The sequence below is a fragment of the Thalassorhabdus alkalitolerans genome (assembly GCF_042656525.1).
Lineage (GTDB): Bacteria > Bacillota > Bacilli > Bacillales > Marinococcaceae > Thalassorhabdus > Thalassorhabdus alkalitolerans.
In genome coordinates this window covers 113,441-303,666 of the sequence record NZ_JBHSOZ010000010.1, presented here as the reverse complement: position 1 = coordinate 303,666, position 190,226 = coordinate 113,441, and the positions used below count along the sequence as shown (strand labels likewise).

The 190,226-nt window shown below is 42.0% G+C and carries 177 protein-coding genes, 2 pseudogenes and 2 riboswitches (1 of these 181 cut by a window edge); of the genes and pseudogenes, 36 read left to right on the top strand and 143 right to left on the bottom strand.

The window, feature by feature from the left end; genetic code table 11:
• Nucleotides 1–254 precede the first annotated feature (254 nt).
• A complete protein-coding gene (locus ACFPU1_RS16450) occupies nt 255–398 on the top strand; it encodes a hypothetical protein (RefSeq protein WP_385943030.1) in 144 nt (47 codons plus the stop codon).
• Between the two features lie 110 nt (nt 399–508).
• Here the strand turns inward: ACFPU1_RS16450 and ACFPU1_RS16445 are convergent, their stop codons facing one another.
• The 4 genes from ACFPU1_RS16445 to ACFPU1_RS16430 form a co-directional block, all read right to left on the bottom strand.
• A complete protein-coding gene (locus ACFPU1_RS16445) occupies nt 509–934 on the bottom strand; it encodes a GNAT family N-acetyltransferase (RefSeq protein WP_385943028.1) in 426 nt (141 codons plus the stop codon).
• A 208-nt stretch (nt 935–1,142) separates the two neighbouring features.
• A complete protein-coding gene (locus tag ACFPU1_RS16440) occupies nt 1,143–2,237 on the bottom strand; it encodes a Ger(x)C family spore germination protein (RefSeq protein ID WP_385943026.1) in 1,095 nt (364 codons plus the stop codon).
• Entirely contained in the window at nt 2,234–3,322 is a 1,089-nt protein-coding gene (locus tag ACFPU1_RS16435) for a GerAB/ArcD/ProY family transporter (protein WP_385943024.1), read from the bottom strand. Before ACFPU1_RS16435 ends, ACFPU1_RS16440 begins: the two co-directional genes overlap by 4 nt.
• A 10-nt stretch (nt 3,323–3,332) precedes the next feature.
• The gene (locus ACFPU1_RS16430) at nt 3,333–4,763 is read right to left on the bottom strand and encodes a spore germination protein (RefSeq protein ID WP_385943022.1); all 1,431 of its coding nucleotides are present in this window, start codon (nt 4,761–4,763) and stop codon (nt 3,333–3,335) included.
• 193 nt (nt 4,764–4,956) lie between these two features.
• Between ACFPU1_RS16430 and ACFPU1_RS16425 the strand changes: the two genes are divergently transcribed.
• From ACFPU1_RS16425 to ACFPU1_RS16415, 3 genes are all read left to right on the top strand, one after another.
• Entirely contained in the window at nt 4,957–5,175 is a 219-nt protein-coding gene (locus ACFPU1_RS16425) for a hypothetical protein (RefSeq protein WP_385943020.1), read from the top strand.
• Nucleotides 5,176–5,279: 104 nt separating this feature from the next.
• Nucleotides 5,280–5,395, top strand: a riboswitch (TPP riboswitch).
• 131 nt (nt 5,396–5,526) lie between these two features.
• Nucleotides 5,527–7,314 carry a phosphomethylpyrimidine synthase ThiC gene (thiC, locus tag ACFPU1_RS16420; protein ID WP_385943018.1) on the top strand — a complete coding sequence of 596 codons (1,788 nt, stop codon included), beginning with the start codon at nt 5,527–5,529 and terminating at the stop codon, nt 7,312–7,314.
• A 21-nt stretch (nt 7,315–7,335) separates the two neighbouring features.
• A complete protein-coding gene (locus tag ACFPU1_RS16415) occupies nt 7,336–7,506 on the top strand; it encodes a serine protease (protein WP_385943016.1) in 171 nt (56 codons plus the stop codon).
• Nucleotides 7,507–7,662: 156 nt separating this feature from the next.
• Here the strand turns inward: ACFPU1_RS16415 and ACFPU1_RS16410 are convergent, their stop codons facing one another.
• Genes ACFPU1_RS16410 through addB form a run of 4 tightly spaced genes read right to left on the bottom strand, consistent with a single transcriptional unit; the run spans nt 7,663 to nt 19,463 of the window.
• Entirely contained in the window at nt 7,663–11,055 is a 3,393-nt protein-coding gene (locus ACFPU1_RS16410; RefSeq protein ID WP_385943014.1) for an AAA family ATPase, read from the bottom strand.
• Entirely contained in the window at nt 11,052–12,221 is a 1,170-nt protein-coding gene (locus ACFPU1_RS16405; protein ID WP_385943012.1) for an exonuclease SbcCD subunit D, read from the bottom strand. Before ACFPU1_RS16405 ends, ACFPU1_RS16410 begins: the two co-directional genes overlap by 4 nt.
• Before the next feature lie 5 nt (nt 12,222–12,226).
• On the bottom strand, nt 12,227–15,970 hold the full coding sequence (gene addA, locus ACFPU1_RS16400; RefSeq protein WP_385943010.1) for a helicase-exonuclease AddAB subunit AddA: 3,744 nt from the start codon (nt 15,968–15,970) through the stop codon (nt 12,227–12,229).
• On the bottom strand, nt 15,960–19,463 hold the full coding sequence (gene addB / locus ACFPU1_RS16395) for a helicase-exonuclease AddAB subunit AddB (RefSeq protein WP_385943008.1): 3,504 nt from the start codon (nt 19,461–19,463) through the stop codon (nt 15,960–15,962). Before addB ends, addA begins: the two co-directional genes overlap by 11 nt.
• A gap of 227 nt (nt 19,464–19,690) precedes the next feature.
• Here addB and ACFPU1_RS16390 point away from each other — a divergent pair, with 227 nt between their 5' ends.
• On the top strand, nt 19,691–19,954 hold the full coding sequence (locus ACFPU1_RS16390; RefSeq protein WP_385943006.1) for a hypothetical protein: 264 nt from the start codon (nt 19,691–19,693) through the stop codon (nt 19,952–19,954).
• A 22-nt stretch (nt 19,955–19,976) separates the two neighbouring features.
• Here the strand turns inward: ACFPU1_RS16390 and ACFPU1_RS16385 are convergent, their stop codons facing one another.
• Together ACFPU1_RS16385 and ACFPU1_RS16380 are read right to left on the bottom strand one after the other, a co-directional pair.
• Nucleotides 19,977–20,234 carry a DUF2651 family protein gene (locus tag ACFPU1_RS16385; RefSeq protein WP_100398668.1) on the bottom strand — a complete coding sequence of 86 codons (258 nt, stop codon included), beginning with the start codon at nt 20,232–20,234 and terminating at the stop codon, nt 19,977–19,979.
• Between the two features lie 279 nt (nt 20,235–20,513).
• Nucleotides 20,514–20,816, bottom strand: a complete 303-nt coding sequence (locus tag ACFPU1_RS16380) for a CC/Se motif family (seleno)protein (RefSeq protein WP_054635762.1) — start codon at nt 20,814–20,816, stop codon at nt 20,514–20,516.
• A 379-nt stretch (nt 20,817–21,195) separates the two neighbouring features.
• Here ACFPU1_RS16380 and ACFPU1_RS16375 point away from each other — a divergent pair, with 379 nt between their 5' ends.
• From ACFPU1_RS16375 to ACFPU1_RS16355, 5 genes are all read left to right on the top strand, one after another.
• Nucleotides 21,196–22,992, top strand: a complete 1,797-nt coding sequence (locus tag ACFPU1_RS16375; RefSeq protein ID WP_385943004.1) for a gamma-glutamyltransferase family protein — start codon at nt 21,196–21,198, stop codon at nt 22,990–22,992.
• An 18-nt stretch (nt 22,993–23,010) separates the two neighbouring features.
• Nucleotides 23,011–23,172, top strand: coding sequence for a hypothetical protein (locus tag ACFPU1_RS16370; RefSeq protein WP_385943003.1), 162 nt, complete (start codon nt 23,011–23,013; stop codon nt 23,170–23,172).
• A 244-nt stretch (nt 23,173–23,416) separates the two neighbouring features.
• Nucleotides 23,417–24,613 (top strand): poly-gamma-glutamate synthase PgsB, encoded by a 1,197-nt coding sequence (pgsB, locus tag ACFPU1_RS16365; protein WP_385943001.1) that lies wholly within the window; start codon nt 23,417–23,419, stop codon nt 24,611–24,613.
• Nucleotides 24,613–25,062 carry a poly-gamma-glutamate biosynthesis protein PgsC gene (gene pgsC, locus ACFPU1_RS16360; RefSeq protein WP_100398664.1) on the top strand — a complete coding sequence of 150 codons (450 nt, stop codon included), beginning with the start codon at nt 24,613–24,615 and terminating at the stop codon, nt 25,060–25,062. Before pgsB ends, pgsC begins: the two co-directional genes overlap by 1 nt.
• A gap of 12 nt (nt 25,063–25,074) precedes the next feature.
• Nucleotides 25,075–26,508, top strand: coding sequence for a CapA family protein (locus tag ACFPU1_RS16355; RefSeq protein ID WP_385942999.1), 1,434 nt, complete (start codon nt 25,075–25,077; stop codon nt 26,506–26,508).
• Between the two features lie 31 nt (nt 26,509–26,539).
• Here the strand turns inward: ACFPU1_RS16355 and ACFPU1_RS16350 are convergent, their stop codons facing one another.
• The 4 genes from ACFPU1_RS16350 to ACFPU1_RS16335 form a co-directional block, all read right to left on the bottom strand.
• On the bottom strand, nt 26,540–28,156 hold the full coding sequence (locus tag ACFPU1_RS16350; protein ID WP_385942997.1) for a carbon starvation CstA family protein: 1,617 nt from the start codon (nt 28,154–28,156) through the stop codon (nt 26,540–26,542).
• Between the two features lie 17 nt (nt 28,157–28,173).
• Nucleotides 28,174–28,680: a DUF8052 family protein gene (locus ACFPU1_RS16345; RefSeq protein ID WP_385942995.1), complete on the bottom strand. Its 507-nt coding sequence runs from the start codon at nt 28,678–28,680 to the stop codon at nt 28,174–28,176.
• Nucleotides 28,681–28,912: 232 nt separating this feature from the next.
• Nucleotides 28,913–29,206 carry a CC/Se motif family (seleno)protein gene (locus ACFPU1_RS16340; RefSeq protein ID WP_385942993.1) on the bottom strand — a complete coding sequence of 98 codons (294 nt, stop codon included), beginning with the start codon at nt 29,204–29,206 and terminating at the stop codon, nt 28,913–28,915.
• A gap of 145 nt (nt 29,207–29,351) precedes the next feature.
• On the bottom strand, nt 29,352–29,855 hold the full coding sequence (locus tag ACFPU1_RS16335) for an O-acetyl-ADP-ribose deacetylase (RefSeq protein WP_385942991.1): 504 nt from the start codon (nt 29,853–29,855) through the stop codon (nt 29,352–29,354).
• Between the two features lie 132 nt (nt 29,856–29,987).
• Between ACFPU1_RS16335 and ACFPU1_RS16330 the strand changes: the two genes are divergently transcribed.
• On the top strand, nt 29,988–30,704 hold the full coding sequence (locus ACFPU1_RS16330) for a YqjF family protein (RefSeq protein WP_054635755.1): 717 nt from the start codon (nt 29,988–29,990) through the stop codon (nt 30,702–30,704).
• Between the two features lie 53 nt (nt 30,705–30,757).
• Here ACFPU1_RS16330 and ACFPU1_RS16325 read toward each other — a convergent pair whose 3' ends face one another.
• The 11 genes from ACFPU1_RS16325 to ablB all read right to left on the bottom strand — a co-directional run bounded on the left by ACFPU1_RS16325 (nt 30,758) and on the right by ablB (nt 41,186).
• Entirely contained in the window at nt 30,758–31,783 is a 1,026-nt protein-coding gene (locus tag ACFPU1_RS16325) for an STAS domain-containing protein (RefSeq protein ID WP_385942990.1), read from the bottom strand.
• Nucleotides 31,784–31,874: 91 nt separating this feature from the next.
• A complete protein-coding gene (locus ACFPU1_RS16320; protein WP_385942988.1) occupies nt 31,875–32,801 on the bottom strand; it encodes a manganese-dependent inorganic pyrophosphatase in 927 nt (308 codons plus the stop codon).
• 226 nt (nt 32,802–33,027) lie between these two features.
• The gene (locus tag ACFPU1_RS16315) at nt 33,028–33,573 is read right to left on the bottom strand and encodes a hypothetical protein (protein WP_385942987.1); all 546 of its coding nucleotides are present in this window, start codon (nt 33,571–33,573) and stop codon (nt 33,028–33,030) included.
• 165 nt (nt 33,574–33,738) lie between these two features.
• Entirely contained in the window at nt 33,739–34,341 is a 603-nt protein-coding gene (locus tag ACFPU1_RS16310) for a class D sortase (protein WP_385942985.1), read from the bottom strand.
• A gap of 99 nt (nt 34,342–34,440) precedes the next feature.
• Entirely contained in the window at nt 34,441–35,109 is a 669-nt protein-coding gene (locus ACFPU1_RS16305; RefSeq protein ID WP_385942983.1) for an HAD family hydrolase, read from the bottom strand.
• A 496-nt stretch (nt 35,110–35,605) separates the two neighbouring features.
• The gene (locus tag ACFPU1_RS16300; protein ID WP_385942981.1) at nt 35,606–36,259 is read right to left on the bottom strand and encodes a 3-oxoacid CoA-transferase subunit B; all 654 of its coding nucleotides are present in this window, start codon (nt 36,257–36,259) and stop codon (nt 35,606–35,608) included.
• Nucleotides 36,244–36,954, bottom strand: coding sequence for a CoA transferase subunit A (locus ACFPU1_RS16295; RefSeq protein WP_385942980.1), 711 nt, complete (start codon nt 36,952–36,954; stop codon nt 36,244–36,246). The genes ACFPU1_RS16300 and ACFPU1_RS16295 overlap by 16 nt, the downstream gene beginning before the upstream one ends.
• A 10-nt stretch (nt 36,955–36,964) precedes the next feature.
• Nucleotides 36,965–38,326 (bottom strand): aspartate aminotransferase family protein, encoded by a 1,362-nt coding sequence (locus ACFPU1_RS16290; protein WP_385942978.1) that lies wholly within the window; start codon nt 38,324–38,326, stop codon nt 36,965–36,967.
• A gap of 69 nt (nt 38,327–38,395) precedes the next feature.
• Nucleotides 38,396–38,680 carry a YokU family protein gene (locus ACFPU1_RS16285; RefSeq protein WP_385942977.1) on the bottom strand — a complete coding sequence of 95 codons (285 nt, stop codon included), beginning with the start codon at nt 38,678–38,680 and terminating at the stop codon, nt 38,396–38,398.
• Nucleotides 38,680–40,101 (bottom strand): lysine 2,3-aminomutase, encoded by a 1,422-nt coding sequence (gene kamA, locus ACFPU1_RS16280; RefSeq protein ID WP_385942975.1) that lies wholly within the window; start codon nt 40,099–40,101, stop codon nt 38,680–38,682. The genes ACFPU1_RS16285 and kamA overlap by 1 nt, the downstream gene beginning before the upstream one ends.
• A gap of 215 nt (nt 40,102–40,316) precedes the next feature.
• Nucleotides 40,317–41,186 (bottom strand): putative beta-lysine N-acetyltransferase, encoded by an 870-nt coding sequence (ablB, locus tag ACFPU1_RS16275; protein ID WP_385942974.1) that lies wholly within the window; start codon nt 41,184–41,186, stop codon nt 40,317–40,319.
• Between the two features lie 160 nt (nt 41,187–41,346).
• Between ablB and ACFPU1_RS16270 the strand changes: the two genes are divergently transcribed.
• The gene (locus tag ACFPU1_RS16270; protein ID WP_198153430.1) at nt 41,347–41,520 is read left to right on the top strand and encodes a hypothetical protein; all 174 of its coding nucleotides are present in this window, start codon (nt 41,347–41,349) and stop codon (nt 41,518–41,520) included.
• 70 nt (nt 41,521–41,590) lie between these two features.
• On the opposite strand, the gene odhB is transcribed toward ACFPU1_RS16270, so the two are convergent.
• Both odhB and ACFPU1_RS16260 read right to left on the bottom strand, forming a co-directional pair.
• A complete protein-coding gene (odhB, locus tag ACFPU1_RS16265; RefSeq protein WP_054635747.1) occupies nt 41,591–42,850 on the bottom strand; it encodes a 2-oxoglutarate dehydrogenase complex dihydrolipoyllysine-residue succinyltransferase in 1,260 nt (419 codons plus the stop codon).
• Entirely contained in the window at nt 42,850–45,699 is a 2,850-nt protein-coding gene (locus ACFPU1_RS16260; protein WP_385942973.1) for a 2-oxoglutarate dehydrogenase E1 component, read from the bottom strand. Before ACFPU1_RS16260 ends, odhB begins: the two co-directional genes overlap by 1 nt.
• Before the next feature lie 597 nt (nt 45,700–46,296).
• Between ACFPU1_RS16260 and ACFPU1_RS16255 the strand changes: the two genes are divergently transcribed.
• On the top strand, nt 46,297–47,094 hold the full coding sequence (locus tag ACFPU1_RS16255; RefSeq protein WP_385942972.1) for an HAD family hydrolase: 798 nt from the start codon (nt 46,297–46,299) through the stop codon (nt 47,092–47,094).
• A gap of 210 nt (nt 47,095–47,304) precedes the next feature.
• Here ACFPU1_RS16255 and ACFPU1_RS16250 read toward each other — a convergent pair whose 3' ends face one another.
• Complete coding sequence (locus ACFPU1_RS16250) at nt 47,305–47,892, bottom strand: hypothetical protein (RefSeq protein ID WP_157049775.1); 588 nt, start codon at nt 47,890–47,892, stop codon at nt 47,305–47,307.
• 177 nt (nt 47,893–48,069) lie between these two features.
• On the opposite strand from ACFPU1_RS16250, the pseudogene ACFPU1_RS16245 reads away from it, so the two are divergent.
• Nucleotides 48,070–49,392, top strand: a pseudogene (locus ACFPU1_RS16245) (YeeE/YedE family protein).
• A 72-nt stretch (nt 49,393–49,464) separates the two neighbouring features.
• On the opposite strand, the gene ACFPU1_RS16240 reads toward ACFPU1_RS16245, so the two are convergent.
• Entirely contained in the window at nt 49,465–49,770 is a 306-nt protein-coding gene (locus ACFPU1_RS16240) for a hypothetical protein (RefSeq protein WP_385942971.1), read from the bottom strand.
• Nucleotides 49,771–49,846: 76 nt separating this feature from the next.
• Between ACFPU1_RS16240 and ACFPU1_RS16235 the strand changes: the two genes are divergently transcribed.
• Nucleotides 49,847–51,052: a cation:proton antiporter gene (locus ACFPU1_RS16235; RefSeq protein WP_385942969.1), complete on the top strand. Its 1,206-nt coding sequence runs from the start codon at nt 49,847–49,849 to the stop codon at nt 51,050–51,052.
• A gap of 45 nt (nt 51,053–51,097) precedes the next feature.
• Here the strand turns inward: ACFPU1_RS16235 and ACFPU1_RS16230 are convergent, their stop codons facing one another.
• Together ACFPU1_RS16230 and ACFPU1_RS16225 are read right to left on the bottom strand one after the other, a co-directional pair.
• Complete coding sequence (locus tag ACFPU1_RS16230; RefSeq protein WP_374701204.1) at nt 51,098–51,991, bottom strand: manganese catalase family protein; 894 nt, start codon at nt 51,989–51,991, stop codon at nt 51,098–51,100.
• Between the two features lie 72 nt (nt 51,992–52,063).
• Nucleotides 52,064–52,276: a YuzF family protein gene (locus ACFPU1_RS16225; protein ID WP_385942968.1), complete on the bottom strand. Its 213-nt coding sequence runs from the start codon at nt 52,274–52,276 to the stop codon at nt 52,064–52,066.
• Nucleotides 52,277–52,637: 361 nt separating this feature from the next.
• Between ACFPU1_RS16225 and ACFPU1_RS16220 the strand changes: the two genes are divergently transcribed.
• The gene (locus ACFPU1_RS16220) at nt 52,638–53,954 is read left to right on the top strand and encodes a YjiH family protein (protein ID WP_385943047.1); all 1,317 of its coding nucleotides are present in this window, start codon (nt 52,638–52,640) and stop codon (nt 53,952–53,954) included.
• Between the two features lie 326 nt (nt 53,955–54,280).
• On the opposite strand, the gene ACFPU1_RS16215 is transcribed toward ACFPU1_RS16220, so the two are convergent.
• Nucleotides 54,281–54,610: a hypothetical protein gene (locus tag ACFPU1_RS16215; RefSeq protein WP_198153429.1), complete on the bottom strand. Its 330-nt coding sequence runs from the start codon at nt 54,608–54,610 to the stop codon at nt 54,281–54,283.
• A gap of 556 nt (nt 54,611–55,166) precedes the next feature.
• The gene (locus ACFPU1_RS16210; protein WP_385942966.1) at nt 55,167–55,859 is read right to left on the bottom strand and encodes a hypothetical protein; all 693 of its coding nucleotides are present in this window, start codon (nt 55,857–55,859) and stop codon (nt 55,167–55,169) included.
• Nucleotides 55,860–56,132: 273 nt separating this feature from the next.
• Here ACFPU1_RS16210 and ACFPU1_RS16205 point away from each other — a divergent pair, with 273 nt between their 5' ends.
• Nucleotides 56,133–56,930: an SDR family NAD(P)-dependent oxidoreductase gene (locus ACFPU1_RS16205; protein ID WP_385942964.1), complete on the top strand. Its 798-nt coding sequence runs from the start codon at nt 56,133–56,135 to the stop codon at nt 56,928–56,930.
• 44 nt (nt 56,931–56,974) lie between these two features.
• Here ACFPU1_RS16205 and ACFPU1_RS16200 read toward each other — a convergent pair whose 3' ends face one another.
• The 6 genes from ACFPU1_RS16200 to ACFPU1_RS16175 all read right to left on the bottom strand — a co-directional run bounded on the left by ACFPU1_RS16200 (nt 56,975) and on the right by ACFPU1_RS16175 (nt 61,805).
• Nucleotides 56,975–58,141: an alpha/beta hydrolase gene (locus ACFPU1_RS16200; RefSeq protein ID WP_385942962.1), complete on the bottom strand. Its 1,167-nt coding sequence runs from the start codon at nt 58,139–58,141 to the stop codon at nt 56,975–56,977.
• 201 nt (nt 58,142–58,342) lie between these two features.
• Nucleotides 58,343–59,185, bottom strand: a complete 843-nt coding sequence (locus tag ACFPU1_RS16195) for a polysaccharide deacetylase family protein (RefSeq protein WP_385942960.1) — start codon at nt 59,183–59,185, stop codon at nt 58,343–58,345.
• Nucleotides 59,175–59,924 carry an oxygen-insensitive NADPH nitroreductase gene (gene nfsA, locus ACFPU1_RS16190; RefSeq protein WP_385942958.1) on the bottom strand — a complete coding sequence of 250 codons (750 nt, stop codon included), beginning with the start codon at nt 59,922–59,924 and terminating at the stop codon, nt 59,175–59,177. Before nfsA ends, ACFPU1_RS16195 begins: the two co-directional genes overlap by 11 nt.
• A 14-nt stretch (nt 59,925–59,938) precedes the next feature.
• Nucleotides 59,939–60,913 (bottom strand): YbgA family protein, encoded by a 975-nt coding sequence (locus ACFPU1_RS16185; RefSeq protein ID WP_385942956.1) that lies wholly within the window; start codon nt 60,911–60,913, stop codon nt 59,939–59,941.
• A 174-nt stretch (nt 60,914–61,087) separates the two neighbouring features.
• Entirely contained in the window at nt 61,088–61,471 is a 384-nt protein-coding gene (locus ACFPU1_RS16180; protein ID WP_100398634.1) for a type II toxin-antitoxin system PemK/MazF family toxin, read from the bottom strand.
• Between the two features lie 61 nt (nt 61,472–61,532).
• Complete coding sequence (locus tag ACFPU1_RS16175) at nt 61,533–61,805, bottom strand: antitoxin (protein WP_100398633.1); 273 nt, start codon at nt 61,803–61,805, stop codon at nt 61,533–61,535.
• Between the two features lie 212 nt (nt 61,806–62,017).
• Between ACFPU1_RS16175 and ACFPU1_RS16170 the strand changes: the two genes are divergently transcribed.
• Complete coding sequence (locus ACFPU1_RS16170; protein ID WP_385942954.1) at nt 62,018–62,578, top strand: hypothetical protein; 561 nt, start codon at nt 62,018–62,020, stop codon at nt 62,576–62,578.
• Nucleotides 62,579–62,975: 397 nt separating this feature from the next.
• Here ACFPU1_RS16170 and ACFPU1_RS16165 read toward each other — a convergent pair whose 3' ends face one another.
• Nucleotides 62,976–63,680, bottom strand: coding sequence for a hypothetical protein (locus ACFPU1_RS16165; RefSeq protein WP_385942952.1), 705 nt, complete (start codon nt 63,678–63,680; stop codon nt 62,976–62,978).
• Between the two features lie 310 nt (nt 63,681–63,990).
• Nucleotides 63,991–64,177: riboswitch (Lysine riboswitch) on the top strand.
• 170 nt (nt 64,178–64,347) lie between these two features.
• Here ACFPU1_RS16165 and dapA point away from each other — a divergent pair.
• The gene (gene dapA / locus ACFPU1_RS16160; RefSeq protein WP_385942950.1) at nt 64,348–65,235 is read left to right on the top strand and encodes a 4-hydroxy-tetrahydrodipicolinate synthase; all 888 of its coding nucleotides are present in this window, start codon (nt 64,348–64,350) and stop codon (nt 65,233–65,235) included.
• Nucleotides 65,236–65,548: 313 nt separating this feature from the next.
• Here the strand turns inward: dapA and ACFPU1_RS16155 are convergent, their stop codons facing one another.
• Entirely contained in the window at nt 65,549–65,680 is a 132-nt protein-coding gene (locus tag ACFPU1_RS16155) for a YfhE family protein (protein ID WP_100398629.1), read from the bottom strand.
• A gap of 184 nt (nt 65,681–65,864) precedes the next feature.
• Here ACFPU1_RS16155 and yidD point away from each other — a divergent pair, with 184 nt between their 5' ends.
• Nucleotides 65,865–66,110 carry a membrane protein insertion efficiency factor YidD gene (gene yidD / locus ACFPU1_RS16150; RefSeq protein WP_385942949.1) on the top strand — a complete coding sequence of 82 codons (246 nt, stop codon included), beginning with the start codon at nt 65,865–65,867 and terminating at the stop codon, nt 66,108–66,110.
• 8 nt (nt 66,111–66,118) lie between these two features.
• Here the strand turns inward: yidD and ACFPU1_RS16145 are convergent, their stop codons facing one another.
• The 7 genes from ACFPU1_RS16145 to ACFPU1_RS16115 form a co-directional block, all read right to left on the bottom strand.
• The gene (locus ACFPU1_RS16145; protein ID WP_385942947.1) at nt 66,119–67,063 is read right to left on the bottom strand and encodes a DMT family transporter; all 945 of its coding nucleotides are present in this window, start codon (nt 67,061–67,063) and stop codon (nt 66,119–66,121) included.
• 119 nt (nt 67,064–67,182) lie between these two features.
• The gene (locus ACFPU1_RS16140; RefSeq protein WP_385942946.1) at nt 67,183–68,580 is read right to left on the bottom strand and encodes a hypothetical protein; all 1,398 of its coding nucleotides are present in this window, start codon (nt 68,578–68,580) and stop codon (nt 67,183–67,185) included.
• A 78-nt stretch (nt 68,581–68,658) separates the two neighbouring features.
• Entirely contained in the window at nt 68,659–69,912 is a 1,254-nt protein-coding gene (locus ACFPU1_RS16135) for a M24 family metallopeptidase (RefSeq protein ID WP_385942944.1), read from the bottom strand.
• A gap of 72 nt (nt 69,913–69,984) precedes the next feature.
• On the bottom strand, nt 69,985–71,430 hold the full coding sequence (locus tag ACFPU1_RS16130; protein ID WP_385942943.1) for an aldehyde dehydrogenase family protein: 1,446 nt from the start codon (nt 71,428–71,430) through the stop codon (nt 69,985–69,987).
• A gap of 48 nt (nt 71,431–71,478) precedes the next feature.
• Nucleotides 71,479–72,519, bottom strand: a complete 1,041-nt coding sequence (locus ACFPU1_RS16125; RefSeq protein ID WP_385942941.1) for a homoserine dehydrogenase — start codon at nt 72,517–72,519, stop codon at nt 71,479–71,481.
• Nucleotides 72,520–72,541: 22 nt separating this feature from the next.
• A complete protein-coding gene (locus ACFPU1_RS16120; RefSeq protein WP_385942940.1) occupies nt 72,542–73,759 on the bottom strand; it encodes a M20 metallopeptidase family protein in 1,218 nt (405 codons plus the stop codon).
• 17 nt (nt 73,760–73,776) lie between these two features.
• Nucleotides 73,777–74,991 (bottom strand): cystathionine gamma-synthase family protein, encoded by a 1,215-nt coding sequence (locus ACFPU1_RS16115; protein WP_385942938.1) that lies wholly within the window; start codon nt 74,989–74,991, stop codon nt 73,777–73,779.
• Nucleotides 74,992–75,266: 275 nt separating this feature from the next.
• On the opposite strand from ACFPU1_RS16115, the gene ACFPU1_RS16110 reads away from it, so the two are divergent.
• Complete coding sequence (locus ACFPU1_RS16110; protein ID WP_385943046.1) at nt 75,267–76,970, top strand: PucR family transcriptional regulator; 1,704 nt, start codon at nt 75,267–75,269, stop codon at nt 76,968–76,970.
• 101 nt (nt 76,971–77,071) lie between these two features.
• Here the strand turns inward: ACFPU1_RS16110 and ACFPU1_RS16105 are convergent, their stop codons facing one another.
• Together ACFPU1_RS16105 and kapB are read right to left on the bottom strand one after the other, a co-directional pair.
• Complete coding sequence (locus ACFPU1_RS16105; protein WP_385942937.1) at nt 77,072–78,169, bottom strand: PQQ-dependent sugar dehydrogenase; 1,098 nt, start codon at nt 78,167–78,169, stop codon at nt 77,072–77,074.
• Between the two features lie 18 nt (nt 78,170–78,187).
• Nucleotides 78,188–78,562, bottom strand: coding sequence for a kinase-associated lipoprotein KapB (kapB, locus tag ACFPU1_RS16100; RefSeq protein WP_385942935.1), 375 nt, complete (start codon nt 78,560–78,562; stop codon nt 78,188–78,190).
• Nucleotides 78,563–78,887: 325 nt separating this feature from the next.
• On the opposite strand from kapB, the gene ACFPU1_RS16095 reads away from it, so the two are divergent.
• On the top strand, nt 78,888–79,976 hold the full coding sequence (locus tag ACFPU1_RS16095) for an FUSC family protein (protein ID WP_385942934.1): 1,089 nt from the start codon (nt 78,888–78,890) through the stop codon (nt 79,974–79,976).
• A gap of 307 nt (nt 79,977–80,283) precedes the next feature.
• Here the strand turns inward: ACFPU1_RS16095 and ACFPU1_RS16090 are convergent, their stop codons facing one another.
• The 5 genes from ACFPU1_RS16090 to ACFPU1_RS16070 form a co-directional block, all read right to left on the bottom strand.
• On the bottom strand, nt 80,284–81,768 hold the full coding sequence (locus ACFPU1_RS16090; protein ID WP_385942932.1) for a glutamate synthase subunit beta: 1,485 nt from the start codon (nt 81,766–81,768) through the stop codon (nt 80,284–80,286).
• 69 nt (nt 81,769–81,837) lie between these two features.
• Entirely contained in the window at nt 81,838–86,433 is a 4,596-nt protein-coding gene (gene gltB, locus ACFPU1_RS16085) for a glutamate synthase large subunit (protein ID WP_385942931.1), read from the bottom strand.
• 789 nt (nt 86,434–87,222) lie between these two features.
• The gene (locus tag ACFPU1_RS16080; RefSeq protein ID WP_385942929.1) at nt 87,223–88,101 is read right to left on the bottom strand and encodes an alpha/beta hydrolase family protein; all 879 of its coding nucleotides are present in this window, start codon (nt 88,099–88,101) and stop codon (nt 87,223–87,225) included.
• A complete protein-coding gene (locus ACFPU1_RS16075; protein ID WP_385942928.1) occupies nt 88,085–88,885 on the bottom strand; it encodes an NRDE family protein in 801 nt (266 codons plus the stop codon). Before ACFPU1_RS16075 ends, ACFPU1_RS16080 begins: the two co-directional genes overlap by 17 nt.
• Before the next feature lie 22 nt (nt 88,886–88,907).
• On the bottom strand, nt 88,908–89,315 hold the full coding sequence (locus tag ACFPU1_RS16070; RefSeq protein WP_385942926.1) for a DUF2203 domain-containing protein: 408 nt from the start codon (nt 89,313–89,315) through the stop codon (nt 88,908–88,910).
• Between the two features lie 247 nt (nt 89,316–89,562).
• Here ACFPU1_RS16070 and ACFPU1_RS16065 point away from each other — a divergent pair, with 247 nt between their 5' ends.
• The 5 genes and pseudogenes from ACFPU1_RS16065 to ACFPU1_RS16045 form a co-directional block, all read left to right on the top strand.
• Entirely contained in the window at nt 89,563–90,603 is a 1,041-nt protein-coding gene (locus ACFPU1_RS16065) for a toxic anion resistance protein (protein ID WP_385942924.1), read from the top strand.
• Between the two features lie 30 nt (nt 90,604–90,633).
• Nucleotides 90,634–91,572, top strand: a complete 939-nt coding sequence (locus tag ACFPU1_RS16060; protein WP_054635715.1) for a hypothetical protein — start codon at nt 90,634–90,636, stop codon at nt 91,570–91,572.
• Between the two features lie 84 nt (nt 91,573–91,656).
• Entirely contained in the window at nt 91,657–92,625 is a 969-nt protein-coding gene (locus tag ACFPU1_RS16055; RefSeq protein ID WP_385942922.1) for an MBL fold metallo-hydrolase, read from the top strand.
• A 157-nt stretch (nt 92,626–92,782) separates the two neighbouring features.
• On the top strand, nt 92,783–93,757 hold the full coding sequence (locus tag ACFPU1_RS16050; RefSeq protein WP_385942920.1) for a DUF2777 family protein: 975 nt from the start codon (nt 92,783–92,785) through the stop codon (nt 93,755–93,757).
• A 370-nt stretch (nt 93,758–94,127) separates the two neighbouring features.
• Nucleotides 94,128–94,501, top strand: a pseudogene (locus ACFPU1_RS16045) (transposase); the annotation flags it as partial.
• Nucleotides 94,502–94,658: 157 nt separating this feature from the next.
• On the opposite strand, the gene ACFPU1_RS16040 reads toward ACFPU1_RS16045, so the two are convergent.
• The 4 genes from ACFPU1_RS16040 to ACFPU1_RS16025 form a co-directional block, all read right to left on the bottom strand.
• Nucleotides 94,659–96,146, bottom strand: coding sequence for a PH domain-containing protein (locus tag ACFPU1_RS16040; protein WP_385942918.1), 1,488 nt, complete (start codon nt 96,144–96,146; stop codon nt 94,659–94,661).
• Nucleotides 96,139–96,618 (bottom strand): PH domain-containing protein, encoded by a 480-nt coding sequence (locus ACFPU1_RS16035; RefSeq protein ID WP_054635711.1) that lies wholly within the window; start codon nt 96,616–96,618, stop codon nt 96,139–96,141. Before ACFPU1_RS16035 ends, ACFPU1_RS16040 begins: the two co-directional genes overlap by 8 nt.
• Before the next feature lie 26 nt (nt 96,619–96,644).
• Nucleotides 96,645–96,851 carry a hypothetical protein gene (locus ACFPU1_RS16030; protein WP_385942916.1) on the bottom strand — a complete coding sequence of 69 codons (207 nt, stop codon included), beginning with the start codon at nt 96,849–96,851 and terminating at the stop codon, nt 96,645–96,647.
• 161 nt (nt 96,852–97,012) lie between these two features.
• Nucleotides 97,013–98,149 (bottom strand): conserved virulence factor C family protein, encoded by a 1,137-nt coding sequence (locus tag ACFPU1_RS16025; protein WP_385942914.1) that lies wholly within the window; start codon nt 98,147–98,149, stop codon nt 97,013–97,015.
• 145 nt (nt 98,150–98,294) lie between these two features.
• Between ACFPU1_RS16025 and ACFPU1_RS16020 the strand changes: the two genes are divergently transcribed.
• Entirely contained in the window at nt 98,295–99,023 is a 729-nt protein-coding gene (locus ACFPU1_RS16020) for a metallophosphoesterase family protein (RefSeq protein WP_385942912.1), read from the top strand.
• A gap of 45 nt (nt 99,024–99,068) precedes the next feature.
• On the opposite strand, the gene ACFPU1_RS16015 is transcribed toward ACFPU1_RS16020, so the two are convergent.
• The 10 genes from ACFPU1_RS16015 to ACFPU1_RS15970 form a co-directional block, all read right to left on the bottom strand.
• Nucleotides 99,069–99,491 carry a TlpA disulfide reductase family protein gene (locus ACFPU1_RS16015; protein ID WP_054635709.1) on the bottom strand — a complete coding sequence of 141 codons (423 nt, stop codon included), beginning with the start codon at nt 99,489–99,491 and terminating at the stop codon, nt 99,069–99,071.
• Between the two features lie 37 nt (nt 99,492–99,528).
• Complete coding sequence (locus tag ACFPU1_RS16010) at nt 99,529–99,840, bottom strand: thioredoxin family protein (protein ID WP_054635708.1); 312 nt, start codon at nt 99,838–99,840, stop codon at nt 99,529–99,531.
• A gap of 248 nt (nt 99,841–100,088) precedes the next feature.
• The gene (locus ACFPU1_RS16005; protein WP_100398600.1) at nt 100,089–100,301 is read right to left on the bottom strand and encodes a hypothetical protein; all 213 of its coding nucleotides are present in this window, start codon (nt 100,299–100,301) and stop codon (nt 100,089–100,091) included.
• A 73-nt stretch (nt 100,302–100,374) separates the two neighbouring features.
• Nucleotides 100,375–101,289: a DUF6612 family protein gene (locus ACFPU1_RS16000; RefSeq protein WP_385942909.1), complete on the bottom strand. Its 915-nt coding sequence runs from the start codon at nt 101,287–101,289 to the stop codon at nt 100,375–100,377.
• A gap of 135 nt (nt 101,290–101,424) precedes the next feature.
• The gene (locus tag ACFPU1_RS15995; protein ID WP_054635705.1) at nt 101,425–101,685 is read right to left on the bottom strand and encodes a DUF2524 family protein; all 261 of its coding nucleotides are present in this window, start codon (nt 101,683–101,685) and stop codon (nt 101,425–101,427) included.
• Between the two features lie 94 nt (nt 101,686–101,779).
• Nucleotides 101,780–102,694, bottom strand: a complete 915-nt coding sequence (gene rnz, locus ACFPU1_RS15990; RefSeq protein WP_054635704.1) for a ribonuclease Z — start codon at nt 102,692–102,694, stop codon at nt 101,780–101,782.
• A 235-nt stretch (nt 102,695–102,929) separates the two neighbouring features.
• Complete coding sequence (locus tag ACFPU1_RS15985) at nt 102,930–103,451, bottom strand: type 1 glutamine amidotransferase domain-containing protein (RefSeq protein WP_054635703.1); 522 nt, start codon at nt 103,449–103,451, stop codon at nt 102,930–102,932.
• A 67-nt stretch (nt 103,452–103,518) separates the two neighbouring features.
• Complete coding sequence (locus ACFPU1_RS15980; RefSeq protein ID WP_385942906.1) at nt 103,519–104,274, bottom strand: DUF3891 family protein; 756 nt, start codon at nt 104,272–104,274, stop codon at nt 103,519–103,521.
• Between the two features lie 251 nt (nt 104,275–104,525).
• A complete protein-coding gene (gene ilvA, locus ACFPU1_RS15975; RefSeq protein ID WP_100400805.1) occupies nt 104,526–105,773 on the bottom strand; it encodes a threonine ammonia-lyase IlvA in 1,248 nt (415 codons plus the stop codon).
• 295 nt (nt 105,774–106,068) lie between these two features.
• Complete coding sequence (locus tag ACFPU1_RS15970; protein ID WP_385942904.1) at nt 106,069–107,493, bottom strand: aldehyde dehydrogenase family protein; 1,425 nt, start codon at nt 107,491–107,493, stop codon at nt 106,069–106,071.
• Between the two features lie 273 nt (nt 107,494–107,766).
• Here ACFPU1_RS15970 and ACFPU1_RS15965 point away from each other — a divergent pair, with 273 nt between their 5' ends.
• The 5 genes from ACFPU1_RS15965 to ACFPU1_RS15945 all read left to right on the top strand — a co-directional run bounded on the left by ACFPU1_RS15965 (nt 107,767) and on the right by ACFPU1_RS15945 (nt 111,228).
• Nucleotides 107,767–107,967 (top strand): hypothetical protein, encoded by a 201-nt coding sequence (locus ACFPU1_RS15965; protein WP_385942902.1) that lies wholly within the window; start codon nt 107,767–107,769, stop codon nt 107,965–107,967.
• Between the two features lie 200 nt (nt 107,968–108,167).
• Entirely contained in the window at nt 108,168–108,500 is a 333-nt protein-coding gene (locus tag ACFPU1_RS15960) for a phasin family protein (protein WP_054635697.1), read from the top strand.
• Between the two features lie 33 nt (nt 108,501–108,533).
• On the top strand, nt 108,534–110,207 hold the full coding sequence (locus tag ACFPU1_RS15955; RefSeq protein WP_385942900.1) for an ABC1 kinase family protein: 1,674 nt from the start codon (nt 108,534–108,536) through the stop codon (nt 110,205–110,207).
• A gap of 87 nt (nt 110,208–110,294) precedes the next feature.
• Nucleotides 110,295–110,594 (top strand): hypothetical protein, encoded by a 300-nt coding sequence (locus ACFPU1_RS15950; RefSeq protein WP_385942898.1) that lies wholly within the window; start codon nt 110,295–110,297, stop codon nt 110,592–110,594.
• Between the two features lie 28 nt (nt 110,595–110,622).
• Nucleotides 110,623–111,228 carry a trimeric intracellular cation channel family protein gene (locus tag ACFPU1_RS15945; protein WP_054635694.1) on the top strand — a complete coding sequence of 202 codons (606 nt, stop codon included), beginning with the start codon at nt 110,623–110,625 and terminating at the stop codon, nt 111,226–111,228.
• A gap of 130 nt (nt 111,229–111,358) precedes the next feature.
• Here ACFPU1_RS15945 and ACFPU1_RS15940 read toward each other — a convergent pair whose 3' ends face one another.
• The 4 genes from ACFPU1_RS15940 to ACFPU1_RS15925 all read right to left on the bottom strand — a co-directional run bounded on the left by ACFPU1_RS15940 (nt 111,359) and on the right by ACFPU1_RS15925 (nt 113,755).
• Nucleotides 111,359–112,195 (bottom strand): sulfurtransferase, encoded by an 837-nt coding sequence (locus ACFPU1_RS15940; protein ID WP_385942896.1) that lies wholly within the window; start codon nt 112,193–112,195, stop codon nt 111,359–111,361.
• 61 nt (nt 112,196–112,256) lie between these two features.
• Entirely contained in the window at nt 112,257–112,637 is a 381-nt protein-coding gene (locus ACFPU1_RS15935; protein WP_385942895.1) for a YppE family protein, read from the bottom strand.
• A gap of 44 nt (nt 112,638–112,681) precedes the next feature.
• Nucleotides 112,682–113,161 carry a helix-turn-helix domain-containing protein gene (locus ACFPU1_RS15930; protein ID WP_385942893.1) on the bottom strand — a complete coding sequence of 160 codons (480 nt, stop codon included), beginning with the start codon at nt 113,159–113,161 and terminating at the stop codon, nt 112,682–112,684.
• 342 nt (nt 113,162–113,503) lie between these two features.
• Nucleotides 113,504–113,755: a DUF370 domain-containing protein gene (locus ACFPU1_RS15925; RefSeq protein WP_054635689.1), complete on the bottom strand. Its 252-nt coding sequence runs from the start codon at nt 113,753–113,755 to the stop codon at nt 113,504–113,506.
• 173 nt (nt 113,756–113,928) lie between these two features.
• On the opposite strand from ACFPU1_RS15925, the gene recU reads away from it, so the two are divergent.
• Together recU and ACFPU1_RS15915 are read left to right on the top strand one after the other, a co-directional pair.
• The gene (recU, locus tag ACFPU1_RS15920) at nt 113,929–114,528 is read left to right on the top strand and encodes a Holliday junction resolvase RecU (protein ID WP_054635688.1); all 600 of its coding nucleotides are present in this window, start codon (nt 113,929–113,931) and stop codon (nt 114,526–114,528) included.
• Between the two features lie 85 nt (nt 114,529–114,613).
• Nucleotides 114,614–117,439 (top strand): transglycosylase domain-containing protein, encoded by a 2,826-nt coding sequence (locus tag ACFPU1_RS15915; RefSeq protein WP_385942891.1) that lies wholly within the window; start codon nt 114,614–114,616, stop codon nt 117,437–117,439.
• Between the two features lie 234 nt (nt 117,440–117,673).
• Here ACFPU1_RS15915 and ACFPU1_RS15910 read toward each other — a convergent pair whose 3' ends face one another.
• From ACFPU1_RS15910 to ACFPU1_RS15810, 21 genes are all read right to left on the bottom strand, one after another.
• Nucleotides 117,674–121,258, bottom strand: coding sequence for a dynamin family protein (locus ACFPU1_RS15910; protein ID WP_385942889.1), 3,585 nt, complete (start codon nt 121,256–121,258; stop codon nt 117,674–117,676).
• 134 nt (nt 121,259–121,392) lie between these two features.
• A complete protein-coding gene (locus tag ACFPU1_RS15905; RefSeq protein WP_385942887.1) occupies nt 121,393–121,920 on the bottom strand; it encodes a YpoC family protein in 528 nt (175 codons plus the stop codon).
• Nucleotides 121,917–122,576 carry an endonuclease III gene (gene nth / locus ACFPU1_RS15900; protein WP_385942885.1) on the bottom strand — a complete coding sequence of 220 codons (660 nt, stop codon included), beginning with the start codon at nt 122,574–122,576 and terminating at the stop codon, nt 121,917–121,919. Before nth ends, ACFPU1_RS15905 begins: the two co-directional genes overlap by 4 nt.
• Nucleotides 122,577–122,615: 39 nt before the next feature.
• Nucleotides 122,616–123,317, bottom strand: a complete 702-nt coding sequence (locus tag ACFPU1_RS15895) for a DnaD domain-containing protein (RefSeq protein WP_054635681.1) — start codon at nt 123,315–123,317, stop codon at nt 122,616–122,618.
• Between the two features lie 306 nt (nt 123,318–123,623).
• Nucleotides 123,624–124,913, bottom strand: coding sequence for an asparagine--tRNA ligase (gene asnS / locus ACFPU1_RS15890; RefSeq protein ID WP_385942883.1), 1,290 nt, complete (start codon nt 124,911–124,913; stop codon nt 123,624–123,626).
• A 122-nt stretch (nt 124,914–125,035) separates the two neighbouring features.
• Entirely contained in the window at nt 125,036–126,220 is a 1,185-nt protein-coding gene (locus ACFPU1_RS15885) for a pyridoxal phosphate-dependent aminotransferase (RefSeq protein ID WP_385942881.1), read from the bottom strand.
• Between the two features lie 174 nt (nt 126,221–126,394).
• Nucleotides 126,395–126,880, bottom strand: coding sequence for a hypothetical protein (locus ACFPU1_RS15880; protein WP_054635679.1), 486 nt, complete (start codon nt 126,878–126,880; stop codon nt 126,395–126,397).
• A gap of 16 nt (nt 126,881–126,896) precedes the next feature.
• Entirely contained in the window at nt 126,897–127,067 is a 171-nt protein-coding gene (locus ACFPU1_RS15875; protein WP_083465308.1) for a YpmA family protein, read from the bottom strand.
• Nucleotides 127,068–127,214: 147 nt separating this feature from the next.
• Complete coding sequence (locus ACFPU1_RS15870) at nt 127,215–128,534, bottom strand: amidohydrolase (RefSeq protein WP_385942880.1); 1,320 nt, start codon at nt 128,532–128,534, stop codon at nt 127,215–127,217.
• 29 nt (nt 128,535–128,563) lie between these two features.
• A complete protein-coding gene (locus ACFPU1_RS15865) occupies nt 128,564–129,421 on the bottom strand; it encodes a ComEC/Rec2 family competence protein (protein ID WP_385942878.1) in 858 nt (285 codons plus the stop codon).
• Nucleotides 129,422–129,497: 76 nt separating this feature from the next.
• A complete protein-coding gene (gene dinG / locus ACFPU1_RS15860) occupies nt 129,498–132,314 on the bottom strand; it encodes an ATP-dependent DNA helicase DinG (RefSeq protein WP_385942876.1) in 2,817 nt (938 codons plus the stop codon).
• 355 nt (nt 132,315–132,669) lie between these two features.
• Complete coding sequence (gene panD, locus ACFPU1_RS15855; RefSeq protein ID WP_054635673.1) at nt 132,670–133,053, bottom strand: aspartate 1-decarboxylase; 384 nt, start codon at nt 133,051–133,053, stop codon at nt 132,670–132,672.
• Nucleotides 133,054–133,072: 19 nt separating this feature from the next.
• Nucleotides 133,073–133,942, bottom strand: coding sequence for a pantoate--beta-alanine ligase (panC, locus tag ACFPU1_RS15850; protein ID WP_385942874.1), 870 nt, complete (start codon nt 133,940–133,942; stop codon nt 133,073–133,075).
• Nucleotides 133,942–134,778, bottom strand: a complete 837-nt coding sequence (panB, locus tag ACFPU1_RS15845; protein WP_054635671.1) for a 3-methyl-2-oxobutanoate hydroxymethyltransferase — start codon at nt 134,776–134,778, stop codon at nt 133,942–133,944. The genes panC and panB overlap by 1 nt, the downstream gene beginning before the upstream one ends.
• 302 nt (nt 134,779–135,080) lie before the next feature.
• Nucleotides 135,081–136,061, bottom strand: a complete 981-nt coding sequence (locus ACFPU1_RS15840; protein WP_385942872.1) for a biotin--[acetyl-CoA-carboxylase] ligase — start codon at nt 136,059–136,061, stop codon at nt 135,081–135,083.
• A complete protein-coding gene (locus ACFPU1_RS15835; protein ID WP_385942870.1) occupies nt 136,058–137,230 on the bottom strand; it encodes a CCA tRNA nucleotidyltransferase in 1,173 nt (390 codons plus the stop codon). The genes ACFPU1_RS15840 and ACFPU1_RS15835 overlap by 4 nt, the downstream gene beginning before the upstream one ends.
• Nucleotides 137,231–138,370, bottom strand: a complete 1,140-nt coding sequence (gene bshA, locus ACFPU1_RS15830; protein WP_385942868.1) for an N-acetyl-alpha-D-glucosaminyl L-malate synthase BshA — start codon at nt 138,368–138,370, stop codon at nt 137,231–137,233.
• Nucleotides 138,371–138,372: 2 nt separating this feature from the next.
• Complete coding sequence (gene bshB1 / locus ACFPU1_RS15825; RefSeq protein ID WP_385942866.1) at nt 138,373–139,065, bottom strand: bacillithiol biosynthesis deacetylase BshB1; 693 nt, start codon at nt 139,063–139,065, stop codon at nt 138,373–138,375.
• Nucleotides 139,062–139,469: a methylglyoxal synthase gene (locus ACFPU1_RS15820; protein ID WP_054635667.1), complete on the bottom strand. Its 408-nt coding sequence runs from the start codon at nt 139,467–139,469 to the stop codon at nt 139,062–139,064. The genes bshB1 and ACFPU1_RS15820 overlap by 4 nt, the downstream gene beginning before the upstream one ends.
• 9 nt (nt 139,470–139,478) lie before the next feature.
• Nucleotides 139,479–140,282, bottom strand: a complete 804-nt coding sequence (dapB, locus tag ACFPU1_RS15815; RefSeq protein WP_385942863.1) for a 4-hydroxy-tetrahydrodipicolinate reductase — start codon at nt 140,280–140,282, stop codon at nt 139,479–139,481.
• Entirely contained in the window at nt 140,282–140,677 is a 396-nt protein-coding gene (locus ACFPU1_RS15810; RefSeq protein ID WP_083465291.1) for a nucleotide pyrophosphohydrolase, read from the bottom strand. Before ACFPU1_RS15810 ends, dapB begins: the two co-directional genes overlap by 1 nt.
• A gap of 88 nt (nt 140,678–140,765) precedes the next feature.
• Between ACFPU1_RS15810 and ACFPU1_RS15805 the strand changes: the two genes are divergently transcribed.
• Nucleotides 140,766–141,641: a YitT family protein gene (locus ACFPU1_RS15805; RefSeq protein ID WP_385942861.1), complete on the top strand. Its 876-nt coding sequence runs from the start codon at nt 140,766–140,768 to the stop codon at nt 141,639–141,641.
• Between the two features lie 62 nt (nt 141,642–141,703).
• On the opposite strand, the gene ACFPU1_RS15800 is transcribed toward ACFPU1_RS15805, so the two are convergent.
• The 49 genes from ACFPU1_RS15800 to ACFPU1_RS15560 form a co-directional block, all read right to left on the bottom strand.
• Nucleotides 141,704–142,387: a zinc metallopeptidase gene (locus ACFPU1_RS15800; RefSeq protein ID WP_054635665.1), complete on the bottom strand. Its 684-nt coding sequence runs from the start codon at nt 142,385–142,387 to the stop codon at nt 141,704–141,706.
• A gap of 100 nt (nt 142,388–142,487) precedes the next feature.
• Nucleotides 142,488–143,273, bottom strand: a complete 786-nt coding sequence (locus ACFPU1_RS15795; RefSeq protein WP_054635664.1) for a sporulation protein YpjB — start codon at nt 143,271–143,273, stop codon at nt 142,488–142,490.
• A gap of 72 nt (nt 143,274–143,345) precedes the next feature.
• Nucleotides 143,346–143,942: a lipoprotein heptaprenylglyceryl N-acetyltransferase LhaT gene (gene lhaT / locus ACFPU1_RS15790; protein ID WP_385942858.1), complete on the bottom strand. Its 597-nt coding sequence runs from the start codon at nt 143,940–143,942 to the stop codon at nt 143,346–143,348.
• Between the two features lie 161 nt (nt 143,943–144,103).
• Nucleotides 144,104–144,934, bottom strand: coding sequence for a menaquinol-cytochrome c reductase cytochrome b/c subunit (locus ACFPU1_RS15785; protein WP_385942857.1), 831 nt, complete (start codon nt 144,932–144,934; stop codon nt 144,104–144,106).
• Nucleotides 144,935–144,988: 54 nt separating this feature from the next.
• Entirely contained in the window at nt 144,989–145,660 is a 672-nt protein-coding gene (gene qcrB / locus ACFPU1_RS15780; RefSeq protein WP_054635662.1) for a menaquinol-cytochrome c reductase cytochrome b subunit, read from the bottom strand.
• Nucleotides 145,661–145,674: 14 nt separating this feature from the next.
• Nucleotides 145,675–146,175 (bottom strand): ubiquinol-cytochrome c reductase iron-sulfur subunit, encoded by a 501-nt coding sequence (locus tag ACFPU1_RS15775; RefSeq protein WP_385942854.1) that lies wholly within the window; start codon nt 146,173–146,175, stop codon nt 145,675–145,677.
• 137 nt (nt 146,176–146,312) lie between these two features.
• Nucleotides 146,313–146,783 (bottom strand): YpiF family protein, encoded by a 471-nt coding sequence (locus tag ACFPU1_RS15770; RefSeq protein ID WP_385942853.1) that lies wholly within the window; start codon nt 146,781–146,783, stop codon nt 146,313–146,315.
• 65 nt (nt 146,784–146,848) lie between these two features.
• The gene (locus ACFPU1_RS15765) at nt 146,849–147,394 is read right to left on the bottom strand and encodes a ReoY family proteolytic degradation factor (RefSeq protein ID WP_054635660.1); all 546 of its coding nucleotides are present in this window, start codon (nt 147,392–147,394) and stop codon (nt 146,849–146,851) included.
• 128 nt (nt 147,395–147,522) lie between these two features.
• Nucleotides 147,523–148,791 (bottom strand): tetratricopeptide repeat protein, encoded by a 1,269-nt coding sequence (locus ACFPU1_RS15760; RefSeq protein WP_385942850.1) that lies wholly within the window; start codon nt 148,789–148,791, stop codon nt 147,523–147,525.
• Between the two features lie 422 nt (nt 148,792–149,213).
• Nucleotides 149,214–150,512: a 3-phosphoshikimate 1-carboxyvinyltransferase gene (aroA, locus tag ACFPU1_RS15755; RefSeq protein ID WP_385942848.1), complete on the bottom strand. Its 1,299-nt coding sequence runs from the start codon at nt 150,510–150,512 to the stop codon at nt 149,214–149,216.
• A gap of 11 nt (nt 150,513–150,523) precedes the next feature.
• The gene (locus ACFPU1_RS15750; protein ID WP_385942846.1) at nt 150,524–151,624 is read right to left on the bottom strand and encodes a prephenate dehydrogenase; all 1,101 of its coding nucleotides are present in this window, start codon (nt 151,622–151,624) and stop codon (nt 150,524–150,526) included.
• Between the two features lie 83 nt (nt 151,625–151,707).
• Nucleotides 151,708–152,814 carry a histidinol-phosphate transaminase gene (hisC, locus tag ACFPU1_RS15745; RefSeq protein ID WP_054635659.1) on the bottom strand — a complete coding sequence of 369 codons (1,107 nt, stop codon included), beginning with the start codon at nt 152,812–152,814 and terminating at the stop codon, nt 151,708–151,710.
• Nucleotides 152,815–152,856: 42 nt separating this feature from the next.
• On the bottom strand, nt 152,857–153,669 hold the full coding sequence (trpA, locus tag ACFPU1_RS15740) for a tryptophan synthase subunit alpha (protein ID WP_385942844.1): 813 nt from the start codon (nt 153,667–153,669) through the stop codon (nt 152,857–152,859).
• Nucleotides 153,666–154,868 carry a tryptophan synthase subunit beta gene (gene trpB, locus ACFPU1_RS15735; RefSeq protein WP_385942842.1) on the bottom strand — a complete coding sequence of 401 codons (1,203 nt, stop codon included), beginning with the start codon at nt 154,866–154,868 and terminating at the stop codon, nt 153,666–153,668. Before trpB ends, trpA begins: the two co-directional genes overlap by 4 nt.
• Nucleotides 154,843–155,502 carry a phosphoribosylanthranilate isomerase gene (locus tag ACFPU1_RS15730; protein ID WP_385942840.1) on the bottom strand — a complete coding sequence of 220 codons (660 nt, stop codon included), beginning with the start codon at nt 155,500–155,502 and terminating at the stop codon, nt 154,843–154,845. Before ACFPU1_RS15730 ends, trpB begins: the two co-directional genes overlap by 26 nt.
• A complete protein-coding gene (gene trpC / locus ACFPU1_RS15725; protein WP_385942838.1) occupies nt 155,489–156,259 on the bottom strand; it encodes an indole-3-glycerol phosphate synthase TrpC in 771 nt (256 codons plus the stop codon). Before trpC ends, ACFPU1_RS15730 begins: the two co-directional genes overlap by 14 nt.
• Nucleotides 156,249–157,277, bottom strand: coding sequence for an anthranilate phosphoribosyltransferase (gene trpD, locus ACFPU1_RS15720; RefSeq protein ID WP_385942836.1), 1,029 nt, complete (start codon nt 157,275–157,277; stop codon nt 156,249–156,251). The genes trpC and trpD overlap by 11 nt, the downstream gene beginning before the upstream one ends.
• Nucleotides 157,246–158,790 (bottom strand): anthranilate synthase component I, encoded by a 1,545-nt coding sequence (gene trpE / locus ACFPU1_RS15715; protein WP_385942834.1) that lies wholly within the window; start codon nt 158,788–158,790, stop codon nt 157,246–157,248. The genes trpD and trpE overlap by 32 nt, the downstream gene beginning before the upstream one ends.
• A 235-nt stretch (nt 158,791–159,025) precedes the next feature.
• The gene (aroH, locus tag ACFPU1_RS15710; RefSeq protein WP_385942833.1) at nt 159,026–159,409 is read right to left on the bottom strand and encodes a chorismate mutase; all 384 of its coding nucleotides are present in this window, start codon (nt 159,407–159,409) and stop codon (nt 159,026–159,028) included.
• Nucleotides 159,410–159,421: 12 nt separating this feature from the next.
• Nucleotides 159,422–160,498, bottom strand: coding sequence for a 3-dehydroquinate synthase (aroB, locus tag ACFPU1_RS15705; RefSeq protein WP_385942831.1), 1,077 nt, complete (start codon nt 160,496–160,498; stop codon nt 159,422–159,424).
• Nucleotides 160,498–161,670 (bottom strand): chorismate synthase, encoded by a 1,173-nt coding sequence (gene aroC, locus ACFPU1_RS15700; protein WP_054635654.1) that lies wholly within the window; start codon nt 161,668–161,670, stop codon nt 160,498–160,500. The genes aroB and aroC overlap by 1 nt, the downstream gene beginning before the upstream one ends.
• Before the next feature lie 170 nt (nt 161,671–161,840).
• Nucleotides 161,841–162,662 carry a CheR family methyltransferase gene (locus ACFPU1_RS15695; RefSeq protein ID WP_385942828.1) on the bottom strand — a complete coding sequence of 274 codons (822 nt, stop codon included), beginning with the start codon at nt 162,660–162,662 and terminating at the stop codon, nt 161,841–161,843.
• A gap of 198 nt (nt 162,663–162,860) precedes the next feature.
• Nucleotides 162,861–163,304 (bottom strand): nucleoside-diphosphate kinase, encoded by a 444-nt coding sequence (gene ndk, locus ACFPU1_RS15690; protein ID WP_054635653.1) that lies wholly within the window; start codon nt 163,302–163,304, stop codon nt 162,861–162,863.
• A gap of 298 nt (nt 163,305–163,602) precedes the next feature.
• The gene (hepT, locus tag ACFPU1_RS15685) at nt 163,603–164,574 is read right to left on the bottom strand and encodes a heptaprenyl diphosphate synthase component II (RefSeq protein ID WP_385942826.1); all 972 of its coding nucleotides are present in this window, start codon (nt 164,572–164,574) and stop codon (nt 163,603–163,605) included.
• 11 nt (nt 164,575–164,585) lie between these two features.
• Complete coding sequence (locus ACFPU1_RS15680; RefSeq protein WP_385942824.1) at nt 164,586–165,449, bottom strand: menaquinone biosynthetic enzyme MqnA/MqnD family protein; 864 nt, start codon at nt 165,447–165,449, stop codon at nt 164,586–164,588.
• On the bottom strand, nt 165,446–166,054 hold the full coding sequence (locus ACFPU1_RS15675) for a UbiX family flavin prenyltransferase (protein WP_054635651.1): 609 nt from the start codon (nt 166,052–166,054) through the stop codon (nt 165,446–165,448). Before ACFPU1_RS15675 ends, ACFPU1_RS15680 begins: the two co-directional genes overlap by 4 nt.
• Complete coding sequence (locus ACFPU1_RS15670; RefSeq protein WP_385942822.1) at nt 166,051–166,911, bottom strand: UbiA-like polyprenyltransferase; 861 nt, start codon at nt 166,909–166,911, stop codon at nt 166,051–166,053. The genes ACFPU1_RS15675 and ACFPU1_RS15670 overlap by 4 nt, the downstream gene beginning before the upstream one ends.
• Before the next feature lie 9 nt (nt 166,912–166,920).
• Nucleotides 166,921–167,655 carry a demethylmenaquinone methyltransferase gene (locus ACFPU1_RS15665; protein ID WP_054635650.1) on the bottom strand — a complete coding sequence of 245 codons (735 nt, stop codon included), beginning with the start codon at nt 167,653–167,655 and terminating at the stop codon, nt 166,921–166,923.
• Between the two features lie 2 nt (nt 167,656–167,657).
• A complete protein-coding gene (locus ACFPU1_RS15660; RefSeq protein ID WP_385942820.1) occupies nt 167,658–168,473 on the bottom strand; it encodes a heptaprenyl diphosphate synthase component 1 in 816 nt (271 codons plus the stop codon).
• A gap of 218 nt (nt 168,474–168,691) precedes the next feature.
• A complete protein-coding gene (gene mtrB / locus ACFPU1_RS15655) occupies nt 168,692–168,910 on the bottom strand; it encodes a trp RNA-binding attenuation protein MtrB (RefSeq protein ID WP_385942818.1) in 219 nt (72 codons plus the stop codon).
• 32 nt (nt 168,911–168,942) lie between these two features.
• The gene (gene folE / locus ACFPU1_RS15650; protein ID WP_054635648.1) at nt 168,943–169,509 is read right to left on the bottom strand and encodes a GTP cyclohydrolase I FolE; all 567 of its coding nucleotides are present in this window, start codon (nt 169,507–169,509) and stop codon (nt 168,943–168,945) included.
• Between the two features lie 157 nt (nt 169,510–169,666).
• Complete coding sequence (spoIVA, locus tag ACFPU1_RS15645; RefSeq protein ID WP_385942815.1) at nt 169,667–171,148, bottom strand: stage IV sporulation protein A; 1,482 nt, start codon at nt 171,146–171,148, stop codon at nt 169,667–169,669.
• Nucleotides 171,149–171,423: 275 nt separating this feature from the next.
• Nucleotides 171,424–172,143 (bottom strand): hypothetical protein, encoded by a 720-nt coding sequence (locus tag ACFPU1_RS15640; RefSeq protein WP_385942813.1) that lies wholly within the window; start codon nt 172,141–172,143, stop codon nt 171,424–171,426.
• A gap of 57 nt (nt 172,144–172,200) precedes the next feature.
• Complete coding sequence (locus tag ACFPU1_RS15635; protein ID WP_054635647.1) at nt 172,201–172,413, bottom strand: DUF2768 domain-containing protein; 213 nt, start codon at nt 172,411–172,413, stop codon at nt 172,201–172,203.
• Between the two features lie 256 nt (nt 172,414–172,669).
• Nucleotides 172,670–172,927 carry a stage VI sporulation protein F gene (locus ACFPU1_RS15630; RefSeq protein WP_054635646.1) on the bottom strand — a complete coding sequence of 86 codons (258 nt, stop codon included), beginning with the start codon at nt 172,925–172,927 and terminating at the stop codon, nt 172,670–172,672.
• Nucleotides 172,928–172,987: 60 nt separating this feature from the next.
• On the bottom strand, nt 172,988–174,073 hold the full coding sequence (locus ACFPU1_RS15625; RefSeq protein ID WP_385942811.1) for an NAD(P)H-dependent glycerol-3-phosphate dehydrogenase: 1,086 nt from the start codon (nt 174,071–174,073) through the stop codon (nt 172,988–172,990).
• Nucleotides 174,074–174,121: 48 nt separating this feature from the next.
• A complete protein-coding gene (gene plsY / locus ACFPU1_RS15620) occupies nt 174,122–174,766 on the bottom strand; it encodes a glycerol-3-phosphate 1-O-acyltransferase PlsY (RefSeq protein WP_385942809.1) in 645 nt (214 codons plus the stop codon).
• A 36-nt stretch (nt 174,767–174,802) separates the two neighbouring features.
• The gene (der, locus tag ACFPU1_RS15615; RefSeq protein WP_100398533.1) at nt 174,803–176,116 is read right to left on the bottom strand and encodes a ribosome biogenesis GTPase Der; all 1,314 of its coding nucleotides are present in this window, start codon (nt 176,114–176,116) and stop codon (nt 174,803–174,805) included.
• 186 nt (nt 176,117–176,302) lie between these two features.
• Nucleotides 176,303–176,914, bottom strand: a complete 612-nt coding sequence (locus ACFPU1_RS15610) for a YphA family membrane protein (RefSeq protein WP_385942807.1) — start codon at nt 176,912–176,914, stop codon at nt 176,303–176,305.
• Nucleotides 176,915–177,109: 195 nt separating this feature from the next.
• Complete coding sequence (gene fni / locus ACFPU1_RS15605) at nt 177,110–178,159, bottom strand: type 2 isopentenyl-diphosphate Delta-isomerase (RefSeq protein ID WP_385942805.1); 1,050 nt, start codon at nt 178,157–178,159, stop codon at nt 177,110–177,112.
• A gap of 15 nt (nt 178,160–178,174) precedes the next feature.
• Nucleotides 178,175–179,329: a 30S ribosomal protein S1 gene (gene rpsA, locus ACFPU1_RS15600; protein WP_385942803.1), complete on the bottom strand. Its 1,155-nt coding sequence runs from the start codon at nt 179,327–179,329 to the stop codon at nt 178,175–178,177.
• Between the two features lie 95 nt (nt 179,330–179,424).
• Nucleotides 179,425–180,021: a lysophospholipid acyltransferase family protein gene (locus ACFPU1_RS15595; RefSeq protein WP_385942801.1), complete on the bottom strand. Its 597-nt coding sequence runs from the start codon at nt 180,019–180,021 to the stop codon at nt 179,425–179,427.
• On the bottom strand, nt 180,018–180,698 hold the full coding sequence (cmk, locus tag ACFPU1_RS15590; RefSeq protein WP_385943044.1) for a (d)CMP kinase: 681 nt from the start codon (nt 180,696–180,698) through the stop codon (nt 180,018–180,020). Before cmk ends, ACFPU1_RS15595 begins: the two co-directional genes overlap by 4 nt.
• A 111-nt stretch (nt 180,699–180,809) precedes the next feature.
• A complete protein-coding gene (locus tag ACFPU1_RS15585; RefSeq protein WP_385942799.1) occupies nt 180,810–181,484 on the bottom strand; it encodes a flagellar brake protein in 675 nt (224 codons plus the stop codon).
• A 132-nt stretch (nt 181,485–181,616) separates the two neighbouring features.
• Nucleotides 181,617–182,972, bottom strand: a complete 1,356-nt coding sequence (gene ypeB / locus ACFPU1_RS15580; protein ID WP_385942797.1) for a germination protein YpeB — start codon at nt 182,970–182,972, stop codon at nt 181,617–181,619.
• 15 nt (nt 182,973–182,987) lie between these two features.
• Nucleotides 182,988–183,998, bottom strand: coding sequence for a spore cortex-lytic enzyme (gene sleB / locus ACFPU1_RS15575; RefSeq protein ID WP_385942795.1), 1,011 nt, complete (start codon nt 183,996–183,998; stop codon nt 182,988–182,990).
• A gap of 256 nt (nt 183,999–184,254) precedes the next feature.
• On the bottom strand, nt 184,255–187,704 hold the full coding sequence (gene metH / locus ACFPU1_RS15570) for a methionine synthase (protein WP_385942793.1): 3,450 nt from the start codon (nt 187,702–187,704) through the stop codon (nt 184,255–184,257).
• Between the two features lie 39 nt (nt 187,705–187,743).
• The gene (locus ACFPU1_RS15565; RefSeq protein WP_385943042.1) at nt 187,744–189,588 is read right to left on the bottom strand and encodes a bifunctional homocysteine S-methyltransferase/methylenetetrahydrofolate reductase; all 1,845 of its coding nucleotides are present in this window, start codon (nt 189,586–189,588) and stop codon (nt 187,744–187,746) included.
• A 30-nt stretch (nt 189,589–189,618) separates the two neighbouring features.
• On the bottom strand, nt 189,619–190,226 hold the 3' portion of the coding sequence (locus ACFPU1_RS15560) for a methionine biosynthesis PLP-dependent protein (protein ID WP_385942791.1). 499 nt of this gene lie beyond the right edge of the window; the window shows 608 of its 1,107 coding nt (coding positions 500–1,107); the start codon falls outside the window, past its right edge; the stop codon is at nt 189,619–189,621.

Sequence of the window (190,226 nt, the reverse complement as noted above, 5' to 3'; positions counted from 1 at the left end):
GACTTTCATTCGATTTTCAAAGGACAACTTGTTCGCCGTTTTTTGGCGACTTAACTATCATAACACCTTCGCAATATAGTGTCAATAACATTTTTGTGTTTCTTGCCTTGTTGATGTCTTTCTGCGGCAAGCTATTAAATATATCATCCTGCGGAACAAAACACAATACAAGTTCGGCTGGTAATTTATACTATTTGTTAATAAAAAAATCACTTCTATTATATAGAATATAAATATGGATTGAAGAGTTTATCATGAAGACTATATGCCAGCTTTATATTGTAAATAATAATTGGGAAATGATGAGCTGCCATTGTAAAGACGGCTTGCCACACCATGCTGTAGTAAGAAATCATATTATTTTGCACATGGTTACAGTGGAAGTTCATCTGCTTTGAACAATTTCTTACGCCCGTATAGACCTCCTTGCCCATAAAAAGCAAGACAATATGAAGCCGCCAGCCATTCGCCATTTTTCTAAAGTACAGATAGAATTGCCATTCGGCATTCAAAGATTAATAGAGTTCACATGAAAGTGAGTCTGCTTTGAAAACCCTATCGACTCACAAAATTTGTCTGATTTCTCATTATCATTAAGTACGAACACATGGCATTTTTCTATCTCATCTTCTCTTAACCTTTTAAGAGCCTCTTCTGTTAAAGATTTACCTAATCCATTTCTTTGCCAATCTGGATGAACAGCTAAATGATGCAGATAACCTCTTCTGCCATCATGCCCTGCCAACAGAGCTCCGATAATTCTTCCTCCTTCTGACGCAACGACACTTAAATCAGGATTTCTTATTAAATACTTATGAATCCTTTCTTTCGTATCAGAGCTTCCTAACACTACACCTTCTGCATGCTCCCAGAGCTCATACACTTCCTCATAGTCGTTTATAGTAAATGTTCTGATTTTGAATTCCTTACTCATGCTATTCCTCCTGAAGATTATAATACCTTTCATTTTAGTAAAAGATTCCATTAAAGGCCAATGTTGATTTTTTATAAATCATGTTGTTGCGGATAAAGCGGGAGATGCTTTCGGAATAGCATGAGCCGTGAGCCCGGCGATTGCTTATTCCCGAGGAGGAAGAAAGCAAAGGCTCCCGCAGTCCACCAACCTAAAACAAAGGTATACATCAATTCACAATGCCTGTCTGTTCAATTTCTACATTTACCTCCGGATGAAAATTGACCTTTGGAAAGGTTTCTGACCACTCAACCGATTCCCAAAAACTATAATCGTTTGCTATTATTTTCCTTCCAATTCCTAGTCCATCGCAGTTAACTTCTTTCATTTTATCAAAGAGTTCTTTGCTTTGTTCTTCGAGTTGTTGTTCCATCAGCTGGTTTAAGGAAGCTGTTACTTCTCTTTCAAGCAAGTCGTCTGGAGGATACTCATCTACATTTACCATCAGTTCCATATTCATAAAAACTTCGACTTCTTGCGTGGAATCATCCACCTCCACGTCAAGATCTCTTGTCATTTCCATGACAGAAACATGAATAAAATTAAGGTTCCTTTCATTTTGGTCCCCCACTTTAAAAGTAAATTCCGCTTCCTTTCCCGTCTGGTTATTCCACATCAGAAACAATGTGCTCTCCTCAGAAGTTAACTCTCCAGCCTTTTTTCTTCCATTAAACATCGTTAAGCCGTCAATTTCGATATCCTCTGCCGTTACTCTAAGCGAAGGAAGAAGAAGGTCGTGCCCCTCATCAAAGAGTAATGGACAAATAAATTGAATATTTAGTTTTGGTATCAGAGTGGTAACTTCTCCGCTTTCCATTAACTCACTAATGTAATCAGGGGTTTCTGGCTTATGTTTATTTGAAAAAAACAATGCTTTTTGTGCTTTATCTTTGACGACGGCTACCCGGGCATCTAAGGCGCTTTGGGGATTCCGGTAAAATCGATCTAAATAAGGAAAGATATCTTCGTCTACTGCTCCTTCTCCAAGAAGAAGAACCTTAAGCTTACTGTCATCTACCTGCTCAGGCATTTTTCGGTTTAATAATATTTTATTTTCACCCATCGTATATCCTTCTGTAGAAACAACCTGGTCACCCTCTCCCTCTCCTCCCGGAAGTGGAGCAGAAACCGTAGTAATGTACCTTTTATCTTCAGTAATATCAATGCTGATCGCTTTTACTAGCGTGTAATCTTTCAACAGTCGCTGATCCCAACACCCAGTCACAGCAAGGAGTATAATGAAGCAAATCAAACCTCGTTTCATGCCGGCCTCCTTTTTCTCAGGAGGCTGAAGATGTATAAAAAAATAGGAAAGCCTGCGATAAAGAGAAAGCTTATATTACCGGCCCACTCCGTTACCATATCGATGAAAAGCTGGTTCCTAGGTATAAGCGCCAGTAAATACGACAACAAAGCAACAACTAAAACTGCTGTTTTGTATTTCATGGCTGGAAAAAGAGTGGTTACACCTTTGGAAGCTAAAAACACATAAGTGGAATAGGAGGTTAAAACAAAGACGATCCAAATAGCTAAAAAAACAAGGTCAATCCTTTCAAATACCGGTGTACTGTAGGCTTTAAGCATGTATACAACGGGTTCAGGAACGATCTCTATTTCCTTTGGACTAAAAAACATCATAGGAATAACTGCTGACATAGTGTAAAGCACAGTAACAAATACATTTGCGGCAAGTGAGGCCTTTAACTTTTGCTTCATCGTCCCCTTAGTCAGAGCAAAAAAGATAAGAACAAGTTCAAAGCCGACAATGGCCAGAATAGATGACTTCATCCCATGATATAAAGAAGGCAAGTCCAAATTCTGCCCGAAAGGACGGATATAATTAATGTTTGCATCAAAAAGCCCTACACAAATCGCAGCAATTAATATAATCAGAGCCCCAGATATAATTACATAAAACTGAGCCATTACCTGTACATCCTTTTGCACAAGGTACACCGCTTTAATGACCATAATGAGGAGCACAGCCCAGACTGGTGTATGATGAAATATCCATTTTGTTATGACCTCTGCATATAAAACAAGTGCAACAGCAGCTATGCCTAAAAAAAACAAGGTATACAATGTATTTAAGAATGCTCCAGGTACTTTGCCAATCAGATAAGGAGCCATCTCAAATAACGACGACCGCTGTCTCTTATAAACGGCCCAAATGACAATCATTATTATAGCGGTAAATAACCCGCCTAACGGAATGGCTATCCACCCGTTCCATCCTGCTTCATCTGATACCGTATAGGCGAGGGAAAGAATATTCACACCGATTTGTGTTTGAATAATAATAAAAAACAGTTGAAAAGGAGTAATCTCGGAAGGTGATAATATTTTCATAATCGCTCCCTCATTTGCCCTGTCTCGTTTTATCAAGAGCCTGACTGCCAAAAGGTCTAGTGTTCATTTTCCATAACGGCCCGCGAATGACGCTATCCTTCAACTCAGTGAATGATAAAGGGGCAAGCGGTGATAAATAGGGCGTACCAAAGGATCTTAACCCGCACATGTGGATCAAGATGAGAGTTAGGCCAAACACAATACCAATTAATCCAAAGGCAGCTGCAGCAAGCATTAAGGGAAAGCGAAGAACCCTCACTGACATACTCATTTCATTGTTTGGGACGACAAAAGAGGCAATGGCCGTAATTGCTACAACAATAATCATCACATTGGATACAAAGCCTGCATTAACCACCGCGTCTCCAATAACAAGTCCGCCTACGATGCCGATGGTCTGTCCCACCGGGCTGGGAAGCCTGATCCCCGCCTCCCGAATCAATTCTATGGTGATTTCCATGATAAAAGCTTCAATCAAGGGAGGGTATGGAATCTGGTCAATGGACTCCTTAATCATAAGCGTCATCCCTTCAGGTATCACTTCAAAGTGAAAGGAGACGATCGAAATGTAGAGAGCAGGCAAGGAAACAGAAATTAAAAAGCTTAACAAACGCAGCAAACGAAAAGACGTCCCCATCATCCAGCGGCTATTATAATCATCCGGAGATTGATAAAAAGCCCAAAAGGTAGTCGGACAGATCAAGGCGGTGGGACTTCCGTCGCTCATAACAGCCACTCTTCCCTCAAGAAGATTTCCAGTTACTCTGTCTATTCTTTCTGTGTTTAAAAATTGAGGAAACGGCGTAAAAGCTTCATCCTCAATAAACTCCTCAGTAAAACTGGGAGCATTAACGGCATCTGCTTTTATGGAAGTGATCCTCTCGGCCAGTTCAGTTAACAACTCCTCTTTGGCTAAACCATTAATATAGACTATCGCCACTTTAGTGCCGGTTCGTTCTCCAATTTTATAGAATTTCACAGTCAAATCCGGGTTTTTGATGACGACACGCAAAAGGTTTAAGTTTGTATCTAATGATTCTACAAATCCGGCGTGGGACCCACGAATAACCTGCTCGTTTACCGGTTCTTCCACATCTCGTTCAGGTGTCTGGCTTACATCAAATAAGAGGGCTTTGTCCTCCCCTTCTATGATCACTGCTCCGTAGCCCTCTGCAATTCTTGTAATAATATAAGATAAGTCTTTTGTTTGCGCCCATTCAGTTTTAGCTATCTTTGCTTTTACGTCTGCTATTTTAGTTTCTGGCTTAAGATGGTCAAGTACTTGCTTCTCAAATTCAACTCGTTTCACTCTTGTTTCAAGAAACATGACAGACAGTTCAGTATGAAAATAAGGCAAGGACAGGCACATCAAATCATCTGTATCATTCAGACCCTTTTTTACTATTTCTACCTGCTCATCTAACAGAGAAGCTTTTTTCAATTACACACACCTCCCCCGTTTTTATTTACTTTGCACATATTGGCACAATTTATGTAAATAGCCATGAATATTCAATTTAAAGAAACCTTACTCTTTTTAGAGAATAATGCCTTACTCTATTGCATTTTTAGGATTAATTATATTTGAACCGGGGAAGTAGGTAGGTAAAAAAACACAGGGGAGGAATAGCCTCATGACTGATGCAACAGAAGTAATCCGTTTTGATTGTGTAGGAGACACTCATGAACCCCATATCGTGAAATGTAATAATTGTAATAAAGAATTCCGTGCAGAAAAAATGGATCAACATGTCACTTGTTCTTCCTGCAGGCAGAAAGATACCTTGTCAAGCAAGGACTTTGAAGTAGTCGGTGTCGTACGAAAGGTTAAAAAGGAACTTACACCGCACTAAAAAAGCAGTTCTATTTGACGATGTCTTTTTCACTGTTTTCAGAAATATGGAATTATTCCTTTCTTTTTATGTCATCTCTCCTTATAATGAATAACAAATGGAATATTGCAAACTAGGGGTGTCTGCAAAGCGCAGGCTGAGAGAGAAACGCGATGAGGTTTCTTGACCCTTCGGACCTGATCTGGTTCATACCAGCGTGGGGAAGTTTAGATTGACAGCTATTGATTTTCACTATCAACTTCTGCATACAAAGCCGGTCCCCTATTTTAGGAACCGGCTTTTTTGTGTTATCCCGCCTGTTTTCTCCTGATCTCGTCCTTTCCATTAATTTTTAACAAGGAGAGATTTTTTATGACAACCCCATCATCTTCATTGCAAGAGCAGAATGTGTCTATCATGTCGAGCTTTACAGGCAGTAAAAAAGTCTACATTCAAGGTTCAAGAAAAGACATTCAAGTTCCAATGAGAGAAATCGGACTTTCCCCCACTACTGGCACAGTCGGGGAAGAAAAAAACAAACCTGTCCGTGTGTACGATACAAGCGGACCATACACAGACCCTTCCTATCAAGCTGATGTTACAGCGGGACTCACACCAATTCGCCACAATTGGATTAATGAACGAAAAGATACCGTAGAATACAAAGGCCGGAAATTGAAAGCCGAGGATAACGGCTATAAAGATATTTCCGATCCCCGCGCTGAGAAAGTTTTTCCCGGACTTACCCGAAATCCTCTAAAAGCTAAGGAAGGAAAAAATGTAACCCAGCTTCATTACGCTAAAAAAGGTATCATAACCCCTGAAATGGAATTTATCGCTATACGGGAACAGATGGATCCAGAATTTGTCCGAAAGGAAGTAGCCGAGGGAAGAGCTATTATTCCAGCAAATATTAACCACCCGGAAACAGAGCCCATGATTATCGGCAGAAACTTTCACGTCAAAATAAATGCTAATATAGGTAACTCTGCAGTGTCTTCTTCCATTAATAAGGAAGTTGAAAAAATGACCTGGGCCACCAAATGGGGAGCGGATACCATCATGGACTTATCAACTGGAAAGGATATACATACAACAAGAGAATGGATCATTCGAAACTCATGCGTTCCCGTCGGCACCGTTCCTCTTTATCAGGCACTCGAAAAAGTGGATGGAGTAGCTGAGAACCTTACTTGGGAGATTTACCGGGATACTCTTATTGAACAAGCTGAGCAGGGTGTGGATTATTTCACCATTCATGCAGGCGTTCTGCTTCGATACGTTCCCTTAACTGCCAGCCGCCTGACAGGGATCGTATCACGAGGTGGTTCTATTATGGCTCAGTGGTGCTTGTCTCATCATAAAGAAAATTTCCTGTACACCCATTTTGAAGACATTTGTGAGATTATGAAAGCTTATGATATATCTTTTTCATTAGGGGATGGGCTTCGTCCAGGCTCAATAGCCGATGCTAATGATGAGGCCCAGTTTGCAGAACTGGAAACTCTTGGTGAACTAACGAAACTTGCCTGGAAGCATGAGGTTCAAGTAATGGTGGAAGGCCCGGGTCATGTACCTATGCACTTAATTAAAGAAAATATGGATAAACAGATTGCCCTTTGTGACGAAGCACCCTTTTACACTTTAGGGCCGCTGACTACTGATATTGCTCCAGGCTACGACCATATTACGTCTGCTATCGGGGCTGCTATGATCGGATGGTATGGAACGGCTATGCTTTGTTATGTAACTCCTAAAGAGCATTTAGGACTGCCAAATAAAGACGATGTCCGTGAAGGAGTCATTACTTACAAAATTGCAGCCCATGCAGCAGACCTTGCCAAAGGCCACCCAGGTGCCCAGATAAGGGATGATGCTCTTTCAAAAGCACGGTTTGAATTTCGCTGGAAAGATCAATTCAACCTCTCTCTTGACCCTGACCGTGCCCTTGAATATCATGATGAAACCCTGCCAGCTGAAGGTGCAAAAACTGCTCATTTTTGTTCCATGTGCGGCCCTAAATTTTGCAGTATGCGTATTTCCCATGATATCCGGCGTTATGCTTCTGAACATGACCTTGAAACTGCTGAAGCTGTAGAAAAAGGCCTGAAAGAGAAAGCAAACCAATTTAAAGAAACAGGCGGAAGCCTTTATCAGTAGGGAAGGGACAGGAGTGATTAAATGAACAAAGCAGAGAATATAAAGCGAGAGATTGCTCTGGTGCAAGGAAAGCTGACCAGGCTGGAAAATGCCTTAGCAGAAATCCAGGCAAGCTGCTTCCATCAGTATACTGATTATCAATACTATAAAAGATGTGCTCACTGTGGAAAAGTCGAGGTTCTTTATTATTAAAAAGCAAATCATTAGATAACAAAGCCAGACAGCCATCTGGCAATTGAAAGTGATTTTGCTGGTAAGATTTATTTTTCAACCTACACTAAATAAGAGGCGGATTGGATCCCCCTCTTATTTAGTACGTTATTTTGCAGATTTTACCTGGCGGTTACCTTACATGGATTCCAGAGAAACAGTACTGCCTTTACCGCCGGATTCAGCAGGTGTGACTGTAAGCTTTCTTGGAAGACGCTCTTTCAGTTCAGGCACATGGCTAATGACACCGACTGATAATTTATCAGCCTGAAGCTTTTCCAGAGCAGAAATGACTGTTTCAAGGAGCTCCTGATCCAAGGTTCCAAACCCTTCATCAAGAAAGAAAAACTCAAGAGGGTGTTCGCCCCTTAGCTGGATAGAAGCGGACAAAGAAAGGGCAAGAGCAAGTGACGTGAGGAATGTCTCCCCTCCTGAGAGAGTAGATACTGGTCGCTTAACCCCGCCATTGCTGTCATCTCTTATCACGAATCCTCCTGAAGAATCAACTTCAATAGCATACCTTCCTCTTGTTAATACATGAAGGCGCTCCGATGCTGCTTTGCTTACCTGCTCCAGCTGTTCTTCAGCAATAAATTCAACAAATGCCTTCCCTTTAAACACTTTTTCTAATTTCTGGTATTTCGAAAATGTTTCGCCCAGTTTTTCTATTTCCTTCTGGCACTCCTTATAACGCTTATGTTTCTCTGTAATATCACGGAACACTTCCTGGGCAGCGCCAGATTGTTCTCTAAGCTGGTCTACCAGGATCTTAGTTTGACTTACTTTTTCTTCTGTTTCCTCCAACTGTTCTTCACTTACTGTCCGATTGTCCAGCTGCTCTGTATACTCGTTAATCAAATGAAGAAACTGTTTTTCTTTTTCATAAAAGTCTTGAATGTAGTTTTCATACTCTGTTCGTTTATCCTGGCCAAGCACGGCTGCTCTTACTTCTTCCTTTGATATAAAGTTTGTATGTTTTCTATGCTCTTCCCATTTAGCAGAAGCCTCGGCTAAACGCTGCTCTGCATCCTTACATGCCTGCTCGGCTGCTGCTTTTTCATTCTCCGCCTGATGAAGCAGGCTTTTGGCTTTATTAAGAGCATTCAAACTGCTCTCTTCTTTTTCTTCTAACTCGGTTAAAGCGGCTTTTACTTCCTGGAGTAGCACATCTATGGTTTTTGTACCGGCAAGGTGAGAAATATAGCCTTTCATTTCGCGAATAAGTTCTGTTTTTCCGGATAGCTTTTCTTTTAAGGACGCTTCCTTTAGCTGGCATTGAGTAAGCTCGTTTTCTAGTTGGGCAATCTCTTCTTCTTTTCTTTCAATAAATGGTCCGCTTTTTTCGATTCTCTGACGAAGGATGACTGCCTGCTCTTCCTGTCCCTCCACCTTTTTCTTTTCTTCTTTAATGGAATGAAAAGATAAGGAAGGGTACAGCTCCTCCCACTTTTGCATTTCGTTATCAGCATTTCCATGAAGCTCAGATACTTTTTCCTGAGCAGCATTTCTGGCTTTTTCTTCGGACTTTTTCTCCGCTTCAAGCTGGTTTATCTCATTGGTTATATCCGTAAACCGTTTCATGTCATCTTTTACTAAAGACTCTAAATGTTCTATTGTAAATCCTTCTTGCTTAAAGGAAGAAAGTTTATAGGATGCTTTTTCCTCCCACCTGTTGTCATCAAGTGAAGGGAAACCCTCACTTTCTTCACTTTCTTCTTCCTCTGTTGCTGCAGCAACCTCGGCAGAAAATCCTTCTGTAAGCTGGCTTGACATTTGTTCCAGCTTCCACTTTCTTTGCCCAATTTCTGATTTCGCCTGTGCTGCTGTTTCTTCCCAGCTGCTAAGCTTCTCGATGATATTCTTGAAGTCAACTGAGACGTGTTGTGCTTCCTTAGAAGGAGAGGGGTGTTCCCGGGAACCGCATACCGGACACGGCTCACCTTCTTTCAACTGGCTGACAAGCTGATGAGCAAGCGCTTCTGCTCTTCTTGCCTCCATTTCTTCCTGCTGACTGGCTTTTTCTTTTTGCAGAGCTTTTCGAAAAGAATCTATGTTTCTCTCTTCTTGAGCAGTTCTCTCATACCAGCGAAAGATCTGAGTAAAACGTTCTTTTCCCGTGTCCTCAGCATCTTTATAGTTTGCGGATTGTTTTTCAATCCTTTCTTCCAATTCTTTCAGCGATTTATTTCTCTTTTTTAGCTCTTCTTCTTCTTCTGATGCTCTGCTTTGTATTTGTAAAACCTTTTGACTAGCTTCATATGCCTGATAGATTTCTTTTTTGGCACTCTGCTGTGGTTCCAGATCTGCTAGTTCTTCTTTCATACTCTTTTGAACATCAACATATTTCTTATGGTCTGATTTTGCTTTTTGATAGTTTAGCTGAGCCTTGCTTTGCTTCTCAAAAAGGTACTTACTTTCTTGCTGGAGCCTTTCATAGGCCTCTTGTTCTTTTAGAAGCTTCATTTCTGTTTCTTTTGCCTGACTGAGTTCTACATGCTTTGATTGTAAGCGCGGCTGCTTTTCTTTTAAGGAAGCTTTGGCCTTTTCATAGATTTCTGTTGCTTCTTTTTCACGGTCAGAAGCATATTTTACTTCTTTTATCCTTTTTTCTCTTTCACATTCCCACTTTTTAAAGCTCTCTGTCCAGGACTGCACTTCTTCTGCGTAGGGAACCAGTTTTTCAGCCTGTATAGAAAGTTCACATTTTTTTTCTAAATGTTGAATGTTATCTTTCTTGGCAGTCAGGTTTCCTATTTCCCCTTCTGCTTTGGCCTTTTTAGTCTGGAGGTCCATTATTTCTTTTTCTTCGAGCTGGCGTGTCTCAAGGTTCTCAAGCAGATTTTTGTTCATTTGCAAATCTTTGGACAGACGGTTCACTTTTTCTTCCGCTTCTTTTACCGCATCTTCCGAAGCATCTCCCAGGCTTTGCTGGACAGCCTCTATTTTCTCAATTTCATTTTTTACTTGAATGGCCTTGGATTTAATTTTACTGTTTAATTCATCTCCGTATTTTTCAAGGTTAAAGAGGCGCTGGAGCATATGACGGCGGTCAGTACCTTTTAATGATAGAAATTCTGCAAACTTTCCTTGGGGAAGAACAACCGCCCGGGTAAAATCCTCAATGGATAAGCCAAGGAGATCTTCAATTTCCCTTCCTACCTCATTGGCTTTGTCTGCTAAAACCACTGGTTCCTCCGTAAGATCGAGAAGCCTGCACGTAGCTGTCCGTAATCGAGAGTCGCCGGTTCTTTTTAAAGAGCGCTCTGCTTTATAAGTTCGCAGACCAAGTGTAAAGGTAAGGGAAACAGCCAGGCTGTCTTCGGCATGGTTTAATATTCCCTGGGTATTATTAGGAGCTCTTTCTACCTTGCCGTAAAGAGCAAGTGTCATGGCGTCAAGCAAGGAAGATTTTCCGCTTCCTGTCGGACCGAAAATACCAAATACGCCTCCTTCGCACAGGTACTGAAAATCCACTGTCTGCTTTTCTCTGAAACTATGCAGACCCTGGACCGTTAACGAGATCGGCCTCATGATGTCACCTCTTCTTCCTCATTTACTAATTCGAGAAAAAGCCTCACTAAGTCTTCTTCTGGCTGGGCTCCTCCCGTCTGACGTTCATAAAATTTGTAAAATAACTGATCAATAGGCACTTGGTCCCTTTTTTGTTCGTTTGTGGCCTTCTGCTCGGGAAAGATCGGGCGAATCGTCACAATTCCAGGGTACTCCTTGCGAAGACGATGTATTTCTTCCATAGAAGGTGTGTGCTCCAAATGTACTTCAAGGTCAATCCAGCTCTGGCTGTCTCTTTTCTCACTCATCCACTGATGAACTTGAGAGAGACCTTCTTTTGCCCGCCATCTTACTAATGGTTTTCCGCAAGAAAGGTGTACTTCTTTCACCATTGCTTCTCCACCTGGCTCTGCATCAATTATGGTTACTGATTTAGAGTATCCTGCTTCAGAGAAACTAAAGGCCAGAGGGGAACCGGCATACCTTGCTTTGCCAGGAGCCCTTTTCACATTCTGAGGACGATGAAGGTGGCCTAGAGCTGTATACTGGACATTTTCCGGCAAGCTTGTTGCCCGTATCGTATAGGCTCCCCCTACTTCAATGGGCCGTTCTGAGTCAGTGGCCGATCCACCGGCTACAAAAATATGGCTCATTGCTATATTGACATCTTTAGGGTCGAATGTCTTAGTCAGTTCACCAAAAATCTGTTTTATCCGATGATCATAAGCCTCCCGAAGCGTTTCTTCTTCTCCTTCTTCAACAAAGCTTTCCTTTAACCGGGATTCTGAAGGGTAAGGCAGGGAAGCAAGGTGCAGACGTTCCCCGCAGGAAGGGACCTCCAGATACGTTGTTTCTTTTGTCGGATAGCCAATAATAGAAATTGCCTGCTCCTTTGCCAGTGTTCTCGCTGCCGATAATCGCTCCGGGTGGTCATGGTTTCCCGCTATGATGGCAACAGGTCTTTTCCCTTTGTTTGAAAGGCGGGCCATACTTTCATAAAATAGCTGTTCCGCCGCTGCCGGCGGGTTTACAGAATCAAATACATCTCCAGCCATTAAAATGGCATCGATTTTTTCTTCTTCTACAATAAGAGCAAGCTCATCAAAAAACTGCTCATGCTCTGCCAGTCTGTCTCTGCCTTCCAGCGTTCTGCCAAGATGCCAGTCAGCCGTGTGAAGTAATCTCATTTCTTTTATTCCTCCTTTCTTTCCGTGTGCATCGCAAGAGTACTGGAACCATCGAAGAAATATAAATAGGCCTCTTGTATTTTTTCGTTAAAAATTGATTCAAGAGCTTGCATGTATATACTGACTTGTGTTTGATAGCGTTCCCTCATGACCTGTTCCGCTTCTTCAAACCCTCCTGTAAACCGGTTCGTAATCTTGTCACTTTTGTAATCTACAAGAACAAGATCACCTTTCTCGTCTCTAAATAATAAATCGACCACTCCCTGGACTAATACTTTTTCGTCTTCTTCATTTTCATTCCAGTCCTGGTAAGCTTTTGAGGCGGCCATTGCAAAGGTAAAAGGAACCTCGCGTTCAACCATCCTCGCAGAGGATACCCTTTTTCCTAGTTCAGAAGATAAAAATTGAACCACAGCCTCTGCATCTACACTGTCTGCTTGTTCTTTTGTTACAAGTTCTCTCTCCGTCATCATAAAGAGCAAGCGGTCAACCTCTTCTTTTGATATAGATGAACGAAGTGGAACGTGCTGCATTACGGCATGAATAGCGGTTCCACGTTCAGCCGGGGTTAACCGGGATCTCTGCATGAAGCGGGGACGTTCGGCAGTCTCTGATTTGAAATGCCCGATAAATTCCCGATCACTGTACTCGTCATCTATATCATGTTTGATTTCACTTACTGTCTGCTTGGATCGGTGTACCGAGGCTGACTGAAATTCATAATCCCATTCTAGACGGAAGCGGACCACTTCCTGATAGGGAGAAGATTCTTCTACGGGTTCTAGTCTTTTCACCTTGTTTTCAAGGAGAGTAGCAGCTGTTTCCTTTTTCTCTGGCAATTGCTGAAGCTCTTCTTGCTGCTTAATTTCGATTTTCCATTTGCTAGGGTCATTTTCAACGCCTTCGAGAACCTTTGCGTTTTCTTCTCCTCTTAGATCTGTGCCCGCTGAGTGCCTGAGCACAGCCGGCCCAATCCAATCCAGGTAAGAACTGCTTTTTGCCCGTTCTGCTGCTGGAAGCAGCCAATCCTCAATCGATACATGTTCCTGCCATTTTTGAAGAGATTTTTCTGCATCTTTTACCGTTCCCACAAGGTAAAGCTTTTCTTTCGCTCTTGTTAAAGCAACATATAAGACTCTCATTTCCTCCGCGATACTCTCTAATTTCATACGGTTTTTAATAGCAAGCTGAGGAAGAGTAGGATAGGATACTCTTAATGCAGGATCAATAAATTTCGATCCTAATCCAAGTTCTTTATGAAGCATAACGGTGCCCCTGACATCCTGCATATTAAACTGCTTGTTCATACCTGCAAAGAAAACGACCGGAAATTCCAACCCTTTACTTTTATGGACTGTCATAATTCGCACCACATCCTCCTGCTCTCCCAATGCGCGGGCTGCACCAAGGTCATCGCCTCGTTCCTGCATTCGTTCAATAAACCTAAGAAAACGAAAGAGACCTCGAAAAGACGTTTCCTCATAGGCTCGAGCCCTATCATATAAAGCTCTTAGATTTGCCTGTCTTTGTTTTCCTCCTGTCAGTCCGCCGACAAAATCATAGTACCCGGTTTCTCTGTATAAATCCCAGATTAACTCTGAAAGGGATCCGCAACGGGCACTGGTCCGCCAATGAGTAAGACGTTCTAAAAAGAAAGTGACACGGTTTTTGAGAGCTTCATCTTCCATCTCTATGGATGCTATTTTCAGAGCCTCATAATAGGAACTTTTTCGATCCTTTATTCTTATTTGGGCAAGCTCTTCTTCATCCAGACCAATGATCGGTGAACGTAAAACGGATGCAAGAGGAATATCCTGGTAAGGGTTATCTATCACTTTTAAGAGAGACATCATAACAGCGACTTCTACAGCCTCAAAGTATCCAGTACTAAGCTCTGCGTATACAGGAATGTTTTCCTTTTTAAATTCTTCCATCATCGTTGCAGCCCATGGCATCGAACGCATTAAGATTACGACATCCCTGTATCTTATTTTTCTCATCGCTTTACTGTCTTTATCAAAAACTTCCTGGCCTGATTCCACAAGACCTTTGATTTTGCGCGCTATCCACCTTGCTTCAAGCTGTGCGGTTTCCAGTTCCTCTTCTAACTCTATCATCTCATTTTCGTTTTTGCTGGATTCGATTGGATCCCCTTTATTGATCACCGCAATCTCTGCTTCAAAGCCAGCGCTTTGAGGGTAACTTGTGTTTCCTAGTCGTAGTTCGGCCGCTTGATCGTAAGGAATCTCTCCTACGCTTTCATCCATAATCTGCCGAAACAAAAAGTTGGTTGCATCGAGAACTTCAGAGCGGCTGCGAAAGTTCTTTGCCAAGTCGATTCTCCATCCCTCAGTATTATCTTCTTCCTGGTATTTTTTGTATTTTTGCAGGAATAAACCCGGTTCGGCCAGTCGGAATCGATAAATACTCTGTTTAACGTCCCCGACCATAAAGCGGTTATCTCCTTTAGAAAGAAGTGAAAGAATGGTTTCCTGAACGAGATTTGTATCCTGATATTCATCCACCATTACCTCTACGAAATAATCCTGATATTCCTTTGCTGCTTCAGAAGGTAGCCGTGTCCCATTTTCTCCAAATCCTTCGGTTAAAATAGTAAGACAGATATGCTCAAGATCAGAAAAATCAACCAGGGCTTTTTCCCGCTTGGCCTCTTGATAACGACTTGAAAATTCTTTTACAAGCTTCACGAGATACCTAATGGAAGGTGCCATAGTCTTTACATCCTTGAGAAACACCTCTGGTGGACGGCTAAAGAGCCCTTCCTTTAATTCCTGGGTCTGTTTTTTTGCCCGCTCCCGCAAACTTTTGGCTTGTTCCTTCAGCTCATCAAGCACTCCTTCTGTTTTCCGGATTGTCTTGAGCTTTCCATAAGTAAATGTTTGAAATTTATCATAAAGTTCAGCCCAGTTATCTGCCTGCAAAAGTGATGAGATCTTTTCCAGGTCCTCTGAAAAATTTTCACCATATGGATGGGGCCCTCCAGGTTCATGTGTCACTTGCAATGCTTTTTCAATCCAGCTTTGAGCTCCCCTCAGCTGCGATTGAATATCTTGAAGCAATTCAGGAGTCCAGGGGAGGTCTTCTACCCGTTCAGCATCTGAAATATCATAGCGTGCAGCCATTTGATCCAGCCAGTATTCAGGAGAAGGATGGGACCTTGAAAAGTCATATAACCTTCTAACCAGGCTGCGAAGAGCATCATCACTTCGATCTCCGCTGTACATATCAACCAGCTTATAAAAACTAGAGTTACCTTCTATTCCGTACTCCTCTTCAAAGATATCCTCAATGATTTCTTCTCTCATCAGCTCTCCTTCAGTGTCATCGAGTATGCGAAACTTTGGATCGATATTCACTTTATAGTAATACTTTCTTATTACGTTCATACAAAAGGAGTGGAGAGTTGAAATATGAGCCCGGTTTAATAGAGAAAGCTGGCGTCTAAGATGAAGGGAACCAGGCTGCTTCTGGATTTCCTTATTAATCGCTTCCCCGATCCTGTTTCGCATTTCCGCTGCCGCTGCATTTGTAAATGTCACAATCAATAACCGGTCAACTTCCGCCTCATCATCCGGGTCAACAATCTTCCTGATAATTCTCTCTACCAGTACCGCTGTTTTTCCACTGCCGGCAGCTGCAGCCACCAATATATTGTTTCCTTTCGCATCTATAGCCTGCCATTGTTCATCGGTCCATACGGCATCCTTTGGCTTTGGTCTAACTTTCATCATTGTCACCGCCTTTCTTCCGAATCATTTCAAGGAGTTTATCTTCTTTATACTGGGCAAGGGGCCTAAAGTCATTTGTCTCCATAGCAGGATCAAATTGGCAGACTGATTTATATGAACAAAATGTACAGGAGGTGTTTTGCTTTACTTTAAAAGGGTTTATCTCTACGTGCCCACTGGTAATCGACTCACCAATTTCCTTTACCTGTTTACGGAGAAACGTTCTCAAATACTCATAATCATCTGGATCTATAACGGAAGAGTTAGAATAAAATCCTCCACTTTTCTTCAAGCCTACCGGTATGATTTGTGAATGTCCGCTTTCGAGAGTCTGATCCATTTCTCTGATGGCATGTTCATCAGCTGTTAAGAGGCCTTTCATCTTAAACTTCTTAAAGAGTTCCCGTTCAATTTCTTCCATGCTCATTGTCTGCGTTGCCTGAACGATAGGATTATGAACGTGGAAGTACAAAACACCAGCCGGATCAGCTTTTTTACCAAGCCACTCTTCTGAAAATGAGATGACCACATCAAGGTAAATCAACATTTGCAGAGCCAGGCCAAAGTATACATCAGTCAGGCTGATATCTTTCTGGCTCGATTTATAATCAATGATACGAAGAAGCAGGCCATCTTCTCCACTTGTTTTGTCCACTCGGTCAATACGTCCGACAACTTCCATCTTTGCTCCATTATCAAGTGAAAATCGAAGAGGCGGAAGCTCTTCCCCTGGACCAAACCCCACTTCCAGGCCAACAGGAGAAAAACCAGAGATCTTTGACTGTTCACTAAGAACAATGGAAGCTCTTGAAACCACTTCTTCAAGCTTTTCCTTTAAATAATAATGACGGTTAGAGCTTAAAAGAATTTCCCGCTGAATTTTTGGAGCAAGCTCATTGACAACTTCCTTGGCAAGATTACGACTCTCTTCCTTTGAAAGAGCAGCCCAGTCTTTATTTCTCAAACGAAGATGTTCTGCCACTTGCTTTAAAGCAGCATGAAACAGCTGGCCTACATCAGGGGCTTCAAGCCGATACGTATCTCTCTCTTTGAGAGAAAGTCCGTAGGAAACAAATTGTGAAAAAGCGCAAGATTGATGCTGCTCCATTCTCGATACACTTGTTTTAATATTTTGTCCATACAATTCCATGCTTGTCTTTCTATCAAGTATGCGAGTTGTATTTTGATAAAATAAGCTTGATAAGGTAATGCCGGCTCGCATACGCCAATGAGGAATTTCTGTATACCAATTGTAAATATCCCACCAAAACGAAGCCATTGGATAGCCTTTTTTCCAGGCCTGCATTTGGGTTGTTAAATAAGAGAGAGTTTTTCCCGGATTGCTGATAAAAGCTAACTGCTCATCTTCCTCTTCTTCATGAGGGTCGTTCATAAGCAGAGTTTCCTCCACGTCAGGAAACAGCTCTTTTACACGTTTAATTAACATGGAAGGCTGAAGGGCGCGCCCCTCCTCATCAGCCATAGGGTATGAGTAATAAAGCTTCTCCGAAGGAGTAGCCTGTGCCAGGTAACTTAAAAATTGCTCATCAAGCAGCTGCCTTGTACTTCCTGGAGCAAGCTCCATCCCTTTACTTTCCAGCCACCCTCTCTCTTCATCATTAATGAGGCCATTTTCATCAGGACGGGCAGGTATGACCCCATCGTTTACATTCATTATAAATGTGCATTTAATTTGAGAAAGACGAGAGCGTTCCATGTCAGCAACGATCACCTGGTCCATCGCGGGGGGTACAAGTGCAAATCGCATACTTTCTGCTCCTGAATCGAGCATGCTTTGAAACATTTTGAAAGATAACCTTTCATTTCCTGCCATTTCCACCATCTGGTCGAGAAGGTCAATTACAGCCCCCCACACCTGGTCATGCTCACGAGAATAGGCGAGATCCCCTGCCTGAGCCGCCTCATCTCTCATCTTCTCAAGCTTTTTGGGAACTTCCAACTCCTCAAGGAACAAGTAAAGTGCTGTGCACTTTTCTTCTATAGTCACTGCCTTTTTTATTTTCCGTTCCAGCTTTAATAAAGGTACAGTCAGCTCTTTTCGCAGACGATTTATCTGATCTTCAAATTCTTGTTCTTTATCCGTTTTAACAAATTCACCTTCTGCGAGAGTACGAAATCGGCTGTATGTCCACGGTTCGTTTTCACGCCAGCGCTTACCTTGTATTCCATAAGCAAGGACATAATTTTCCAGTTCATCTACCTCTTCTCTCATCTCTTGTTTCCCGGCATCATATGGAAAGAGAAAATCGGTTTTGAAACACCTGAAGACCGCTTCATAACGCCAATTCCCCTGGATCACTTCAAGACTTGAACGAATAAGCTCAATTACCGGATGATTGAGCATAGATCGTTTCTGATCCATAAATAAAGGAATCTCATAATCTGTGAAAACAGTATCTAGAAGATCTCCATATTCATTTATGTTTCTCAGCAATATCGCTATATCCTGATACCGGTATCCTTCTTCCCTGACAAGGCGAAGAACTTCCCTCGCTACTCCCTCTATTTCCGCCCGGCGGTGAACGGCAGAAAAAATACGGACGGCATCCCCGCATGAAGCAGGTGACAGAGGTCTGGCCTCATAAGAATTCTCTAAATGAGCAAGGCAGCTTTCCCTGAAACGCTGCCCACTCTCAAATGTAACCACATCCTCCACTTCACAGCTTGTTTCTTTGCACAGCTGACGCAACGTTTGATAGGTTTGAGCCGTCATATGAAATAAATCAAGCTCATGGGGAGCTTCTATGTCATATGGTTTATCAAGGGTAAGAGCAATCGTAACCTTTGAGGCCTTAGCCATTAACTTATCAAGCACTGAAAGTTCTTGGGGAGTAAAACTGTGAAAACCGTCGATATACACTTCCGTATTTTCTACAAACGAAGAATCCTCGATTTTTTCAGTTAAGAGCTGCAAGTAATCCTCTGTGCCAACGTAGGCGCCGGCCAGCTCTTCTTCCATTCGCTTAAAAATGACACTGACATCTTCCAGCTTATCAATCAATACTTGTTCCTGGGGAGTCACATTATCCTTTGCTTCCAGCTCCCTCTTCTTCTCCACAAGAACCTCGGGAGTCACCGCATATCTTTTGAATTCAGCCACCATCTGCTCCAGCTGTTCTATGAAGCCGCTTGTTTCTGTTGATTTAGTAAAAATAGAAAATCTTTCTTTTTCTCGCTCAACAATCTTGCGGAGCAGCATATGTATACCTGTTTGTTCCAGGTGATACCTTGCTGCCCCCCCTGTTTCCTGGAGAACTCTCCATGCAAGGCGGGAAAAGCTGAACACTTGTGCTCTAACCATTCCTCCTGCAGATTTCACTAACTGATACTCTGACTGAAAAGTCATTTGGTCAGGTACTAAATAAATAATTGGCCGCCCGGCTGGTTCTTCCGCTAATTTTTGCTGAATCTCCTGTAAAATAGCTGTTGACTTCCCACTCCCGGAACGACCCAAATAAAACGATACCCCCATACTGTTCCTCCTTTTTCAGATCTTTATATTCGTCATCTCTGTTCACTTCAATTTATGATTAACATAATTATTACTTCGCAAAGAACGTTCGTTCTCATTTTAACATATCGTACAAGGTGTGGGTTTAAATCTTAAGACAAAGGGAATAAGAAAAAAACCTTTCTCAAAACATGAGAAAAGTTTCCTGATTAACTGAAAGTGTGAGTTGATCAAAAAGGGTGTTAATTATGAAAAATTATCACATTCTATTTATCATTGGAATGGGTTTATTTTTTATCTCCGTCTTCGTCACTTCAGATTTACGGTATTTTGAAATTTTCTTTTCCCTGGGAGCTGCTTTGTTTTTTATTTTATTTTACTTATATTTATGGAAGAGCAAAAGACAAGGTACTCTTGAAAATAACTATATTCCGCTCATTCTTTCTGTTCTGTCTGCTGTTTTTCTACTCGTATGCATCTATTATATATCCCATAAACTAACGATTGCCTAAGGCAATCGTCTTTGTGCTTCGCTCATGTTCTGACTTTTTGCTGGAAACGATAACGCAGGGACCAGGTAATAAAAGAAGCAAGCAATGACAAACCTGTGTAAAAAATTACCCAGGGAAGGTTTATAGTATGAAACAACATATTGCTTACAATCGGAAATATAATTAAGACTGCTAGCGGCATAATATAAAACCTTTTCAGCTTAGCTGTACCGTACACAGATACCGCAAAAATAAAAAAAGGTAAAAATGGAAATAGAATTTGCAGATCAGCCATGTTCATATAGCGCACCGTCCTTTCCCGTGTTTCCCCTATTATTCCATTTGGCTTCTGTTATATGTATGAAGGATGTAACCTTTTTTAAAGTAGACTCCTTAGCTCCTTTCAGTCCTTTTTATCTTTTCCTGCCGGGATATAAAAAAGGCTGTTTTCGAATATTTTTCGAAAACAGCCTTTTAATTTTTACTACACAATGAAAATCAAACCTTTCGCCTAATTTAGTCTCTCAACAAATAACCCGTTGTAGAATCTTTAATTATTTGAACGGCAGTTTCTTATTTGTTATATCACGGACTTCTTTTTAAAACGCTTGAATCCGCTTACGCTCAGATGACGGAATGGCCCATATCCATTAATCTTAATTGCTGCGGCTTTTTTTACTTCTAAAGAAGGATGGACGTACACTTGAATATCCTTCACTTCAATTAGGTGGTATCCTTCCGCTTCAACCGGCTTTTCAAAGCTTAATTCTACATCTATTAAAGAACGGCTTGAACGGCCAAACGGCTGAAACGGGCTTAATGTGACAGCTCCCCCATTTTTCCTGATCCATTGCCGTGTTTCTGAATTTACATTTACAAGCATAAAAAATCCTCCTTACTATCATCAAAAAATTTTTACAAGACAAATTGTAACACATCATATTGCGATGATAAATAGAGATATAAAAAGATATAGTGCGTTATTTTCATCATCATCTGACATAATAATACCTTACGCTATATATTTCGCTATTAACTTCAATAAAACAGAAATAATACAAATAATACACGATTAACTCACAGCTTTTTGTGGAGATAATTGGTAATTAACCGAAAAGCTTTTCCTTCAAAATCAGGCAGCGCTGTGACCTTATTTTTTGTTGCTATTTCTTTATATAAATTGGTAATATATTAGCTAGGCAGTTGTCGAGGTTTAGCTTTTTTACTAGATTCATGCTTAACGAAAGGAGCGGACAGACGTTTTGTCAGCGAAAACAATAACAAACATACTAGCAGGCGTGGTTGTCCTGGGTCTCATTATTTATGCCGTCGGCGGGTTTACCGGCGGAGACGACGATGACCAGGCAAGTGATGACGAACCTGCAACAACAGATGAAGCAAATGATGATCTAACGAGTGATGAAGTAGAAATGGATGCAGAGGAAGAAGAATTACAGGAAGTCAGTATCGAAAGCCCGGGTGGATATGGCATCAGCAGTTCTGATCCCCATGCTGCTGAAGTCGGAAGTACTATATTAGAACAAGGCGGAAACGCTGCAGATGCAGTTATTGCGATGTCATTCACCTTAGGGGTCACAGAAAATCAGGGCTCCGGCCTGGGAGGCGGGGGCGCTTCTCTTGTTTTGGAAGACGGGAATGTACCTGTTTTTTATGATTATCGTGAAACTGCTGCCAGCACGGACCCTGAAGATATGATTGCTGTGCCTGGGTTTGCCAGAGGAATGCAGGAACTTTACGATAACCATGCTTCAGGTAATTTTACGATCGAAGAGCTGATTGATCCTGCTATACAATTTGCTGAAGAAGGCTATGTGATGGATGATTTGCAAGCCTTAGGGCTTGAACGGGCCGATTACCGCATTTCTGCCGACATGGCTCCACCGCTGTTTCCCAATGGAACACCCGCTGTAGAGGGAACAACCATCATTCAGCCTGAACTTGCAGAAACTATGCGCACCCTTCAAAATAATGGTCTTAACGACTTTTATGAAGGAGAGATTGCCCAAAGCATAACTGAACAGGTAGACCACCTTTCTTCTGCAGACCTCCAAGGATATGAAGTGGAAACTCGCGAGCCTGTTCATGGCAATTTCGAAAATTATGATCTTTATTCAGCACCACCCCCATTGTCTGGAATTACCTTTATTCATATTTTGGAGATGGCTGAAAGAATTGGCATTGAAGAGCTGATGGAGGATGAACCTAATTCAGAGTATGTGCATGTCTTGTCTGAGATTATTCGAGAAGCCGATTTTCAGAGAATGGAATTTATGGGAGATCCTAACTTCTATCCAGAAGAAGGATATGAACATTGGAATTCCAATCATAATCCAATGCATCAGGACAGGCTATTAAGTAATGATTACCTTGATTATATGGTAGAAACGAGACTTCCTAATCGTGATCGCTTTGAAGAAGTCAGACCTAGTGTTATTGATGAAGCCTCAGAGTCTTCAGATACTACTCATATATCAGTTGTGGATGCTGACGGTATGGCCATCTCCACCACTCATTCTTTAGGGAACTTTTTCGGTTCAGGTATGATGGTGGATGGCATGCTAATGAACAGTCAGCTGACTTCTGGTTTCAATACCACTGAGGGATCTCCCAACGTGATTGAAGAAGGAAAACGCCCAAGAAGTTTTATTTCCCCTACTATTGTGGTAGAGGAGAATAGTGAAGAAATTATAGTGATGGGCTCTCCAGGAGGAAACCGGATCCCAGCGATGATGGCACAGACTATGCTAAGACATGCCTACCTTGATGAGACCTATGCGGAAAGTGTAAATGCGAGTCGTTTCTTTGCAGAATATGACCCTGAAACTGAAGAAGATAGAGTGATTTTGGAAAGCCCGCTGCATGAAATCCCTGGACTTCGGGCAGATTTAGAAGAAATAGGCTACCTCACTACCGTTACTTCTTCAAGAACAGCATTTGGCAGCTTGGAAACCATTTATGTAAACTCCCTTGAAAACAAAGTTCAAGGAATTTCTGACTCAAGACGTGCTGGAAGTGCTATAGTAGATGAAGTTGAATAATATGATGGAGTGATGATTGTGAAGCAATTGTTAGGGTATTCTCTATTTGTACTCATGCTGGTTACGTTTATGTTTTCTTTCAGACAGGATGAAGGCCTGACATCCGAAGAAGAAAACCAAATGGACCAGATAAGGAATAATGATTTTCAACAACAGGAAGATATTATAGATATCCCTTAAGGGAATTGTAACATTATGTTCATTTTTCCCATGCCGCCCTTTCTTTTACACAGAAAGGGCGTCTTTTTTCACTTTTTTTCTACAATGTTACATAAAATACTTTGAATATAGGTCAGGTTGTTCATTTACTTGTCGCAAAGAGTGTTATATTATTGTTAAGGATTTACTCAACATAAAGGTGTTTTGAGAAGGGAAAAATAGGGTTAGTACTTATAGAGAGTATGTGACTAGGAGGATCATAACAATGACTTTAATGTTCTTGGCGTTTGCTCTTGTTATCATAGCAGGAGTAATCGAAAAGCAAAGAACCCAAAGAGCAATAGATTCAATTCCTCTGCGAGTGAATGTGAATGGTGTTCGGGGCAAATCGACTGTTACCCGTTTAATTACAGGTATTGTTAATGAAGAAGGGTATAAGACAGTAGGAAAAACAACCGGGACAACCGCCCGGAAAATTTATTGGAATGGTGAAGAAAAACCAATCCAGAGAAAGCCTGAAGGACCTAATATCAGAGAACAAAAAGAGGTTCTTCAAGAAGCATCCAAACTAAATGCTAACGCGTATGTAAGTGAGTGTATGGCAGTTAATCCTGATTATCAGATCACACTTCAAAATGAATTCCTGCAAGCGAATTACGGTGTCATCGTGAATGTGCTCGAGGATCATATGGATGTGCTTGGCCCTACTCTGGATCATGTAGCAGAAGCCTTTACTGCCACAATTCCTCATAATGGACACTTAATTATTAATAAGGGGCCTTATGAGTCCTATTTTCGTGTTCTCGCTAAAAAAAGAAACACAAAAGTCTATATTGCAGACAAGGATGCTATACCAGAGGATTACCTGAACAAATTCACGTACATGGTATTTCCTGATAACGTGGCAATCGGACTTGCGTTTGCAGAAGCAGCAGGTATAGACAAAGAAACGGCTTTAAAAGGGATGCTAAATGCCAATCCAGACCCTGGCGCCCTTCGCTTTCTCCCTTTTAAAGACAACCATGACAACGTGTCATATTTCATTAATGGGTTTGCAGCCAATGATGCAACCTCGACATTAAATATTTGGAAGCACATTGAGGAGTCGGATTATCCATCAGAAGAGCCGGTTATTATTCTAAGCTGCCGTGATGACCGGGTAGAACGGACGGAACAATTTGTCAAAGATGTTTTGCCAAAATTGCCTCCTCATCGGTTAGCCTTAATTGGATCCTTCACTCAGCCTGTAGTCAATGCCTACAAACGTGGAGAACTTCCAGCTAAAGAGCTCATCAACCTAGAAGATAAAACAATCACTGAAATAGCAGACGTATTAATGGAACAAGCAAACAATACTACTCTGTTTGGATTGGGCAATATAAAAGGAGCAGGCGGAGAGCTTGCCGATTATTTCCAAAATAAATCCAAATCAGACGATTCAGTTAAAGAGGAGGCCATGTAGTGTTTGGTACAGATTTATATATCGCATTAATTGTGGGAGTTGTTTTAAGTTTAATTTACGCAGAAAGGACAGGCGTCATGCCGGCAGGGCTAATCGTTCCTGGTTACCTTGCCCTGGTATTTGACCAGCCTGTCTTTCTCCTTGTTGTCTTTCTTGTAAGCTTGCTTACTTATGTTATTGTTGCTCACGGGCTCGCGAGGATAACTACACTTTATGGCCGGCGCAAGTTTGCTGCCATGCTTTGTACAGGTATTGTACTGAAAGTGCTTTTTGATTACTTCTATCCGGTTCTCCCCTTTGAAATATACGAATTCAGAGGACTAGGTGTCATTGTTCCCGGATTGATTGCAAATTCTATTCAAAAGCAGGGAGTCATCCCTACTATTTCCAGTACACTTGTCCTCAGTGCTCTTACTTTCGGAATTATTACAGTTTATTACTTAATTTAGGGGTTTTAGATCATGGCAAAAAGAAGAAACCTTACTTATAAAGAAAAAGTGTTGGCAGCAGGAAAAAAACATAAGAAAAAAGCCCTTCCCCACTCTCTTATTGCCCTTGGCCTGTGTATTATTCTTTTAATCTCAGCTAGACTCTTAGAACCGGAGCCATCTGCCAGTGATGTTCCTGATACTGAAGGCTCAATCTTTACCGCTTCCATGGTTGGTGACATAATGATGGGCCGCCACGTTGAAGAAGTAATGAATAATCACGGGGATGACTATATTTTTGAACATGTGGCGCCAGTATTTGAGGCCTCTGACTATACGACAGGAAACTTTGAAAATCCAGTTATCTTAAACGAAGATGAATATGACTCAGCTGACAAAATTATTCATCTCTTCTCAAAGCCACGAGCAGTTGAAGCTTTACAGAATGCACACTTTACCACAATCAACCTGGCAAACAATCATATGATGGACTATCAGCTTGAGGGCCTGGAAACAACGCTCCGAACATTCTCCCGCCCGGAAGGAGCCAAGCCGGAGGATGATACACACTTAGATCCAGAATTAAGTGCTCTCCTTGAAGCAGAGCTTCCACAGTACGATGTCCAGGCAATAGGGGGAGGCAGAAACTTAGAAGATGCCATGCTTCCTTCCTATCATACGTATGATGTGAACGGCCAGGAATTAACAGTGGCTACTGTCGGCTTTAACGATGTCTTTTACTCTGCCATGGAACAAGCTGGACCTAATAGTCCAGGGGTATTAACGACAGATCCCAGCTACATTTCAGATACCTTGCAGGCCGTTGAGGCGGACCTTGTGATTGCCCATATTCACGCAGGGCAGGAATACGACAGCGCTCCTACCTCCCGCCAAAAGGAACTAATGAGATTTATGGCAGATGCCGGCGCTGATATCGTGGTTGGTCACCATCCACACGTACTCCAATCTGTAGACATTTATAACGACAGCATCATCATGTATTCCATCGGAAACTTTGTTTTTGATCAAGGGTGGACGAGAACACGAGATACTGTCATCGCCAATTACCAGCTCCAGGATGACGGTCAGGCTACGTTAGAAATGCTTCCCTACCGTATATTCGAATCGCAGCCCAGACCTTTGACAGGAGCAGCTGCCGACCTGCACAAGCAGAGAATTTTCAGGCAGCTGACCAAAGACACTACTCATACTGAATTTATCCGTGAAAATGATGAACGTCTCATCTTTGAAGTCGATCATTCACATGTTATTGAACGAATGAATGAGCCTGATGAAGAGGAAAACGCTCCTCCTGAACAGTCAGAAGAATCATTGGAGGAGGAATATGATATAGAACCACCTCAAGAAACGGAAGAGCCGCAGCAGCCAAATGAAGGTATTATTGAAGATGAACCTGTTGAGGAAGGACCAGCAGACGGTCAAGATGAAGGACACTTTTCACCATAAAAACCTGGCGAATTCTCGCCAGGTTTTTTCATTACTGTTTAACTGTGATGTCTTTATTTTCTTTTCCAAAAATGGCTCTCCACCCTTCAATGGCAAGAAAAATACAAAGAACGAATAATATGAAGGCGCTTACTACTAAAAACATATTACCGGCCAGCAGGTTATTATACATTAAGACGCCAAGTGCGGCTACTGTGACAACAAACATAAAGACCATTGGAATTGCTGTGTAAAATGCCTTTGCTCCCTGCTTTGAAAGCCATACCGTAATAGCAAGAAGGGCCAGGGCTCCAAGCATTTGGTTGGCAGCTCCAAACAGAGGCCAGACCGTTGACCATGTACCGGTTAATGCCAGCGCACCAGCTCCGACTAACCCCAGGGAAGTAGCAGCATGATTATTCTTGAATGCTTTTGTTCTCCCCTCACCAAGCTCCTGTATCGCATAACGCATTAACCTTGTAGCTGAATCCAGCGTGGTTAACAAAAATGCAGAAGCGGTAAGGGCTGTAAAGGTCACGGCAGTCGCTTCAGGTATTCCCCAGTGTGACATAAAAAACCCAATGCCGGCCGCAAATGTTCCGATTGGACCCCCAAGAGCATCCATCCGTGCGGCAAAATCAGCCTGAGTTAAATATGCAACACTTCCAATGGCTATAATGGCAAGAAATCCTTCAAGAAGCATCCCGCCATAGGCGATGAATTTTCCATTTTTCTCATTATCCAGCTGCTTTGCCGTAGTGCCGGAAGAAACAAGGGAATGGAATCCGGAAATTGCTCCGCATGCGATGGTAATAAATAAGATAGGAAACAAAAATCCCAGTTCCGGATTCACAAATCCTGTATAGGCCGGAAGCTGCATCATAGGTGCTGCAATTAATATACCGATCGCAGCTCCAAAAATCATCCCGTATAAAAGAAATGAGTTAAGATAATCTCTTGGCTGCAGCAATACCCAAACAGGAAGTATGGAAGCGACATAAGCGTATACCAGCAGAATTACTGCCCATACATTTGCTGATAATGAAACCGGAAACAAAATTCCCATCCACACACAAAATAACATGACTAAAACTCCGAGGATGGTGGCACCCAGTAAGTTTATTTTAAGCTGATTTACAAGGAAACCAAATATAATAGCAACCGTTAAAAACAAAATAGAAGCCGTGGCTGCCTCGGGCACAGCTACAAATGTATCCGCTACCAAAATAACAAAAACTCCGACGATCAAAATCAATGTGGCAATGGAAAATATAAGAAACAGAAGCTGTCCTCGATTGCCGATGTATTCCTTAATAATCGTACCAATGGATTGAGCCTTATGTCTTATGGAAGCCTGTAAAGAGGTATAATCATGAACACCACCTATAAATATACTTCCTACGATTATCCAAATGACCGCAGGCAGCCACCCGAACAAAGCTGCTGACACTGGTCCTACAATGGGACCTCCCCCGGCTATTGTGGCAAAATGATGGCCAAGGAGGACTGGCTTTTTTGCCGGGACGTAATCCACGCCATCATACATGGTTGAAGAAGGAGTTTCTCTTCCTGGATCTACTTTCATTTGTTTTTCTAAAAAGCGGCCATACGTAAAGTAAGCAATAATAAAAATGACTCCTGAAATTAACAGCAAGGTTAACAGGTTCATGAATATTTACTCCTTTCCTAGAGCAAGGTATCAAACACGTAAACCAGCTCTCTCCCTTTTTTATGGATATAAATTTCTTTTTCTTTAACTTGAACAATGGCAATATATAAATCGGCCCACCCATCTTTTCCATAATTTAAAAATTTGATTTTTCGGAAACGCCTTGCCATTTTTTTTGCTTCATTGGCTACCTCTCCTTCTGTTACAAGGACCCCTGCAAACATCGTTGACATATGCTCTCCTTGGTTTGGGATGAAACTTTTCATATGAGTAAGCATGGATTCTGTCATCCTTTTTATGTCTTTTGCTGTAATATGCTCTAATTCTTTTACAAACAGAAAGTGCTGGTTTTGCACCTCATACACTCTAACTTTCTTTGTTAGAAAGTACTTTTCGTCCTTGCGGTGATACTCTGCAGTAAAGGAGAGGGGTTCGTTTCCCAGCTTCGTATCTCTATACACATTGTATTGATTCGTCATTCTATTTGCAGCTTCTGTTATTAGCCCCTGCACCTGATTATTCAATCTTCTCCCCCCATATATTTGTTTAAATCTTCAGTCAATTTACAACCTCCCTTTCTCTCCTTTCTTTATAATCATTAGAAAATATTTCGACATTAAACCTTCTGTTCCTTTCCCTCGAACAAATAAATTTTATGAGTATATTAAAGGGGTTACATCCCATAAAAAAAAGATGCTACTCTTTAGCATCTTGTCAGTCCTTTATAAAAGTCCTTTGAATGATTATATTCTTATCTTATTTCTTTTTTCGGCGAAGGCCGGAAACGTGCAAGTGCTCAAATGGCCTATATCCTGTAATGTGCATTTTTACATCTTTTTTCTCTTCGAGTCCCTTGTGCACATACACCAGGACGTCATTAACAACCACTTTGTTATAAAAACTTTCCTCTTCAGGTGTTTCATGAGAAAGTATTGTATCTACTGATTTAGATTGCACCACCCCATGCAGGGGGTGAAAAGGATCTATAGTAACTGCTCCGCCTCGTTTCATTATCCAGGCCCGCGTTTTGGCATTCATGTTGATTTTCACTGTTTCTCTCCTCCTTTACAGGCGTTTCTTTATGTTATTCTATGTTATAAGTAAATACCCTGCGTTATGAGGAGAAAAACTTGTATTTTTTTATTAATTTGTTTATATATGAGGATTTTCGATTATTTTCCCCATTAAATCGGTATTACTCTATCAATTTTTTGTACAGCTCAGCATTTTCTGCATCAAAGCACACAAAAAAGATCTCCATTTCTGTTCCTTGCTTTTTTAGCATTTCTTTCACTGTCTTAATAGCCAAAGGAGCGGCCAAATCTTTGGGATATTTGTAAACCCCCGTGCTTATATTAGGAAAAGCCAGACTATCAGCCCTATATTCAACGGCAAGCTCAATAGATTCTTCGTAACAGCTTTGTAGTTTTTCAGCTTCTCCTCTGGTACCTCCCATCCATACAGGTCCGACTGTGTGGATGATATAATCAGCTTGAAGATCCCCAGCACTCGTAATCACCGCACTTCCAGTAGGACAATAACCTATTTCCCGGCATTCTTCCATGATTGCGGGGCCTCCTGCCTGATGAATGGCACCGTCTACTCCTCCTCCTCCTTGTAAGCCATTATTAGCAGCATTAACAATAATATCGCATGCGATTGTTATGATATCTCCATGGATAACCTTAAGCTGTGTCACTTTCTTTCACTCCCTCATTTAGAGTCCATCTCTTTTCTTACAGACATACTGTACTCTTCGTCTTTTATTTTTGCAAGGTTTCCTTATCCCCGGTAAACTAGAAGATAACTGATTAATTGAAGAGGTGAAACCATGTCTGATCAAGAAAAACCTGTTTACCTTATGAACATGACCTGGAAAAACGTCTTATTTGCCCATTGGAGCTATCCTGTGGAAGAATTACAGCAGATTTTGCCTGAAGGAATGGAAGTAGATACATTTGAAGGGAGAGCTTATGTAGGAATTGTTCCCTTCTTCATGGAAGATGTACGAGCTCGTTTCATGCCTCCTCAAACTTCTTTTGCGTTTCCAGAACTCAATCTGCGGACATATGTGAAAGTTAATGGCGAGAAAGGTGTATATTTTTTTAGTCTTGATGCTTCAAATCCTCTTGCTGTGGAACTAGCCAGACGACTTTTTCATTTAAATTATTATCATAGTGCATTCTCATGTGAAACCAACGGGGATGATACTCGCTACGTTCATCAGCGCCAAAAAAGTCCTGCTCGTTTTGTCGGCCAATACCAGCCAGAGGGCGAAGTATTTTATTCTAAGCCCGGGACCTTGGAGTATTTTTTAACAGAAAGATACCGCCTGTTCTCCTCTTCAGGCAGCCAGCTGTTTAAAGGGGATATTCATCACTCACAATGGCCCCTTCAAAAGGCATCCATGTATCTAAAGGAAACCAGTTTATTTGAAGTCAATTCGTTAACGATGCCAGAAGAAAAGCCTCATCTTCTTTATTCAAAAGGTGTACACGTTCTGGCCAACCGTATAAGAAAAGTACCTGACTCGGCTCCTATTGTATAGAAAAAATAAAAAGACCTGTCATCTGATGCGAGGATGACAGGTCTTCTTTCTACTCACTCTTCTACAATTTTTAATCCCTTTTTGCCAAAGGCATAGTAAATACCATGCTCTAAGGTTTGAAAACAGTCCAGCCTGGATAAATCTATATTCTTCTGAGCCATGATGATACTTAATTCACCGGAGATTCCAACTAAAATAGTTTTTGTTCCTATTAATGAGGTGGCAGCAGCCAACTTGTCTATTAAGGTGGAAGTATGAGGTGTAAGGTTACGGTCAAGGCCGGTTAAATCCAAAATAAGGTACTTTGCTTTATATGCGGGAAGGTTATTTAGTGTTTTTTCAATCAGCTCTTCCATTCTCTCTTCATCATACTTTCCTAAAAGAGGAACGACCACAATGCCCTCAATCACTGGAATCATAGGAGAAGAGAGGGTCTTCACCAGGGTCTGCAGCTCATCTGTTTTGCTTTCGACCAGTTCTTCTAATCTTGCTATTTCTTTCGCTTCCCTTGATCTTATCAGCGCATGAATGTTTTCTTTTACTGTTATTGACGAGGGAAAATACTCTACAATTGTATGCTCATGTCCTTCAATTTGGTACTGCTTCACTGAATACCAGATGTTTTCAGCAAAGAGACCACTGAAGATCCCGGCGTAATGAGCGGGAAGAAATGTTCCTCCAGTTTGTTTCCCCTGAGCTATATTTATTTTATATTCCCAGTCATCTTTCAAGTGCACGATAGCAGTCTGTTCTTTAACATTTACATCCACCACGACAGCTGATCCCCATCCCGCTGATCCGTAGGTTTGGGTGATAAGGTTTGCAGCTTCCTCAGTACTGACCTGTTTAATGTTTTGAAAATACTCTCCTACCACTAATCCTTGCCTAAAGCCAGTGGTCTCAAGAACAACATTGGCCGGTTCCTTGCCAGACACTTCTTCGATGGTATCAAAAAACTCTTTCATTGCTGTAGATATCCAGAAAAGGACCGAATCCTCTCCTTCAAATAAAAAGCGTCCTTCTTTCGTATTCCAGCCAAACTGCAAATTATTGATGTTTATTTCATGGTTAACCCTCATTCTTTACAGCCTCCTATTCTTCCACTGACCAGCAAGGAAATACCATTAAAAAAAAGCATAACCTGCAAGTTATGCTTTTTTATCCTGCTTATTACTTTAAAGCATCTGTCAGGGAAGGAACAATCTGTTTCTTACGAGATACTACGTCTTTTAGTGTTGCCCTTTTGTTATCCAATGTTACATTAAATGCTCTTTCTACTCCTGCAGCTTCTTTACCAAGGGATAGCACTACTGAATCATTTTCAAGTATATCAGTCACAACAAAGACAAACAAATCCAAATTCTTTTCTTCAATTACTTTTGAAATAGCTGCTTCCAAATCATCTTGCTGTTCAAGAACTTCCTCAGCATCTACAGTGTTCACTTGTGCGATTTCCACTTTGGCATTTCCCATTTGAAATTCTTTTGCATCAAGAGAAATCAGCTCTTCAATAGACTTATCACTTAAGTCAGCTCCTGCTTTAAGCATTTCCAGTCCGTATTCTTCACTGTTTACGCCAGCAATGTCCGCTAATTCTTTAGCTGCATCAATATCTTCCTGGGTACAAGTCGGGGACTTAAATAGTAGAGAATCAGAAATAATAGCAGACAGCATAAGGCCGGCAATATTCTTTGGAATGTCTACGCCCTGTTCTTTGTATAATTTCTTTAGAATTGTTGCTGTACATCCAACAGGTTCTGCACGGTAATACAAAGGATCGCTTGTTTCAAAATTTGAGATTCTATGGTGATCAATGACTTCCACCACTTTTACCTCTTGAATGTCATCTGCACTTTGCTGGCGTTCGTTGTGGTCTACTAAAATGACGTCCCCACCCTCGTTTGCAACCGTTTCCACATAACGAGGAGCTTCTGCATTAAAATAGTTAAGCGCATATTCAGTCTCTCCGTTAATAGAGCCTAAGCGAAGCGGCTCAGCCTCCACTCCGATCTGCTTTTTTAAATCAGCATAAGCAATCGCTGAACAAATTGTGTCGGTATCAGGATTTTTGTGTCCAAAAATAAGTACTTTTCCCATGGGACCACTCCTTGCTAAGTATTATGATATGAATTCTCAACTTTCATTCTATCACGTTTTGCAAACTGGGTCTTGGTTTGATTGTACTTTGTTCCTGAAAAATTGAGTATGTATCACCCACTCTTTTTGGGCCAGGGAGTGCTCCATTCCAGTCATCAAAAAAGTTTGTATGAAAAAACCCTTTGTCACTGGAAGTCTCTCCAAAAACAAAGGGCTGATCTCATAGTTAATGAGCGAATTGCTGTTTAGCTTTCTGTTCTATTTTCTTAATATAATGAAAGACTTTCTCTTCTCTTCTCTTATACTCGCTGATTTCCGTTACTCTGTGCAGCTCTCTATATTTAGCCCGGATTTCAAGTAATCCAATTACAAACTCATTTACCTTCTTTTTCTTTAAGAAGACCTCAATAGGCAGATTCTCCGCATAAGCCTGCTCTTTCACAGCCTTATACTCCTGAATGTCTATAAAGTCCAAAAGTAGACTCCCATTTTCCACTAGGGATGTAATTTCATTTACTTCAAGCACCTCTACTAATATTTCAAGGGCTTTTCGATCCTCATTGTTTCCTTTAAACTGGTTTCTTTCTTCTTCAAGTGCCATTGAGGACCGTCCATGTTCCACCCTTAGTGTCCTTGCTTTATTACAAATAATTACCTTGAAATTCTGTTCTTTTAAGTTTATATGAAAGGTTCCAAAAACTACCTCAGTTAACAGTGATGCCTGTTCCATTTCTCGCTGCACCTTAATAAATTGCTCGGTAATATTTACCACTGACATCATCACCTCAGTTTGTTTTTTTTATTATAAAATAAAGTACAGTAAAATTAAAATAGTTTTTGGAGATTTTTTCACTCTTTTACACAATTTTTCCGTAATATGATTCCACCATTTTTCTGAAGACATAGAAAAAAGATGTGGGCTCTTTCCACACCTTTTTCAATTTGTGACCATTTCGCCTTGTATGATATAACGATCAGGAGCGTTACCTATATAATCAAACGGGTAACAGGTTGTAAGAGTAAGTGTTGGTGTCTCTTTGTCGACAATCACCGTTCTGTCCTCTGCTCCGGTAATCCATATGTCCTTAACAGCATACTCGTACACCTCATTCTCATACTCTATAAATAAAGAATCTCCTTCCTTCACATCACCTAATGCGGTAAATACTGTATCTCTATGCCCGCTTACTACTGTATGTCTGAACTCATCTGGAGTCGTAGTCCATTCGCTTACATACATACCAACACCCTGATCGAGTGTTTCCTCATCTGCTCCCCAATACACAGGGTAGCCTGTTTCGATAGACGGTATCTTTAACTGGGCCATCTCTTCCCCAGTTGTAAATTTCTCCACTTCATCACTCATTTGAGGATCTTGATGTTCTATGTTCTCGCTTGGAGCGACTGCATGAGCTGACAGTTCCTCACTTTCTTCGGAGGGTATCTTGATTACAGCCTGGGAACTACTATACCACTGATACCCATAGAAAGCTGCCATGCTCAGGCCCAGCCCGATAATAGCAATAAGTATTTTTTCCATGCCAACCTCCTTTTTTCTATTTTTTCAAAAATTATAGAAGAAATAAACCCATATCTTTCAATTTTTTCTTTTCATCTGCTGTACTACTCTTGGAATAAATTATATATAATTAAACAGCTCGGTAAGTCTGGTCACTTCAAATTCCGGAGAGGCATGAACTGGTTTATTTCTTTTTTCCCTGTTAATCCAGACTGCTTTAATGCCTGCTTTCTGCGCTCCTTGCACATCATCTTTCAAAGAATCCCCCACATGAAGAACATCTTCCGGCCTGCAGCCTGCTTGCTTTAACCCTTCTTTAAATATTTCTACTCGTGGCTTATAAGCACGTACATCTTCACTGGTTATCAGTCCCTCTACATGAAGGTGATGGTAGTCGGCTGCCTTTTCTAAATCCAATTTGTCAATATTTGAAAGAATAAAGACAGGAACCTTGACTTCTTTTAAAAACAGTTCAGCATCTTTATATATTTCAGGTCTTTCCCAGTAGTCAAAAATAAATTGGGCGTGTTTATCAGCATCAAGCTCAGCGTCGAAATAATCCAATGTTTCTTGTAAGGAAATAATTTCAATTTCTCGCTGTCTTAAAAAATCTTCCCCGTAGCTTTCCTCAAACATCTCAGAGAAGCGATTCCACCAGTACTCATTTACCTCCTGCCAGGTACAAGGATTGTTTGCCCGTTCAGCTGTTTTTTTGCTGATTTTCTTAATCATCTCGTTATCCTCAAAAACAATGGTGCCAAAAAAATCTAAGAACATCGCTTTCGTCATTGACGTATGACTCTCCTTTTCTTTTCATTTAATCAATTAGCAGGACCACTTTTTCTCCCATCTCTTTTTTCTTACCCTTTTTTCATAGATGGTTAGCAGCTATTTTTCTGCATGAAAAACGAAGTGGTCCTTACAATTAAAGAAATGGCGTCCTCAGGGAGCAGACATACGATCACTTGATTTTATGTAAGGACCCCTAACGTTGAGGCAGTTTCAGGAAAAAAAGATATTCCATTCTCCGGAGGGTTGTCCATCATTCAAGTCGGCAAATTTTCTAACGAAAACCATCTGAATTAGGTGTAGAGTCCAGGGGGGAAAGCAACAGCTGAAGATCTCCATTGAGTAATGGTCTTTAGCTGAAGCGTTGCCCGCGGTAGTAAAAGCTTCAACCATGGTACATTTGCGTCTTTGGCAGTGGTTAATTGTATTCCAGCTGAAAGAAACCTTTTATAATATATTCTATCTAGAAAGGGGAGGTCGTGTCACCAACCTCCTGTCAGGTAAGATGTTGAGAAATGAAAAGGGGGGCATCGGTTTGATCGATAACTTCTTGCACGGTATAGGGATCCATAACCTCAGTTAAGCAAAGGCCTTTATCAGTTACAGCAATAACAGCCATGTCTGTAATAACTTTGGAAACACATTCTTTTGCAGTTAAAGGCAAAGAGCAGGAAGAGACTATTTTTGGCTTTCCCCCTTTATCCACATGACTCATAACTACCACTACTTTTTTAGATTTACAGGCCAGCTCCATGCCTCCTCCAATACCAGGCACCCTTTTACCAGGCACAATCCAATTGGCCAGATCCCCTCTCTGACTTACTTCCAAGCCCCCAAGAACTGACAGATCAATATATCCACCTCTAATCATTCCAAAAGCTGTGGCGCTGTCAAAGTAAGATGCCCCTTCTTTCAATGTAATGGGAAAGCCTCCCGCATTACACAATGCCGAGTCTTCCTTTCCTTCCCCGGGTGAAGGCCCCATCCCTAATATCCCGTTCTCAGCATGAAACATCACATGAACATCCTTAGCAACATATTCAGGAATTAGGGAAGGAATACCTATGCCCAGATTTACAATCATTCCGTCTGTTACTTCTTGTGCGGCACGCTTAGCAATGATTCTCCGACTGTCTATTCCCATGCCCATGTCCAATCGATCCCTTCACTTTGTACCACTTTATCTATAAATAAACCGGGAGTCACAATCATTTCCGGATCCAGTTCTCCAGCTGGTACAATTTCTTCAGCTTCTGCAATCGTGTAGCTGCCCGCCATCGCTACCAGGGGATTTGTATTTCTTGCGCTCTTATCATAGATTAAATTACCGAACGTATCCGCTTTTTTTGCATACACAATGGATACATCTGCCCGTAAAGGCCGTTCGATAAGAAAATCCTTATCGGCTATAGTAATTGTGTCTTTATTTTTCTCTACCATCGTACCTATGCCCACGTCAGTTAGAATGCCTCCAAGCCCCATGCCTCCCGCTCTTATTCTTTCAGCTAAGATCCCTTGGGGAGAAAATTCAACTTCGAGCTTTCCCTCATTCATCAGAGAACCTGCTACAGGGTTTGAGCCGATGTGGGAGGCAATTAATTTTTTTACTCTTCCTTCTTTAACCAACCTGCCGATTCCAATGTTTGGAAACGATGCATCATTGCCAATAAGAACCAGGTCTTTTACTTTTGAGTCAACTATACTTTTTATTAGTGAAGGAGGGTTTCCTACCCCGCCAAACCCTCCATACATTAGAACCATGCCGTTTCTTAAAGGTTCGAGTGCCTTTTTGATTGTCGAAATTTTGTTCTTCATATTTTTTGCCTGAGAATCCATTATTTCCATGACCCCCCTCTTACGACACAAAATGATGTCCTTCTTTGCAAAGTTCTTGCAGAAGTTCCTGGAAAACAGCCTGCAATATCGTCATCATTTCATCGATTTCCTTTCTCGTTACAATAAGCGGGGGGGCAATAATGACTGCATCACCTTCGTATCCTCTTTCTCCTGCTGTTGCTGGGTATATGAGCAGTCCTTTTTGCTGTGCTTTATTTATCACTCTTTCGGTTACTGCTGCCTTTCTCGGAAATGGCTTTTTTGATACTGGGTTACATACGAGTTCTATTCCGGCAAGAAGCCCCTTCCCTCTAACTTCACCGATTACTGGAGTAGACTGTTTCAGCTTTTTAAGCTTTCTAAATAAATACTTGCCTTGCAGGCTTGCTTTTTCAATTAACTGGTGTTTATTCATGTAATCAAGGACAGCAAGAGCGGCAGCGGCTGACTGTGGATTTGCACTGAAAGTATGCCCGCTCATAATACTCTTTGAGCCATTAAGCACAGGATGCAGAACACTCTCCTTGCAAAGAGCAGCTCCTATTGGCGCATAGCCCGCTGAAAGACCTTTTCCGGTTACAATAATATCTGCTTCTGATGTCCAGTGCTCTAAAGCAAACATTTTTCCAGTCCGTCCGAAGCCTGTCATTACTTCATCAGCTATAAACAGTACATTGTTCTTTTTGCATATTTCCTGGACTTGTTCATAATACCCGGGTGGGGGGACAATGACTCCTCCAGCTGCTCCAATAATGGGCTCGGCAATAAATGCCGCAACGTTTTCGTTTCCAGCTCTTTTAATTGCTCTTTCTATATCCAAAGCACACATCATATTGCACTCAGGATATTCCATATGAAATGAACAGCGATAACAATAAGGAGCCTCTGCATTTGGGCCATCTTCTAAAAGGGTGACAAACTTTTCCCGCCTTAGCTTATGGCCTGATAATGACAGGGATCCCATGGTGATACCATGGTAGCTCATCCACCTGGAAATAATTTTATTTTTTTGAAAAAGCCCTTGTTCCTGAAAATGTTGAATAGCGATCTTCATAGCTGTTTCCGTTGCTTCTGATCCGCTATTTACAAAAAAAGACCAGTAATTCTCTTCGCTGTTTACTGCTTCATTTATTTTATGAGCCAGCAGTTCTGCTGGAGAGTTTGTAAATTGAGAGCGATATACAAAAGATATTTTTTTTGACTGTTCTTCCATTTTTCCAATTATATCCGGTATTCCATGCCCAATACTTGCTGTTACTGCACCTGAAGAACCGTCTATATACCTTTTTCCTTCTGTATCATATATATAAATTCCAGATCCATAAGAAGCAGCAGGATAGCTTTTTGTAAGAAAAGGTTTAATTAATAGAGATTTCTTCATGTTCTTTTCCTCTCTTCATCCTGGCTCAGGAAGGAGCATTCCATCTTTCATCTTAAAACCATTCTCGACCTACAGTTCATCGTACCTAAAGTAATTTCGTTTTAACCTGCGAGGAAATTCCATTAGCTTTTGATACGATATACTTTTAGCGACTTGATCTGTATCGATGAGTAACAACTGGTCTTCCAGTTGAATAATCGTGTCTTCTTCCTGGTATACCATGCCACATTCTTTGCACTGCACAGCAGGAGTATCTGTAATTTCTATTGCTCTGGTTCCATCAGGAAGTTCCCAATACACTGTAGTTTTGGATGTAAAGGCGCTTTCTGACTCACACCATTCACAAAGAATCATCAGTGTTTTTCCTCCTTACTTACACCAGAATCTGTCTTTCCTTTTTTCAACTGGGCTTGATATTTTTTCTCTTTCAACTCATCTCTCTTTTCACGCAAATCCTTTAACGTCTTGTGAGAAGAATTACTTTGGAAGCTTTTCCTTCTGTCATATCTTTCTAATGTTGACGGAATCAGTGTGCTCTGTTTTTCATTTAAGAGAGAGGCAATGCCCGTTTTCGCTTCTTTATCCTCCAGGTCTTCATACACCTGTGTAAAATAACCCTCTGCCGTCCCGGGAGTGTAATTTTCTGGTTCAGGATACGTGGTAATCACACCTTCAAAATTACGCATCACTATTTTTTCTGGACTCTGAGAAATGATGTAGTTAGGCTGGAGAGTAATTTTCCCTCCTCCCCCAGGTGCATCGACTACAAAAGTGGGGACACTGTAGCCTGAAGTATGGCCGCGCAGCCCTTCCATTATTTCCAGTCCTTTAGAAATCGGTGCCCTGAAATGGCCGATTCCTTCTGATAAATCACATTGATATATATAGTAAGGCCGGACGCGTATTTTGACTAAATCGTGCATGAGTTTTTTCATTATAGAAACACTATCGTTAATTCCCGCCAATATAACCGCTTGGTTTCCTACAGGCACGCCTGCATCTACAAGCATCTCACAAGCTTTCTTTGCCTCTTCTGTAATCTCGAGAGATGTATTAAAGTGGGTATTTAACCAAACAGGGTGATATTTCTTTAAGATGTTACACAAGTTCTCAGTAATCCGTTGCGGAAAGACTACAGGTGCTCTTGTTCCAATGCGGATAATTTCTACATGTGGAATCTCTCTTAGCCCTTTTAATATATATTCAAGGATTTTATCATTAATTAATAACCCGTCTCCTCCAGATAATAAAACATCTCTCACCGATGGTGTATTTTTTATATATTCTATGGCGCCATCAAGCTGTTTCTTGGGCACCCCCATTCCAATCTGTCCTGAAAAACGCCTTCTAGTACAATACCTGCAGTACATAGAACACTGATTTGTAACCAAAAACAGCACCCGGTCCGGATAGCGGTGCGTGAGTCCCGTAACCGGAGAATCCTCATCTTCTTCTAATGGGTCCTCCATGTCATACTTCGTTTTCTGAATTTCTTTGCTTATGGGTACGGACTGCATGCGAATAGGACAGCGTGGGTCATTTGGATCCATTAGTGAAGCATAGTAAGGGGTAATATTTAAAGGAATGGTTTTCGTTGAAATTCTAACGCCCTCTTCTTCTTCAGGAGTTAAGTGAATAACCTTTTTTAAGTCATCTAACGTACGGATCGTGTTGGTAAGCTGCCAGATCCAATCGTTCCACTTCTCTTCAGGAATATCTTTCCAAAGCTCAAATTCACTCCAGTGAAGCTTAGGTTTATAAAGCTTATGATTCATGAAATGACCTCCTTTTCAAGGTTTCAGTCAGGATAGACGTAAATGAAAGGCTCAGTTGCTGCTATTAAACAGGGCTATGATCTGCCTCTCATTCATATCAGTTATCAAACAAGACTGGACAGCCTTTTAGAAAAACTTTTTCATTACGAAAAAGCAGTTTATAGTCCATGCTTATGACAAATAAATGAAATATATTTTAAAGAACACCCATTTCCTTACAGAAAGGACTGGTGAACAGTCAGGTCCTTCACCCATACGTTCATGTTTTCAAGGGAATTATATATATAGCAGTTATTCGTCAGCCTCCCCCTGTACAAGTACCCTAGTTGGTAGAAAGCGGTATTCATGCCAAAGGAAAGAGCCCTGGCAATTGAATAAGCACAGATGATCTTTTGCTTGTACAAATCCCTTTCCAATTCTTGTAGAAGAAATTTCATAAGACCATGTTTTCTTTCTTCCGGGATTGTTGCACAATCTGTTAATTCTGCATTACGATACGTATGATTTACCTCTGCCGAAGCAGCACTGACGATTTTTTTATTTTTTTCGGCTACATAAAAAACCTGTCCTTCACTCAGCTTCTTTTTTACATAGGCAGGCTCGTTCATCGGAGTGGGGTAGATAGAGAATACTTGGCTGTATAAACGGGCAAGTTCCGTACAATCCCTTTCATTTGCTTTTCTTATTGTATAGGCAGCAGGTACCTTGTCTGGATCCTTTTTCCTGAGGCTTGTTTTAAGGAGTTTTGTCAATAACTCATCTTCCTCCAGCCAGCTGGCGGTGTAACGACGATCAGTCGTTTGATATTTTACCATTGCATAATTATCTGCACCGCTGAAATACTTTGAAAAGACAGCCTCTGGGGTATACCCCTTCTCAAGGAGTGACATCCAATTTTCCTGGAATGAATAAATAATTAGTTTTTCAACCGGTTTGTTTACAGTAAGCTTTTGGATGGTGTCGAGCAATACACCCGTTGAACCATAAAAACCATCCACACGCAGTCGTTTGTTAAAGTAATCCAATTCTATTTCTGCCTCAAGGTTATCTTGATGCACAATGATTGTTTCGGATTGTAAATTCACTAGATGCTCCTTTCTGTCCAAATTTCTTTCTTCAACCAATATATGTAGAAAAAGAAGCCCTTACCACCCACGAAAACACCATTGATCACCGGTTTATTTTCTGGAAAATTGCACACCATAATCATAGGTGTAAATTTTAAATAAGGAAGGCGGAATTCAAATGAAAGAAAAGGGCAGACAAGGAGAAGAACCAACAATTGCGAATGGGATAGATGACGATGAAGAACTCAGTGAAAGAGCTACAGAGGAAGAGATTAAAAATGGGGAGTCAACGAGAGTCATAACCCTAAGCTACGATGAAGATCCTCGATTAGGAGATAACAGAAGAGAGTAGAGTACGAAAAAAGAATCCCCCGAATGTACAGGGGATTCTTTTTACAAAGTTTTATAGACTGATGATGTCCTTATCCTTCAAGAAGGAGAGTTTCAGGGTCTTCTAAAAGTTCTTTTACTTTTACAAGGAAACCTACAGCTTCTTTACCATCAACGATACGATGGTCATAGGACAGGGCAATATACATCATTGGGCGATTTTCCATTTTTTCTTTATCAATAGCCACTGGGCGCCATTGGATCGTATGCATCCCAAGGATACCAACTTGTGGTCCATTCAGGATCGGTGTGGAAAGCAGGGAACCAAAGACACCACCATTTGTGATGGTAAAGCTTCCACCTTGAAGATCCGACAGGGCCAGCTTGTTATCACGGGCTTTTTTAGACAAATTGAGTATTTCCTGCTCGATTCCGGCAAAACTCAATCTGTCAGCATCACGGACAACAGGAACGACGAGTCCGTCGTCAGTAGATACAGCCATGCCAATATCATAGAACTCTTTTTTCACGATCTCTTTATCTTGTATTTCCGCATTAAGGTATGGGAACTGCTTCAAGGCAGCTACCACTGCTTTCGTGAAGAATGACATAAAACCAAGCTTTACATCATGCTGGTCAAGGAATGCATCTTTTCTTCTTTTCCGCAAATCCATAACCGCAGAAAGATCAACTTCATTGAAAGTAGTCAGCATGGCAGACGTTTGCTGTACATCTACTAAACGGTTCGCAATGGTTTGGCGTCTGCGGGACATTTTTTCCCTTACCACTGGCTTACCGTTGAATTCATCTTTATTTGCTGCAGGAGCAGCTTCTTTTTTAGGTGCTGAAGGCTGTGATTGCTTTTGCTCGGATCCTTTGTTTGCCTCATAGGAGTCCACATCTTCTTTACGGACACGGCCTAGTGGATCACGCGTTGGCACCTGGCTGATATCGATTCCTTTTTCCCGTGCCAGCTTACGAGCAGCCGGTGAAGCGACAGGACGTTCAGAAGCTGGAACCTCTTCTGTCTCCTCCTGAGCTGGAGATTCCTGCTTCGCATCCTCTTTAACTGATTCTTGCTTTGGTGCTTCTTTCTTTTCTTTGCTTGCACCGCCAGCAGACTCCCCTACAATTGCAATGACATCCCCAACCTGAACTGTATCTCCAGGCTCTTTTACGAGCTCCTGAATGATACCGGACTCTTCAGAAGTAATTTCTACGTTAACTTTATCTGTTTCGAGTTCAGCGATGTTTTCACCTTTTTCCACTTGATCACCCGGCTGCTTCAGCCATTCTGCAATCGTTCCTTCTGTAATCGATTCAGCGAGTTCTGGTACTTTGATTTCAGCCATTATTTAGGGCCTCCTTCTGATTTCTGGTTCAGTGCTTCATTGATAATGCGGGACTGTTCTTTTTTATGAACTTTCGGATCACCTTCAGATGGGCTGGAACGTCTTCTTCGTCCGATGTAGCTTACATCTGCCCCCTCTGGTGCCACCTGGCGCAGTAACGGCTGGATATAAGTCCACGCTCCCATATTGGAAGGTTCTTCTTGTACCCATACCACTTCTTTTACATTATTATAACGTGAGATCACTTCTTGAATCTCTTCCTCAGGGAAAGGATAGATTTCTTCTACTCTTACAATATGAAGCCAGCTTGTATCCATATCATCATTTATCGTTTCATGCAAATCAATTGCCATTTTTCCAGTACAGAAGATCAAACGTTCAACCTTTTCTGCATCCTGTCCAGTTTTCGGTTCTTCCAAAATCGGCTTAAAATGACCTTGGGTAAACTGATCTGCAGAAGAAGCAACATTTGGGTTACGCAATAAGCTCTTAGGTGTTAAAAGTACTAATGGTCTTACTTCCTCTTTTTCCAAAATAGCAGCCTGCCTTCTTAATAAGTGGAAATACTGAGCAGAGCTGGACAGGTAGCAGACATTCCAGTTGTTTTCAGCTGCTAGTGTCAAAAAGCGTTCTGGGCGAGCGCTGGAGTGTTCAGGGCCCTGTCCTTCATAACCATGCGGCAGAAGCATAACCATACCAGACTTCTGGCCCCATTTTGCCCGGCCTGCAGAGATAAACTGATCAAACAGGACCTGAGCAGCGTTTGCGAAATCTCCAAATTGCGCTTCCCATAAAACAAGCGTTTCTGGTGAATGAACATTGTATCCATATTCAAAACCTACTACGGACCCTTCAGAAAGCGGGCTGTTATGGACCGCAAAGGATGCTTTCGCGTTAGATAATGTATGAAGAGGAGAATAAATATCCCCATTTTTATAGTCATGGAGCACGATGTGTCGGTGAGCAAATGTTCCGCGCTGGGAATCCTGACCAGTCAGCCTGACTGGGGTTCCATCAGTAATAATAGAGGCATAAGCCAACGTTTCAGCGTGCGCCCAATCAATCTTTCCACCTTCTTCAAATGCTTTTTCCCGGCGTTTAAGAATCTTTTCTAATTTAGGAAAGACCGAGAAACCTTCTGGCCACGTGATTAATTCTTTATTGATATGACGAAGTTGATCTGTCTCTACCCCTGTTTCTATAGTTGGAAGTCTTGACTCTACCTCCTCGGGTATTTCAACTGGGACTGGTTCATCTGATTTATTACCAGATACCTTGTCATATTTTTCCTGCAGGTTCGCCATCATATCTTCCTTGATTTGTTCAGCTTCTTCCTTAGTGATCAGTCCATCTTGAATTAAACGGTCAGCATAATATTCACTGGCAGTCTTATGCTTTCTGATTTTCTCGTAAAGATGAGGCTGTGTCGCAGCAGGCTCGTCCATTTCGTTATGACCAAAACGACGGTAGCCGATCAAGTCAATGAGAAAATCCTTTTGGAATCTTTTCCTATATTCATAAGCAAGCTGCACCGCTGCAATACATGCTTCCGGATCATCAGCATTTACATGAACAACAGGGATTTCATAGCCCTTTGCCAAGTCACTTGAATACATCGTAGAACGGGAATCATGAGACTCTGTAGTAAATCCAAGCTGATTGTTAGCAATAATGTGGAGTGTTCCGCCAGTTTGATATCCTTTAAGCCGGCTTAGGTTTAACGTTTCGGCTACGATGCCCTCTCCTGGGAAGGCAGCATCCCCATGTATAATGATCGCTGTTGACTTAGAGGCATCTTGTCTCGGGAAACCCGGCGCAGACCGGTCATCCTGTGCTGCACGGGCAAACCCTTCTACTACCGGGTTTACGAATTCCAAGTGACTCGGGTTATTTGCAAGAGTGATTCTTGTTTCATAAGACTCCTGCTGAATAGATTTCTCAGCACCTAAGTGATATTTCACATCTCCAGTCCACCCATAGTTAATTCCGGTGGATCCCTCTGATGGAACAAGCTCTTTGTTAGGAGAATGCTGAAACTCAGAGAAGATCATGTCATATGGCTTACCAAGCACGTGAGCAAGAACACTCAGGCGGCCCCGGTGCGCCATTCCGATCATGACATCTTCCGCTCCTCCGCGGGCTGAATCATGTACATATTCATCAACGATGGGAACTAAGGTATCGACACCTTCTATAGAAAACCTCTTTTGACCGACAAAGGTTTTATGCAAAAATTGCTCAAAGCTTTCTACTTCACGTAAACTGGTGAAAAGTGATTTTCTTTTCTCATCAGATAACGTTTTATAAATTTCACCTGATTCAACCATCTTATTTAGCCACTGGTGCTCTTCTACATCATGAACGTGGTCAAATTCAAAGGCGATTGTTTTTGTATAAGAGTCCTTTAGATGGCTGATCGCCTCAAGGCCATTAGTCACATGGGACGGAGCATCAGGACAAATGATATCTGCTGGAAGTCTTTCAAGATCTTCCTCAGTTAATCCATATTCCTTGGGGTTTAAAAAAGGATTATCGTCTCCCGGCTCTTTAAGCGGATTAATATCCGCAGACAAGTGACCATGAACTCTGATATTTTCAGCTAGCTTAACGGCGGCTGCTACTTTATGTACGCTAGCAGCTGTTTCTCCTTCTTGCTGTGCAGGTGCATGTCCGTTAACTATCTTTACGTCACTGGAAGGCGGACCAAATTGATCAAACCAGTCTTTCATATCAGGATCTATGGAACTTGGATCTTCCTGATATTGTTCGTAAAGATCCCATACGTACCCAAGGTTAGGACCGTAAAACCCTTCCCATGGTTCCCCCTGCTTGGTTGCTTTTCTGCTCATCTGAACAAACCTCCAACTACTAAGTGATGAAAAATTTTGAACATGGGTGACAGTAAAACTTATTATTCTGAATGAAAGATTCTTATGTAGGGATGGTCTTCCATTGCCCTTAATTCCTTAAAACTCTTTTTTCTAACCACTCCTCCTGAGTCATTGGACTAATGCGAGAAGTACTTCTATAAACAAATGTTAATTTATGGATAAAGCACCCCCCATTTGGGGAGAACGCTTTCACCAATTAATTTTAACATGATGTAAACGCATTCTCAAAAATATCCCGTGTTTTGTCGCATTTCTTTGCTGAGAATTCAGTAAGGACTTTGAGAAAAAACGAATCATCATGCCTATGATATAAATACAGATTGTAACAAGTCGTCAATTTGTGTCTAATATGTGAAAGCTATAAATCTATTGTACAATAAAAAACATGATTTTTCAGGCACTCTCGCAAAAATTTTTAATTTTTTCGGTATCATTTTTAAAGCTTAACTATTCTAAATTTATCAAATTTTCCGTTTATTTATCTTATCCTGCAGCCTGCTTTAAATGTGCTAAAATAAAAAGGCATACATACCAATGCCAGGAGTGACTTTCATTATGATTAAAGGTGTAATTTTTGACTTAGATGACACGCTTCTTTGGGATAAGAAAAGTGTCCAGGAAGCTTTCCGGGAAACATGCAAGGAAGCACAAAAAGAAAAAGGAATTGACCCACTATTATTGGAGGAAAAGGTAAGAGAAGAGGCAAGCACCCTCTACAGCTCTTATGAAACCTTCCCTTTCACTAAAATGATAGGAATTAACCCTTTTGAGGGGTTATGGGGTGACTTTACAGACAAAACCGATATTGGGTTTAGAAAAATGAGCAAAATGGCTCCAGATTATCGAAAAGAGGCGTGGACAAGAGGCTTGAAGCAAGCAGGAGTGGACGATCCTGTTTTCGGAGCATACCTTGCTGAACGGTTCCCTCATCACAGAAGACAGTTGCCCTTTGTATATGATGACACCTTTGAATTGTTAGCAGAACTTCAAAAAGACTATCGCATGCTCCTCTTGACTAACGGCTCTCCTACCTTGCAGAATGAAAAGCTTGAAATGACACCTGAACTTGTTCCTTATTTTGACTATATTCTGGTCTCTGGAGCATATGGAAGAGGAAAACCTGATGCGAGCATTTTCGAACATTCCTTGTCTCTTTTAAACTTGACAAAGGATGAAGCTGTAATGATTGGAGACAACCTTAACACAGATATTAAGGGCTCTAATAAAATAAATATGAAAAATATCTGGATTAACCGAGAAAACAAGGAACCTCAACCAGACATCCCCTTTACTGAGGAAGTAAAAAGTTTAAAAGAAATTCCCGAAGTCCTGAAAAAATGGAATAAAAACTAAGAAAAGCATTTTCCTGAAAGGAATCAGGAAAATGCTTTTTTAGAAGAAAGGGAGCTCCCTCTCTTTTTTTGACTTCAGCACCTTCCTGAAGATAATCATTGCGAGCTATTCTCCCTCTTCCATTATTAGAAAGAAACACCATGCTTCGTCAGACTCTCCCGGATCACTCCTGTAAGTGAACAAGGAGCAGGAGTGATCCTGCTCCTTGTTTTACATGTCAGGCAGACTTTTTAAATAGTCCACAACCATACTTGGCTGTTCCTGCAGCGTCCACCCTTTACTTTTTAACTTTTGTTCATGGGACCGATTAAAGGCTTTGACTTCTTCCTGAATATAAAAAATCCAGTCATTCATTTCCTCTTTTCTTTCCTTTGAAAGGCTCTCTTCTACTGTACAGCAAATAAATGAACGGCAAACACTTGTTTTGTAACCAGACGGAAGGCCGCATCCTTGATTTGATACAAAAAATTGACACGTTGAGTAACTAAGCTTAGTGTCCTCTTTCTCCATTGGCAACATGGAAGAAGTATTAACCTTTTCAAAAGCAGGATTCACTTCAGCCTCTATTTTTATTGAATAAGAAGAAACAATAGCCTCAGGATGTTTATATATCGTCTCGTAAAAGAAGTTTTTATCCCTATCCGCCATTTTCTTAATCTCGAATAAAGTGAAAACTGGGCTGTAGCTGCAGCATCCAACCTTTTCTAAAACGTCCTCACCTCTTTGAAAAAATGGATCCGGACATCGAACGCAGGCTGCGGCAGTTATCTGCTTATTGTCTTTATCGATCGTAATCATTTTCCAATACTCTCCCGCTCTCTTTCTGTCTTTTTTTAGTGCCAGGCTTTTTGATACAATCTGTATGAGTAACAGAACTGCTTTCACATTTTAAATGTGGCTGTTCTTTCTGACAACCCCTTTTCTTTTCCTCTCTACTTAGCAGTCAAAGTATTTTAATTAGTATGTGTATTTTATATGGAGTTGACTAAACCTGACTATGCCGCTAAGATTACTAAATGCAACAAGAAGAGAGGTGGAAGTGTTATGGAAGCAGAAACAAAAAATAAGCCTGTCACCCTTTCTATCAATAAGTCAGCACAGTTGCTCCCTCCCCCACAGACTTTACTCACTGTCGGCGGGATTCTCACTGCTATTATTTTGACTTTTATTACCTTACAAATTGCAGACGGGCAGATGGCTCTCTTATTATGGATAGGATTATTACTAGGCTATACTCTTTTTCATTCAAGGTTCGGGTTTACATCCGCTTTTCGGAGGTTCCTTGCCGTAGGAAACGGGGAAGCCATAAGAGCTCATATGGTCATGCTGGCTGTTGCCTCAACCCTATTTGCTCCTATATTGGCTTTTAATCTGAGCTTTTTTGGTGATGATGTTTCTGGTTTAGTATCGCCGGTCGGGGTCAGTGTTATCTTTGGCGCCTTTATTTTTGGCCTTGGCATGCAGCTTGGCGGCGGCTGAGCCTCTGGAACTTTATATTCCGCAGGTGGCGGAAGATCATCCATTTTTATTACATTAGCTGGGTTTATCGCCGGTTCTGTAATCGGTGCATGGCATTTTGACTTTTGGTTAAATGATATGCCTTCATTGCCTGCTATTTCATTGGCAGAAAGTACGGGCCTAGGGTTCCTTGGTGCCTGGGCTGTCCAAATTGCAGCGTTTGCTTTCATTATATGGCTTACTTTTTATATCGCTAAAAAAAGAAAACCGCCCCGTATGGCTGAATTGCCAACGGAGAACGGCTGGAAGAGAATCTTTAGAGGGGCCTGGCCTATTCTCATTGCAGCTGTCGTCCTTGCTGTTCTAAATGCCATTACTCTTTTGACCCGTGGAAGCCCTTGGGGAATCACGTCTGCCTTCGCTCTTTGGGGATCCCAAATCTCCCAGGGCATGGGAATTGATGTCGCATCCTGGTATTACTGGTCTAGAGACGGTATGGAAGAGCAGCTTACACAGTCTGTTTTTCTTGACTCGACAAGCGTCATGAATTTCGGTCTCGTAACCGGGGCTTTTATTGCCTCAGCTGCCGGAGGACTATTCGCTCTTAAGAAAATTCCATTTAAAACAGCTCTTGCTTCTTTAATCGGCGGTCTGTTAATGGGGTACGGAGCAAGACTGGCATTTGGATGTAACATTGGTGCATACTTCAGCGGCATTGCTTCGTTTAGTGTGCACGGATGGGTATGGGCTGTTATGGCCCTTCTGGGTACTTATACAGCCCTTTGGATCATGCCATGGTTCGGTCTGAAAGTACCTAAGCCAAATGATAAATCTTGTTAAGCAAAACTGTCTTATACGGTAGAGAGCCGTGTAAGACAGTTTTTTACTTTCTTCTGTGTCAGGATGCTCCTTTTACTGCTCTCTTTCTTCTCCCCAGTTCTTGCTTACCTCAAGGTAAGGTCTCAATCTTTTTACATACCTTCTTACTCTGTAATAGACTTCTTTTCGTAAATTAGGTGAAGGTATATGAGAGGAGATATTAGAGAGCTCCGGATATACTCCGTAATTATGAAAAAGAACGGGAACCACCATCTTATGAAGGATCCTTCCGGAATGTTGATCAATCACTTCGATGTCTACTTCTGCAACCAAGGACCCTATTTTATCTTCCGGCTTTTTTCTATATACTTGTTTTATATCAAATACATATTGAGGCACACGATCATCTCCTGAGAACATCTCTTGCTTTTTCTATTCCCTTTACCCACACTACCAAACAAAAGGAGAACAGAAGATGGATGCTCAACAAGTTTTCGCCCTGCTTTGTATCGGGTTTGTCCTGGCTGCTTTTGACAAAAAGAAAGAGCACTTTCCCTTGCCGTTACTTCTTTTAGCAGCTGGAATCCTCTGTTCCTTCGTTCCGTTTTTTTCAAATATCGAAGTCACCCGAGATCTCATTTTTGATTGGTTTCTGCCTGCGCTTTTATTTGTTGCTGCTTATCAATTTCCGTACAGGGATTTAAAAAAAGACGCGGGCTTAATATCCACCCTGGCAACTATTGGCTTGCTGCTCACCTTTATCCTTTTAGGCATCAGCCTATATATCTTATTAAGCCCCTTTTTGGAAGTAAGTTTAGTTGCTTGTCTGTTAATTGCAGCTATGCTGACTCCTACGGATCCAGTAAGTGTGGTAACAATCTTAAAGCAGACAGGACCCCAGGAAGCGGCAGACATTGTCGAAGGTGAATCATTATTAAATGACGGAACAAGTATTGTGTTATTTACTTTAATGAGTACGATGTATTTTGAATCACAACAGTTTTCCATAAATTCCTTTCTAATCGATTTTTTACTTGTCACTTTCAGCGGCGCTGCCATTGGCCTCATTATCGCTTTTTTAGCGAATAAATGGATGCACCTGATTAAAGATAATGAATATCACATTTTTCTCTCCCTTTTGTTAGCTTATATCAGCTTTTATATTGCTGAATCCCTTCAGGTGTCAGGAATCCTGGCCACTGTAGCTGCAGGGCTTTTTTTATCCCGGCATTTTCATGTAAATGGAGACAAAGAGGTGAAAGAGAGACTTGATGGTTTTTGGGGCATCATCGAGCTCTTGATGATATGCCTCGTATTTTTATTAATTGGAATTGCAGGCGGACAGCAGCCTTATATATCTTATTTATATTATATCCTGGCAGGCTTTTTACTGATGATTGCGGCAAGATATATTGTACTGGCCCTCATTATGTACCTTATCCCCTTTTGGAGACATCGGTTTCACTTTCAAGATTACTTAATCCTTGGGTGGGGGGGAATGAAAGGAACCATTTCATTAGCTCTGCTTCTTGGCCTGAATGCGGGTGGAAAGAACAGCGAAGTGATTTTCACCCTTACATTTGGCATTGTATTTTTATCCATTTTTATTCAAAGCTTAACGATGTATCCCATAACAAGAAAATTAAAAGCGCAGGAACAAAAGAAAAAGGAGAGCTCATAAAAGCTTCCCTTTTTTGCATTTCTTTGCACCATTGTGCTTTTCTGCTTATATTCCGGCGCTTCTTTGCAGTCTTTTTACAATTTCCATAAACTCATCTGGACCGATGCCAGGCGCAAACTCCTCCGGGATTTCTTCTAAGTCAGGTATTGGAGCACCGTCCGGAGTGCCTATAACTACCTCCAATTGTCCTCCATCCGGGTGCTGTCCTTTCCATATCTGTGCAATATCACGGTAATACTTGTCACTCCATGTGTATAATCTTCTATGAAGTCCCTGTGCTTCATATTTTCTTGCATGGTCAAAAGCTCTGTTATCCAGGTTAGGAATCGGAATCATCTTTGTCATGTCCACACCTGTAGCTACTTCCAATGCTTTGGCATAGGCAAGAACGTGAGTTCCTCCTCTAACAAGCAAATATCCTATCATTTCACGAGCAGTTTCATTGGATGTCATTTCATATACTCTCATTTTATGTGTGCGTGCCCCGACTTCAAGGAAAAAGTTATTTACTAAATCCAATATAAGATTTCCGCTGGTAAAGGCGTAATCTCCATTCCAGGGCCTTCCCATGGAATCACTTAACAAAGCAGACTGGGCACTGACAATAAAATGCTGACTGTTTCGTTTGTCTTTGGCTGCCTGCATAGGTGTAATATCCGGATCACCAGGGAAGGTGGTTCCTTCTATCATTAAATTAATTGTATTGGATACTAATTCCACATGCCCAAATTCTTCTGCCGTAATACTGGCAATAATTTCGTAAAACGGCCTTAATTTTTTCTTGTTTCTGAAATTAAAAGATTGGATCATATACGTGTTTAACGTGGACATTTCTCCAAATTTTCCTCCGAGGAGCTCTTGAACAGCTGCGGCCCCGTTAGCATCAGGAGATTTCGGCTTCGGCAAATCAATTGCCAGCTTATCAATTCTCTTAAACAACACTACCCCTCCATTCATAACACGTGTGGTCCTTTTAAGTTGTATGAAAGAGCAGGGTTGTATCATTCTTTTTTAAGAAGGCATCACCCAGACAATTTGTGCGATTCTCACGTAAAATGTTGAACCATGAGATTCTACAACTACATGCTCAGGCATAACATTTTGTATAACACCCTGCACATTTCCTCTCACAGTTTCTATAACCACCCGGCTGCCTCGGATTGAAAGCAGTGTTTGATACACATAAGGGTCTACATTCGTAACAAGCTGTGGAGTTGATTCCATTTTTACCGCCTCCATTTTCTTATTCGAAATAACTTATGTTATAAGAAAGAAAAGAGTGCGTCTGCCTATTAAAAAAGAATGTATGAAGCGTAACATTCCTCTAAATCGCCATATTTTTGAATATTATATTCATGACTTATTAGTCTTTTAAATTAAAATCTTTTCAAAATTTCCTTTATTTCATAGTCCCTTGAAAATTACATGAAACATGTTATTTTTATAATATATTATTTAACTTTATACAGGATTTATCTTTTCACTCCTACAATATTAAGGTAAGGTTGGATAACTATACAATTATATACGTGAATAGAGGTGTTTTTTTTTGGAAAATCAATCAACAAATAGAAATGGGAGTTTTATGCGATTTATTATCCCCTCTCTCATAGGGATTTTTCTTTTTATGATTCCCATTTCTTATGACGGTTCCGTTACAATTCCAGTAGCTATATTAGCTGGAATGGTGGAGGACTTACTTGGGCCTGCCCTCCCTGCTATTGTCACCATTTTAATCGGACTTGCAGTTGTCGGAACTTTGCTCGCTAAAGTGGCCGCTGTTTCGTGGATTACTAATAATACTTTTCTAGATAATTTATTTTCGGTCACTCCCATTTGGTTTATCGTAAGGATCATTGGATTCATCCTTGCGGTGATTACTTTGTTTCAATGGGGTCCTGAGTGGATCTGGCACGAATATACTGGCGGCTTAATGCTTTTTGACCTTCTGCCTCTTCTCTTTACAGTCTTCTTGTTTGCTGGCTTGTTTCTGCCGCTACTCTTGAATTTTGGACTGCTGGAATTTGTCGGCACACTATTAAACAAGATAATGAGGCCCTTGTTTACGCTTCCTGGCCGTTCTTCAATTGACTCTTTAGCGTCTTGGATGGGAGACGGAACAATCGGGGTGCTTTTGACCAACCAGCAGTACGAACAAGGTTATTACACGAAAAGAGAAGCTGCCGTCATCGGGACGACATTTTCTGTAGTCTCTATTACTTTCAGTATTGTCATCATTGAGCTTATGGAATTGGGCCATATGATTATCCCTTACTATTTGACCATTGTGGCAGCCGGCTTAGTTGCCGCTCTTATTATGCCGAGAATCCCTCCGCTTTCCAGAAAGTCAGATGACTACTATGAAAAGGCAGAACGAAAAGGGAGCAATGATCAGATACCAGAAAACACATCAGCTGTCTCTCATGGTTTGCGTCAGGCAGCAGCAAAAGCGCAAGAAAACAAATTCCGCACGGTAGCTACTGGCGGCGTGAAAAATGTCCTTGATATGTGGCTTGGCGTCCTGCCGATTGTGATGGCACTGGGAACAATTGCTGTTATTATTGCTGAATTTACCCCATTTTTCGTTTGGCTTGGTACACCATTTATCCCGCTGTTGGAACTAATGCAGGTTCCTTATGCTGCTGAAGCATCACAGACAATGCTTATCGGGTTTGCAGATATGTTCCTTCCAGCAGTGATTGGAGCAGACATTGCCAGTGAGTTCACACGGTTTGTGATCGCATGTTTATCTGTAACTCAGCTTATCTATATGTCCGAAGTCGGGGGCTTGCTTCTTGCTTCTAAGTTACCAGTAAGGTTTATCGACCTTGTGATTATCTTTATCCAAAGAACTATCATTACTCTTCCAGTAATCGTAGTTATTGCTCACTTTATTTTTTAATCACAAAAGGGATTGGATCAGAACCTTCCTTTATAGATAAAGATTCAGAATGGTACTGCACCCCAAATGGTAGAGGATATAACCTATCATTTGGGGTATTTTTCTTAGACATAGTGTAGTAATGAGGGTAGAGAAAACTTGCAAACGGCATAGAAAACATACCATGAATGCGAGAAATGAAGCTTCAAAGGAGGTGGTCCTTGTTTCTTTAGATGCAAGTGAGTGCCTTTTTACCAGTTGCCTCCAATGTAAACATAGGATAAAAGAAAAAGGCACTCACTGTTTGGTGAATGCCTTTTATCTGAGTTTTCCTATATACTTTTTATTTACTCCGACTTTGACTCGCCGGCTTCAGTTCTTTTCTTTCCATACCAATCATCGAGAACTTTAGCATCAAGCACTTTGTTTTTTACAAAGTCTTGCTGTTCTTCATCAAATTGGCTGGTCCAGTCAAGCTCAAGATCATCAGCCAGACGGACAATCGTTAATAGTTCCTGCCATGCTACATAGCGCTTATACCAGAAAAATTGCGGCTGCTCGCTCATATATGGGTAAAGATCGTCAAATTCAGTGTGTTTACAATCGATCGTGCGTTCAAACTGTACTTTGGCATCCTGAATCTTCTCTTCAAAGAAAGAACCAATATTCTTTTCCATGTCCTCTCTCACTCTCCCCTTTATCTAATCTCACACGTCCTAATAGGATGATATGATTTAAGATTATTTTGCCATAACCGGCCTATGAAAGCAAAGGAAGATGCATATATAAATAGAAAATTTTTTATACATATGAAAAATCTTCCATGTCCTGGGAGACGCCATCTCCTTTGTCAGGCTATTCTTAATGCCTTGGTCTTCTTTTAATAAAAGGCTTTGTTACATCTTGTTGGTGATTTTCGTGGGTATTCGCTTACGTCTAAATGGACAAGAATGGACAAGCGCGGCATCCATTCTTCTTCACTTCATTCCCAGCATCTTCTATGCACCTGCAGGCACAAGTGCCACATCCGTTCAGCTTCATTTCATTCGCTTCACGGTGTCTTCTGTGCCTCGGTATGGATTCAATTTTCTCTCGGGAAAACCCACCCTGCAGCACCTTCAGCTTCTGCTATTGCTGAAGGCTTCTCGCACTACTTATAAAAAATCAACATCAGTCTTTAACAAAGCCTAAAAAAAGAGCATCCGCATAAGCGTGAAGCTCTCTTCATATTTTTCAGCTGATTTCTTGCAGACGTTTTTCCATCTTTCGAACCTTATAGTCTTCAGCATGAAGGTGCTCAAATTCCTTAAGCCTGCGTCTCATCTTACTTTTTACAGTCACAGCCGGTAGAATTCCCTTATTAATCAAGTGTTTTGTAAGGAAATCTACGTGACCGCTTTCATACTTATCATTTTCTTCAACTGTCTCAAGGTAATGATACATTGCATCCTCCAGGCTCTCATACTCAGATACGAAATCACCATATTTCTCCACACAATATCTATAGTTATTTTCACTTAATTTATTTATAAAAATGGTCATAAACTTCTCTTCATTACCTTCAAAGGTAACTCCCTTTCTTTCAAGAAGCTTAATAAAAATAACCATCTCCTTATTGTAGAAAGCGGATGCTTTTCTCATCTCTCTTGTTATATGAATAGACATGCTTGAACGACCGCTTGATCTTGCGTATAACCGGTTAAGCAAAGCTCTGGACACTTCCGGTTTCAATAAAAAGCTTGGATGGGCTGTCTTTAAATAGCGATCAATCTCTTGATGAAGAATCTCGTTTGTCTTTTCTTCTTTTTCAATTTCCTTCAGCAACTCAAGACGCTGAAACTCAGCATATTCACGAATTCTCTCCTTTGTTTCCTCCGCCCATTTTTGTCTTTGCCACGTCATTCTTTCTTTTAATGTTCCCAGCATGAAGACTCCTCCTTTCAGATGAACATTCTCTCTCATGTTCTCTGTCATTTTTCTCTGTTATTTTTAATCCAAAAAGAGTGTACCATAGACTATTTGAAAAGAAAAGCTAGAATTATAAAGTATTTTATCAAAATATGATTCTCATCTAGCCTCATAATGATATTTACTAGATTATTACGTCTAATCGTTATTATTCTGGAAGATTCTAATAATTTAATAAACTATCTTTGTCGTGATAAACTAAACAAGAAGTCAAAAAACAGGAGGGTTATCATGTCTATTTTCCGTGAAGACTCGCTGGCTGGTGAGCATGCTTTAATAACAGGAGCAACTGGCGGAATCGGAAAGGAAACAGCCAGGCTCCTCGCTTCCATGGGAGCAGATATTACAATTACAGGAAGGAATAAAGAAAAGCTTGCTGCCCTTAAAGTCGAATTAACAAACAGCAGTCCGGATATATCTGTAGCCTCATTTCCCTGTGATATAGGAAATAATGAAGAAAGAGAGGAACTGGTTCACAAAGCAAAAAAGGAAAATGGCAAGGTCACCATACTTATTAACAGTGCAGGTGTGTTAGGTGGGAACGTACTTGAGGAACTCACACAAGAAGTGATGGAAAAAGTTATGCACATCAACTATACATCTGCAGTGTTATTATCCCAGCTTGTCTATCCTGACATGAAAGAAAGGCAGAAAGGTGCTGTCATTAATGTTTCCTCGCTATCCGGTTTAAGAGGAACCTATGGAAATACTGCTTACGCTGCTTCCAAATTTGCATTGATTGGCTTTACTCACTCTTTTGCAGTTGAAGCCATCCAGCATGGAATTAGAGTGAATGCGGTATGTCCCGGTTATGTAGATACAGAAATGGGGAGCCAGGCTATTGAAAAAGCCGGAAAACGACAACATCGTACGTTGCCTGAACAGCTGCAAATAGTAAATGCCTCTCTTCCATCTGGAAGGATTACTTCACCTGAGGAAGTGGCTCATACCATTGCCTTTCTGGCTACAGACAGCGCCAAAAACATTGTGGGAGAGGCTGTGAAAATTTCAGGAGGCGGTGTGCTGTAGCCAAAAAAAGAGAGCGTTCTTTTTCAAGAAGCTCTCTTATCTCACTACCAATTATGAAACTGTGACCAGGTGGTTCGTCCGATCAAAAAAGCTGCAATCGCGTAAGCCTCTGCCTCTTCCTTTATTCTTGCAATTCCTTGAGGAGGCTGTTCAACAGCAATTTCAAACTCTTCCGGTACCTCGTTTACCTCACCTGCAAAAGCTTCTCCCAGGAAGCGAACGCTATGGTTCATAGCCATCTCACCACTCCTCATTACTTCATAGAATGAAACGAATCCGTGCATTACTCCTCGGTAGCGTACCGTTTCCACTGGGATCCCATTTTCATGGAGCTTTTTACCGTATAATTCCCCTTCATCCCTAAGTGGATCAAACTCAGCAGTAACAATAAATGCTGGCGGAAGACCATCTATGTCCTTGGCTTCCAGCGGGGAAGTATATGGGTTATACCACATATCCTCTTCCGGTGTATAAGCATCTCTTGCTTTAAGCATAACCTGCCTGGATAATAAATAATATCCGCTGTCATACGCAGTTCTTGAGGCAAACTCTACATCCCGGAATGTTGTCAATGGATAATAAAGAATTTGAGCTGCAATCTCCGGTCCTTCCCGGTCCTGTGCCATCATTGTCACTACAGCAGCAAGGTTCCCTCCTGCACTGTCTCCAATTACGGCTAATTTTGAAGGATCTCCTCCAAGCTCTTCTGCGTGGTCATAAGCCCAGAGTAATGCATCGTAGCTGTCTTCCACGGCCGCAGGGAAAATATGCTCAGGAGCAACCCGGTAGCCAACCCCTATAACAATTGCACCCGTTCTGGCTGCCAGCCCTCTCATAACATTGTCATGAGTGTCAATACTTCCGTAGCCTTCAAGAAAAGCCCCTCCGTGATAATACAAAATGATTGGAGCTTCTTCTACATTTGAATAACGATAGACCCTTAAATCGATAGAGTGTCCATCGGAAACTTCTGTCTCATAATTTTCTCTTAACATCACTACCTCAGGGTTGGATGAACCCGTTGAAGCCAGAAAGGCAGGCGCTTCAATATCTAATGGAATTAAGTTATTATTTACAGCGTGAAGGATAACCGCAGTTTTTGATGGCAGCTTACCTTGATCGGTGCTCGACCAGAGCTGCACAGATAATATTAAAGCGATTATTACAGCAAACGATGAAAGGATAATTATTTTTAGGCTTTTTTTCCACATATTTTCTGTGTCACGTCCCTGAGAGACATGCCCTCCTCCTTCACAGTTGTTCTTAGTTGGTTGTTGATATTGTAATTATATCAAAAACAAAAAAGAAAATCTTTACATTTTCACATTTTATTTTGACATTTTTACATATTTTCTGTTTGTTTAAAATATAAAAAAACTCTGAAGATTTCATCTCCAGAGTAACGTTGATTTCTACTGTCTATGCAAAGGATAGTCATGGGGATGGACGAATTCATATCCTTCTTCTAACAATTTAGGTACAGCTTTTTTTACCCCTTCAGCTGTCCCGCTCCCCGGCTGGTTCATATGGAGCAAGGGAATAGATCCGGGCCTGCTGTCAAGAAGAGCTTTTTTCACCTCTTCTGCAGAATATGTTGCCCCCGCATCGCCTGCCACATCAAACCCTAACACCTCTAACCCTGCCTCTTCAACGATTGCTACGGCAACTTCATCATAGTAAGCGGTTCCTGAACGAAAGAAAACAGGCGGTTCACCAGTCAGCTGTGTTAATTCCTTCTGGGCCTCTCCTACTTCATTAAGAACTTCTTCTTCACTTTGTGTGCCTTGTATGCCCCACGCTGTTTGTCCTGAAACAGAAAGAGGAACGTGATCTGTCCCATGATTTTCTATGCGAAAAAGAGGGTTATCCGCCAGCTCTTTCGTCTTTTCAGGATTTTGTTCAGCCCACCTTTTATTAATAAACAATGACGCCTTTATTCGGTTTTCTATAAGAAATTCAACCAGGTCTTCATCATATTGATCCCCTTGCGGTCCTCCGCAGGCATCAAACGTCAGAGCAATAACTTTTTCATCAGTCGCCATGCGATGATAAACTCCTGTTACTTGTTCTCCCCATTCATTGGGTTTTTGGGAAGTCTCCTCTTGCTTGTCCCAACTTCTCTTTTCTTCCCCAATCAATTGTTTGTGACTGTGCAGCGTTTCTGCTTCACGATCTTCACCATGGTTTTGGCAGGAAAACAGCAGGAAACTAATGATAAGAAAAGGAAAAATAACCCATCGACATCTATCTGACATCAAACCCTTTCCCCTTCACAAATTCTTTCATATACGATCGCTTTGGATCTTTCAGCATGGAGGCCATTTGATCCGACCATCTTTGATTTCTCTTTCCATTTGTCCTTTTTGCATAATAAGCTGATACAATCTCATCAAACTCTCTTAATTCTCCTTCTATCACTTCTTCATTATTGTTATACGTGTTTTCATGATAGATATGATGAAGTGGCAGACGAGGTTTCTTCTCTGTATCTTTTGTCGGCAATCCTACACACAGGCCAAATAAAGGCAACACCCGATCCGGTGTCTGAAGGAGTTCACTTGCTTTTTCTAAATTATTGCGAATGCCTCCAATGTAACAAATGCCGTATCCCAAAGATTCCGCTGCAATTGCCATGTTCTGGGCCGCTAAAGAGGCATCAATCAAAGCGACCATAAATTTTTCTGTACTTTCTAAAGAAGGAATCACATTTGTTTCTTCTCTTTTTCCAATGTATTCATGTCTTTTCAAGTCAGCGCAGAAAACAAAAAAATGTCCATTCTCTTCAACATAACTCTGGGGCCCGGCAAGCTCAGCCAATGCTTTTTTCTTGTCTGGATTCGTCACTCCAATAATACTGTAGGCTTGTATGTAGCTTGACGTTGAAGCCTGCTGTGCGCATTGGATTAACGTATCAACTGTCTTTTTTGAAAGTGGTTTGTTTTCAAATGCCCTTACTGAACGGTGGGATAAAATGGTTTCGATCGTTGAATTCATTGTTTCCTCTCTCCTTACGTATACGCTCGTCCCTTTCCAGAGTCGCTAATTTCGACAAGCTCTTCTGGATAAGGCAGAAAAAAACTTTGCCTCAGTAAATATGCCTCCTCAAATCGAATGGCCCAGGATTTCAATATACTGATAATGCTTGTTAAAGGTATCTTTTTTTCTCTGTACCTTTCTAGCATATCAAGAAAGAAAGCTTTCTCACCAGCATGTAGCCCTGAAGATAAAAAACCAAATACATGCTCACACACATTAATATAACGTTTGGTAGAAGGAGCCTGTTGTAACGCATGTTTTAATGCAGCTTCATATTTTTCAAACACTCTCTCTGCAGGCAGCCTTTCATGATTAGCGGCTATATTTCCAAGCTCTTTCACACTTTTCTGGTCATAAGCCATAAGTAAAAATTTTTGTCTAGCATGAAAATTTACTAACTCATGTATTTTTTGCGTGCGTTTCTTTTCCTTAAAGGCAGCGAGAGTAAAAATCTTCGTATAAAAGTGTTCTCTTATCGTAAAATTGCTAAGTCTTCCTTCATCCTCTACAGCACAGCCAGAAAAGTGTGATAAAACTACTTCAGCAAAAAGTCCGCTCCCCAGTTCCTTAGTCGCTGACCCTTTCTCAGCTCCAGTGTACACCTTAGCATCAGAAATGCCGCATGTAGGGGATCTGTTTTTTAAAAGAAATCCATCAACTTCTTGTAAGCTTTTTATAAATCGTTCTGAAAATTTATGCATTTCACCTGTTATATTTTTCTTTATAGAAGGCTGGATCAGTTCCTTACTTCCATTATTATCTACAAGGCGGATCGTATCTCTTGGTACTCCTAAGCCGATTTCTACTTCCGGGCAAACTGGAATGAAGTTCACAAAAGAAGAAAGCCTCTGAATCGTTTTGTTTGGAATCATTTCTCCGTTATATCTGCACGCGTCAAATTCAAGGCACTTGCTCACGACGACTTGCGGTGTCGCAAATTCTCCCATTTTTCTCCCTCCAATACAGACAACTTCCATTGGCTATACCCTTATTTTTATCATTTTAGAAGGTATCTACACGAAAAGAAGAAAATTTATTGTAAGGACAAAACAAAAAAACACGCCTAAAAACGAGGCGTGTTTTTCAAACGAAATATGTAGGGACGTTAATTTATGTAAATCCTAAATATCCATTAGTCCTAAACTAATGTCGAGCGCTTTCTTTACTTCTTCCATCATCGCATCGTCAAGATGGGTGATCTTATCTGTCAAACGCTGCTTATCAATCGTCCGAATTTGTTCAAGCAAGATTACACTGTCTCGGTCAAAATCATGCTTGCTTGCATCAATCTCCACATGTGTAGGGAGCTTTGCTTTCTTAATCTGCGCTGTAATAGCAGCAACGATGACCGTTGGGCTAAACCGGTTTCCAATATCATTTTGGATAACTAGTACCGGCCTCACGCCTCCTTGTTCAGACCCTACAACAGGTGAAAGATCAGCAAAAAAGACGTCGCCTCGTTTTACTTTTTTTGAATGGTGATGACCGTGATTCGTATCACTCAACTCATCCGTTCACCTCCTTCACCTGATCCCTTTTCAAAAGGGTATGCAGGGCGAGCAGGCATTATACCCCTTTTTCTTGTAAAACTGCCTGCTCTCCGATGGTTAATGCTTCCTCATCTGCTTGTGCAAATTCCTCAGCAATCCCCAAGTTAATCTGGGCCATCTCGAGATACCCTCGTTTCATTTGAAAACGAATGTCGGTGCTTTTCTTTTTTTCAATTTGATTTTCGATTACTTTTCGAAAAAAGGAATCTATTTCCTCTTTTGACAAATGCTCAATTTCCGAAAATATATCTTCCGGAAGCTCTACGGCAATTTGCTGCAAGTACGACATAGAAGACGGCCCCCCATGCATCTTTTATTCCCATATTTCATTATAAGGGAAAAAGCCTTAAAAATAAAAGAGGTTTTTTTTATTACCTACATTTTAGCCTAATAACTAGAATATTAACAGGTTTTTTTCTTTTCATTCCTCCCGCATAATTATCGACTTCCTTTTCCAAAATAAGAAAAAGCATCCTGGATCAGGGATAAGGAGGAAAAACCGTGAAAATATACAAATTGCTCTTTGGCTTATTGTGTCTTGTCGCCTTGCTCGGTGCCTGTGGTGAGGGAGCCGTCGATGATTTGGAAAGTGATTTAGAAAGGACTCATTATGAAAAAAATAATGTAACAGACACTACCCCAAATGATAAAGTTCAAAACCAAAAGCGGCTGCAGCATACAAAAGGAACAGAAGATTATGCTGACCTTTATGAAAATTATATAGATCGTTCAAATGATCATCTTGAAACACTTGCTATGAACATTCATGGAAACGAAATTGAGAATCTTACTGACATATTGCATCCTATTGAACAAATGGAAAAGGAAGCAGTGGAGCTCCTGGCTCTGCCCGTTCCATATGAATTTGAAGAGCTTCACGCGATTCATACAAGTAAAATGGCTGAATTAACCCACTTAAAAAATTCCCTTGCCGATTGCTTTGAAGACTCCGATGAACACGAATGTTCTATGGTGGAGGTGCATTTTGACAACATCCTTTTAGCCCATAATCAGATGGAAATCGTTTGGACTGATGTTACAAGGAGAGAGGGAGTATTTTAACCAGGTTGTATATATACAATTACAGGGGTAACATCTCTTAGGAATCACTTCCCTTTTTTATGTAAAAATTAAAGAACAGAGTAACTCTGTCCTTCCAGTACTGGCGTAAATGACGAAAGATAAGTGAGCAGAAGACAGCAGGATAAAGCATTCGAGGTGTGAACCAATTCGTAAGGGTTCACTCCTGCCGGCTTCTGAAATATGCAATCTAACCATCTCACAGAACCCGGGGACAAAAGGAATTCACTAAAGAAGTGGACCTTTTATTTACTATTCGACAGAGACTAAAGAACAATAAAGAAACTCCATAAAAGCTTATTATTTAATCGGCCTTATTAAAGGTGTCTGACCGTTTATCAACAATAAAAATAAAAAATCAACCTTGGCCTTACGAGAATTAATAAGGCCAGTTTTCGCCGGGTCGCTGAAATTCATACTCTATATCCTTCAGGAAATCGTGGAGAGTGTGACTTTCAAATCTTCCCTCACCCTTCTCCGCTGCTCTGATTCTGTTAACTGATTTTCTATCTGTGAAGATATGCAGCTGATTTTCATCCACTACATCTGACAAAAAGCTGTACATTAAATAATGAACTTTTCTTTTATCGTCCTCATGTGATTGAACTCCTACAAAAAAATGACCTTCTTTTTCCACAACATAGGCTTCATCAATTTCGTCTGCCTGCAAGAGACGTATTTTCATTTCAACAGCAGGTTCTTCGTATCCTAAAGAACCAGGAGTTCCCTCTTTAAAATAGGGTGTTTCCCCAGCCTGAGGACTTTGTCTAATGGTCATTGGTCTCCTTGACCATAGCCGATCCCCGCTCCCGAACCTCCTGTCTCTTTTTTCGTGCCAGGTGTCTTGCTCAGCACTTCTTCCATACCGAATAATGTCGCCGGTTTCATCGCCTTCTCTGCCGGGAGCATCATCTGGTATCATCATATCGCTTAAAATACCTTCATGCTTTCTTGCCGATTCTATACCTAAATCATTATAAGCCTGGTCTTTTCCACGATCTGCACCGATCTCATGCCTTTGTTCAATGACACACCCTGATATTAGAAAAACAAACAATAGTAGTATTGTCAGTTTTTTTATCACGTTTTTTACCTCCTTTCTTCTCTTTTTTATATTTTGCGTTTTATATCCGTGTTAATCCGGGAAAGGATAGAATCAAAGACAATTTTAGGAAGGCAGGTTATCCTGCGCCTCTCTTTCAGGACAGGTATCACTCTCATCTTTCCAGTCTTTACTATTTAAATCATACGTTTAAAATCAAACCTACCAGGGCAAACAACCTGTAAGAACAAGAAAATACAACAAAATTCTTATCAAAACCCATTGCAATTGATCAAAAGGTTTGATACAGTTTCTGTAGAAAATCAATTTTATATCCTGCTTCTTTACTGGAAGTGAGGTTAGAGGCGCGAAGACCATTAGTATGTAACAGGAGGCACATGAGAGCCGTGGAATGTTACAGAAAGGGGGATTTGCCGAAGTGGAGAGCTTCTCATGAACTCGAAGCTGGTTTCGTATTGAATAAATACGTAACTGTCATATAGCGCCAATGACGCGCTGTATGGAGGGCTATCTCACGCATAAACGGTTCTGTAGATTACTGAACGTTATGCAACAATGAGACATCCCTCTCATTGTTGCTTTTTTACGTTCAGGTGTACCAACGACTGACTACGTTGAGAACCTGCCCTCACCCGGTAAAAGGAACTTGGTGAAAAATGAACGATATTTTATGAAGAGGGTGATGTACATGAATTTTGGTCGTGTATTAACAGCAATGGTTACACCATTTGATGAAAATGAAGAAGTAGATTTTAACGCAGTCACAAAGCTTGTAAATCATTTAATTTCAAACGGAACTGACGCACTCGTTGTCGCGGGAACTACAGGTGAATCCCCTACACTTTCAAAAGAGGAAAAGCTTCTTTTGTTCGAACATGTAGTGAAAGTAGTTAATGGCAGAGTTCCTGTCATTGCCGGTACCGGTTGTAACAATACAAAAGCTTCAGTGGAATTAACTAAAAAAGCAGAGCAAGTTGGCGTGGATGCTGTAATGCTTGTTTCTCCTTATTACAGCAAGCCGTCTCAGGAAGGTTTATACCAGCATTTTAAGACAATTGCTCAAGCAACAAACCTTCCAGTTATGATTTATAATATTCCAGGGCGGAGCGTCGTAAATGTTTCAGTGGAAACAACGATCCGCTTGTCCTATATTGAGAATATCGTATCAACAAAAGAAGCGAGCGGTGACTTAGATGCTATGTCCCGCATCGTGGAAGAAACACCTGACAACTTCTCTCTTTACAGTGGAGATGACAGCTTAACTCTTCCGATAATGGCTATTGGCGGAACAGGAATCGTTTCTGTTTCTTCACACATTTTAGGAAATGAAATGCAGGAAATGGTTCAGTCCTTTTTACAGGGGCATCCTCAGTTTGCAGCCAAAAGACATCGACAGTTGCTGCCGCTTATGAAAGCTATGTTTGCAGCTCCAAGCCCTGTCCCAGTTAAGGCTGCTTTAGAGCTGAAAGGTATCATTTCAGGAGATGTTCGTCTCCCAATGGTTCGTTTAAGTGAAGGGGAAATGAATGAGCTCCGCACTACTCTTCAACCTAAAGCTACATTTTATGTAAGCTGACTTAGACAAAGCTTGCCATTCGGCAAGCTTTGATTGTCGAGAAACCCTCTGTTTTCTAAAGCAGAGGGTTTCTCTTTCTGTAAAATATTTATTTGCAGAAAATCGTTGTGTAGACTTCCATTTTGGAAATGCTCCTTTTTTGGACTGAAGTGTCTTGAAGGACAAAAAGGCGGCGACTCCTGCAGGATGCTGAAGCAAATAAAGAGTATGGACTGTTTTTCTAGTGGATTAGTTATTACGTATAAATAAAAAGAATGGCACTCACAAACAGTGAGGCCATTCTTTTTACCTTGGTTTTGGTCCAGTCTTTATTTTACTTTTGCTCTTTTTGCATTTGTTCTATTTCTTTATCAGCTTTCCTGAAAATTTTTGCATAACGCACTTCCTGAGTACTATTTAGGCCATTATGCTTTTTGTTAATGGAACGATGTGCAAAGTGTTTCACTCGAAAGCTCACCTCTTTGTAAAGTATAAGTTGTTTGTGCTTATTATTCTTTTGCCCTTTCTGGTTTATAGTCAAACATTAAATTTATTGGAAAGCATACAAGGAATCCCTCTTTACTTTTCCCTTACACCACTTTTCTCTTTCTGCTAAGATGTAGAAGAAAACTTCTTACGAGGAGAAACCGATGAAATTTATCCTAATCAAAATTCTTCGTTTTTATCAACGATTTATATCACCATTAACCCCGCCAACATGCCGTTTTCATCCGACATGTTCTCAATACAGCCTGGAAGCCGTAAGAACATATGGAGCATGTAAAGGAAGCTGGCTGACCATAAAACGCCTTTTAAAGTGCCACCCTTTTCATTCTGGCGGCTTTGATCCGGTCCCAGAAAAAAAGAATGAGGACAAAGGGAGGAACACATCGTGACCGTTCCTTTAAAGAGAGAGATGATCTGTCTCTCTTTTTTTGTTTTTATAAAGGATAAATTTCTTTTCTACATAACCTGTGCCAAACAAAACACCAATCACGATAAAAATAAAGCTTGCAATTTGTGGCATAGTAATATTTTCACCTAAAAGAAGTGCAGAACTAACCAATCCAAAAAAAGGCACAAAATTATTAAATACTGCAGTTTCGCCAGCGCCTATCTTTTGGATGGCTCCATTAAACAATTGATGACCTAGAGCTGTTGCCAGTACGGCTGAACCTATAAATATGGCCCATACATACAACGGTGCCGTAAACATTTCCTTAATTCCATTAGGCTCAAATACTACACTTAGACCCAGCAAGAAAAAGGACCCTACAATAAACATGTAGCCAGTCATCAAAGCAGGACTGATTGTACTTGTTGCCTGCCTAATAAAAATAAAGCTCAGTGCCTGGGTAGCCATCCCCAAAAAAATAAATATATCTCCTCTTGTTAAGGCCCCAAATTCCCCATCACCCATAAATACGATCAAGAAAACTCCAGTAAATGCAGACAAAATCCCGACAAACCTCAGCTTAGTCAAGGGATCACCGAGAATCATCATAGCTAACACGGAAGTAGTGACAGGAAGCAATGCTAAAATAATTGATGCATTAGAGGCTGTGGTTTCTGTAAGCCCCATTGCCAAAAAAAAGTGATGCCCTACTACACCGAACAGCAAGGCAGCAAGCGTGATCTTCCATTCTTTCTTTGTTAATTTCCTAAAGCTTCTCCGAAGGAAAATAATAAAAAACACAGTCAAGCCGGCAAGAAAAATTCTAAGTGCCTGCATGGATGCAGGTTCCATAAAATCCACCAAAACTTTAAGAGCAACTACATTCAGCCCCCAGACAAGCATGACGGAAAATATAAGTACATAAAGAGGCCATAAACGTCTTTGTTCCAACACAATTCCCTTCTTTCTTATGCAAATTCCTATTTACGAAGAAGTCGTAGCTTCTACTTCAGGTCCATACCACAAAAGCCCATCTCATTTGCTCGTAAAATAACCGTTAAGGATTTATACAGTTACAAATTTTGGATACCATGGATCCCCCAGAGTAAAAAAGTAAACAAAAACATAATGACAAGTATGAAGACAACATTTTTCTTCACAATCTCCAGGGGCGAAGTTTTCATCAGATGAGATGCCAAAAGGACCGATCCCGAAAATGGAGAGAGCTGAGTAGAAAGTGTCCAGGCTGCAAGCATTAAGAGTCCCATGTATGACGCCTCGACACCAAAGCTCTCGGGAGAAAGAGAACTCCCCAGTCCTATCACTATAATGACTGGATGGATTCCTATAAATGCCAGCAAAATGGCTGTTCCAACCAAAAGAAAAGAAAAGACAGGCACAATTCCCTGCGACATGTACAACAAGGCTTCAGATAAGACCTCTCCAATTTCTGTTTCAGATAAAGCTACCCCGATAAATCCGGCTGTAATAAAGATAGTTAACTCATTATGAAGCTTTACAAAGGACCCTTTTATATGGCCAGCTCCTGCGCTTAGAAATTCCTTTGTTACCTTGGCAGCAACAGACCAGGCCAAAGGAAGAATCAATGCAAGAATAGAGACCACCGTCAGCATATTGATCTCCAGCACACTGTCTAAATAAAAAGAGGAAAACAAAAGAATTATAACATAAGCCGCAAACGCCCATAATAAACGCCTTGTTTCCCTGTCTATTCTCGTTTCATTTTGTATAAGAGTATGATCTCGATCGTCTTTAAAGGAAAGAAACGGGAAAAACATAGCAGTCACAATTGTATATACGAAGGCGAGAAAGAGACTGTATATACCGATTTCCTGCCAGGATAAATCATAAAGAACAAGCACAAGCCCAACGTTCACAAAATAAGGAGACCAAAGCATACAGAATCCAAAGCCGCGCAGCAGTGTCATACCAAAACGCTTTTCCTCGTATTTTGAAAAGCTCTCTTCGCTGATCCGGTGAACTAAAGGCATGGAGCCTAAATTTAAGAGGGAACCCATGGAAGCTGTTAAGATATACCCTAAACGATAGGGCCTCGCTTTTTTTGTAAGTTCTCTTCTGGCAATAGCTGTCTTTAAAGCTTGTAAATAACCCGCTTCAGACATCAAGGTTCCATATAGAGGGATCAGAAGAAATAAAGCAAGGAGATTCAAGTTTTCTCCAAAACTGAGCCATATCGTTTGCATATCCACCTCATATCTGAAGAAAACCAGACTGCCAAGGACTAATAAAGAAATCACTACAATCTTGTTCACCGGATTGATAAGAACCAGCCCGCAAAGTAACAAAAGAAATGTGAGAAAACTATATATGTAAGGGAGAATTTCTATGGGTATGAACAAATGCAGTAAATATAAAAAAACTGCTGAAAACGCAGCAACTCCCAAAAACGATTGAGCATTTTTCACGTGAATCCCGTACCTTTCTGCCAAAAAACCTTCCTTATTATTTATCCTACCACGTAAAGCCTGAAAATGAGTATGATTTGCTCCAAAGAAAAAAGCCGTTCTCTATGAAGAGAAGTCGGCTTTTTTTGGGAATTCCACTTGATTATCAGGGGTTTCAACTAGTGACAGGCCTGAATAAGATGCTGGCTTTTTTATAAATAAATCTTTTGGTACGTCAGCCAGAAGCTCACATCCTGACTCGGTGATACGGATAGATTCAGTAATTTCAACTCCGTAGTCATCAAGCCAGATCCCAGGCATTAAATGAAAGGTCATATTAGGCTGCAGCAGAGTCCGGTCTCCTTTACGGAAACTAATGGTATGCTCACCCCAGTCAGGAGGATAGCTGAGGCCAATGGAATAGCCTAAGCGGGATTCTTTAAAGAAGCCTCGCTTGGCAATGCTCCTGCTCCAAACTGCTTCCACTTCCTCTGCTGTTATCCCAGGCTTAATAGCATCAATCGTTGTTTCAATTCCCTCTACAACGACTTCGGCAAGTTCTTCTACTTTGCCAGGCGCCTCTCCAATAGCCATTGTTCTTGCCATCGGTGTATGATACCGATTATAACATCCTGCAATTTCAATGGTGAGATAATCTCCATATTTATACCTTCTGTCTGTCCACGTCAGGTGGGGGCTTGCCGTGTTTTCACTGGTCGGAATCATTGGGACAATGGAAGTATAATCGCCGCCATAATCAGGTGTTCCGCTAATTTGCGCCTGATAAATAGCAGCAGCTACATCATTCTCCCTCACACCTACATCGGCTGTATCGTAAGCAGCCTTCATGGCATTTTCTAAAATTCTTCCAGCTTTCTTCATGCACTCTATTTCACGGTCTGATTTCACAACCCTTACCCAGTTTACGAGAGTACTGGTATTTTTAAATTCAGCATTGGGCAGACCATGGACAATTCTTTCATAACACATTGCTGTAAAATAAAAAGCGTCCATTTCTAAACCGATCTTTCGGTTGCCCTGCCCTATCTCTTCCAGGATATTTGCTACAAAGTCCATTGGATGCTTAATGCTCGACTGCACAAATTCATCCGGGTAGGAAATAATATGATTTGTATCAAGCCATGTTGTAACTTTCGCACTATGGGCATCCATTTCTCTTCCAATCCAGATGGGCTGTTCCTCGTCAATCATCACTACTAGAATTTGATGAACATAAAACGACCAGGCATTATAACCAGTTAAATAATTCATGTTGGACGGGTTTGAGATTAATAGCACCTCAACACCGTATTCAAGCATTTTTTGTTTAGTGTAATTCATTCTAGTTAAAAATTCCTCTTTAGGGAATAACAACATTGACGACCCACCTTTCATCTTTCCAGCTTAGTGGACAAAAAGGCTTCCCCTTTTGTCCACTGGCCCATTTTACTATTCTTCATCAGTTAGTTTAAAGCAGACGACACGCTCTTCTGACATGTCTCTCATGGCATATTTGACGCCTTCTCTTCCAAGCCCGGAGCCTTTTACACCGCCAAACGGCATGGCATCAATCCTGAAATCACTGCTGTCATTGATCATGACTCCTCCGACCTGGAGCCTGCGAGCCCCGCGCATGGCTTTGTTTACATTTGTTGTAAATATACCAGCCTGAAGACCGTAATTAACATCGTTTGCTTTTTCAATTGCCTCTTCAAAGGAATCAACAGCTGAAAGGATAACGACCGGTCCAAAAATTTCTTCTACAGCCACTGCCGCATGCCTTGGAACATTCGCTAGTACGGTAGGTTCGTAGAAAGCTCCGTTCCTTTTTCCTCCTGTCAAAAGCTCTGCTCCATCTTTTAGGGCATCTTCAACCATTTTTTCCACTCTCTTGGCTTCTTTTTCATTAATAAGGGGACCCATATCAGTATATTCAGAAAGCTTGTTTCCCGATTTTAGCTCTTTTGTCTGTTGAACAAATTTATCTTTAAAGGAAGAATACAGTTCTTTTTCTACATAAATTCTTTGGACACCCAGGCAGTTTTGTCCTGCGGCAGCAAAAGAACCAGATACAGTGGAGGAAACAGCATGATCCAGGTCAGCATCCTTTAAGACGATAGCCGGTGAATTAGAACCAAGTTCCATTGATACCTTCTTTAACCCCGCCTTTTTGGCAATTGCTTCCCCTGTTTCAAGTCCTCCAGTAAAACTAATCATGCGAATCTCTTTATTCTCAATTAAAGTATCGCCAATATCTCTGCCTCTTCCGGTTATAACAGTCATCACCTTTTTAGGCAATCCGGCCTCTGTAAAAGCTTCTGCTAATTTTAAGGCACTTAATGGCGTTTCTGAAGCTGGCTTCACAATAATCGCATTTCCTGCAGCAATAGCAGGGCCAATCTTATGAGCCACAAGGTTTAAAGGATCGTTAAATGGCGTGATGGCGGCAACAATACCGATTGGAAAACGAAAGTAGTAACCCATCCGGTCTTCATTTCCGGCATTTTGATCGAAATTAATGGATTCACCAGTCATTCTTCTTGCCTCTTCCGCACTAATACGAATGGTTTCGATCGTTCGTGTTACTTCTCCTCTGGCTTCTTTAATTGTTTTGCTGCCTTCAAGAGCTATCATTCGGGCAAATTCTTCATGTCTCTCTTGTAAACGTTTTGCAACTCCCTGAAGAATATCCATTCTTTCTTTTACCGATAACGATTCAGCTATTTTAGCGCCTTCCTTTGCTTTTTCTATCGCAAGCTCCATGTCCTCTTTGCTAGCTGCCGGGACTGTATCAATTAACTGATTATTTTCAGGGTTATAGACTTTGATTTTATCCTCTCTGTCTACCCACTCACCTGCTAAAAGCATTTTCTGGCCTAATAGTTTTGTTGCCATGTTCCTCGCCACCTTTCTTCACAAAGTTTCCCATGATCCATGTAACACTTATATTTGCTGTCGTTCCATATTAATCAAGTCAATTAAAAGGGCGAAACCTGTTTCTGGAATACCGGCGCCGGCTCCGACAAGAGTGACAGGTCCTGATAGATCACACTCATACGTAACAGCATTGAGCGCCCCTGAAATGCTGGATAGAGGGTCGCCTTCTGCTACCTTTTCCGGCCCGACAGAAGCTTTTACTCCGTCCTGTGTCCTTTCCAGCCTGCCGATTAGCTTCCACTTTGCTCTTTCTTCTTTTGCCTGTTCAATGTCTTCTGGGGAAAGGTGAGATATTCCCTTGCAGGTAACATCCTCTTTCTTTAACGGAACACCCATTACCACGTTTGCCAGGATGACAACTTTATAAAGGACATCATACCCCTCTACATCACTTGTAGGATCAGCTTCAGCGTATCCAAGCTCCTGTGCCTGGGCGAGAGCTTCTTCATATTTCATGCCCTCTTCCATTTTTGTCAGCATATAATTGGTCGTACCATTGAAGATGCCGCGGATTTGTTTAATTTCATTTCCAGCGAGTGAGGTTAACGGCATTCGAAGTGCTGGAGTACCGCTCATCACCGTACCTTCAAATAGAAACCGTACATTATTATTGTCAGCTAATTCTTTAAGCTCCTCATAGGCAAGTGCAACCGGTCCCTTGTTTGTAAGAACCGCGTTTTTCCCGCTCTGAAATGCTTTCTTGCAATGATCAATTGCAGGCTGTCCTGTCTTAACATCAGTAAACGTTATTTCAATCATTGTATCGGCATTGGAAGCTTCAATGGTTTCCATACTGTCCATTCCTCTGACAAGAGCAGGAGAGTCAGGATATCTGTCAAAATTTCCATCTTCCTTTAATACATCCATCACTTTGTCCAGCTGCAGGCCATTAGGATCATGAAGAGATCCTTTGTATAAATCACAAATGGAGACAACCTGAAAGTCAGTGCCAAATTCATCCTTGAGCCAATCACTTTTAGACAAAAGAATATCTGCCAATCCTTGGCCGACTCCTCCAAAGCCTATAAATGCAAGTTTGTGTGCCATATTGCCATCCTCCTAGTAAAAATTAAAGCTGAGGATCGGACATGAATTTTAGAACAGATCCTGCAAGAATAGATGCTCCGACCGGCAACGCTTCTTCATTAATATCGAAGCAAGGCATGTGAAGACCTCGATCCTTGCGGTCATCCTTGCCAGCTCCAAGAAAAAACATAGCGGCAGGGACCTTTTCTGCCATATATCCGAAATCCTCACCACCTAAACCGTATGGTTTGTCATGAATGACCATTTCTGGAAAAAACTCTCCTATGGTCTCTCTTACTAGATTGATTGCTTTAGAACTATTATTTAAAGCCGGCTCCCCTTTTTTCACCTCAAGTTCATAACTCCCGCCTAATGACTGTGCAACCGCAAATGCATGGTGCAATTCTTCCTCCAGCTCTTTTCTTGTCTCTTTAGTGTAGCTGCGCATTGTACCCTCAAGGAGAACCTTGCTCGGTATAACATTTGTTGAAGAGCCGCCTTCAATATGACAGACACTGATCACTGCTGGCTCTAAAGGCGAAACTTTTCTGGCGCTGATACCATGAATGCTCTGCAAGATAAGTGAAAGCATCCATGTTGGATCCGTCCCTAAATGAGGGTAGGCTCCATGCCCCCCGGTTCCGTGGATGGAGCCTGTAAATGTGTCCACATTAGCCATGCTGGGTCCTTCATGAAGGCGGACATGGCCGACAGGGTACTCCGGATCCATATGAAGGGCCAAAGCCACATCTACATTATCAAGTACTCCGTGGCTGATCATATACGGAGAGCCTGTTACCCCTTGTTCATCTGTGTCTTCTTCTGCAGGCTGAAAAATAAACTTTATCGTTCCGGCAAAAGCCGGCTTTACTTTTTCAGCTAGAATGCGTGCTGCTCCAAGGACGATTGTCGTATGAGCATCGTGTCCGCAAGCATGCATGACTCCCGGCTGTTTTGAACGATAGTCTTCTTCATTTTCTTCCTCGATTGGAAGAGCATCCATATCTGCTCGCAGGGCTATGACAGGACCATCATCGCCAAAAGCCAGTTCTCCAACTACTCCGGTGGATAATCCTGTATGCTCAAGACCTGCATATACTTTCATACCAGGGATCTTCTCCAGTTCTCGTTTCACGACACTTGATGTCTTGTATTCTTCGAAACTTAGCTCAGGATATTGATGAAGCTCTCTTCTTAGCTGTATGAGAGATTCTTTCAGGTTAAGTGCTTCTCTAAATACCTGGTTCTGCGACGTAAGCATAGCCATCCCCTCTATTGTTACCTTTTAGCTGCTTCAGCTTTTTTAAGACTTGCGAATGCATTCTCAAGATCCTGAATTAAATCATCGGTATCCTCAATCCCAACAGAGTAACGGACAAGGCTTTCAGGTATTCCAAGGGCTGCTCTTTCCTCTGGTGTGTTCTCAATATGACTGGTTGTTCTAGCCGGTCCAACAGTCGTTTCAACGGCCCCAAGATTCGCTGCCCGGTTGGCAAACTCAAGTTTAGGAAGAAACTGCTTTACTGCATCCATACCGCCTTTAACAGAGAAGCTCAGCATTCCGCCAAACTGCCGCATTTGTTTTTTCGCAATATCGTGACCAGGGTGATCTTCAAGACCTGGATAGAACACTTGATCAACCTGTTCATGATTCTTCAAGTATTCTGCAATTTTCATGGCTGATTTACATTGCTGGTTCATCCGTAAATGAAGTGTTTTCATGCCACGTAGAATGAGGTATGCCGCCATCGGATCCATGGTTGCACCGTTAATTTCTCTATAGTGGTATATTTTCTCTACCAGTTCTTTTGAACCACAGACGGCTCCTCCAAGAGCGTCCGCATGCCCTCCCAAATATTTTGTAGCACTGTGGATGACGAGATCCACACCATATTCAAGTGGGTTCTGAAGTATAGGAGTGGCAAAAGTATTATCCACAAATACAAGAGCCCCTACTTCTTTTGCAACCTTTACCATCCTCTCAAGATCTGTAATTTTTACCGTTGGGTTCGTAGGTGTTTCCAAGTAGAGAATGTCACACCCCTTGCGCACTTCTTCTTCAATTTGTCCATGGTTTCCGGTTTCACAAAGTTTCACATCTATATCAAGCTGAGGGAGAAACTCACTGAAAATCTTATTTGTTCCACCGTACGTATCTTTACAAGATACAACGCGGCTTCCAGGTCGTAAAAATGTTGCAAGAGAGTTGCTGATCGCAGCCATCCCTGTAGAAAAGCTAGTTGCTGCCTCGGCATCCTCTAAAATTTTTATCTTTTGTTCAAACGACTCAACAGTCGGATTTGTATTTCTTCCGTAAATATGGCCTTTTTCTCTGCCCACAGCCACATCATACCAGTGATCCAAGTCGTCATACGTAAAAGCAACACTGTGTACCACTGGAACCTGAGACGCTCCGTGCACCCTGTATTCTTTTTCGCCTGACCATACCGCTTTTGTAGAAAGGGAGGCGCCTTTGTTTTGATTGATCGTCATTTGGATCACTCCTTTTAAGAATTATGAACTTTAATTTCTACTATCATCTTACGAAAAAGAATAAAATTTACCATCTGTCATTTTGTATGAAGTTTCCCTTTCTTTTTTCATCACATTGAATGAACTATTTTCTGACATTGTTGTTTCAAAATAAGCCCTTAGGCTCACTATTGTGCTATAATAGGTCTAAAACTTGGATTAATTAAGTATTCTTACTCTTTTCTCATGTTTTCGTGCTTTTTATAAGCATCTGAGAGGTGATGATATTGTTAACGGTGGAAAATATTCTTTCTTTTGAGGTTTTGAAAGAAGCGAAACAAATGGCAGGAGGAAACGGGAACCTAGATAAGCCCGTCGAGTGGGTTTCAATTATTGAGACACCGGTTGAAGATTTTGTACGGAAGAATGAAGTCGTGCTGACTACCGGGATCGGGTGCAGAAACGATGAAAAAAAACTCTTGTCTTTTGTAAAAGAAGTGATGGATTCAGATGCGGCTGCCTTAATTATGGCAGTAGGAAGATACGTAAGAGAAATACCTAAAGGGGTGTTAGCCTACGCAGATACCCACGGCTTCCCAATTATCGAAATTCCCTGGGAAGTCAGATTTGCAGAGATCAGCCAGGCCATCTCACAGGCCCTTCACCGTCAGGAACATGAAGGTGTGAAAATGTCAGAAGAGTTCCGCAAACAGCTCTTAGAAATTATCCTTGAAGGAAAAGGTCTTAATGAAATATGTACCTATGTCTACAAGCACTTAAAGGCACCTGTTTTAATTTTGGATAAAAGAGGTGTGATTAAAGGCAGGAGCAAGAACGGACATGAGCTGGAGGAGATCTGGCAAAGTTATTTATATCATACTGTTGATCCACTCAGTATGTTTCATGAAGAAACCCCCGAATCTTTTTCCCAGCCAAATATGCACTGGCTTGATATTGAGCAGGAATCCGTCCTTCAAATCCTTATTCAAAGCGCAAGGGAAATCCAAGGGTTTCTTCTTATATCCCTTCCAGAACCTCAGGAAAACTTTTTTAACGATCATACCCTGCCTCTTTTGGAACATGCAGTAACAGCCTCTGCTTTATGCTTTTTGCACGATCATGCTGTGCTTGAAACGGAAATGCGTCTAAGAGATGATTTTGTCTGGAGCCTGGCTAAAGGGCAGGTTTCCAGCTGGGATGCAGCCTTATCACGGGCCAAGTCACTTGGGTACTCCTTGAACGTTCCCTATCTCTGTCTCTTGGCACGTCCGGAAAACCTTCGGGTGTTATATGATCATAACCCTCAGCCGCATGCTTCTTATGAACAGTGGCTGCATCATCTTGGCAGTATGTTTGAAGAAGAGGTCTTTCATGCAGGGAGGACAATGCAATTAAAAACGATGTGCACCTTTCAGCGAGAGGAATTAGTCGTGTTTGTTGAAGTCCGCTCTGAAAGAAATATGGAAACCATTTTTCCTTTTTTGGACCTTTTACAGTATCGTTTAGAACAAAAGCTTCCTCAGCTCACTGTGTCGTGGGGGGTAGCGAAAACATCTGGCAAGCAGTCCTTTTACGATAGTTTCCAGGAAGCCAGAACGGCGCTTGATATTGGACGAAGACAAAGAGGTAAAGGCTATATCAGTACTTATGCAGATACCAGGTTTGACAGAGCTCTCATGGCTCTGGCTGAAAATAATGAATTAAAGCAGATTACAGACGCCACCATTGCTCCTATTGTTCATTATTCAAAAGAAAGAGGAATTGATTTAATTCATACTTTTGTAGTCTATAACCAGCATAAAGGCAACGTCAGCCAAACGGCACGTGCCCTTAACCTCCACCGCCAATCTCTTTTATACAGACTTAAAAAAATTGAAAACATGACTGGCTGTGACCTGGATAATCCTGAGGATATGTTCTTAATAGATTTGTCTATCCGTTTACACACTCTTGGTTATGATGGCGATAAAGAAGGTGTCTTAGAAAGAGGCAATGGTTAATCGTTCGAGTTCTCATTAATCCACCTTTTTATTACTACAAAACCGGCCATTGAGAAGCGCTTCTCAATGGCCGGTTTTCCCTATAGTTAATACTTAGATTTTTAATCTTGAAAGAAATTATCAATTCTCACAAGCCGGTCGTCACCTTCCTGAGGCTCCCCTCTTCCATCAGTATTATTAGTTATAATATAAACGGTCTCTTCCTCTATAAAGACATCACGTAAACGACCTTCACCTTCAAAAAGACGCTCTATCGTCTCTTCTTCTACGTCAACTCCAAACAATGCTTCTCCCCTGAGTCCTGTCACTAGTAAATACCGGTCGTTAATCATAGCAGATCCAGAAGGCGCCCATGTATCCTCGCCAGATTGAAGCAGTGGTTCCTCCATTCCCTCTTCTGTTTCATCACCTGAGATTAGAGGCCAGCCGTAATTGTTTCCCGCCTCAATTCGATTAATCTCATCTTCTCCAACAGGTCCATGTTCCGTGCTGTACATTGTTCCTTCACTGTCCCATGACAGACCTTGAGGATTTCTATGTCCATAGCTGAAAACAGCTGAGCCTTCAAATGGATTGTCCTCTGGAACGTCTCCATCAAGTGTCAAGCGCAAAATAGAACCTGCAAGATTGTTTTCATCCTGTGCTAGATCCGGCTCAGATGCATCCCCTGTAGTAGCATACAAATACCCATCAGGTCCAATAGCAAGCCTTCCACCATTGTGTATGGAGTCTCCAGGAATATTATCTTTTATCACACCTTTTTCGGTCCATTCCCCATTGTCCCTCTCAACGATTACAATTCGATTCTTCAATCCGTCTTCAAGATACGTATAATACAAAAAAGCCTGGTTGTTCTCCTCAAACTCCGGATGAAGAACAAAGCCGAGTAACCCCCCTTCTCCTTCATGGGTGAAGGCCTGTTGAAGATCTATATCCTCTCGGTTGATCACACCATTTTCAATGACGGCGATAGCCCCTTCTCTTTCGGATATATAAAAGGTGTCATTCACTTTATTAATGGACCAAGGAATATTTAAATCTTCAACTTCGGCTTGAATCTGCAGGTCTTCTGAAACGCTTTCTGCACTTTCATCATTTACTCCCTCTTCGTCAGCATCCTGGACGGACTCCGTTTCCTCACCGTTGCAGCCAGTGATCAAAACGACTAATAGCAAGGCTCCGTATACTGCCCTGTTCACCTTCTTCAGCTTCCTTTCTCATAATTTATAATCGTTTTCTACTGTCTCCAATGTTTCTAAGGCTTTTTGGGACCATTCGTCATTTTTTTCTCTTAGTAAGTCCTTTTCTTTTTCAACCGCGTGCTTTAAGGATTTTTTATAGTCAGGAGGCTCTTCATCGTACTTTCTGAGCATGTCAGTCTGAACCCACACCTTCTCAAATTCAGCTAAAGCCTTTCGTTCATGAAATAAAGGAACATCTACTTGTTTTGGGTTATGTAGATCTCCTTGCTTTGGATGTTTTAAAACTGCTCTTACTTTAACTAATGTTTTTTCCCCTTTTTGGTCTATTTCTTCCCCTACATACACACCTGTCTTATAAGGAGCCTGGATGATTTTTGCATCAGCTGCCATTATTAATTCCTCCTTCTTTCCTATTAATGACTGAGCATCCTTTCTCTTTTAACCTATCACCGGATTGAGGTCCTTGCAAGCTAATACCTTTTAGACATGGATTCTAATACCATGCAGTCATACTACCTTTCTTTTCCCAGATCAGCTGTAAATAAATCGACAGCTTTACTTTACATAACTATATTATCGTTACCTTGTTTCCTTTTCGCTAAATAATTTATTACGGTGCGTGAAATTTAAATTTTGATTTTGGTGGTTTGTCCGGTATGATTAAAGAATCAGTAAATAAGTGGAAAAAGTAGTGAAGACAAAGGTGTTGATGTAAATGTGGATCGGGAAATTAAAAGTCCGAATGATTGGAGGAAGAATCGCTAAAACGGGGGTGGCTGTCCTCCTTACAGCATTAATTTGTCAGTTTTTGCAGGTTCCTCCCGTACTAGCCGTTGTAACTGCCATTGTAACGATTGAACCTACAGCCTACGAATCGATTCGTAAAGGGTTTATCCGCCTGCCTGCCTCTGCGATAGGTGCCGCAATTTCTTTAGGACTTGTCTTTTTTCTTGGTGTCACCCCTTATACCTTTGCTTTATCTGCTATTTTAACACTCTTTATCTGCCATAACCTGAAGCTTCAAGATGGGATGCTCGTTGCTTGTTTAACTGCCGTAGTTATGATTCCTGACATAGGTGTAAACTACATGGGTGATTTCTTCACTCGCCTCGGCGGAACTTTTATCGGCCTTATTACTTCAACCTTGGTAAACGTGTTATTATTGCCTCCAAAATTTACACCGGCATTAGAAAAAAAACTTGATCAATTGTTTGTAATGAGCGGAGATATACTGGAAGAGCTTTCTTCCTCGGTGTTACAAAACAACACCATACGTCCTGCGGCCCCACAGTTAGAGAAGTATCAAAGGCTGCGCAAGGAGATTGAAAAAAGCGGGGAACTGGCTGAATATCAACGAAAGGAATGGAAGTTTCATCATGCCTCTTTTCGCGAATTAAGAAAGTTTATGTATCTTGAAAAAAGACTGCGAATTCTGCAGCGTATCTCACTTCATCTCGGCCACTTACAGTATATAGAAGGAGATCTTTCTTTCAATGATGAAGAAAAAAGAAGTGTCTGGGCGTTGATTACCTCATTAAAAAAAGCCTTAATAGCGGGCCCTCACACTTTTGATGAAGAACACTACTTATTGATTGAAAACTTAAAAAATCAATTTATTACTCACAACAAAAATTGTTCACCATTGAATACAGACCATTATCATCTTTTTTCTGGAACTTCAATTGCCCTGTATGAATTTCTTTCCCTCCATGATACTGTAGAAGATTTATTAAAACTGAGAAAACAGCAGGAAGCCTCTCTTCCTCTTCCTCCACCTTCGTCTTCTATTACAAAGTCAATATAAAAAAGCCTGTTCTCAAAAGTAAAGCTTTTAAGAACAGGCTTTTTTGCAGTTTAATTGACATTTGTCTTTTGCTGGAAAAAAGCGTAAGGCAAACTTACTTTCTATATAAAAAATACATACAACCGGTCAAGTAATCACACACTGGGATAAGGTGTGCAAAGGAAACAGAGAAAAGGGACAATAAAAGAAAGACCTTTCCCAAACCGGGGAAGGTCTATTTCATCCTATTTTATAGAACCAAATAAAGCGAGGATGTCTCAGTAGATTTACTTATACTATTTTTTGAGACACCCTCTTCTTAAAATGATTATGGCAGGTTTGAGCTTCCCATTAAATAACGGTCAACCTCTCTTGCTGCTTCGCGCCCTTCATGAATTGCCCACACTACAAGGCTTTGGCCGCGACGATTGTCTCCAGCAGCAAATACACCTTCCACGTTTGTACTGTATTTTCCATATTCAGCATCCACCGTGCTTCGCTCGGTTGTTTCTACCTTCAATTCATCAAGTAAATGCTTTTCTGGCCCTGTAAATCCAATTGCCAAAAGAACTAAATCTGCTTTCCAGGCTCGTTCTGTTCCTGGAATTTCTTTTCTCAACTTTTTGCCATTTTCATATACTGTGTCGACCTCTACAGTATGAAGCTCTTTAACATTACCATTTTCGTCTCCGACAAATTTAGTCGTTTGAAGCTTATATGCTCTAGGGTCTTTGCCAAATACTGCTTCAGCTTCTTTATGCCCATCTTCCTGGCTATAAACGACTGGGAATAATGGCCAAGGATTAAGTGGCTCTCTGTCTTTATTCTTTTCCGGGTGAATATCAAATTGTACAAGAGACTCACAGCCATGACGCAAAGACGTAGTAATACAGTCCACCCCAGTATCTCCACCGCCAATTACAATCACATTCTTTCCTTTAGCGGACAGATAATTTTGATCCTGATGGTTAGAGTCTAGAAGTGACTTTGTATTTTTCTTTAAGAATTCCATTGCATAATGAATTCCTTTTAAATCTCTGCCTTTCGCAGGCACATCTCTTGGTACTTGGGCACCTGTACACAAAATGGTGGAATCAAATTCTTCATTCAGCTTTTCTGCTGGGTAATCTTTACCAATCTCTGTGTTAGTAACGAAGGTAATTCCTTCTTCTTCTAATAATCTCACCCGTCGTTGCAGGACTTCAAAAGAAAGTTTTACGTCTGGAATCCCGTAAGTTAAGAGGCCCCCGACACGATCATCTTTTTCAAATACAGTTACTGTATGACCTGCTTTATTCAGCTGGGCGGCGGCAGCCAGACCAGCTGGCCCCGACCCAATGACAGCCACCTTTTTGCCTGTGCGTTTTTTAGGAGGCTCAGGCTTGATCCAGCCTTCTTTAAATCCTTTTTCAACAATATGAAATTCAATGGATTTAATGGATACAGGGTCGTCACTAATAGCCACTGTACAGGAACCTTCACACGGTGCTGGACAGACTCTGCCTGTAAATTCAGGGAAATTATTCGTTTTATGAAGTCTTTCTAGAGCTTCTTTCCATTTCCCTCTGTAAACAAGATCATTCCACTCTGGAATCAGGTTATGAACTGGACAGCCAATTTCTGCCGAGCCATCCATCGTTGTTCCTGCCTGGCAAAAAGGAATCGCGCAATCCATGCAGCGGGCACCCTGCTCAGATAGCTTATCTTCGGGCATTAATATAGTGAACTCCTGCCAATTCTTTACTCTCGCAAGAGGATCTTTTTTTGCTGGTGCTTCTCTCTTATATTCCATAAAACCTGTTGATTTTCCCATTATACTCACTCCAAACGTTCCTAGTCTTGGTTGCCAAACTTGAAAGGGAGAGCTCAAGAAGCAGCTGTCTTACTTGCCGCTTACCCGAGCTTTTTCATTTTTATTTTCATCAAAAGCAACCATGATCGCTTCGGCCTCTGTCATGCCTTCTTTTTTCATGCGCTCAACAGCTTCAAGCATCCGTTGATAATCCATTGGAATAACTCTTACAAATTGATTAACTGTTTTATCCCATTGCTGCAATACTGTTTCACCGAGTGAGCTATGAGTATAGTCTACATGATTTTTAATCATTGCTTTTAATTCTTGAATTTCCTCTCCATCTTGCAACGTTTCAAGCTGGACCATTTCTTTATTGCATCGCTGTGCAAACGTTCCGTCACTGTCTAATACGTAAGCAATACCGCCTGACATACCAGCTGCAAAGTTCTTGCCAGTTTCTCCAAGAACTACAACCCGGCCTCCTGTCATATATTCACAACCATGGTCTCCTACACCTTCAACCACTACGCTTGCTCCACTGTTTCTAACACAGAACCGCTCACCGGCAACCCCACGAATATAAGCTTCTCCGCTTGTCGCACCATAGAAAGTAGTGTTTCCAATGATGATGCTGTCTTCTGGAGCAAAAGTTGACTCCTCTGGAGGATAGGCAATGACTTTTCCGCCTGATAAACCTTTTCCTAAATAGTCATTCGCATCGCCAATAAGAGTCATAGTCATCCCGGCGGGAAGAAAAGCTCCGAAACTCTGGCCTGCAGATCCATGGAATTGAAGATTTATAGTATCCGCCGGCAGCCCTTTGGCACCATATTTTTTCGTCACTTCGCTCCCTGTAATGGTTCCAACCACGCGGTCTGTATTCTTAATGGTGAAAGTACCTTCCACTGTTTCTCCATTTTCAATGGCTGAATGTGCCAGGGGAAGAATTTCTCGGATATCCAATGATTCATTAATCATATGGTCTTGATCTTTATGACGGTAGTGCTTTTCTTGATTATCTTCGTTTGGACGGAATAGCAATGGAGTGAGATCTAACGTATTTGCTTTCCAGTTGTCCACTTCTTCAACCTGCTCTAATATATCTGTTCTTCCAACCATTTCTTCAATAGTACGGAAGCCTAGCTCAGCCATAATTTCACGCAATTCTTCCGCTACAAAATACATGAAATTCACGACATGATCCGGAGTTCCGACGAATTTTTTACGAAGCTCAGGGTTTTGAGTGGCGATCCCTACTGGGCATGTATCCAAATGGCAGACACGCATTAATACACAGCCAAGAACGACAAGAGGAGCTGTTGAGAACGCATATTCTTCAGCACCCAGAAGTGCAGCTACGGCCACATCTCTCCCAGTCATCAGCTTACCGTCAGTTTCCACTGAGATTCTATCTCTCAAGTTATTCAACACCAGAGTCTGGTGGGTTTCAGCCAGTCCAAGCTCCCACGGAAGGCCAGTATGCTTAATACTTGTTCTGGCAGCAGCACCTGTTCCGCCATCATATCCGCTTATAACAAGACCATCTGCGCGCCCTTTTGCTACACCTGCAGCAATGGTACCTACTCCTGTTCCTGATACAAGCTTTACACTGATATATGCACTTGGGTTGGCATTTTTCAAATCATGGATCAATTCCGCTAAGTCTTCGATAGAATAAATATCATGGTGCGGCGGCGGCGAAATAAGTCCTACACCCGCAGTCGTTCCTCGTACCTCGGCAACCCACGGATATACTTTGTTCCCCGGCAGCTGTCCGCCTTCTCCAGGCTTTGCGCCCTGAGCAACCTTAATTTGAATTTCATCTGCATTTACAAGATAGTGGCTTGTAACACCAAAACGGCCGGAGGCTACCTGCTTGATAGAGCTTCTCCTGGAATCCCCGTTTGCATCACGAGTAAATCTTTTTGGGTCTTCTCCGCCTTCTCCGGTATTGGACTTACCGCCAATGCGGTTCATTGCGATCGCTAAGGCCTCATGAGCTTCCTTGGAAATTGACCCAAAAGACATAGCGCCTGTTTTAAAACGTTTGACGATATTTGCAACAGGTTCAACTTCCTCTAAAGGAATGCTCTTATGGTTGTCTGTAAAGGTAAGCAAACCGCGCAGTGAGGTTTGTTCTTTTTCCTGCTCATTAATAGATTTCGAATATTTCTTAAAGAGTTCAAAGTCTTTTGTCCGGCATGCCTGCTGAAGCATGTGAATGGAGTGAGGATTATACTGGTGAGCATCCCCGTTTCTGCGCCACTGCAGGTCATCACCCGGCTCAAGTGTTGTGTCTTTTCCTTCTCGATCATTAAAAGCTTTTGTATGACGAAGAAGGACTTCTTTAGCAATAATTTCAAGGTTCACTCCGCCGATTCTTGAAGTGGTCCAGGTAAAATACTTATCAACCACTGAAGGATCAATGCCTACTGCTTCAAAGATCTGAGCGCCCCGATAGCTTTGAATCGTTGAAATTCCCATTTTAGAGAGAACCTTCATGACACCCTTTGTAGCTGCTTTAATATAGGTAGCTACGGCTTCCACATAGGAAGTCGCTTCCAGGCGTCCATCCTTGATCATCGCATCAATGGAATCAAAGACCAGATAAGGATTGATGGCTTCTACACCGTAGCCTATTAGCACAGAAAAATGATGTACTTCCCTAGGCTCAGCAGATTCAACAACAATGCTTACCTGCGTTCGCTTTCCATTACGGATCAGGTGATGGTGAAGGCCGCCAACAGCAAGAAGAGCCGGGATGGCTGCTGATTCCTTATTTACCCCGCGATCACTTAAAATCAGCACAGTTGCACCATTTTCAACAGCTTCATCTGCAGAAGCAAACAGCTGGTCAAGTGCTGGCTCTAACCCTTTTTCCCCTTCTTTTGCAGAAAAGAGCATAGGAAGAGTTACCGATTTAAATCCTGGTCGTTTGTTTGAACGCAGCTTGGCAATTTCCTCATTATTTAATAACGGTGTTTTCAGGAAGATATGCCTTGCACTTTCGGGAGCAGGGTGAAGAAGATTTCCTTCTTTCCCAATCGTCGTTCCCACAGCAGTAACCAGTTCTTCACGAATCGCATCAATAGGCGGGTTCGTTACCTGGGCGAATAGCTGTTTGAAATAGTTATATAATAGCTGAGGTTTCTTTGAGAGAACAGCAAGGGGGGAATCATATCCCATGGACCCTACTGGATCTACTCCTTCCGTAACCATCGGCTTAATCATCTTCTCTAGTTCTTCGTACGTGTACCCAAAAGCCTGGTGGCGGGTATTTAAATTTTCAAAATCGGTGTTATATACGTCCTGGCTTTCCATCACGTCGTCTAAATCACAAAAATGCTTATCAACCCATTCCTTATAGGGCTCTTCAGAAGCAATCGTGTGCTTAATCTCCTCATCTGGAACGATTCTGCCTTCTTCCATATCGACAAGAAGCATGTGACCAGGGTGAAGCCTTTCTTTATAAAGCACATCAGAAGGGTCAATGTCTAACACGCCCACTTCTGAGGACATAAGAATATGGTCGTCTTTTGTCACATAGTATCTTGCAGGACGAAGGCCATTACGATCTAGACAGGCGCCTACGCTGCGGCCGTCTGTATAAGCAAGCGCAGTAGGGCCGTCCCATGGCTCCATAAGCGTACTATGAAACTTGTAAAATGCTTTCTTTTCTTCATTCATTAAAGGATCATTCTGCCATGGCTCAGGTACCATCATCATTGCTGTATGTGGCATTGAACGGCCAGCCAAAGTCAGAAATTCAAATGTATTATCAAACATGGAAGAGTCACTTCCAAGGTGGTCTACCACCGGGTGGATCTTTTCCAGGTCATCTTCGAATTTATCAGATTGAAATACCGCTTCTCTAGCATGCATCCAGTTAACATTTCCTTTAATCGTGTTAATTTCACCATTATGAATCATGTAACGGTTTGGATGAGCTCTTTCCCAGCTGGGAAAAGTGTTTGTTGAGAAACGGGAGTGAACTAAGGCAACGGCTGTTTCAAAATCATCGTTTCCAAAGTCTTTATAAAATTGGCTCAATTGTTCAGTTGTCAGCATCCCTTTGTACACAATTGTACGGGACGACAAACTTGCAAAATAAAAGCTGTCTTCATCAGGGACATGATGTCCAATCTCTTGTTCAGCACGTTTTCTTATTACATAAAGCTTTCTTTCAAAATTTTCTTGATTTTCGATTGCTTCATTTTTCCCAATGAAAATCTGGCGAATGTAAGGCATAGTTGACTTGGCATTATTACCTAGCATAGAACCGTCCGTAGGAGGGATTCTCCAGCCTAATACCTTTTGTCCTTCTTCTGCAACAATCTGTTCAAGCTGTTTTTCACATCTGTTTCTTAGTTCTTCATTCTGGGATAAAAATAACATCCCTACCCCATAAGATCCTTCTTCAGGCAGCTTGATCCCAATGTCTCTAACCCTGCTGTTAAAAAAGCGGTGAGGTATTTGAAGAAGCATCCCGGCTCCATCGCCAGTGTTTACTTCATCTCCTTGACCACCTCGGTGCTCTAGTTTACACAGGATATCAAGGGCTTTTTCTACAATATCATGAGATTTTTTTCCCTTAATATTGGCTAAAAAGCCAATGCCACAATTATCGTGTTCAAATTGGGAGTCATACATACCCACTCTCCGTGAAAAGTTGCGTAATGTCATTACCCTCTCCACCTCTCTTTTCTGTTTCACACACAAGAAATCTACAATCTTTTTTTTTATCTCTAATATACAAGATCATACCATTAAACTTTAGGTTCGGCAAATTATTTCCCATACTCCCTCTCCTTTGAAAGCGCTTTCTGCAGGCATTCCCCCGTTATTACCTTAGTTTTTTGAAAATACAGCACTTACATAAAAATAACAGTGCTTGTATTTTTAATCGTTTAACATTATCGCTAAGAAAATCAAGTAATAACCTGTTTATCTCCCCATATCTGTTCATTTCTCTAGTTTTCTCTCTTTACTAGAAAAATTAATGTTCTTCTTTTTTTTTGTAATTAGTACTGTCATTTATTCGTGTATTAATACTCTTTCAATTTTTTTGAATATTTAGTTAATTATCCCCCGAATAATACATCTTGAAACAAAAATTTTTTGTTCTTCATATAGAAAAGAGGCTGAAACAAAACTGGCTCACTTAAGTAAATAAAACTCCAATTATCGACTTTGGATATTCAATAGGTATCCTTTTTGTGTAACTATTCGTGGGTGGTTCAAAAATCACAAGACGCCTGCTGGAAAAGCAAGAGCTGAAGCCTTGCCCGGTGCATAGAAGACACCGTGAAAGCGAGTAAAATGAAGCTTGAACGGCTGTCGCACTTGTGCCTTTAGGTGCAAGCGAGTTCATTTTTGAACAAGCCACTACTAGAATACTGAAGACAAGAAAAGGCTCTCACCGGGGTGAGGGCCCTTCTTATTAGCTGGGTATTGCCCAAGCCTCTACACATCCTATTCCTTCTCTTTTCCATCCTTTTCTTTCTCTTTCATTTTTTCCTGCACTTTAAAAAAATTAACTGTGCTTGAAATAGCCTTTTCCAGCTCAGGTGAAGACTGTTCAAAAGGATGGGCGGTGTTAAAGGTATGACTTCCCGTTTCAATCCATTCCAGCCGGCCATTATCAGCGTGTTTGTTCAGTTCCTTCGCTCCAGCTGTAAGCTTAGGGGAATCTTCACCACCTTGTATAAAGAGCTTTGCAGTTTCTGTTTCTTGGACAGCCTGGATAATATCATACCTTTCATGGTTACTCTCCACATCTTCAACTGCCTTTTGTTTGACAGGCATATACTCTTTCGTCCTGCCATTGTAAATATACCCAGTCCCTTTTTCCCTAATTTCTTTTTTCACCTCTTCATGAAATAGATCTGCCTGGCTGATTGCATTCCATGTAGCTGCTCCATTGACCTTTTCTTCATTCTCCCTTGTATATAACAGGACGGTTGCTCCACCCTTACTGTGACCGAGCAGGTACAATGATTCTTTATTCATTAATTCGGCGAAAGGAAGTGTATCATCCTCAATTGCTGACACTATTTCTTTAAGGTCTTCGATTTCCCTGTGATAAGTATTTTCAGAGAACTTATCCATTTCGGTAAACGAAAGCAAGTCCTCCCCTACCCCGTTCATTGAAAAATTAAAGGTAATTGCGATGAAGCCGTGCTTTGTAAATTGCTGTGCGACGTAAGGAAAAAAACCCCAATTTTTAAACCCTTTGAATCCGTGAGCGAGTATGATTACAGGCTTTTTTTCAATTTGTTCGCCACTGCCATAAAATACCGTTCCTCTAATGGTTAAATCCTCAGCTGCTTTTATCTCAAAGTTCTCTAACATCCTGTTCCTCCTTTGTTTGTATAGGAAATGAAAATGATTGCTCATTAACCTGGCCGCCATTTGTAAAGGTTCGTTCTATCATCTTTGCATTGTAATCAGCAGTAACCGCGAGCACTGTCTGGGACCTTGTCCCATAAGCAGGACTGATAATAAATGGAGAAGATAAAAGCCTTTCCATTTCAACGCTTATCCCGGTATTTGGAAGAAATTGATCAGGAGCTTTTTCTGTGTCTGTCAGTGCTGCAAAAAGATGGTCCACAGGAAGGTCAGTAAATGGCTCATCCAGGATCAGCTTCTTCATTTTCTGTTTGACTTTTTCCACTTTTGGCCATGGTGAATTGAGCCGGGCATTACTTAGGCCATGGATACCCGGCAACATGGCTTCCGCTTTCATCCCTTTCTGCTTGTTTGAATAATAAAAAAGGTTATCGACGGTGCCTGCTATCAGGTTAAATCCATTGTATTCATCTTTTTCTTTAGCAAGCTTTTGAAAAAAACTTTCCGTATCTTCCTTTTTCAAAAATCCTGCTGTAATTTCTCCCCTTGAACGTTCCTTCTCCTTTTCATTCCCATCTCTTACATTCGTAAGAGCAGCAATGTAACCGTGCTTGGTCATTCCCATCCAAGTGCCGCCTTTTTTCAAGTCTCTTCCGGCATAAATAAATGGAGCGTCTTTCCATTGGTGCAAAAGGGACGTTGGACGGTTATAGAACTCGTCCCTATTGGCTGCTATAATAAGTGGGTATTTACTGTGTACCTTATAAGCTACCGCGACCAGACACATGTCTTGTTCTTCCTCTCTCTATCTAAATTTCATCATCCGTTCTGGAGATTTTCTTTCTGCCTGTAAACCCTTCAAACAACCCATGGTAGTACTTTACTTGACTTTCACCCTGCCTCCAGCAAAGAAGTACAGGCTCCCCTTCTACTTTTGCCGGGAAGTCCACAAGTCCGTGATCAATACTTTTTACGAGGATCCCGTTTCTCTCGAGACGTTCAATATGAAGATTGGCCTGAATCTCTACAAAATCAACCATGCATTCTAAATAAAATAACTTCTCTCCTGTATCCGGAATGGGAGAATGCTTAACCAGTTCATAATGTTTTACACTTTCAGTAAAGCTCTCCTGGAGGTTCTGCAGTTCAGACATTTCTTCCTTGACAAAAGGAATATGGCAATTTGCTTCTTCTATGGTGAAATACTTCTTAAACATAAAAGGCTCCTCCTTTATGGATGCGAGTCTTTGTGCCTAGTCCTAACCTCTGTTTTCATTATCTAACATCTTAGTTTCTCTATTCCATCTCTTCTTGAATTACAAACCGCAACTTCTCTTTCCCTTTATCGTATCTAATATCATTTGAAAAAGGAATCATAAACAGGACGAATGTTCATGGAAGATGATACAATATCGACAAGAAGAGGGTTTACTTTTGAAGATGTCTGAAGGAGGGTACTCAATAATGGATGAATATAAAAATCACAACCTTAATCAAGAAACAACCGAGAACGCAAAAAGAGATGCGCAGGATTATATAAATAACCTTAATAAGTCTAATGTTGATGAGCTTCTTTCAAAGATAAGCTCGCTAGGTGAAGACGAACAAAAGCAAGCAGGGGATTCATTGGAAGCTCTAAAGCGGCCAGTAAGTGAAATGATGAGTCAAAAAGACAATGAGTTACCTGATAAGCTTCATGAATTAAAAGTGATTGTCGGAGAACTTGAGCCCGAACATTTAGAAGAAAGCAGAGTCCAAAAAGTATGGAACAAACTACTGCGTCGCAGCCCAATGGAACAATACGCCCAAAAGTACCAGACGGTAGAGGCACAGGTTGAAAATATTATTGAAGGGCTTCTTGCCGGCAGAGATAAGCTGCAAGAGGACAATGTAATGCTTGAACAGTTAAAAGAAACAGCAACCGCGCGAATCTATGAGCTGGAAAAACAAATGGCATTAGGTCAGGAGTTAAACCAAATGCTGGAACAGGAAATGACGAAAGAAGAATGGCGTGATAACCCTGCCTCATTGCAAAAAGGACAAGTAAGGGTTGTATCAAGAATAAAAAACATGAGTCAGGCCGTCATGGTGCTTCAGCAGTCTCTTGCCTCTGTGGATCTTATTCTGGATAATAATGAAAAGCTTGAAGAAGCTATTTTTAATGCCATTACGATGACCAAAAATATTATAACCGTTACTGCTTCCATCCAGCTTGCTTTAGGGAACCAGCGGAAAGTCATTGATGCTGTCCAAAATGTAAACGAAGCAACAGAAAATATGATCCTCTCCAATGCACAAATGCTTAAATCCAATACAGAAGAAACATTAAAGACCCTCGAAGAGCCTGCAGTAGCCATCGAAACATTTCGGAAAGCTTATAGTGATGTCCAAGCTGCCATTGAACTGACAGAAGAATCTAACGAACGAATTGTTCAATCAGGGAAAAAATTCATTGCCGAGCTGGATGATTTAAATAAAGAAATGCGTACAAAGCTGTTAGAATAAAAGGTGAGATGACTAAAAGAAGGTGGTTTTTTGTTTAAACAATGGCTAGAAGACGTATGGTTTGACAAACTTCTTCCTGACCACTTAAAGCCTGTAGACCAGCACATTTTTTCTGATGCAAAGGGCCTGCAGCTTATAGAAGATACGGAGGCTGTATTAGATACGCTTATTAATAACGGAAAACAGACGAAAATGCCCCACTCTTTTAAAAAAAACGGCGGGACTTTCCAGTTCCGTTTAAAGGTAAACCGAAAAAGAATGAAGCTTTTAAGTTATGACACTACCAAGTCTGAAGCTGCAATTAAAAAACGGATTATTATCCTCTATCAGAGAAAATATCATCATGGGAGCCGGGGACATCGTATTAAAGAAGCTTCTGTTCAATATATAAAAAATGGAAAAACCTACGTGAGAAGCTTGCAAAAGTCCAGGTACTTCCAAGGTATTTTTTATAAATTGAACGTGTTAGATGATGTCTTTCTGGGGCAGCTTATTGAACCGGATAAAAAGGCTCCTCCTTCCCTTGCCAAGAAGAAAATACAGGAAGAAAAAATAACTGAGCAGACATCTTTACCAAAGGAATACAGTGAGCTTTTGTCAGAATGCAGACACCGCCTGATTTACGAATGGAGCCTTCTCCCTTCCCCTCATCAAAACCGCCTGAGAAGATTGGTAGAGGAAACTGAAAAACTTCTTGTTTACGCTCATAAGCTTGACGTGGAAGAACGATATGTATGTAAACGAATGCTTCAAAAAGATATTCCAGTCTTACTTGAAACGTATTTGTCGCTAAGCAGTGAAAACCAGGAGGAGCAAAAAGAACCGCTTTATGAAGCTCTGACTAAAATGGAAATTAATATTCGTTCAATGCAGGAAAGCATTGAGATATCAAAAGCCGAAGAAATGGAAAAGCTCTTTCGAATTAATGAACAAAGGTATTCTGCCTCCGGAAAAACAAATGGAAAATAAAGTATCCCCTTTATCTTTACAGATGAAGGGGATTTTTCTACACTTATATGGAAGGGTTTTCAAAACGAAAAGGGGTTGATCATAATGACTGTAAGGTGTGAAGATCTTGGACACAACTTGTATGTAATAGACGGATACGATTTAGGACTTCCTAACAGGACCGGAGTCTATATTTTTAATGAAGAAAGAATTACCATTTTAGAAACCGGGCCAAGTATGTCCCTTCCTTACATAAAACAAGGAATGAAAGAACTTGGGAGAACACTTGATGAAGTAGATTACATTATTGTTACACATGTTCACCTGGATCATGCAGGAGGAGCGGGACTCCTTCTAACAGAGTGCCCAAACGCAAAAGTAATTATACACCCCAGAGGAGCCCGTCATTTAATAGATCCTTCCCGACTTATTAAAGGAGCAAAAGCCGTTTATAAAGAAAAGTTTGAAGAGCTGTTTGAGCCTGTCCTTCCGATTCCGAAAGACCGTGTCGTCGTTCTTGAAGATAACAGCACATTGACTATTTCTTCCGAACGGACGTTAACGTTTCTAGACACGCCTGGTCATGCAGCTCACCATTACAGCATCTACGACCGTGAAAGTGAGGGGGTATTTACTGGCGACACCATTGGTATCCAGTACCCTGACGCAAAAAAAATGAATAAAGACATATATATACCTTCCACTTCTCCTAATCAATTTGACCCTGATGCTATGCTTTCCTCACTCGAAAGAATTATGGCTCTTGAACCTAAACGGATTTATTTTGGACATTATGGAATGTGTGAAGACCCAAAAGAAGTAGAAAAGCAAATAAAAATGTGGCTTCCTCGTTTTCTTTCCATTGGGAAAGTTTCCTTTGACCAGCATCACACTGAAGAAAGGCTTTCAGAAACTCTCTTTAATGAAATCAGTGAGCATTATCAGTTAGACCACAGCGAAGACCTTTCAAACCTGACTGCTTTTTTAAAAATGGATGCCTCCGTTTCGTCTATGGGGATCATTCACTACTTTGCTCAACAAGAAAAAGCAAAGAATTCAGCAGCGGAAAAGTAGAAACGATATTTGCACCCCCCTTTACATTTTCTCCTTCTTCTAAAGGGGTGCCTTCTTTTATCTTGAATCTCTTCTTTAAATCACCGTATAATGTGAGGAGCAAATATCGAAACTAGCAGAACTACTCTGTTAAATGAAGAATAAAGCGAGGGTTATCATGAATAGAGCCAAAGCAAGTCAGTATAAAGGCCAGACAATAGTCGTAGATGAAGGGAAGATGGGTTCTTACTTCGGAATCCTTACTAACATTGACGCCCTCCCAAATAAACCTTGGATGGCTTCTGTTCGAATCACTGGTATCCAGGCTCTTCCTGCATCAGCAGACTTGCATGAACCAATGTATCTTGAAGGAGAAGTTGTTGAATGCTTGGGAACGAAAGTAAAAGAACCTGAAAATGAATACACTGGAAGCTATGAATCTTCTTTTATCGATGCTCTGCAGAAAAAAGGCCAGTGGCTGCAGGAAAAAACTGCACAGTATACGTCTTTTCTTCACGCTATAGAAAAGAAACTCCAGTTTTATAATGCTTCCCTTACTAACGTTGGAGAAATAGATCAGAAAACTGAAGATGAAAGCTTTGTTTACTATTCCATTGTAAAGGTAAATGATATTCTTTATCTGCAGGAAGACACGCGTGATGAACAACTAGAACTGGAAGGATGCCCATTCACCCTTGAAATCGAATACAAACATCAGTGGATAAAATGCACTCCGGCCGGTGGCCTTTCCTTTTTATCAGAAAATGGAAAACTCATCCCTGTGAGTGAAGGGGCACGTGTGCGGATCAGCAGACAACAGTTTGAACCTTTTACTATTTTATTAAATGAGTTAGAACAACCATCGCGGCAGTCCCTGGAAAAAGGATTACGTACTCTGGGGTTTACGGAAAAGGACCTTGTAAAATGCCATAATCGATTGCTTCATGAGCTGCTTGCCAGAGATGCTGAAACATCCTTTCAAGGCGTGAACTTTCTTATGTTCCAAAAGAACAGCTCCACTCTGATTGTGCAGCATCATTATGAAAGAACGCTTCAACAAAATAGTCCAGACTCCATCTTTGACCGATTTGAATTTACAACTGATCAAGGGGCCAGGAGTATTATTACCTATTCCAATGCTCTCTCCAAATAATCTTCCTACACTAAAAACCCAGCACGAAAAGAGACCGGGACAAAACTCAGCTAAATAGAAGGGCCTTCACCGTCGGTGAGGGCCCTTACTTATTTTATAATTCTGTTGGTTGATTGTTAAAAATACACTCGCTTGCACCTAAAGGTACAAGTGCGACATCCGTTCAATCCTCATTTCATTCGCTTTCACGGTGTCTTCTATGCAGCGGGCAAGGCTTCAGCTAGCCGGGTAAACCCCCCGGCGGATCTTCAGCTCTTGCTTTTCCCGCAGGCGTCTCGTGATGTTTGAACAATCAACGTATATGTACACAAAAAGGATACCTTCTGATAAAGTTACATCACCACAACCTAACAGAATCAGAGGTATCCTTATGTTTAAACATTATAACATGAATCAAGTCGTTTTGCCGATAGACCTTTCTTATAAACTCCAGGAAATGATGTTGCATTTGCCGTCAATGCTCTCGTTGAAGCCATAGCCGGTGAAGCATTAAGTGGCTTCCTTCGTTCAATCGGCTGTCCAGCCTACCATCCAAAAATGATGACGAAGCTGATCCTGTGTGTCTACACACAATCTACTTTCTCAGGAAGAAAGATTGAAGGTCTTTTAAAAGACAGTATTCGTATGATGTGGCTGGCTCAGGGGTACGAGCCAAGTTACCGTACGATCAATCGCTTTCGGGTTCATCCTGAATCTCAGGAATTATTGCGACATTGCTTCGTTCAATTTAGGTGCAACTTTATGCGGATGAATTCGAATGTCAGTGAGAGGAAAAAAACAGGTGCATTAATGGCGGTGAACTTGAGAAAGGACACCGCCCGTAAGCCCCATCATCCCAATTCTGATCAACAAAAAGGTGCCAGCTATCGAAAATCAGATAACTGACACCTTTTATTCCTTTTCAGAGACTGTTTTGTCCCAGCTTCTTCTCATGCTGGGTTTCTTTTTCATAGGAATACCACTGATACAAATCATTTCCGTCATCCTCAGCCATATCACGTACAGAAAATGATTTCCCCCCTGCTGTAGAGAGAATGGAAACAGTAAACGTGCAAAGGCCCATTCTTCTTTGAAACAGGGAATGGCTTTTTTCCACAGACTGTATTCTTTTTTTAGGGACTACCTCTCTCGTTAAATTAAAGTGCCGTGTCTGGAAAATGACATGCCTTTTTGTTACGGCATGCCCTCCATCCTTATACCGGAGCCAGCCAAGAGCAAATGCAACCGGTATAAAGATAAGCAGCCAATTGCCAAATGGAAGCCATACAGCTGCAGGAATGACTACAATAAGAACTGGTATAACAGCTCTCACCATGAACCGAATCAGTGCTCGCTTAGGAAGCGGTGTCAATTGCTTTTCAATTACGTAATCAGGAACAATTTCATTCAGGATTTCGTTGGCAGCTTTTTTCCTGACCAAGGGAAGAAGGAGTGTAGAAAGCTGTTCATCACTGCTTCCTCCTCCTGCACTCTCTACATACACACTAGTAAAACCGAGGGGCTGGCGAATCATGGTGGCTACATAGCGTACGGTAGTAATCCGCTTAATGTTTAAAGTGAGCTGCCTTGTTTCCAGCAAACCTCTTGAAATAATAAGGTCGTTTCCTCTCTTGACGACGCTAAAATTGCCGTATTTGATGACGGTAATAAAAATTGAAATAATCCATGCTATTACCGTGATAAGAAAGATAAGTATGATAATAACAAAAATACTCGATTCCACAAAAAAACCTAATGTTGTTTCATAAAAAGTCTCAGGGAGCAGCTGGTCTACTTGAGTAAACAAGGCTAACACAGCAGAAAGCACCAGCCCTACACCACCTGATGTCAATCCTGCTATAAATAAGTCTCTAACTGGAAGCTTCCATTGATAGTCCACAGGATGTGCTTCCAGTTCCTCTTCCTTTTTCTCCTCCGTTTCCTCTGCTTCCGTATCATGCACCTCTGTCGTACCTCGATTGAGAAGCATCGACCGCAGCTCTTTTGCTTCTCCTTTGGTGACAGCTACAATTTCAACCTCTGGTTCGTTTCCTCCCCCAGCGGTCTCTATTCTTACTTTAACAAGACGGAATAATCGCTGAAGCACGCCCGCTGTCACATCGAAGCTTTGTACTCTGTGCCTGCGGATGTAACGATTTTTTTTAATAAAGATTCCCTGCTTTATCCTCAGCTCTCCCTCTTCGATGCTATATCGATAGGTCAACCAGTAGAGCAGGCTGTGGATCAGCATAATAGCCAGAATGATGGGAAATACCAAGCGAAATCCAAATATGTTTGGACCTGTGCCCCCAACCACAAAAGCGAGGATCAAGGGAATTAAGAAATCTTTTATGCGGCCGAAAAATAATATAACAATGGCTGCCCCATGCATTCTTTTTCCTTTATTCATCTTCATCAGCTGTTTGTGCCAGCATGGCAATTTGATCTCTAAGGTTATCGGCCACTTCCTCAGTTAGAGCAGGGATTTCATGAACGTCTGCTGCGGTAGAAATCGTAACAGCTGAAAGTCCATATCTTCTGTAGAGGGGACCCTGTTCCGTATCCACATGCTGAACCCTTATCATAGGGATTAATGTTCGCCTCACAATAAACACCCCGTACTTTAAGTCAATTTCCTGTTCATGTACTTCATAGCGCCATCTCCTCCACCTGACACTTGGAATAACCCAGACAAAAAACAAAAATAATATTCCGTACAAACCTATAAAGACCCATAAAAGCCACTGAGGAAAGTCGTAAAAGTACATTAATATTCCGTAAAAGACCGGAATGCTTAAAAAGAACAGACTCTCTAGCGCCCCTTTAAACCGCCAAACTGGCAAAGCTTTCCTGGAAATGCGTTGTGTTGGTTCTTTGCGCAAAATAATACCCCTTTCCCCTTGACCTCTTATTCTTCATCAGCGTAAACAATCTCTACGCCTAGTTCAGAAAAAAGTTGAAGAACCTGGTCATTTAAAATTTCATCTCTTAATAATCCAAGAGATTTGACTATTTCTATTTCAGCTAGTTCTCCATTTTCAGCTTCTTCAAGCAAATCAAGGATTTCGGTGTACTCTTTTTTTTCTAGTTCGTTCATAATCTCATCTTTAGTCAATTTATTTCTCCCCTTTTTTATTATGTAATTGTCCTTTTATCTTACCACGAACCATTTTATTCTAAAAAAACTTCCCCCAAAAAGGAGTGTCGCTTCCTCCATCGTCAAGTTTTGTACAAAAAGAAGAGACTTCCTTCTTACGAAGCCTCTTCTTCATATTATTATTTATTTTTTGATTGTTCAATGGTGTCAGTCATCTGCTTCCATACCGATCCCTTTGCTTCTTCGCCCCCTTCAATGCGTTCAAGAGCCATTTTGACTTGCATGGCCACCTCAAACTCAGGGTCGTCCTGGGCTTCTTTCAGCGGTTCAACTGCCGATTCATCTCCAACCTCATAAAGAAACATTGCTGCTCGCCAGCGCACTAGTTTGTTTTTATCCTTAAGTGCTTCCGTCATGGCAGGTATACCTGCTGTATCCCCAATATCTGAAAAACAGTCTCCAGCTGTTCTTCTCACAGTAACCGTCTTATCCTTTAGTGCTTTTTCAAGAAGCGGTAATACTACAGGCTTTTCAATCATTCCAAGATAAACTGTCGCCAGGCGGCGGATTGCAGGCTTTTCGTCTTCTAACGCTTTTTCTAATACAGGTAAATCCTCTTCTGTTGAGTCCATCTGTTCCATAGCCGCATACCGATTTTTCCAATCGGGATCCTTTAAGTCTTCAAGTGTAACCGTCTTCCGCTTTTTCTGAGGGAGTTCAGAAGCATTCTCATCTGCCAGGGCTCGTTGAACAAGATTGTCGAGACGTTCCTGATTGTAGGCAGCAGACACTTCTTCTGCTACTTCCTGACCGATTTCCTCCAGGTCACTTCCGTACCGGGTGCTGCTTTCAACCCACTTTCGTTCTAGCACGACATTATCTTCTTCTTGTTGGGCCTCAAAGGCTGCTTTCTGGAACCTTTCAGGAAGGCCCACTCTCTTTTCCTCATCCCCTGTGGTCAGCTTAATTTGCATAGGGATTCCTTTAAACTCTTGTATGGAGACTTGTACTTCTCCAAAGGCATCATCCACTGTTTCCTCTGCTTCTGTTTCTGCAGTCTCCTCGCCAAATACCGCTCTGACCTGCGGGAGAATTACTTTCCAGTCTACTTTTGCGTTTCGCTCTAGCGCCAGAAAATCAGCTACATGATAAACACCTTTAATACCCTCAATTGCAAAAATCTCTTTAATTTGTTTTGGAGCGTCTTCTTTATTATTTTGTGTATAATTATTGCTCTTTCCCCCAGCAAGTGTTTCATCCAATATTACTTTCATTGTATTGGGACTTGGGGTTGGCTCAATTGTCTTTATCTTCATTTTCTACTATTACTCCTTTCCACGGTGTTACTGGATTGATTGTAACATAACCAATCCTTCTCCTTCCATTCCAAGCATTGTTAAGATTCGTAACTGTTTCTCAACTCATGTATAATGGAAAAAAAGAGCAAAGGGGGAAAATAATATGCAAGTTGCAATCCTTTCAGACATTCACGGGAACGCTAAAGCATTAAAAGCAGTATTAAACGACCTTGCTGAAAAGAACGTCAAAAAGTTATACATAATCGGTGACTTATGTTACCGGGGACCAGAACCTAAAAACGCTCTTGAAACTGTACGTTCCACCCCGGCTAAAGTGTTAAAGGGAAATGCAGATGAATGGATCGTTAGGGGAGTGAAAAAAGGAGAGGTGCCTGACAAAGCTCTTGCTATTATGAATCAGGAAAGGGAATGGACAGTAGAAAGACTGACACAGGATGATATCGCTTATTTAGAAAACCTGCCTACTTCCTTCCATGAGAACCTGACAAAGGAAATAACGATGCACTTATTCCATGCTACCCCTGACAGCTTATTTGAAATTGTCTCAAAAGAAGCAAGCGATGAAGAACTTGAACATTCACTAATGACCCAGGTAGATGCTGACTTTTATATCTACGGTCATATTCATACACCATTTGTGCGAAAGATTGGCGATAAGACTGTAATTAATACTGGGAGTGTGGGTCTTCCCTTCGATGGAGATAATCGAGCATCTTATGCACTGCTTACGATTAAAGATGGAAAAGCAGAAGCTGCGATAGAAAGAGTAGAATATGACATTAACCGGGTAGCCGCCTCTTATGATGCAAATGATTATCCTAACCGGGACCAGATGAAACAAATTATTATAAGCGGAAAAAAACCGAGCTAAGGATAAATGAAATCAGCCGAGCTCTCTGTGAAGAGGACTCGGCTGTTACTTGTTTAAGATGCTTGTTACGCCTTCCATAATAGTTAAAAAGGAAGCTTTGTCATTGTACATTTGTACAATCTCCTGTTCTTCATTGATCAATACAGTAGTAGGAACACCCATACATCTATATTGATCATATGTTTTTGTTCCTTCATCTGCAAGAGCCGGAAACCTGTATCCCTGCTTTGCAAGAAATGCGTGCCCGTCTTCTTTATTACCTTCTCGGCCGGTAACATTTACCGTCAGAAAAACGAGCTGCTCACTTTTCATGCTTTCATAGAAGTGATTTTTCTGAGCAAGATCTTTTACTGAGTCAGGACACCAGGAGGCCCAGAATGTGAGCATAACAGGCTTTCCTTTATAACTTTCTAACTCTACAAATTCACCATCTTGAATATTTTTCAATGAAAAATCAGGTGCTTTCATGATATCTTCTGCTCCTCTCTTTGGCCGGTACCCTTGTTTACTTTATGTATGGCTTTAGATTATTTATAAATGACTCGATTGAACCAAAAGCATAGATTGTTTCTTTACAATCCCCCTCTTTAAATATCTTTACACAAGGCACACTTTGTATTTTCAGCTGTTGAACAATCTCCGGCATCAAATTAACATTCCCTTTGTATGCTGACGGAGCTGCAGATAATTCCTCAGCGGCAAGAATCATCTTTTCAGCTATTTTACATGTCCCGCACCACGGGGTATAAAAATAAATCATCACTGCTTGATCTCTTTGTAAAACAGCATGTAACTGTTTTTCTGACACTTCTTCCATTGAAGCTTTCCCCCCGGGAGGCATTTTATTCTTTTATCATATCTTCTCATTGCCTGACCTTCAAGTGAAGCACTTGGGATCTTAGGTCATATCTGTTCCACTCAGTATCTTTCTGCGTGCAGCCGGCTAACCAAGTGATTTTGAAACCAGAAATAAGGCTCCAATTACCAAAGACGATAATTGGAGCCTTATTTATTTTAGTGAGACGGTTTTGTCTCCCCCTCCTTCATGAAGAGGAAAATGATGATTTATTGATCGGTTTGTTCTTCATTCTTTTCAACGACCGCATCCCGCCATTTCATAAGGTCGTTCACTATCCCGCCAAATTCCTTATTAAAGGGATAATTTTCCTGCATTAATGCCTTCTGTTCCATTTCAGGCAGTCTCCTTAATGCTGTTTCAGCTTCATTAGCCGCTTGTACTAAACGGTCTAATCTGCGATTTAAGTCAGCTCTGCTCATCGGGAATCCTCCTTCTTTGCATTCTATTTCTTTTTACCCAAAGGAGAAGAATGCAAAACTTTCAGGAAGATTCCTATTCCGCCCAGGAGACATCAACGTTATAAATCATTTCTTCCTCCTCGATTTCAAGAGCTTCTTCTTGGACGGGGCGTGGTGGTAATGAGGGAGTTGTATCATTAATATCGGAGAAGGCTCCCCGGATAATAATCTCTGCTGGCAGACCACCTTCTTCAGATGGTGTGGTAAAATGGAGGTCAATAGAAAGACCGGAAACTTTAAATGTTTCCTTATGAAAGGTAAGAATATAAGTTAAAGAATCAAGTGTAACATTAAGAGGGCTATCCGTCAGACTGACCCCGGCCTGGTCTCCCATAAGGCGGTAAATATGGGTATTTAATTCTTCAATACTTACCCCTATATCTTTAAAAGAGATGAAAATTTTTTCATCCTTTTCCGTGATGGAAGCTCGTCTGAAGGCTTGAAAAGGAAATTGCAAATGCTCATCCATGCTGTTTTCTGCCTCAACAAAAGCAAGAGCCTGCTCTGCAACTGGCGGCGGTACTCTCCGCCATGTATTTTCATTAGAATGAAACAGGTAATAGCCGCCTTCGTTTATATAAAACTCCGAATACATCTCTTCACCAGTTCCCTGATGAATCATAGTTTCATAGCTTTTGTGCAAGGAAAAAGGCTGGAACTTCACTTCAGATTGTAAAAATACTTCTTTTAAGAATTCTTCTTTATCAGCTCTCATCCTATTTTCCCTAATATTCATTTCCATTGTATAACTTGTCATGGTATTTAAGCTGTTCTCCATGTTATTTATCATTTTATGAGACGTCGTTTCACTTTCCCCTTCTCTATCTCCCCCGGCCGTTTCGTCTATGGATGGAATGCTCCTTGTTGATGCTTCCTCTTCAGCATTCACACAACCGGTTACATAAAATATGGAAAACAAGAGAAGGCTTAGCCACATCCTCCTCTGCATAAAAACGCCCCTTTTCCACTTCTTTCTCTACTTATTCCCATTAATGATGTCATCATATCATTAATTGTTAGAGTATTGAAAAATTTATGAGGGCTGTTCAGTATAATCTCTTTCCTGCTTCAAGCAGTTCTGCCCCTACTGGCCAAGTATCATGGCATTTTGCATTTGTCTTAAACGTGCCTGTGCTCTCTCTAATTCCACCCGCTGCTGAGGTGTAGTGCTTCTCAAAAGGTGAGAAAGTTCATCCTCAACTTCATTAATTCTTTGTTGTAACAGACTGTATTCCTCCTGGTCGTAATACTCCAGCTTTTGACCTTCCTCCCATTCGCTGCGTGCCATAGCAATTGTTTCCTCCACTTTACTAAGCATTGCATCCATTTGTTTATAAATAGCCATCATTTTTCCTCCTTGCATAATATGTTTCATTATTATCCCGGAAAAAATAATCACCTATACAAAGAGAGGGAAGGGAAAGAATGGATGTGCTTTTTTACTTCACTTTATAAACAAATCCATCATAAGCAACAGAAATATTGGAAAATTCTCTGGCAGCTTCTTCTCTCAGGATTTCAAGTTCCTTCTCATACCTGGGGCTTATATGTGTGAGGATGAGATGCTTGGCCTTGCCGTCCCTGGCAATGATTGCAGCTTCTTTAGCAGTGCTGTGCCCAAACTGTCCGGCATGGTCTTTTAGATTTTCAGAAAATGTACCTTCATGTATAAGTACTTCAGCGTTTTCAGCTAACGTTCTGCTACCCTTGGATGGTTTGGTATCCCCTGCTATACTGATCACCCTCCCTGGCCGGTCAGGTTCCAAAGCATCCTTCCAGCGAACCACTGTTCCATCTTCCGTGACAACGTCCTTTTTTTCCTGAAGCTGTTTATAAAGAGGGCCTGGCGGCAAACCCTTTTTCACTAAATATTCCTTTCGAACACGTCCTCTCCTTGCCGGCTCTGTGAAACGGTAGCCAAAAGAAAGGACAGTGTGGTCCAGCTTAACTACCTCTACAGCCCCCCTATCTGTTTCAATCTTTTCACCAGCTCTCACTTCATTTACAAACAGAGGATAGTTCAGGTACGTACCCGAGGCCTCCAGGGAGATGGTTATAAATCGCTTTATTCCTGGCGGCCCATAAAGAGTGAGAGGGGTTGTTCCTCCCATAAAAGAACGGCTTCCTAAAAATCCAGGAAGACCATAGATATGATCCCCGTGCATATGTGTAATAAATATTGCTTCAAACATTGGGGGCCTTAATGTAGAATCAAGCAGTCGGTGCTGTGTTGCTTCCCCACAGTCAAACAGCCAGGCCCCTTTTTGCCCCGAAAGAAATCGAAGCGCCGTTGCGCTCCCATTTCGTTGTTTGGAAGGGACACCTGCTCCAGTACCTAAAAAATGTATTTCCATGTATGGTCCTCCCTTGTTCATTCGATAATAACAGGAAAAAGAGATGGGACAAAATTTGTACGAACATCGTAAAGACAAAGATAACTGTATGAATATCGCCCTTGTGACTGGGCAAAAGCGAAGGGGGACGAAAACATGCTTCTTCCTGGCTAACGAAAGAAAGAAACCCGAACCACTGTTAATAAATGGTCCGGGTTTTCTTGGAGTGATATCGTTTTGTTCCAGCCTCAGCAAATCATGTAGCTAACGCATCGGCAAATGCTTTTGCGTAGGGAGGAAGATCAGGAGGGCGGCGGCTGGATACAATATGACCGTCCACCACTACTGCCTCATTTACCCACGTTGACCCAGCGTTTGTCATGTCATCTTTGATTCCAGGCGTGCTTGTTACCTTTACACCCTCCAAAATACCAGCTGAAATTAAAACCCAGCCGGCATGACAAATTTGTCCGATTGGCTTCTTCTCTTGATCCATATGCTTCACAATCGACAACACTTCATCGTAACGGCGTAATTTATCAGGTGCCCATCCTCCTGGCACCAGCACTCCGTCATAGTCGTTTGGGTCTATACTGGAAAACGCCTCTTCAGCCGTTGCAGGCACTCCATATTTCCCGGTGTATACCTTGCCCTTTTCTTTCCCTGCAAGGACTACCTTAGCACCCTCTTCCTGAACACGCATCAGGGGATACCAAAGCTCAAGATCTTCAAATTCTTCATCTACCAATGCTATAACTTTCTTACCTTCTAATCTCATAATGGCCTCCTTTAGATGATCTTTATCTATTCTACCATCAGCCCTCAATTTTGAAAAAAGAAGGGAACTACGAAGGGGGATGAAAAGTAATAAATGTTTTTATTTGTTCTCTTTTTTTCCAGGCAGCTGCAAGGCCCGTTTTTTTACAATCTTGTTTAGACACTCTCCAGCTTCTCAATGTAAAAGAAAGCCTTTGAGCAAGGGGAAAAGGTGTTATCTCAATATCTTGAGTACTTCTCCAGCCGGCGTGCATCTTTTTTTTACCTAAATAGTCAAAACGCTGTCTAAACCCATTTTTAAACCATGGATACTCTTTTTCTTTGCTTACTCCAGGTTGATTTAAGCAGGAATATAGTGAAATATCATCACAAAATTGGAGAATGTTTAAATGTTCTGTTTCAAAACCAGTCCGGGCTCCCCGTCCTCTTAGTTTATCTTGTCTTTTTTGCTCCTGCTCATAAAACTCTTTACCCATTTTTGTTTCATTGCTCGTAAAAAAAGAAGCGTAATGAAGGCTCCCTAATAAGGCGGCATAAGGATTAATTCTTTCAATCTCATCCACCCCATTAGCGTAAGCATTTATTTTCTCGTTCATTGGATAATCAGTAAAAGAAAAAGGCCTTTGTTTCGCTTCATTCCACAACGGTTGTTTATCAAGGGGGATCCATGCTCTGTCATGCTCTTTTACAGCGAGAATGACGGCTTCCCACAAACTGGTCTTCACGGCAGGATCTCCCCAAAATGCGCACACTGCACCAGACAACCTGGCATGTTCATGCTGCTCAATTAACTCAAAGCTGTCACTCCATTCTCTAATAATCACTTCAACTCCCCCTTTGTTTCATCTTTTTCTAGTCGTTTTATATAATAAATTCTTGATAAAACAGAGATAGTCCTTTTTTATTACGAAGCAGGATAATGAAAAACGCAGATCCTGCTTATCAGCTCTTTCCCCTGTAATTTTTTCATCACTATTATCGGTATTCTTACGGTAAGTGAAATTTTAAATTAATCGACAGTTCAACCATTACTATATAAAAAGAGGATGCCGTCAACATGAGGGCATCCTCTCCATTACACTAGAAAAGTAAATAATCGTTCATCTTTGTTAATTTCGTCGTATTGAAAGCCTTTTTTCTGCATTCTCTCAATAAGCTGCTGATAATCTTTACTGCATTTTAACTCAACGCCTACTAAAGCCGGTCCGCTTGTTTTATTGTTCTTTTTTGTGTATTCAAATCTGGTAATATCATCAGTCGGTCCAAGGACTTCATCTAAAAATTCACGCAAGGCACCTGCCCGCTGGGGGAAGTTGACTATAAAATAATGCTGGAGCCCCTCATAAACAAGAGATCTTTCTCTCATTTCCTCCATCCTGCCAATATCATTATTCCCGCCGCTTACAATACAAACTACGGTCTTTCCTTTAATTTCATCCTTGTAAAAATCCAGGGCTGAAATCGGCATGGCCCCTGCCGGCTCTGCCACTATGGCATTTTGGTTATACAGTTCAAGAATCGTACTGCAAATTTTCCCTTCCGGAACAAGCTTAATATCATCTAAGACATTTTTACAAATATCATAAGTAATCTCACCCACACGTTTGACAGCTGCGCCATCAACAAACTTTTCAATCTCTTCCAGCTCCACAACTTCTCCGCTGGCCAAAGACTCTTTCATTCCAGGAGCGCCGGCTGGCTCTGTTCCAATTATTTTGGTAGAAGGAGAAATGGATTTAATATAGGTGCCTACGCCGGAAACAAGGCCGCCGCCTCCAATGGAACTGAACAGATAATCTATTTTTTCTTCTATATCATTCATAATTTCCATTCCGACTGTGCCCTGACCGGCAATAATTTTTTCGTGATTAAAGGGATGGATAAACTCCATATTGTGTTCTTCCCTGTATTCCATCGCCTGGGCAAATGCATCATCAAATGTATCACCTGTCAGAATAACTTCCACAAATTCCTTTCCGAATAATTTCACTTGGTCAATCTTTTGACGGGGCGTTGTATTAGGCATAAATATCTTGCCTTTTACTTTTAAAGCTTTACAAGAATAGGCAACTCCTTGAGCATGATTGCCAGCACTTGCACATACGACTCCGTTTTCAAGACTTTCCTTAGAGAGACTATGCATAAGGTGATATGCTCCCCGGATTTTAAAAGACCGGACGACTTGCAGATCTTCCCGCTTTAAATACACATTCGCGTCATATCTTTCAGAGAGAACCTGGTTTTTTTGGAGAGGAGTATGAGTAACTACATCCTTAAGAGTTTGATTAGCTATGATTATGTCTTCGATATGAATCCTGCTCATGCTTTTTTTCCTTTCATTTGTCAGGGTTTGCGCTGTTGTCATTCGAATCATCCTTTTTACGTCTTTACCAGGCTATTATGTCCCTTTTTTCCTGTCATTTGCTTTGTCCTGCAGGCTTCATATAAAACCTGCTGCTCTTCTTTATTAAAGAAGAGCAGCGTGTATACAGACAAGCTGCCTATTTATCCTTACTAATTATAACATCATTTTACTATGGTTAGAGATAATCTCAAGCCATTTCAAGCAACTTGTCCCTTATCGTGGACGAAAAGATGAATCAAAACGTTTTCATCTTTTACTTTCTGCCATATAGGATGGCAAGGAGGCGTTCTATCCTCTTAAAATTCTTCTTGGAATAAGGAAAGTAATTAAAAGAACGTTTTCTCTTTCCTTTTTCAGTCATTATAGCCTGGGTATACGTGAAAGCTTCAACTCCTTCTCTGCCGTGGTACCTTGCCGCTCCGCTTTCTTTCACCCCCCCAAAAGGGGCATTCATATTGGCAATATTCTTAATGACATCATTTACATAGACGCTTCCTGTATTCAGCCGTTCAGCCAGCTGTTTCCCTTTCTCTGTATTATTTGTGAAAATGCTTGCATTTAATCCAAAGCGGGAGTCATTTGCCAGCTGAATCGCATCTTCTTCCCTGTCATATGGTGTGACGGTTACAACAGGTCCAAACGTCTCTTCCTGCATAATTTCCATCCCTTGATTTACATTTGTTAAAATCGTCGGTGGAAAAAAAGGATACTCAGCTTGTTTCCACGTCTCGTCCGTCACACAGACTGCACCATGAAAGATAGCATTCTCCACCTGCTTTTTTACATTTTCAAAGCCGTCTCTTGTTGTCATCCCGCCCATATCAGAATGAAAATCAGTTCCCTGGGTTAATGCCAGGGCTTTGCTGCGAAGCTTCTCTACAAAATCTCTATATAATGATTGATGTACATATATGCGCTCAACGCTGACACAAACCTGGCCGCTGTGGAGAAAACTACCATACAATCCTGCTTCAACAGCACGGTTTATGTTAGCATCCTCACAAACAATCATCGGATCTTTGCCTCCAAGTTCAAGATCAACAGGGATCATATAGTCAGCCGCATGTTTCATAATGGCTTTGCCGACAGGAACACTGCCTGTAAAAAAAATCTTTTCTGGTTTGGCATCGACCAGGGCTATTCCCTGCTCTTTGCCTCCATGGACCACCTCAACTGTTCCAGCTGGAAAGACAGAGGAAAATAGCTCCTCCATCCATTTGTTTAATTTTGGCAGGACTTCAGAAGGCTTTAGTACTACAGTATTTCCAGTAACTAATGCAGTAAGTGCAGGTACCATTGAAAGCTGTAAAGGAAAATTCCACGGAGAAAAGACCGCAATTGTTCCCAATGGCTTTCTCACTACACTGGTCCTCTGCTTCCCATAAATAAACGGTGTTTTTCTCGTTTCCTCTGCCATATATCCTTCGATTTCTTTTTCATAATGAACAATGGCATCTGCTGTCGCTAAAATTTCGGCTGTCAATGTATCCGTCGGTGTTTTATGTGCTTCATTCTGCAAAATGCTGATTACTTCTTTTCTCTTTTTCAACAGTTGCTTTCGCAGCTTTTTCAAATATTCAACTCTCTTTTTCAGTGGCAGTGAAGACCAGGTTTCTTGTGCAAGTTTAGCTTTGTTCATTTTTTCAGTTATTTCTTCCGGTGTGTGCCAGATTGTCATTTTCATCTCCTCTTTCTTCTTTCTTTCTGAAAAAACGCTATTATGTTCAGGACGTCTCCTGGTACAAGCAGGAAACCTGACAGGAAAGCAGTGCTTATTTTACAAGATCCTTGTAAAAGGAAGGAATTGAAAAAAAATAATAGAGCATCTATAATAAGAGTGATATCGTGTGAAGGGGAGTATCTCTTTTTCCAGCATACACGGAAATTCGGTCCGGCATCAAAGGATCGAAACCAAGGATGAGTGGCTTTATACATACAAAGGAGGATCACAATGGTCAAAAAATGTAGTGCATGGTTAATGATGGCATTTGCGATTTTTGCTCTTTCTCCTCTTGCTGCTTTGGGAGCAGGAGGCGGAAACGGAGAAAATGGCGCTGAAGAAGTAGGAACGTTCATGTATACTTCTTTATCTGTCCTTTCTCTGGTCACTATTGTTTTTGTAATTGTACTTATGTTTACTGATAATAACTAACCTGTAAAGCATTCAGCCTTTGGCTGGATGCTTTTTTCCTAAACGCTGTATTTTAAAATGTTTTGCACCGGTTAGTTTTGGTAAAATACAAGTATGGGAAAATCAAAGCTTCTATCTGCTCGCTCCCAAATCGAGAGATAAGAAAGCAGTTTCCTTTCGCCCGGGAAAAAAGAGGGCAAAATTCTGCAGGAGGGGTTATGATGAACGAACTATTAAAAAAAGGATTTTTCCTAGGACTCGGTGCAGCAGTGACAGGGAAAGAAAAAGTTCAAACATATTTGGATGACCTTGTTTCAAAAGGACAGATCACTCCTAAGGAAGCCGATGAGTGGATGGATGAAATGGTTACGAAAGGTAAATCAACAGAAGCTGAATGGTCCTCCCAAGCTAAAGACCGCATGCAGGATTCCTTTAAAGACATGGGGGTTGCTACTCAAAAAGATATAAATGAACTAAAAGAACAATTAGCAGCAATTGAATTGCAATTAGCACAGCATATCAAAAACAATGATGATGAAAACAACTCAAACTAACCAGCGAGACATTCAGGAGAAAGGAAATGTTGCATGGCACTTTCTAGAGGTCTCAAGCACGCAAACCGCTACCGAAAAATAGTAGCTACTCTGACAAGACACGGGTTTGGCTACATTATCCAGGAGGTTGGGTTATTCCATGTCCTTTCTCTCCCAAAGCGTCTTGCCGCTGATTCAAACAAAAAAGAAACCAGGTCTGTTGGTACCCGAATCCGTCATGTGGTAGAAGAGCTTGGACCAACCTTTATAAAACTTGGCCAAATGATCAGCACAAGAAAGGATATCTTTCCTCCTTCTATTATTCAGGAGCTTGAAAAGCTTCAGGATGACGTACCTCCCTTTCCTTTTGAAAAAGCAAAGAAAATGATTGAAGAGGATATGGATACCTCAATTGATGAGGTCTTTTCAGAGATTTCAGAAAAGCCCCTTGCAGCTGCCTCTATCGGACAGGTACACTGGGCCCGCCTTAAAACAGGAGAAGAAGTGGCCGTTAAAATATCTCGTCCTCATATCAAAGAAATTGTCGAAAAAGATATAGAGATCCTTAGAGATCTAGCCAGACTCCTTCACCAGCGTTTTACATGGGCTCAGTTTTACCGCCTCCAGGATGTAATAGAAGAATTTGTTACTGCTATACGAGATGAAGTGGATTATTTTGTAGAAGCCCGTAATACAGATAAAGTCAGGAAAAATATGGAGAAGTTTGAACGGGTAGTGATCCCGGAAATTTATGAAGAGTTTTCCACCAAACGCATACTTACTATGTCTTTTTTTAAAGGGAACAAGATCAGTGAACTTTCGGAATCAAGAAGTGAGGTTAAAAAAAATGCCCTGGCCCGTTCTTTAGCTGACGCTTTTTTGCATCAGGTGTTAATTGACGGCCTTTTCCACAGTGATCCTCACCCAGGAAACATTATATTTTTGGATGAAGACAGAGCTGCTATGCTCGACTTCGGCCAGGTAGGGCGCCTTAATAAAGCAATGCGGTACCAGTTTGTCAGTTACGTTATTGCGATGACCCGCAAGAAACCAGAAGAAGTGGCCGAGACCATTTATGATATGGCTGAAATTCCTGAAGATATTAATCATGATCAATTTGTGGATGATGTGGAATACTTATTGCAGAAATACTATGACCGGCCGTTTAACCAGGTACGGTTCGGTGAAGCAATCAATGACATATTCTCAATGTCTCATAGGTACCAGATCCAAATTTACAAAGAATACACACTTCTTGCCAAAGCGATTATTACACTTGAAAGTCTCCTCGAAAGACTTGATCCTGAGCTGAGCATTGTTGAAGTTGCCGAGCCTTACGGAAAAATGCTTGCTCGTGACCGTTTAAATCCGTTTGCCTGGCTTACGAAAGTGGGACGAGAAGGAAAAAGACAGCAGGACATCCTTACCGATATCCCAAAAGAATTAAGAGATGCATTAAGGCAGATCCACAAAGGAGTAGGTATTGACGTAAAGATACCTACGCTGAATATCTTCTTAAATAAAATGGACAAAATTGTTAACCGGATTTCTTTTAGTATCACACTTCTTGCCTTTAGTATCATCATGGTAGGCCTTATTATTGGATCCACGTTTGGGGACCAAAACTCTATTCTTGTCCAGCTTCCAGTCATTGAAATTAGTTTTATTGTCTCCTTTTTTATGTTTCTTTTACTAATTTATTCCATTTTAAAATCGGGACGTTTTTAAGAGCTGTCTTAAAGAATGTTGACAATGTTTTTTTACATTTTTTTCAAACAACGTGTTTACTATATAAATTGATATGAAGCTCCCTTGATGTGGACTCTTTCACCTCAAGGGATTAGGGTGGTTCTCGTTTTCAAATTTTCCAATGATTACGAGCAAAGCAGCCAGGGTAAGCTTCGCTCGAGCGATTACAGCGACCGGGCAAAATTGACCGCACGCCTCTTATCAGAGGATTTGCGGTCTTCTTTTACTGCAAAGAAGCACTTACCTCGTGTAACAGTAGTGTCATTCCTTCTGCAGACACACATAGGTCTATTTGAATCAGACAGTCTTTTAGCAGGCTGGCGGGGTGGATCATTCTTTCATTTCTCCACTGCTTTGGTAAGATAAGCGTGAACATTATACAAAGGAGCAGCCTATGACCTGGGACATATTAAATATTATCGGAACAATTGCCTTTGCCTTAAGTGGTGTTATTGTAGCAATGGAAGAAGATTATGATTTACTAGGAGTTTATATCTTGGGGTTTGTTACGGCTTTTGGGGGAGGAGCCGTGCGAAATTTACTGATTGGTGTGCCTGTCTCTGCTTTATGGGAGCAAGGAAACCTTTTTACGATTGCTTTTATTGTTATGACTTTGGCTTTTCTTCTCCCGAATCTCTGGCTTACTCAGTGGGGAAAATGGGGAATATTTTTTGATGCCATTGGCCTTGCTGCATTTGCTGTTCAGGGAGCCATTTACGCTGCAGAGATGAATCACCCGTTGAGTGCTGTCATCGCAGCCGCTGCTCTTACTGGTGCAGGAGGCGGGATGATTCGAGACGTGCTTGCAGGACGCAAGCCTATGGTGCTGCGTCAGGAGATCTATATCGCCTGGGCCATGCTTGCAGGGTTATTGATTGGTACAGGAGCAGTAAACACCATGGCTGGGTATATATCTTTGCTGGTTGTCATCGTAACACTCCGCATGCTGTCAGTCTATTATAAATGGCGTCTGCCTCATCGTTCTTTAAAGAACGGGTAATCAATGCCCTTTCTTAGTGAAGACTTTAGGGACACAATCAAGCGTATTTTAACGAAAATCCCAATGATTGTAATAAAGTGAAAAAAGCTCATTCTTCCCGATTTATGGCAGGGAAGGATGAGCTCTTATGTTATGATTTATCTGTTTCATAGGGAAGATCGGGATATGAAGACCAATCACTCCAGCTCCCTGCATATAAACGTACATTTTCAAACCCTGCTTCCTTTAAGGCAAGAACATTAGCTGCTGCCGTTACCCCAGATCCGCAGTAGGATATGATTTCATCAGAATGAGACAACCCGGAAAAGTGGCTTTGAAGCTCTTCAGATTCTTTCCATTTCCCCTCTTCTGTTAATACTTTCTTCCAGAAATAATGCCTGGCTCCAGGGATATGACCGGCTACCGGGTCAACCTCATCCCTGATTCCTTTGTACCGTATTTCATCACGACCATCAATTAAAACTTTATCTTCTTCATGTAATGCTACCTTCACTTCTTCCAAATGAACTAATAGACGAGGTTCTTTATCTGCGAAGAAATACCTTTTCTCTATAGAAGGAATTTCCACGGTTACAGGATATCCTTTTTTCTTCCAATTTGTAAATGTCTGATTAAGGACATAAACATTCGGATGGCCAAGATATAACAGCATCCACCAAAAACGAGCTGCCATAGCACCGCCCTGGTCGTCATATGCTATAACCTTTGTATCCTTATCAATCCCAAGTTCAGAAATAAAATCCGCAAACTCCTCCATGTCAGGCAGAGGATGCCTTCCACCATGGACGGCCGGAGAATCTGATAAATCCTTTTCCAAATCAACATGTACTGCTCCAGGAATGTGGCTTTCATAATATTCTTTTCTTCCCTGCTCAGGCTGTCCCAATTCAAAACGACAATCAACGATTCGAAGGTTTTCATCATGCAAATTTTCATTCAGCCACTCAGTTGTTACTAGATAACTCACTACATGTCCCCCTTCTTCATTTTATTTCTATATTTTAACATGCCTCAGCAGCATGCTTCTATTAAGAAGGGGCTTTTAACTCATAAAGGATTCCTTCAAGAACGTAATCCACTGACTGCACCATTTCATGGAATCTTTTTGATTTCGTATCTATTTGAAAAGCAGTCACTGACAAAATAGTGAGGTTCTCATGTGTGTCTGTAACTTGTTTTTTGTATATATATTTTGGCTTCTCTTCCTCTATCCACCTTTCAGATACCTGCCTCCATTTGTCAGCTGCTTCTTTCACGTGGTCGGCAAAGGGCTTCACCTGCCCATAAAAATCGGGTGAGTAACCTTCTTTTAAGGTGTTCTGCTCATACTGTTTCAAAGCCTTTTCATTCCACTGCTTTACTTCCTTTGTTAATGAATGTAAAAGAGCGGTGTCTTCTTTTGTCCACATTATCTCTCACCTCTTTTTTTATCATACCAAAGGAAGGTCTCTCCTTAAACTGAAAACAATCCGGCAAGAAATCCTTTTTCTTTTTTTGAAGGACCGTTTTCGTCCTGTGGTTCTATCTCTTTCATTTTTATCTCTATTAGACGCTCTTCTATCTTTCCGATTTTTCTTTCGACTTCTTCAAGCTCCTGCCTGTGCTTTAGTAATTGATAACTTACAACTTCATCTGCTTTTGTTTCTATGATTTCTTCCAGCTGTTCTATTCTCTTTGTCATAATATCCATTTTTTCCAGTACTGAGGCTGAAGCTACTTGAGATAAGTGAGATTCGGTGTCATTTTTCCGGCTGTCATCCCATTCCTTTTTAAGAGCTTCGAATTTAGAAATGGCCTCTTCTCCGTATAAAAAATGTCCCCGGTCATTTGTTGAACATTTAATATCATGCTTCTTTACCCACTTATGCACAGTAGCAGGAGCTATTTGCAACAATTCGGCCACCTCTTTAGTCTTCAGCATTCGTTCACTCATCTTGAAACCTCCTCCATTCACTTATAGCTAGGTAATTCTACCTTTCTGCTTGCTCTCCTTTCCACCTTACAAAACTAGTGCTTATTCGAAAAAGAAAGAAGAGATCTGTGCCTTTTCTTGTTTTTTTTCCGCCATTCGCATAACAGCGTGAACCAAGGGGACAGTAAGAAAAAGGAGGGGTTGAATTGAGAAAAAAACCGAGTCAAAACAATGGGAAAGTGAAAGGCAAGGAAGAGAAAAAAGTCGGGTACGGAGATAAGAAGCTCGAGGGCCCGAATCGTCCTGCTGAGTAATCAGAGGAAAAAAGAAGCTTTCACTCTGCGATGAGCGAAAGCTTCTTTGTTATTCATCTGATTTACTATTGAGTCTTTGAGCAACCGTTTCCGGTTGAATAGCAGAAAGAATGACATGGTCGCTGTCAGCAAGAATAATGCTTCGAGTTTTTCTGCCATTTGTCACATCGATGAGCATTTTTCTTTCTCTTGCTTCCTGGATCATTCGTTTGGTCGGAGCTGAATCCGAATTAACAATTGATACGATGCGTCCAGAAGGCATCATGTTGCCAAATCCCAAATTTATAGGCTTATCACTCATCTTATCCCATCTCCTTCTATGTAATAAAATTATTCTAACATATACAGTTCCCCCCTTGTCCACTTAGCCTATAAACGTTCAAGAAAACATCTTCTTTGTAATGAGAAGTTGTGCTATGATAAGTTGATGACATTTGACTGTCCTTTATTTTACACAAAAGGAGGGTGAATTTGTTGGCCTTTCGCTATCCAAACGGGAAACGATTTATTCCTTCTGGAACAAAGCCGTCCAAGTCTCTCACTGGGACATCTCCTCAATTTGGCAACAGAGGGATGACCTTGGAAGAAGATTTAAATGAAACAAATGAATATTATTTACAAACCGGACAGGCTGTCATTCATAAAAAGCCAACACCTGTGCAAATTGTAGGAGTTGATTACCCAAAGAGGAGTGCTGCCACCATTACGGAAGCCTATTTTAAACAGCCGTCCACAACTGACTATAATGGTGTATACTCTGGAAAATACATTGATTTTGAAGCCAAAGAAACCAGGAACAAAACTTCCTTCCCTTTTGGCAATGTCCATGAACACCAGGTAAAGCATATGGAACGGGTCGTAAATCAAGGCGGTATCGCATTTTTAATTTTTCGGTTTTCACCGACACAGGAAGTATATTTATATGATGCTTCCCACTTTATTTATTGGTTTAGAGAACAAAAGGAACGCAAGTCTATTCCTAAAAATGATATCGAAGAAAAAGGACATCTCGTGCCTCAAGGTCTATCTCCTCGTCTAGATTATTTACAGATAATTGACCGTGTCTATTTTTAAATTTGTAACTTATCCTATCGGTTTACGTCTAACAGGATAGGAGAGCTCGGTTCGTTTGAACTGATAGAAAGGAAGATCTAGCAGAATGAGTCAAGAGTATCGTTCAAGAACAGAAAAACGTCAGGCTGAAGAAAAAAATAAACGGGGCAATAAAAAAAAGGCAGAAAATACAACGCTAAAGCAGCCGTTATGGAAAAAAATAGTCATAGCTTTTTCTATTATACTTGCCGTTTTGGTCATCGCAGGCGGAGTTACAGCTGTCGCTATGATCAGAGACGCTCCTGCACTTGACCCTGAACAGCTCGTTTTTTCCCAGGCTGCCCAGATATATGATGACCGCGACGAACTGATTACTCAGCTCCAGGCCACAGAAAATCGTGTCATGGTGGATATAAACGAAGTACCTGACCACGTAAAAAATGCATTTATTGCTGTTGAGGATGTCCGTTTTTACGACCACTTTGGTGTTGATATGCGCCGGATGTTCGGAGCTCTTGCAGCCAACGTATCCTCAGGTTTTGGAGCTGAGGGGGCAAGTACAATCACCCAGCAGGTAGTTAAAAATGCATTTCTGTCCCCTGACAAGCAGATAACGCGAAAAGTACAAGAACAATATCTTGCCGTACGTCTTGAACAGCAGTACAGCAAAGATCAGATTTTAGAAATGTATTTAAATCTTATTTATTTCAACAACGGCGCTTACGGTATTGGTCAAGCTGCCCAGTATTACTTTGACGTCTCTAATGTGGAAGAGCTTGCCATTGAAGACGCCGCTCTTCTTGCTGCGATTCCGCGCCGTCCGAGTTACTACGATCCTACTAACAATCCGGAAGCTGCAGAATCGAGAAGAAACCTTGTTATATCTTTAATGGAAGAACACGGTTTGATCAGCTCTGATGAAGCGGCCGAAGCAAGAGCTGTTACCATTGAAGAACAATTGAATGTATCTGAGCTTGCTGAAACCGAAGGTCAAGTATATGATTCATTCATTTCCCACGTACAAAGTGAAATAGAAAATATTGATGGGATCACTTCTTCTGACTTATATTCAGCAGGGCTTCAAATTTATACCACCCTTGATACCTCTGCTCAAGATTACGCGGAAGATGTCATTCAGACTCGTGATTATATTGATTCTTACCCTGATAATGAGCATTTCCAGGTCGGTTTCACCCTGCTTGATACTCAAACAGGTGAAATTAAAGCAATGGTTGGCAACCATCACGGCGGTGAGGTTGCTCGCGGATGGAACTATGCTACACGTTCAGAGGCCCAGCCTGGTTCTACCATTAAACCAGTGTTGGATTATGGTCCTGCCATTGAAAACCTGCAGTGGTCCACCGGCCATATTATTCCCGATGAACCACACTCCTATTCAGATGGTACGGAGATCAGGAACTACTCAAGAAACTATATGGGCAACATAAGCATGAGAGAAGCTTTGGTCCGGTCTTTAAATATTCCAGCTGTAAAAGCTCTGCAGGAAGTTGGACTGGATGAGGCTCAGGAATTTGCCGCCAATTTAGGAATGCCTTTTGAAGAAATTCATGAAGCGTACGCTCTTGGAGGAGTAGCAGAAGGTGTCTCCAGTAAAGAAATGGCTGGTGCATACGCAGCCTTTGGTAACGGCGGAGAGTTTATTGATCCTTTTGCAGTAAGAAAGATCGTCTTCCCTGACGGCAGAGAAATCGATCTTCGTCCGGAAGCCAGCGAAGCTATGAGTGATTATACGGCCTATATGATAACGGATATGCTTAAAGGTGTGCTTGATGAATCGTATGGTACAGCAAGAGACATCAGCCTTCCTAACCTGCCTGTGGCCGGTAAAACAGGAACAACAAACTTTACGGCTGATGAAAGACAGCAATATAATATCCCTTCCGGCGGTGTGCCTGATACGTGGTTTACAGGGTACACGTCCCGCTATACAGCTTCCGTGTGGACAGGATTCAGCGGCGGCCGGGATGCAGGCTATCTAAGTGAAGGACCGGAGCGACGAATCGCTAAACAAATCTTTGAACTTGTTATGAATGAAGTTTCTGATGGTATTGAAACTCCTGACTTTGAACAACCGGAATCAGTTGTAAGAGTAGATGTGGAAAAAGGCACAGGAAAGCTCCCAAGCCCTCAAACTCCCCAGTCTGAAATAACTGAGGAACTGTTTGTCAGAGGGACAGAACCTGACAGCGTCTCACAAGAATTTATTGAGGAAGAGGAAGAAGATGAGGAAGAAGATGAGGAGACAGAAACTCTCACATCAGTTTCCGGTTTATCGGCTTCCTACAATCAAGAGAATGACCAAATTATTGTGACCTGGAGTTACGATGGAAGCGGCGCTTCTTTTGAAGTGAGTCATGGTACTGGTGGATCTCTCAATACAGTAGCTACACAAGGAGAAATGCAATATATCCTAAATGCACCTGAAAAAGGCACTACTCACGAATTCCAGGTTATAGCCGTTGAAAACGGGGAACGAAGTGATCCAAACAATGTAAGTGTAACTGTTCCTGATGAAGAGGCTATAGAAGAAGAGGAGCCGGAAGAAGAAGAAACAGATGAGGAGCCTCAAGAAGAGGAACAGCCGGAGGAAGAGCAGCCTCAAGAAGAACAGCCACAGGAAGAGGAGCAGCCTCAGGAAGAGCAGCCTCAAGAAGAGCAGCCTCAAGATCAGGAGGAAGAAAACGGTGCTCCTGAAGGTGGCGGGAATAACGGCGACAATGGACCTCCAGAAGAAACACCAGCTCCACCTGCTGAAGAAAATAATGGCAACAACAATAATGCAGAAACAACTCCAGAACCACAGCCTGAGCCACAACCTGAGCCGGAACCTGCTCCACCTGCTGAAGAAAACAGTAATGACCAATCGGCAGAAAGTAACGGCGATGAGAACGGCAATGGAGAAGAAGACTAAGATTAAAAAGTGAGACTGGAACTAAACAGTCTTATAAAACAAAAAGAGGATCCAATAACTGGATCCTCTTTTTGTTGATGATAATACGGTTTATAGTGTTTTCGGGTTGTGGACGTTCACAAGATTACCCTTCACTGCATACTTCATTTATTTTTCCCCTTACTTTTCCTTTTTCATCAGTTATCCTTTCAGAAGGAAGATGCTGTGGCAGGCAACCATACCCTTTTATAATAATCATCTAAAAATAGATGTCAGTTTTTCCTTCTCAGCTTCAAGGGCAGGTTTCATGGAAGTATCCATCATCCAAGTAAGTCTTTCTTTTTCCTGATGCAGGCTTTCTTTTAAACGATTTTGTCCATTCTTCTCCCACTGAGCTACCCTATCAATTAATTCTTCTTTTACTTTTGCTTCTACGGTAGCCAGTTTTGAAGCTGCTCCTTCCTTTCCATCCTCAATTAACGATTCTTTGAGGCGTTTAATTTCCTGGTTCTCAAAGAAGTCCTTTTTGGATTTCACGTAAGGAGCATATTTCTCACGGTCCAAGGCTAAATAGGAAGGGTGCTCCAGGGAAATGGACTGCTCATTCCATTCCTTATCACTGACTGATAAAAATGGGAGCTCTTTTCTCCATTGTTTCATCCATTCAGAAATTCCCTCTTCTCCTTCTCTTCTAAGCTTTTGTTCCAATCGGATCAAGGAAGCTTCTATTTCCTGCCTAAGGAATTGTTCTATAAATCCTTCAAATTCATAAATGGCCCCGTCGAGCTGGTTTCTCAGCTCTTTTTTGGTTGAGCCGTTAATGACCGCACTATTAATGACATGAGGAAAATAATCATTCATAACAAACGCAGTTCTTTCTTTTAAATAAGCAAACTGCTGTTCTGATTCTCGAAGCACTTCTCCCTTGCCTTTTTGCAGTGAGAAATTTTCCGCCTCTTTCCCCAGCCTTTGTATTGTAGCTGTCTGCCTTGCAAGCTGTCTTTCTTTTTCTTCCTTGTCTCCTGCCATTCCTGAAAGAGTGTCATCTATTTTATTAAGAATTTCTTCAGCTTTTCCTTTAATAGACAATAGATTCAAGTGCTTTAGTTCTTCAATGGTATGCTCACGGAAATGATCTTCAAACACTCCGAATGATGATTGATCCAATACTTCCTTTTTCTGCTTTGCCTCCAGACCCTTTTTACTGGAAAGAGCAAATAAACGTGGCTCTTTTAAACCATTAACCTTCAGCTGTTCTTTCACATGATTCTTTACCCCGTTTAGTTCCTGGGGTGAATTTGCCAAATCAGATGCATTAATTATGAAATACAATTTATCTTGCTCAAAGGTTTCATTAACCTTGCCCATTTGCTGAAGAAAGTACTGGTCAGCCTTTGAGAAAGCATGATTATAATAAGTTAAATAGAAGATAGCATCTGATACTCTCATTTGCTCAAATGCAACGTTCGTATGACGCCCATGAATTGAATTCACGCCAGGAGTGTCTACCAGCTCTACTCCCCGCTTTGTCCATTCACAGTCATAATAGACAATGACTTCTTGAAGCAAACATGCCTTCTCTTCCTTAGCTACCAAATCATGCAGTTCCGGGAGCGGCATCGTCAGTTCTTCGCCCAGTTTCCAAGGTGATTGTTCCAAAGCCCTTTTTAATGTTTTTAAATATTGAATGTTTGTTCGTTTCCACGTTGAGGTGATATTTTTCTCAGATCTGTCCCATGACCTTAAGGTTTTTAACTGAACATCCTCTTCAAGCTCTCTGGCTACTTTTTTTATTTCATTATTTAAAAACTCTTCACTTTTGACAAACACTTTCACAGTGCCATGAGAATGCTCTTTATCAGGCTTTCTTACACGGTTCACAGTGGCTGTTGTAGGATGAGGCGAGACTGGAAGAACCGTATCCCCAAGAAGGGCATTACCGAAACTCGATTTCCCCGCACTAAATGCTCCAAATAAAGAAATGACAAAGGTTTGATTCTCATAGCGGGTGAGAAAATTCTCAAGCTGCCTTCTTTCAGAAGATAAAAATGACCTGTCCCTATATTCGCTTACATACGTACTAACCGGCTCAACCATCCAGGATAAATCTTCTTGGATGCGGGAGGTGAAGCTCGTTTCCTCTTCTTCCTGGTCAATTACACCTTCATCTGGCATAGTGACTTCAGAAAAAATATTATTAACTGCATCTGGCGCCCCTCGTTGGAGAAGGTCCTTCAGCTTGTTTTCTAACGAGGAGGCTGGATTGTGCCTTCTAAGCCACTCATTGACAGTTTCTATTTCATTTTCAAAACCTTGTTGGACTTCCTCCCATGCTTGTTTTTCATAATCAAGGCTGGCAGATTGTTGTACCAGACCTTCGATTTCTTCCTTTTCCCTTTCATATGCTTTGCTGATTCCCTGCTCATACAGGGAAAAGAGCTCATCTGTTTTCTGCTTGACTGTTCTCACTATGTCAGATGTGATTTGCTTTGTGAACGTATAAACAAACTGACGATCCATCTGCTGTGTTGTCACATAAGGAGCAAACCATTGCTGATCCACTGTAATCTCTAATTCCTCGAGCTGCCTTTCATAATAGGCTTGATCAGGCAAGTACTCCCGGCTTGCATTTGAAAGAAGATTCTTGATGTGAAAAAGAAGCTGAGTATTGATTTTTTCATTCAGCTCTTCTGTGAGAGCCTGCAAGCGCTGGTTTCTTTCTTCTTCTGTTTTCTTTTTACTAAAGAAAACCCCTACTTTAAATTGAGGATCCTGGCTTTCAAGCCAATTCCTTGCCTTTTCTGTAGTTGAGTACGGAAACAACGTTACATTTTCAAATAAGCTGTTTCTATCGTCATAAAGTTTTTTGATAGCCTGTTTCTTTTCTCCATCCAGAGTCTTCAGGCGATGTTCTCTGGATTCTTGTTTGCGAATAAGTTCAGGATCGATATCATTTTCTTCGAGTCTTGCTTCCCATTCTTCCTTTGCTTCTTCTATTTCCTCTTCAATCCTTGACTTCAACGCTTCTGCAGTTCCTGCTGCAAGCCTTGATAAACTTTCTGAAAGAATCTCCTCGCCCCGGTATAAAAGGGCTTTCATTTCCCTATTAAATACTTCAATTTGGTTTGCCGGGTGATCCAAATCCTTCATGCTTGTGTAATAAATCGAGACAGGATGAATATTCCATCGATCAAGCATTGTCTTAATTGAATTCTCATAAGCATGGAGGCTTAATTCCTTCTCATCATGCTTATCTATTTGATTAATGACCAAAAAGATAGGCTTTTGTTCTGATGTCAGCTGGCGGAGAAAATGCAGATTAGTCTCTGACTGGACATGGTTGTAGTCTGTTACATAGACTATGACATCTGTCGTATATAATTGCTCAGCTGTTACCTGCTGGTGGGTAGGGTCTGTAGAATCTACCCCTGGCGTGTCCAATAGGCGGACATTTTCTCCCAGAAAAGATAAAGGAGCTGTAATAGTTATTTGTTTGATTGCCGCTCCGTCCATGCCCCACTTGCGCACATCACCCCATGGAATTTCTCCCTCCCAGCGCTCTGCAGAACTGTCAGGAGTTTCTGCTTCAAGGCCTAAGGGCCCTTGCTTAATGGTAATAATATTTGCACTGGTAGGGATAGGACTTGTCGGCAGTACTTCTGCCCCAAGGATATGGTTTAATATTGTTGACTTTCCTGCTGAGAAGTGGCCGCAGAACGCGACATCAAATGTCTCATTATTTTGTTTTTCTTTCAGCTGTTCCAGTCTTGCTTGGTTATCCTTACGAAAAGGAAGCTCTTGCTCTAAATGATGGATGAGATCCGTCTTTGTGATCGTCATTTCTTTTATACACCGTCCTTCACGCTTACTATAGCGAATTTTCTAACAAAAGACCAGTCTTTCATGGTATAAAAAAACCCTTCCTCTTTGGATGAAACTCTCCTATACAAAAAAAGACAGCTAAGCTGCCTTTTTCAGTTACTTTTCTTTGTTTTCAGCAAGGATACTTTAAATCGCTTTTCAAGTTCATCAAACATTTCCTTTAGCTGTACAAAAGAAGCATGATGATCTGGCGCTTCGAAAACAAAAGCTAATCTATCTTCTATATTAAAAGGCTTTATATGAAGCCTTTCACTTTCTTTACTAAGAATACTCGGCTTCGCTGATGGCACCGGTTTTTCATTTGCCCACCACAGCGCACTGATCAGATTTGCCAGTTGTTTAACCATGAAGGGCGAAGCTTCTGCCCTTTTTCGTTCTTGATATAATGCTGCTAATTTTCCTTTTTCTTGTTTCCATTCTTGCAGGAGAAAAGAAACGTATTTCTCCACCTCTGTCCATGGCTTATGATCAACCGGTCTGTATATGGACCTTATTTCAGCATAGAAAGGGTATTTCCGGATGCCTTCTTCAATGGGAACAGACAATGAAATCACCTCAGTCACCGAGCTGGAATAAAAAGGGGCTTCACAATAAGGGTCAGGAACAGGTACATCATTCACGCTGTCCCCTCCTTTTTTTTCATCCGTTTCTTTCCTTCCCGGCATAGATCCAGGAGCGGACAAACATCACATTTCGGCGACTGGGCCTTACAATGATACCTTCCAAAAAAGATTAAACGATGATGAGTCACAGACCATTGATCCTGAGGAATTTTTTTCATCAGTGTCTCTTCCACCTGAGTCACATTATCTTTCCACCTGCAGATTCCTAGCCGTTTAGAAACCCGTTCAACGTGGGTATCCACTGCAATTGCAGGGAAGTCAAATGCTACAGAGGATACAACGTTTGCTGTTTTTCTTCCGACACCTGCTAGCTTCATTAATTCATCCCTTGATTCGGGAACTTCGCCATTATACTCTTCAACAAGCGATCGGCTCAGCTTTTTGATGTTTTTGGCTTTGTTTCGATAAAGCCCAATGGAACGGATATCCTGTTCAAGCTCTTCCTGTTCCACAGCCAAGTAATCTTCTGGTTCTTTATATTTAGCAAATAATGAAGGAGTAACCTTGTTTACAAGAGCATCCGTGCATTGAGCAGAAAGAACGACGGCTATTAATAATTCAAAAGGATTCGTATGGGTAAGTTCACATTCTGCTTCAGGAAACATTTCTCCGATGGTTTGCAGAATCTCTTCCACCTGTTTTTTTGTCAGCATTTCCATTTACTCCTTTCTGCAGATTGCACCACCCATTCTTTAGGAATCAAGCCAGTTAAAACCGGGATAATGGGGGGTTTTCTCACGCTCCTGAACTGGTCGTCGATTTGTTTGGTACTTGCGGAATTTTTCCCCGTGCTTCCTTGCTTCCTCCGCTGTTTTCACTCCGTTTTTTTGCCATTCGAACAAAATACGGTCTATGTAACGTAAATTAAGTTTTCCAGAGATCACCGCTTCTCGGAGGGCGGCATGAATAATTTCTTTTTCATATTGATCCTGCTCAAGCCACATGGCTATCGTTTCGCATTCCATTGGTGAAAGGGGCCTGCTGAATTCATGCTCAAACAGCTCATACAGCTCTCTTTCAGCCGTCTCCTTCTCTTCCTGGCATCCTTCTTCTGTTTCCTGTGCAAACATAGTAAGAAGCTGATTATAGAGCGGGTCAAGAGAATACGTTTCAAACATTACCTGATTTTCGTCCTCTTGTTCTTCGATATGGAGAAATCCCCGCTTTATTAACCCACGAAGATGGCCGGCACATGCTTTTGCTTCAAGTGTCATTTTCGCAGCCAAGTCATCTGGAGTAGGAAACGCATGGCCCTCTTCCATATAACGATGGACATGGATAAGCACCATCATTTCTTCCTCTTTTAGGCCGAGCGCTGCGTAATAATCTAAGAACAGCTTTGGTATCGAGATGTGGCCTGCTTTAAGCCATCCGATCAATTGTTTTCTTTCCATCCTTTTCCCTCCCCTGCCATGGATCGTTCCAGATCCTGCTTTTATATCAAAGAAACACCATTATTTTTAGCTCTGTACAATGGGTCCTGGACCAGTACTCTTCAAGAAGTCTTCTCACGCGCGTTTTCTCGTAAATTACTTAATAAGAAACAACATAGGTCTTTAACAGAGCTGATTTAAAATAAAATCCCCCGCATAACGGGGGTAAGGTTCTGGTATTTATCCGATGGTCATCTAAGCATCAGGTCATTGAGAGATCATTTTACCATTGATTATTGAAATAAAGTAGTCTTGATTTTTTTCCTTTTATGGATATAACCGATTTAAGAGACGTGGAAATGGAATGGTTTCCCGGACATGTTCCGTCCCTGAAATCCATGCAACTGTTCTTTCTAATCCAAGGCCAAATCCAGAATGAGGAACCGTGCCGTATTTCCGTAAATCTAAATACCATCCATACGCTTCTTCAGAAAGATTATGTTCGTTATAGCGATCTTTCAGCAGCTCCAAATCATCAATTCTCTGGCTTCCGCCGATGATTTCACCATAGCCCTCAGGCGCTATAAGATCGGCACAAAGTACAACATCTTCCCGGCCAGGATCAGGTTTCATGTAAAAAGCTTTGATATCTTTTGGATAATGAGTAATAAACACTGGTTTATCAAATTTTTCAGCAATGATTGTTTCATGAGGGGCACCAAAATCTTCTCCCCATTCAACCTCTTGGCCTTCTTTTTTCAAGATATCAATTGCCTCATCATACGTAATCCGTGGAAAAGGAGCACTAATTTGTTCCAGCTTGGATGTGTCACGCTCAAGAGCCTTGAGCTCCTGCCTGCAATTTTTAAGTACAGCCTGAACCACATAACTTACATATTGCTCCTGAATTTCCAGACTTTCTTCATGTTCGACAAAAGCCATTTCTGGTTCAATCATCCAAAACTCGATTAAATGGCGACGGGTTTTGGACTTTTCTGCCCTGAAGGTCGGTCCAAACGAAAACACGCGGTTAAATGCCATGGCAGCCGCTTCCATGTACAGCTGTCCTGATTGAGACAAGAAGGCATCTTCATCGAAATACTTGGTGTGAAATAAATTAGTCGTTCCTTCTGCTGAATTTCCTGTCAATATCGGAGGATCAACCTTGATAAAACCTTCCTTATCAAAGAATTCATATGTTGCCTGGATAATTTCATGTCTGATCCGGAGTGTGGCATGCTGTTTTTTTGAACGAATCCACAAATGACGATTGTCCATTAAAAATTCCGTGCCATGCTCTTTTGGAGTAATAGGGTAATCTTCTGCTTGCTGGATCACTTCAATTCCGGTAACTGTCAATTCATATCCGGAAGGAGCACGGTCATCCTCTTGAATGACACCTTTTATATATAATGAACTTTCTTGTGTGATCTCCTTTGCTTTTTTAAACAACTCCTCGCCAACTTCATTTTTGACAACGACTCCTTGAATAAATCCTGTCCCATCGCGAAGCTGTAAAAAGGCAATTTTTCCGCTGGAGCGTTTATTTGCAAGCCAGCACCCAATCGTTACTTCATTACCTACGTGACTGCCTGCTTTTTTAATGGTCGTTTTCACGTTTTTGTCCCTCCTGTCGGTTCTCGGTTCACTTATCCACAAGCCTCATTATACATGGGCTTAAAAATGGAAGTCAACGAGACCACAAAAGGACGGCTCTCTCTTAGAACCGTCCTTGTTGTTTACTGCTTTTTCTTTTCAATAAAGCGTCCAATACGTTCAATTGCTCCTTCTAATAAATCCAGTGAAGTGGCATAGGATAATCTTACGTTATCTGGTGAACCAAAGCCTGATCCAGGAACCAGAGCTACTTTCTCTTCTTCGAGAAGATCCTTTACCCACTCATCTACGTCATCATAGCCGTTCATTTTTGCAGCTTCCTTCACGTTAGGAAAAAGATAAAAGGCTCCTTTGGGTTTAACACACGTTACTCCCGGAAGCTCTACAAGCTTATCGTAAATCGTATTCAAGCGATCCTCAAAAGCTTTCCTCATGTTTTCTACAGAACCATCATCCTTCTCGTAGGCAGCAATGGCACCATACTGTGCATTGGCTGTCGGGTTGGATGTGGAATGACTGGCAAGGTTGGTCATTGCTTTAATAATCTCTTTTCTTCCAGCTGCGTAGCCAATGCGCCAGCCAGTCATAGAGTGAGACTTAGAAACACCGTTTATAATAATCGTCTGTTCTTTCAGCTTCTCAGACAGCTGAGCTACTGATGTATGTTCTGCTCCGCCATACACAAGCTTTTCATAAATTTCATCGGATACAATGAGTATATCGTTATCTAAAGCTGCTTCTCCAACCGCTTTTAACTCCTCCGGGTCGTACATGGAGCCTGTAGGGTTGCTTGGAGAGTTCAGGATAAATGCTTTAGTTTTGCTGGTTATAGCGTCTTGAAGCTGTTCAGGAGTTACTTTAAAGTCATTTTCTTCTTTACCTTCAATGTAAACTGGCTTTCCTCCAGCAAGCTTGACCTGCTCCGGATAACTTACCCAGTAAGGAGTCGGGATAATAACTTCGTCTCCTTCATCTAAAAGAGTTTGAAACAGCGTATACAGGGCATGCTTTGCTCCGGTACCCACAATAATTTCTTCAGAGCTGTAAGTAAGGTTCTGGTCTTGCTTAAATTTATGGGCGATCATTTCCTTTAATTTCGGCAGGCCGCCTGAAGGAGTGTATTTTGTATGTCCTTCCTCCATGGATTGAACAGCTGCTTTTATGATGTAATCAGGAGTGTTAAAGTCTGGTTCTCCAGCTCCCAGACCTATGACATCATGGCCCTGGGATTTTAATTCTTTCGCTTTTGCTGTGATTGCTAATGTTGAAGATGGTGTTAGTGTTGATACTCGCTTAGCTAATTTCATCTTATGGCCTCCTCTAGATTCCTTGCAAACGTCCATGACTTTATAAAAGGTTATTTTTTCAGAAAAATCACCTAAAGATAAGTTTACGGAATGAGCGGGTTGAATTCAAGCTTCATCCCTTCTCCTGTATCTGAGCATACAAAGAAGAGAAAGCGCATCAGCCGGTCAGCCCATTCAGGTTGTCTCTTGCAGGCTGTACCGTTTAACGAAGGAGGCATCTTCAAAAGTAACGTAGTAATAATGAAATCTTCCTTCCTGACTGCGATACGTTATTTCATAAACAGGCTGGTTTTGGTCATAGCCTAAGCGCACCGAACGAATATCCACGCCTTCTTCCGCTTCCTCCACCATGGAACGCACCTGCCCTTTGGTTACTCCTTCACCAGCTGATCGGCGGTCAATCAGCTCCCACTCTTCATCATAAAATAATATCTCTTCTTCGCCTTCGTCATTGATAGCTCTTGCTACCCTGTATTGTTCCTCGCCGTTGTATATTTCTGCTTCTTCCACCGAAGTTATTCCATCTTCCCCCTGCGCAGCTTCTATTGTCCGGGTTTCCAGACTGGCCAGAGGGGAACGTGCACTTTGGTAAAAAAGAATACCTACAACAATAAGGGCCACGACAATTGCGACACTGAGAATCGCAACCAGATTCCGCATGCCCTTCACTTCCTTTCTATGTGCGGTATATTGTAAAAACCATCTGCTCTTTATCTTCTTCGTCCAATGCCAGTCCAAACATCAGATCTTCTTTTTTTAATGTCCGATTTAAAGAATCAACAATTTTGTAAAGGTCAGGAGTTGACTGAACCTTCACTGTCGATAATACCTCGATTTTGCTTTCCATGTTCATCCCTGCCTTCCTTTTGTTTCTGCCCCCATTTTGCATGTCTGCACTTTATCAGGGGAACTATAAAAACATACCCGTTAAGGGAGTGAATGAAAACAAACCCGCCCGTACCTCATTCATGCCTGCACCTTCCTATGGTGCAGGTTAATTTCGGTACAAACCGTTTAAACGACGGTACTGATTATTTGCTTCATAAACAATCTTCTCTTCATCAAGGGTGATAAGCTCCTTATTCCTCATTACGGCCCTTCCATTAACGAAAACGTCTGTTACATCCTGTCCAGAAGCTGAATAAACAAGATGAGAGACTCTATTCTCCACGGGCTGAAGATGAGGTTTGGAAGAATCCACTAATATAAAATCTGCCTCGTACCCTTCTTTTATTAAGCCGCTTTCAGTGAAACCGGCTGCCTTAGCTCCATGTATCGTCCCCATTTGCAGCGCTTCTCTGGCTGTAACCAGGGATGCATCATGAAAAAAGCCCTTTTGCAGTAAAGCAGCTGTCCTGACTTCCTGGAACATATCAAGGTTATTGTTGGATACAACACTGTCTGTCCCAATTGATAAATGAAGACCTTGCTTCATCATTTCTCCAACAGGCGCCACACCCGAACCAAGCTTTAGATTGCTAAGGGGGTTATGGCTGACTGAAACGTTCTTGTCTGTCAATAGCTTTATCTCAAAAGAGTTTACATGAACCCCATGGGCAGCCAGAACCGGACTTTCAAAAAAGCCCAGGTCATCTAAATGTTCAACCGGTCGTTTTCCGTATTCTTTTTCATGGCGAGCGACTTCTTTTTTTGTTTCTGCTAAGTGAATGCTTAAAGGAAGATTTTCACTTCTCGCTCTGTCTGCCACCGCCTCCAGAAAATCAGGAGTGCAGGTATAAGGAGCATGAGGGAACAAAAACCCCTTCAGCCTTTTCGATTCATGGCTTTCCCACCCTTTCGCAAGGACAGCAGCTTCATTTAGCTTGTCTTTTAATTCCTGAGGAGTAAATCCAAGGGCAATCATGCCTCTTGATAAGGCACCCTTTAACCCTGCTTCCACTACTGCTTCCGCAACGATGTCCATATGTAAATGATACATGTCTAAAAAACCTACGGTGCCAGAACGGATCATTTCCACCAGGGCAAGAGAAGTTCCTGCATGGATCATGTCCTTATCTAAAAACTTTTCCCGTGGCCACACTTCCTCTTTCAGCCACTGATCAAGGGGTAAATCATCAGCCGCTCCCCTTAAAATCGACATAGGGGTGTGACAGTGAGTATTAAAAAACCCAGAGAGCAGCCATTTTCCTTTTGCATCTTTTATATTTACGGCCTTCTCTTTCAGTGCTAAAGGAGGGGGGCCTTCACTCACTTGGATGAATCTCCCCTCATGAACCAGCACAAAACCATTGTCGATCATCTCTTCGTTGTCCAGAGTGATTACAGCTGCATTGTGGATTAACAAATCATACATCTTATCTGCCCCTTACTGCCATGTATATCTTATTTCCTGGATATTAATGTGAACCATTCATTTTTTTCTTTGCTCCATTTAAAAGAGATAGTGCCGTGCTTGCCAGTTTGATACACATCAATCCAGGCATCATTCAGCCGTTCCAATAGCCCTTTGTCCGCCCGGTCTCCACCCAAAAGAAAAACGATTGCTATCTGGGGATCCACATGGTCCAGGAACATAAGATTGGCTCCAAAATGACTCCCGAAATCTCCTACTTTTAAAAACGTTGATTTAATTCTGGGATGATCAGTCAGCGCTTCCTCTACTTCTTCCTTTGCTGTCCCCATGTATAAAAGGCTTTCTCTGCCGTAGGAAAATTTAAGAACGAGGGCGCCCTCCTCATCTTCTCCCGCAAAAAGAACCTCGGTTTCCATCCCGATAGCAGGAAAATTCACTTTCCCTTCCTCCCAATATATCACTTTGGATGAAAGTGCCGGAAACCGGTCTGCAATCATTTCAGAAGATTTCCGGCTTCCAATAATGGTGTCTATGCCGTATTGGGCGGAAAGCCAGTCGGTGTTAGCTGTATAAGCCTCATCCTCATTTGTAAGAACCAAAGCATCAATCGCATACACATCAAAGGCCTGAAGACTTTCTTCAAGCTTTGGTCTGCTTCTTTGTCCCCCGGTGTTTATCAGAACATTTTCACCTGCACCTGATTGAAGAAGGGTAGCCTCTCCATCGGGCAAATCCATAAAGGTTATTAAGAATTCATCAGCTTCCAGATGGATGTCCATTTCTAAGGCAGGACTTGCCTCAGTGCTGGCAGGATAACTTTCCTGACAGCCCGTCAAACCAAGCAGCAAAAAGCAAAACAAACAGACATATAGCAATACATCACGCACCTGTGTCGCTCCCCTTCCTTATAAAGAGCCTCCTGAACCTTCCTTAGTGTACGTGATTTTATAGCAGCTTATGAACTTACTCATTTAAAAAACGATCAATTTCATTTAATACTTCGTCCATTGGTTTCTGAATAACCGGTACCTTTGGAAGAGACCTTATAAAATCTTTGCCATAGGATGATTGCAGCAGCCTTTTATCAAGGACCACCACCACCCCTTTATCGTTTTCCTGGCGAATCAGACGTCCGAATCCCTGTTTAAATCTCAGCACAGCCTGTGGAAGAGACAATTCAGAAAATGGATTTTTCCCCTCTGCTTTCACTTTTTCAGATTTAGCCTGCAAAACAGGCTCGTCAGGAGGAGAAAACGGCAGGCGCACGATTACAAGGCAGCTTAAAGCGTCACCTGGAATATCAACACCCTCCCAAAAAGTGCTTGTTCCCAAGAGAATGGACCTTTCATGCTGTCTGAATGTCTTCATTAGCTTTGTTCGGCTTCCTGTTTTTACCCCTTGGCCGATCAGGACAAAATCACCTTCATCATCCCATTCTCGCAATAACCTGTACGTTTTTCTGAGCATATCGAACGATGTAAATAGTACAAGCATACGGCCTTGCGTAATAGAGGCACTATGATAAATAAACTCTGCTGTTTGCTCGATAAAAGCTTTTTCATCTGCCCTTTTAATGCTGCCCATATCCTCTGGTATTAACAACTTGGCCTGTCTTTGGTAGTTAAAAGGAGAGGGAACAGATAAGGTTTCAACTCCAAAGTCATCAAGGCCTAACCGTTTTTTTATAAACCGAAAAGAATTTTTAACGGTCAAGGTTGCCGAAGTCATAATCACGCTGTCTTTTTTTGCAAAAAGTTTATCAGCCAGCAGTTCGGAAACATCGATTGGACGGGCATACAAATACGTGGCATTTTGAGCGCCTTTGCTTTCTGCTTCCATCCAATACACCATATTAGGATCTTCTTCAAGGAGCAATTTTTCAAGCATGGTTCCTTCTGCCAGCAAGTCTCTTACTGCTGATAAAAAATCTGAGACAATCCCCCGTTCTTGAAAGGAGAGGAGCTCTTGATCTATATGATCACCGACTTCCAGAAGCTTCTTTCCCTCTTCTTCAAGAAGCATAACCACTCTTTTGGCTCCTTCCTGGATAGCCGACAATCCCTTTTCCTCTGAAGGGGAAAAACGTATGGAAAGCCTTCCTACTTCAGAGCTTCCTCGTTTGGAGCGGCCCAGACAAAAACCATGAAGCATTCGAAAGAGCTCATCTATTTCAAATTTCAAATCAGCCAGTTTTTCAGTTCTTGCCTTTACCCATCCCTGCTCTTTTATCGGGGGACCGTCAGGAATAATGGCTACACTTTGAGCAAGAAGACCCTCATTATCCATTGTTCCAAGGCGATGAATGAGATGAGTGAACCTGGTGTAATCTGTTTCAATTCCCAGGTGCTGGCTTGCCAGCTGCTCTAAATGATGGGCTTCATCAATTACAGCATGCCGGTACCCAGGCAATAGAGACTGGTCATGTACCATGTCCGTAAACAACAAAGCATGATTAGTTACCACAATATCTCCATGAAAAGCCCTTTCTCTTGCCTGTTGATAAAAGCAGCGTGAAAACCATGGGCAGGAAGGACCCGTACATGATTCCCCGTCGCTCTTCACTTGATCCCAGAACCTCCGGGAAGCTCCACCCACAAGGTTAAGTTCTTCAACATCCCCATATTCTGTTTCTGTAAGCCAGACGAGAAGCTGTCCCAGTGCCAAAGCCTGCTCATAATGTTCGGGCTGTTCATCAAGAAGCTGTTCAAACTTCCGCAAGCATAAGTAATGACTTCTGCCTTTTAACAGGGAAACATCAAAGGTATAAGGAAGAGCTTTTTGCAGAAGGGGGATTTCCTGAGCCATCAGCTGGTCCTGCAGCGTGATCGTTTGCGTAGACACAATTACAGGACGGTTCGTTTGCTTGGCAAACTCGACGGCAGGAAGCAGGTAAGCCAGTGATTTTCCTGTTCCTGTACCTGCTTCTACAAGTAAATGGCTGTTCTGATTAAAAGCATCATGTATTGAAGCTGACATATCTTCCTGTCCGGAACGATATTCATATTTGTTCATCGCACGAGCCAGGTGCCCTTCTTGCTTGAAAAATTCATTGCTGTTTATTCTCTGTTCCCCATCCGGCTGTTTTTGACTTCTCTTTTGAAAGGGAGTCTTCCTTTTAAGAGCTATTTGGCGATACACTTCAATATGAGCCGGGTCTTCAGCATCTGCTTTCACTTTTTCTCTGAGAGCACTTTGAATGATAGGCTCAATCTCGCTTTCCAGGTGTTTTGATAATGGAAGCAGACGATGCAGCGTAGCTGCTGGCAGCTCTTCAAGTTTTTTCTTCAGTTTCATCCAGATAATAGCTGTAACTTCTGCATCACTGTCCGCCTGATGAGGGCGGTCATGAACGACAGAAAAGGTGTCTGCGAGCTGATTCAGCTGATAGCTTGCTTCTGTCGGGTAAAGAAGGCGGGCGCATTCAACGGTATCTATCACCGGGCCTCCAAATGGCTCATAACCTGCCCTTTCTAATTCCCCATTAATGAAAGAGAGATCAAAAGGAACGTTATGGGCGACAAAATAGGAACCTTCCAAAAACGTAAGGAGTCTCGGCACCTGTTCTTCAAATAATGGAGCGTCAGCCACATCATTATCAGTGATACCAGTTAGCTGCTGTATGAAGGAAGGAATGCTGTGCCCCGGGTTAAAAAAAGAAGAGTAGGAATCAACAATTACTTCGTTTTCTACAGCGACTGCACCGATTTGAATAATCCTGTCTCCTTTTTTGGGAGCATTTCCAGTTGTTTCTACATCTATAATTACGTATCTTTCAGTCAATTTTTTCACCCCTGCTGCCTTTCACGATGGCTAAAAACTATAGGTGCATTTTTCCACACTCATTTATTATAACAGATTAAAAACATGGATTATCTCTCGACCGTTACCAACTTATATTTCTCTATCAGGTAAAGCACCAATTACGTTTAAGTTTTGAAGCAGGGTCCTTATCTTTCGGAAGTTTTCCACAAGGGCGGGCTGAAAAAAGGTACATGCGGCCAAGTATAGTAAAACATATGCTGATGGTAATGAACGATCCCACGCCTTCTGAAAACATACAAACAAACGAGCTGGAGTGAACCCTTCCAGCTCGCTTAACGAGGAGTCGAGACTTTTAAGACAACCGCCTCTCCTATTATAAAATTGTATGTGCTGGTTCTGTGGCCATTAATGTCTCAATTTCATTCTTATCATTCATTATGGCTACTTTTGGTTCAAACTTCTCCAAGTTTTTCTCTTCGACCATCGCATAAGCAATCACAATGATAAGATCCCCGGGCTGGACAAGACGGGCAGCTGCTCCATTTAAGCAAAACACTCCGCTGCCTCTTTCGCCAGCGATCACATACGTTTCCAGCCGTGCGCCATTATTATTGTTTACCACTTGAACCTTTTCATTTTCAATAATGTTTACAGCCTCTAATATATCCTGGTCAATCGTTATGCTTCCTACGTAGTTCAGATCCGCTTCGGTGACAGTTGCACGATGAATTTTCGACTTCATCATAGTACGAAACATATTCTTTCCCCCAATAAATTTAATAGGCGGCCGCAGCTTTGCGGCTGGCCTCTAATGTGATATTGTCAATCAGGCGAGCTTTCTCAAAACGCAGAGCAGCAGCTATAATTACTCTGCCCTCTATCGACTCAACAGGCTTTAAATCCGGATAAGAGAGAAGCTCAACATAATCTATTTCTCCGTCTGTTTTGGCCTCAATCATGTCCTTTACTTTTTCAATGACCTTCTCCGGCCGATCTTCCCCTTCGTTTATCAATGCTGCTCCCTGAACAAGACTCTCATACAAGGCAGGGGCCTGACGCCTCTCTTGTTCAGAAAGATACACATTTCTTGAACTCTTGGCCAGTCCGTCGTTTTCCCTTATTGTTTCACACGGCACTACCGTCACAGGGATGTTTAAGTCACTGACCATCTTTTCGATGACTGCTACTTGCTGAGCATCTTTCATACCAAAATAAATACGAGACGGCTCTACCATATGAAGGAGTTTCAATACGACAGTCGCCACCCCATCAAAATGACCCGGACGATGCCTGCCGCATAAAACGTCTGTCCCCTCCTTTACCTGCACTGTGACAGAAAGGGGCGAGGGATACATCTCCTTCGTTTCGGGGCAAAACAGTATATCTACACCCCGTTCCTCTGCCAATTTCTTATCTCTTTCAATGTCTCTTGGATAGCGGTCAAAATCCTCATTAGGACCGAATTGAAGAGGGTTAACAAAAATACTCATCACCACGGTGCCGTTTTCCTGGCAGGCTCGATCCACCAGCCGTAAATGCGCTTCATGCAAATATCCCATTGTAGGAACAAAACCAATCTCATGTCCCTCGTTTTTCTTGCGGGAAAGTTCTGTTTTAAGCTCCGCGATTGTTCGTACGACCCGCACTACTTCACACCTCCGTAAAAACTTTTCAGCTGTTCTTCTTTCATCGTAAAGGTGTGCTGTTCTTCGGGGAATCTCTGTTCCTTCACTTCGTTTACGTACTCTGCGATGGCTTTTTCGATGATAGAATCCACATCACTGTATTGTTTCACAAACTTTGGCACAAACCCATTCCCGTAACCAATGACATCATGATAAACAAGCACTTGTCCGTCTGTATCTTTTCCAGCTCCTATACCAATCACAGGGATAGAAAGTTGTTTTGAAACCAGCTCAGCAAGCTGCTTTGGCACGCACTCTAATACAATTGAAAAAGCTCCGGCACTTTCAATTTCTTTTGCCTCTTCAAGCAATGCATGGGCTGCCTCATCACTTTTCCCCTGTACTTTGTAGCCGCCTAGGACTCCCACAGACTGCGGGGTGAGGCCTAAGTGAGCCATGACAGGAACACCGCCGGATGTTAAAGCAGAAATACTGTCGACAACGTTTCCGGCCCCTTCCATTTTTACCGCATGGGCTCCGCCTTCCTGAATAAGGCGTCTTGCATTCTGAACAGTTTCTTTTGTTCCTTCGTGATAGGTTAAAAAAGGCATATCTGTTACTACAAAGGTATCCGGCGCTCCGCGGCGTACGGCCTTCGTATGCAAAATCATATCCTCCAATGTAACTGGCACAGTAGAATCATAGCCATGGACTACCATACCTGCTGAATCACCGACAAGAATTAGGTCAACCCCCGCCTGTTCTGCACCCCTTGCAGAAGGCGCGTCATAGGCAGTCATCATTGCAATCTTTTCGCCGGATGATTTCATTTTCTGAAAACCTGAAGTTGTTTTCACTACTCTTCTCCTCCTTTTTTAGCAGAGAAGATACAAAAGAAACCACAGAATGGAGTAACCACAAAAATTCCTTCTCCCTGGGGAAGAAGGATTTATACCATTTAAGCAGGATAAACTAAACCTGCTCGAGCAGATCACTCTGATAAACGGTTTCTTGCATCCCTCTGTCCCTGTCCTTAATGTTGGATCAAGGCAGACATAATAATAAAAATGGTCTGGATACTGTGCTGGCACAGCCAGCTGTCATGATGGGCCAGTGCAATTCACTTGGATATTGCCTGTCCATTGATTATACCAAAATTTTAATTGGTATCGTTGTTAAATTCAATATCTGCACTGTAAATATATTTTATTTCACCGTCTTCTTTTTCCAGGATGAGGACACCGTCATCGGTTATTCCCTTTGCCGTTCCATATTCTGCTCCTTGAACGGTGCGAGCTGTGATTTTTTGGCCAAAAGAAATAGCAAGGGCCTCCCATCGTCTCCGCACTCGATCAAATCCCTCGTGCAAAAAGTGCTGATACCAATATTCATACCTTTTGAGCACTGAAGTCAATACGTCAGCCCTGTGAAACGGTGTCCCTTTTTCAATAGCCAGAGATGTGGCGATAGACTGAAGGTCTTCGGGAAGACTGCTTTTTTCCTGATTCACGTTAATGCCTACTCCTACAATGACAGCTTGTACTCTGTCTGGTTCTGACTGCATTTCTGTGAGTATGCCAGCTATTTTTCTCCCTTGTACCAAAAGGTCGTTAGGCCATTTAATTTCTGCTTTTACACCAGTTGCTTCCTCAATTCCTTCAATGACAGCTACTGCTGTCAGCAAAGTAAGCTGGGGCGCTTGCTGGGGAGGAATATCCGGTCGCAGCAACAGACTGAACCAGAGGCCTGTCCCTGGTGGCGAAAACCATTCTCTGCCAAGCCTTCCTTTTCCCTTAGTTTGTTCATCAGCCACTATCACTGTTCCTTCCGCAGCTCCGTCCCTTGCCAATTTGTGAGCTACTTCCTGGGTGGAGGGTACAGACTTTTCATAATGAACCTGAGCTCCCATGATAGAGGTTGTCAGTCGTGAAGAAATTTCTTCCGCACTTACTGTGTCCGGTGTAAAAAGAAGACGATACCCTTTTCGAGGGACCGCCTCTAGTTCGTACCCGCTTTTTCTCAATTCTTCGATATGCTTCCACACAGCTGTTCTTGATATTCCCAGCTGCTCGCTTAAATACTGCCCGGATGTAAACTCATTTCCGGCTTCTGTAAGTACTTGAATCAGTTTGCCTCTCATGGATCCATCTGCTCCTTTATCCAAGTTATAAGGTCTTCTTTACAGTTCCTTACTTTGCTATTTATTACGGCTGTTTCCAGTTCCTTTAGACATTCACTTATCCAGGGCCCTGGTGTTCTTTCAAGCGCCTCTGCAAGTTCACTGCCATTAACAGACAAATCTTCCCGAGAAGCAATAGGGAAACTGTCAAACCTGGCATGTAATTCTTCTTTGCTCCAGGCGTCATTTTTCTTAAAGAACACACCGTACAGTTCCTCGGCAGCCAGTGCCGCAGTCTTCCCTGCCCGGTACAAGGCTTCGTTCGTCCATTCATTAGCCTTTCTCCAGCAGCTCCAAAACATCACTTGTTTGACCTTTTTTTGCAGCGAATTAGATCGCTTCCACTTCTTTAAACGAAAACCAGGTTCCTGTTCATTCATTATAAGTAAAAATGCAGCCCAGCTTTGGACTTCCCCCTCTACCCTTACTACTGGCTCCCAAGAGTCTGGGATTTCCCAGTTTTCAGGAAACAAGTCTTTCCTTAGAGAAGTCAGGGGCAAACAAGTAAAAAAATCATTGAGAGCTCGCTGGCTGTAAGGACCTGTGAGAATTTTCCCCCATTCACTGCCTATACGCTCTGCTGCTGTGTTGTCCAATTCTTTTGCTAAGCAGCGTATCGCGTTTTTTGTTTGTGGTTCAATGAGAAAATCATATTGGGCAATGAAGCGAAAGGCACGTATCATCCTCAAAGGGTCTTCGAGTATGCGTGCATTAGGATCTTTGACTCCTCGTATGAGTCCCCTTTCAAGATCCTTTTTCCCACCGAAAGGGTCAATAACAAGTTCATCTCCTGTTAGAGCCATAGCGTTCATTGTAAAATCTCTTTTTTCTAAATCGGCTGATAATGTGCTGCTTTCATCATTCTTTCCCCGAAACGTTGTCACTTCATAGGGTAAGCCACGGTGCAACACTAAAATGGTTCCATGTTTTTTTCCCAGAGCTGCCGTTTTCGGGTACATTCTTTCAATTTCTGCTGGCCGGGCATCTGTCGCAATATCAATATCATTTACTGGTCCATTTAGCAAGTAGTCGCGTACTGCCCCGCCAACAATATAACCTTCAAAACCGTGAAGCTTTATTTCACTCAATAATTCCTTTGCACCTTTCCAAATATCTTGCTGGCGGTCCATTTAATTTTCCTCGTTTTCTAGTGCTGTTTTGTAAATTGATTCATATTGCTCAACAATGGAAAACGATGAGAACTGCTGCTGCGCCCTTTCCTTTGAAGAAACCGACAGCTTTTTGTATAAGCTTTCGTTTCCTAAAAGCTCAACAGCTTTTTCACCTGCTGTCACAGGATCTTCTGGCGGAGTGATAAAACCTGTTTCTCCATCGAGAACTACTTCCGGTATTCCCCCGACCGCTGTGCCGACTACAGGAACTCCGCATGCCATCGCTTCTAAAGCTGCCAGGCCAAAGCTTTCTTTTTCAGATAACAGAAACATGACATCAGAAATAGATAACAGGTCTGCTATATGTTTTTGATTGCCTAGAAATTTAACTTTATCTTCAATACCTAGTTTTCTGGAAACTTCTGCTGCCTTGTTTTTTTCCGGCCCGTCTCCTACCATTAAAAGCCTGGCTTCCATTTGCGAGGCTACGACTGAGAATGCTTCGATTACATCTGTTATCCTTTTCACCGGCCGAAAGTTGGAAACGTGGATAATCACTTTTTCCCCTTCTTTTATTCCATAGGCCTCCCGTAAACCTGGTACTTCTTTTTCCTGATATACACGTTCGTCAATAAAGTTGTACACTGTTTCTATTGCTCTGTCGGTATGAAACATTTCCCTGGTCTGCCTGACCAGGTCATATGAGACGGCTGTGACCACATCAGAGCGGTTAATTCCGTATTTGATAATTTCTTTTAAGGAAGGATCATATCCTAAAACCGTTATATCTGTACCGTGCAGAGTCGTGATAATTTTAACATCCCGCTCGGTCATATCCTTGGCAAGCAAAGCACAAACTGCGTGAGGGACTGCATAATGGACATGAAGAATATCAAGGTCCTCCTCATTAATTACTTCTGCCATTTTACTTGCCAGCGTCAAAGAATAAGGAGGGTATTTAAACACTTCATATTGGTTTACTTCTACTTCATGATAATAGATGTTTGAATACACTTTATTTAATCGAAAAGGAAGACTAGATGAAATAAAATGGATTTCATGGCCCCTTTCAGCTAACAATTTCCCCAATTCAGTTGCAATCACCCCTGAGCCTCCGACACTTGGATAACAGGTAATTCCTATTTTCAATTTTCTCATGGCTATACTCCTAATAGATTGTCAATAAGAAGAGGGCTGTCTTTTATGAATGCTTCTGCATACCCCACACCTGCTTGTTTGCCAAAAACGTATTCCCGGGCACGAACCCCTTCCACATATCCATTCGTCAACGGGGTTTCTATTGTTCCTTCTCGTTTTTCAAACTGGCTTTTATAGCAGGAAAGAGCTTTAATCTTTTTCTCTATGTAAGCTGATATGTCCACATAAAAGTCCGCTTCCTGGATACCGTTTATCATGTAAAAATGCAAAGCATCCGCTTTATGAGCTTCGGTATGAAAGGCTTGGTATTTTTTGATTTTGGCGTTAAAGACTGCTTCCTTTACGATCTTTCCGCACATGCCGTGATCAGGATGCCGATCGGGCATAGGAGCAAATACCACCTTAGGCTTTACAGCTCGAATTAAAGCCACGAGTTCTGTAAAATCCTCTCCTTCTGTATGCAATGAACGATCACTAAATTCAAGCTGATACCTTTGTACGCCCAACACCTCAGCAGCCTCTCTTGCTTCCTGCTGTCGTTCTTCCACTGTACCATTTGATGACAGCTCTCCTTTGGTAAGAGAGCAAAGGGCCACCTTTGCTCCTTTCTCCACATGTTTTGCAAGGGTCCCTCCCATGCCGATTTCTACATCGTCCGGGTGGGCTCCGACAGCTAATATATCAGCTCTATTCATTCCGCTCCTCCGGCAATATCTTGTCTAGATGGAATCAGCCCCTCATGAAGGGCTTTTATCATTACTCTGGCACTGACTGGATTCGTGGCAGCAGGCACGTTATGTACATCACATAAACGCAACAAGGCTGAAATATCCGGCTCATGAGGCTGGGCCATTAAAGGATCGCGGAAAAAAATAACCAAATCAATATCATTACTTGCGACAAGTGAACCAATTTGCTGGTCTCCTCCAAGAGGTCCAGATAAAAAGCGAGTTACATCCAGATTCGCAGCTTCTGTAATTCTCTTTCCTGTAGTTCCTGTTGCATATAGTTTGTGATCTTTTAATATCTCTTTTGCTTCTATAGTAAACGTGACCATATCCTGCTTCTTTTGATCATGAGCAATCAAAGCTATATTCATCAGATCACCTTATTCCATTATATTTTCTAAGCCGTATACAAGAGTATCAAGTTTCATTGCAGTTTCCACTGCGAGCTTTACACCAGGCATAAACGATTCTCGGTTAATGGAATCATGCTTTATGGTAAGAGTCTGTCCACTGCTGCCAAACATCACTTCCTGGTGTGCCACAAGGCCCGGCAGACGGATGCTGTGAATGTGCATACCTTCCATACCAGCTCCTCTTGCACCTTCCCATTCTTCTTTTTCGTCTGGATGCCCCTGCTTTTTCTCTTCTCTTACTTCACTAATTAGTTGCGCCGTTTTGATTGCTGTGCCAGAGGGTGCATCAAGCTTTCTGTCATGGTGCTTTTCTATAATTTCAACGTCTTCAAAATACTTTGCTGCCATCTGGGAAAATTTCATCATTAATACAGCACCTACAGCAAAGTTAGGGGCAATGATCGCTCCAAGCTCTTTGTCCTCAGCTTTCTTTCGCAGGCGCTTTACATCCTCTTCTGTAAACCCTGTTGTCCCGACTACCGGACGGACATTATAATCTAACGCTAAATCCATATGTACTTTTCCTGCTTCAGGGTTCGTAAGATCTATGAGAACATCTGCTTCCACGTCCTGAAGGCATCGTTCCATATCTGTGTACACTCTCGCTGATTCATCAGGCATCCCTTCAACTTCTCTTAATTCCTTTCCTTCGTTTCTTGAATCAACTGCTGCTACTAACTCAAGGGTAGGTGTCCTGTTAACTAATAACACTGCCTCTTTCCCCATGTTTCCTCGCGGCCCTGCTATAATCACTCGAATCGTTTCAGCCATTACTGATCATCCCCTTCATTTATTTTCGTCCATCGATCCTTATCTCTCGTATTAAACTTTTCCATTACCAGATCAAAGGATTCTTCCATATTAATATCCAAAGAATTAGCAAAGCAAATAAGGACAAACATCATGTCTCCAATCTCCTGCTCCATTGCTTTTACATCTTCAGTGGACTTTTTAGGCTTTTCTCCATACAGATGATTAACTTCGCGGGCAAGCTCACCCACTTCTTCTGTCATCCTTGCAAGCATAGCAAGCGGGCTGAAGTACCCTTCTTTAAATTGGCCAATATACTCATCAACTTCTTTTTGCATTTGTTCCATGGTTTTTCTCTCCATTGTTTCCACCTCGCACTTCTCCCTTATGGTAGCGAAAGAAAAGCTGTTTGACAATCATGTTGTTCGTTGCTCGCCCTTTTTCAATCCCTTATAATGAATAAGGCTTTACTAAGTTTTCGTTTCATCCGAGGAGGCAGTAATTTTGAGCATAGGAAAACATCTGAAAAATTGTATTTTTGTTTTACTGGGTTCTGGGGTGATGGCCTTTGGGCTCGTCTACTTTAATATGCAAAATAACCTGGCAGATGGAGGCTTTACAGGTATTACCTTAATTTTATATTTTATGTTTACGATAGACCCTGCGTTTTCTAATTTAGCATTAAACATTCCTCTTTTCGTCATTGGTTATCGAATACTGGGAAGAACGGCATTTGCTTACACTGTCATTGGCACCATCGGTCTTTCTTTTTTTCTGTGGCTTTTTCAAGTCTACCCCGTCGTACATCTTCCTCTTGATGAAGATATGACTCTGGTCGCCTTAATTGCAGGGGTGTTTCTTGGTGTCGGATTAGGTATTGTCTTTCGCTACGGAGGAACCACCGGTGGAGCGGACATTATTGCCAAGCTGGGCTTTCGCTATTTCGGATGGAGTATGGGGAAAACGTTATTTGCCTTTGATTGTATAGTCATAGCTTCCTCTTTGATTTACTTGAATTACCGGGAAGCCATGTATACACTGCTTGCAGTTTTTGTTGCCGCAAAAGTCATAGACCTTATCCAGCAGGGAGCCTATTCTGCAAAAGCTTCATTTATTATTTCTGAAAAAGCTCCTGAGATCGCGGAGGCTATTTTAAAGGAAATGGATAGAGGAGCGACGACATTACAAGGAAAAGGAAGCTTTACCGGTTCAAGAAAAGAAGTTCTTTACTGTGTGGTCGGGAGAAGTGAGCTAATGAGGCTGAAAAACCTGGTTACTCGCATTGATCCTCATGCCTTTGTCACCATTAACGACGTTCAGGATGTTTCTGGTGAAGGATTCACGCTCGATGAAAACAAAAAGCCATTAGGGCACCAGTAAGCCCTGGCAGGTGCCCTTTATAAAGTGGACCGACTAAAAAAACCTCCAGATTGGAGGTTTTTTTAGTCGTCGTTCATCATGAAATACATCATCACAAAACGAACCAATTCAAGAACTGCCACTAGTGCTGCTGCAACGTATGTCAAGGCTGCTGCATCTAGTACCTTTCTCGTTTCACGTTCTTCATCATTTCTTATAATCCCAGTGGCTACGACCTGGTGCATCGCACGACTGGAAGCGTTAAATTCAACCGGCAGAGTTACCACTTGGAAAAGCACTGCTGCTGACATGAAAACAATCCCTAACAGCAACATACCTGAAGCCTGCATAAGGATACCCGCAAGAATGAGGAAGAAAGAAATATTGGATCCAAAGTTTGCAATGGGAACTAAGGCATGGCGGAAACGAAGGAATGCATAGTCTTCTGCATCCTGAATAGCGTGACCAACCTCATGGGCTGCCACAGCTGCACCAGCTACAGACTGACCGTAATAGTTTCCTTCTGAAAGCCTTACAACTTTGGAACGGGGATCATAATGGTCAGTAAGCTGACCTTTGACCGGCTCAACCGCTACATCAAAAAGTCCATTTTCGTCGAGGATCTTCCTTGCCACGTCAGCTCCGCTCATCCCTGAGGAGTTCTGAACCTGTGAATACTTTCTATAAGCGCTTTTCACTCGCATTTGCGCCCAAATCGGGATCAAAATGAGAAGCCCGAAATAAATAATCATCATTGTTAAACTCATAATTTCACCTCCACCCTCCAATCTATCTCTATTTACCTATTATTTTACTGAATCCGCTGTAAGGCGTCAATCGAAACGTTTTAAGCCTTTGTGACAGATTCTACTGCTTCATTTTTTCCCGTCCTTTTTCTCCCTTATATTTCTTCCACCCTGCATAGGTAAGAGAAAGAATGACCATTCCTCCTACTGATATCATCACCCAAAGCAGGGATGGATCAATAGCAGAATCTCGGTTTTCTGGATGAAAAAGAGACTTCATTTCCTTTTCCAGCTTTTCTAAGTGTTCTCCCCCATCTTCCTGAAGCCATTCCCTTCTGTTTTGATCCATAAACTTTACATAAGAAGAAACCCGTTCATAAACAGCCGGTTCTTCACGTATTGTAAAAGCAGGGCGAATGATCTCAAACTGTCTCAGCCACTCATTAAAAACACGCTGGGCTTCCTGCTCTTCCTGATTCACTGCATGCTGGTACACTTCCTTCAGCTTTTCTTGAAGCGTAGGCTCTGTTTTTTTCCATAAGGGATTTTCCCTGCTGATTACACTGTCTAGAGCAAGTCTGAAAGTAAGAAGATGGCGGACTCTCTCTTCCGGCGGAAGATCAGCAGCTGTCACGCCCTCCTGTGCTCCTTCATAAGCTCGTATTAAGGTGCCCATATCTCTTGAATTCAGATCTTCCTTTTCATAGTCCATTTCCGGAAGCCTGTCTCCTATCCAGTTAAGTACCTGCTTGCCCTCTTCATATCTTTCTTCTTGCACGAGGCGCAGTGCCATATCCGCTTTTTTATTTAGTGAATGGAAGTCAACTGTGTCATCAGCCAGCGCTTGACCATTGAACAGAAAGCTTATATGAACAACGACTAATAGGAAGCATACACAAACACGCAACGTTTTCCCTCCTTTTTCCTCTCTCTCATCCTTATGCTTTTTTGGACAAGAGTAGAACAAAGGAAAGGGTTGCTAAGGAAGCTGCAGTTTTTTGCGCTCGCTTCTGACACCAGTTACATACACGATCCAGATAGAACCGATGGAAAGCCAGAATGTAAAGTATGCAACATGGTGGATGTGATCTGTTAAAAGCCCGGAAACCCATGGATGCATGCCGTAGATGTAATCTATAACATCATTGTGCAGCGTCCAGACCGACACAACAGCCAGGTGCCATACCTTTATACGGTAAAAAGGAGCAAACAACAGACCTTGAATGGCCATGCCAAGGTGAGAAGCGATCAGCAGATAATTCTGCCACCCGAGTTCTGCCCCCATAAAACCGGGCACGATGTTCATTACGACAGCCCATATCCCATACTTTACCAGCGTTACTGCCGCCAAAGCTTCGATTAAACCGTTATTTTTTCTAAACAAAAACAAAGCAAGTACAAAGCAAAAAAATAAACTTGCGGTCGGGCTGTCTGGTACAAAAACCAAAAAGTGAGTGGGGGTGATCGCAAGTTGATCTTTGTACCACCAGTATCCATAAATCGTCCCAAGGATATTTATAATCAGCAGAACGGCCAGCATGAAGGGAGAAGCCAGCCAGTACAGCAATTTTGACATGAAATATCATTCCCCGTTTCCAACTTTGTCATCCCGTGTTGCTCCCTGCTCTTTTCCTGATCCTCTGCAGAATCTGCTGCATTAGCAGAGGTTTTATGTACAGTGGGATACACTCATCTACAAGAAAAAGCTGACCTTTCAGTCAGCTTTTTCAGTAATCCTTATTCTTCTTCTTCTTCCTCGTCGTCTTCATCATCTCCGCCGTTGCCTTCTCCATCAGGCTGTCCGTTAGCGGCGATGTATTCAGCAAGAATTTCAAGCTCTTCGTCACTGCCGTCAAATACTCCAGGCATTTCTCCAATACCTTCTACGGCAATTTCAGCAATTTGATCAACATCATAAGGTACATCATACAGGTCAGGACCTGCTGCTCCGGCGCCTTCCATCTGGTCACCGTGACAGCCGATACAGCCTTGCTCAACGTAAATGTCATAACCCTCATGATCTTCCACAATATCAACCAAATCGTCCTCGTCCATCATCTCACCTTGTTCAGCTGCCGCTTCCCAGTCATGCTGGTCTACAGATTCCCAAGTAAGATAAATGGTAGCAATAACACCAAGAAACATCATTGCACTTGCAATCGGACGACGAGACGCTCTTCTTTCTTTCCCTGTATCAAGCCAAGGTGCAAGAAGAAGTGCCCCAAAAGCAAGTCCCGGGATAATTACAGCTCCAACAACCGTATAGGCCCCGGCAGCAAACTCATACTTTAAAAGCTGGTATAAAAATAAGAAATACCAGTCCGGCAAAGGAATATAGCCAGAGTCCGTTGGATCAGCCACGCGCTCCAGTGGTGCTGGATGTGCAATAGTTAAACACAAATACCCAATGAGAAAGACAGCCCCGACCATCCATTCACGCAAAAGAAAGTTTGGCCAAAAGGCTTCGGTCTTACCCGGATATTCCGAATAGTCTTTAGGAATATTGGGTTTACGGTCAGCAGGAACACGGGAGTCCCCAACGAACCTCATACCTTTTCCACGATGCATCGGTTTCCCTCCTCAGTCTCAGTACAAAAAACAAATAATCAGTAACGCTGAGGCCTACAATGGGCCAGAGATACCTTGTCTTCTGATCATAATAAAGTGTGCCGCCATAAGTCCCAATAAAGCGCCAGGCAAGAAGAATACATGAATAGCGAAGAATCGGGTCAGAGTCTGGGCACCAATAATTTCACCGCCGGCAAGCAATGTAGCTGCCAATTCACCGACAAACGGAACGGCTTCAGCAATCTCAAGTCCTACGACAGTTGCGAAATATGCTTTCATATCCCAAGGCAATAAGTATCCAGTAAAACCTAAAGCGAGCATTGTAAAGAAAATAAGTACACCTACAACCCAGTTAAGTTCACGCGGTTTTTTGTACGCTCCTGTGAAGAATACGCGCAGCGTATGTAGGAACATCATTACAATTACTAAACTAGCTCCCCAGTGGTGCATGCCCCGGACAATCATTCCAAAAGCAACCTCACTCTGGAGATACCTTACAGATTCATAGGCATTAACGATATCGGGTACATAGTACATGGTCAAGAACATCCCGGACAAGATTTGAATAACTGTAATAAAGAAAGTTAGTCCGCCGAAGCAGTAAACAAATGCCGAAAAGTGATGTGCCGGGTTAACATGCTCAGGCACCTCATGATCGGCAATATCTCGCCACATCGGTGTAATGTCCAGGCGTTCATCAATCCAATCATAAACTCGTTGAAGCATGGATGACGCCCCTCCTAAATTTGTGGTTCTGGTCGACCTAGATAAACAGTGCCATCGCGAACTTCTAGTTCATAGCGATGAAGTGGCTCTGTTGGAGGTCTACCTGGCACATTAGTTCCATCTTTTTCAAATAAGCCAAAATGACACGGACAATAGAAATGCTCAGGGTAATCGTCGCTACCCTCCCAGTTAACTGTACATCCTAAGTGAGTACAGATTGGAGAAAGAGCTACGATTTCGTCGCCTTCCTGATAAATCCAAGCTGTATTAGTCGTTTCAGAAGTGTACCAGCCGTCTTCTTGTTCAAAACTAAAGTCAAAACGCTGAGGCTCCTCAGTCAGCTCATCCACTTCCGCTACAGCAATAAAGTCACCTTCCGCTCCTACCTGCAATACAGGATCGATTGCAAACCGAGCCATAGGTAAAAGCATTCCAGCCGCCATGAATCCACCTACACCCGTTAAAGTGTATGTAAGAAATTGACGTCTTGAGACATTATGATTCTTTTCACTCACCACATTTCCCCCCCTACTATATAGGTTAAGTCCATCCGGACACGTTTATCACACACAATATAACACTAGGACATACTCATGATAGCCTAGTAAAGCTTTGCCTGTCAATCTTTTGCTGAAGGAATTTAAGATCAATTTCACTCTAATGGATTGTTCTTCCATTTATCGACCATTAAGGGAAGGAGCTGCTTGATCTGCTCAGAAATGATTTGCTTTCTATATGCCATATCCAGGTGCTCAAAAGGGATAACAGGCATCCAGATAAGCATGTTGTGGAGGTCTCCTTCTTTCTTTTTCCACTCATGATCAGATGTCACAAAGAAGACATATTTAAGACCTTGTTCTCTCATTACTGAAACCCATTTCTCGAGCCTCTCTATTCTCGTATCCAGATCTTCATCTGCCATGTACGTAAATGGAGGAACCTGAAATACTCTTCCTTTAAACTGCTTTTCTACTTCATCACAAATCACTGTAATAAACTCTCCCATTGCTACATGGTTCTTCATTTCACTGCCAAAGCTTACTGGCACGAGAGGAAGCACTGCAGTATCAACATACTCCCTCGCATCCAGGTAGGTTTTTACATCTTCGGTTGTCCACTTCATGGCCTCCACCCTTTCATTCAATTGAATGCGCAAGAAAAAAAGCCCTTATGGTTAAGGGCTTTGTATCATTTTCTTTTTAATTGTATCATTTCCAAGGACAATCTTTCAAAAGAGTCCCTGTCCTTTTTTAAAAGTGCTTCATCAATCTCCACTTTCAGAGACTGAAGGCGAAACGAGCGAACTGCCTCTTCTGTAATTATTTCAGCCATAAGCCTGAAAAATACATTTTCTTCCGTCCGGTTTGGAAGGTAAGGGTTCTCTTCGAGCACTGAGATATACTTGTGACTGCCTTTGGAATCCTGAAAATTTAACTGTAGATAAATATCTTCATCAGGATTCAAGCGTATATCATGAAATGAACGTTCTGCGTTCATGGTTACATGCTGGTTTTTGTGGAAGGAGAAGGGTATATGGTCTACATCATTTGCAGAAATAACCAAGGCTTTAGGGCAAAATTCAGCTTTTTCAACTATGTGCACTTTTTCAAGCAAAGTGTCCTCACTTATCAAATAATTTAAAAGCCATGCACACTCTCTTCTCTTTAGCTCGTGTACATTAAGAAACCAACGTAAAAAGTCGCGCTTTTCAATGAGTGATTTAGTGCTGCCCATGGTAAGACCCTCCAATACGTTGAAAGACAAGATTCAGAGAATCCACTGTCCTATCTTAATATTATAGGAAGACTCTTCGACAATACGAACTAAATGTCCTTTAATTTTCAGTAAAAATGTGACCATTTTTAAAACATTGCTTCTTCTAATTCCATTATAAGCTCTTCAATATCATGACGGGAAGGATTCTTTTGTAAAAGAATTCTAAATTGATGCAGAGCCTTTTCTTTGTGTCCCATTTCTAAAAGTATACGTCCATATTCTTCAATAAATTCTATATCCTCTGAAAAAGCCGGAAACGCATTCTCATAGCTTGTTAATGCTTCCTCCAGCTCATCCATCAGGTTTTTCGCTTTGCCTTCATACCACGTAAATACTGGATCTTCCTCTCCCATTTCCCTCAAATGAGAAACCAGCTCAAGGAGCTCTTCTCCTTGTTCCTGCTCTTCCAGGTAACTTAATAATGTCAAAAAAGCTTCCTGATTGCCTGGGTTGATGGCAAGAGCTTCTCTAAGCATTTTTTCCCCCGGCTCTTTTTGCCCCGATTTTAAATAAAGTTTTCCGGCTTCCACGTATAAATCATCATTAAATTCATCAACTTTGATTCCTTCTTCTGCGGTCTCCAGAGCCTTCTTAAAATCATTGACTCCTTCGTACGCTCTTGACAGGTAAGGATAAAGGCTGGCAAATTCTTTATCCATGCTCCTTACTTCTTCAAGCTTTTTTGCCGCCAGTTCATAATCTCCTACCTGAAGAGCTGTATAACCATATCCAAACAAGGAGCTGAGCTCTGTTTTCTCCTTTAATCCTTTTTCATAAAAAGAAAGAGCCTCTTCAAATTGGCCGGTGGCACTGTATGCTTCCGCCAGACGAAGGGCCAGGCTCCCTTCTGGAAATTGAAAGCCTTTTTCATTCGCTTGCTTTAAGTAAGGAATACTCTTGTTAAAGTCTCCTCTTTCAATATAAAATTCACCTAGTCCAGCCAGCAGCACTGGTTCTTCAGGAGCATGCTGCAAGGCTTTTTTCATTTTGTCTTCCGCAACTTCATCCAGACCCTGGAGCTGGTACAAATCAGCAAGAAGCAATTGGGCTTGAAGGAACGTACTATCCTCTTCCTTTATCTCAAGAAGCCATTCAATCGCATCCTCTTCTTCATCCAGATCAATAGCAATCTCGGCTGCCAGTATATATAACTCCCCTTCATCGGGATAATAAGTAAGAAGCTCTTCAACAAGAGGACGTGCACGATCAGACCGGCCCAGCTCCTGATAAAGCGCTGCCAGATCATACTTCGTTTGATGGTCAGCCTTTTCTTCGAGCGAATGGAGATGGGTGAGCCCTTCCTCTACGTTCCCCTTTTCAATTACCCTTAACGCTTGTTCTAATTCATTGTTCAATACTTGATCCTCCTTTATTTTCCTTCGGCTCTACTCTTCTTTACCAGAGTATTTTCCCTTATGGCTTTTTTTTAACCTTAAAACGTCCATAAGTCCTAGCAGCGATTGAAATCTTGCCACTCGTCATTTTATCAACTTTTTAGTATAGCAGAAAATAATCACACACCATAACTAGAAGCATAAGTAAATCCCAAAGCTGATATACTAAAAAGCAAAAAAAAACTGACTTGTAAGAAAACGCTTACAAATCAGATTAGCAAAAAGCTATAAATGAGTATGGATAGGAGTGGAGAGAAACCATACACTACCTTTATTATATCTTTTTTCCTCAATATGTCAATATATTTTAAAAAGAAATGTAGAATTCCAAAAGAAAGGACTGTTCGTATCAGCCTTTCTTTTGGATATGAATATCTTCTTTTTTAATTTTCAGTGCCTCTAAGCTTGTCAATATGCTCGTAAAAGGTTGGATAAGAAACATTAATTGCTTCTGTATCAAGGATTGTGCTCTCCCCTTTTGCTATTAAGGCAGCAATGCTCATGGCCATTCCAATGCGGTGATCCCCAAAACTATCGAGCTCAGCTCCTTGCAATTGTGCAGAGCCGCGAATGATCATACCATCTGGAGTAGCTTCGATATCAGCTCCCATTTTCTTCAACTGGCTGACTACCGTATCAATTCTGTTGGTTTCTTTAACCTTCAGCTCTTCAGCATCTTTAATTACAGTGGTGCCCACAGCCTGGGAAGCCATGACTGCAATAATAGGAATCTCATCGATTAAACGAGGGATGAGATCTCCTTCAATGGTTGTCCCCTGCATGTTTGAAGTTTTCACCACAAAATCTGCCACGGGCTCCCCATTGACATCCCTTTTGTTTTTTTCCTTAAAAGACACTCCCATTTTTTTCATTACGTCAACAATTCCCGTTCTCGTCGGATTCACTCCTACATTTTCGATAGTAATTTCACTGTCGGGAACAATGGCTCCTGCTGCAAGCAGAAATGCAGCAGAGGAGATATCACCTGGTACAAACACCGAGCGTCCCTTTAGAGCTTGCCCGCCTTCTACAGAAACAGTCATGTTGTCACGGGTTACTTCCACTCCAAAAGCCTCAAGCATTCGTTCTGTATGGTCTCTTGAAAGTGAAGGTTCTTCAACGGTCGTTTTGCCTTCGCTTTGAAGCCCCGCCAAAAGAATGCATGACTTGACTTGAGCGCTGGCAACTTTTGAGACCCAGTGAATACCTTTCGTCTCTCCGCCACGAATGGAAAGCGGTGTGTAGGTCCCATCTTCCCGGCCGTCTATTTCTGCCCCCATTTGCCGTAAAGGCTCTGTCACTCTGGACATTGGCCGTCTCGCTATCGACTCATCGCCAATGACTACAGAGTGAAAAGGACGACCAGCAAGAATGCCAAGCATGAGCCTTGTAGTCGTCCCTGAGTTTCCCACATCAAGTATTTCTGACGGCTCATTTAATCCACTCCATCCTTTTCCGTAAACAGTCACCTTATCCCCCTTCTGGAGGATATCAATTCCCATTTTCTGAAAGCATGCGATTGTACTTAAGCAATCAGCCCCTGGGAGGAAACCAGTGATTTCTGTTTTGCCTTCAGCTATTGCTCCAAACATTACTGCCCGATGGGAAATTGATTTATCCCCGGGCACCTGGACGGATCCCTTTAATCCTTTTTGCAAGCATGTTAATGACTTATTGCTCATCTTCCAGCCTCCTATTCCATCACGTATGTTTCGTACAGCTCCCGCTGCAAACATTTTTTCCCTCGTTCCCGGTCTTCATCAGATCGGAACGTAAGGCGGAGTACCCCCATAATATCCTCTCGGGTTTCGATAATTCGAATGTTTGTTATACTGATTCCTTCTGTAGCTAATAACCCGGTTACATCAGAAATGACGCCGGGATGGTCAGGCACGTCCACGTACAGATCATAAAAGGAAGGGATGGCACCTTTTTTTCTTGAAGGCAGGCCATCTCTAAACAGCTTGGCTCTTTCAAAGAAACGATATATTTCTTCTTTGTCACCCTGTTTAATAAATGTATGAATTTTATCCATTTCTACCTGCCACTTTTCAAGAAGGTCAAGGAGAGGCTCTTTGTTATGTAAAAGAATGTCCCGCCACATCACAGGGCTGGCAGAAGCAATCCTCGTAATATCACGAAATCCTCCAGCTGCGAGGGTCTCTACCATATCTTCTTCCTCTTTCATTGACGCGACCTGGTGAACAAGCCCGGCTGCAACAATATGAGGAAAGTGACTGACAACACCAACTAATTTATCGTGCTGGTCTGGAGTCATTTCAATAAATTTAGCTTTCGTTCCTTTCAGCCAGTTTTGAAGCTGAATGACTTTTTTTAAAGGCGTATCCTTTGCAGGGGTCAGGATGTAATAGGCATTTTCAAACAGGTGAGCCTTTGCCGCCTGCACCCCCGTTTTATGGGAACCTGCCATAGGATGCCCGCCAATAAAGGTAATATCATGTTTTTGAAACCCCTGGGACTTTTCAAAAATTTTCTTCTTGGTACTCCCTACGTCTGTAATGATCACTCCAGGTTTCAGCTTTTCATCCTTCAAACTCTCCACTAACTCTTCTGTCTTGGTCACAGGGGTAGCAAAAATAATAAGGTCAGCTTCACACACTCCTTCGGCTAAAGACCTTGTTCCCTGGTCGATAATCTTTAGTGATTCAGCCAGCTTTAACTGGTTCTCATCAACCTCTACCCCTATGATAAAAGCGTCATGTTCTCGTTGAATGGCAAGGGCAATGGAACCGCCAATCAGGCCTAACCCTACCACGCATACTTTCCGGCTCAATGAAGGTTCCTCCTTTAGATTCCCATGCTTAGTTCCTCGGTAAAAAGGCATGGAGAAAGCCCCACGCATGGGGCTGAACTCCTTTATCTCTCGGCTACTGTTTTTGCTTCCTCGATCGTTTCTTTTAAAGCCTTCATGCATTTACGGTTTTGCTCTTGATCTCCAACTGTGATTCTTACACAATTTGGAAATCCGAGCGCTTCCCCGGATCTGAGGATAAAACCTTTTTTAAGCATCGAATCAAATACAACATCTCCGGAGATACCTGTATTAATTAATAGAAAGTTAGCCTGAGAGGGATAATAGTATAGTCCTTCTTCTTTACAGAAAGCAGTAAATTCCTTAAGGCCTTGTTTGTTTTTCTCATGACACTCTCTGACATAATCTTTGTCCTGCAAAGCTGCAATGGCCGCTTCATGAGCCATGACTGTCGTATTAAATGGAGGACGGACTGGATCAACCGTACGAATTAATTCCCTTGATGCCACACCAAAACCTATGCGAAGAGCTGCCAGGCCATAAGCTTTAGAAAATGTTCGGAGAACCATCAGATTTGGGTAATCATCAAGAAGTTCAATGGTGTTTGGATAATCTTCCGCTGTTACGTATTCAATATACGCTTCATCAGAAACAACTAAAACGTCTTTAGGTACCTGTTTAAGAAAACGTAGAAAGTCCTCCTCATTATTATAGGTTCCAGAAGGATTATTAGGATTGCATACCCATACAATTCTCGTTTCCTCATCTATTTCTTTGAGCATAGCGTCTAGATCATGCACACCATCAGTTAGAGGAACTTCTCTGATTTCAGTACCTTCCACAATTGCATTATGTTTATATTGTGAAAACGTTGGGGCAGCCATGACGGTGTTCGTTTCAGGTGTTAAAAAGGTGCGGCAAAGCATTAAAATGACCTCATCGGATCCAGCTCCAAATATCAGCTGTTCTTTCTCTACTCCAAGTTCTTTTGCCACTGCTTCCCGCACGCGGGCTGCATACCCGTCCGGATAAATTTCAGGTGAAGACGAAGCCGCGACCATCGCTTCCTTGGCTTTTGGAGAAGGACCAAAAGGGTTTTCATTAGAGGCCAGCTTTATGATTTCATCCAGTCCCAATTCTTCCTTTACTTCTTGAATGGGCTTCCCCGGCTTGTATGGAGTCAGGCCCAGTACTTGTTTTTTTGCTTTCATGTTAATAGCACCTCACCACGTAAATTCATTGCTTCTTCTATGTTACGATGAAATAATGCCGGCGACAAATTCTTTCAATGAATTTATTGCTTCTTCCCTTTCGCTTTCCTTCTTCAGCCTGTCCTTGTGTTTTTCAACCTCTTTCATAATTGCACTGCCGATAATTACTCCGTCGCAGGAGCCTTGCAAATCTTTTACATGTTCTTTTTTTGAAATCCCAAACCCAACAGCAACCGGGACTTCGGCGTGTTTCTTTACCTGCTTAATAAAAGAAAATGCTTCAGGAGGGAAATTCTCTCTCGTTCCGGTCACTCCCAGACTTGATACACAATATAAAAATCCTTGAGCCTCTTTTGCAATCTTTTCTATTCGATGCTTTGAGGTAGGAGCGACGAGAGAAATAAACGACAAACCATTTTCTTTTGCGTTCTTTGCGAACTCCTGACTTTCTTCAAAAGGAAGATCAGGTACTAACACACCATCTGCCCCTGACTCTTTGGCACAGTTGATAAATCTATCCTCGCCAAACTGAAGGATCGGATTATAATAGGTAAAAATAACGACTGGAATCGTAAGACCCCTTTTTCTCATTTCCGGAATAAGAGTAAGGGACTTTTCAAGGGTTATTCCCTGTCCCCGGGCCCGCTCAGCCGACCGTTGAAGGACCGGACCGTCTGCCAGGGGATCCGAGTATGGAATACCAAGCTCCAATATATGAGCCCCTTGTTCTTCAAGAGCCAAGGCTAATTGGATGGTGGTTTCTTTGTCTGGGTCTCCTGCCATAATGAACGGAATGAATAATGGGTAGGAAGCTTTTTTTGCAGCTGCCTGTACATTGTCCCTAAGGGTTTTCATTGGCTCTCCCCCTCTGTTTTTAACTTTTCACGGATCGTATGGACATCTTTATCCCCTCGTCCTGAAAGGCAGATAATCAGCGTTTCTTCCTTACTCATTGATTGAGCGGTTTTAAAGGCAAGGTGAAGAGCATGGGAGCTTTCCAGTGCTGGCAGGATCCCCTCTGTCTTTGAAAGCTTCTTAAGAGCCTGCAGCGCTTCTTCATCCGTGACTCCCTCGTACACAGCCCGGCCGCTGTGAGCCAGGTGGGCATGTTCTGGCCCGATGCCGGGATAATCTAATCCTGCTGAAATAGAATAAGGTTCGATGATCTGGCCTGCTTCATCCTGGATTAAGTAGGTCAGGGATCCGTGAATAACGCCTCGTGTTCCTTTCGTGATTGTAGCAGCATGCTCATCAGTATGAAGGCCTTTACCTGCTGCCTCTGCTCCGAAAAGCTTCACATTATCCTGAAGGAAAGGATAGAATAAGCCAATTGCATTGCTTCCCCCTCCTACACAGGCAACAGCAGCTTCTGGCAGGCGGCCTTCTTTTTCTATAATTTGCTCTTTCGCTTCGTCTCCGATCACTCTTTGAAAGTCCCGGACCAATTTTGGATAAGGATGGGGACCGACAACCGAACCAATTAAATAAAAAGTATCCTCCACGTTTGCCACCCAGTATCTTAGCGCTTCATTTGTAGCGTCTTTGAGTGTTCTACTCCCTGAAGAAGCAGGTACGACCTCAGCACCTAACAGCTCCATGCGAAATACATTCAAAGCTTGCCTTCGAATGTCCTCTTCACCCATAAACACCTTACATTCCATTCCCATTCTTGCTGCAACTGTCGCAGTAGCGACCCCGTGCTGTCCTGCTCCTGTTTCGGCTACAATCTTATTTTTTCCCATCCGTTTTGCAAGGAGAACCTGTCCGATTGCATTGTTCAGCTTATGAGCTCCAGTATGGAGAAGGTCTTCCCGTTTTAGGTAGATTTTCGCTCCGCCAAGCTCTTCTGTCAGCCTTTGGGCATACGTAAGCGGAGTAGGTCTGCCTGCATATTCTCTTAGCGTATCAGCATACTCCTTTTGGAATGCTTGATCAGCCAAAGCTTCTTCTAAAGACTGCTCTAATTCTTCAAGGGCATACATCAGTGTTTCAGGAACAAACTTCCCTCCAAATTCACCGAATCTGCCTTTATGATCTGGATACATTACGCTCATGAGTTTCCAACCTCTTTTCTATCTCCTGAATGATTGCGGGATCTTTTTTGCCTGCTCTTTCTGTTCCGCTGGAAATATCCACTCCATAAGGCGAAAAAGAAAGGAGATCTGCTATATTGTCTTTATTGATGCCGCCTGCAATAAAGAGAGGCAGATTATATTCACAGCCTGCTTGCTTATAAAAAGGAACAGCCTCCCAGTCAAAGGAGGTTCCTGTTCCTCCCCAGGCCCCTTTGACCCTGGTATCAATAACTATCCCATCGGCCTCCTTATACTCCTTCAGCTGAGAAATCGTTTCTTCCCCGTGGTGAAGAGCTTTCCACACCAGGCAGCCTGTCCGCTGCTGCACGGTTTTAAGGAAGCTGCCTGATTCTGTCCCATGCAGCTGGATAATATCAATGGGCACTTCATCTAGTACCGCTTCTATTTCTTCAATAGACGGGTTCACAAATAAAGCGACAAGCTCCTTATTTCCTTTCTCAGCTGTTTCGATCCAGGATTTTACTTGGCTTGCCGTGACCTTTCTTTTGCTTTCTGCAAAGACAAACCCTAAATAATCCGCTCGGCTCCCCATAGCCGTTTCTACATCCTCTAAGGAATGAAGACCGCACATTTTAAATTTAGTCTTCGTCATGAAGTGTTTCCCCTTTCAGCCGTTTCACAGCCTCGCCGGGATCCCTTTGTCTCATTAGTGACTCACCTACCAGCACAGCATTTGCTCCTGCTTTTGCCACTCGCTCTAAATCCTTTGGTTCATGTATACCGCTTTCACTTACAAAGACCGATTCTGCGGGGATCAAAGATCCTGTTTTTTCCGTCACTTCCAGACTTGTGACAAAAGTAGAAAGATCACGGTTATTCACTCCAATAATCTCAGGGGTGAAAACGTTCATAAGCTCCTCTAATTCCTGGGAAGAATGAACTTCTACCAGGCACTCCATTCCCTTATTGTACGCAAGGTCATACAGCTCTTTAAGCTTTTCAGGTTCTAAGGCCGCGGCTATTAACAGGATAGCATCGGCCCCCAGAGCTTCACTTTCCTCTACTTGCAAAGGATCAACAATAAAATCTTTCCGAAGGACTGGGATCTTCACGTGCTTTTTTATCTCTGTTAAATATTCTCGGTTCCCTTGAAAATACGTCACATCTGTTAATACAGAAATCGCATCGGCCCCTCCACTTTCATAGGACAAGGCAATCTCCAACGGGTTAAAATCCTCTCGGATTACGCCCTTTGAAGGTGAGGCTTTCTTTACTTCTGCAATTACGTGAGCTTGGCTTCCTCTGCGGGTTAGATAAGCTTTTAAGGAACGTCTTTCCCCTTGGTAAGGATCAGGAATGGTAAGAGAAGCAATCTCTTCCTTTTTCGTTTCAAGAATTTTAGTTAGCATTCGTCTGTTTCATCCTTTCTTCCTTAAGCTCTTCTAACTTTCGCAAGACCGTGCCATTTTCCACACACTGCTTTGCACGTTCATACCCTTCCTTAAGACTTTCAGCTTGGCCGGCAACATAAAGGCCGGCAGCGATATTTAATAATACAATGTCTTTTGCTGCCCCTGTTTTTTCACCAGAAAAAATACTATAAATCAGCTTGCTGCTTTCTTTTGGGGTGTTTACCTGAATGTCTTTAAGGGTCCCCAGGTCTGCCCCTATTTCTTCAGGTGAGATCTCATAATGGGTAATGCTTTCACCATTTAGTTCTGTTACATACGTGTTTCCCGTGATCGTAATTTCATCAAGACCGTCTGCACCTGTCACAATCATCGCCCGTTTTGTTCCCAGGCGTTTTAAGACCTCAGCCATTTTTTTCCCGTACTCTTTATCAAAAACCCCTATCACCTGAGCCTGGGCGTTTGCCGGATTTGTTAATGGTCCGAGCAAATTAAAAATGGTGCGAAATCCAATGTCTCTTCTAGGTTCCACAGCGTGTTTCATCGCAGTATGGTACAAAGGCGCAAACAAAAATGACATCCCTTGCCGGGCCAATGTCTGAGCTGCTGACTGTGGTGTGCTTTGTACTGGTACTTGAAGCTCTTCAAGAACGTCTGCACTCCCGCTTTTCGAAGAAACAGAGCGGTTACCGTGCTTTGCCACCTTAATGCCTGCTGCTGACAAACCAATGGCCGCTGCCGTAGAGATATTAAATGTAGACGTTCCATCGCCTCCTGTTCCGCATGTATCAATGACAAAGCTTTCCTTATGTGGAATTTTAACAACGTGATCCCTCATTGAACGGGCAAATCCAGTCATCTCTTCGACTGATTCCCCTCGAAAGCGAAGAATGGTTAACAGGCTGGCAATCTGACTTGGCGTTGCCTCTCCTGCCATGATTTCATCCATCACTTCTTTAGCTTCATGTTCAGTCATATGTTCTCCATTAATACAAGCGTTCAGCATGGCTTTGATCATGGTTTCCACTCTCCTCATTCTTTTCTCGGCTAAACATGGTCTCTGCTGTTTCAATAGCTCTGATTAAAGCGCCAGCTTTGTTTTGCGTTTCTTCAAATTCCTTTTCTGGAACAGAATCAGCTACAACGCCTGCACCTGCTTGAATATACGCCTTCCCATTTTTGACTACCATCGTGCGGATAGCAATACAAGAATCGACATTTCCGTCATACCCCACATATGTCACGGCTCCTGCGTACACTCCCCGGCGATCAGGTTCAAGTTCCTTCAGAATTTCCATGGCCCGTATTTTGGGCGCTCCAGACACCGTTCCTGCAGGAAATGCTGCCATGAGAGCTTCCAAGGGCTGCTTTTGTTTAGACAGTCTGCCGGTAACTTTGGAAATAATATGCATGACGTGAGAAAAACGTCCAATCTCCAGGAGTACAGGTGTCTCCACGCTGCCATACTCGGCTATTCTGCCTACGTCGTTTCTTGCCAAATCCACAAGCATGTAATGCTCAGCTCTTTCTTTCTCATCATCAAGGAGCTCCTTTGCCAGCGCTTCGTCTTCTTCAAGGGTTTGACCCCGTTTTCTTGTACCGGCAATCGGGTGGATTTCAACATGTTCATTATGAATCTGGACCAGTCTTTCCGGAGAACTCCCCACTATTTCGTAATTTTCAAAATGTAAATAAAACAAGTATGGAGAAGGATTAATCATTCGTAAGACACGGTAAATGTCAAATGCTGTTACTGTAACTTCCCGCTCAAAACGCTGAGATAAAACAGCTTGAAATATGTCCCCGGCATGAATGTATTCTTTGATCTTTTTTACATCTTCTTCAAATTGTTCTTTATTATAGTTAGAACGTACCGAAGAAAAATCGGGTGTCAAGTTAGCAGTTATAGGCTCAGACAGCAGTCCTTCCTGTGAGCTGTTCCTGAATAAAGAGCTCACTCTTTCAACTTCTTCCTGTGCTTTTTTATAAGCTGTTCCCGCTGTACTAGATTGAGTATCAGCATGGTGTATAATAGATAATTCCTTGCTGTTATGATCTAACGCTATAATTGTTTCACAGAATAAAAAGTGAATGTCTTCTCTTTCTTCATCCCTGCTCTGCTCTTTTAACACCGGCTCGAAGTCTTCAGCCGCATCAAAAGGAACCACTCCAACAGCTCCCCCTGAAAAAGGCACTTCAAGCTCTGAGGGTGCAGGATTAATCCACTGGAGTGCATCTGCAAAAAGACTTGTTAAATCTGTAGATGCCAAGACAGTTTCCTTATTCATCCTCTTAAAGGTAAAGTCCCCCTGTCTCCCATCAATGCGATAGATAGGGTTCAATCCTATAAAGGAATACCTTGACCAAGGAGACGCCTCATCCTTGCTTTCAAGGAGGAAAACAGCTTCATCTTCTACTTGTTTATAAAGTTGTATAGGTGTTAACGCATCTGCAAAAAAACGGCGGACATAAGGCACCGTGCGATAAGTATGGGAATATTCAAGAAATTGACTGTTCGTTGTTTCAGACATTTTCATTCACCTCTCTACGAAAATTTGTACCGTGAGAGGAGTACAAGAGGAGGGGGAGGGGAGACTTTATTTATTTATATAAATTAAATTGAAAAGCCTAAAGCGCTGGAGCTTTAGGCTTAAAAGGACATAACTTTTCCTTCTCCGCTCAACTATACTCTACTCAACTCTCACTCTGCTCTTTTCTTTCATCTTACAATCTTCAACCTAATCTCAGCTCTAAACTTCTTTCATGTTACCTTGCATCTTGAGAATTTGTCAAACCTAAATCAGGACGAAGAACGGATGCTCCGCCAAGGTATACATGGTTAATTTCTTCCTGGGCTTTGGCTGTATCAACGGTTACCATGATCCTTATGCACTTTTCAAGACTGCCAGGCACAGGAATTTCAGTCGCACACATAACTGGAACGTATTGCCAGCCGTCAAAGGATCTTGTGACCTTTGCCGGAAAGGCAGTATCCAGATCCTTTGTTACTGTAAACCAAATGTGAGCGACTTGCTCAGCGTTTATTCCATTTTTATCAATCATTTGCTGTAATAATGATGTGGTTGCTTGTAAAATGTCTTCGGACTGGTTGTTTTCTACAGTAATAGCCCCCCGAATACCTCTAATCATTGTCCTCCCCCTTTACTTATCGGCCAATACATTCTGAATAACTTTCTCTTCCACGGCAGCAATCATTGGTTTTCCTGTTTCTGGAAGAAGAACCATTCGTATCTGGCCTTTTGAAGACTTTTTATCCTTTTTCATTGTCTCAATTAACTCTTTATGAGACAGGTCTTTATGTTTATTTACAGGGTATCCCAATTCTTTTAACCATTTTTCTTCACTTTCTACGTCCCAGGCAGACAGTTGCAAAGCGTTGCTTACTTTCATTGAAAATAAGATGCCGATAACGACAGCCTCGCCGTGAGTAAGGCCTCCATAGCCTATGTTTTTTTCAATAGCGTGGCCAAGAGTGTGGCCGAAATTCAAATACCCTCTGACCCCTGATTCTTTTTCATCATCTTGAACGATGTCAGCTTTCACTTGGATGGAGCGAGTAAGCAGATCTTTTATTTGGTCAGACTTTAAGTCTGAAATCGACTGAACTTTCTTTTTAAGCAGCTCCACAAACTCTTGGTTACTGATATAGGCATGCTTAATCATTTCAGCAAAACCTGACCTCCACTCTTCATCCGGCAAGGTAAGAAGAGTATTTGTATCATACAAAACGGCTTTCGGCTGATGAAAAGCTCCCACCATGTTTTTGCCAAGAGGGTGATTGATCCCTGTCTTCCCCCCGACACTGCTGTCATGAGCAAGAAGAGTAGTCGGCATTTGAATAAAAGGAATCCCTCTCATATAAGTAGCTGCCATAAACCCGGCAATGTCACCAATTACACCCCCGCCTAGTGCAACGATAATTGACTGGCGGTCCAGTCCCTTTTCAAGAGCCTTTGTCAGTAAATTTTCATATTGAGTGAAAGATTTGGTTTCTTCCCCTGCCGGTAACACAGCTGTTTCTACAGGAAGAAAAGGAGCAAAAGCTTCAGACACCTCTGTGAGATATGCAGAACCTACCTTGCGATCAGTCACAATAAGGACTTTGCTTTTTCCGCTGAGGATGTCTTTTAACAGCATCCCTGCCTGCTTTCTGATGTTCGCTCCAACCCAGATAGGATATTCTCCTGAGGAGGAACGGATAGTTAACGTCGGTTCCATTAAAATTCCCTCTCCCACTGTCGCTGTTCTTCAAGATTTCGTTTCAAGGCATCCATTCTGTCCGCTCCGAATGCTTCTACGATCGCTTTTGCCACTTCAAATGCTACTACATTCTCCATTACAACCGAGGCTGCGGGCACTGCACAGCTGTCAGACCTTTCGATACTTGCCTGAAAAGATTCTTTGGAATCGATATCAATGCTATTTAAAGGCTTATATAATGTAGGAATCGGCTTCATGACACCCTGGACCAAAACTGGCATACCGTTTGTCATACCGCCTTCAAATCCCCCGAGGTTATTTGTTTTTCTTTTATACCCTTCCTTTTCATCCCACGTGATCTCATCATGAACCTTGCTTCCCGGCTTGCGTGCGGCTTCAAAACCAATGCCGATCTCCACACCTTTAAAGGCGTTAATACTCATTACCGCGCCTGAAATTTTCCCATCAAGCTTTCGGTCGTAATGAACATAGCTTCCTAGCCCAACGGGAAGGCCTTCTACTACAGCCTGCACCACACCGCCGATAGAATCTCCCTCTTTTTTTGCCTGGTCGATAGCATCCATCATTTTCTTTCCCGCTTCTTCATCTAAGCAGCGAACAGGAGACGATTCGGTTCGTTCCTGAAGGTCCTTAATACCGTTATACTCGGTATTTTCAGCTTTCACCCCGCCGATTTCTAATACCTGGCCGGCCACTTCAATGCCAAGGCTCTTTAACAACTTTTTAGCTACAGCCCCGGCGCATACTCTGGCAGTAGTTTCTCTAGCAGAAGAGCGCTCTAGCACATTTCTCATATCTCGGTGATTATATTTAATGGCTCCATTTAAATCAGCGTGTCCTGGCCTTGGCCGGGTGATTTTCCTTTTCACTTCTTTTTCTTCCTCTTCGGAGAGAGGTTCAGTACCCATTATTTTTGTCCAATGTTTATAATCATCATTTTTTACGACCAACGTAATGGGCGCACCTGTCGTCTTACCGTGCCTGACGCCGCTTAAAATTTCCACCTGATCCTTTTCAATCTGCATGCGGCGTCCGCGGCCATATCCTCCCTGCCGGCGCAACAGCTCTTTATTTATATCTTCCTGCAATAATTCGAGGTGGGCAGGTACTCCTTCAATAATCGTAGTTTGCTGCGGGCCATGAGATTCTCCTGCTGTCAAATATCTCATATTACAACTCCACTCCTCTTCTCACTGTTCTTATCTCTTTAGCGCTTTTATGCATTAAATGATAACATATTCTTGCTTTCATTTGAAAGCTCATACCAAAATTCTTCTATTATTTTGAATCTTCCTGCTGGTTTTAAGGATAAAAGGGGACAGTCTGACCTCTCTCACGCCTACACATTCTTTGTTTTTTTATAAAAAAATGTATCCTCTGCTTCAAAACCATATTGTTCAGGGTTGAAAATCTGCTCAGTGCTTCCTACAAAAAGAACTCCCCCGATCGTTAACGCTCGGTTAAATTTCTTGTAAAGAATTTCTTTTGCTTCTTCGGTAAAATATATCAGTACATTTCTGCATATCACCAAATTCAAGCCTTTGCTAAAAGGCTCGGACAACAGGTTTTGTGTAGTAAAACTGACATTTCTCTTAATGTTTGGAACGACCCTGTAGCCTGAAGACTCTTTTTGAAAAAATTCATTTTTGGCCAGCGGAGGAACATTTTTTAAGGAACGTTCACTGTAAAAGCCTGCTTCTGCCCTTTTAATTACAGATTGATCGATATCTGTGGCTAAAATTTTGTAGCGACAGTCGGGAAAATGAGACTCCATGATCATGGCCAGCGTATAAGGCTCTTCCCCTTGCGAACAAGCTGCAGACCAGGCATTAAGACTCTTTGTTTCCGATAATAAACGAGGCAGTATTTTTTCTGATAAAGCCTGCCAACGCCCTTGGTTTCTGTAAAATTCAGACACGTTAATCGTGATTCTTTCAAGAAAATCATCTAACAGCTCAGATTGTTTTGTTAAACCATGCTGAAAAAAGGCTGAAAAATTGGAGAATCCTTGTTTTTCGTAAAATGCTGTAAGCCTTCTTTTCATCTGCGCTTCTTTATACAAATTCAAGTCTATCCCTGTTTTTTTCAAAATCTCGAATTTAAAACGTTCATAATCCTGCTTTTCATCGAGAAGGACCCCTGTAATTTTCTCTTCCCCCATCTTCTTATGTCCCCTCCGCTGTCAATAAATATGTAATTGTAATAGTCTCTTTGTACCACAAAAAGAATGAACCTGCCAGCATTTTCAAAAGCTCTCCTGTTCCACCCTTAATAACGTTCTTCCAGAAGTATTACAGCCTGTATTAATAAAGAAGTCTTGAAAATAACAAAAAACCGGCATCTGCCGGTTTCTTATTTCTTATACCCAAGTACCAATCGTTTTTGTATAAGACTGAAGTTCACTTTTCTCAAAAAATAACCCTATTTCTCTTTCCGCGCTTTCACTTGAATCAGATCCATGAATGATATTCATTCCTACTTGAACGGCAAAGTCACCGCGAATTGTTCCAGGTGCTGCATCACTAGGATTGGTAGCTCCCATCATCTGACGAGCGGAAGCGATTACATTTTCGCCCTCCCATACCATTGCAAACACTGGGCCAGAAGTAATAAAATCAACCAGCTCTCCAAAAAACGGCTTATCTTTATGCTCTCCGTAATGCTTTTCAGCTAATTCATTGGAGATTGTCATTAATTTGGCACCTGCTAACGTGTACCCTTTCTTTTCAAAGCGGCTGACAATTTCCCCTACTACATTTCTTTGTACGCCGTCAGGCTTCACCATTACAAATGTTTGTTCCATAAGAATCCCTCTCTTTATCATATGTATAAATAGTTAACTCGTTTCAACCTTCATAATTGTACCAAAAGTTCCTTACTGCAGCAATATTAGTAACGTTCTTTTTTTTCAATCTATTGGAATCGTTTTCTTTTTTTCATATTGGCAGAGCATTGTCTCAGCTTCCTCGGGGCCCTGCGGCCCGAGGGCGTCTTACGCTTTTCACTACAATCAAGTGACCCAAAAATGAATATTTGCTCCTTTTATGGAAAAGAGCCGACTTAAACAAAGCTCTGCCTATATAAAAAAGACAGAGCTTAGCTTAATGATCTCTTTTCCCAATATATTTTGCAATGCTTTGAAGTGACTCTGTTGCTGATATATCCGGCAGCCCTTCAAGTGCTTCAAAGGCTTTTTTTAAATAACGCTGGCTCATATCTTTGGAAAACTCCATACCCCCGGATTCCCGGATTTCCTGAAGAACTTCCCTCATTTGTCCCTCTTCAGGATCTTCATTTACAAAGATTTCTCTTAATTTCTCTCGCATAGAAGAGTCCTTCTCCATAGCATACAACACTGGTAAAGTAATATTGCCCTGCAGGAGATCACTCCCCGCCGGCTTGCCCAATTCTTTTTCTGTTCCAACAAAATCCAGAACATCATCAATAATTTGATAGGACATCCCCAGGTTGTATCCGTAAGCATGAAGTCGTCGCTGGTCAGCCTTACTCGCATCTGAAGCCATCGCTCCTAGTTCACAGCTTACGGCAATAAGTATGGCCGTTTTGCGTCTAATACGTCGTAAATATGTACGAAGATTTTGATCCCAGTTATATTGGTCCCTGATTTGCTCTACTTCCCCAATACACATTTCAATCATCGTATTAGATATAACCTTATGGATTTCCGGTTTTTCAAAAAAAGTAGCTTTCTCTATCGCTTTAGCAAACAAATAATCTCCTGAATACATTGCTACCCTGTTATCCCACTGCGCCTTGATGGTCTTTTGCCCTCTGCGAAGCTCGGCATCGTCAATGACATCGTCATGAACAAGGGAAGCCATATGAATTAATTCAAGAGAGACAGCGATGTGCTTTATCCGTTCAATATCATACGTACCGTAATTCCCTGCAAGTAACACCACCACAGGACGAATTCTTTTCCCGCCGGCTTTAAGCAAATGAAGGGACGCATCTTCCAGTACAGGATGAGTGGTTAAAACGGAGCGCTCCAGCTCCTCTTCAATTTTCTGAATCTCTGGTCTTAAATAATTATATAAATCTGCCAACTTCATTGCGTTCACCTTCAAATAATGGTTTGGCTCTCTAAACCTTTCTTCCACATGGACAGCTGTTTTACAGGCTGTTCAATAAATCTGTGTTTGTACACTAAATGATAGTAATAGAGTAGGCCTTCTTTTTCCTTTTCTGTAAAATCATAAACTAATCCACTGAAATAATGATCCCAAAACTCTTTTCGTCCGCCATGCTTATGAATAATTTCTTGAATCATGGTCTGGAAATTGGTCTGAATGGACAGCTGTTTACTTCTTTGGAGGTCCTTATAGAGTTCTTCAAGCAGTTGATTTTCTTTTCTTGCAATATCTTTTCTTACAGCAATCACTGCAAATGTCATAGGAAGTCCTGTATTTTCATACCAGAGTCCCCCGATATCATAAACATACAGCCCTGAAGACTTTTCCCAGCTCTTAAAAATGGCATCATCACCAATAAGAAGACATGCGTCATGGTCTCTGAGCATCTCAGCTCCATTTGGCTCCATCAAATTGTACGTAATATTTTCATGTTTGTAAAACTCTTTAAGGATCACTTTTAATAAATGGACTGATGTGGCGCTGCTGTTCGTTAACGCAATGTCACTGTGTGAAAGCTCAGTTATAGGCTTTTTGGAAAATAAGAAAATAGAACCGACATTTCCCTTAGCAGAAACAGAAAGATCGGGAAGGAGGTCATAGAGCTCAGGATTCTGTCCGTAGGCAAAGGAAGAAATCCCCCCTACATGAACGCTTCCTTCCTTCATAGATTTATTCAGTTGCGCCGGAATCTGGGGAACAAAGGAGCACCCTTTTTCCTCTAACTCCTCACGCTTTAAAAAATAATAAAGGGGCAATATGTTTGTATAAGAAATTTCCCCGATTGCAAGCTTCACTGCTGTTCCCCCCATCGTGTAAATAAGGTATGTTCTACTCCTAAATTATCAAGTACTTTCCCTACTACAAAGTTAACAAGATCATCAAGTGATGCAGGAAGGTGATAAAAGCCTGGCATTGCCGGAATAATATGGGCTCCTGCTTTTGAGAGAGCAGTCATGTTTTCTAAATGTATTTGATGCAAAGGTGTTTCTCTTGGCACAATCGTCAATCGTCTTCCTTCTTTTAACATAACATCTGCCGTTCTTTCTAAAAGATTCCCTGAGTTTCCATTAGCAATTTTGGATAACGTTCCCATGGAACAAGGAATAATAATCATTCCGTCGTTTTTGTAGGAACCGCTGGCTATAGGAGCTGTAAAATCACGAAGACTGTGTGTGTGCAGGTGCTCCTGATTCCCTTCTCCAAATAATTGTTCAAGGCAGGCACTCCTATTTGATGTATCGAGCCTCAGCTCTTCTCGAAACACCTGCCAGCCGGCTTCTGATATAAGAAGGTGTACCTTACAATGGTTTTTAAGCAGCTCCTTTGTTAACCGCACACCATAAATAGCCCCGCTTGCACCTGTGATTGCTACTGTGTAAATCTTTTGAGGGGTGTTCATATTAATAAATCTCCTATCGTGAAAATAAGCATCACTATGCTTATCACTCCGTTCATCGTAAAAAAAGCCACATTTACTTTTGATAAATCGTCTGCTGATACCAGAGAATGTTCGTAAACCATAATGGCGCCTGCAATAAGAACCCCCACTAAAAATACCCAGCCTAATGTTGAAGCGGCAAACAGCCATAATAGAAGGGAAAAGCTGAGTATGTGAAAGGCCTTTGCAAACATTAATGCTTTTCGGATGCCAAACCTGCTGGGAATCGAATGAAGACCTGCTCCCCGGTCATAGTCAGCATCCTGCGTCGCATAGATAACATCAAAGCCTGCTGTCCAGAAAGCAACAGCAAAAAACAACAGATAGGCTTCAAGCTGCAAGGTTCCTGTCGCACCAACCCAGCCGCCCAGCGGGGCTATTCCAATCGTAAGACCGAGAAATACATGGCACAGCCAGGTAAAACGTTTCGTGTACGAATAAAAAACAAGAAAGAAAACAGCCAATGGCAGTAAATAAACAGCCAGCATATTTAACTGAAAGGCAGAAACGAACAAAAGAGCAAAGGAAAAGAGAATAAAGGCTAGGGTCTCCACCTTTGATATCAACCCTGCTGGTATGGCCCGCCCTGCTGTCCGGGGATTGTCCTTATCAATTTTGGCATCAATGACTCTATTTAGACTCATGGCAGCGCTTCTTGCCCCTACCATTGCAAGGGTGATCCAAAGCCACTCCCACCATGTCGGCCATGTCCCTTCTACAACAAAGCTTCCAAGTACTGCTCCTAAAAAAGCAAAAGGTAAAGCAAAAATAGTGTGTTCAAATTTTATCATTTCAAGTATTATCTTTAATTTTCGCATAACAGTAATTTACCCCAATTCATCCTCTAGGACAGCTGATCCTTTCTTAACAGCAAAATGCGTCGCAGCCACTCCTCCGGAGTACGATTGAACGTCTACGCGGTCAAAACCTGCACGGAAAAACATTCCTGTAAGTTTATTTTTATCTGGAAAGTTCATTGTAGACTCCTGCAGCCAGGAATATTCATCATAGCTTTTGGCAAGGACTTTGCCAAATGCCGGCATTACATACTTAAAGTATAGGTTGTATACCTGTTTAAATCCCGCCTTTTCCGGCTGGGAGGTTTCCAGACAGGCCGCTTGTCCACCTGGTTTCAGGACCCTATGCATTTCCTGTAGTACTGTATCATAGTCCGGCACGTTCCTAAGGCCAAAACCAATGGTAACAAAGTCAAAGGAATCATCTTCAAATGGAAGGTTCATAGCATTTCCCTGCATCAGAGTGATATTGCCATACTTTGAAGCATCTACTTTCTGTTGACCTACCTGAAGCATATTCGCACTGAAGTCCAATCCAGTGACTTCCCCCGACTCGCCTGCTTCTTTTGCTAACGCCAAGGTCCAGTCTCCTGTCCCGCAGCATATATCAAGAGCTTTTGCTCCTTCGAAAACTTTCATTTTTTTCATGGTATCCTTGCGCCAGGCTTTATGGCGCTGAAAACTGATTACAGAATTCATCATATCGTATTTATCATGTATTGACTCAAATACTTGATGCACTCTTTCTTCTTTTGTTTTTGCCATCTTTACCCTTCTTCCACTGCATTATCCTGATTATAGCTGCCTTTTGAAATTACTTCCTGAATCCGGTTCCCCATTGGAGCTGGAAGCGGATGACTGGAAAGAAAAGACTTAAGCTCACCTTGAAATTGCTCTTTCTTCTCAGCTGCCCAGCGTTTTGTTTCGATACTTGGCCAGTTCTTCGGCTGGCTTTCCGCTCCCCCGGTAACATAACGGTTAATGGCGCTCGCCACAGCAGACAACACAACAGAAGAGTCTTTGTTTACTTCTTCAGAAATACGTTTATAAACAAAGAAGACTTCAGCCACGGTACCTATCCATTCCTTCCCATAAAACTCAGCCATATTTCTGATTAACCCGGTTTCGGCTCCTGTTATTCCTTCCACCAGCGCCTCTTCACTTAGGACCTCTGATTGATGGAGAGTCATTTTGTGTTCATTCATTTGTTGTATGGAGGCCGTAAACACATTTAACACGGAAAAATGTTTTCCTTTGGTAAGAGTATGGTAATAAAGACTGCTGAAGAAATCTCCTGCCAGCACAGTTAATTGCCTGGACTTTTTCTTTTGATCACAATCTAAATTCTGTAATGAAATGGATTCATGCACTTCAAACGCCGCCTCCACTAAAAGGGCAGCGAGAATTTGGTCTTCTTGTTTTTTCTGTGGTAAATGATCGGTTATCGTATAAAAGAAAAGGATCTTATCTTCGTCTACGGTCGGATCCTTTACATATCGGGCCAAATATGAGTGATCAATAAGCTCGTAAAAGCTTTCTTTGATCTCAGCTATCTTAGATGCCAGAATATGTTGACTGTTCATTTGTGACGTCCCCCATACTCTATTCTGTTCATAAATGACTGTCTTACGTTTCGACAGAAATTCTATGTAATGTGACAATAAAAGCAGTCATGTCTTTATATTATAGCATAAAAAAGAAAAACCCTTAAACAACTTGTTTTTCCATAAGTATTCTAAGCAAACCCTTTCAAAAGAGCAAAAAGAGTGCTTTCACAGCAGATGCGGTGAAAGCACATAAGTTAAGATTCTGTATCCATCTCGCCGTGGCTCGTTTGGATTACTGCTTTGCCACGAATTTTGACAGCTGAAGTATGTTCAGTAAATTGGGCGATCATTACTTCGCCTTTGTCCAGTTTTTCAGAATGATGAAAACGCGTATCCGTTCCCCGTGTCAGGCCAATCACGTTCACACCGTCTTCTTTTGCTTTTATGACAAAAAAGTCATCCTTCCCATCCATAGCACTGGTTCCTCCTCTTCACGTTTCCGTACTCAGCGGTTTATTAAAGAAAGGACTTCTGCTCGCGAAGCTTCATCTTTTTCAAAAACTCCTCTTACAGCAGAAGTGATCGTCATAGATCCTGGCTTCTTTACACCTCTCATCGTCATACACATGTGCTCTGCTTCCACTACGACTATCACTCCATGAGGTTCCAGCATCTCGACAATGCTGTTTGCAACGGTTGATGTTATCCGCTCTTGAAGCTGAGGTCGTTTTGTAACTGTTTCTACGGTTCTTGCCAGTTTGCTTAACCCGGTCACTTTCCCGCCTTTTGGTATGTACCCGACATGAGCTTTCCCGTAAAAAGGAACTAAATGATGCTCACACATAGAATAAAAAGGGATATCCTTCACAAGAACAAGTTCCTCATGGTCTTCTCCAAAGACAGTGCGCAAGTGCTCTGATGGATCTTCGGATATCCCGGAAAAGATTTCCTGATACATTTTTGCTACACGCTTAGGAGTATCTATTACGCCTTCTCTGTCCGGATCGTCTCCTATGCCTTCCAAAATCATCCGAACGGCTTGTTCAATTTTCTCTTGATCAAAGGTGCTCACTCGTTAGCCCTCCATAAAATAATGTATTATCTTGAAAAAGTTTAGCACAGGGACCTCTTAAAAGCAAAGAAAGTCAGCTACCTGCTTCTTGTAATGCAAAAGCAAAAAAACCTCCTGAAGGAGGCTTTCCACTTTTTTCTGCCGCTGCATTTCTCAGCTATAAAATGATCGCAATGAGCCCGCCGGACCCTTCATTGATAATCCTTTCTAACGTTTCTTTAAGTTTGTACCTTGCATTTTCCGGCATCAATGAAAGCTTTGCCTGGATTCCTTCTCTTACAATGGAATTAAGGGAACGTCCAAATATATCGGAATTCCAGATAGATAAAGGATTTTCCTCAAAGTCTTGCATCAGATAACGGACAAGTTCTTCGCTCTGCTTTTCTGTTCCAATAATCGGGGCAAATTCCGACTCGACATCAACTTTAATCATGTGTATGGAAGGAGCCACTGCTTTCAGCCTTACGCCAAATCTTGCACCCTGCCTGATAATCTCCGGCTCATCAAGACTCATATCAGTCAACGCTGGCGCTGCTATTCCGTATCCAGTCTGCTTTACCATCTTTAAAGCGTCAGCTACCTGATCATATTCACTTTTTGCATAAGCAAAGTCCTGCATAAGCTGAAGAAGGTGATCTTTTCCTCTAATCTCTACTCCTACAACTTCTTTTAATATTTGATCATATAAATCATCGGGTGCGTACAAATCAATTTCAGCTACCCCCTGCCCCATTTCAATGCCTGCAAGACTAGCATTTTCAATAAACTCAAATTCAGTGGCAAATTGGTCTACTACCCTGTCTACATCCCGAAGCCTTTTAATATCTTTTACTGTGTTTCTTACAGATTCCTCATATTCATTTCTGAGCCAATGATCTTCTCTTAGCACCATTACCCAGCTCGGAAGGTTTACATTTACTTCATGCACCGGAAATTCAAACAATACTTCACGGAGAACATTATGAATGTCATGCTCACTCATACTTTCAATGCTTAAAGCCAGGACAGGTATATCATGCTCCTCGGCTAACTGTCTCCGCAGATCTTCTGTTTCAGGATGCTGGGGCCTGACGGTGTTGACAATCATGATAAACGGTTTTCCAACTTCCTTTAGTTCTTCTATGACCCTTGTTTCAGATTCCAGATAGTCGGCTCGAGGGATTTCACCAATTGTGCCATCTGAAGTCACCACAACGCCAAGGGTTGAATGCTCTTGAATTACTTTTCTCGTCCCTATTTCTGCGGCTTCTTGAAAGGGAATCGGTTCCTCATACCAAGGAGTATTTATCATGCGAGGACCATTTTCATCCTCATAGCCCTTCGCACCAGGGACAGCATACCCAACACAATCCACAAGACGGATATTAACCTTAAGTCCTTCATCAACTTCCAGGGAAACAGCTTGATTAGGCACAAACTTCGGTTCTGTGGTCATAATTGTTTTGCCGGCCGCACTTTGCGGAAGCTCATCCTGCGCCCTTGCCTTATCGGCCTCACTTTCCATATTTGGAAGTACCACTAACTCCATAAATTTCTTGATGAATGTGGACTTCCCAGTCCGAACTGCCCCAACCACCCCTAGGTAAATGTCTCCGCCGGTTCGTTCGGCGATATCTTTAAAGATATCAACTTTTTCCACGAGATCCCCTCCCGTTCAAGATAATAGTTCCTTTTTAACGAAATTATTATGGCAGACGTTACATTCTATGATGTTGTCCACACGATATGACTGAAAATATGAAAGTGAAGATAAGGAAAGCTGTCTTACTTGGCTCCTGCCGGAAGAGGAGAAAATGTCTGCCAACGGTTTGCCTGTCTCCTCTTGGTAAGTAGAACCTGCTCCCGGCACACCCGTTGTTGCACAAAAAAACCTCTTTCAACCCATTATATAAGGGAGAAAGAGGTTTAGAACTGTTATATCTCTTCTGTCATGAAAACTGGTTCGTCATCTTCTATCGTATAAGGGACAGAGAATGCCGGAACAACAGGAAATTCTTCAGCCAAAAGCTGCCTGATGTCTTCTCCTTCCTCATAACTGTGGTCAAATTCACGTAGAGCCATATTCAAATCAATTGAATAATCTATATAGATCTGGCCGCTTCTATCCATTAAAAGAGGGAGATAAGTGTCGAAATAAGGACTTTGCACTCTTGCATCTCTATGGTAATTTAACCGGTCCAAATCGATCGTGAACAACCCTGGAGCGACTGTCTCATCTACTGGCGCAAAACCGTTCTTATTAATATACTGATTGACAAAACGCTGGAATTCCTGGATTTCACGCATAAGTGAAAGCTGAAGCACTTTCACTTCTGGATCTTCCTCGACATTCATCAGTACGTATTGAAAAGTACCTCCATTTTCAAAAGAATTACCTGGAGGTTCTTGAATATAACGAGGCATTAATCTTCTAAAGTCTATCACATATCTTTGATATTCTTGTATGTTTCCATCTCGTGTCTGAATAGGCAGCACACCGTGGTCCTGCTGATATTGATCTACTGCAGTCTGGACAGACTGGATTTGGTTGTCGTAAGGCACTTGGTTTTCAGCACGCTTTTCCTGTGGATACATGCAGCCGTTCAAAATCAAAGATACTAAAATCAAAATACTTATAAGCTTTCCTTTTCTCATGGTGCTACACCTCTTTACGTCAATTGCACTATACTCCCAGATCTAGAGAGGCCTGACTTACAGCAAAGTAGCCGCTTCAGCCAGTGGGCCGCGAAAAACAACAAGAAATACAATCAATCCAGCAATCATTAAACAAACAAAGGAAAAAGATAATACGATAAATCGAAAAATACCTGATAGCTTTTCTCTTGCTAATAATGCAAAAGCTACGGATACAAACATTAAAAATAATCCTACAAAAGAAAACCACATATTATCTAAAGCGCTCATAGCTCACCCTCCTTTTTCACCGTACATATTATAACACAGGCTTGTCTGCACGCCAGGATTTTCATGACAATTTTATGTATTTCTATTCGTCTTCAAAAAAAGAACTGGAGAACGGGGCCTCTCCAGCTCTTTGCGACTAAATTCTTTCTATAAGCAGTCTGCTCCATAGTTTCCGATTCATTTTAGTATATGCTTAGCATTTATTTGTTCCTTCACACCGGCCCATTTTTTTAAAATATATATTTTCCAGAAAGGGTTATTTTCTAAATAGCTGACTTATAGAGGCAAAGTCCATAGGGATGTTATTGTTTACAATAGCTTTAACAAGTTCATCTTCCTTTTGTTTGGAGACCTTTACTCCTGCCAAACGAGCAACATCATGAATCAGCCTTCGAACCGTTGATTCATCTTGAAAGTTAGCCCCTTCCACTGACTGGGCCAACTTAAATAAATCTTCCTGTTTAACATTTGTTTTTCGTTCTATATTATCAAAAAAGCCATCCTTACCACTCACATTTATGCCTCCCTTTCGTTTCTTGCTCAAGGTATCTTATGCAAAAGGGAGGAAACTGTGCTAGATGTCTTCGCTTCTCGGAGGAGAAGTTTTTTCTGAATAACCATCTTGAAAATCCGGTCCCAGAAGAAAAGAAAGGTTTTCGACTTCATGTTTTTTCACACGGCCCATCAGCCTTTCAACGGCTTCTTCAGGAAGGCGGTCATTAAATAAAACGTCATATAGTGCTTCTGTAATTGGCATCTCTACACTTTCTCTCTCAGCAAGCTGATAAGCAGCTTGAGTCGTTCGCACTCCTTCGACAACCATTCCCATTTCTTTAAGTACCTGGTTTAGATCCATTCCTTTTCCAAGCATATTACCAGCCCGCCAGTTTCGGCTGTGGGTGCTTGTACAGGTAACAATTAAGTCACCGAGCCCTGACAGTCCGGCGAAAGTCATCGGATTTGCTCCCAGTTTAATACCAAGCCGTGCAATTTCAGCCAGGCCTCGTGTCATTAAAGCTGCCTTGGCATTATCCCCATATTCCAGGCCGTCAGTTAAACCGACACCTAATGCAATAATGTTTTTCAAGGCTCCCCCCAACTCTACCCCGATCAGGTCAAGGTTCGTATAGACACGAAAATGCTTGTTCATAAAGAGGTCCTGAGCCTGTTTAGCGCTTTGTGCGTCCAAAGATGAAACCGTAACGCTTGTAGGCTGCCTCTCACATACTTCTTCCGCATGACTCGGTCCTGACAACACGACGGTAGAGGCGATCAGGTTATCCTCTACTTCATCTTCAATCATTTCGGAAATTCTTTTTAAAGTGTCTGGCTCAATTCCTTTACTTGCATGGATAAGCACAGGTTCGGAATTAAGATAGGGCTTCATATGCTGAAGAGTTTCCCTGATTGCTTTTGTCGGGACGACAAGCAGTACAAAGGATACCCCAGATACTGCTTCCTTCAAATCATGATACCCTTTAATATTTTCAGGAAGCACCCGTCCGGGAAGATACCTCGTATTGGTATGTTCCTTATTCATTTCCTCTACCTGCTCTTTGCGCCGGGCCCAAAGCCTGACGTCATGTCCATTATCAGCAAGGACCATAGCAAGGGCTGTTCCCCAGCTCCCTGCTCCAATCACTGCTACTTTTTCTTTCACATCCCTCACTCCTTTCCCTCACACCTCTATACCCTATATGTATCGTTACTATTTTGTTTTTGCGCCAATTTTACTTTCGGTGCCCTTTGCAAGCCGTTCTAAATTAGTACGATGACGCCAAATAGAAAGAAGACCAACAACTATTGTGAAATAAAAATAAGGCATAGGATGATCATAATGCTCCAGCGTCAAAAAGACAGCAAGGGGAGTCAGGGCAGTAAAAATAAGAGAACCCAGTGAAACGTAACGTGTAATAATAATAGACAATATAGCGATCACACCGACATATACAGCAGGAAAGAAAACAAGGCTGGCTACAACCCCTATAGTGGTGGCTACTCCTTTTCCTCCTTTAAAGCCGTAATAAATCGGCCAATTATGACCAAGGATAGCAGCCAGGCCTGCAAGGGCAGGAGCCACTCCCTCCATCTCTCCAATCACGGTGAAAGCTGGCAGCACCTCGGCAGCCTCCAGGTAACGAGCAATAACTACAGCAGCAACCCCTTTAAAAATATCCAACGCCAGCACCAGGACCGCAGGGCCTGTACCAAGTACCCTAAGTGTATTGGTAGCACCGGCATTCCCGCTTCCATGCTGGCGGATATCAATCTTTTTAATTCTTTTTGCTATGACGTAGCTAAAGCTGATGGAGCCGATAAGGTATGCCAAAAGGACTGATACAATCGTTTCCATACTATTTTCCTCCCCCTAGGAACACTTTATCTTCAGTTATTCATTCTTTTTCCTCGCAATAATTCGCAACGGCGTTCCTTCAAAGTGAAATGCCTCTCTCAGCCGGTTTTCTAAAAACCTCTTATACGAAAAATGCAGAAGTTCAGGATCATTCACAAAAAGAACAAACGTAGGAGGCGCTACCGTTACTTGTGTGACATAATTGATTCTTAGCCTTTTTCCATGATCTGTTGGTGTTGGGTTCATTGCCACAGCATCCATAATCACATCATTTAATACGTGAGTTGGAATTCGCTGGTTATGATTGTCCGCTACATTGTTAACTAAAGGAAGCAAGTGCTGAAGGCGCTGCTTCGTCTTTGCTGACAAAAAGAGGATTGGGGCATAGGAAAGAAATAAGAATTGCTCTCGTATATTTTCAGTAAACAAAGCCATTGTTTTGTCATCTTTTTCTACGGCGTCCCATTTATTTACGACCATAATGACTGCCCGCCCTGCTTCGTGGGCATAGCCTGCAATTTTTTTGTCTTGTTCAATGATCCCCTGTTCCCCATCGATCACTATTAAAACCACATCAGAACGTTCGATAGCTCTTAAAGCTCGGAGCACACTATACTTTTCTGTGCTTTCATATACTTTTCCTCGTTTTCTCATTCCTGCTGTATCAATGAGTACATATTTTTGGTCGTCTTTTTCAAACGGTGTATCGACGGCATCTCTTGTTGTACCAGCAATATTGCTGACAATAACACGCTCTTCTCCCAATACGGCGTTTACAAGAGAGGATTTACCTACGTTGGGACGTCCAATGACAGACACTCTGATTGTATCTTCCTCATACTCGTCTTCTTCTTCCTCAGGAAATTGATTAACCACCTCATCGAGCAGGTCACCAAGACCTAGGCCATGTGAGCCTGAAATAGCTATAGGCTCTCCGATGCCAAGAGAATAAAATTCATAAATTTTATCCATCATGTCAGGATTATCAATCTTATTTACACCGATAATGACAGGTTTTTTCGTACGGAAAAGGAGATTGGCTACTTCTTCATCAGCTCCTGTAACTCCTTCTCTGCCATTTACCATAAAAACGATAACATCAGCTTCATCGATTGCGATTTGAGCCTGCTCTCTCATTTGAGTTAACAACGGCTCGTCCCCAATCTCAATACCGCCTGTATCAATTAAATTAAATTCCTTATTAAGCCATTCAGCTTTACTGTAGATACGATCCCTTGTTACTCCAGGAACGTCTTCTACGATGGCAATTCTTTCACCTACTACACGATTAAAAATAGTCGACTTCCCAACATTAGGGCGTCCTACAATGGCTACTACCGGCTTGGCCATGTTTTCCCAACCTTTCTTTCCACTTCTTATTCCATATTCTTGTTGCTGTTTATCCGCTTTCAGAAGAGCTTTGTGTCAGCTTCTCAGTTTCTTCCATGCAACATCTGCATACACTATACCTGTATTCTCCACAGAAGAAAACCCTTCTTTTCTCTGGAAGAAGGGAACATCAGCTTTCTTATTCTATCAGAGTGATATTCTCTTCGACAAGTTCTTTGAAGGAAAAGACTGCCTCTTGGACACCTGGTAGAGTCCTTCTTCTAAGCAGCCCCATAAATAAATAATAAAAACAGCCGCTGCCCATTTATCAAAAAAAATAGGAGGCGCAATAAACATTCCTTCCGTTAAAGAAGATAAGACCATAGATGCTACCACCTCTCCCGGAAAAAATATAAGAAAGGTTGCGGCAACCCTTTCCTTTTGCCTTTGGAGCAGTAGTATAATAGAAAATGCCATAATACCGGCGGGTACAAATGTCAGATGCCAAAGGAAAAAAACAGGATCATACCATTCGATAAATCGAAGGGCTGCGTATAAAAAAAGTAAGGCCAAACTGTTTCCAGCCACCCTGAAAAGTGAAAAACCTTTACACCTGCCGGCATAAAGAAAGCCTGCTGTAAACAACAAAATAAATGCTAGATTTATATTTATGTCCCCCCATTGAACATGAAACGAAGAAGCTATAATACCAAGGAGGGTAACAGAAGACCACCATAATCGTTCATTTGTTTCTTTATGAAAAAAAGTAAGACATATCCAAAAGAACCAGCCTATCAAATAAAACCAGAGTCCAACCATTCTAAACTCCTTTTTATTGCCCAGTATAGACAGAAAGCTACGATCCTAACCTCGCTTATATACAAGAGACCTGGACAAAAACCAGTAAAAAAGAAGAGGTATTCTCAAAAATGAAGATTTTGAGGGCGCCTCTTCTCTTACTTTTAACAATCAGGAAAGCAAGAACCTCTTAGTGAGAAAGGTTTTTCCCCTTCTCTACCTGCGGCTGTAGATTTCCGTAGCAATGCCTCTTTCACTTAGCCAGTGAGCGGTTTCCCCACTGATCACAAGAGGAGCTTTTTGCAGGCTGTCAATGTCAGGAGTTCCTAACGCAGTCATAACCGCTTGTAATTGACTCTTTGCAGTCTCGATATATGATATGACCCCATCGGTACCTGATTCTTTCAGTACTTTCAGCATACTGCCGGCAAGGCCTGCTGCTGAAGCTCCGAGTGCGATGACTTTGGCAATATCTGCTCCATCCTTTATGCCCCCTGAACCAATAATGCTCACTTTTTCTTTGCACTGAGCAATCTCTGCAATAGATGCTGCCGTTGAAATCCCCCAGCTGTCAAAGAAATCCAGTGGGATCTCTCTTCGTTTGTTTTCAATGGTCGAAAAATTAGTTCCTCCCTGGCCGCCTGCATCTATAATGGAAACCCCTGCATCCGCAAGTTCTTTGGCCGCTTCCTTTGCTATCCCAAATCCCACTTCTTTAACAATTACAGGTACTCCTATCCTTTCAGAAATAGAAGAAATACGAGCTACGGTTCCTTTAAAATCTCTGTCCCCTTCTGGCATTACGAGCTCCTGAATCACATTTAAGTGGATCTGCAGGGCATCTGCTTCCAGCATATCTACGGCAGCCTTTGCCTGATCTACCGTCGCCTCGCTTCCAAGATTAGCGAAAATACAGCCATTTGGGTTTTCCTTTCTTACAACCGTATATGTATTCTCCACCGCCTTGTCTTTTAAAGCTGCCATTTGTGATCCTACTGCCATAGCTGCATTTGTAGCAGCGGCAGCTTGTGCCAGCTTGCGGTTTATCGTTTCCGTTTCCTTTCCTCCGCCCCCAGTCATGGCGTTAATAATAATCGGCGAACTTAATGTAAGTTCGCCGATTGCTGTAGAAATATCTACTTCCATAAGGGAGGTTTCGGGTAAACTATTATGAACGAAACGGACGTCATGTAAACCGTTACCACCGGAAAAACCAGTGGATAAGGCGTGCGTGATGTGGTCTGCTTTACGTTTCGCTCTTGTCACCTTCTCTATGCCTCCTTATTTTTTATATTTTTTTAACTGATCCCCAATCATATCTCCAAGAGAAAAACCGGAATGATCTTCTTCAGGAGCTTCATATTCCTGCTGAACCTTTTTCTCTGGAGTGGCTTTCTCCTCAAGCTCTCGTATGCTTAAAGAAATCCGCTGTTCTGACGGGTTAATATCAAGGACTTTTGCTTTTACTGACTGGCCTTCTTCAAGGACTTCACCAGGTGTTCCAATATGGCGGTTGGCAATCTGGGAAATGTGAACAAGACCTTCCACGCCAGGTGCTACTTCTACAAATGCACCGAAGGAAACAAGGCGTTTAACCTGGCCTTCAATTACATCTCCAGGCTCAATTTGGCCTTCAATCGTTGTCCAAGGCCCAGGAAGAGTTTCTTTGATGGAAAGAGAAACTCGTTCGCTTTCCGCATCAACGGCAAGGACTTTTACGTTAATTTTGTCCCCTTCTTTCACAATCTCTCCCGGGGATTCCACCCGGTGGTGGGCCATTTGTGAAATGTGAACTAGACCGTCAACTCCGCCAATGTCCACAAAAGCACCAAAGTCTGTCAGACGTTGAACCGTTCCTTCTACAGTGTCGCCAATTTTCAGGTCTTCTAACACCTGCTGTTTTTTACTGGCTGCTTCATCATCTAACACAGCACGCTGTGATAGGATAAGCTTGTTTTCACTCGGATCGATTTCAACTACCTTGAGGCGAAGTGTTTTCCCTTTGTAATCAGAGAAATCTTCAACAAAATGACGTTCAACCAAAGAAGCTGGAATGAAGCCACGGACTCCTAAATCTACCACTAATCCGCCCTTTACTACTTCGGCAACCTCAGCTTCAATAATCTCACCTGACTCAAATTTCCCCTGCAATTCGTCCCACGCCTTGTCGGCTTGCGCCCCGCGACGTGATAAGACAAGCTCATCATCCTCCATTTTGGTAACTTTCAGCTCTACTTCGTCACCTTCATTAAGGATGTCACTTACTTTTTCTACATGCAGGCTGGAAAGTTCACTGATTGGCACAATTCCATCTACTTTATAACCTACATCTACGAAAGCCTGCTTTTCCTCTACTTTCGTTACTTTTCCTGTTACAGTACTGCCTACTGAAAATTCAGCCATACCGTTTCCTTCATTGTTCATTTCTTCAACCATTGACAAAAGCCTCCTTCACTGCCCTTTAGGGAATAGAACTAAATTAAAATATATAAACTCTTTTACTAGCAGTAAAAGAATTTACTTATCCTTATTTATTTGGATGTTCCTTCATTGTGTTCATCCAATAGACTCTGAATCCTGGCCATTATCCTTTCAGTGGCCTGTTCAGCACTTCCTTTGTTCTCTCGTAAGTCTTGGATGTCAAGTGGCTCTCCGAAAACAACTTTCACACGGCGAAACGGCTTATAAGGTCCAATAATTACAGCCGGGATAACTGCAGCTTCACTGCGGAGAGCAAAAAAACCTGCACCAGCCAGCCCCTTACCTAATTCACCAGTCTTGCTTCTAGTTCCTTCTGGAAACAAGCAAAGGACACGGTTTTCTTTTAAATATTTAATGCCCAATTTAAGAGCCTGCCTGTCCCCCGCCCCCCGTTTTACGGGAAATACGCCGATTTTATCAAGGGTGGGGCCAAGGACTTTCACATCAAAAAGCTCACTCTTGGCCATAAAATTGATCTGGCGCTTAATAGATGTTCCTATTAAAGGGGGATCGAAGTTGCTGATGTGGTTTGAACAAATAACCACAGGACCCTCTTTTGGTATATTACTTTTCCCGATTACTTTAGGTCTGTAAACCACGGAAAAGAATATTGTAAAAAGTGATTTTCCAATTCGATAAAGAATCATGTAGCACGAACCCTTTCTTCGACGAGCCGGCAAATCTGCTGAACTACTTTCTCAATAGACAATTGCGTCGTGTCAATTTCTTCTGCATCCTCTGCTTTGGTAAGGGGAGAGATCAGACGCGTAGAATCCAGCTGGTCCCGTCTTCTGATTTCTTCAATCACTGCATCAAGCTTGGAATCCATTCCTTTTTGAATTTCTTCCTCGTATCTGCGCTTGGCTCTTTCCTCGACAGAAGCAGTTAAAAAAACTTTAACCTCTGCGTCCGGAAGCACGGCGGTGCCAATATCTCTCCCGTCAAGGACTGCCCCCTTTCTGGAAGCCAGCTCCCTCTGGGCCTCCACCATTTGCTCTCTCACCTTCTCGTGAGCTGCAACAATGGATACATTGCGGGTCACCTCATTTTGACGAATAGCAGCAGAGACCTCCTCGTCATCCACAAAAACTTCTGTACCCTTCTCATCAGGAACGAGCCGAATTTTGGTGCTTTCAAGCAGTTGACCCAGCTGCTCACCGTTGTTCAAATCCGCCTTTTCCTGTAAGGCTTTCCATGTTATCGCTCTATACATGGCGCCTGTGTCAATATAGAGATAGGAAAGAGCTGAGGCAACCTTTTTGGCTACCGTGCTTTTTCCTGCTCCTGCCGGGCCATCAATGGCAATGTTGATCAGTTTCATGATTCACCCCGTATAGTTGCTATGTAGAAAATGTAATTTAGTCATTATCATTGTTATGACCCTTTGTGTACATTTATATTTACACGTTATCATAACACAAAGGCCTATACAAATCTAACGTATCGCTTTTCCCACTTTCCCGCGTTGAGCGATTTGCTGTTCAAAACAAAAACGTACGATCTTCTCTCGGTCTTTACCCTCAATTTCAATAAACTGCAGGGCAGCCTGTTCTTTTACTTCGGCTTCTTTTTTATAGACATTTACGACTTTCGCTTTTGTACGTATCAATTCTGTTTCCTCTGTATTCCTGTGAAGGACTACGTACATCTGCCATATGCTTCCTATGTCTACTTTTCTGTTCCATGGAAGCACAGCAGCAGCTCCCCCGCCGCTAATATTAGTTGTGAAAGTTATGATGGGAGAAGCTTTCTCATCCACAGAATGAAGAGCCAGGTTCACACAGGCATCGACTCTCACATAGTTCCGTCTTTGAATTCGTTTCATCCCTTTTTCTCCAGGATCCTGTAACAATAGTACTGGAATCTTATCCTTATTTCTTGCCTGTATTTCTGTCACGAAAGAGTACACGGCAGAATCAGCGCCAATGATCCATGCGTGAAATACAGTGCCTTCAACAAAAAAGGCACTTTTTTGAGTCTCCTCATTTATCGGGAGATCAATAATCAATACCCCTTCCCTCTTCCCCACTAGACGGCACCGAAAACGGCTTATTTCACCGCTGCTTATTTCTTTACGCTCCAGAAATATTCTGTCTCCTATTTCTATCATGCCCAGTCTCCTCTTTCCATTTTGAATGAATATATTCTGAATTGTTTCTCAACATTTCTTCTTTGTCTTTTATTATGGCATGATTAATAAAAAAGAAGAAGCCTGAATACAGGCTCCTTCAGTGGCTATTATTTAGTAATCTGTGTTATAAACCGGCTCGGCTTCTACCATTTTATCTATCTGCTCTTCTTCACCGGTCTTGGCGTTAATAAAGATTCGGAATGTGTCTTGTCCGAGGGTGCCATAGAACTCATAACAAAGAACTTCTTCTTCCTCTTCGTTTTCAATAACGGCCGCATGTGCTTCTCTTACCTCAAGGTTAGGATTTAATGCTTCTTCAGCTTCCTCTTCATCCAGTTCAGGGGAGAGGTCTTGCCTTTCTTTATGATTAGCAAAGTAGTCGACTCCCTCATATCCAATCACGTCACCAGTGTCTAAAGCGACATCAACTGTAACGATATCAGGATATAAGCGGACATTGTCCTGAACTGGCGCAAATTGAAATACCCCAACTGATTCATACTGACTGCTGTCAATGAGCTGCATGCTGTCAAAATGATTCCTTTCAAGGAAGTGTTCTGCTCTTTCTGAGGCTGCGTTTAAGCTGATTTGGGGCTCTCCTACATTCCTTGATTCAAGTAAGAATAAAGGGAGACCGCCTTTTTTTGTCATTTCCATATATACAGATGATTCACGTTCAGGATCCTCAATGACCAGCTCATACCCTTCATAAAAAGACCCTTCCCCTAATTCCTGGACGACAATGTTGTCCTCGTTTGGTACATCAAGAAATTCTTTCGCCCTCGCCACTGCTTTTTCTTCATCTATTTCTTCCTTGTCATCAATTCTTTCTGATAATCTCTTTTCAAAGTCTCCTCCAAACCCATTTTCAGGCCCCCAATTTGTTTCCGAGAAGCCTTCTACTTTCTCATCAATCAATGTAAAGCCGTTTACGATAGAATTATTCATGGGCTCCTGTTGTGCGAGAAGTTCACTTTCTGCGTCTGTCCAATGCCATCCTTCTCGTAAAGCTGAAGCTTGTATCTGTCTTAAGTCATGTTTGATCTCTTTTGCTTGTTCATAGTAGTTCTGTAATTCTTCATATTCCTCATCTGATAAAGGATCATCGTCCAAATTTCTAATTGAGGTTTCATAGCTGAAATCGCCTATATTATAAAGGAATTCTTCTGTTTTGCTTACAGGAATCATCCCAAGAGGAAGCTGGCCCATTTCGCTTTGAGCCAGTGATGTAACTCTCCAGACTTCTGCTAATGATCCCGACAAATGTTTTCTGGAATTCATCGCAAGCGTCGAACCGATTTCGTCTTCCAGCTGATCTATGTGATAGGCTAAATCATGGAAGGCACGCTGATAGTTGTTTTCTGTCTGCATGAGGACCTGGCTTTTTTCCTGGTTTTCATTAAAGCCCCAAAACCCTAATCCGATGACGCCAATTGCGAGAGCCCCTATAATAATATTTCGTATCACGTTTCTTCACCTCCATTAATGACAGAAAATATGTTTCCCTATTTTTTTAATTTGCGGTCTCGTCCAGATCCATCCTGAAGTTGCTGTATCTGGATTAAAGTAATATTCTGCTCCGCTTGATGGATCCTGGCCGTTAATTGCATCCAGTACAGCACGTCTCGCTGTATCATCAGGCTCTAGCCAGATCTGACCGTCAGCTACCGCTGTAAAAGCTCGCGGTTCAAAAATCACTCCGGAGGCTGTGTTTGGAAACGTCGGGCTGTGGATTCTATTAATAATTACTGCAGCCACGGCAACCTGGCCAACATACGGCTCTCCTCTTGCTTCCCCGTATACAGCGTTTGACATAATCTGAATATCATTTTCAGAATAGCCATCCGGTACATTCATGGCCTTTTGAATGTTTGCTTCATTTGTCTGTTCCTCAGGCTCTTCTTCTTCAGGGGCAGGCACTGCCGGTTCTTCCGGTGCTGCTTCAGGCTCTGCTTCTGGTGCAGGTTCTGGTGCAGGTTCCTCTGCTGGAGCCTCTTCCTGTGGAGCTGGTGCTGGCTCCTCTGCTGGAGCTTCCGGTGCTGCTCCTGGATCCCTTCTTGCTACCTCCGGCTGGTCTTGCGCTCCTTTTGGCCCTTTTTGTTTATGTTTTGGCGTCTGACCATAGTGTGTAAATTGTCTTCCTTCCCTAAGAGCTCTTTGCACAAATTCTTCATCATAATTCGTAGAGCGTTCAAGCATGGTTTTCATTTCTTCCCCTACTAAACCATCCACTTCCATTCCAAACTCTTCTTGATACTTTTTCACAGACCAGTAAGTCCCCCACCCAAATACACCATCGATGGTTTCATCGTAAAAACCAATGTACTGCAGGCGTGATTGAAGTTCCACTACATCGTCTCCAGTGGCCCCCCGTTGTATCACCTGGTCTGTAAACGCTTCTGCAGCTTGATGCGGAAATAATCCGCACAGGATGGCAGTGCAAAGAGATGCAATGATCCCTTTTTTTAAACAAGAGAGCATGTTTGTCCTCATAAATGATCCTCCTTACTTTTTTCATGACTGCCAATGTTTCCATCATTACCTAACGCTAGTTTTTGTTGGACGTTTGTTTTTATTCATACATTTTCCTTTCAATTATTGAATCAAGAAAAAATGGTAGAAAAAGCAAGCACTTTCCCACGCTTTTCCCCCCAAAAAAAAGCTGCTCACATTGCCTATTGCAATGTGAGCAGCTTCCCTCTACGGCGAATGCCCAAATGATCCAGATATAATAAACATATTATGAAATTTAGAGGACGTTAAAGTACCTTCCTTCCGGATGAGCAAAAACCATCGCGGACACGGAGGCTTCTGGTTCCATCATAAATTCATCTGTCAGCTGGACTCCGATTTTTTCAGGATTCAAGAGTTTAAAGAGCTTCTTCTGGTCTTCCAGATTAGGGCAGGCAGGATATCCAAAGGATACCCGGATACCCTGGTACTTAGCAGAAAAACGTTCCTCCATTGTTAAGTCAGGTGAATCCGGAATCCCCCATTGGTCTCTCATCATCTGGTGGACTCTTTCCGCAAACCCTTCCGCTGTTTCCAGCGCTGCAGCCTGAACCAGATGACTGAACAAATAATCGCCATTTTCCTTTGCTTCATTTGCCATCTGCCGGACTCCCTCTCCTGCAGTAACAGTGAGCAGCCCGATATAATCCATTTCTCCGCTTTCAGTCGAACGGATAAAATCAGCAAGACAAAGATAAGGGGCCCGCTGCTGTCTTGGAAAGGAAAATCTTTCAATTACTTTTTTCTTGTCCGGACTGTCATAAATGAGGATGTCATTACCTTCAGACTGAGCCGGGAAAAAGCGGTAGATCCCGTGTGCCTGCAGGAGCTTTTCAGACTTGGCTCTTTGCAGGAATTCATCTACCTTTTCTTTTAGCTCTACTGCTCTTTCGTCGCCTTCACTTAAAAGACGGCTTACTTTCCCTTGGAGGCCGAGGTGCCTTCCTAACAGCATCTGCATATTAATGTATGGCTCTAAATGGGAAAGTTTATAATCCCTTAATACATGCTCTTTAAGATCCGGCGGTGTTAACACTGGAACATCCTGAGAGACTTCTGAGCGCGCAGGGATTTCTTCTGCCGCCGCCTGCTTTGGCTTCTCTGCGGCTTTTGATTGTTTACTCTGCTGCTTTTCCCTGATTTCCTGCTCTAACGCCTCCCGCTTTTCTGGATATGCAAGCCGGTTTGCCAGCTCAAGACCATTCATGGCATCTTTTGAATAGAGAACAAGCCCATCATACTCTGCGGCAATTTTCTCATCGGTAAACTTCCGGGTTAATGCCGCCCCGCCAACTAACACTGGGAGGGAGATTTCCTGATTCTTTAAATCCTGTGCTGTCAGAACCATTTGCTGGGCAGACTTAACCAGAAGACCGCTTAATCCGATAGCATCAGGCTTTTCTCTGCGTACTGCTTCGATCAATTCATTTGAGGTAACCTTGATTCCAAGGTTCACAATTTTAAAGCCATTATTAGAGAGGATAATGTCTACAAGGTTTTTCCCAATGTCATGGACATCTCCTTTAACGGTAGCAAGGAGAATTTTCCCTTTCCCGCTGTCATCCTCTTTGACTTCCATATACGGTTCTAAATGTGCTACAGCAGCCTTCATCACTTCCGCACTCTGGAGTACTTCGGCCACAATTAACTCGTTATCATTAAAAAGCTTTCCTACTCTATCCATACCGATCATTAACGGTCCGTTAATGATATCCAAGGGGTCTTCATAAGAGTCAAGAGCGAGATCTAAGTCAGGGTATAACCCTTCTTTTGTTCCCTCTACAATATATTCTCCGAGACGTTCTTCAAGGGTAAGGTTTTTTTCTACTTTCTTTTTCTCAGACTTCTTGCCTCTGTAATGGGCGGTAAACTCTGCTAGAGTCTCGTCTGAAGTTTCAAAAAGAAGTTTTCTTGCAAGTTCTTTTTCATTGTCTGGAATACTTGCATACCTTTCCACTTTTTCCGTGTTTACTATGGCGTAATCAAGGCCTGCGTTTGTGCAATAGTACATAAACGCTGAGTTTAACACTTCACGGCCAACCGGAGGAAGACCAAAGGATACGTTACTAATTCCCAGTATGGTTAAACATTCTGGCAGGGCTTCTTTGATCAAGCGTATCCCTTCAATTGTGGCTTCAGCTGAACCAATGTACTGTTCATCCCCTGTCCCAACGGGAAAGACCAATGGATCGAAGATAATATCTTTTGGATTGATTCCGTACTGGTTAACAAGGATGTCATATGAGCGTTTGGCAACTTCAAGCTTTCGTTCAGCTGAAACGGCCATTCCCGTTTCATCAATCGTACCAACAACCACAGCTGCCCCAAATCTTTTAACGATCGGAATAATCTGTTTAAACCGCTCTTCCCCGTCCTCGAGATTAATTGAATTGATTACTGCTTTCCCCTGAGAATAAGTTAACGATTTTTCAATCACTTGGAAGTCAGTGGAATCAATCATTAAAGGGACCTTCACTTTATTGACGACATGCTGTAAAAAGTTCTCCATGTCTTCGGCTTCGTCCCGGTCAGGGTCAGCGAGGCAAACATCTATAATATGGGCCCCTTTTTTCACCTGTGCTCTTGCAACTTCAGATGCTTCCTCAAACTTCCCTTCTCCGATTAACCGTTTAAACTTACGAGACCCGATGACGTTTGTCCGTTCCCCGACAAATAACGGACGCATATCTTCTTCATAAATTAAAGGCTCAATGCCCGAAACGGCGTGAGGATGATCGATTTGTGCTTTCCTTGGCTCGTAGCGTTCCGCTACTTCTTTCATTACCTTAACGTGCTCCGGAGTCGTACCGCAGCATCCCCCTACTACATTCAGCCAGCCTTTCTCAGCAAAAGATTCCAGCTTTGTTGCCAGTGACTCGGGTGATTCATGGTAATGTCCTTCTTCATCAGGCAAACCGGCATTTGGGTAACAATGCACGTGGGTGGTTGCTAATTCTGAAAGAGAACGGAGATGATCTCTCATAAATTCAGGCCCAGTTGCACAATTTAGTCCTACAACTGCAGGTTTCATATGCTCTAAGGATATATAGAAAGACTCAATGGTCTGACCGGCAAGAGTTGTCCCCATTGGTTCTATCGTGCCTGAAATCATTAAAGGAAGCCTTGTTCCTAAAGCTGAAAAAGCCTGGTCAATTCCTAGATAGGCAGCCTTCACGTTTCTCATGTCCTGGCTTGTTTCAAGAAGCAGGATATCGACCCCGCCTTTAATAAGGCCCCTAGCCTGCTCTTCATAGGAGGCGATAAGCTCCTCAAAAGTAGTTCCTCCAGTCACCGACAATGATTTTGTTGTCGGTCCCATCGCGCCTGCCACATAGCGGGGAGCATTTTCTGTTGAAAATTCATCTGCCACTTTCCTGGCAATTTGTGCGGAAGCAATGTTAATTTCTTCCGCACGATCCTCAAGATCATAATCTGCAAGGACAATATCCGTGGCCCCAAATGTATTGGTTTCTATAATGTCAGCACCCGCTTCAAGGTATTCCCGATGAATTCGCTCAACGACTTCAGGAGCTGTAAGGTTCAAAAATTCATTACAGCCGTCATACTCTTCCCCGCCAAAGTCCTCAGGCGAGAGGTCTGCATTCTGAAGCATCGTTCCCATTGCTCCGTCTAATACCAATATCTCTTTTTGTAATCGTTCTTCAAATGATATTTTTTTCTCGGTCATTGGTGTGTCCACTCCTTTTACCACCCGGTACCCCTATGCTTACCTGCTTTTTACAGTTTCTTTCTGTAAGCTCGCTTTTTCCTTTATATAGCGGGTCAGCTCTACTGTCATTTCATAACGCAAAAATGGTGTAATTAAATAAATTCCATTAAAATATTTCATTGCTTCATCTATTAACTCTTTTGCAATATCAAGGCCTTCTTTTTCTGCTTTCGCCCGATCTTCCCCGCAAGCAGCCATTCTTTCCCTGATTTCATCCGTCAGCTTAATGCCTGGCACTTCGTTATGAAGAAACTCTGCATTTCTGGCACTCACTAAAGGCATAATGCCAATATACACAGGCACCGGCAAATGTTTGGTGGCTTCATGGATTTCATGAAATTGTTCTTTTCCATACACGGGCTGGCTCATAAAGTAATCTACCCCAGCCTCAATCTTTTTTTCAAGCCTTTTAACTGCTCTTTCTAACGATCTTACATTCGGGTTAAAAGCACCTGCCACTGAAAAAGATGTTTTTTCCCCTAGAGATTTTCCTGAAAAAGATCTTCCTTCGTTCATTTCTTTAATCAAGGAAATAAGATCAAAGGAAGTCAGGTCGTATACAGAGGTGGCGCCTGGGAAGTCCCCAACCTTCGTTGGGTCTCCTGTTACAGCCAGAAGATCATGTATGCCTAGAGCATGCATTCCCAATAAATGAGACTGGAGCCCAATTAAATTTCTGTCTCGACATGCGATATGAATAAGAGGACGTGCTCCTATCTTTTCCTTCACCATCGTTCCCATAGCCATGTTATCAATGCGTGGTGAAGCGAGTGAATTGTCAGCCATAGTGACTGCATCAGCTCCAGCATCATGAAGCTGTTTCGCACCTTCTAAAAACTTGTCTGTCGCCAGCTTTTTTGGAGGGTCTAATTCAACAACAATGGCAACTTCATTTTTTGCCTTTTCAGAGAGAGAAGGCGTTTCCGTCCTCTTTGAAGCCTGAATAACTTCCTTTTCAACCGGGACTGTTTCCTTTGTATCGACGGGTTTTTCACCTTTTACCGCCTTCGCTAGCTCAGCAATATGTTCCGGCGTTGTCCCACAGCATCCGCCTATGAGACGGACGCCCTGGCTTCGCAGATCCTGGCCCCTCTCATAAAAATAACTTGGGTTCGATTGGTATACAAACCTCCCGTCATCTAAATCTGGCAGACTGGCATTCGGATAAGCCGAAATATACGCTCCTTCTATTAAGGGGACATTTTCCAGGGAACGCAGGATATGATACGGGCCCATGCGACAGTTTAAACCGACAACATCAGCTCCCTGGGCTGCGAGAGTCTGAAAAGCTTCTGTGACGCTGATTCCTCCATGGAGAACTCCAACCTCTCCTAGAGAGACCTGGGCTACAATAGGAAGGTCAGTCATCTTACGGAGCATCTGAACCGCCGACTGAACCTCTTCATAATTATAAAATGTTTCCAGAATTAAACCATCAGGCTTTTCTGAAAGAAGAGCTTTTGCCTGTTCTTTCAGTGCTGAAAGAATATCGTCATTTTCATAATCTGTCTTTTGGACTCCACGGATTCCTCCGATTGTAGCGAGGACAAAAGCATCTCCCCCGGCTGCTTTCCTTGCCAGACGAACGCCTTGTTTATTTATCTCTACCGTTTCATTCTCAAGGCCATACCGCTCTAATTTAAGACGATTTGCAGCATAGGTGTTTGTTTGAATCACGTTTGCCCCTGCCTTGATATATTCCCTGTGTACACTTGTCACAGCAGAAGGATCTTCTATATTTAAGGCTTCAAAAGAGCCTGTAAACCCTTTGTCATATAAATAAGTGCCTATCGCTCCGTCTCCGACAAGCATTCCATTTTCCAGAGCTTTTAAGAATTCCACTTCATTCATCCTTTCTCCAATACGCTTCTGTTACTGTGAAAGTTGTTCTAATGCCTGCTGTAAATCTCTTATTAAATCCTCAGCATTTTCAATTCCCACTGAAAAACGAAGGAGACGGTTACAGACACCGTTGGCCAGTCGTACTTCTTCAGGAACGTCAGCATGGGTTTGAGTGGCCGGGTAGGTCATAAAGCTTTCTACACCGCCAAGGCTTTCTGCAAATGTGACGAGGTTCAACCCTTTTAAAAGCTGATTCACATGCTGTTCATCACAGATACGAAAGGAAAGCATGCCACCTTTACCTGGGTAAAGGACTTCATCAATCAATGGATGTTCTTTCAGAAAAGCTGCTACCTTTTGAGCATTTTCCGTATGCTTTTCCATCCGCAGAGACAGTGTCTTCATGCCTCTCATTAACAGCCAGGCATCAAGAGGAGAAAGAATCGTTCCCATGCCATTATGAAAAGCTGCAATTTCTTCACAAAGCTTTTCTCCTTTTGCAACAATTAAGCCTGCGATGACATCATTATGGCCGCCTAAATACTTGGATGCACTGTGAATGACAATGTCGGCTCCTTTTTCAATAGGTCTTTGAAGCACTGGAGTATAAAAGGTGTTATCTACAATTAAAAGCAGGT

Coding starts and splice junctions, on each gene's coding strand:
- ACFPU1_RS15785 (WP_385942857.1), bottom strand. CDS start 144,934: ATGCATCGTGGAAAAGGTATGAGGTTCGTTGGGGACTCCCGTGTTCCT.
- ACFPU1_RS16390 (WP_385943006.1), top strand. CDS start 19,691: ATGAAAAATTATCACATTCTATTTATCATTGGAATGGGTTTATTTTTT.
- hepT (WP_385942826.1), bottom strand. CDS start 164,574: ATGAAGTTGGCAGATTTATATAATTATTTAAGACCAGAGATTCAGAAA.
- ACFPU1_RS15910 (WP_385942889.1), bottom strand. CDS start 121,258: ATGACGATCACAAAGACGGATCTCATCCATCATTTAGAGCAAGAGCTT.
- ACFPU1_RS15965 (WP_385942902.1), top strand. CDS start 107,767: ATGGTCAAAAAATGTAGTGCATGGTTAATGATGGCATTTGCGATTTTT.
- addB (WP_385943008.1), bottom strand. CDS start 19,463: ATGGGGGTATCGTTTTATTTGGGTCGTTCCGGGAGTGGGAAGTCAACA.
- ndk (WP_054635653.1), bottom strand. CDS start 163,304: ATGGAACAAACATTTGTAATGGTGAAGCCTGACGGCGTACAAAGAAAT.
- ACFPU1_RS16320 (WP_385942988.1), bottom strand. CDS start 32,801: ATGGGAAAAGTACTTATTTTTGGACACAAAAATCCTGATACCGACACA.
- ACFPU1_RS15955 (WP_385942900.1), top strand. CDS start 108,534: ATGGCACTTTCTAGAGGTCTCAAGCACGCAAACCGCTACCGAAAAATA.
- metH (WP_385942793.1), bottom strand. CDS start 187,704: ATGACCGAGAAAAAAATATCATTTGAAGAACGATTACAAAAAGAGATA.
- ACFPU1_RS16205 (WP_385942964.1), top strand. CDS start 56,133: ATGTCTATTTTCCGTGAAGACTCGCTGGCTGGTGAGCATGCTTTAATA.
- ACFPU1_RS15970 (WP_385942904.1), bottom strand. CDS start 107,493: ATGACAATCTGGCACACACCGGAAGAAATAACTGAAAAAATGAACAAA.
- ACFPU1_RS16260 (WP_385942973.1), bottom strand. CDS start 45,699: ATGAGCAGAAAAGCAACCAAGCAGGGGGAACCATGGGAAGGGTTTTAC.
- ACFPU1_RS16195 (WP_385942960.1), bottom strand. CDS start 59,185: ATGTCAGATAGATGTCGATGGGTTATTTTTCCTTTTCTTATCATTAGT.
- ACFPU1_RS15875 (WP_083465308.1), bottom strand. CDS start 127,067: ATGGAAAGCAAAATCGAGGTATTATCGACAGTGAAGGTTCAGTCAACT.
- ACFPU1_RS15660 (WP_385942820.1), bottom strand. CDS start 168,473: ATGAACAGTCAACATATTCTGGCATCTAAGATAGCTGAGATCAAAGAA.
- ACFPU1_RS16270 (WP_198153430.1), top strand. CDS start 41,347: ATGAAAGAAAAGGGCAGACAAGGAGAAGAACCAACAATTGCGAATGGG.
- ACFPU1_RS16055 (WP_385942922.1), top strand. CDS start 91,657: ATGACTGTAAGGTGTGAAGATCTTGGACACAACTTGTATGTAATAGAC.
- ACFPU1_RS16355 (WP_385942999.1), top strand. CDS start 25,075: ATGGCAAAAAGAAGAAACCTTACTTATAAAGAAAAAGTGTTGGCAGCA.
- ACFPU1_RS15595 (WP_385942801.1), bottom strand. CDS start 180,021: ATGATTCTTTATCGAATTGGAAAATCACTTTTTACAATATTCTTTTCC.
- ACFPU1_RS16380 (WP_054635762.1), bottom strand. CDS start 20,816: ATGCTTGTAAATGTAAATTCAGAAACACGGCAATGGATCAGGAAAAAT.
- ACFPU1_RS16350 (WP_385942997.1), bottom strand. CDS start 28,156: ATGAACCTGTTAACCTTGCTGTTAATTTCAGGAGTCATTTTTATTATT.
- ACFPU1_RS16065 (WP_385942924.1), top strand. CDS start 89,563: ATGGATGAATATAAAAATCACAACCTTAATCAAGAAACAACCGAGAAC.
- ACFPU1_RS15840 (WP_385942872.1), bottom strand. CDS start 136,061: ATGAGAGGCAAACTGATTCAAGTACTTACAGAAGCCGGAAATGAGTTT.
- ACFPU1_RS15770 (WP_385942853.1), bottom strand. CDS start 146,783: ATGAAGTGGACAACCGAAGATGTAAAAACCTACCTGGATGCGAGGGAG.
- lhaT (WP_385942858.1), bottom strand. CDS start 143,942: ATGTCAAAATTGCTGTACTGGCTGGCTTCTCCCTTCATGCTGGCCGTT.
- ACFPU1_RS16330 (WP_054635755.1), top strand. CDS start 29,988: ATGTCTGATCAAGAAAAACCTGTTTACCTTATGAACATGACCTGGAAA.
- ACFPU1_RS15695 (WP_385942828.1), bottom strand. CDS start 162,662: ATGGGGGAAGAGAAAATTACAGGGGTCCTTCTCGATGAAAAGCAGGAT.
- ACFPU1_RS16295 (WP_385942980.1), bottom strand. CDS start 36,954: ATGGAAATAATGGATTCTCAGGCAAAAAATATGAAGAACAAAATTTCG.
- ACFPU1_RS16070 (WP_385942926.1), bottom strand. CDS start 89,315: ATGTTTAAGAAGTATTTCACCATAGAAGAAGCAAATTGCCATATTCCT.
- ACFPU1_RS16255 (WP_385942972.1), top strand. CDS start 46,297: ATGATTAAAGGTGTAATTTTTGACTTAGATGACACGCTTCTTTGGGAT.
- ACFPU1_RS16020 (WP_385942912.1), top strand. CDS start 98,295: ATGCAAGTTGCAATCCTTTCAGACATTCACGGGAACGCTAAAGCATTA.
- aroA (WP_385942848.1), bottom strand. CDS start 150,512: ATGAGCAATAAGTCATTAACATGCTTGCAAAAAGGATTAAAGGGATCC.
- ACFPU1_RS15635 (WP_054635647.1), bottom strand. CDS start 172,413: ATGAGCGCTTTAGATAATATGTGGTTTTCTTTTGTAGGATTATTTTTA.
- ACFPU1_RS15930 (WP_385942893.1), bottom strand. CDS start 113,161: ATGAGTGAACGAATGCTGAAGACTAAAGAGGTGGCCGAATTGTTGCAA.
- ACFPU1_RS15675 (WP_054635651.1), bottom strand. CDS start 166,054: ATGAACACCCCTCAAAAGATTTACACAGTAGCAATCACAGGTGCAAGC.
- ACFPU1_RS15885 (WP_385942881.1), bottom strand. CDS start 126,220: ATGAAATTAGCTAAGCGAGTATCAACACTAACACCATCTTCAACATTA.
- ACFPU1_RS15820 (WP_054635667.1), bottom strand. CDS start 139,469: ATGAATATAGCTTTGATTGCTCATGATCAAAAGAAGCAGGATATGGTC.
- ACFPU1_RS15915 (WP_385942891.1), top strand. CDS start 114,614: ATGAGTCAAGAGTATCGTTCAAGAACAGAAAAACGTCAGGCTGAAGAA.
- ACFPU1_RS16300 (WP_385942981.1), bottom strand. CDS start 36,259: ATGGGCATGGGAATAGACAGTCGGAGAATCATTGCTAAGCGTGCCGCA.
- ACFPU1_RS16075 (WP_385942928.1), bottom strand. CDS start 88,885: ATGTGTCTGGTCGCGGTAGCTTATAAGGTACACAGTAAATACCCACTT.
- trpB (WP_385942842.1), bottom strand. CDS start 154,868: ATGAGCGTAATGTATCCAGATCATAAAGGCAGATTCGGTGAATTTGGA.
- ACFPU1_RS15945 (WP_054635694.1), top strand. CDS start 110,623: ATGACCTGGGACATATTAAATATTATCGGAACAATTGCCTTTGCCTTA.
- hisC (WP_054635659.1), bottom strand. CDS start 152,814: ATGAAAGCAAAAAAACAAGTACTGGGCCTGACTCCATACAAGCCGGGG.
- ACFPU1_RS15870 (WP_385942880.1), bottom strand. CDS start 128,534: ATGTATGATTTGTTAATCCACAATGCAGCTGTAATCACTCTGGACAAC.
- ACFPU1_RS15835 (WP_385942870.1), bottom strand. CDS start 137,230: ATGGACCGCCAGCAAGATATTTGGAAAGGTGCAAAGGAATTATTGAGT.
- ACFPU1_RS15925 (WP_054635689.1), bottom strand. CDS start 113,755: ATGAGTGATAAGCCTATAAATTTGGGATTTGGCAACATGATGCCTTCT.
- ACFPU1_RS15950 (WP_385942898.1), top strand. CDS start 110,295: ATGTGGACTCTTTCACCTCAAGGGATTAGGGTGGTTCTCGTTTTCAAA.
- ACFPU1_RS16415 (WP_385943016.1), top strand. CDS start 7,336: ATGAACAAAGCAGAGAATATAAAGCGAGAGATTGCTCTGGTGCAAGGA.
- ACFPU1_RS16210 (WP_385942966.1), bottom strand. CDS start 55,859: ATGCTGGGAACATTAAAAGAAAGAATGACGTGGCAAAGACAAAAATGG.
- rpsA (WP_385942803.1), bottom strand. CDS start 179,329: ATGGTTGAAGAAATGAACAATGAAGGAAACGGTATGGCTGAATTTTCA.
- ACFPU1_RS16410 (WP_385943014.1), bottom strand. CDS start 11,055: ATGAGGCCGATCTCGTTAACGGTCCAGGGTCTGCATAGTTTCAGAGAA.
- nfsA (WP_385942958.1), bottom strand. CDS start 59,924: ATGAATTCAACGATCGAAACCATTTTATCCCACCGTTCAGTAAGGGCA.
- ACFPU1_RS16125 (WP_385942941.1), bottom strand. CDS start 72,519: ATGGCACACAAACTTGCATTTATAGGCTTTGGAGGAGTCGGCCAAGGA.
- addA (WP_385943010.1), bottom strand. CDS start 15,970: ATGAAAGTTAGACCAAAGCCAAAGGATGCCGTATGGACCGATGAACAA.
- ACFPU1_RS16010 (WP_054635708.1), bottom strand. CDS start 99,840: ATGGAAGAAGTGTCAGAAAAACAGTTACATGCTGTTTTACAAAGAGAT.
- kapB (WP_385942935.1), bottom strand. CDS start 78,562: ATGGCAGCTGATGCAAAAATCATCCAGGCTCCTTATAAGACAGGTGTG.
- ACFPU1_RS15895 (WP_054635681.1), bottom strand. CDS start 123,317: ATGGAAAGAAAACAATTGATCGGATGGCTTAAAGCAGGCCACATCTCG.
- nth (WP_385942885.1), bottom strand. CDS start 122,576: ATGCTGACAAAAAAACAGGTGGAAGAGATTCTGCAAACCATCGGAGAA.
- ACFPU1_RS16005 (WP_100398600.1), bottom strand. CDS start 100,301: ATGAGCAGAGCTGACTTAAATCGCAGATTAGACCGTTTAGTACAAGCG.
- sleB (WP_385942795.1), bottom strand. CDS start 183,998: ATGAGGACAAACATGCTCTCTTGTTTAAAAAAAGGGATCATTGCATCT.
- ACFPU1_RS16120 (WP_385942940.1), bottom strand. CDS start 73,759: ATGCTTACGTCGCAGAACCAGGTATTTAGAGAAGCACTTAACCTGAAA.
- dapB (WP_385942863.1), bottom strand. CDS start 140,282: ATGGCTGAAACGATTCGAGTGATTATAGCAGGGCCGCGAGGAAACATG.
- yidD (WP_385942949.1), top strand. CDS start 65,865: ATGAAATTTATCCTAATCAAAATTCTTCGTTTTTATCAACGATTTATA.
- mtrB (WP_385942818.1), bottom strand. CDS start 168,910: ATGGATGGGAAGGATGACTTTTTTGTCATAAAAGCAAAAGAAGACGGT.
- panD (WP_054635673.1), bottom strand. CDS start 133,053: ATGTTTCGTACTATGATGAAGTCGAAAATTCATCGTGCAACTGTCACC.
- ACFPU1_RS16185 (WP_385942956.1), bottom strand. CDS start 60,913: ATGGGAGAATTTGCGACACCGCAAGTCGTCGTGAGCAAGTGCCTTGAA.
- ACFPU1_RS16235 (WP_385942969.1), top strand. CDS start 49,847: ATGGATGCTCAACAAGTTTTCGCCCTGCTTTGTATCGGGTTTGTCCTG.
- ACFPU1_RS15670 (WP_385942822.1), bottom strand. CDS start 166,911: ATGCGAAAATTAAAGATAATACTTGAAATGATAAAATTTGAACACACT.
- rnz (WP_054635704.1), bottom strand. CDS start 102,694: ATGGAAATACATTTTTTAGGTACTGGAGCAGGTGTCCCTTCCAAACAA.
- ACFPU1_RS16090 (WP_385942932.1), bottom strand. CDS start 81,768: ATGGGAAAATCAACAGGTTTTATGGAATATAAGAGAGAAGCACCAGCA.
- bshA (WP_385942868.1), bottom strand. CDS start 138,370: ATGAGAAAATTGAAAATAGGAATTACCTGTTATCCAAGTGTCGGAGGC.
- ACFPU1_RS16435 (WP_385943024.1), bottom strand. CDS start 3,322: ATGAAAATATTATCACCTTCCGAGATTACTCCTTTTCAACTGTTTTTT.
- ACFPU1_RS16215 (WP_198153429.1), bottom strand. CDS start 54,610: ATGGAAAAGAATATTGGTTCTTTCTTTGAAGAGAAGATTCAGGATGCC.
- ACFPU1_RS16305 (WP_385942983.1), bottom strand. CDS start 35,109: ATGACGAAAGCGATGTTCTTAGATTTTTTTGGCACCATTGTTTTTGAG.
- aroB (WP_385942831.1), bottom strand. CDS start 160,498: ATGGAACCGACGTTAACTATCCGTTCCTCCTCAGGAGAATATCCTATC.
- ACFPU1_RS16220 (WP_385943047.1), top strand. CDS start 52,638: ATGCGATTTATTATCCCCTCTCTCATAGGGATTTTTCTTTTTATGATT.
- ACFPU1_RS15610 (WP_385942807.1), bottom strand. CDS start 176,914: ATGGTTGGACTCTGGTTTTATTTGATAGGCTGGTTCTTTTGGATATGT.
- aroH (WP_385942833.1), bottom strand. CDS start 159,409: ATGATTAGAGGTATTCGGGGGGCTATTACTGTAGAAAACAACCAGTCC.
- ACFPU1_RS16445 (WP_385943028.1), bottom strand. CDS start 934: ATGAGTAAGGAATTCAAAATCAGAACATTTACTATAAACGACTATGAG.
- dapA (WP_385942950.1), top strand. CDS start 64,348: ATGAATTTTGGTCGTGTATTAACAGCAATGGTTACACCATTTGATGAA.
- aroC (WP_054635654.1), bottom strand. CDS start 161,670: ATGAGATATTTGACAGCAGGAGAATCTCATGGCCCGCAGCAAACTACG.
- ilvA (WP_100400805.1), bottom strand. CDS start 105,773: ATGAGCAGGATTCATATCGAAGACATAATCATAGCTAATCAAACTCTT.
- ACFPU1_RS15665 (WP_054635650.1), bottom strand. CDS start 167,655: ATGGCAAAAACAAAAGAAGAAAGAGTGCATCAAGTATTTGAGTCAATA.
- ACFPU1_RS15880 (WP_054635679.1), bottom strand. CDS start 126,880: ATGCGGAATCTGGTTGCGATTCTCAGTGTCGCAATTGTCGTGGCCCTT.
- bshB1 (WP_385942866.1), bottom strand. CDS start 139,065: ATGAATAGAGCTGATATATTAGCTGTCGGAGCCCACCCGGACGATGTA.
- gltB (WP_385942931.1), bottom strand. CDS start 86,433: ATGACATTACGCAACTTTTCACGGAGAGTGGGTATGTATGACTCCCAA.
- qcrB (WP_054635662.1), bottom strand. CDS start 145,660: ATGCTTCAACGAGTTTATGATTGGATTGATGAACGCCTGGACATTACA.
- ACFPU1_RS15935 (WP_385942895.1), bottom strand. CDS start 112,637: ATGTGGACAAAAGAAGACACCGCTCTTTTACATTCATTAACAAAGGAA.
- ACFPU1_RS16025 (WP_385942914.1), bottom strand. CDS start 98,149: ATGAAGATAAAGACAATTGAGCCAACCCCAAGTCCCAATACAATGAAA.
- ACFPU1_RS16115 (WP_385942938.1), bottom strand. CDS start 74,991: ATGACGATCAATCAAAACAAAGGCGCCTCCCTTTCTACAAAAGCGGTA.
- kamA (WP_385942975.1), bottom strand. CDS start 40,101: ATGAATCATAAGCTTTATAAACCTAAGCTTCACTGGAGTGAATTTGAG.
- ACFPU1_RS16130 (WP_385942943.1), bottom strand. CDS start 71,430: ATGGCAACAAAACTATTAGGCCAGAAAATGCTTTTAGCAGGTGAGTGG.
- ACFPU1_RS16290 (WP_385942978.1), bottom strand. CDS start 38,326: ATGAAGAAATCTCTATTAATTAAACCTTTTCTTACAAAAAGCTATCCT.
- ACFPU1_RS16310 (WP_385942985.1), bottom strand. CDS start 34,341: ATGGAAAAAATACTTATTGCTATTATCGGGCTGGGCCTGAGCATGGCA.
- ACFPU1_RS15995 (WP_054635705.1), bottom strand. CDS start 101,685: ATGGCTATTTATAAACAAATGGATGCAATGCTTAGTAAAGTGGAGGAA.
- ACFPU1_RS16200 (WP_385942962.1), bottom strand. CDS start 58,141: ATGTGGAAAAAAAGCCTAAAAATAATTATCCTTTCATCGTTTGCTGTA.
- ACFPU1_RS16425 (WP_385943020.1), top strand. CDS start 4,957: ATGACTGATGCAACAGAAGTAATCCGTTTTGATTGTGTAGGAGACACT.
- ACFPU1_RS16000 (WP_385942909.1), bottom strand. CDS start 101,289: ATGCAGAGGAGGATGTGGCTAAGCCTTCTCTTGTTTTCCATATTTTAT.
- ACFPU1_RS16440 (WP_385943026.1), bottom strand. CDS start 2,237: ATGAAACGAGGTTTGATTTGCTTCATTATACTCCTTGCTGTGACTGGG.
- ACFPU1_RS16080 (WP_385942929.1), bottom strand. CDS start 88,101: ATGTTAGAGAACTTTGAGATAAAAGCAGCTGAGGATTTAACCATTAGA.
- ACFPU1_RS16450 (WP_385943030.1), top strand. CDS start 255: ATGAAGACTATATGCCAGCTTTATATTGTAAATAATAATTGGGAAATG.
- trpD (WP_385942836.1), bottom strand. CDS start 157,277: ATGATCAAAGCCATGCTGAACGCTTGTATTAATGGAGAACATATGACT.
- ACFPU1_RS16405 (WP_385943012.1), bottom strand. CDS start 12,221: ATGAGATTACTTCACACGGCTGACTGGCATCTTGGCAGAACGCTGGAA.
- der (WP_100398533.1), bottom strand. CDS start 176,116: ATGGCCAAGCCGGTAGTAGCCATTGTAGGACGCCCTAATGTTGGGAAG.
- ACFPU1_RS15985 (WP_054635703.1), bottom strand. CDS start 103,451: ATGAGATTAGAAGGTAAGAAAGTTATAGCATTGGTAGATGAAGAATTT.
- ACFPU1_RS16175 (WP_100398633.1), bottom strand. CDS start 61,805: ATGTCGTACTTGCAGCAAATTGCCGTAGAGCTTCCGGAAGATATATTT.
- trpA (WP_385942844.1), bottom strand. CDS start 153,669: ATGAAAACCCTTAGGGACAATGTACAGGCAGCTGCAAAAAAAGCTTCC.
- ACFPU1_RS16385 (WP_100398668.1), bottom strand. CDS start 20,234: ATGAACATGGCTGATCTGCAAATTCTATTTCCATTTTTACCTTTTTTT.
- ACFPU1_RS16050 (WP_385942920.1), top strand. CDS start 92,783: ATGAATAGAGCCAAAGCAAGTCAGTATAAAGGCCAGACAATAGTCGTA.
- ACFPU1_RS16095 (WP_385942934.1), top strand. CDS start 78,888: ATGTGGATCGGGAAATTAAAAGTCCGAATGATTGGAGGAAGAATCGCT.
- ACFPU1_RS16225 (WP_385942968.1), bottom strand. CDS start 52,276: ATGGAATCAACTCCACAGCTTGTTACGAATGTAGACCCTTATGTGTAT.
- ACFPU1_RS15765 (WP_054635660.1), bottom strand. CDS start 147,394: ATGGGCAGCACTAAATCACTCATTGAAAAGCGCGACTTTTTACGTTGG.
- ACFPU1_RS16250 (WP_157049775.1), bottom strand. CDS start 47,892: ATGATTACGATCGATAAAGACAATAAGCAGATAACTGCCGCAGCCTGC.
- ACFPU1_RS16040 (WP_385942918.1), bottom strand. CDS start 96,146: ATGAATAAAGGAAAAAGAATGCATGGGGCAGCCATTGTTATATTATTT.
- plsY (WP_385942809.1), bottom strand. CDS start 174,766: ATGGAAACGATTGTATCAGTCCTTTTGGCATACCTTATCGGCTCCATC.
- trpC (WP_385942838.1), bottom strand. CDS start 156,259: ATGCTAACTAAAATTCTTGAAACGAAAAAGGAAGAGATTGCTTCTCTT.
- ACFPU1_RS16015 (WP_054635709.1), bottom strand. CDS start 99,491: ATGAAAGCACCTGATTTTTCATTGAAAAATATTCAAGATGGTGAATTT.
- thiC (WP_385943018.1), top strand. CDS start 5,527: ATGACAACCCCATCATCTTCATTGCAAGAGCAGAATGTGTCTATCATG.
- ACFPU1_RS15585 (WP_385942799.1), bottom strand. CDS start 181,484: ATGATAGAAATAGGAGACAGAATATTTCTGGAGCGTAAAGAAATAAGC.
- ACFPU1_RS15960 (WP_054635697.1), top strand. CDS start 108,168: ATGAACGAACTATTAAAAAAAGGATTTTTCCTAGGACTCGGTGCAGCA.
- trpE (WP_385942834.1), bottom strand. CDS start 158,790: ATGTCTGAAACAACGAACAGTCAATTTCTTGAATATTCCCATACTTAT.
- ACFPU1_RS15800 (WP_054635665.1), bottom strand. CDS start 142,387: ATGAGTTTAACAATGATGATTATTTATTTCGGGCTTCTCATTTTGATC.
- ACFPU1_RS16135 (WP_385942944.1), bottom strand. CDS start 69,912: ATGTTGTTATTCCCTAAAGAGGAATTTTTAACTAGAATGAATTACACT.
- pgsB (WP_385943001.1), top strand. CDS start 23,417: ATGACTTTAATGTTCTTGGCGTTTGCTCTTGTTATCATAGCAGGAGTA.
- ACFPU1_RS15730 (WP_385942840.1), bottom strand. CDS start 155,502: ATGACGAAGACTAAATTTAAAATGTGCGGTCTTCATTCCTTAGAGGAT.
- ACFPU1_RS15640 (WP_385942813.1), bottom strand. CDS start 172,143: ATGAGAAAAGGAAAGCTTATAAGTATTTTGATTTTAGTATCTTTGATT.
- odhB (WP_054635747.1), bottom strand. CDS start 42,850: ATGGCTGAAATCAAAGTACCAGAACTCGCTGAATCGATTACAGAAGGA.
- ACFPU1_RS16325 (WP_385942990.1), bottom strand. CDS start 31,783: ATGAGGGTTAACCATGAAATAAACATCAATAATTTGCAGTTTGGCTGG.
- ACFPU1_RS16285 (WP_385942977.1), bottom strand. CDS start 38,680: ATGATTCTTTGTGAATGGTGTGAGTCAGAAAGCGCCTTTACATCCAAA.